This is a genomic window from Micromonospora sp. NPDC005171 (genome assembly GCF_040608575.1).
Lineage (GTDB): Bacteria > Actinomycetota > Actinomycetes > Mycobacteriales > Micromonosporaceae > Micromonospora.
The window spans coordinates 1-212,729 of record NZ_JBEXIM010000006.1 but is presented as its reverse complement, the minus strand read 5'-3'; the positions used below and the strand labels follow the sequence as shown (position 1 = coordinate 212,729).

Here is a 212,729-nt window from a genome sequence, read left to right as displayed (position 1 = left end):
GCGTCGTTCGACGACACCAACGGCGACGCCACCCGACACTCACTACGCGTCGGCGTCGTCAACGCACACGCCGGCAAGCGCACCAACCGCAACCGTGACCCGTAGTTACCGCCGAACGCCTCCGCGAACCCCGCGTAATCCACACCGACCCGCACCGCACCCGCGCTGACGTCCGGAGACACCGACAGCAACACACCATCGACCCCGGCCGCCTCGGCAGCCTTACGGTCAGCCACCCTCACCTTCAGGCTGCGCGGGCCCGCCTTCGCCGCCACCGACTCGGCCCACACGGGCGTACCAGCAGCACGCACCCGCGACGGCGACGCCGCACGAGCACCCGCTGCGGCAACCGGCAGCTCGATCTCAGCCGAAGCAGCCTTCGGCCACACCGTGCGCGTCGGCCGGAACGTCGACTTCGCGTCATCCGGCGGCGTCACAAACTTCGTCGGCAGCGGCTTCACACCCTTGACCGACCGCCCCGGCGATGTCGCTGGCGCCTTCGCCAACTCCGGCCCCTTGGGCTTGGCCAGCGCGGGCGCACCCGACAGCAGACTGGCGGCGAGTGACGCGGCCGCAACCACCGCGACCATACGTCTGGGACGTGTGAGCAGGCGTAATCCCCCGTGGACGGCCATGCGTACCTCAGCTCTGCGAGATGGGTTGGAGGCCACGCAGAGTGATAGGACGCGCACCCCCGTGGCGCGAACAATGTTTCATGCTTGATCACCGAAGAGGTCACGGAGTCATAACGATGATCGGCTCCCGATGCCATCAAACCCTTCTCACTGAGTGCTAAAGGGACAGCAGTAAGTGACCAGAGACGTTTCCCGGAGGCCGGAGTGACTGCTTCACTGTGGCCGCTCGATCGGACGCGGTCACGTGTCCACGTCACTAACGGGGAGAACTTCATATGATCAAGAGACGACTGCGCGTACGCGCCGTCGCGTCGGGTGCGGTGGCCGCTGTCGCCATCGCTGCGGCCGCCGTGCCGCTCGCCCTTCCGGCCGCCGCCGCGGCTCCCGCGAAGCCGAAACCCGCCGTTGAGCCGGCCGGCCCGCTCGGGGTGGACGCGGCCATGGCCCAGGCCAAGCGGACCGGTAAGCCGGTCGAGGCGAGCGCCGCCGGCACCTCGACGGAGACCCTTACCGCTCGCCCGGACGGTCAATTGCTGCTCAGCCAGAGCGCCATCCCGAACCGTAAGCGTGTCGGCAAGACCTGGAAGCCGCTGGACCCCACCCTGATCCGACGGGCCGACGGCACCATCACCGCGACCACCACCACGCATGACATCACGTTGTCCAGTGGTGGCACCGGACCGATGGCACACCTGGTCAGTGGGGACCGTTCGCTCACCCTGACCGCCCCCGTCGCCCTACCCAAGCCCACGCTCGCCGGTCCGACGGCGACGTATGCTGAGGTACTGCCCGGTGTGGACCTGACGGCGACCGTCAACGCCCAGGGTGGCTTCTCGCACGTCTTCGTGGTCAAGGACGCGAAGGCCGCGGCGAACCCGAAGCTGGCGACGCTTGAGCTGGCGACCGCTGCCAAGGGCTTCACGCTCGGCGCCGACGCGGCCGGAAACATCAGCGGGCAGGACCGGGCTGGCGACGCGGTCATCACCGCGCCCGCCCCGCTGATGTGGGACTCCTCGGCGGGAGGCGCCAGCGGACCGACAGCGCGCAGCGGCGCCGCGTCGACCAGCGCAGCTCCCGGCCGCGCGGCGCGTACCGCCGCCATCGGAGTCGCCATCGCCCCCGGCAAGCTCGGCCTCAAGCCAGACCGCAAGCTGCTCAGCGATGCCGCGACCGTCTACCCGGTCTACATCGACCCCAGCTTCAGTTGGAGCGCCACCGGTCCGCGGATGTCCGGCTGGGCCAGCATCTCCTACCAGCACCAGTCCACCAACTACTGGAACAACACCCCCGACCCGATCGGTCGGATGCAGGTGGGTAACTCCGGTGAGCAGCGCTCGAACACCCTGATCAACTTCCCGGTGCCCTACAGCGCTCTGAAGGGCGCCGAGATCAGCTCGGCCACCTTCAAGATCACCAACACCCTCTCGTGGTCCTGTACCGCGAAGCGGGTCAACGTCTACGCCCCGGACACCGTGCTCACCAAGTCCAACGCCACCTGGAACTTCTGGGAGACGCAGAGCAACACCCGGCTCGCGGCATCAGCGAGTTTCGCCCACGGCTACAGCGGCTGCGCGGCTGCCGGTGTCGCCTTCGACATCACCAGCCAGATCACTACCGACCTCGCGAACAACCGGACCGCCACCCGCACCCTACGGCTGGTCGGCGAGAACGAGGGCAGCGACGCCCAGAGCTGGAAGGAATTCCTCCAGACCAGCCCCACGCTGGAGATCCTGTACAACCACAAGCCGAACAAGCCGGCCGGCATGACCACCTCGCCGCGGACCGCCTGTGCCGGTGGATCGACCATCGGCGACAACCCGGTCTACCTCTACGCCCCGGTGTCCGACCCCAACGGCGGCACTCTCGGCGTGAGCTTCAAGCTCTGGAAGAGCGCCGACGCCTCGCAGACCGCGCTGGCGTCGTCCAACCCGAACCTGCTGACGTACTCCTCCGGCAGCACCGGGGTGTTGATCGTGCCGTCCGCCACGCTGCGCGCCGCCGCCGGAGGCGCGATCACCAACTTCTCCTGGAAGGTCCAGGCCACCGACTTCCGGACCGCCAGCGACTGGTCGGCGACCTGCACCTTCACCTTCGACCCCACCCGGACCGGCGCGCCGGAGATCAGTCAGCCGCAGGGTCAGTCGAAGATCGGCGAGGAGGCCAGCTTCGCCATCACGCCGCCGAGCACCGGCACCCAGCCGACCAGCTACAGCTACCAGCTCAACGGCCTGCCCCCGGTCACCATCTCCGCCACGGCCGGCGCCGCCACCGTCGTCGCGACGCCGACCCGGTTCACCAACACGCTCGCCGTGACCAGCCTCTCGGCGGGTGGGAACTTCGGCGAGACCGCCACCGTCACCTTCAACGCGGACCCCGCCGACACTGCTGCCGACGCGGACCTCACCGGTGACGGGGTCGCCGACCTGCTGACCATCGGCGCCCGCAACGGGCTGCCCTCAGGCCTCTGGCTCGGCACGGGCATGAACAGCGGCGCGGTGCGCACCACTGTGAACGACATCGGAGCGCGGGGCAACGGAGTCACCGGCAACGAGGACCCGTCCGACTTCAACGGCGGCCAGGCCATCTCCGGTCACTTCTTCGGGTCCGGCCTGCAGGACGTTCTCGTCTACTACACGGCGGGCGCCAACGCCGGCAACGGAACCATCCTGCGCGGCAGTGGCGACGGCTCGGTCATCCAGCCGTACAACAACCAGGTCAGCGTCTCCGGTGAGCTGCTGCTCGACGGCAACGGCAACGCGCCGCTGCAGTTGGCCAACGCCGGCGACGGTCGCGGCACCGGGTCCCTCCTGCCGGACCTGATCGGCACCAGCGGCGACGCCACGAACGGCTACTACCTCAACTATTACCCGATGGCCTTCGCGCCCGGCCTCTACTACTACAGCGCCAGCACCCAGACCCCGACGCCGACGGGCGGCATGGACTGGAACAACTGGACCATCACCACCACGCAGGTCAACGGCAGCACCTCGATGTTCCTGTGGAACAGCAGCACCGGGGCCCTGCACCTCTGGACGAACCTGGCCTACAACCAGGACACCAGCCAGCTCACCTACACGCCGTACACGCTCTCGACCAACTGGAACCGTGGCGCCGCGCTCAGCCTGCGGGCCGCCGACGTCAACTCCGACGACACCCCCGACCTGTGGACCGTCGGCGCCAACGGCTTGACCACTGCGTACCTGGTGACCGGCCTTGGCGGCACGCCCACCATCGCCACCCAGCAGGCGCAGGGTCTGGTCACCGCCAAGCACACCTGGCCGCTCAACGACGGCACTGCCGGAGCGACAGCGGCCACCGCCGCCGACACCTCCGGCGGCAGCACCCTCACCGGCACCGGCAACGCGTACTGGCACGAAGGCGACCTGTTCAGCCCCGACCTGCGGCTCAACAGCGACGCCACCGGCACGGGCGTGGACGCCAACGGCACCGGCAGCCTGGTCAGCGCCGCCAGCCCGGTGCTGATCGACACCACCAAGTCGTTCAGCGTCGCCGCCTGGGTGAAGCCCACCACCGCCGGCAAGATCATCATGTCCGAGGAGGGGTCACGCTCGGCCCGGTTCATCCTCTGGCAGGAGCAGAGCGACAACACCTGGCGCTTCGGGATGGCCCGCGCCGACGGCGACGCCTGGTCGTACGACCAAGCCGTCAGCGCACCCAACGCGCAGCTCGGGGTGTGGACGCACCTGGTGGCCACCTACAACCACACCACCAGCACGATGGCTCTCTACGTCAACAACAACCTCGCCGGCACGGCACAGCACGCCGCCGCCGTGTCCTGGCCCAGCACCGGTCGGTTCGTCATCGGCCACTACCGCTACAAGGGCGCACCGAGTTCGTACTACTCGGGCCAGATCAGCAACGTGCAGCACTGGGACCGGGCCCTGAACCCGGCCGAGGCCACCGCGCCGGGCAACTACGCCCAGACGCTCCTCGCGCCCAACGTCCGCGACGTCACCGGTGACGGCCGGGGCGACATGCTGATCCGCCAGAGCAACGGCGACGTGCTGCTGCGCCGCGGAACGAACCTGGACGGCACGCTGACGTTCGACGCCGGTGTGGTGGTCTGCGGACGGTGCGGGGGCTACGACTCGTTCAACATGGCCGATGTCAACAACGACGGCAAGTTGGACCTGTTCATGCGCCAGATCAGCACCGGCGACATGTACGTCTACCCGAACACGGTCGCCAGCGGAGATCCAATCTGGTCTGCCCGCCAGCTGGTCTGTGGCAAGTGCGTCAACTTCGGCACGTCCGACCTGGCCGATGTGAACCGCGACGGCAAGACCGACCTGTTCATCCGGGAGAACAGCACCGGGGACATGTACGCGTACCTGGGCAACGGCACTCCTGGCGGCGCCATCACCTGGAGTAATCGGATCCTGCTCTGCGCCTCCTGCGGTGGATACGACAACGTGCACATCGAGGACGCCAACAACGACGGCAAGCCGGACCTGGTCATGCGCAACGCCGGCACCGGCGACATGTGGGTCTACCCCAACACGGCCGCCAACGGAACCCCGGTGTGGGGCCCCCGTGTCCTGGTCTGCGGCATCTGCAAGGACTTCGACATGAGCAGCCTCGGCGATGTCACCAACGACGGGAAGATGGATCTGATGGTCCGTCGCAGGAGCAACGGCACCCTGAGCCTCTACCCGGGCAACGGCGCCCCCGGCACCGTCGCCTGGGCCGGACCCTCACTGCTGTAACCCGAAGTGCCGAAACCCCCGGGCACCGCGAACTGCGGCGCCCGGGGGTTTCGCCTGTACGGGCTCAGCCACTGGGAGTGGAGCGAGGAGCGCGGTCAAACCAGGCCGGCGTCGCGGAGCAACTGCCACAGGCCGGCGCCGTCCGGGGCGGAGAGCCACTTCTGCCCCACCGGCCCCGACGACGGGCGGCCGGCCGGGGCGGGCAGGGTGCCGGCCAGCACCGACTGGGTCGGGGAGAGTCGGCGGATCGCCACCCCGGCGACGTTCTCCGGGTGGGCGGCGGCGAACTCCCGGTAGATCTCCTGGTCGTGCTGGCCGTCGTCGCCGACCAGCAACCAGCGCACGTCGGGGAACTCCTTGGCCAGCCGGGCCAGGGTGACCCGCTTGTGTTCCATGCCGCTGCGGAACCAGCGGTCGGCGGTCGGGCCCCAGTCGGTGAGCAGCAGCGGCCCGGCCGGGTAGAGGTGCCGGGACAGGAATCGGGTCAGCGTGGGCGCCACGTTCCACGCACCGGTGGAGAGGTAGAAGACCGGCGCGCCGGGGTGCGCGGTGACCAGCCGCTCGTAGAGCACCGCCATGCCGGGCACGGCGTTGCGCGCGTGCTCGTCGAGGACGAACGTGTTCCAGGCGGCCAGCAGCGGCCGGGGCAGCGCGGTCACCATCACCGTGTCGTCGATGTCGGAGATGATGCCGAACTTGACGTCCGGGTCGAGGATGCGCACCGGGGCGTCGACCGGCTCGGCGTCCGGGACGCTGAGCCGGACCGTGCCCCACCCGGGCGGCAGGTCCGCCTCGACCAGCGTGTCGACGAAGCCGCTGCGGTCGGCCCGCGTCTCGTGGCACACCCCGCCGGCCTCGATGGTCACCGTGACGTGCTTGGCGGGCAGCGTGGTGAAGCTGCGCCAGCCGCGGACCTTGTCCAGCCGACCCCGCTGGCGGGTGTCCGGACGACCCAACAGCACCCGGCACATCACCCGCACCCAACCCGGCGCGCCATAGCCGGTGTACGCGACGATGTTGACCCGCCAGCCGGTGCGCCGCAGCCGGCGCTCGACGAGCTGGTGCACGGCGTCCTCGATCCGCGCAGCCCGGTGCAGGTTCGGAACGGCCAGTTGGCCGGCGGGAGTGGGTGGCACGCGCCAACCCTGCCACACGTCGACAGCCACGGCCACGCGAGCCAACCTCGGCTGCGCCGATCCGGCCCGCCCACCGCGGAGCCGATCCCGCCCTGCCCGGCTACGCGGATCCGCCTCGGCGGCCCGGCCGAACGTGAAACACTCCGGTCGGGACGACGACGGGGGCGTTGGTCGTGTCGCATCCAGAGCAGCACCGCGGGCGATGGCGTCCGCGACTCGACCGGCCGGCGCTCGTCGCGCTGCTGTTCGGGGTCGCCGGTGTCGTCTACCGGCTGATTCTGACGCTCTTCACAGTGCCGGTATCGAACAGCGACGAGGCGACATTCGGCCTCGCCGCCCTGCACATCGGGCAGGGCCGCGAACACCCGGTCTTCCTCTACGGCCAGCACTACATGGGGATGTTGGAGTCGTACCTGGCCGCTCCCCTGGTGGCGGTGTTCGGGCCGAGCTGGCCGGTGCTGCGGCTGCCGATGCTCGCGCTCTACGCGGTCTTCCTCTACCTGATCCACCGGTTGACCCGGCGGCTCGGCACCCCGTGGTTCGCCGCCTTCGTGGTGGGCCTGCTCGCGCTCGGGCCGGAGCGGGTGGTCCGCGACCAGCTCACCGTCGTCGGTGGGCGACCCGAGGTGAAGCCGGCGGTGCTGCTGATGCTGCTGATCACCCTGGGGTTGGCCGCCGGCACGGTCCATCTCCGACGGCTCGCGTTCGGCCTGTTCGGCCTGCTCGTCGGGTTGTCCGTCTGGTCGGACTGGCTGATCCTGCCGTACCTCGCGGTGGCCGGGCTGGCCCTGCTCTGGGCGATCCGGCGGGAACTGTTCGGCTGGGCCGGGCTGCTGCTGGTGGTGGGGGTGGTCATCGGCGTGGCCCCGATGATCGTCGACAACCTGCGGGCCGGCCCCGGTGAGGACTCGCTGTCGGTGTTCCGGGAGGTCAGCAGCAAGGCCGGGCCGCAGCCGCCGTGGTCCGACCGGATCCGGGGCGGCCTGCTGGAGGGGGTGCCGCTGGCGCACGGACTCTGCCCGGTGGACGGCTGCGGACGCTGGCAACAGTGGTTCGGCGTGCTGTACCCGGTGCTGCTGCTGGCCGGGGCGGCGCTCGCGGTGCTCGCCTACCGACACGCCGGGGCGTCGCGCGGGGAGCGGGTCGGGCCGGTCGTGCAGCTCGCGCTGGTCGCCGGCGCGGCGTTGACACTGCTGTCGTACGTGCGCAGCCCGCTCGCCGCGACCAGCCCGCTGGACAACGCCCGCTACCTGTCGGTGCTGCAACTGTCGCTGCCGGCGGTGCTCTGGCCGCTCTGGGTGGCGGCGCTGACCGCATGGCGGGGCACCAGCAGCGTGCTGGGGCGGTTCACCGGCGCGCTCTCCACCGCCGTGCTGGCGGCGCTGACCGTGACCATGCTGGTGATCACCGTGCTCTTCGCCGCCACCGGCACCGCGGCGTCGCGGACCGAGGAGCGCCAGGCCCGGGAATTGGCCGCCGCGCTGCGCGCCGACGGACCCCACGAGGTGTACGGGGACTACTGGACCTGCAACCGGTTGATCTTCAATACGGACGAGTCGGTGGTCTGCGGGGTGCTCGACGGGGACCTGTCCCCCGGGCAGAACCGCTACCGGCCGTACTGGCGGCAGGTGGGGCGGGCCGAGCGGCCGGGCTACGTGGTGGAGGTCGGCTCGCCGATGGACCAGCGGTTACGCCGGTTGCTCGCCGAGCGGGCCGACGTCACGCCGGTGCGGGAGGTCGGCGGTTATCGCGTGTACCACCCCGACACCCCGGTGCGGCCCTGGCGGTAGGGGCTGGTCGTACGCTGGCCGGGCCGGCGCGTGGGGTGCCGCCGTTTCGCCCGTCGAGGAGACCCATGCTCATCCTGCTGCCGCCCTCGGAAGGCAAGGCCGACGCCGGCACCGGACGCCGCTGGGCCGCGGACCGGCTCTCCCTGCCCGAGCTGAGCCCGGCCCGCGAGCGGGTGCTGGACGCCCTGGTGGCACTGAGCGCCGGGCCGGACGAGGAGGCCGCGCGGGCGGCCCTCGGTCTCAGCGAGGGTCAGCGGGGCGAGCTGCGGCGCAACGCCCGGCTGCGGGAGGCGGCCACCGCGCCGGCCGAGCGGCTCTACACCGGGGTGCTCTACGAGGCGCTGGACCTGGCCTCGTTGCCGGCCACCGCGCAACGGGCCGCCCGCCGGTCGATCCTGATCAGCTCCGGGCTGTGGGGCGCGGTCCGGTTGGCCGACCGGATCCCGCCGTACCGCTGCCCGATCGGCGCCCGCCTGCCCGACGTCGGGGCGCTGTCGACGTACTGGCGCAGGGAGCTGACCCCGGCGGTGGACGGCGCCGCCGGTCGCGGCCCGGTGCTCGACCTGCGCTCCGGCGCGTACGCGGCCACCTGGACGCCGCGCGGGGAGCTGGCCGAGCGGACGGTCACCGTGCGGGTTCTGCACGAGCGGGAGGTCGACGGCGTGCCGGTCCGTTCGGTGGTCAGCCACTTCAACAAGGCGACCAAGGGGCGGCTGGTCCGGGAGCTGCTCGTCGCCGGGGCCCGTCCGCGCACCGCCGCCGAGCTGGTGGGCACCCTACGGGAGTTGAAGCACACAGTGCTGGAGCAGGCCACCGCCGCGGGTCGGGTGCGGCAGGTGGATCTGGTGGTCACCGACCTGTAGCGGCGCGGCAGCCGCAAGATTTGCTCAAGGCTGGGGCGGAGCTGTTCCGTAACGGCGTGACAGGGGCCACGGTAGGGCAACCCAGACTCCGACAAGGGAGCCTCCGTTGACCCGCGAACCCGCCCTGCTCGACAGGCCCCACTCCCCGACGCCCCCGGCTCCGCTCGACTGGCTGACACTGGGCGACGCGTTCGAGGCTGCCTGCCTGCAACGTTGCACGCCGCCGCCGACCGCAGCCCGACCGACCGCCGCCCGACCGAGCGCGGTCCGTGCCGAGCACGCCCCCGGGGTGGAGTTCAACCGGGAGGACGCCGCGCAGCGGATGCGGCAACTGCTCGCCCGGCTGGACATCCCGGTCACCCACGAGGTGGCCGTCGGCGGCCTGCGCCGCCGCTACGAGCTGCACCGGCTGTGGGTGCCCCGGGAGCACCAAGGCGCGTACGCCCGGATGTTGGACGCGGGCTGGCGGCAGGGGCGGCGTGAGCTGCTCGGCGGGCCGCTGCCCGGCGCCTCGCCGGCCCGCCGGCGGTTGGTGACCCGGCTGGCGGAGGCGGCTTGGCGCTCGGCGCTGCTGGCCGCCGGGCGGCACGTCCGCCGGCACATCCTCGGTGTCCGGCTCACCGACCGGGAGTTGGCCGCGGTGCTGATCCGGGGCGCGGCGGTGCTCGACGTGCCGGCCCGGCTCCGCCCCGGCACCGGCTGCTTCCTGGTCAGCGTGGCCGACGGCCCGGACCGGCAGCGGATCCTGCGCAGCGCGGCGTTGGAGCCGGCGCGTGGTCCGGTGGCCGTACCGGCGACGGCGGCAGCGCGCGGGGGGATTGCGGCGTCTGCGCGGGGTGCGGTCGTGGCACCGGCACGTCGCACGGCCTGCTGATCGGGTTCCGACCCTCCGGACGTCGCCGGCCGGGGCTTGCGCGCACCCGCCCGACAGCGCACAGTGCACCGCGTGAGTCGTACCTCGTCCGGCCGCGCCGGCCTGGCCGCCCTGTCGACGGTGCTGCTGATCGCGAACCTGGCCGTCGCTGGTTGCCGGGACGCCCCGACCGAGCCGACGTCGATCCGGATCGCCACCGGCAGCCCCACAGCGGTCTACTACGCGTTCGGGCAGTCCCTGGCGGCCATCCTCAACCGGGAACTCCCCGACGTACGGGCCAGCGTGGTGATCACCGCCGCCTCGGCGGAGAACGTCCAGCTCGTCGGCTCCGGTGGGGCCGAGCTGGGCTTCACCCAGGCCGACGTGCTGCCGACCAGCACGACGGGAAGCCCCACGGTCAACGCCGTCGCCCGGGTGTACGACGACCAACTGCACCTGGTCACCACGAGCGGCGGTCCGGTCCGCACGGTCGCCGACCTGAGTGGCCGGCGAGTCTCCGTCGGCGCCCCCGGCTCGGGCACCGAGATCACCGCGACCCGACTGCTGGAGGTGGCCCGCCTCGGTGGCGACGAGGTGCGGCGCGAACGGCTCGGTCTGGACGACTCGGTGACGGCGCTGCGCTCCGGACGGATCGACGCGTTCTTCTTCTCCGGCGGGTTGCCCGTCCGGGGCATCGAGGAGCTGGCCAGGGCCAGCGCCATCCGGATCGTGGACCTCAGCGAGTTGACCGAGCCGCTGCGCTCGCGCTACGGCCAGGTCTACGTCTCCCGGGACATTCCCCGCTCGGTGTACGGGGTGGACGCGGTGACCACGGTGGCCGACCCGAACTATCTGATCGTCCGGGCCAACCTGCCGCAGCCGTTGGTCCGTGAGGTGACCCGGCTGCTGATGGAACGCCGGGCCGAGCTGGCCGCCGCCCATCCGGCGGCGGGACGGATGAGCCCCCGCTCGGCGATCGTCACCGCGCCGCTGTCGCTGCACCCGGGCGCGGCCGCCTGGTACCGCGCCACCAAACCGTGACGACCGGCCTCACCGCGCCGGACTGGTGCGCAGCTCGGCGGCCGGCTCCTCGTCCGCCGACTCCACCGCAAGGGCCGGCGTCGGGAACCACAGGGCGGCGACCAGCCCCCGCGACTCCCCCGGGCGCATGGTGAGCCGCCCGTCCGACGCGTCGACCAGCACGGCGGCGATGGTCAGGCCGAGCCCCGCGCCGTCCACGTTCTGCGCGTCCGGTGCCCGCCAGAACCGCTCCGTCGCCTGACCGAGCTGACTCTCGGTCATGCCGGGGCCGGAGTCGCGGACCTCCAGCGCCACCCCGCCGTCGCGGCGGGACACCGTCACCGTCACCGCCCCGCCCGCCCCGCTGAACTTCACCGCGTTGTCGATGAGCGCGTCCAGCGCCTGGTCGACGGCGGTCGGCACGGTCTGGGCGTACGCCGGGGCGTCGGTCGTGGCCAGCCGCAACGCGACCGACCGGTGCCGGGCCAGCGGCGCCCACGCGGCCACCCGGGAGGCGGCCACCGCGGCGGCGTCCACGGTGACGCGCTCGTTCTCCTCCCGTTCCGCCCGGGCGAGGGTGAGCAGCGCGTCGAGCACCAGCGCGAGCCGGTCGGTCTCCTCCAGGGCCAGCCGGTGCTCGGAACGACCGTCCGGGTCGGTGAGGCTGGGCCCCAACTCCTCCACCCGCAGTCGCAGCGCGGTGAGCGGGTTGCGCAGTTGGTGGCTGGCGTGCGCGACGAAGGCGCGCTGCCGGTCCATCACGTCGGAGACCACGTCGGCCATGTGGTTGAAGCTGGCCGCGAGGCGGCGCAGCTCCGGCGGCCCCTGCCGGTGCTGCACCCGGGCGCCCCGGTCGCCCTCGGCGATCTCGTGGGTGACCGCGTCCAGTTCGGTGACCGGGCGCAGCACCCAACCGGCCAGCCCGAACGCGGTGAGCACGCAGGCCAGCACGGCGAGCAGACCGGCCAGGGTGAGCAGCAGCCACCACGCGACGACGGCTCGGCGGATCGGGCCGGCCGGGGTCACGATCACCACCGCGCCGAGCACCTCACCTCCGTCGTTGATCGGCACCGCCACCACCACCGGGTCGGTCGTCCAGGGCCAGACCGACACCGGGGCGCTTGTCTGCTGCCCGGACAGCGCGACGTCCAGCACCGTCGCGGTCCCCGGGCTGGGCTGCCACCTCGGCGACGAGACAGTGATGTTCCGGTCCCGGTCGACGATCGCGGCGCCGATCGCGTACAGGTCGTCGTAGCTGGTCAGCTCCGACTCGATCGGGCCGGGCCCGCCGTCGCGCAACGCCGGCCCGGCCAGCGAGGCGAACCGGGTGGCGTCGGCGAGCCGGTCGGCGCGGACCCGCTCGGTCTCGCGGCTGGCCATGGTGGCGGCCAGTGGCGTCTCCAACGCGATGAGGACGAGGACCATCAGCAGCAGATAGCTGATCACCAGGCGACGGCGCACGTCAGCTCCTCACGCGTCGCGCAGCCGGTAGCCGACGCCGCGCACGGTCTCCACCAGGCGGGCGTCGCCGAGCTTGCCGCGCAGCGACCCGACGTGCACCTCGACGGTGTGCCGGTCGGCCCAGGTGGTGCCCCAGGCGTCGAGCAGGATCCGGTCGCGGGGCACCGCCACCCCGGGCTGGCGGGCCAGCGAGAGGAGCACGTCGAACTCCTTGCGGGTCAACGTGACGGCACGGCCGTCGACGGTGACCGTCCGGGCGGCGACGTCGATGCGGACCGGCCCGGCCTCGATGAGGTGCCGCTCGGGTGCGGCGTTCGCGGCGCGGCGCAGCACCGCCTCGATCCGGGCCTGCAACTCCACCATCGAGAACGGCTTGACCACGTAGTCGTCCGCGCCGAGACGCAGACCCAGCACCCGGTCACGTTCCTCACCCCGGGCGGTCACCGCGATGATGCCGAGCTGACTGCTACGCCGACGCAGCTCCCGGCACAGGTCGGTGCCGTCCCCGTCGGGCAGGGTCAGGTCGAGCAGCACCAGGTCGCAGGGGGCGGCAGAGAGCGCGGCGGCGACGGTGGCGGCGTGCTCGACCTCGTACCCCCGGCGGGTGAGGGCGGAGGACAGCGCAGCGGCCACCCGGCGGTCGTCCTCCACCAGCAGGATCCGCACCCGTGCCCCCGTCCTTCGCAGCGCTGTTCTGCGAATGGTGGCAGAAGCGCGCGCCGACCGGGAGGCCGCCCGCCCGCGCCGGGCGGACCACCGGCCGCTACAGGCCGAAGACGTCGTCGGCGGTGGCGTCCCGGACGCCGTCGGTGAACCCGCGGAAACCCGGGTCCTCGTGGCTGGCCGGCACGCTGGTGACGTTGACCCCGCTGGCCTGGGTGACCGCGTCGACCAGGGGCGGATAGTCGATCTCGGCGTCCTCGAAGGCGTCGTCGTCCGCCTCGGCCAAGTTGATCACGTGCTGTACGTCGTCGGACGGAGTGTCCGGGTCCTCGGCCCACTCGCCGCCGGCCCGGTAGCACTCGTCGTACAGCGCGCGCTGGCTGTCGGTCCAGTCATCGTCGTAGCTCTGCATCGCCCATCCCTCCGCGGCCCTTGACCTGAGCATGCCCGGCGGGAGGCGACGGGCGAGGCGGTACCGGCGAAAACCGGGCGGGCGCGCCGACTCCGGCCCCGTACGCTGCTGTGGTGATCTACAAACTGCTGTCGAGCGCGGAATGGGACGACGCGCTCGCCGCCGGTGTCTTCGCCGGCTCCGCCGTGGACCGGCAGGACGGTTTCATCCACCTCTCCGGCGGCGACCAGGTGGTGGAGACGGCCCGGCGGTACTTCACCGGGGCGACCGGGTTGACGCTGCTCAGCGTCGAGGAGGAGCGACTGGGCGACGCGCTGCGGTGGGAACCGTCGCGCGGCGGGCAGCTCTTCCCGCACCTGTACGGCCCGCTGCCGGTCGCGGCGGTGACGGTGGCGCGGGCGTTGCCGGCGGACCTTCCGGCCCCCGACGCGGTCGCCGCCCTGCTGGGCTGACCAGGTCGGGGCGGAACCGGTCGCGCCCGACCCGACAGTGTCGGGCCGGGCGCGGTGCCGTGCGGACGAGGCTCAGTGGCAGAGCCGGTCGATCTCCTCCTGGAACCGGTCCATCGGGTTCGCCTCGGCGGGGCCGAGCAGGTAGGTCTTCAGCTCCCGGCGGGCCTCGGTCATCGGGTCGTCGCCGGCCCGGGTGACCGACACGATCTTCTCCAGCTCGCCGCAGTCCTTGGAGAGCAGGTACGCGGCCCGCGCCGTCGGGTACTCGCGGCGGAAGTCGTCCTCCGACAGGCCGGCCGGGTTGGCCACCACGTACGGCCGCTGGCTCTGCACGAAGTCGGACACCACACTGGACACGTCGCTGATCAGCAGGTCGGTCTGGTTGAAGCAGTCGAACAGCGCCGGCGTGCGGCCGGTGACCACCAGGTGCGCGGTGCCGTCCAACCCGGACGCGTCCGGGTTGCCGCCGGCGGCGCGGATCGCCGTGACGATCCGTTCGTGCACGGCCTTCGCCGCCTTGGACCGCGACCCGGTGAGCGGGTGCGGCTTGTAGATCAGACGGACCCGGGGGTTCGTGCCGAGCAGCCCCTTGACGATCCGCTCACCCATCAGCACCAGCGAGGTGTGGTACGGGTCGTCGTCGAGCCAGCCCTCCCAGGTGGGCGCGTAGAGCACTGTGAACGGCCGGTCCACCGACTCGGCGCCGAAGGTGTGCACGCCGGCGAGCTGCGGCCGGCCGATCTCGACGATGTCCGAGTCGAGCACCCCCACGCCAGCCCGCGCGTAGCGCTCCCGGCCGGCCAGGCCGGCGACCCACACCTCGTCGTACACCTTGCTGTAGGGGTTGACGCTGGCCTGCTTGTCGCTGTCGCCGTGCCCGACGAAGACGTGCTTCGTACCCGGCTCGCGGAGCATGTGGATGTTCGCGCCGACGTTGGCGGAGTAGAGCGCCGCGCGGATGCCGCCGAGGTCGAGGTTCATGAAGTCGACCCCGGCCGGTACGCAGATCACCGGCAGCCGGGTGTCGGCCAGCTCCAGGAAGGCTTCCCGGCTGCGCATCAGCACCACCGCGCGCTGCTGCAGCGCCTCGGTCGGGGCGAGCCACATGTTGGCCTGGTAGACGTCCTTGGCCGGGCCGGCGAAGTAGAGCGCCACCTCCGGCCGGTAGTTGTCCAGCCAGCGCTGCACCGCCGGCAGCAGCGGGCCCTGCCCGGCGCCTCGACCGCGGAGCCAGGTCAGCGCGATGATGGCGCCCACCAGACCGGTCGCCACGACCGCCACCACGCCGGCCAGGAAGAACGGCGTCGGATCGTGCTGCACGGCGGCGGCCACGCCGGCCGGCACCAGCAGCAGGTTGAGCAGGGGCATCCGGTCGCCGGCGACCGCCGCCGCCCAGGCGGGCGGTTGGGGGGCGCTGGACAGTGGACCCAGCTCGATGTTGCGCACCATGGCGGAGAGCGGGTTACGCCGCTCGATCATGGTGGAGAGCGCACCGGCGAAGACCGAAACGACCCACACCGCGGCCGGCAGGACCAGCAGCAGGGTCAGCTCGCCGTCGCTGAGCCGCACCTCGGCGACGACCAGCAACACGGCGGCGAGGTCCCGGGTCAGCTGCCGGTACGACCAGTGCAGGCCCACCTTCTCCAACAGCAGCTGCGACGGCGGTGACCAGCGGGCGACGGCGAACTCGCCGAGGATGGCGGCCAACCCGGCGACGGCGAACAGACCGATCCAACCGAATACGCCACCGACGAGCATGACCAGGTAGGCCAGAACCAGTAGCGCACTCTGGGCGGCCACTCCGAGGCGTCCTGTCAACGTGCCGAACAAACGAGTTCGCTCCCTACGAGATTTCGTTGCGGGCGGTGCCCGTGATGGACCGACGTCACTCCCCGTCGCACAGCGGCTCAGTCGCGGCCGGGTGCGTGTGACTGCGACCTTAACGCGAGGGGACAGCTCGGTGTCGCTCGGGTATCCGGCACCATTTCGGGCAAAGTTCCGCCCCGGGGCGCGCCCGACCCACCCCGGGTCGGGCGCTTTGGGTGGGTGAAGCGCTCAGCCGGCCCGCCGGAAGCAGGTCACCGCGCCGGGCGCCTTGCGCTTGGCGAACTCCTGGTAGCCCAGTTGCGGGGCGGTGTCGCGGGCGTACTGGTTGCCGTTGTAGACGCAGATGGTGCCCACGTCGAGGCGGTCCAGTGCCGGCTTCAACTCGGCTGGTCTCGGGCTGGCGGTGCCGTCCGCGAAGCCGGCGAGCAGCAGTCGGTCCTTGGCGAACTGGGAGCTGAGGTCGTACTCGACGAGGTAGAAGTCGCGGGGCAGGACAACCCGGACCTCGCTGGTGACGATCGGCGTGGTGCGCATGATCGTCTTCGGGGCGAGCAGCAGGCCCTGCGGGCGGTCCAGGTCCCTGATCCAGAACGCGATCGCCTGGCGCTGCTGCGGGAGCTTCCAGGTGGGGCGGTTGTGCACCTCGACCCAGCTCTGCGGCGACCACATCGGGGTGGCGAACAGGGCGAACGAGGCGACCAGCAGCACCGCGATCCCCCCGGACGCCGCCCGGCGCAGCGCCCGGGTCGGCGCCGGCACGCGGACGGTGCAGAGCAGACCGACAAGCGTCGGCAGGGCGAGCAGCCACGGCACGCGCCAGAGCACCACCGAGATGCCGCTCAACGCGCTCAGCACCTCCAGCACACCGGGCACGAACAAGACACTCAACGCCAGGGCGGCACCGGCGGCGAGCAGCGCGGGCGTACGCCGACGGGCGAGCAACGCCCCGCACCACAGCGCCAGACCGCTGATCACCCCGACCACGCCGAACAGCAGGGTCCGCCGGTAGGTGGACGCCGCGTCGAAGAAGGCGTCGTCCGCGCCGGTCGCGGTCATCCCGCCGAGCGCCAGGCGGGAGACCACAAGCGAACCGATCGGGTACGCGAGGGCGGCGACCGCCGCGACGACGGCCGCCTTCCACCGGCCGACCAGCAGCATGGCGAAACCGGCGGCGCCGACCAGCATCGGCAGGATGATCGCCGCGGTGTTGGTGAGCCCGATCGCGGTGATCGAGAGCGCCACGATGAGCAGCAGGCTGCGCCGCGAGCGGTTGTCGAACCACTCGGTCAGGTAGAGCCACATCAGCGGGATGACCGCCGAGACGAACATGCCCTTGCCCTCGTGCAGCCGGGGAAGGTGGAACGTGCCCAGTGCGGCGTCCCCGCCCGCGACGAGGTAGAGGTACGCGATCGCCACGGTGAAGGCGAGCACCGGACGGCGCGGGGCCCACCGGTGCGTCAGCCGCCACAGCGCCAGCGCCGCGAGCACCGCCATGATCGGCAGCAGCACGTACCAGAGGGCCGAGCTGGCGTGGATGCCGACGACGTTGGCGAACGCGCCGTCGAAGACCTCGATCGACGGGATGGGCGGCTGCGAGCCCATCGGCGGCAGCACGTTCTCGGAGAACAGGAAGTCGTTGAGCGGGATCAGGTCACGTTCGGCGATCCACACCGACTTGCCGACGTAGTAGACGTCGTCCGGGGTGTTGCGGGCCATGAAGAACGACGAGATGCCGACCAGGACCGATACGACAAGCGCGTACGCCGACTGCGCCGGGGTGGGCGCCGGAGCGACAGGGGTGGGCCTCGGGCCGCTCAGCCAGGCCTGGCGCACCAGCAGCAGCCCGCCGACCGCCGCGAGCAGGCCGGCCACGGCCGGGATCCACCAGGTGAGGTTGACGCTGGTGCCGGCCACACCGGCGGAGACGGCGGCCACCGCGGCGGCGACCAGAACCCCGATCAGCAGGCGACGGTCGGCGGCGGGCGGTGCGCTGACCGGCTCGTCCTGAGCCGCCGGGGCGCTGTCAGCCGGGGCGCTGTCAGCCGGGGCGCGGCGGCGGGCGCGCAGCACCGCCACGACCGCGAGCACCACACAGGCCAGCAGCCAGATCCGGAAGGTGACCGACGGACGCAGGTCACCCAGGAACGCCAGGTGATAGAGCACTGTGAAGAGCGCGAACGCGATCACCGCGCCGTCGGTGAGCACCGCCGGGGCGACGGCCACCAACGCGCGTACCCGGGACAGCCCGCCGCGAGGGTCGGCGGGCCGGGATGCCTGCCCAGGCCGCGGAGTCGGATCCGGTTCGGCGGGCGCTACGGCGATGCTGTCGACGTTGGCCACGGGCGTCCTTACTCGTCAGGCGGATGAGGGGCATCGGCACGGTGACGGCCGGGTGTCAAGGGGGCAGCGTAGCGGAATCGGGCAGCGAGACCGCTGCTGCCGGCGACCGAGTGTCGGAGGTCCGGTCAACCCGACATCGGCGCCGCCCGGGGGCGGGGTAGCACGCTGTCGGCCCCGAGCCCGGCCGCCACGGAGTCGACCAGGTTGTCGAGGTAACCGTCGGTGAGCGGGAGCCGGGCGATGGCGAGCCGCCAGTAGAGCGGCCCCACGATGAGGTCGATGGCGGCGTCCAGCTCGGTGTCGGCGGGCAGCTCGCCGCGCTGCACGGCACGGGTGACCAGACGACCGCCAATCTCCTGCTGACGGGCGTGCAGCACCTGACGCAGTGTGGCGTCGATGCTGGGGTTGCGGGCGGCCTCGGCCAGCAGGTCCGGGATGATCTGCGACGCCAGCGGGTGCCGGAGCGCGTGGGCCACCGCCTGGAACAGCAACGCGAGATCACCGCGCAGCGTGCCGGTGTCCAGGGCGGGGAGCTTGCCGTGTGCCGCAGCGGCGACGATCTCCAGCACCAGGTCGAGCTTCGAGCTCCAGCGTCGGTAGATCGCCGTCTTGCTGACGCCGGCCCGCCGCGCCACCGCCTCGATGGAGAGCCGGCCATAGCCGACCGCGGCGAGCTCCTGCATCAGCGCCCGGCGGATCGCCGTGGTGATCTCGTCGCGCAACACCGCCGCGCCGGCCGGCGCCCGCCTCTTTTCGGTGGTCATCGAGGGCTCTTATCGCAGGTCACGCGGGACAGCGTAGCGCAACGACGGTACGGTTGCGTCCCGACGTGTTTCGGACTACTGTCCTCGCAGCGACGAGGCGGCGCCCCGCGCACATTTCCCACTAGGATTCGATCGTCGCGAGCAACCCCCGTCTGCACGAAAGATCGGAGCGCCATTTCCATGGCCACCACCGCGCTGGTCGACCCCGACACGGGCCTGACCCAGGCGCAGCTGGCCGCTCGGCACGGGCTACGGGTCGCCGGTGAGCGACCCAGCCTCGTCGAGTACAGCCGCCGACTATGGGCCTACCGGCACTTCATCGCCGCGTACGCCAACGCCAAGCTCGTCGCCTCATACAGCAACGCCAAGCTGGGTCAGCTCTGGCAGGTGCTCACCCCGCTCACCAACGCGGCGGTCTATTACCTGATCTTCGGCGTGGTTCTGAGTCAGAACGAGATTCCGAACTACATCGCCTACCTGACCACCGGGTTGTTCATCTTCAACTTCACCCAGAGCGCGGTGCTGGCCGGCACCCAGTCAATCAGCAGCAACCTGGGGCTGATCCGGGCGCTGCACTTCCCCCGGGCCAGCCTGCCGCTGTCGACGACGATGACGCAGTTCCAGCAACTGCTGGCGTCGATGGTGGTCCTGATCGGCATCGTGCTGGCCACCGGCGAACCACTCACCTGGGAGTGGCTGCTGCTGGTGCCGGCCCTGTTCCTGCAGGCGGTGTTCAACGCCGGCGTGGTGCTGATGGTGGCCCGGCTGGGCTCCAAGTCGAGCGACCTGAAGCAGGTCATGCCGTTCATCATGCGCACCTGGATGTACGGCTCCGGCGTCCTCTACAGCGTCAGCCTCTTCGAGCGGCTGCCCAGCTGGGCGACGACCCTTGTGCAGTACAACCCGCTGCTGGTCTACATCGAGCTGGCCCGCTACACGCTGCTCGAGGAGGCACCGCTGCTCAACGAGTCGCTGGCCCAGCTCTGGCTGGTCGGCGCCGGGTGGGCGCTCGTGGCCGGCATCGGCGGTTTCATCTACTTCTGGCGCGGCGAACAGGAGTACGGCCGTGGTTGAGCACTTCGGCGCCCCCATCGAGGCGAGCGCGACGATGACCCGCACGCAGGAGCGCATCCCGACGGTGGTCGTGGACGACGCGCACATCATCTACCGGGTGCACCAGGGCGCCTCCGGTGGCACCACGCCGGTGGCCGCGCTGCGCCGGCTGGTCAAGCGCACCCACGCGCCGAACGTCCGGGAGGTACACGCGGTCAAGGGCGTCTCCTTCACCGCGTACCGGGGCGAGGCGATCGGGCTGATCGGCAGCAACGGCTCCGGAAAGTCCACCATCCTGCGGGCCATCGCCGGCCTGCTGCCGGTCAACCGGGGGGCCATCCACACCCAGGGGCAACCGTCGCTGCTGGGCGTCAACGCCGCCCTGCTCAACGACCTCTCCGGGGAGCGCAACGTCGTCCTCGGCTGCCTGGCCATGGGCATGCACCCCGATGACGTGGCCAAGCAGGCCGCGGGGATCATCGACTTCTCCGGGATCAACGAGCGGGGTGACTTCGCCAGCCTGCCGATGCGGACGTACTCGTCCGGCATGGCGGCCCGGCTGCGGTTCTCCATCGCCGCCGCCAAGAAGCACGACGTGCTGCTCATCGACGAGGCGCTCGCCACCGGCGACAAGGGCTTCCGCAAGCGCAGCGAGCAGCGGGTGCGGGAGCTACGGGAGGGCGCGGGAACGGTGTTCCTGGTCAGCCACCAGCTCTCCTCCGTACGGGACACCTGCGAACGGACGATCTGGCTGGAATCGGGCGTCATCCGGATGGATGGCCCCACCGACGAGGTCATCCGGGCGTACGAGGCGTACGCGAACAGCAAGTAGAGTTCCGGCGAACGTCCGGCATCGACACGGCACCCGAGGACCGCGTCGCCCGCGTTGGGGCGACGCGGTCCGCGCGTTAAGGTTCATTCCGTCGCCGCTCGGGCGGAACCTTCCGTTAACGCATCCCTGAGAGTGAGGATCCGGCAATGACGCAGGACCAGACCACTGGCCCGGACGCCGAAGCGGAGACCCCGACGCCGTGGCGGCCCTCGCGGACAGTGGCGGTCGTCCTGGCCGGAGGCACCGGGACCCGGCTCGGCCTCGGCATCCCGAAGCAGCTGCTCAAGATCGCCGGTAAGCCGATCATCGAGCACACCCTGGCGGTCTTCGAGGCGGCACCGGAGATCGACGAGATCATCGTGCTGATGGCCACCGGCCACGTCGACGACGCCCAGCAGATCGTCGAGAAGGCCGGCCTGCGCAAGGTCACCAAGGTGATCGAGGGCGGCGACACCCGCAACGCCACCACCCGGATCGCGCTGGACGCGGTCGGCCCGGAAGACTGCAACATCCTCTTCCACGATGCGGTGCGCCCGCTGCTCAGCGGCCGGATCGTGCGCGAGTGCGTCAACGCGCTCTGGAGCTACGCCGCCGTGGACGTGGCCATCCCCTCCGCGGACACCATCATCCAGGTCGACGACAACGACTGCATCACCGACATCCCGGTGCGCTCCCGGCTACGTCGGGGCCAGACCCCGCAGGCGTTCCGCTCCCCCACGATCCGGGCGGCGTACCGGATCGCCGAGGACGACCCGGACTTCGCCGCCACCGACGACTGCGGCGTGGTGCTGCGCTACCTTCCCGGCACCCCGATCAAGGTGATCGACGGTTCGGACGAGAACATCAAGGTCACCCACCCGGTCGACGTGCACCTGGCCGACAAGCTCTTCCAGCTCGCCGCGGCGCAGGCGCCCCGACTGACCGACCACCGCAGCTACAGCGAGGAGCTGACCGGCCGCACCATCGTGGTGTTCGGCGGCAGCTACGGCATCGGGCACGAGTTGACCGAGCTGGCCCGGCGCTACGGCGCCCAGGTGTTCCCGTTCAGCCGGTCCAGCACCGGCACCCACGTGGAGCGGGCCGAGGACGTCGAGGCCGCGCTGACGACCGCCTTCGAGGCCACCGGCCGGATCGACCACGTGGTGGTCACCGCCGGCATCCTGGAGAAGGGCGCCCTCGCCGAGATGGACGAGGAGACCATGGACCGGCTGCTCCAGGTCAACTTCGTCGGCCCGGTGACCATCGCCCGCCAGGCCCTGCCGTACCTCCAGCAGACCAAGGGCCAGCTGCTGCTCTACACCTCCAGCTCCTACACCCGGGGCCGGGCCCGCTACGCGCTCTACTCGGCCACCAAGGCCGCGCTGGTCAACCTCACGCAGGCGCTCGCCGACGAGTGGGCCGACGTGGGCGTGCGCGTCAACTGCATCAACCCGGAGCGCACCGCCACCCCGATGCGGACGAAGGCCTTCGGCGAGGAGCCGGAGCACACCCTGCTCGCCGCGGAGGCCGTCGCCCAGTCGTCGCTGGACGTGCTGATCTCCGACCTGACCGGTCAGGTGATCGACGTACGCCGGGCGCCCGGTGACGGGCCCACGCCGAGCGTGCCGGCCCAGGCCGGGTCGGGTCGGGTCGAGACGCCGGCCGGCGCGACGTCCGCCAACTGACGCCGACGGCTGCGGAACCACGAACGGAGCGACATGCGCGGCGACCTGGTCCGAAAGCTGGCCGCCCGGTGCCTGACCGCCGGGTTGGCAGTTCTGGCCTTTGTCGTGCTGGCACTCACCGGCGCCACCGGCTGGGGGCTGGCGTTGGCCGTCGCCGCGCTGGCCGCCTCGGCCGCTGAGCAGCGGATCCGGCCCGGCGCCGACCTGGTGGCGGAGACCGCGTTGATCGCCGCCGCGATCCTGGTCGGTTACTCCCGGCGGCTGGACGACGGGCTCGACCTCGCGCTGGTCGCCACCGGGCTGGTCCTGCTGGGGCTGGTGCTGCTGGTGGGGCCGCTGCGCACCGCCGGCAGTCTGGAGATCCGGGCGGCCAACCTGCCGGTACGCGCTTGGACGCCGCTGATCGCCGACCGGCTCGGCACGGCCCTGCTCGGGCTGCTCGCCGCCCTGGCGCTCGCCGCCGCGCTCGCCCTGCCGGCCGGTGTGGCGCTGGCCGCCAGTCTGCTGGTCGGGGCGGGCGCCGGTGCTGTCGCGCTGGACCTGGCCCGTCGGCGGTTCCGGCCGCGGGCCGGTGGTGGGTCGGTGGCCGCCGCGCTGCGCCGGCATCAGCCGGAGTTCCTGCTCTACTTCTCCGCGCCTCCCGGCTCGGAATACCAGGTCACCATGTGGCTGCCGTACCTGGAACGGATCGGCCGACCGTTCCTGGTCATGCTGCGCGAGCCGGAATTCCTGGCCCCGATCGCGGCGGCCACCGACGCGCCGGTGGTCTACTGCCCCACCCTGGGGGCGATGGACGAGGCGTTGGTGCCGAGCCTGCGGGCGGCGTTCTACGTCAACCACGGGGCGAAGAACAGCCACTGCGTTCGCTTCACCCAGCTCACCCACATTCAGCTGCACCACGGCGACAGCGACAAGGCGCCGAGCGCCAACCCGGTGTCGGGGATCTTCGACCGGATCTTCGTGGCCGGGCAGGCGGCGATCGACAGGTACGCCCGCGCCGGAGTGCAGATCCCGGCGGAGAAGTTCGTGGTGGTGGGTCGCCCTCAGGTCGAGTCGATCGAGGTACGCCCGGAGCCCGCGCGCGGGTTGGCGCACCCGACGGTGCTCTACACGCCGACCTGGACCGGGCACCACGCCGACGCCGACTACTGCTCGCTGCCGGTGGCCGAAGCGCTGCTGCGCGGACTGCTGGAGCGCGGCGCGACGGTGATCCTGCGGGCCCACCCGTACACCGCGCAGAACCCGGCGTCGGCCCGCCAGTTGGGTCGCCTGACCGAGCTGCTCGTCGCCGACCGGGCCCGCACCGGCCGCCAGCACGTGGTCGGCGCCGCGGCCCGGGAGCTGAGCCTGACCGAGTGCGTCAACTCCGCCGACGCGCTGGTCTCCGACGTCTCCGGCGTGATCTCGGATTTCCTCTACTCGGGGAAGCCGTACGCGGTCACCGACATGGGCGACGAGGGCGACCGGTTCGTGGAGCGGTTCCCGCTGGCCGGGTCGGGTTACGTGCTGCGTCGGGACATGTCCAACGTGGACGAGGTGCTGACCGCGCTGCTGGACACCGATCCGCTGGCCGAGGCCCGCTGGGCCACCCGCCGCCGTTACCTGGGTGACTTCCCGGCCGAGTCGTACGCCGAGGCGTTCCTGACCGCCGCCCGCCGGGAGCTGGCACCGGCTGAGGACCGCGTGTCCGAGGGGTCCGCGCAGCTCTCCCCGCTTGCCTGATCCGGGCCCGGAACGCCCGCGACGGGCCTCAGCGGTACGGGTCGAGCAGCGCCAACACCGCCGCCGGGTCCTCCACGTGCGCGTTGTGCCCGAGGCCGGGCAGCGTGGCGACCGGCACGCCGTACTCCTTGAGTTGTTCGTCGGTGACCAGCGGGTCGTTCTCCCCGCGGGCCAGCACCACCGGCACGTCGGTCGCCGCCAACAGCGCCGCCAGGTCGGGCTCGCCGACGGCGAAGGCGGTCGGGTCCATGGCGAGGCGCCACCGGCCGTCGACCTGGCGCAGCCCGGCGTCCACCACCGGATGGTCCGGCGGGACCAGGCCGGCCAGCCCGGCGACGCGCAGGTAACGGCGAGCCGCCTCGGTGCGGCTGGCGAACCAGCTCACCGGGCGGGCGGCGACCTCGGCGGCGCGGGCCAGCTCCGCAGGTGACCAGTGCGCCTTGATGCCCAGCCCGACCACCGCGTCCACAGGCGTTCCGGCGTCACGGGCGGCCAGCGCCAGGCCGACCACGCCACCCAGCGAGTGCCCGAGCACCACCAGTCGGTCGTCGGGGGCGAGGGCCTGCGCGATCTGCCGGGCGAGGCCCGCGAAGGAGTACGACGGCAGCGGCGGTGCCCAGCCGTGGCCGGCGAGGTCCGGGGCCAGCCATCGCCCGGGCCAGTGCTCTTCAAGGTACGGCGCCCAGGGCAACCACACGTCCCCGGTCGCCCCCATGCCGTGCAACAGGAGCAGGACCGGCCCACGGCCGGCGTGACCACCCGATTTCTCCACCACGGCCGCAGTCTCCCACGGTTCACGGCCCGGTACGAGAGCCGTCGATGGCGGCGTACCCGGGGCGCGCGGACAAAGGCCGCGGGCGCCGGCTCCTTGTGGGAGACGGCGCCCGCGGCGGTCAGCGTGCCCGGGTCAGGCGGAGTAGCCCCGGCTGGTGATCCAGTTGGCCAGGTCGATGGTGGTGATCCAGTACGACGGGTCGGCCGGGTTCGCCGAGTCGGCGATCCGCACGGTGCGACCGTTGTCCTTGTAGCCCACGACAGCGATGTAGTGCCCGCCGCCGTAGGAGTGCCAGCCACCGGCGGTGTCGGTGGCGTCCCCGACGACGTTGGCCACGACGCCCCGGCCGTCGGTGATCGCCTTCACCACGTCGGCCTGGAGCCGGTCCATCTGTGCCGGGCTGGGCGCGCCGGGGAACATCCGGGTCCGGTACGGGGAACCCTTCACCTCGGCGTTGAGCACCCGGGTGGTGTCCTCGGCCGAGTTGGTGCCCATCTCGGTGGTGCCCAGCTCGGTGCCGAGCTCCTCCTGAGTGCGGTCGATGCCGGCGGCGCTGAGCGCGTTCCGGGTGGCCGCCGGGCCGCAGTTGTAGTAGGTGTTCTGCGCCTCGTAGTCGTAGTCGAGCACCTTGGTCGCGGGCGGCTTCGGCCGCTCCGGCTTCCGGGTCAGGTCCGGGTTGGCCTTGGCGGCGGGTGCGGCGGCGCTGGTGGCCGGGGCGGCGGTGGTCGGCGCGGCGCTGGCCGAGGGGGACGCGTCCCGAACCTCGCCGCGGGAGGCGGCGACATCGCTGCGCAGCTCCGCGACGGTGGTCGCGGTGCGCTGGCCGGCCGGGGCGTCGTCTGCCGTGGTGAGCAGGGCGCCGGTGGTGGTGGCGATGGCGAGGGCCGCGGCGGAGGCGGCGACGATCTGGTACGGGCGCTCGGTGGCGAGGCGGCGGAGCTGACGCTGCAGGGTGTGCTTCACGGGGTCCTCCACGGATCGGGGGGAGAGCGGCACACCGGGGCCGGGCCGGTATCCGGGCAGGCGCCAGCGCGCGGACCGTGGTCTGCGGATGGTGAACCGCTCAGGGGAACGCCCGGCGCGGCCGGGCGGGGAAGGCGATGACCCGGGGGGTCAGCTCACCGTCACTGGACGAGTGAGCGGGTGCACCGCCACGCCGTGGAGGCGAGGGAACAACCGAGGGGTGGAAAGGTGCTGCACGAGGATGGGACTCCTTCCGACACCGCCTACCGGGTTAGCTGACGGATTCGGGCGGGAAGATCGCCCTACCGCGGGCCGTGGCTCGCGGATTCACCCCGGACTTACTGATGGGTCCCCGGTTCGTTGATCACGATTAAGCGGGTCGATGCGGCGTCGCGTCTTGCGATCGGTTACCGCACCGGACGGGACGACACTACTGGTCGCTCCACACCCCTGCCAAGCCAGCTTCACCTGCGTAAACCTCAATTGGCGCGCCAATTTCTGCGCGTATTGCCGATGATGTGACTCGATGGGACAACCGGTTACGGCGACGCCTATGGTCGACAACCGGACAGGCCGCGAAGAACGCGACCATAATCGCGGGAACAATGCCGCCGATCGCGTCGGCCGTCCGATTCCGCTATTGGGTGACCGGCCTCACATCACGGATCGGGCTCAACTCACCCGGGCCGGGCGCCACCGTGCCACCACGGCGGGTCGCATCGCCCCGGCCGCTGTCCGGCGCGCGGGCACCGGGGTCGGACGCAGCCGGGCTGCCGCCGCGTACGCCTCCTCGGCGAGGGTACGAGCCGACTCGGCGGCCAACTCGGCGTCGCGCCAGGCGGCCCGCTCCCGGCCGGCGGCCACCTGGTAGTCGGCCAGCCGCGCATCCCGGACCACCCGGCTGATCAGCACCTCCTGCTCGACCGGGTGTCGCCGGGGATCCCAGCCACGCCGGTGCCCGAACACGTCGCCGAACTGGGCCATGGTCAGGTCGCCCCGCCAGTACGCCGCCATCGCCGCCCGGTGCAGATAGCGTTCCCGGGCGGCGTACTCGGCGGGGGTGTGCGGGGTCTGCGGGGTGGGCAGCGCCCCGGCGCCCGCGAAGCGACGCGCGGCGGTGTCCGCCTCGTCGTACCCGATCCAGGCCCGCTCCAGCTGCTCCTGAGCGGTCAGCCAGGCGGCGCGCCGGCGCTTGGCGGTCGTCGCCGCGTTGGCTGCGGCGACGGCCACCTCCTCGGCGTAGCGGCGCATGTCGGCGGCCTCGGCGGCGGCCACCTCCCGGGCGGTGGGCGCGGCCGGGAGCGGATCGTCGGTGGGTCGGTCCCGTTCGGGGCGGGCGGCAAGCACTGTGAGGAGGCCCAGGGTCAGCAGGAACAGCGTCGACCAGATGGCGGCGGCCTGCGGCACCTCGGTCACGAACTGGTAGAAGACGACGGTCTCCATGGTCGGCACCTCGGGGAGAGAGCAGTGCGATGGGAGCCGCGCCGGCCAGCGGGCCACGGGGGGCCACGGGGCGGCGGGGTGGGAAGCGGTGGGTCGACTGGGCGCGGCGTCGGGGCGGTCGCCCCGGGTGGCTCAGCGTCGGGGTGGGGCCCGGGGAGCCTGACCGCTCGCACAGTCGACCAGGGGCAGCCGGTCAGACTCGGCCGCGCGGACCGGCAGCCCGCCGGCGGCGATGGTGCCCTGATCGCCGGGGAGCGTCACCGTCGCGTCGACCGACCAGGTCGCAACCTCGGCGGCCTCCGGCGGTAGCGCCGGACGCGCCGCGCTGTGCGCCCCCACCTGCCGGCAGGAGGCCGACAGCGGGCCGGCAGCGACGGAGGTCGGCACCACGCTCGACGTCGGCAGCGGGCTGGGCGTTGATCCGGCGGCCGTGGCCGGGCCTGCGCCGAGCGCCAGGGCCGCGACGACGGCGAGGCTGGTCAGCACCCGCGTCGCCCAGCGCGCCACCCACCACAACGGACAGGTGAACGCGACCGGAAGCACGGCACCAGGCTACCGTCGCGCCAACCATGGCGCACCGACCACGGGCGTGTCGGATCACGCCGCGCCGAGCCCGCTGACCAGGGTGGACGCTGTCAGCGCAGGTCGACGTACGGTGATCGACCGGCGGTCTGACCGACCTCGTCGGCAGCCCCACCGACGTCGCCGCGCGCGCTGCTCACGGGGTCTCGGGCATCGTCGTCGCCGGCGGCGCGTTGCCGCGGGACGGGCGCCGGACGGGCCGCACGGCGCGGCGCGAGCCGGCGCATCATCGGCGTCTCGACGAAGCGGTGCAGCAGCCCGGCGAGGATCAGGTTCGCCGCCAGGAAGCCGAGCACCACCGCCGGGCCACGCCAGCCCGCGAAGCCGATCCCCCAGGTTCCGCTCCAGCGCAGCACGCTCGTCATCACCAGCACGTGCACCAGGTAGAAGGCGAACGAGACCTCACCGAGCCAGACCAGCGGCCGGGACCGCCACGGCGAGCGCCGACCCCGCACGTCCGCGTCCGCGGCGGCCGTGATCACCAACAGGTACGCGACCGCGAGCAGGGTGGTCCACAGCTCGGCGCGGATCCACTGCGCGGCCGCCACCCAGGTGACCAGGAAGATCCCGCTGGCCACGGTCAGACCGGGACCGCGCCACAGCCCCCGGCGCATCAACTCGGCCGCCACCGCGCCCAACCAGAACTCCAGCGACCGTACCGGCGGGAAGATCTGGGTGAACCACCACCGACTCACCTCCGGCACCAGCTCCTGCGCCGGCCAGAGCGCGAGGATCAGCAGCGGCACCACCACGATCAGCGCCCAGAGCAGCTTCGGTCGGGCCCGGCGCAGCAACGGCAGCGCCAGCGGCAGACACAGGTAGAAGAAGAACTCGCAGGAGAGCGACCAGCTGACCGTGTTGATGCTGTAGAACCAGCCCGGCCGGGGGTCCCACGCCTGCAACAGCAGCAGGTTCTCCAGCGCTGCCGCCGGCAGCACCGGGTCGGCGAACCACCAGGCGACCACAAGCGTCGCCGCCCACAGCACCAGGTGGTTGGGGTAGATCTTGGCGATCCGCCGCCGCCAGAAGGTACGCCGGGAGTCGCCCGCACGGGCCGACCAGACCAGCACGAAACCGCTGAGGATGAAGAAGAACTGCACCCCGGAGAGGCCAAGGGTGAACAGCGCGTTCACCACTGCCTTGTAGTCCGGCTCGGCGATGATCCGCATGGTGCCCGCGTGGAAGCCGAAGACCAGCAGGGCGGCGATCCAGCGCAGCCCGGTCAGCGAGGGCAGCCGGGGCGGGGCGGGTGCGGGCCGGGCGGCCGACACCGCGGCGGCGCTCGTCATGCCGGGATCCCGACGCTCGGCAGGGTCACCAGCACGGTCGTCTCCTCCTCGGCGCGGCGTCGGACGGCACGACGGCGACGCCCACGACGGCCCGGCAGGGCCGCACCGAGGCACCCTACCGGGTCACTACCGGGTGAACCGGACGCGTCCCACCCGCCCCACCAGCCCGCGTGCCCCCGGGCCGGGGAACCGCCCGCCGGCCGGCGTTAACCTTCCGCTGGGCGGGAGTTCAGAGATTCCACCATCGGCGGCAACGTCAGGTTCCGGGGCCGGCCACCCGGGTCGTCGAAGGTGGCGGACGTGGTCAATGAGCCGACGCACGCACCGCTGCTGAGCATCGTCGTGCCCGTGTACGGCGTCGAGGCGTACCTGTACCAGTGCCTCGAGTCGATCCGGGCCGACATCCCGGCGGGCGAGTCGGACGCGGTCGAGCTGATCGCCGTCGACGACGCCTCTCCGGACGGCTGCGGCGACATGCTCCGCTCCTACGCTGTCGGCCGCGACGGCGTCCGCGTCGTGCACCTGAGCAGCAACGTCGGTCTGGGGCTGGCCCGCAACGCCGGGCTCGACGCGGCCACCGGCCGGTACGTGTGGTTCGTCGACAGCGACGACTGGTTGCCGCCGGGCACGATCGCGGCGGTGCTGGACCGGCTGCGCCAGCACCAGCCCGACGTGCTGATGCTCGACCACCTGCGGGTGCACGAGGACGGCCGGCGGGAGGTCGACGCGAGCAGCCCGCTGCTGCGCGGGATCACCGACGTCACCCGGCTGGCCGACCAGCCGCAGCTGCTGCGGGTGCAGCACACCGCCTGGAACAAGGTGGTCCGCCGGGCCTTCATGGACGAGCTGGAACTGCGGTTCTTCCCCGGCTGGTACGAGGACATCCCGTTCAGCCACCCGCTGCTGATCGGGGCCGAGAAGGTCTCCGTGCTGGACCGGGTCTGCTACCTGTACCGCCAGGGCCGGCAGGGCGCGATCACCTCGACCCGCAGCGGCCGGCACTTCGACGCCTTCGCCCAGTACGAGCGGCTGATGGACTGGGTCGCCCGCAAGCACCCGGACGAGCGGTTGCAGGCCGAGCTGTTCGAGCTGATGATCAGCCACTACCTGGTGGTGGTGGGCAACGACGGCCGGTTGCATCCACACCTGCGGCGCGACTTCTTCCACCGGGCCGCCGCGCACTACCGTCGCTACCTGCCCACCGGCGGCTACCCGCTGCCCCCTGGCGTGACCGGGCTCAAGCACCGCCTCGTCGGGCGGGGTGACTGGTTGGCGTACTCGGCGCTGCGCCAGGCCCACCGGGTCGCGGGCCGCCTGCGTCGGCCCGGCCCGGTGGGCGGCGCCGACGGCGGTTCGCTCACCGCCGACGAGGACCCGGGCCGAGCGGCGGACGCCGCGCCGGCGCACGACGGTGGGCTCACGCCGGAGCGACGCGACGCGCTGGCCGGTGGCCGGCTGCCGTGATCGACCCCACCACCGAGCACGCCGGGAGCCGGGGCGGCTCCCGGCGCCCCGGTTTTCCAGGTCGTCCGCCCGCCGGGTGGACGACGACAGCACCACCGCACCCCGGTGCGGGCGTACCTGAGCAGAGGTCGGAATGACGGCGACAATCAAGATCGGACCGCACGCGGTCGGTGCCGGGGAGCGACCGTTCGTGGTAGCCGAGATGTCGGGCAACCACAACGGCGATCTGAACCGGGCGCTGGCCATCGTCGACGCGGTGGCCGAGAGCGGAGCGCACGCGCTCAAGCTCCAGACGTACCGGCCGGACACCATCACCATCGACGTCGACACCCCGGCGTTTCGGATCTCCAGCGGGCACGAGCTGTGGGGCGGGGAGAACCTGTACCGCCTCTACGAGCGCGCGCACACCCCGTACGAGTGGCACGCCCCGATCTTCGCGCGGGCCCGCGAGCGTGGTCTGACCGTCTTCTCGTCGCCGTTCGACGCGACAGCCGTGGAGCTGCTGGAGTCGCTGGACGCGCCCGCGTACAAGATCGCTTCGTCGGAGCTTGTCGACCTGCCGCTGATCCGGCTGGTGGCCAGCACCGGCAAGCCGATGGTGATCTCCACCGGAATGGCGACGGTTGCCGAGATCGACGCCGCCGTGCGCACCGCCCGGGCTGGTGGCGCGGCGGGCATCGTCCTGCTGGCCTGCACCGCGTCCTACCCGGCGCCGCCGGCCGACAGCAACCTGCGGCGGTTGCCGGTGCTGGCCGGTGCGTTCGACGTGCCGGTGGGGCTCTCCGACCACACGCCCGGCATCGGGGTCGCGGTCGCCTCGGTGGCGCTCGGCGCCTGCTTCATCGAGAAGCACGTGACGCTGGACCGGGCCGACGGTGGCGTGGACTCGGACTTCTCCCTGAACCCGGCAGAGCTCACGGCCCTGGTCGCCGAGTCCGGCCGGGCATACGCGGCGCTGGGCGGCACCGCGATCGGCCCGACCCCCGCCGAGCGGGAGGGGTTGCGGTTCCGCCGGTCGCTCTTCGTGGTCGAGGACGTCCGGGCCGGCGACCCGGTGACCGCGCACAACGTCCGCTCGATCCGTCCCGCCGGCGGGCTGCCCCCGGTGGAGATCGACCGGGTCCTCGGCCGCACCTTCGCCACCGACGTCCCCCGCGGCACCCCGCTGAGCTGGGACCTGATCTAGCCCGCACCCCCGGCCCGCCCCGGCGATCTTGCAGTCACCGTCCCGACTGAAGGTGCGAAAGCCCCGATTCGGCGTCCGGAAGTGCGAGATCGCGGGGCGGGAGGATCGCCGGGGCGAACCCGACGGTGACCACCAGGTCGGCCACCCGGAGGGTCCGCCAGAGCGCCGATCCGTCGGCCGGCGTCCCCAGGCCGTGGCGCCGCCACCAGGCCGCCACCGGCACGTCAGCCAGCTTGCAGCAGCACTCCGCCCGGGTCCACCGGGCCCAGAAGTCACCCGCGCCGAACCGACGGGCCAGCGCCGGGGGCACCGGGGCGTCGGCGCGCTCCGCGTCGATGGCCACCCGCCAACCGGGCGCCGGTGGGCCGCACCAGCCGACGCACCGTCCGTCGTCCAGGTGGCTGCGGGTCACCGCGTCGGCCAGGTCGGCGGGGGCGCCGATGCGCAGGTGCCGCTCGGCGGTGGCGAGCAGCCCCGGCACCGGGCGCGGCACAGCGGCGCCGCCCGCCCCCGGCGACAGGGCCGGCCCGGTGAGGCCGATCGGCCGCGCTGGTTCCACCGGGAGCGGAACCGGCCGCAGGTCAGATGGCGGCGGCACCGTCCACCACGATGACCTGGCCGTTGATGTTGGTGTGCTCCCGCAGCAGCATCCGCACCACCGGAGTGACCTCCACCGGCTCGGTCAGGTGACCGGTCGGGGTGCGGCGCACGATCTGGTCGAGCTGGGTCGGACCGAGCACGGCGGACATCTCCGAGGCGAAGAAGCCGGGCGCGACCGAGTTGACAAGCATCCGGCCGCCCAGTTCGCGGGCGAGCGAGCGGGTGGCGGCGTCCATGCCGCCCTTGGTGGCCGAGTACGCGACGAGCCCGGGGAAACCGCGCTGCCCGCAGATCGAGGTGATGTTGACGATCCGCCCGCGCAACCCCTTGGCGAGCATCCGCCGGATCACCAGCCGGGTCAGCTGCAGCGGGGCCGTCAGGTTGGTCTCGATAATCCGGGCGATGTCCTCGGTGGCGGTGTGCGCGTGCAGGGAGTCCTGGCCCATGGCGGCGTTGTTGACGATGCCGTCGATCGGGCCGAGGCGCTGCTCCACCTCGCGGATGAAGCTCTGCGCGGCGCGCAGGTCGGTGACGTCCACCGAGCCGACGTGCACCCGGTCGGGGTGCTCGGCGGCGAGCTTCTCCAACTCCGGCGTGATGGTGCGGGCGAACGCGGCCACCCGTACGCCCGCGTCGAGCAGGTCGGCGACGATGGCCAGGCCCAGGCCGCGGGAACCGCCGGAGACGAGGACCACGGAGCTGGGCGGGACGAGCTGGGTGTCGGCGGGCTCAGACATCGCTCTTCAGGGTCTCCTTGACGGGAATGTCGGTCAGCACGCGAATACGGCGCGGCACCGCGTGTTCGGGAAGCCGGTCGGCGCACCAGCGGACCAGCGCGGCCTCGTCCGGGACACAGGTGTCGGCGGAGGCCGGGTCGGCGGGGGCGAGGACCACCTCGGCGACCACCATCCGCCCGAGCACCGGGGCGCGGCGTCCGGTCACCCGGGCCCAGGCCACCGCCGGATGCCCGGCCAGCACGCCGCGGACCACGCCGGCGGAGACCTTGCTGCCACCGACGTTGATCTCGTCGGAGTCCAGTCGGCCGGTGATCAGCACCCGCCCGTCGAGCACCTGCACCCGGTCGCCGGTGCGGATCGGGCCGGCGAGACCGGCCCCGTGGTACGGGGAGGTGACCACCAACTCGTCGTCGCGGACGGAGAGCGTCGGCCGGCCCGGGGTCTGCCGGTCCAGCCAGTCGACCGGGAACCCGGCCCGCCCGTCGTGCACCACAATGGAGGCCCCCACCTCGGAGGACGCGTAGATCCAGGAGATCCGGGCCGCCGGGAAGACCTCCCGCAGCTGGTCCAGGATTGCCTGGTCCACCGGCTCTCCGCCGAGGGTGACCTGGTGCAGCGGCACCCGGGCCAGCGCGTCGGCGTCGCGGTAGAGGGTGCGGCGCCAGAAGGTCGGGGTGCCGGAGGCCGCGTCGACGCCGTGCGCGGCCGCCACCGAGGGCCAGTCGTCCAACTCGTCGGGCTCGACCACCACCAGGTGCTGGCCGGGCTGGGTCAGCGACAGCGTGACCACCTGCCACCAGGCGTACGTGCCGGGAGCGTAGGGGCAGAGCCACGTCCGGTCGGGCTGGTCGGCCCGCACGGTGGTCAGCGTGTCGAGGGTGTGCCCGACCCGCTTCGGACGCCCGGTGGAGCCCGAGGTCAGCAGCCAGAGGCGGCCGGGCTCGGCGGCCCGCGGTCGGGCCGGTGCGCTCGGGTGCACGCCGTCGTCGTCGAGGACGCTGACGGTGAAACCGGCGTCCAGCAGCTCGGTGCGCATCGCCGCGTCGACCCGACTGGCGGTGCTGAGCAGCAGCTCGGTGCCGTGCACGGCGTGCTGCCGCGCCGCGGTGAGCGCGTGCACGGCGGTCCGGGCGAGCACCGCAGCCGGTTCGGCCAGGGTCGGCGTCGGCAGCGAGCGCCAGGTCAGCGCGGCGCCTCCGACGACGAGCCGGTTGTCGACACCGGCCGGCTCCGGGTGCCCGGGGGCGGGGGGGCGCGACATCGCGACGGTCACTGGTGTTGAAGCTCGACGAGGAAGTCGAGAACGTCCCCGACGGTGGCGATGCGACGCAGCCCGGGGGCGTCGAAGTTGAGCTCCTCCCCCGTCTCGTCCTCCACCCGCAGGGCCAGCTCGGAGAAGTCGAGCGACCGGAAGCCGATCTCCCGCAACTGCGCCGCGTCGTCCGCGGGCAGCTCCTTGTCCTGGTTCTTCAGCACCTGAGCCATGAGGTCGCGGATCTGCGCGCGACTCAATTCGTTCATGCGCCGCAGTCTACAACCCAACGAATGCATATCTGATTTCCCGGTAGGCCCGGGTAAGGTGCCGGGACCCGACATGAACGGCGAGGAAAGCGAGACGCACGTGTTACGCGAAGCGACGGCGGACGACGTTCATCTGATGTTGTCCTGGCGTAATCAGGAAACCAATCGACAGGTCAGCAAGACCAGTCACGAGATCACCCCCGAGGAGCACGCCCGGTGGTGGTCGGCAGTGCGCGACGACACGTCCCGGCGGGTGCTGGTCTACGTCCGCGACGACCTGCCCTGCGGGGTGGTCACGTTCTTCGACCTGCGACTGGACGATCCCCGCACCGGCGCGTGGGGCTTCTATCTGGACGCCGACGGGCTGGCCGGGCGGGGCGAGACGCTGCCCGCCTGGCTGGGGGTCATGCGGGAGGCCGTGGAGTACGCCTTCGACGGGCTGCACCTGGACCGACTCGACGGCGAGGTGCTCGGTCACAATACCGTCGTACGCCAGATGAACCGGCGTTTCCGATTCGTCGAGGGGACTCCCCGCCAGGAGTTGTCCGACGGCCGGGAAATCACCGTCATCCCGATTTCCCTGGCTCGGGCAGACCGCCGCCAGCGCTGATTGTCGGACAATTTTCCGCACTGGACCGGAACCATTAACCGACAGTGCTCCCGGTGGACATCCGCCGTTCACGAATAGCGGTGTCCACCGGGGCGTGTCAGGTCAGGCCCGCCGCCAGGCCGCCCAGTGCTGCTCCGGGTTGCCGCCGAGTCGGACGAAGCCGTACGCCGTGCCGTCCCAGTCGTCGGCCTGCCCGGGCGCCCAGCGGGCGAAGACGACCTGCGCCGCTGCCGGCGGCTGCTTGTCGCCGAACCACCGGACGTCGGTCCAGGTCACCTGGTGGCTGAGGTTGAACCGGAGGACGTAGTGCACGCCGGTCGAGGCCCACACCCGCTCGCCGGGGCGTACGCCGACGTCGGCCACCCGTGGTGTCGGTGCGGTGCTCTCGGCGGTGGGTCGCACGATCCGTTGGTCGATCACCTGCATGGTGACGAGGTTGGCCACCACGAGGGCACCGAGGATCGGCAGCCGCAGGCGGGGCACCCGGACCGCGGCGACGAGCAGCACACAACCGGCGATGCCGACCAGCGACCCGACCACCGGTCGCAGCTCCCGCCAGCCCCCGGTCAACGCCACCAGGTCCGGCGCGCTGAAACCGCCGTAGCGCAACCGGTGGCCCTGGCTGGCCACGTACGAGAGTCGGGCGGCGACGAGCGCGCCGCCGCCGACCAGCAGCGCCACCGCGACGGCCGCCCGGCGCAGCACCACCCGCCAGCCGGCGGTGAACAGCACCCCCAGCCCGACCAGCAGCCAGAACGGCGCCAGCATCTGCACGTAGCGGCCGTAGATCGCGTCCAGCGGCTTGCCGGTGATGCCGGACAGGATCACCGACGCGCCGCCGGCCACCCCGACGGTCACCACCAGCGCCACGCCCATCGTCCAGCGGGCCGCGTCGCCGTGGCGTGGACGCCACAGCTCGCGCACCGCACCGGCCCAGGCCACCCCGGCCATCCCGAACGTGATCACCACGAGGTACCAGAGTTGGGTGGTGACCGCCGCGCTTGTGCGGATCACACCTTGGGCGGAGGCGAGCGCCTCGAACGTACTGCCGCCCGGGGTGCTGCCCAGCAGGTAGACCTTGCCGCCGAGGTGGCGGATGACGGCCTCGTTGACGAGCGCCATGGCGAGCACCGGCAGCAGCGCCGCGAGCACCACGGGCGGGCTGATCCGGCGGCGGGCGAACAGCAGCAGCACCAGCCCGGCGTGCACCGCCACGATCACCAGGCCGCGCGAGTGCAGCAGGTGGAAACCGCCGACCAGCAGGCCGACGGTGGCGGCGGCGAGCGGGCCGGGCCGGGAGACCCAGCGGTGCACGGCGAGCAGCCAGGCGACCACGAGCGGCGCCATCACCGCGTCGATCATGGCGACGCCCGCGTAGAAGGCAGTGGCCGGCAGGGTCGCCGCCGCGACCGCGCCGAGCAGCGCGTACGAGCGGCGCAGCTGGAACAGCCGGCGCCCGAACAGGTACGCCAGCGGCAGCAGCGCCGAGTTCACCATCGCGTTGATCAGCTGGACGATCCGGTAGCTGTCGGTGAAGTCCCGGTCCCCGAGGAACGCCGGCGAGATCAACATCGGGTAGCCGACCCGGCGCAGCAGGTCGTTCTCGCTGCTGAAGCCCCCCGGGCCGCCGGCCAGCGCGCGGGCGGTGTTCAGGTAGCTGTCCTCGTCGGTGTGCGCGATCGGCAGCACGATGTGCCGGGACCACCACATCCGCCAGGCCACGCTGAGCACCCAACCGACGACCAGCAGCAGCGGCACCAACCAACGCCGGGCGGCCGGGCCGCTCGGCGTCCCGGCCACCGTCACCGGCCGCTCGATCACGTCACTACCGGGTGCCATCAACGCCTCCAGAATTGCCTGCCGGACCGAGCCCGTGCCGATCCGACGGCACGTCGGGCCGCGCCGGTGACGCCCGGGGTGGCCTGCTCGCACCGAGTTGGTGTGGATGTCGGGTGAACGCGGGGACTCGGCTGCGCGCAGGGCCGCCGGTCGTTCGCGCGGTCACTGTAACGGCCCGATCCGGCCAGGTCAGCCCACATTCCGGGCGGTCGGAAGTGTTCGCCTGCGCGGTGTCCGGCATTCACGGGAGCAGTGGTTGCGGTTCACCCGCGAGCGCCGGGGAGTTAACCCGCCATGGCTAGCGTGTCACCCCGGTCGGCCGGCCCAGGGCCGCTCGTTCATCCACGAACACGGGAGCACCACATTGAGTGAGTTGAATGGATCGTCCATTCTGATCACCGGGGGAACTGGTTCCTTCGGCAGGACGTTCCTCCGGCACATCCTCAACGAGGCCGACCCCGCCCGCGTGGTGGTGTTCTCCCGCGACGAGCTCAAGCAGTACGAGCTGCGCCAGCAACTCGGCGACGACCCGCGGCTGCGCTGGTTCATCGGCGACATCCGGGACCGGCACCGTCTCACCCGGGCCATGCACGGCGTGGACCACGTGGTGCACGCCGCCGCGCTGAAGCAGGTGGACACCGCGGAGTACAACCCGTCGGAGTACATCGCCACGAACATCACCGGCTCGCAGCACGTCGTCGACGCGGCGATCGAGGCCGGCGTCAAGAAGGTCATCGCGCTCTCCACCGACAAGGCGTCCAGCCCGATCAACCTGTACGGCGCGACGAAACTGGTCGGCGACAAGCTGTTCGTCTCGGCCAACCACTACGCCGCCCAGCACCCCACCCGGTTCGCCGTGGTGCGCTACGGCAACGTGGTGGGCAGCCGCGGCTCGGTCGTCCCGTTGTTCCGCCGGCTGGCCGCCGAGGGCAAGAGCCTGCCGATCACCGACAAGCGGATGACCCGCTTCTGGATCACGCTCGACCAGGCCGTGCAGTTCGTCATGGACTCGTTCGACCAGATGCAGGGCGGCGAACTGTTCGTGCCGCGGATCCCGAGCATGCGCATCCTCGACCTGGTCGAGGCCGTGGCCCCGGACGCCACCACCCACGAGATCGGGATCCGGCCGGGCGAGAAGCTGCACGAGGAGATGATCGCGCCCGACGACAGCCGGCGGACGCTGCGCGCCGACGGCCGGTTCATCGTCCAGCCGACCATCGCGACCTGGGGCTACCAGGCGCCGGTCGACTGCGACCCGGTGCCGGACGGTTTCGCCTACCAGTCGGACACCAACGACGAGTGGCTCACCGTCGAGCAGTTGCGCGACATGCTCGGCATCAACTGATGACGGGGATGCTCCCGTACGGCCGGCAGTCGATCAACGAGGACGACATCACCGCCGTCGCCGACGTGCTGCGCGGCGACTGGCTCACCACCGGTCCGCAGGTCGACGCCTTCGAGGCCGACCTCGCCCGGTGGACCGGCGGGGTCGGGGTCGCCGCCGTCTCCAACGGCACCGCTGCGCTGCACGTGGCGTACGCGGCCGCCGGGGTGCGGCCGGGTGACGAGGTGGTCGTCCCGCCGATGACGTTCGTGGCGACCGCCAGCAGCGCGGTCGCCCTCGGCGCGACGATCGTGTTCGCCGACGTCGACGACGAGACGTTCTGCCTCGACCCGGCGGCGGCCGCCGCCGCGGTCACCTCGCGGACGACCGTCGTCGCCGCTGTCGACTACGCCGGCCACCCGGCCGACTACGACGCGCTGCGCAAGTCGGTCGAGGGCAGCGACGCGCTGCTGCTCGCCGACGCGGCGCACTCGATCGGCGGGACGTACCACGGTCGGCCGGTGGGCTCGCTCGCCGACCTGACCACGTTCTCGTTCTTCCCCACGAAGAACCTGACCACCGCTGAGGGCGGCGCCGTCGCGGCGCTGGACCCGGAGATCCTGAAGCGGGCCCGCCGGTTCCGTGGCGTCGGGGTGGTCCGCGAACGCGACGACCTGCGCTTCCCGGACGAGGGTGGCTGGCACCAGGAGGTGCACGAGTTCGGGCTGAACTACCGGCTGCCGGACGTGCTCTGCGCCCTGGGCCGCAGCCAACTGCGTCGGCTCGGTGAGTTCACCGCCCGCCGCAGCGCCCTGGTGGCCCGCTACGACGAGGCGCTGGTCGACCTGGACGGCGTGCTGCTGCCGAACCGCAAGTCGTGGGCCGACCCGGCCTGGCACCTCTACCCGATCCGGGTGCTCGACGGGCGTCGCCGCGAGGTGTACGACCGGATGCGGGCCGCCGGCATCGGAGTCCAGGTCAACTACCTCCCGGTGCACTGGCACCCGGCCTTCGCCGACCTGGGCTACCGGCGCGGATCCTGCCCGGTGGCCGAGTCGTTCTACTCCCAGCAGCTGTCGCTGCCGCTCTACCCGGGGCTCAGCGACGCCGACCAGGACCGCGTCATCGACGCGCTGACCGCCGCGCTGCGGGTCGGCTCGGTGCGTTCCGCCGCCTGATGGGAACCTGATGCACCACGCCAACCACTTCTACGGCCACGCGCACGTGCTGGCCCGCTACGCCGGACTCGGCGACCGGCACCCACCCCGAATCAACGGGTACGTGCAGCACGGCTGGAACATCGGTGACGGCCTGGCCCCCGGCCACCCGTATGCCGAACGCACCCCCAGCCTGCTCTGGTCGGAGCAGACCCGCCGCCGGGCCTGGTCGGTGGGGCGACGCAACGTGGTCGTCATCGGCGCGCCGTTCAGCTACCTGCTTGCCATGCGGCCCGAGGAACCACCGGCCGAGGAGCGGGAGGGCACCATCTGGTACCCGTTCCACGGCTGGGAGGGACAACACGTCAAGGGCGACCACCGCAAACTGATCGCCCTCATCCGGGACACCGAACCCGGCCCGGTCACTGTCTGCCTCTACTGGCACGAGTACCGGATGCGCAACGTGCGTCGGCTCTACGAGCGCGCCGGGTTCCGGGTGATCTGCCACGGCTACCGGGGACACTGGTGGAAGGACACCGACCCGGAGTTCCTCGACCGGCAGCTCACCGAGCTGCGCCGTCACCGCCGGGTAGCATCCAACCGGCTGACCAGCGCGATCTTCTACGGCATCGCGGCGGGGTGCGAGCCGGCGGTCTACGGCGACCCGATGATCCTGTCCAACGAGGACCCGACCTTCGGCGGCACCGCCCGGATCCGGCGGCAGTGGCCGCAACTGCACGGCCCCACCGTCGACCTGCCCACCGCTGTCGAGATCGCCCGCGCCGAGCTGGGCACCGACCACCGCTGCACGCCGGCCGAGCTCCGCGAGCTGCTCGGTTGGGCGAACCTCCAGGAAGAAGAGGAAGACCGTGACGACTGAGACGGCACCCGCCGGCCGGATCACCCTGCCGGGCGGCGAGATGCTGGCCTGGTCGGACCTGCCGCAGGAACGGCTGGCAAACGGTGGGCCGCTCGCCGCGCTGGCCGCCCGCCTGGTGCCGCCCGGCGCCCGGGTCCTGCTGGCCGGTCCGCACGACCCGGCGCTGCTCGACCAGCTCACCCACGCCGAGGTGACCTGCCTGCTGCGCAGCCACCCGGACGCGGTGGCGCTGGCACACCGGGCCTCCCGTGTGGTGGTGGGTGGTCCGGCCGGGCTGCCCGACGACGAGACGTACGACGTGGTGATCGCGGCTGCCGGGCTGGACCCGGTGGAGTCGGTGGAGGGCACCCGGCTCGGCTGGGACGGCGTGCTGGCCCGACTCGTCGCCGTGCTGCGACCGGGTGGCGCGTTGCTGCTGCGCCTGGACAACCCGCTGGGCCTGCACCGGCTGGTCGACACCACCCCCTGGTACGCCCGCCGGGACGACTCCGCCTGGGTGATCGGCGGTGTACTCGACCGCGCCCACCCGGCCAACCGGGACCAGCTGCGCGAGCGGCTCAGCGCGGCGGGGCTGCGACCGGCCGCGTGCTGGGCCGCGTACCCCGAGGTCAACACCCCGACGGCGCTGCTGGACGCCGACCACCTCGACCGCGACGCGGGCTCCGGGCTGTTCGACGCGGTCCTGCACGGTGCCTGCGCCGGGGGTTTCACGAGCGCCACGGTGCTTCAGGACCCGGCCCGGCTGGCGGTGGACGCGCTGCACGCCGGGCGCGCCGCCGACCTCGCACCCGGGTGGCTGACGCTCGCCCACCGAACCGCCGACGCCGTCGACCCGACCAGGACGGCCACCTACCCGGACCTGCCGGTGGCCCTCCTGCAGACCGGACGCCCCGGGATCGGCGTGCTGGAGGTGCTGCACGGCCCGTCCGGCTGGCGCTGGGGGCTCATCCCGGCCACCGACACGACGACGCCGACCGGCGCGCCGTTCGCCAGCCGCGAGGCCGCGTACCGGGACGCGGACGCGCTGTCCGGGCCGGTGCCGTCCGGCCGACTGCTGCGTACCCTGCTGCTCGACGCGGCCCTGCGCCGCGACCTGGCCACCCTGCGCGCGCTGCTGCACGGGTACGCTGGCTGGCTCGCCGACCAGGCCGACACCGACGGCCGGATCGCCGGCGCGGCGGCGCTGGCCGGCACCGACAACGTGGTGGTCGACGGCGAGCGGTACGCGGTGCTCGACCCCAGCTGGCGGGCCACCGCCGCGCTCCCCGCCGACGTGGTGCTCGCCCGCGGGCTGTGGCGCTTCGCGGCGGGCCTGCTCACCGGCGGGTACGCCCACCCGTGGTCGTCCACTCTCGACGTCGCCGGCCTCACCGTGGTGCTCGGGGGACTCGCCGGCCACGACCTGGACCGGGCGACAGTCAGCGAAGCGGTCGAGGCGGAGGCGGCAATCGCCGCCGCCCTGCATGGCCTGGACGCCGGCGGCAGGCTCGACCTCGCCGCCGAACTGCACGCCGTCGCGCCGACCGACCCGCCGGTCGGCGGGCACAGCTACCAGCAGCTACGCGAGGCGTGGCTGCGCCAGCGCGAGGAACTCACCCGGCTTGCCGCGCTGACCGCGTGGACCGAGGAGTTGCTCACCTCGCGGGAACGAGCGCTACGCCGGGCCGAGACCACGATCAGCCTGCTCAGCGGGTCAATCAGCTACCGGGTGGGTAGGCTCGCCATCACCCCGGCCCGACTGGCCAAGCGGGGCGCCCGCGCCGCCAAACGCCGGGCCACCGCGGTGCTCGCCCCCAAGCAGGAGGAGCAGCAGTGACCGGCGTACCGCCGCCCGGGACCGCAGCGGGGCCACGGATCGTCGGCATCGTGCAGGCGCGCATGGGTTCGTCCCGGCTGCCCGGCAAGGTGCTCCGCCCGCTCGCCGGACGTTCCGTGCTGGGCCGGGTCGTACGCGCCGCCCGGGACAGCGGCGTCCTGGCCGACCTGGTGGTCTCCACCAGCACCGACGCGGTCGACGACGCGGTGGCCGTCGAGTGTGCGCGGCTGCAGGTGCCATGCCACCGCGGGCCGGTCGACGACGTGCTGGACCGATTCGTGGGGGCCCTCGCGGCGCACCCGGGGGACGCCGTCATGCGGTTCACCGCCGACTGCCCACTGCTCGACCCGGAGATCATCGCCCTGGTCGCCTCGGTGTACCGGGCGGTGCCCGGGCTGGACTACGCCAGCACGTCGATCGCCCGAACCCTGCCCCGAGGGCTGGACGTCGAGATCATCCGAGCGGAGACGCTGCGCACCCTGGGCCGGCTCGCCACCGACCACCACCGGGTGCACGTCACCTCGTACGCGTACACCCACCCGGAGCTGTTCCGGGTGCTCGGGGTGACGCTCACCCCGGACCGCTCCGCGCTGCGGCTGACCCTCGACACCGAGCAGGACTGGGCCCTGGTCAGCGCGATCATCGACCACTTCGGTGACGTCAGCGTGCCGCTAGCCAAGCTCGCCGACTGGCTCGACGGTCAACCCCGGCTGCGCGCGCTCAACGCCGACGTACGACAGAAGCACCTGGAGGAGTCCTGAGCACCCTGAGGGTCGGGTTGCGCTGCGACGCCGGCCCACGGCGCGGCGTCGGCCACCTCGTCCGCTGCCTGGCGCTCGCCGAGGAGTTCCTCGCCCGGGGCGCCGACGTCACAGTCTTCGGCACCGTCGAACGGCTCGACTGGGCGACCGCCGAGCTGGCAGCGCGGGGCATCCCGCTGCTCCCCGGCCCGGACTCGGCGGCCGACCTGGTCGCGGCGGCCCGCCGACACGAGCTGGACGTGCTGGTCCTCGACTCCTACGAACTGGACCCGGCCGGGGCCGGCGCCCTACGCGCCGCCGGCGTCTACACCCTCGCCATCATCGACGGCGACACGCGGGGCCAGGTCGCGGACCTCTACCTCGACCAGAACTTCGGCGCGGAGCTGCCGGGCGCCGAGGTGGGGCTGCCGGGCCGGTTGCTCGCCGGGAGCGGGTACGCCCTGCTGCGCGACACCGTGATCAGCGCCCGGCCGCCGGTCGCCCCGCCCGCCACGGAGGTCAGCCGCCCCCGGGTGCTGGCCTTCTTCGGCGGCACCGACGCTGTCGGCGCGGCCCCGGTCCTGACCCGGGTGCTGGTGGCCACCGGCCACCCGATGGACCTCACGGTCATCGTCGGGCGACCCGAGATCGAGGCGGAGGTCGACGATGTCACCCCCGGCCGGGGGCAGATCATCCGCCCGGTCCCGCCCACCACCTCACTACCGGCACTGATCACCGAAGCCGACCTGGTGGTCAGCGCCGCCGGCACGTCCACCTGGGAACTCTGCTGCCTCGGCGCACCCAGCGCACTGGTCTGCGTGGTCGACAACCAGCGTGAGTCGTACACCCGGGTGGTGCGGCACGGCCTGGCCGCCGGCCTCGGCGAGCTGCCGGAGCTGACCGCCGGTGGCGTCGCCGGACGAGCCGCCCGAGCGGCTGCGGCGCGGACCCTGCACGGGCTGCTCAGCTCGCCGCAGCGGCGCGCGACCCTCGCCGCGCGCGCCTGGTCCACCGTCGACGGGCGGGGCCGGGCGCGGGTGGTGGACGCGGTGTTCGACGCCGTACGCGCCGCCGCCGTCACCTGCTGACCGCGGCAGGCCACTGTCACATTCACAGCTAGCACGGGTGTACGAAAGTGCTGCTAGGGTGGCTGCATGACGCAGGCCGCCTACCAGCCGTCGATGCTCGACCTGGCCGACGCCGGGCCGACCCTGGGGCCGCTGCCCGGCCAGATCCGCCGGCACCAGCTCAGCCGGGGCGCCTGGGTCGACCACCTCGCCGGCTGGGTGCGCGGCTCCGACACCGTCCTCGACACGCTGCTCACCGAGGTGCCCTGGCGTGCGGAGCGGCGCACCATGTATGACGCCGAGGTCGACGTGCCCCGCCTGCTCTGCTGGTACGACGGCGCGAGGCAACTCCCCCACCCCGTGCTCACCGCCGCGCGGGCCGCGCTCACCAGTTACTACGCGCCCGAGTTGGGCGAGCCCTTCGTCACCGCCGGCATGTGCCTCTACCGCTCCGGGCGCGACAGCGTGGCCTGGCACGGCGACACCATCGGCCGCTCGGCGCACACCGACACGATCGTCGCGATCGTGTCCTTCGGAGCACCCCGACCGCTTCTGCTACGCCCACGCGGCGGCGGCGAGAGCCTGCGCTTCCCGGTGGGCCACGGTGACCTGATCGTCATGGGCGGCTCCTGCCAACGCACCTGGGAACACGCCATCCCCAAAACCACCCGCCCGGTAGGCCCCCGAGTGAGCGTCCAGTTCCGCCCCCACAACGTCGCCTGACTTATTACTAGGACGGAACCAGACGTTCGAGGCGGCGGCGGACCTCCTCGGCTGCGGGGTCGCCAACGTCCTCGTAAATCCGCGCGGCCAGGCGCCAAGCGGCAGCGGCCGCGTCCCGGTCGCCCATCCCCTCCCGGGTGTCCCCGAGTCGGATGAGGGTCTCCGCCTCGTGATACCGGTCCGCGGAGTCGCGAAAGAGTTGGATCGCCTGCTCGTAGCAGTCGGCCGCGCGGTCGCGGTCACCGAGGCGGTCGTAGGCGAACCCGAGGCTGTCGAGCGTCGCGGCCTGACCGTTGCGGTCGTCGGTCCGTCGTTGCTGATCGAGGGCCTCGGTGCAGCTGGCGATGGCCTGGACATAATCGCCGGTGGTGGCGAGCAGCCAACCGATCGCGTTGAGCGTCCGGGCCTCGCCCGCGTGATTGCCGACCAGCCGGTAGAGCCGCAGCGCCTCGCGACCATGTGCGAGCGCCTCGTCGAGCCGGCCGTCCAGGTAGCAGAGTTCGCAGTAGTTGTGCAGCGTCTGGGCCTGGCCGATCGGGTCGCCGAGACGTTCGTGCAGCTCAAGCGCGCGCTTGAGCCGGTACTCGGCAGTGGTCTGGTCGCCGAGTCGGGTCAGCGCGCGGGAGACCAGCCGGTTGGCGACGGCCTGACCGGGGAGGTCGTCGATCTTCTCTGCGGCCCCCAGCGCTACCTCTTGGATGGCGAGCTGGTCCTGCCAGAGGCCGCGCGGCGCCAGGAAGGTGTTCAGCGCCCACGCGATCTGCCAGGCGTACGTTTCGAAGCCGTTCTCGGCGGCCTGTCGAACCACCCGCACCAGGACCCGATGCTCCGCCGTGAACCAGGCGAGCGCGCCGTCGTGATCGGTCACCGGCCGCCTGGCGGGTACGGGCAGCGGCGGCACCGGCTCGATCCGGGGCCACTGCGGCTGGAGCAGCAGGGCGGCCGGATAGGCGGCGTGCAGGTAGTGGTCGTACAGGCGCTGTCGGGCTGCGACGTGTTCGTCGCCGCGCTCCGACGACTGGGCGAGCTCGGCCGCATAGGCGCGCAGCAGATCGTGGAAGGCGAACCGGCCGGGCGCGTACTCCGCCAGCAGATTGAGCCTGGTCAATTCGCGTAGGATCGGCGTGACGGCCGCGGCCGACACACCGGCGAGCGCCGAGGCCGCGGCGGCGGTCAGGTCCGGGCCTGGATGCAGCCCCAGCAGGGTGAACAGCCGGGCCGCGTCCGCCCCCAGGGCCAGGAACGACCACGAGAAGACGCGCCGGACGTCGCCGTCGGCCAACGCGTCCAGCCTCGCCTCGGCCGAGTGCAGTTCGGCGGCGATCGCGCTGAGCGGAAACGTGGGATGGGTCGCGACGCGGGCCGCCACTATCGACAGTGCCAGCGGGAGCCGGCCTGCGGCCTCGATGATGTCGGCCACCGCCACCGACTCGGAGGCGAGCCGGCTGGCCCCGAGACGTCTGGCGAGCAGGCTCATCGACTCCTCCGCCGTGAGCACGTCCAGTGTCAACGGCGTGGCACACTCGGCGGCGATCAGGCCGCCGAGCCGGTCACGGCTGGTGACCACGACCATGCAGCGGCCTGCACCCGGCAGCAGGGCGCGCACCTGGGCGGAGTCGCGAGCGTTGTCGAGCACCAGGAGCATCCGGCGGGACGCCAGCAGGCCGCGGTAGAGACCGGTCCGGGCCTCCATGTCGGAGGGTATCCGGGCGTGGGGCACGCCGAGCGCTTCGAGGAAGCCGGACAGGGCGTCGGGCGGGGACACCGTGCCGGCTTCGTCGTAGCCGCGAAGGTTCACATAGAGCTGGCCGTCCGGAAAGTGGTCGGCAACCCGGTGCGCCCAGTGCAGCGCCAGGGCCGTCTTGCCGACTCCGGCCATGCCGGACACCACAGAGATGGCCACGTTCGTCGGCCCCTCAGCCCCGCCGTGCAGAAGCCCATCGAGGCCCGCCAACTCGACGCTGCGTCCGACGAACTCCGGCACCGCCCGCGGCAGTTGCTCGGGGCGCTGAATGAGCGGCTCCCCTGCCGTGTCCGGCGCCGGCCGGTCCGGCCCCGTTGGCGGTGGCGCCGCCAGCCCCGGGCGGTGATGCAGGATGTCGTCGTACAGCGTGACGAGCTCGGGTGCGGGATCGAGGCCGGTCTCCTCCGCCAGCGTCTGTCGGGCCTGCCGGAAGGCTTCCAGCGCGCCGGCCACGTCTCCGATGCGGTACAGGCCCACCATCAGTTGGCCCCACGCCCGCTGCCGCAGCGGGTGCCGGTCGAGCAGACCACGCAACCGGTGCACGACGTCGGCCGACCCGCCGAGGGCCAGCACCGCCTCGGCGTAGTCCTCCTCGACGAGCAGCCGGCGCTCCTCCAACTGCGCTCTACGCCGAGCCAGCGTCGAGCGCAGCGGCAGGTCGGACAGCGGTGCACCACGCCACAGGCGCACCGCGGCGGAGAGTTCGGCCTCGGCCCGGTCCGGGTCGGAAGCGGCGAGCGCCTCACGGCCCCGCGCCGCCGCCGCGTCGAACAGGTCCAGGTCCCGTTCGTCTGGGCCCACCCGCAGCAGATAGCCGCCGGCCGCTGCGGTTATCCCGTCCCAGGTCGCCCCACCGCCCAGCGACCGCCGCAACCCGCGCACGTAGGTGCGCAGGTTCGCGGCGGCCGACGCCGGCTCTTCGTCGCCCCACAGCACCGCTGCCAACTCGTTGGTGCCGACGACCTCATTCGGGCGCAGCAGCAGGGTCGCCAGCAGAAGACGCTGCTTCACCGAGCCCAGTGGAATCGACCGGCCGTCGTGGTACACCCGGAACGGGCCAAGGAGTTCGAAACGCAACCAGGCACCTCGCATGTGGGCGCTGCCATGTGCCGCCACGCGTACAGCACCCGGATAGCGCGGGCGAGTAAATGAGCTGTGCGTGAGTTGTGCGGCGGTTGTACCGGCCCCACCGTACCTTCTCCATGGGGGGCCCGGGAGCGGTGAGGACGGCTCTACCGTCCTCACCGCCCCATCCAAAAGCACCAATCGCCAGACCTGATTGCACGACGATGGCGCGAAGCCAGACGGGACCGTCTGTCCACACCTGACATGCGGCGAACTCGCCTCGTCGTGCCAGGTCTGACACTGCCGGCTGGCGCAACGCCCCAGCACCGTTGCCCCCCTCAAGAATCCCGACCAGAGGAGATACATGTCGTCGCACCGCTCCACCCGCCGCGTCCTCAAGAGAGTCGCGGTGCCCGCCATCGGCGCGGCACTGGCCATCGGCGTCAACGTCACCATCGCCACGCCGGCCGCGGCCAGCGGCTCCTACACGGGCCGGGCGTTCGTCCATGGCACCGGCGCGGTGTCTGACGACTTCGACGACGAAGGCGTCACCAACGTCACCACGCACCGCAGCTCGAACGTTGCCTGTCTCTGGCAGACCATTCTCTGGGCGAATGGCTACCTTCCCTCGTCCGGGGTCGACGGCGTCTTCGGCGACCAGACCGATGCCGCGACGAGGAACTTCCAGCGCGACAAGGGCCTCTCAGCGGATGGCTCCGCAGGCCGGAACAGCTGGACGAAGGCCGGCGACAAGCTGGTGCAGCACGACAACCAGAACGGGTGGCTGTACGTGGTGTACCACGGGGCGACGGGTTCCCGGAGCCCGTACGGCTCGCACCAATTCGTCCTACAGCGTTCGCCCGACGGGAACTACCGGTTCTACCCGCCTCAGGGCAGCGGCCCCTACTGGGCCGCCTACAACTCCCGCACCTGCTGACCTCGCCCAACCCGGCGGTCTGACCAACCGAGCGTCATCTCGAATGGCCCGACCCCCACGCGGTGACCAGCGACTCGCAAGGTAGGTCCGGACGCGACGGGACCGGTTGTCCGGGCCAACCTTGCGATTCTCCGGCCTGATCGCCATTGATCCAGCGGCGACCGGGCGCCGTACTAGAGGAGGCCGGCGAGTTTGTAGAGGACCAGGGAGCCGGCTACCGCGACGTTCAGGCTGTGGCCGTGGCCGACCATGGGAATCTCCACCGCCGCGTCCAGCTGGTCGAGCGCCTCGGGCGGGATGCCGGTCGCCTCGTGGCCCAACAGCACCACGGTGCGCCCCCGAGCGGCGGGCAGATCACCGAGCCGGACGGCCTCGTCGGCCAGTTCCACCCCGAGGACCCGGCTGCCGGCGGCCCGTTCGGCGGCCAGCCAACGCAGCGGACTGCCGACCCGGTGAACGCAGCCCGGCCGACGCAGCGTGTTGCCCCGGGCCAGGGCCTCGTCCACCCAACGGAACGGTGGCACGGCGAGGCAGGCGCCGACCGCGTCGCACGTACGTAACAGGGTGCCCAGGTTCGCGCCGTGCATCGGCCAGAGTGGGGCGGCGATCAGGTGACCCCAGCAGCGGTGTGGCCGGGGACGGCGGGCGGCGCGTAGCTCACGCCTCGGCCGGACCCGGATGGCGGCGCTCACGCCGCGGCGGCGACTCCGCCGGACAGAGAAGAAATCATGTTGAGGGGTGCTTCGCGGTGCACCCGGACCCTCACCGACAACAGAGGGCCCCACCATACCGCGCCGGCGTGCACCCCCACTGCCCATGATTGTGCTCGATCCAGGATCGAGTGGTATCACCGCGTCGGGGGAAACCACTACTTCCAGGATCGAGCACGATCATGCGGCGGGCAGGACGTGCGTACCCCCGGGGCACGCGGTTGGGTCAGTCGCGTTCGATCAGGTGGCCCACCACCGTTGGGCCGAGCATCACCGCGAAGCCACTGCCGTCGCGGCGCGGGTCCGCCGCCGGCAGCTCCACCGGGTCGCCGGTGGCGGTCGCGCCGACCGGTCGCGGGCCCACCCAGGCAACGGCCACGTCCGTCTCACCCTTGAGGAAGCGGTGCGCGCGCACGCCGCCGGTCGCCCGGCCCTTCGCCGGGTACGCCTTGAACGGCGTCACCTTGACCGTCGCGCCGGTCGAGGTGACCACCATCGGCTCGCCGTGCCCCGGGTCGTCGGTGCGCACCGCGCCGAAGAACGCGACCCGCGCCCCGGCCGGCAGGTTGATGCCGGCCATACCGCCACCCTTGAGGCCCTGCGGCCGGACCAACGCGGCGGGGAAGCGCAACAGCGACGCCTCCGAGGTGACGAAGGTGAGCGTCTCGGTGCCGTCGGTCAACCAGGTCGCCCCGACCACCTCGTCACCGTCGCGCAGACCGATCACCTCGAATTCGTCGGAGCGCACCGGCCAATCCGGCGCGCAGATCTTCACCGCGCCCAGCCGGGTGCCCAGCGCCAGCCCCGGTGAGCCCTCCGCCTGCCCGCCGAGCGGGGCCAGGCCGACGACGGTCTCCCCCGCCGCCAACGGCACCAGCTCGGCCGCTGACATGCCGCCGCGCAGTGACACAGTGCCCGCCTGCTCGGGCAGCACCGGCAGCGGCAGGACGTCGACCTTGAACGCCCGGCCGGCGCTGGTCAACAGCAGCACCCGACCACGGGCGGTGGAGTGCGCGATGGCGCGTACCGTGTCGTGCTTGACCCGGCCGTTGCGTCGGCGCCCCTCGGAGCTCTCCTCCGACTCGGCCGCGGTCCGGGCGACCAGCCCGGTCGCGGAGAGGATCACCTGGCACGGGTCGTCGGCGACCTCCAGCGGGCCGGCCGGCGCGGACGCGGCCAGCACCTCCTTCAGGTCACCGTCGACAAGCGTCGTACGACGTTCGGTGCCGAACTGCTTGACCACGGCCGCCAGCTCGTCGGAAACCACCTTCCGGAGCACCCGCTCGTCGTCGAGGATCTTGCTCAGCTCGGCGATCTCGGCGCGCAGCCGTTCCTGCTCGGCCTCCAGCTCGATCCGGTCGAACTTGGTCAGGCGGCGCAACGGAGTGTCCAGGATGTAGGTGGCCTGGATGTCGGAAAGGCCGAACCGGCTCATCAGCCCGTCCTTCGCGGCCTGCGCGTCGTCGCTGCCCCGGATCAGCCGGACCACCTCGTCGATGTCCAGCAGCGCGATCAGCAGACCGTCAACCAGGTGCAGCCGCTCCTGACGCTTGCGCCGACGGTACGAGGTGCGCCGGGTGACCACCTCGTACCGGTGGGCGAGGAAGACCTCCAGCAGTGCCTTGAGGCCCAGGGTGCGCGGCTGCCCGTCGACCAGGACCAGGTTGTTGACGCCGAACGACTGCTCCAGCGGGGTCAGCCGGTAAAGGTCGGCGAGCAACGCCTGCGGGTTGACCCCGACCTTGCACTCGACGACGAGCCGGGTGCCGCTCTCCCGGTCGGTGAGGTCCTTGACGTCGGCGATGCCGGTCAGCCGCTTGGTCTTGGTGACCTCGTTGGTGATCGCGGCGATGACCTTCTCGGCGCCGACGCCGTAGGGCAACTCGACGACTGTGATCGCCTGACGGCCCCGGCTGCCCTCGATCGGGCCTATCTCCACCTTGCCGCGCATCCGCACCACGCCACGCCCGGTCTCGTACGCCCGGCGCACCTCGTCCAGGCCGAGCAGCACCCCACCGGTGGGCAGGTCGGGGCCGGGGACGAACTCCATGAGTTTGTCCAGGGTGACGTCCGAGTGGTTGATCAGCCAGCGGGCTGCGGAGACGACCTCCGCCAGGTTGTGCGGGATCATGTTGGTGGCCATCCCGACAGCGATCCCGGACGCGCCGTTGACCAGCAGGTTGGGGAAGGCCGCCGGCAGCACGGTCGGCTGGGTCAGCGAGCCGTCGTAGTTGGGCTCGACGTCGACGGTGTCCTCACCCAGCTCACCGACGAGCAGCATGGCCTCGCGGGACATCCGCGCCTCGGTGTAACGCGAGGCGGCCGGCCCGTCGTCCGGAGAGCCAAAGTTTCCATGCCCGTCGATGAGCGGCACGTTGAGGGAGAAGTCCTGCGCGAGGCGGACCATCGCGTCGTAGATCGCCGTGTCGCCGTGTGGATGGTACTTACCCATGCAGTTGTGAACGACATAGCCCTCGGCGACGAACGCGTGCTCGTCACTGCCGACCTGGATGTCGTACGTGACGTCGGGCGAAACCGGCTCAACCGAAGTGACCCGCAGGAACGCACTGCCGATCAACGCGTCCAGTCGAGCAGCGAGCGGCGAGCCAACGCGGTGGAGTTTGTTGATCCAACCGTCTCGTACCGCCCGCGCCAACTGGAACGACCGGTCCGCGAGCGGGACGCCATTGCGGTCCTTGCCATACCGCACCTTCGGGCCACCGCTCGCCGAGAGCGGGTCACGGAACGCCTGTCCGTCCTGGTCCCGGAACCACCCGCCGCCCTGATGTGCTGCCGTGAACTCCGCGATGACCGGACCGTACGGCAACCGGTCGTTGCCCTGCTTGCCGCTGTACTCGTAGCCGATCTCGGCGACCCGCTGCAAGCCGTCGTGCTTGTATCCGATCCGCACCCAGGGCAGCAACAACCGGGCAAGGTCTGCGGCGTCCCGCCCGCTGACCGAGAGACCGAAGAGCGGGTTACCCGCGGAGGCGCGACCGCTGACCCAGTGGTGCCCGTGCAGCCCCAGGTCGGCAAGCATGGCGTAGACCTGCCGCACCAGCACCTCGCTCGTGCTGACGAAGACAATCTCCCTGAAGCGCTTACGGACGTAGCCGTCTCCGTCGAAGAAGCCGGCGAGGAACGGCGTCCACGCCGACCGGTTCGCGATGATGTCGCTCGGCACGTACTTGTCCCGGCTGAGCGGACGTGTGGCCTCAAGCAGCCCCTCGTGCCGGCTGAAGGTCAGAATGTGCTGGTCGCGATGGAGGGGATTGCGTGCCTCGCGCTTACCTCGGGAGACGTTCAATCCACTGGCGATGGCCCAGCCGTGAGCGACATCCAGCGGCTCGACGTCACACAGGTGGATCCGGACCCGGCCGTCCGCTTCGCGAGACCGATGGACCGGGAAGCCCTCAGCCACCAGCAGCCCACGCACATAGTCGTAGACGTCACCTACAGGCGTCGACACCGCACTGCGGCGGCTCCCGTACGCCAGCGCCAACTGCCCCGCGAGATCCTGAGCCTCCACCCATCGAACTGAGAGGTCATCGGCGACCACGCGGAAGCGCTGGCCCGGGGTTACGAGCATCGTGTGCCCGTTGCTCCAGGTCACGCGCACGAGTTCGGAGGTCGGATTCCGATAAGCAGCAGTCACCGGTACGGGGACTCCGTCGCCGTCCAGCACGAGGTCCCCGACTTCGATCTCCTCAATGGCCCGCAAACCGTCGGGCGTCGAGACGAGTGTGCCGGCAACGAAGCAGTCGCCGACAATTCGGGCAGACTTCACGTGCCCGCGGTCCGGGCGGTAGCCCTGCTCGTACATTGACCAGAGGATGCGCCGGTGCACCGGCTTGAGGCCGTCGCGGGCGTCGGGCAGTGCGCGGGAGTGGATGACCGAGAACGCGTACTCCAGATAGGAGTCGGAGACCTCGGTGACCAGCGGGTTGTCGAACACCCGCGCGCCGGCCTGGTCGAACGAGGAGAGGTCGACCTTGTTTTCCTTACGGCGTGCCATGACTCAGCTCTCCACTCGGACGATGCACTTGCTCATGCGTCGATCGCATCCCGGTCGACGCGGTCGGCGGAGTCGATGAGCCAGTTGCGGCGCGGCTCGACCTTCTCGCCCATCAGCAGTTCGAGGATGCGTTCGGCGGCGTCGACGTCGTCGAGGGTGATCCGGCGGACGGCACGGGTGGCCGGGTTCATCGTGGTGTCCCACAACTCGTCGGCGTCCATCTCACCGAGACCCTTGAACCGTGGGATGGGGGTGACGATCTGCTTGCCGGCCTTCTCCAGCTTGCGGACCGTCGTCTCCATCTCGGCCTGGGTGTAGGTGTAGACGGTCTGCGGGTTGCGCCCCTTGGTGGTGATCTTGTGTAGGGGCGGCATCGCGGCGTAGAGCCGACCGGCCTCGATCAGCGGCCGCATGTACCTGGCGAACAGGGTGATCAGCAGCGTACGGATGTGGGCGCCGTCCACGTCGGCGTCGGCCATGATCAGCACGCGGCCGTAACGCAGCGCGGAGAGGTCGAAGGTGCGCCCCGAGCCGGCGCCGAGGACCTGCACGATGGCCGCGCACTCGGCATTGTCCAGAACCTGCTGGAGGTTGGCCTTCTGCACATTGAGGATCTTGCCCCGGATCGGCAGCAACGCCTGGTATTCCGAGGAACGGGCCATCCGGCTCGTTCCGAGGGCGCTGTCGCCCTCGACGATGAACAGCTCGCTGCGGTCGATGCCGGTGGCCCGGCAGTCGACAAGCTTCGGCGGCATGGACGCGCCCTCCAGGGCGGTCTTGCGCCGGGCGGCGTCCTTCTGTTGCTTCTGGGTGAGTCGCACCCGGGCGGCGTCGACGATCTTCTGCAGGACGGTGCGCGCCTCGGCCTTGGTGCGCCGGTCCTCCAGCCAGGCCTTGATGTGCGCGTCGACCAGGGACTGGAGAACCTTTGTGATGCCGGTGGTGGAGAGCTCGTCCTTGGTCTGCGAGGTGAACTGCGGCTCGGGGATCCGCACGTGCACCACAGCGGTCATCCCCTCCAGGACGTCGTCCAGGGTGGGTGGCTCCTCCTTGGCCTTGAGCAGGCCGCGGGTGTTGCGGATCGCGTCGGCGAGCGCCCGGACCAGGGCCCGCTCGAAGCCCTTGCGGTGGGTGCCGCCGTGCGCGTTGCGGATGGTGTTGGTGAAGCATTCGACGGTGCGCTCGTAACCGGTGCCCCACCGGAACGCCACCTCGACCTCGGCGCGCCGCTGCACGTTGGACTGCATGACGCCGTTGGCGTCGGCGGCGTTCTCCCGGTAGGTGCCCTCGCCGTTGACCAGCAGGGTGCCGGAGACCGGCCGGTCGCCGGCCGGGGCGAGGAACTCCACCATGTCGCTGAGCCCGTTGGGGTAGTGGAACCGCTCCTCGGCGGGCGCCTCGCCGGTCAGGTCGCGCAGCAGGTAGGTCACGCCGGGGACCAGGAACGCGGTGTTGCGCAGCTTCATCCGGACGGCGTCGACGTCGAGCGCCGCCCCGGTCTCGAAGTAGCGGGCGTCGTGCCACCAGCGGATCGAGGTGCCGGTGCGGTGGCCGCCCTTCATGGCGCCGGCCACCTGGAGCCCGGGACCGGCGGTGAAGGGGGCGTCCGGCCCGTCGCCGTCGAAGATGCCCGGGACGCCGTGCCGGAACGACATCGCGTGGATCTTGCCGGCCCGGCGGACGGTCACGTCGAAGCGGCGGGACAGCGCGTTGACCGCCGACGCGCCGACGCCGTGCAGGCCACCGGAGGTCTTGTAGCCGGAGCCGCCGAACTTGCCGCCGGCGTGCAGCCGGGTCAGCACCAGCTCGACGCCGGAGATGCCGGACTTGGCGTGCACGTCGGTGGGGATGCCCCGGCCGTCGTCGTCGACCTGCACCGAGCCGTCGGCGTGCAGGATCACCTCGACGTGGCTGGCGTGGCCGGCGACACCCTCGTCGGTGGAGTTGTCGAGGATCTCGTTGACGAGGTGACCCACGCCACGGCTGTCGGTGGAACCGATGTACATGCCGGGACGCTTGCGGACAGCGTCCAGCCCCTCAAGGTGGGTGAGGTCATCGGCCCCGTACAGGGTGTCAGGCTCTGCGGTCAACTGGTCGTACTCCCCGGTCTCGGCGGTGTGCTGCCGGTCACCGGCGACATCAGCCGGCGTGGCGCGCCGCAGCGAGCCTAGCCCGAGGCTAGGACAACCACCGGAGGACCTACGCGACCCGCCGCGCGCGGCCCTCCGGACGTGAGCCAACGAACAGCCGGCGGGTGATCATGGGACCACGCAGAGACACCCCCGCCGGTACGCTGACGCGTGATCGCGGCCGGTGGAGCGCGGGCGGCACGCCGGTCCGGGTCGAGGAGATCAGGAGGCGGTCGAGATGGACGCGACGATTCGCGACGCCCTGCGGCGCTCCCTCGGCACGCGGGCCCGACGGTGGCTGCTGGTGGGCACTCTGGTGGCCGGGCTGCTGACCGCCGTGGCGCTGGTCGCGGCGGCGGATCCCGCCGACCGTGCCTTCGCCGAGCTCTCCGGCACCGTGCAGAGCCTGATGTCGGTCGGGACGCCGCTCTTCGGCATCCTGCTGGTCCGCGACCTGCGCCAGGCGCCGGTCCGCCTCCCGGTCCTGCCCACAGTGCTCGCGGTGGGGCTGCCGGCGGTCGTCATCGGCGTGGTCGGTGTGCTGATCTGCGCCGCGACGCTGATGCTCACCCCGGCCGACGTCGCCGACGAGCCGTGGCGGTTCGCCGGGACGGTCGCGGTGGGCAGCGTGCTGGTGCAGATCGTCGCCGGCCTGGTGGGCACCGGGCTGGGGCTGTTGCTGCGCTCGACGGTGGTCGCGTTCCTGGCCACGATCATCCTGCCGCTGGGGCTGTTCGCGCTGCTGAGCGGCGTGGAGTCCGCGCAGCCGTGGCTCACCCCGTTCGGGGGCGTGCGCAACCTGCTCTCAGGTGAGATGAGCGCGCTGCGGTGGGTGCAATGGCTGTGCGTACTCCTGATCTGGGGTGTCGGCCTGAACGCCGTGGGCGCGGCCCTGCTGCACCGCCGCGACCGCCCGGCCGGTCACTGACTCCCCGCGCCCGACGGGCGCGGGTGGACGGCTTGGACAACCCGGAGCGCGGGTCCACTCTCGACGCGGTAGCGCGGCATGCCTACGGGCGCATGTCCTTCGTCGAACGAATCTGTTACGGGCCATTGACGCCCGTCGTACCAGGGTGATCTGATCGCGGCCTCAGAGAATCTTTCATCTTTCGATGGATGGGGGCCCCATGCCCAGGTTCCGGCGTACCGCGCTCGCCGCGGGACTAACGATCGCCATAGCCGCGTTGTCGACCGCCGTCGCGCTGCCCGCACCCGCGTCCGCCGCGCTGCCCACCGCCGCGGTGGCACTCGGCGACAGCTTCATCAGTGGCGAGGGCGCCGGGGCGTACACCCCGGTGGTCGACGTCAACGGCGTCAGCCAGGGCTTCCCCGGTTGGACGGCGGCGAACAACAACGCGTTCTTCTGCCACCGTTCGGCGAACGCCTCGCTCAACCAGGCCAACCTGCCGGGCATCCAGAACCGGTTCAACCTCGCCTGCTCCGGCGGCCAGCCACACGACATCGCCAACGCCTCCCAGGCGCGGACCAACGGCCGTACGGTGGCCTCACAGCTGAGCCAGCTGCGCGCCGTCGCGCAAACCCAGGACATCGACCTGGTGCTTGTCGGCCTCGGCTCCAACAACAGCTCGTTCACCTTCGGCAGCGTCGCGGAGAAGTGCGCCAACAGGTTCATCGCCGACGCGTGGACCGGCTGGTGGGAGTTCTGGGCGTACCTGAACGGGCCGGTGGAGCAGAAGCCGTGCAGCGACGCCGACCTGGCCACCGCGGCGCAGCTCAGCGCCGCGACCGCGGAGACCACAGCGGCCGTACGCCAGATCCTGACCACCCTCGACCAGGTGGACGCGGACGGGCAGCACCGAGTGGTGTTCCAGGACTACACGAACCCGCTGCCGCTGGACCTGAACCCGCAGTTCCACGAGGAGGACAGCCGGGACGACACCCGGGACAAGTTCCGTGACCTGGGTGCCGAGCGGTACGCGGCCGGGTGCCCGATCCACCGGGCCAGCCTGGCCCCGGGGCACCGCTTCTCCCAGGGTCTGGGCAGCATCGTGAAGTCCACCAGGGACACCCTGGCCGCCGAGTTCCCCGCCGACGACCTGGTGTACCTGAACGTGCAGCAGGCCTTCAACGGCGCCCGGCTCTGCGAGCAGACCAGCAGCCCGAGCGGCGCCCTCGCCACTCCGATCCGGCTTCAGGACGGCGCGACCGGCACCTTCGTCACCAGCCTCGCCGGCAAGGACAAGATCGCCATCCAGCGGATCGCCAACACCTGCGTGAGCTACTTCCAGACCTGCCAGGAGTCGTGGCACCCGAACGCCACCGGGCACCAGGTGCTCGGCCAGTGCCTGAGCGGCGCGGCCTCGACCAGTGCCCGTTCGGTGGTCTGCGTGCGGGCCAGCAACGGGGCCATCTCGGTCTCCTGACCGCAGCGTGCTTCGGAGGGCTCCGCCGGCCGGTGGGGCCCTCCGTCGCATCCGTCGAGCGCGCAGCGTGGCCGCCCACCGCGGTCGCCGACCTGGCCGCCTGCTGCTACCCATCGGTAACCTCAGGCCGTAGGCTGGGCCGGTGAACGGGGAACCGGAGTACGCGCAGGAGTTCGTCGAGGTCGACGGTGGCCGACTGGGTGTGCAGGTCTATCCGGAGCCGGCCGGGGTGCTGGGCGCGCCGACGGTCGTGATCTGGCCCGCGATGGGGGTCCGGGCCCGGTACTACCGGCCCTTTGCCGCCGCTTTGCGCGCCGCCGGTCTGGCCGTGGTCGTGGCCGACCTGCGCGGCACCGGGGCGAGCACACCCGCGCCGAGTCGGGCGGATCGGCACGGTTACGCCGAACTGGCCGACGACGTGGGCGCCGTCCTGGCCGCCCTCAAACCCCGACTGGACGGACGCCCCCGACTGCTTCTCGGGCACTCGCTGGGCGGACAGGCCGCGCTGCTGCACCTCGCCCTGCACGGCAGCGGCGAAGTGGACGGGTTGGCGCTGGTCGCGGTCGGCATCCCGTACTGGCGGACCTACCCGGGCCGGCGCGGCCTCGGCGTGCTGCCCTACACCCAGGGCATCGCCGCCACTGCGGCGCTGCTCGGGGTCTGGCCGGGCTGGGGCTTCGGCGGGCGGCAGGCGCGCGGCGTGATCCGCGACTGGGCGTACACGGCGCGGACCGGCCGATTCCCCCGGCTCGACGGCACGGACACCGAGGTTGCCGTCCGCGCGGTGCGGACCCCGGTGCTGGCCGTCAGTGTGGACGACGACCAGTTCACCCCGCACGAGACCATGGACCAACTCTGCGCGAAGCTCACCGGCGCGCCGGTGACCCGGGAGCGGTACACAGTGGCGCAGGCCGGGGCGGCGCTGGACCACTTCACCTGGGTCCGCGCGAGTGCCCCGCTGGCGCGGCGGATCGCCGGTTTCGCCAACGACCTGCCGCCCCGCTGAGCCGTACCGATCGGTCCGTGGGCGACTGTCGGCTCACTCGTCCTGGTCCAGCGGCACCAGTTCGCCGTCCCGCTCCACCTGGATCTCGGCATGCTCCTTACGGGGCGCGACCTCGGCGGTGTTCCGGTGTGGGTCATTGTCGGGGTGCATGAGCACCGCGTCTGTTTTGGGGGTCTTCTCCCGGCTCTCGTCCGGCTGCGACATCGCGTTCCCCTCTCGTCGGCGTCGCTCGGGATCTACCCGCCACCGGGCGAACGACTCCTGCTCGGGCCAGGCCGACCCGCCGACGCCACGGATGTCCGGCTGCTGCCCACCAGGGTGCGGTTCTGCCTGCCTGGGGCGGGGTTAACCGCCCGACCGGCGGGTAAGCCGCACCGCCCGACACGGCGGAAGGGGATCACATGTCCGAACGGCACACCGCACTGCGCTCGATGCACGATCTGGGCCTGGCGGCCTGGTTTGGCGGCTCCCTCATGGGTGCCTTCGGCGTCAACGGCGCGGCGGCGAAAATCAGCGACTCGACTCAGCGACTCCCGGTCGCCTCGGCCGGATGGTCCAAGTGGACTCCGGTCAACGCGGCCGCGATCGGCGCCCACCTGGCCGGCGCCGTCGGCGAGCTGGTCACCGAGAGCCCACGGGTGGCGGCCCAGTCCGGCGTCGCCCGGGCCAGCGCCATCAAGACCGCGTTGACCATCGGCGCGCTGGCGGTCACCGGCTACAGCCGGTTGGTCGGCATGCGGCTGGAGAAGGCCGGCGGCCCGTCGGTGAGCGGCGCCACCGAGCCGAACCACCAGACCCCGGCCAGTGTGGCCTCGTCGCAGCGGCAGATGAAGCTGCTCCAGTGGGCCATTCCGGCGCTGACCGGAACCCTTGTCGTGGTCACCGCGTACATGGGTGAGCAGCAGAAGCCCGGCCAGGTGTTCCGCGGGATGCTCGGTCGCACCGGTGGGATGAAGGCCGCCTCGAAGAGCATGATCAAGATGGCGGGAATGAGCAACGGCAAGCGGCCGATGGCGATGGCCGGACGCTGAACGTCGGGCCGGCCGGCGTCCCGCCGCCACCTCGACGGCGGGGCGCTGGCCGGCCCTGCGCGCGCACCGGCGTGACGACGGATCCCGCGCGCGCAGCGGCGTGCCGGCGACCTGTCGTGCGCCGCGCCCGGGCGGGCAGTCCCGGCCCGAGGACGGCACATCGTCCGCCGGTGGCGGCGGACCGACGAGCGGGGTGGCCATGACGGCGCACAAGGGACGCAGCGGTGACAACGACCGGCTGGAGCCGGAGGCGACCAAGCCGTGGGGCACCGGCGACGGCTTCGACGCCGACGCGCCCTGGGGCACTGACGACGACTCACCGATGGACGAGGGCAGCGAGGAGACCGCGGTGCCCGAGGGGCGGCGCGGAGAGCGGCGCGCGGGTGCCCCGGCGGGCCGGTCGGACCCGGCGGGACGACACGGCTTCGGGTCGGTCGAGCCGACCCGGACGACGATGGCCGGACCGGGTGCCCCACCCGATCCCGCCCCCAGCGGCCGGAGCTTCCCCGACGACGCCGACGTCGGCGAGTCGACCCAGGACGCCCTACGCAGCCGGGGACGGCGGTCCTGAGCTGACCGGCAACCGGCCGGGTGGCCGGTGCCGCGATCAGCCGGTCGCCGGGACGGCCCGCTCGACGACCATCGTCTCGGCGAGCAGTTGCGCCAGCCGGGTGGCGTCGCGCTGGGCCTGCCCGGCGCAGCAGTTGTTGAACAGCACGTGCAGTTCGTCGGGGAGATCGGCAAACTCGGCCAGCAGTCCGGCCCAGTGCCGGAGCTCGTCCTCGGCGTACGCGTACCGGAACTTCTCCTGCTTGTCGCCCCCGCCCCAGGCGTCGCTGTGGCCGTGGAACCGGACGATCGCCGGCTCCGCGGTCATGGTCAGGATCGGCGGCACCGACGACGGGTGCCCCTGCGGCATGTCGACGCAGACCACTGACAGGTCGTGGGCGCGGAGCAGGTCGAGAGTGTCGGTCGCGCCGGCATCGTCCAACCAGGAGCCGTGTCGCAACTCCACTCCGACCCGCCACGGCCGCAAGCGTTGCGCCAGCTCGACGATCCGGCGTTCGGCCGCCGGGCTGCGCACCAGCCACGGGGGGAACTGCAACATCACCACACCGAGCTTGCCGGCCGCCGCGATCGGGTCGAGGGCCGCGCGGAAACGGGCCCACAGCTCGTCGTACGCCGGTTCCGGCAGGTCGCGGCGGCGGATCCGGCTCGGGCCGGTGGCCGGACGCAGATCCCGGGGCAGCACGGCGACCGGTGTCGGGTGACCGGTGAACAGGCTGAACGCCTTGACGTCGAAGGTGAAGTCGTCAGGTGTGGCGTCCACCCAGCCCTGGGTCGTCTCCGGCACCGGGATGGCGTAATAGGACGTGTCCACCTCGACCAACGGAAACTGGCTGGCGTAGAAGCCCAGTCGACGGGCCGGTGTGCTGGCCGAGCGTGGGTACCACCCGGAGCGCAGCAGGGACTGGTCCGCCCAGGACGACGTACCCACCTTAATCACACCCATGTCATTCAGTGGACCGCCACCGGCCCGGATCGGCAACCGCTGGGCGCGCTTTCCGGCAGCCTGGCGTGGTGCCCGGAAAGTGTCGGTGCCTCGCCCTACGGTGGCGGCATGACCAACACTGAGCGGCTCACCGGTGAGCGCACCGACCTCCTGCAGGCGCTTCGCCGGCACCGCGGTTTCCTCCTGCAGACCGTCGACGGGCTCACCGACGAGCAGGCCGCCAGCCGCCCCACGGCCAGTGGCCTCTGCCTCGGCGGCCTGATCAAGCACGTGGCCGGCGTCGAGCACCGGTGGATGCTCTTCGCCGTGGGCGGCGCGGAGGCGATGAGCCGCGAGGAGGTCGACTGGGTCGGTCAGTTCCAGATGACACCGGGCGAGACCCTTGCCGGGCTGGTCGCGCGCTTCCGGGAGGTGGCCGACCAGACCGACGAAATGGTCGCCACCCTCGACCTGGACGCGGCGCACCCGCTGCCGCAGGCCCCCTGGTTCGAGCCGGGGGCGAGCTGGACGGTCCGCCGGGTGCTGCTGCACCTCATCGCCGAGACGTCCCAGCACGCCGGGCACGCCGACATCCTGCGGGAGTCCATCGACGGCGCCAAGACCATGGGCTGACGCCGGCGCCCGCCGTCGCCGGTCACCGGCGGGGCGGCTCAGCGCAGGCGGCGCCGGCGCTCGGTGGTCCGGTCTCGCGCGTAGGCGTCGGAGCGACCCCAACGGCCCGGGATGTCCAGCAGTTCCAGCCGACCGAACCCCTCCGGCACCGCCGGGTTCACCAGCAGATTGTCGCCGGTGGGTCGCAGGCCCAGCATGGTGCCGAGCAGCATCAGCAGGGCTCCCGACGACCATGCCTGCGGGCGGCAACTCGTGGCCAGTTGGACGGGGAAGGTCGTCAGGCTGCGGTCGTAGCCGGCGATCACCTCGGCCACCTCACCACCGAGCGTCCGCGCCATGTCGAAGACGCCGGCCGCGATCAGGGCCGCCTGCGCGTCGAGGCGGTAGCGACGCAACCCGGCGACGATCAGCGAGTTGTCCGACGGCCACACCGCGCCCAGATGGGCGCCCACCGGGTTGTACGTGCGCTGCCCCGTGGCAAACGTGCGCACTCCCCAACCGCTGAACAGTCGCGGCCCGACCAGGTGCTCGCCGATCGCTTCCGCGCGGTCGTCCGCGACGATCCCACTCCAGAGCAGATGCCCGATGTTGGAGGTCAGCGCGTCGACCGGTTCGCCGTACGGGTCGAGCGCCAACGCGTAGTACTCCAGGTGCGGCAACCAGAAGTCCCGGTTGAAGCGCTCCTTCAGCGCTGCCGCCTCCCGTTCCAACCGTTCGGCGTACGCGGGGTCGCCCCAGAACTCCCGGGCCAGCCGGGCGCCACGCCGCTTCGCGTCGTACGCGTAGCCCTGCAACTCGCAGGTGGCCCGGGGCAGGGCGGGTTGTCGACCGTGGGCGTCGACGATGGCGTCCGGGGAGTCCTTCCAGCACTGGTTGATCGTGCCGTCGCGCTCGTTGCGGCGCTGGTAGCGCAGGTAGCCGTCCCCGGTCAGGTCGCCGTAATCGTCGATCCAGTCCAGCGCCATCCGGGCCGGTTGGCGCAGCTCGCGGACCAGGTCCGCGTCACCGGACCAGCGCTCGTACTCGTCGAGCAGGACGACGAAGAGCGGGGTGGTGTCGGCCGCCCCGTAGTACAACCCGCTCAACCGGTCCCGGAACGCCCCCGCCTCGCCGTAACGGAGGTGGGCCAGGATCTTGCCGGGCTCCTCGTCCAGCGCGTCGTCGAGCTGGCCGCCCTGCATGAGCGCCAGCATCCGCAGCGTCGCCGGGGCCAGTTCGGGGGTGAACGCGATCGTCTGGAGGCAGGTGATGAGGGCGTCCCGCCCGCACAGCCCCATCGCCCACGGCAGCCCACCGATCGGCACCCGACCGCGGTACGACAACGGCTGGTACCGCAGGGCGGCCAGGTCGGCGAGGCTGCCCTGGTAGAGCTCCTCCAGGCCGCGACGTTCGGCCACCAGCTGCGGCGCCCGGTCCAGCCACTGCGCCAGGTCCTCGCGCATTCCCGTCCGCACGGTCTGCTGGTGCGGCTCCAGGTCGGCCCGGAGGTCCCGACCCTCCTCGCCGCCCATCGTCATGCTGACGTGCAGGTCGGTCTCCCACTTCCCATCGGGAGCGATGCGGACCCGGAACGTCATCCCCTTCTCGTCCACCTCGGCGGGGACGGTGCTGCTCACTGTGGTCTCACGGATGAACCGGTCCCGCTGATAGCGCAGCACGAGGCGGTGGCGCGCCGAGTCGGCGGTGACCTCGACAGCCCGCTGCCGGAGCCGCCCGACCTCGACGATGTCGGTGAAGTCGTTGGCCATCTCCACCCGGACGGTGTATTCGGCGGGCTGCGACGAGTGGTTGAGCACTGTGATGTTCTCGTGGAAACAGTCGTGCACCGAGCGGTGCCTGATGATCGACACGTCGGCGTCGACGTAGTGGCTCGCCGCGCCGGGGACCAGGAAGAACCGGGTCTCGAAGTAGGTGAGGTCGTCGCGGGAGAGCGCGTTGATCCGTTCACCGTCGATCCTGAGCACCCAGTGGGACAGGAACCGGGTGTCGTACGCGAAGAGTCCGGCCGGGACCTGCGGTTCGGCCTCGATGTCGCCCTGGGCGTCGCTGATGGCGAACACGTTGCCCGCGATGACGTGCACCAGTTCCTGCTTCACGACCGCTCATCCCGAGCGGTCGTCGCACCCCGACCGACAAGCGCGGCCCGGCCCAGGTCATGCGGATGGCGGGCGCCGTCCGGCCCGGCGAAGATCCGCCGCAGCAGCATCAGCAGTTGCATGTTGCCCTGCACTGTCAACTCGTTGCGCAGCAGGCCCGCGCCCGGGTGCAGCTCGCCGCGGGCGATCCGGTCGAAGACCCCCCGGTCGGCCCGCACCACCAGTTCGGCGTCGTCGGCCGAGCGGGTCACCCGGACGTGTTGGTCGGCGACGGTCAGGTACCAGTGGTCGGTGCTGCCGTCGTCGCAGAAATCGAGCCGCAGCGTCCCCGCGGTGGTCTCCGGCAGGTCGGGCCGCCGACCGGTGTCCAACTGTCGCAGGTACTGCTCCGCCGTCGCGCCCATCGAGTCCCCTCCCCCGTCCTCCCGCAGGATCACCCGCGCCGGGGTGAGCCCGGCTCACCCGAGAGGGGTGAGGTGCCGGATCCTGCGCTGGCGACGGTCCGTTTGCCGGGCGACGAGGTGGGCAGGCCGGTGGCGGCGGTCAGCCTGCCCCGATCAGGCCGCGCACGTAGGCGGCCTGGCCCACGTGTTGCAGGTCGTCCTCGACGACGCTCACCAACCGGACGCCGAGGGTGACCGGCGGGTCCCACGCCTCGTCGACCACGCGGTCCAGGTCCGCAGGGCCCAGGCCGGCCAGGAAGCTTCCGGAACGCGCAGCGACCGCCTCGTAGTAGTCGATCAGCGCCTGCGCGCTCTCCGGCCGCACCGCCGCGACCTGAGCGGGTGAGTGCCCGTAGCCGGTGTCGTCCGGGTCGGCGGCGAGCCCGAACCGGCCCGCCCAGTCGCCGCTCACCCAGATCTGGTCGGCGTCGAGCAGGCCGGCGACGTGGTGGTCCTGCACCCGGGTGAGGTGCCAGACCAGCCAGCCGACCGTGTTGGCGCCCGGACCGGGCTGGTGGCGCAGTTGCTCAGGGCTGAGGCCGTCGACGGCCGCGCGGACGAGATCGGGCAGCCGGTCGTACGCCTCGGTCAGCAGGTCACTCACATCCACGGGTACGCCTTCCTTGTCGGTTTCCGACCAGGTACCGCCGGATCCGGGTGCGCAAACCTCGGCCGCTACGGTGATCAAATGGTCGCCGCGGTGGAGTTGTACCTGGACCCGGACGCGACCCGCAGGATCCGGGTGCTCTGGGACGCGCTGGAGGCCGAGGGCGTGCAGAGCATGCGCTCGCTGCTGGAACAGCGCCACCGTCCACACGTCTCGCTCCTGGTGGCGCCCCGGTTCGACCCGGAGCAGGTCGCCGAGGCGCTACAGGGGACGGTGGTGGCCGCCCCGCTGCGGCTCGACTTCCAGCACGCCGGCCAGTTCGTCGGTCGGGTGCTCTGGCTCGGCCCGGCGCCCACCCCGGAGTTGCTGGCGCACCATCGGCTGGTGCACGACCGGCTCGCCGCCGCCGGCATCCCCCTCGCCGAGCACTACCAGCCGGGGCGGTGGGTGCCGCACTGCACGCTCTCCATGCGGGTGCCGAACACGCTCATGGCCGCCGCCGTACGCCGCTGTCTGGAGGTGTTGCCGCTGGCCGCGACGGTGGTCGGCGCGGCGCTCACCGACCACGCGCGCGGCATCGCCCACCCGCTGCCTTGACCGGCCCTCGACCGGCGACGCGTAATGTCCGGTTTGGCGGGCGTCAGTCGGAAACCCGAAAACAAGCGGTGCGGATGTGGCCGGGCGTGGGATGGTTCGAGTGGCCGTCGTACCGGTGGTGGGCTGCTCGCAGGCGGTCGCCCGGCCGGTGGCGCGGGGTCACCCCGCACCGCCACGGCGGCTTCGACGAGGAGAGGCAGGGCCCATGCAGGCTCAGCGCAGGCCACCGCGCACGGAGCGGAGCCAGACCCGGGACGACCGGACCGGCGGCGGGATGACCGGGGCGGCCACGCCACTGACGATCTGGGCGGCCGCCGTACTGCTCGGCCGGATCGGTGCCGGCGACGACGACGTCGAGGACGAGCGACACATCCTGCGCGGCATCGAGTGACTGTCGGCCGGGCGGCTCAGAGCCAGCCCCGCCGCTTGAAGATCACGTAGAGGGTGCCGCAGACCAGCAGCATCAACAGCAGCGCGAAGAGGTAGCCGAAGCGCCAGTTCAGCTCCGGCATGTGGACGAAGTTCATGCCGTACACGGTGCCGATGAGCGTGGGAGCGAAGAGGATCGCCGCCCAGGAGGACACCTTCTTCAGCTCCTCGTTCTGGCTGTAGCTGGCCGCTGTGAGGCTGCGCATCTCCTCGTTCTGCTGCTGCGAGACGAGCGTGGCGTTGACGGTGAGGATGTTCTGCAACAGGTGCCGGAAGCCGTCCACCCGCTCCACCACCTGGGTCAGGTGGTCGGTCACGTCGCGCAGGTAACGACGCAGCTCCTCGTCGGCGCTCGCGGTGCCGGTGCCGTCGGCCAGCGCGTCGAGCACGCTGAGCAGGGGCCGGGCGGCCCGCTGGAACTGGATGACCTCGCGGCTGAGGCCGTAGATGCGGCGGCTGGCGTTCGGGTCGCCACCGAACACCTGGGTCTCGATCTCGTCGATGTCGTTCTCCAGTCCGGCCACCACCGGCGCGTACCCGTCGACGACCTGGTCGAGGATCGCGTACAGGACCGCCTCCGGCCCCCGGGCGAGCATCTGCACCTCGGTCTCCAGCCGCCGCCGCACCGCGGCCAGGTCGGGTGCCTCACCGTGTCGAACGGTGACCACGAAGCCCGGCCCGATGAACAGGTGCAGCTCGGAGAACTCGACATCCTCCCGCAGGTCGTTGTAGCGGGCGGCGCGCAGCACCACGAACAGGGTGTGCCCGTACCGCTCCAGCTTGGGCCGCTGGTGGGCGTTGATGGCGTCCTCGACCGCCAGGTCGTGCAGCCGAAACTCGCGGGCCAGTGAGGTGACCTGCTCGATGTCGGGCCGGTACAACCCGATCCAGGCCATCGCGTCGTCCTGCTCCTGCAGGCAGCGGTACGTCTCGGCGAGGCCGGACGGCGAGGCGAACCGGTGCCCCCGGAGGTAGACAGCGCTGTCCACCAGGCCGCCGTGGGACTCGGCGGGCGACTCCGTGGGCGGCGGCACACCGACCCTCGTCTCGTACTCGTCGAGTTGGCGGCCGAAGCCACCACCCGGGCGGAAGCGACGGCCGCCGACCATGCCCTGTCCCCTCCCCCGGTGCCGTCCGGTCCAGCCCGGGGCGCTGCTTCCCCCCTGTCCCGGGCCCTGAAACCCGCGGTGGCGTCGGCTGGGTTCCGCGCACCGGCGGACGGGGACGGCCCGTCGGGCGGATACTCACGGTGACCGTGGGCGGGATGACGGGGGACGCGCCGGTGAAGGTCGACAGACGCACCGGCCGGTTGCGGGGGTGGTTGCTCGACGCCGGCTCGGACCAGGCCGTGCAGCACCCGGGGCCGCACGGGCGCCCACCGGAGCACCGGCACCACCCGTGGTGGAAGGTGATGTGCCTGACCGGTGTCGACTACTTCTCCACACTGGGTTACCAGCCGGGCATCGCGGCGCTGGCCGCCGGGGCTCTCTCACCGGTGGCGACCCTGGTGCTGGTGCTGGTGACCCTGCTGGGCGCACTGCCGGTCTACCGGCGGGTGGCGGTGGAGAGCCCGCACGGTGAGGGCTCCATCGCGATGCTGGTACGCCTGCTGGGCTACTGGCCGGGCAAGTTGCTGGTGCTGGTGCTGCTCGGTTTCGCGGCCACCGACTTCATCATCACCATCACCCTCTCGGCCGCCGACGCGACGGCGCACATCGACGAGAACCCGTTCTGGCCGAGCGGGCTCCAGGGGCACGAGGTGCTTGTCACGCTGCTGCTCGTGTCGCTGCTGGGCGCGGTGTTCCTCAAGGGATTCACCCAGGCCATCGGGATCGCCGTCGTCCTGGTCGCGATCTACCTGACGCTGAACGCGGTGGTGGTGGCCGACGCGCTGTGGCGGGTGGTGACGCATCCGAGCGCGGTCGGCGACTGGACCACCATGCTGACCACCGGGCACGGCGATCCGTGGTTGGTGGTCGGGCTGTCGCTGCTGGTCTTTCCGAAGCTGGCGTTGGGTCTGTCCGGCTTCGAGACCGGGGTGGCGGTCATGCCGAGCGTACGGGGTGACCCGCAGGACTCGGAGGCCCGACCGCTGGGCCGGATCCGTGGCGCGCGCCGGCTGCTCACCACCGCTGCGCTGATCATGAGCGCCTTCCTGATCACCAGCAGCGTGACGACCACCGTGCTCATTCCGCCGGAGGCCTTCCAGCCGGGTGGGCCGGCGAACGGGCGGGCGTTGGCCTACCTGGCGCACGCCCACCTCGGCGAGGTGTTCGGCACCATCTACGACCTGTCCACCATCGGGATCCTCTGGTTCGCCGGGGCGTCGGCGATGGCTGGTCTGCTCAACCTCGTGCCGCGCTACCTGCCCCGCTACGGCATGGCGCCGACCTGGGCGCGAGCCGTCCGGCCGCTGGTGCTGGTCTTCACCGCGGTGGCGTTCCTGATCACGATCGTCTTCGAGGCCAGCGTGGACGCGCAGGGCGGCGCGTACGCCACCGGGGTGTTGGTGTTGATCACCTCGGCCGCGACGGCGGTGACGCTCGCGGCGCTGCGGCAGCGTCAGCGCGGTCGCACCATCGCGTTCGGAGTCATCGCGGTGATCTTCGTCTACACCACGCTGGCGAACGTGGTGGAGCGCCCGAGTGGCGTCAAGATCGCGGCCTGTTTCATCGGCGGGATCATCCTGGTGTCGGTGCTGTCCCGGCTGATGCGGGCCTACGAGCTGCGCGTCGACCACGTCGAGCTGGACCCCGCCGCAGCCCGGATGATCGACGAACGCGCCGGACGGCGGATCCGCCTGATCGCGCACGAGCCCGACCGACGCGACGAGGCGGAGTACCGCGCCAAGCTGGCCCAGACCATGGCGGACAACGACTTCCCCGACGACAGTGACGTCATCTTCGTCGAGGTCAAGGTCACCGACCCGTCCGACTTCGAGACCGAGCTGCTGGTCTGCGGCGGTGTGGCCGACGGCCGCTTCCCGGTGCTCAGCCTGGCCAGCTCGTCGGTGCCCACAGCGCTCGCCGCCCTGCTGCTGGAGATCCGCGACCGCAGCCGTCGGCGCCCGCACATCTACTTCGAGTGGTCCGAGGGCGGCCCGGTTCGCAACTTCCTGCGCTACCTGGCGTTCGGACAGGGCGCGATCGCCTCGGTGACCCGGGAGATCCTGCGCCGGCAGGAGCCCGACCCGCACCGTCGACCGCACGTGCACGCCGGCTGACCTGGGAACCGGCAAGCCGTCGCGCACGGTGAGCGTGGTCATAACGACTGGACGGGTGACCCGTTGGTGCTGCTAGCCTCGGCGCAGGTCATGAGTGCCAGCGCGAAGCCCCGGCTCGCTGGCCGGCAACCCTCCTCCGCGGTGGGGTGCCCCGGGTGAAGACCAGGCATCGGCACGACGTCGGTGCAAGCGTGGCCTGGCACCCAGGTCAGCACAGACCCGGGAGAACCATGCGCATCCTCAGCACCGCCCCACCGACCGACGTCGCGGACTTCCGCACCGGTCGACCCTCGCCCGCGCTGACCCGGCGACGGCACGTGGACATGATGCGAATGTGCAGCGCCGCCTGTCGTCGCGGCATCGCGCTCTAGCACAACCCTTCCCGAACTCCTTCCCACCGGTACGCCCATCGGGCGCGCCGTCGGTGGCGCACGCCCGTGCGCGCCGAGACACCACCCTTCGGAGACACCCGTGCGATTTCTTCCTGCCCTGACCCGCGCCGCCGCCCTGGGCGCGGCCACGATCCTCGCCGCCGCCGCCCTCACCGCCTGCGGCGACGACAGCTCGTCCGACGCCACCACCAACCCGTACGGCCTGGCCCAGCCGGGCGTGCTGCGCGCCGGCACGCTGACCGACGCGCCGCCGAACGTGTACCTCAAGGACGGCACGTTCACCGGCTTCGACAACGACCTGCTGGCCGCCGTGGCCGGCAAGCTCGGCCTCACTGTCGAGTTCGTCGGCACCGACTTCTCGGCGCTGCTCAGCCAGGTAAACAACCACAAGTTCGACGTCGGCAGCTCCTCGATCACCATCACCGAGGCCCGGAAGAAGACAGTCGACTTCGGCAACGGCTACGACTTCGGCTACTTCGGCCTGGACGTTCCGGCCGGCTCGCCGATCACCAGCTTCGACCAGCTCGCCGGCAAGCGCGTCGTGGTGGTGCAGGGCACCGTCCAGGACGACTACGCCACCGGCAAGCAGCTCAACCCGGTGCGGGTGCCGGACTACAACGGCGCGATCAACCAGCTCAAGGCGGGCACCGCCGACGCGTGGATCGCCCCGGCGGAGATCGGTGAGAAGTCGGCCACCGACAGCAACGGCAAGATCACCGTGGCGGCCAAGCAGCTCAGCCCGGCACCGACCGCGTACGCCGTGGCAAAGGGCAGCGACAAGCTGCGCGAGGCGCTGAACAAGGGCCTCGACGAGGTCATCGCCGATGGCACCTGGAGCCGGTTGCAGGCGCAGTACTACCCGGGTCGGCCGATCCCGGCGGACTTCACGCCGGGCAGCGGCACGGTGCGGGCCCCGTCCGCGTCGGCCACGCCGGCAGGGCCGGCTACGCCGACGGGGCCGTCGGCGTCCACGTCGGCCGCGTCCTGAGCCGGTGACGAGCGAGCAGGGCGGTAGGAGGAGCGACCGATGGATCCGTTGAGCACCCTGTGGGAGACCTTCTTCGACTGGGACGCGATGCGCGAGGCGCTGCCCGAGATGCTGACCGTCGGGTTGCCCAACACGCTGATCCTGGCGGTCTCCGCCGCCCTGCTCGGCTCGGTGCTGGGTCTGCTGCTGGCCGTCGCCGGGATCTCGCGCAGCCGCTGGTTGCGCTGGCCGGCGCGGGTCTACACCGACGTGTTCCGGGGGCTGCCGGCCGCGGCGACGATCCTGCTGATCGGCGTCGGACTGGCTCCGCTGGGCATGCAGGTCTGGGGGCCGGATCCGTACCCGTTGGGCATCCTGGCGCTGTCGCTCATCGCCGCCGCGTACATCGGGGAGATCTTCCGCTCGGGCATCCAGTCGGTGGAGGCCGCCCAGTTGGAGGGCGCTCGGGCGCTCGGCTTCTCCTGGGCCGACGCGATGCGGCTGGTGATCGTCCCGCAGGGCATCCGGCGGGTGCTGCCGGCCTGGGTGAACCAGCTCATCGCGCTCATCAAGGACTCCAGCCTGGTCTACTTCCTCGGCCTGGTGGCCAGCCAGCGGGAGCTGTTCCGGATCGGGCAGGACTACGCGGCCACCACCGGCAACGAGTCGGCGCTGCTGCTGGCGGGGCTCTGCTACCTGGCGTTGACCGTCCCGCTGACGCACGTCGTCAACGGGATCGACCGGCGGCTGCGCAACGGTCGGCCGGCCACCGTGTCGACCGAAGAGGACGACGACACCGCGTCGTACGCCGCCCCGGAAGGAGATCGGCGATGACCAGCACCACGACGACCTCGGTCAGCCTCGACGTACGCGACGTGCACCTCGCCTTCGGACCGAACCGGGTGTTGCGCGGCGTCGACCTCTCGGTGCCGCGCGGGGCGACGGCCTGCGTCATCGGCCCGTCCGGGTCGGGCAAGTCCACGTTGCTGCGCACCATCAACCGGCTGATCGAACCGGACCGGGGCGACGTGCTGCTGGACGGGCGCAGCGTGCGGGACGACGACCCGGACGCGCTGCGGCAGCGGGTGGGCATGGTGTTCCAGCAGTTCAACCTCTTCCCGCACATGAGCGTGCTGCGCAACGTCACGCTGGCGCTGCGCCGGCTGCGCAAGCTCGGCGCGGACGAGGCGGAGACCGTGGCCCGGGCGCAGTTGGAGCTGGTGGGGCTGGCCGGCAAGGCGAATTCCCGACCGGCGCAGCTTTCCGGTGGTCAGCAGCAGCGGGTGGCGATCGCCCGTGCGCTGGCGCTGCGGCCCGAGGTGATGCTCTTCGACGAGGCGACCTCGGCGCTCGACCCGGAGTTGGTCAAGGGCGTCCTGGGGGTGATGGCCGACCTGTCCGCCGCCGGGATGACCATGGTGGTGGTGACCCACGAGATGGGCTTCGCCCGGCAGGTCGCCGACATCGTGGCCTTCATGGACCGAGGTGTGGTGCTGGAGGCCGGCCCGCCGGAGTCCATCTTCGAGCGGGCCGAGCATCCGCGGCTGCGCCGGTTCCTCGACCAGGTGCTCTGAGCCGCACCGTTCGGCCGCAGTCACTCGTTGGGCCCGCGCCCCAGCAGCCGGATCTCCTCGTTGTCCAGCGCGGCCTGGAGTTCCTGCAGCACCAGGTCGTCGATCTCCCGGCTGTCGCGCAACCGGGTGACCTCCCGCCTCTTGTGGGCGAGGACACCGAGGCGCAGTCGGCGTTCCAGCCGGCGCTCCTCGGCGGTGTTCCCACAGCTCTCGTCGAGGTCCTCCAGATGCCGCCGGTACTCGGCCTCCAGCCGACGCACCGAGTCATCCTGGGCACCGACCTCCGCGGCGACCTGCGGGAGGGCCGCCAGGCCCACCTCGGCGGCCCGCCGCCGGGCGTGCTGGGCCTCGTCCACGCGTTCCGGGTCGCCGCGCAGCCCGGCCCAGCGCACGACCAACGGCAGAGTGGTGCCCTGCAGGAGCATGATCAGCACGATCACCAGTGCGGTGACGAAGATGATCAGATCGCGTTCGACAACCGGTCGACCGCCGACCGTCACCGTCGGGACGGCCAGGGCGGCGGCCAGCGACACCGCGCCCCGGAAACCGGACCAGCCCGCGACGGTCCCCACCCGCCAGGTCGACGGCCCCTGGCTCGGATCCATGATGCGGCGCCGCCGCAGCCTCGCGGCCTGCGCGGTCAGATAGACGAAGATCAGCCGGGTGCCGATCACGACCACTGTCACCACCACCACGATCAGCAGAGCCCGCCCCGCCGAAGTGCTGGTGATGCCCCGGACCGCGCGGGGAATCTGCGTGCCGAGCAGAACGAACAATCCGCCGTTGATCAGGAAGGTGGACAGGTCCCAGAACGCGAACGCCAGCACCCGGGACCGGGCGCGGATCACCCGTGGGCCGGCGTAGGCCAGCACCAGGCCGGCGACCACCACCGCCAACACACCACTGGCGTGCACCGAGTCGGCGAGCAGGAAGGCGCCGAACGGCGTCAGCACACTGAGCGCGCCCTCGCGCAGCGGATCGTCCAGCCGCTTGCGGACCAGCACCACGGCGGTCCCCACCAGCAGACCGGCGATCACACCGCCGGCGCTGGCGCCGACGAACTCCTCGCTGACGCCGAGCACGCCCGGCTCGGCGCTCTGACTGAGCAGACCCACGGCCACCGCGAAGACCACAAGCGCGGTGCCGTCGTTGATCAAGCTCTCCGCGTGCAGGGTGGTGAGCAGCTTCCGGGGCAGCCGCTTGGCCAGGCCGGTGACTGCGGCAGCGTCGGTCGGCGCGAGGACAGCGCCGAGCACCCAGGCGGCGGCGGGGTTCACCCCGAACGCCTGCGCGGCGAACGACACCGTGACCATGGTGAGCACCACCAGCACCACGGCGAGCAGCCCGATCACCGGCAGGTTGGCCCGGATCTCCCGCAGGCTGATGGTGAGACTCTCCCGGTACAGGATCGCCGGCAGGAAGATCAGCAGGACCAGATCCGGTTCCAGGGTGACCTCGGACAGCGGCGGCGTGAACCCGAGCAGCACGCCCAACGCGATGAGCAGGACCGGCGGGGCCACCCGGTACCGACCGCCAAGGGTGGTGCCGACGAGGACGGTGACGCCGAGCACCACGATCAGGACGAGCGCCTCCACGCGTACCCCCTCCGACCATGGCCGACGGTGGACGCGCCGGTGGTTCCATCTGACCGCACCGGCCAGTGGGTTCCAGCGGAAACCGGCAAGTCACCGTGGCCGTGGGCGAGGGGTCAGGCGGTGGCGCGGGCGGTCACCGCACGGGCCGTACGACGGTGTTCGGCCGCCTCCTCGTGCCGGCCCAGCGCGGCGGCCAGGTCGGCGAGGTGCCCGGCCACCGGACCGACGGTGAGCACCCCGCTGCCGGCGGCCAGCTCGTCGGCGGCCGGCAGCAGCTCGGCGTGGACCCGGGTCATCGTGGCCCGGTCGTCGAGGGCGCGCGCCGCCCGACCGACGAGGCAGAGCCGTACCTCACGCAACAGATCGTGCGGCCCCTCGGGAAGCGCCCGCAGCGCGGCCGTGGCAGCCTCCCGGTCGTCGGCGGCGAGCAGCAGCAACGGTCGGACCCACGGTTCGTACGGACCCCAGTCCAGCTCCGCCCAGTCGTCCGCGCCGAGCCCGGTGATCAGCCGGTCGGCAGCGCCGGGTTCGGTGGTCGACAGGTCGGCGTCGACGGTGTCGGCCAGCCGCAGGCCGAGCAGGGCCAGTGGGAGCAGCCCCTGGGTCAGCCCCGGCATGCCGTCGGCGCTCACGAGGTCGGCAGCCGAACGGTACGCCCGTGCCGCCGCGTCCGAGTCGCCGTCGAGTGCCAGACGCAGCGCGGCGTACCACCGGGTGAAGACGTCGACCAACGGCAGCTCGTACCGCTCGGCGAGGCGGTCGGCGGCGCGCGCGTGCGCGTCGGCGCCGGGCCGGTCGGCCAGCGCGCAGCTGGCCTGGACCAGGACGAGATGGCCGAGCACCTCGAAGGTCACCAGGTGGTGCCGGGCTGCCAGGTCGACCAGTTCGGCGCCGATGCGGGCCCGCGCGTCGGCCAGACCGACGCGGTGGAAGGCGTGCATGAAGCGGGCGTTGAGCGCGAAGGCCAGCAGCCCGGGATCGTCGATGCCGCGGGCGATCGTCTCGGCCTCGTCGGCGGCGCGGCGGCCACGATCGGTGCTGGTGCCACGCAGCTCCAACGCGAGGGTGCTCAGCAGCCGGCTGCGCTGGGCCGTACGAGTCGGGCCGAGCGCGGTCAGGGCGTGTTCGGCGGCTCGGACGATGTGCCCGGAGAGCACGTCGTCGTCGTTGCGCGTCCAACTGGCCGGAACGTCGAAACCGGCCAGCGCATCCTGGATCAGCAGGGGATCGCCGGTGGACTCGGCGGCGGTGATCGCCTCGGCGCGCCGTCGCCGCGCCTCGGCCAGCCGGCCGGTCACGGCCAGCGCCCGCCCGAGGCCGAGCAGCGCGGTCACCCGCCCGTGCGGCTCGACCCCGCCAGCGCGGTCGTACGCGTCGATCGCCTGACCCCACAGCCGGGCCGCCTCGTGCGGGTTGCCGCCCCGTTCGGCCCGCTCGGCCGCCACCCGGGCGTACGTCGAGGCCTCGGCGGCGGCGACCGGCCCACCGGCGTGCAGCAGGTGGTATGCGAGGGCAGCCGGCTCGACGGGTTCCCGCCGTCGCAGCACCTCGGCGACGGCCGCGTGCCAGGCGGAGCGGCGCGGCGCGGACAGGTCGGCGTAGAGCGTGTCGCGGACCAGGATGTGGGTGAAGCGCAGCCGCCCGTCGGACTCCCGCTCGGTGAGGAACCCGGCCGTCAGGGCGCGGTCCACAGCGTCCAGCGCTGCCGTCGGGTCACCGGTCAACGCGCCCAGCACGTCCGGGGCGAGGTCCCGGCCGAGCACTGCCGCCTGCCGCAGCACGGTACGGGTGGGGGCGGGCAGCTGCGCCAACCGGTGCCGGATCACGTCGCGTACCCCGGGCGGCACGGCGGCCAGCCCCGCCTCCCCCACAGCCGCGTAGAGCTGGGCCAGTTCGCGGACGAAGAACGGGTTGCCGCCGCTGCGCTGATGGATCGACCGGGCGGTGGCCGGGTCCAGGTCCGTCCCGACGACGGCGCCGGCCAGCTCACCGGTCGCCGAGGCGGGCAGGCCGGCAAGGTACTCCCGGACCGGTTCCAGCCCGGCGGCGCGGCCCAGGGTGGCGGTCAGCTCCGGGCTGATCTCCGTGGCCCGGTAGGTGCCGAGGATCAGCACCGGGCCGCTGGCCGGCTGCGGGCCGGTGAGCAGTGCGGTCAACAGGTCGAGGGTGTCACCGTCGGCGCGGTGCAGGTCGTCGAGGACCAGCAGGACCGGCGCCCGGTCGGCGACCGCCGAGAGCAGCGACGCCACCGCACGGTGCCGGCGGAACCGAACCGTGGCGGGGTCGGCCGAGCCGTCGACCGGGTCGGCGGCGACCGGGGCGGGGGGCCCGGCGAGCGCGTCGGTGATCTGGGTCCACGGCCAGGCTGGCGGGGCGCCCTCGTACTCCGGGCTGCGTCCCCACGCGGTGGCCCAGCCGTCGGCGGCGAGTCGCCGGGTCAGAGCCTCGGCCAGTGCCGTCTTGCCGGCGCCCGGGTCGCCGCTGAGCAGGGCGAGCATGGGCTGGCGGCGTCGGGACGCGACGTCGGCGGCGCGCCACAGCCGCTCCAGCTCCGCGTCGCGGCCGACGAACGGGCGCTGCCCCGCCTCGACGTGCCGACCGGGTTCCCCCAGGCCGGGAGTCGTGGCGGCCGGCTCGAGGGGCGGGGTGAGGTGCGCAGCCTGGGCCAGGATGTCTGCTTCCAGTTGTCGCAGCTCGGGCCCCGGGTCCACGCCCAGCTCGGTCACCAGGACGTGGCGGGCCTCCCGCAGCGCGGCCAGCGCGTCACCCTGCCGGCCGGCGCGGTACCGGGCCACCGCGAGCAGTCGCCAGGCGTCCTCCCGCAGCGGGTAGCTGGCCAGGTGTGCCGGTAGCTCCGCGGCGGCCTCGTCCGGTCGACCCAGCGCCAGGAGCGCCTCGGCCCGCCGCTCGACAGCGAGCATCCGCAGCTCGTCCAGCCGGTTGATCTCCGCGACCGCCCACGACTCGTTGGCGCAGTCGGCGTACGCGGGCCCGCGCCAGAGCCCGAGTGCCGCGTCCAGCGCGGCCAGGGCCGGCGCGGGACGTCCCGCCGCCAGCAGCCGGGCCGCCTCCCCGACGGCCACCTCGAACTGTCCCGCGTCCACCGCCTCCGGGGCGGCCTTCAACACGTACCCGGGCGGCTCGGTGACCAGGAGCCGGGGCGGCTGCCGGGGTGGTCGATCGGGCTCCAGAGCCCGGCGCAGGTCGGCGACGAAGGTTCGGATCGCTCCCACCGCGCCGTCCGGTGCGACCTCCCACAGGTCGTCGACGAGACGATCCACCGGCACCACCCGACCGTGGGCGATCAACAGCCGGCCCAGCACCAGGCGCTGCCGGTGTCCCCGCAGCGGGACCGGGCCACGCTCGGTCGCGGCGGTCACCGGCCCGAGTACGCCGAAGGTCACCGCGACGGGCGCCGTCAGCTGCCTGGTCATGGCACCACAGTAGGCGGGTGACCCGGCCGGCACTGATCCGATACTGACCCGCTGCTGATCACCGCCGGGCAGTCTCAATGAGGTACGACGGCGGCGGGCCACCGCCCCTCGCCGGCACTCCTCCCCAGGAAGGTTCCCCGTGGACCCCAGGATCAACGGATTCGACTACCGCCGCGTCACCGTCGCCGACGGGGTGACGCTCAACGCCGCCGTGAGCGGTTCCGGGCCGGCGGTCGTGCTGTTGCACGGCTTTCCGCAGACCCACCTCATGTGGCGGCACGTCGCGGCCGACCTGGCCGCCGACCACACGGTCATCTGCCCCGACCTGCGCGGCTACGGCGACAGCGACAAACCCCTCGACACCGACGGCGCCAGGTACGCCAAGCGCACCATGGCCGCCGACGTGGTGGCGCTGGCCGGCGCGCTCGGTCACGACCGGTTCGCGTTGGCCGGGCACGACCGGGGCGCCCTGGTCGCGTTCCGCGCCGGCCTCGATCATCCGACGGCGATCAGTCAGCTGGCCCTGCTCGACGTGCTACCCACCCTGGACATGTGGGACGTGCTGCACGGCACCAGCGCCGCTGTGGCGTTCCACCTATACCTGATGGCGCAGCCGCCCGGCCTTCCCGAAGAGCTGATCGGCGGCAGCCCGGACGCCTTCTTCGGTCACTTCCTGGACATCTGGACCCGTGACCCGGAGGCCCTGCCGGCGGAGGTGCGGGCCGCGTACCTGCGCGCGTCCCGCGACGCCGTCCCCTCGATCGTCGCCGACTACCGGGCGTCGGCCGGGATCGACGTGGCCCACGACACCGCTGACCGGGCGGCCGGCAACCAGCTGCGGATGCCGGTGACGGTGCTCCAGCAGGACTGGGGCGCGGCGCTGGGCTACGACGCGGCGGCGGTGTGGCGGGCCTGGGCGCCGGATCTGGACCACCAGACGGTCAGCTGCGGACACTTCATGGCGGAGGAGGCTCCGGCCGAGGTGCTCCGGGCGCTGCGCAAGCTGCTCGCTCGTTGATCCACCGGCGACCCGGCCCACCACTGCCACCCTGGGCAAATATCCGACACCAATTGTCCCGGGTGGCCGTGCGGCCGGGTCGCCGCGCTTCAGCCGCGCCAGAGCCCCAGAACCGGCCGTTAACAGGCTTTGACCTGCGGTAATGCGACGTTACACCAGGTGGACGCCAACCGGTAATCGGTGATACACAGGCAGATACCGGCAGCCAACGACGTCGAGTCGCTCCATTTTCTCGTCCAACGACCGCCCACAGGCAACGCACCACCGGGCTTCGCCGCACGGGCCGCAGCTCGACAGGCGCGACCCACCGAACGGCATGGTCCACCTGGCGTTGCCCGACGCCGGTCCTCGACCAAGGAGTTGCCGTGCGAAACCTACGTATCCGATGCCGCCAGCAGCCGTACGAGATCGCCGTCCTGGCCGCAGCGCCCCTCTGCGGCATTCTGCTGATGACCCTCAATGTCCGGCCGGTGTCCGTTCAGAGTTCGATGCCGGAGCCCATCCAGGTCGCCTGGGAGCTGGGTCTGGTCGCGGTGGGCGTGGGTGGGCTACTGGGCATCCTCTGGCCCGGCCGACTCTCCACCGGCCTCGGCCTCGAACTCGCGTCGGTGCTGGTGCTCGGCACGATCACCGGCATGTACGTGGTAGCCCTGTTGGTCATGTCGGGTCGAAATTCCATCGTCGCCACGTCGTTCGTGATGGCGGTGACGGTCGGATCGCTCTGGCGGGCCGCGCAGATCGCCATCGACCTGCGTCGCCTGGCCCGAGCGTGCGAATTTGTGACCTACGAGCAGCTGCAGGCAGGTGTCACGTGAATACCGCACCCCCGCCAGCCGCACCGCACTGGGTGCAGGTGGCGCTCAGCGTGCTCGGCATCCTCGGCGGAGGCACCGGCCTGGCCGCGATCGCCGCCGTGGTGGCGCAGCGGGGCAAGTTCAAGGCCGACGCCGCCGACACGCTCACCGAGGCCGCCCTCACGCTCGTACAGCCGTTGCAGACGCGGATCAGCCAGTTGGAGGGCGAGGCGTTCAGCGCACGGTCCGAGCTGGGGGTGCTCCGCGAGCAGGTCAACCAGTTGCAGTTCGTGGTCCGGGTGCTCACCCGGACGCTGGACCGCTGGCGGGCCGCGATCCGTGCCCCCGACGCCACACTGCGGAAGGTCCGCGCGACGGTCGCGGAGTCCGACCGGATTCCCGAGATGGATCGTTGACCGACGTTGGTCCCGCCCCGCCCGCCCCCAGCCGGCAGGGTCAGCCAGCACCACGGAGGCGTTCGGTGAGTTCGCGCACCGCCGCCCGGAACTCGGGGTCGGTCTCGCCCGGATGGTGCCCCCGCAGCGGCGGCGCGGACCGCTCCCCCGGTGCCGGCAGCAGGCCCGGTGGGTCCCGCAACCGCCTGTCGACCTGGCCTGCCGGATCGGCCGGGTCCGGCGCCGGATCGCCGGGATGGTGTGCGGCGAAGACCCAGCCGCCGACCGGGTCGGTGTCGCGCCACAGGTTGAGCCACCGCCACTCGACCCGCTCCCCCACCGCCCGCAGCACGTCCTGGTTGAGGTAGGCCGGAAAGAGCCGGGCGTACAGGCGGTCCAGCGGTGACCCGTAGGTGAGCAGCGCGACCCGTTGACGTACGTGCGGGGGCAGCCGCAGCACCGCGAGCGCGAGCAGCGCGGACCCGTGGCTGTGTCCACAGAGCAACACCCCGGCGTGCCGCTCGGTCAGCTGGCTGATCCGGTCGGCCAGCTCCGGCACCGCCCGGTCGGCGTAACTCGGCGGTGCGAACGGGTGCGCGGCCCGGGGCCAGAAGGTGCCCAGGTCCCACAGGATGCCGACGTGCCGGCGAAACCACGCGGTCCGATAGGCGAACACGCCACCGGTCAACAGCGTCAGCAGCAACGCGGCCAGGAGGTAGCTGCCACCGCTGAGCCCCATCTGAACGGCTGCGGCCGGCAGCCCGAGCAGCTGCCGCGCCACCTCCTCCGGTTCGCGCCCGGTACGCCCCACCAGGCTCGTCATCAGTCCGACCACAGCGAGCGCCGCGTACGTGGCGGCCAGCAGACCCAACCATTCGGTGAACCGCGCCCGGGCGATGGTCTTCGTCACCAGCCGCAGCCGACCGACCGCCTCCGGTGGCACGACCGGGAAGTCACGGGCGGCGATCGCCGCCGCCGCACGCCGTCGGCGCCGCAGCGACACGACGCTCATCGCGCCGCACAGCAGCGCCGCCGCGACCACGTGCAGGAAGAACGCCAGCAGCGTCCAGCGGTAGGGCAACGGTGGTCCACCGTCACCGCGGTAGCCGCCGAGCAGCTCCCCCGTCTGGTAGACGAGGCCGGAGGAGAGCGCGCCGGTCAGGCCCACCGCCAGGGCGGCGAGGACCGCCGCGCCCAGGCCACCCGGCAGCGCGGACCGGCCGCCCACCCGACCGTGCTGCCACAGCACCACTCCGCTGAGCAGCACCAGCAAGATCATCTGGCCGAACAGCGCCGCGCCCGCGATCCCGCCGTAGCCGGGAAGCCCGGACGCCGACGACCAGTCACGCCGGTCGCCCGCCACGGTGACCAGGGTCGCCACGCTCAAAACGGCCGCCACCACGCCCACCGCGCGGGCGGTCCAGGTGGCCGTCCGTGCGGTCGCCGCGCGGTCGATCATCCCCGGGACGGCGAGCAGACCGACGCAGACCAGCAGCACCGCCGCGCTGAGCGCCAGCAGCAGCGTCGTGGAGAACGTCGCGCCGGTGCCGCAACGGGCCGCGAGCAGCACGACATTGAGTACGGCGAGCGCGGCCGCGACGTGGATCGCGCGCAGCCGGTGCACCAGCGGCTCCACCGCCCACAGTGGGTTGCCGGCCGGACCGGACCGACGGGCACCGAGGAGACGCAGGACCGCTATGGCGGCGATCGGCAGGAGCGCCAGCACGGCCAGCCGCTGCCCGACGGGCCAGCCGTCGAGCCCGGCCATCGTGTCGAAGGGCGGGCGGCAGCGGGCCGCACCGAGACACCGCCAGGCGAGCAGGTCGAGGGCGACTCCCGAGATGGACACCACGTACAGCACTGTGAGGTTGAGCGCGAGGAGCCGACACAGCGCGCTGACCCCGGCGGCGCGGCGGCCGGTGGGGCGCATCCACACGGCCACGTTGCTGAGCATGAACGGCAGCAGGAAGACCATCGCGAGGGTCCGACCGACGGTGCCCGAGGGCAGATCACCCCAGCGGTACGCCTCCAGCGTCACCCCGTCCGGGTCGACGCCGTCCGATCGGGCGGGGCGGTGGAAACCCCCGCTGCTGTCGCCGGCGACCTGCCGGACCTGCGGCTGGTCGAGGATGACAGTGGGGTCCGCCCCGGACACACCGTGCACCCGCAACTCCACCACGTCGTGTCGTCGCGGTTGGTCGCCGTGCTGCGCTCGTCCCTGCGGCATCGGGTCAGCTATCCGGCTAGCCGCTGGTCGGCCCGGTCGCTCTCCCTGGCCTGGCGGATGAACTGCCACAGCTTCGGCATCGCGTCGAAGAGGACGATCAGCAGCAGCACCATGGCGACGACGGCGCTGTTGACGATCTGCGGTTGCCCCACGGTGACCAGCCCACCCACGATGAGGGCCGGCACACCGACCAGTCGTGCCCAGGGTCGGCTGCCGTCGACCATCGCCGCGAGCAGGATCCGGGCCGTCAGGAACAGCGCGGGCCCGATGACGCCCACCGTCAGCTGCCTCATGTCGTGTTCGCCCGGATCGTCGATCGCCATCTCCATGGCCACCGAGGTGGCCAACACCCCGGCGATCATGACGAGATTCAAATAGCCCGCCAGCAGCGTCAACTTGCTGCCGGGCGGGCCCTCCGCCTCGATCCTGGCGCCCAGCCGCGCGCCGGTGGGCACCAGATACAGCCGGGCGAGGGCCGCCGCGGTCACGAACGCCAGGGCGAAGGCCAGAGTGCTGTCCCGGTCCAGACCGGACCCGCTGTAGGTGATGCCGGAGATCAGAATCAGCTCGCCCAGGGCGATGATGAAGATCTGTTGGTACCGCTCGGACAGGTGCGAGCCGTTCACCCGGAGTTCCGGCCAGGTGCTCCGCCCGAGCCCGGGGAGCGGCCAGCGCAGCCATGCGAGTCCGTAATCCATGATGAGGGCCAGCACCCAGAGCACCTCCCGGGCCGGGGCCACGGCCGCCCCGACCACCCACAGCACACCGGAGATCGCGAACCAGACCGCCACCCGCAGACTGCGCAGTTGCAGCGGATGCCCGCGCAGCGCGGGGATCAGCATCGCCGCCCGGCCCAGGTGGATGGTCACATAGGCGACGGCGAACACCAGGGCGTGCCCGTCGAACGTGGTGGGTACGGCCGCGGCCATCAGCAGGCCACCGAACATCACCCAGAGCAGCAGTGCGACGACCAGCGGGGCCCGCGGGTCGAACCAGTCGGCCGACCAGGCGGTCACGAACCACACCCACCAGAGCGCCGCCAGCATCAACGTCACCTGTATACCGCCGTTGAGGCTGAGATCGTCGAGCAGCGCCCGGGACAGTTGGGTCAGCGCGAAGATGAACGCCAGGTCGAAGAAGAGCTCCAGGAACGAGGCCTTGCGGGGGTACTCCCGCCGTAGCAGCAACCGTTCCGCAAGCCCGCTCGCCATCGCCATCCTTCCCGGGCCCGCAGCGGCCACCGCCGACCCAGTCGTACCACCTGGACGACCGGGTACGGGCGGGTTCCGGCGAGCCCGACCACCCGGGCGAGCCCGGCCACCCAGGTCAGCGGCCGGTGCTGACGGCCCGCTCGGAGATCAGGTCGGACGCCACGGTCCAGAGCCGCTCGGCATTGCCCGGGTCGACCGCGTACGCGGCCACGCCGCTGTAGTCGGCCGGCCGCTCGGTGACTGTCGGAGCCTCGGCGCAGTCCTCGAAGTAGCGACCACCGACGCCGTTCAGCAACGGGGACGCCGCGAGCAACACCGAGGTCGCCGCGCCCTGCTGCGGTGTCTTCTGCCGTTCCTTGGGCGTCCGCAGGCCGCCGGTGTGCTTCTGCAGGCCGGTGGCGATGGCGCCCGGGTTGAGCGCGTTGGCGTAGATGCCCTCGCCGGCCCAGCGGCGGGTGGTTTCCACGGCGAGCAGCGCCTCGGCGCTCTTGGACTGCCCGTAGGCCAGCAGCGGGTCGTACGGCCGGAACGCGAAGTGCAGGTCGTCGAAGATCACCGGAGAGAAGAGGTTGCCGCTGGAGCTGACCGACACCACCCGGGCGCCGCCGGCCGCGGCGAGGGCGTCGTGCAGGCCGACGGTCAACGCGAAGTGCCCCATGAAGTTGGTGGCGAACTGCATCTCCCAGCCCTCGGCGGTGCGCTCCAGCTCGGGCAGCGCCATGATCCCCGCGTTGTTGACCAGGATGTGCAGCGGCTGGTCCCAGCCGCCGACGAACTGGCGTACCGAGGTCTGGTCGGCCAGGTCCAGCGCGCGGACGGTGACCCGCTCCGCGCCGATGCCGGCCGCGATGTCGGCGGCGGCCTGCTCACCCGCCGAGACCCGGCGGACCCCGAGCACGACCTCGGCGCCGGCGGCGGCGAGCGAACGGGCCGTCTCGACGCCGATACCGGCGGCACCGCCGGTGATGATCGCCCGCTTGCCGGTCAGGTCGACCCCGGCGATGACCTCGTCGGCGGTCGAGGCGAACCCGAAGGGGGTGGTGATGCGCTCTGTCATTGCTGTCCCGTCTCTCGATCACGCTTACCCCGACACTGTCACCCCGGTGGCAGGGGTTAGCCGGTTCCCTGCTTTTCCTGGTAGTGGCAGGACCAGGCTGGGTGGTCGGCGGCGACTCCTACGATGGGCGGGTGAGCACGGCCGGCCCGCTCGGCGAATACCTGCGTGCCCGGCGCGAGCTGATCGGGCCGGGTGACGTCGGGTTGCCCGCGCACGGCCGTCGGCGGGTGCCCGGCCTGCGGCGCGAGGAGGCAGCCCAGCTCGCCGGCATCAGCGCCGACTACTACCTGCGGTTGGAGCAGGGGCGCGACCGGCACCCGTCGACGCAGGTGGTCGAGGCGCTGGCCCGCGCGCTGATGCTGGACGCGGACGCCGCGGCACACCTGCACAGCCTCGCCCGGCCGGTGCCGGCCCGCCGCGCGGCGCGACCATCGGAGCGGGTGCCGGTGGGCATCCGGCAGTTGGTCGGCTCGTGGGCCGAGACGCCCGCCTTCGTGCACGGGCGACACCTGGACGTGCTCTTCGCCAACCCCGTCGCGACGGCGCTGGCACCGATCTTCACCGCCGGGGTGAACCTGCTGCGCGCGGTCTTCCTGGACCCGAGCGTGCCGGCGCTCTACCCGGCCCTGACGGCGGTCGCCGCCAACGCGGTGGCTGGGCTGCGCGCACAGATCGGACCAGAGCTGGACGATCCCCGCCTCATCGAACTGGTGGAGGAGCTGACGGCCGGCAGCGAGCGGTTTCGGCGGTTGTGGGCCCGGCACGACGTCACCGCCCGCGCGGGCGGTGGGGTGCGGGTGTTCCAGCACCCACAGCTGGGCGAGTTGGCGCTGCGCTACGAGAAGCTCGCGATCAGCGGCACCACCCAGTCGCTGGTCGTCTACCACGCCGAGCCGGGCAGCCCGTCGGCGCGCGCGCTCGCCCGGCTGGCCCGACGGGCAGCGCCACGCTAGCTTCGCCGGATCCCCCGACCGGGGCCGGCTACCGGTTGGCCGCCCGCTCGGCGACCACCACCGCGATCCCGTCGAGGACGCGTTGCAGACCGAACTCGAAGGCGTACTCCGGGCCGTACGCGGCGCCGTGCTGCTGGCCGGCCGCCGTGCCGACCCGCGAGGCGGTCGGGTAGGCCCCCGCCGTCATGAACGTCTCCAGCCAGGGCGCGTGCGACTGCCACCACTGGCCGTCGGTCATGCCGGTCTCGCGCTCCAGGTCGACCACCTCGGAGGCGGCCCGCGCGGCACTCTTCACGTGGCCCAGCACGAGGGTGAGCACCGCGTCCACCTCGACATCGGTGAGCCCGATGTCGACGATCGCGCCGAGCTCGTAGTCGTACTTGGCCATCAGGTGCGGGCCGAGCACCGGTCGGGTCGTCTCGGCCCGCAGCATCCAGGGATGCCGCTGGTAGAGCGCCAGATTGTCGCGGGCGATCCGCTCCAGCCGGGTGCGCCAGTCACCCTCGACGGCGGGGCGCGGCATCTCGCCGTACGCGGTGTCGATCATGACGGCGACGAGTTCGGCCTTGCCCGGCACGTAGGTGTAGACCGACATCGTGCCGACCCCCAGCGCCTCACCGACCCGGCGCATGGTCAACGCGTCGAGCCCCTCGGCGTCGGCGATGTCGATCGCGGCCCGGACGATCCGGTCGACGCTGAGCGCCGGACCGGCGCTGCGGCTGGTCGGCTCCCGGGTGCGCCAGAGAAGGGCCAGGCTGCGGGCCGGGTCCGCGGTCGCCTTACGCTCACTCGCCATGGTGCGGCCATCCTAACAACGCGGCCGTACGCGGTACGCCCGCGTCGGGCTGGTCCCGGGTGCGCCGCCCGGCCGCGCCGGAGCGCGTGTGGGTCAGAGCGCCTCGCGGTCGTCCGACAGCGTCGGTCCGGCGGCGGCGGGCACCAGGTGCCGGACCTCCGGCTCCCCGTCGGTCAACTCCCGGGCCCGTTGCTCGGCCGCGCGGTCCTCACCTGTCAACCGGCCGCCGTGCTGGCGCAGGTGCTCGTCCCAGGACGGCACCAGATACACCTCCACGAACCGGTCCACCGTCTCGGCCGGGCGGAACAGTCCCCAGCGCATCGCGCCGGTCCGCTGCCGCGCGCCACGCACCAGGTCCATCGCCGCCAGGAACCGTTGGGCCAGCTCCGGCCGGACCGTGTACTGCACCGTCACCAGCACCGGCCCCACCCCCGGGTCCGGCTCGCGCGCCAGGCGCAGTTGCGGCCAGTACGCAGCGGGTTCCCGGTTCACCGATCGCAGGTCCGGCAACGGCCAGATCCGACTCGTCAGGGTGCCGACAAGCATCAGCACCGCCGCCGCCAGGTACGCGAGGACCAGCCCGGCCATGTCGGCCACCAACCCCCAGAGCAGCGCGCCGACCGCCTGCCCACCGGCGAAGCACACCTGGTAGACGGCCAGCCCCCGGGCCCGCACCCAGGTGGGCAGGAAGAGCTGCATCTCGGCGTTGACGTTGGCCAGCACCGTCACCCAGGCCATCCCGGCGGGCAGCAGGGCGAGCAGCACCAACGGCACCGCCCGCACGGTGCCGACCACCGTCAGCGCCACGGTGAACAGCGCCCCGGCGACCAGCAGCAACTGGTTGGCCGACAGTCGGGTGCGGATCACGGCCAGCAGCACGCCACCGGCGATGGCGCCCACACCGAGGGCCGCCAGCAGCACCCCGTACCCGCCGGAGCCCAGCCCCAGACGCCGGTTCGCCACCAACGGCAGCAACGCCCACAGCGCGCTGGCCGGGACCACGAACACCAGCGCCCGGCGCAACAGCCGGCGGACGGTCGGCGAGTGGCGTACGTAGCGGCTGCCGGCGCGCAACGCCGCGGTGAACCGCTCGGGCACCTCGACCGCGCGGGCGTTGCCGGGCCGCCAGCGCCACAGCGCGTACGCGAAGATCCCGAAGGCGACCGCGTTGATGCCGAAGACCGGGGCGACACCGGTACGGGCGATCAGCACGCCGGCCACCGCGGGCCCGACCGCCCTCGCCACGTTCACGCTTATCGAGCCGAGTGCGGACGCCGACCGTAGTTGGTCCTGCGGCACCAGCTCCGGGATCACCGCAGCCCAGGCCGGCAGCGTCAGCGCCTGCCCGACCCCGAACGCGAAGGTGAGGGTGAGCAGCAGCGCCGGCGGCATCCGGCCGGTCAGGGTGAGCAGCGTCAACGCCACCGCCACCGCCACCAGGAACAGCTGCACGGCGATCAGCAGGTGCCGGCGGTCGAAGCTGTCGGCCAGCACCCCGGCGGGCAACGCCAGCAGCAGCACCGGCAGCAGGCTGGCGGTCTGCACCAACGCGACAAGGGTGGAGGCGTTGGATTGGTTGATCAGCAGCCACTGCGCGCCGACGGTCTGCATCCAGGTGCCGATGTTGGCGGCGAGCAGGGCCAGCCACAGGTTGCGGTAGACCGCCGTCCGCAGCGGCGCCCACGCCGAGGCCGGACGGTCGGCAGGTCCGGCTGCGGCCGTCACCACCGCCCGTCCGCGCGCAGCACGCGCTCACCAGAGACGTAGAGGTCGTCGGGTTCGAGCAGCAGCAGCCGGACGACCTCGGTGGCGACCTGTTCGGGCATGGCGTACACCTCGTCCAGGAACTCCGCGCCCACCCGTTCCTGCAGCCGCGTCGGCATCGGCCCGGGATGCAGCTGCATCACCTTGACCCGGTTGCTGTGCTGGGCCTCGGCCAGCGAGTCGACCAGGCTGTTGCCGTAGCTCTTGGTGGCCCGGTAGACGGGAATGCCGGGCCGGGGTGCCGCCAGCGCCAGCGCGCCGATGTACACGACGTTCCCGTGGCCCTGCCGGTGCAGGTGCTGCACCGCCTCCCGCAGCAGGTACGTGATGCCCAGGACGTTGATCTCCACGGCCCGGCGGATGTGCTCCACCGACAGGTCCCCCAGCTCGCCGCCCGCCCACATCGAGGCGCAGGCAGCCACCCCGTCGATCGTGCCGTAGCGCTCGACCACCTCGGCGAACCCGTCACGGACCTGCTCGTAGGAGGAGACGTCGCAGACCGCGCCGTCGCAACCCAGCTCGTCGGTCACCGCGGCCACCTCGGCCGGCACGTTGCCGAACACCACGACCTGATGCTCGTCCACGAGCAGCCGGGCCACCGCGAGGCCGAGACCGCTGGTCCCGCCGACCACCACGAAGGTTCTGGCACCCATGTCTCTCCAGCCGCCGCCAGCACAGGTCACGCGGGCCGCGCGACGGCCCGTTCTTCCCGTTTCCGGACCCCGCACACTCGTTGGTTGGTAGTGCTGGGCATACCCCGAAGAGTGGATCTGGGCGGCTGGGGCACCCGGCCGCACCCGATTAGCGTCTGCTGCATGACCACGGAACACCCTTCGCACCTGGCCGAGGCGCTGCGCCGCCGCCGCTGGCTGCTCTCCGCGTGGCCCTGGCGGGCGCTCGCCTACCTGATGACCACCGTGCCGATCGCCGGCGTCCTCGGTGTCGGGCTGCTCGTCATCGGCGCGCCCCTGCTGGCCGCCGTCAACGGGCTCCGCCAGCACGGCCGACCGCCGAGCATCGCGCTGATGCTGTTCCTGGCAACCGGCAGCCTCACCCTGTTGGCGTTGGCCCCGCTGATGAGCTTCCCGGTGGCCGTCGTCGAGCGGTGGCGGGTCGGGCTCGTCGACGGTCGTCCGCTGGCCTGGTCGCCGTGGCCGGGTCTGGTCGCCCGCTACCGCAGCGCCGCGACCTGGCGGGAGGTGGCGTACCTGTTCTGGCTGGGTGGGTTCACGCCTGTCGCGTACTGGGTGTTCCTGGTGCTGGTGCTGCTCGACCTCGGGATGATCTCCAGCCCGTGGCTGGCCGGCGACACCAACCAGCCGGTGGTGATCTGGCAGCCGATCCACAGCACCGGCGAAGCCGTGCCGTACGCGATCGTGGGAGTCCTGCTGATCCCCGTGCTCTGGTACGGCATCGGTCTGCTCGCCGCCGTCCAGGCGGCCGTGGCCCGGTGGTTGCTGGCCCACCCGGTGGACGCGGCGGCGCTGCGCGAGGTCACCCGCTCCCGCACCCGACTGGTCGGCGCGTACGAGGCCGAACGCCGCCGCATCGAGCGCGACCTGCACGACGGCGCGCAGCCCCGACTGACCAGCCTCACCCTCCAGTTGGGGCTGGCCCAGCTGGACGTACCCGAGGACTCCCCCGCCTCCCGACCGCTGGCGGTGGCGCACGACCAGGCCCGGGGCCTGATGGCGATGTTGCGGCAGCTGGTGCACGGCATCCGCCCGCAGAGCCTCACCGACCTGGGCCTGGCCGGGGCCGTACGCGAGCTGGCCGACGCCGCCACCATCCCGGTCGCCGTGCACGCCGACCTGCACGACGAGGTGCCGGAGATCGTGGAGACCACCGCCTACTTCGTGGTCTCCGAGGCGCTGGGCAACGTGGCCCGGCACGCTGGGGCGACCCGCGCCGACGTACGCCTCACCCGGGCCGGCGGTGACCTCGTGGTCGAGGTGACCGACGACGGCCACGGCGGCGCCGACCCGGCCCGGGGCACCGGCCTGACCGGGCTCGCCGACCGGGTCGCCGCCGTGGACGGCCGGCTGTTGCTGTCCAGCCCGCCCGGCGGCCCTACAGTGGTCCGGGTGGAGCTGCCATGTCGTCGGTGACCCGGGTGGTGCTCGCCGAGGACGAGGTGCTGCTGCGGGAGGGTCTTGTCGCGCTGCTGACCCGCTTCGACTTCACCGTGTGCGCGGCCGTCGGCTCCGCGCCGGACCTGCTGGCGGCGGCCCGCGACCACCAACCGGACCTGGTGCTCACCGACATCCGGATGCCGCCAGGTCGCCGCGACGACGGGTTGCGCGCGGCCGTCGCGCTGCGCGGCGAGCGACCTCAGCTCCCGGTCGTGGTGCTCAGCCAGTACGTGCAGACCGGGTACGCGGCGGCGCTGCTGGACAGCGGCGACGGCCAACGGGTGGGTTACCTGCTCAAGGACCGGGTCGCCGAGGTCACCGAGTTCGTCGACACGCTGCGCCGGGTCGCCGACGGCGGCACCGCCATCGACCCGGACGTGGTCCGGCAACTTCTGCACCGCCCCCGCGACCCGCTCGCCGCGCTCTCCGCCCGGGAACGCGAGGTGTTGGCGTTGCTCGCCGAGGGGCGGTCCAACACGTCGATCGCCGGCCGGCTGCACGTGAGCGAGGCGGCGGTCGGCAAGCACGTCGGCAACATCCTGCTGAAGCTCGACCTGCCGCCCAGCGACGACACCAACCGGCGGGTGCTGGCGGTGCTCACCTACCTGCGCGCCGACCCGGTGAGCTGACGGGCCGAGACCAGGCCCGACCGCCCCGGGCGTAGATTCTTCTCAGCGGTACCGGCGCCAGGTCACGGCGCGGACCAGGGAGACGGGGGCACGGCATGGCGAAGGCGCTGCGGGTTGGTCTGCTGGGGTACGGACTGGCGGGCCGGGTGTTCCACGCGCCGCTGATCGCCGCGACCCCCGGGCTGCGGCTCGACGCCATCGTGACCCGCGATCCGCAGCGTCGCGAGCAGGCCCGACAGCACTTCCCGGACGCCCGCCTGGTCGACGACGCGGACGAGCTGTGGCGTACCCCGGACGCCCTGGACCTGGTCGTGGTGGCGACGCCGAACCGGCAGCACGTGCCGATGGCGCGCGCGGCGCTCGCCGCCGGCCTGCCGGTCGTCGTGGACAAGCCCCTCTCCCCGACCGCCGCGGAGGGCCGCGTGCTGATCGACGAGGCGACCGAGCGGGGGGTGCCGCTGACGGTGTTCCAGAACCGGCGCTGGGACGGCGACTTCCTGACCGTCCGCCGCCTGGTCGAGCAGGGCGAGTTGGGGCAGGTGCTGCGCTTCGAGTCCCGGTTCGAGCGGTTCCGTCCGACGATCAAGCCGGGCTGGCGGGAGCTCGCCGGCCCGGAGGAGGCCGGCGGCGCCCTCTTCGACCTCGGCGCGCACCTCGTCGACCAGGCGGTGCAGCTGTTCGGCCGGGTCGACCGCGTCTACGCGGAGGTGGACCGTCGCCGCCCGGGCGCTGCCGTCGACGACGACGCCTTCGTGGCGTTGACCCACGCCAACGGGGTGCACTCGCACCTGTGGATGGGCGCGGTGACCGCTCAACTCGGGCCGCGCCTGCGGGTGCTGGGCGACCGGGCCGGCTACACCAGCTACGGGCTGGACGTGCAGGAGGCGGCGCTGCACGACGGCGGCCGACCGGACCAGCCGGGCTGGGGCGAGGTCCCGCCGGAGCGTTACGGCCTGCTCGGCGTCGACGGTGACCTGCGGCCGGTGCCGACAGTGCCCGGCGCGTACCAGAGCTTCTACGCCCAGGTGGCGGCCGCGCTGCGCGACGGCGCCCCGATGCCGGTGGACCCCCGGGACTCGGTGCGCACCGTCGAGTTGATCGAGCTGGCGCACCGGTCGGCGGCCGAGGGCGTGGTGCTGCCGGTGCCGACCGCCTGAACGGGGCCTGACACCCGACCGGTCGGCACGTCCCGCCAGCCGGTCCGTCGCGGCGTACCGAAAACCAGTGGAGCGGCACCGCCGTGCGCCGTTACCGTGCTGCGCAACGTGGTCGTCTAGGCAAGGACGTGCCGTTGTACACCCTGTGAGACCTCCCGAGAGCTGATCTGTCGCGCGTCGCGCAGCTGCGCCGCGCTCCTTTTTGCTGCGGACTTCTCACTGAAACCGGTGTACCTCTGTGCTCAGAAATTGGGCCGTCGTGCCCACCTGCCTGCCCATCGTTCGCCGCCGTTGCCACGCGTGCGCGTCCCAACGCCTTCGGGCGAGCGGCAAGTTCCGGGTCAACGCCAATCACAAGCTCATCGATGTCTGGCTTCTCGCGCTCTGCACCGCGTGCGGGGAGACGGCGAAGCTCACCGTCCTGGAACGGATGACCGTGCGCACCATCCCACCCGAGTTGCTGGACCGGCTCCATGCCAACGATCCCGGCCTGACCGCCGAACTGCTCCAGGATCCGGCCGTCCAGCACCAAAACCGATTCGCCCTGGACTGGACCGACGCCTGGCGTCTCGACACCGGCGGATCGGATCACCTGGACCTCGACGTGATCGACGTCGCGGTCCGCAACGCGGCGCGGATCCCGGTCCGGCCGACCCGACTGATCGCTGACGGTTTCGGTCTCGCCCGAGCCGAGGTCGACCGACTGATCATGCAGGGGAAGGTCGTTTCGGGGGTGCGGCTGGGCGGCAAGCTCTCCGGCGACTTCACCTTCACCCTCAAACGCTGACCCGCCCTCGGGGCCTGTCCGGCATCGCGCCGGGCAGGCCCTTGGCAGTTCCTTTGCAGCTCCTTGGGCGACCAGCACGTTGATCGACTCGGTTTCCGTGAAGACGCGGTGTCAGACCGCCTCCAACACCGCAATTTCACGGAAGTCGAGTGGATCATGTCTACTGGCCGGTTCAGGCTGCATTAGTCCGCATTCCGCTCGGAGCGGGCTTCGTCCGGCGCGCGGGCGTCGTCGTCGGTCAGCGCGTCGTCCGACGAGGTGGCGAGGTCGGCGAGCCGGCGCTCGGCCTCCCGGACCTCCTCGTCGAGCCTGGGGTTCTCCTCGTCGGGACCCTGCGACATGGGCGACCTCCATCGGGCGCGACCGGCAGACCTCCGGGTACCCGACCTGAGGGCAGAGACACGGAGCTCTGCCGCTAACCCTTGATCACGTGACGAGAAGTAGCTGAATCCGCTCGCCGAGGACTGTTTCTCATCACATGATCAGTCGAGATGAGCAGTGCCAAGGTCGCGACAACTGCCCGCAACTGGATTCGGCATTGGCGCTTCTGGCAGACGTTGCCTCCGTCATGCTTCAGAAGCGGCGACCGGTGAGCTGCACGTGGTCGACGGGTGAACCGCTGAGCGATTGCGTCGGACCGACGTACCGAGCGCCGGGCCGGTCGGCGGGCGCGCCGGGCCGGAGCCCGGGAGCGTTGCCGACCCGGCCCGGTGCCGGATCAGCGCTGCTTCAGCTCGCGCCAGGATGGGTGGGTGCCGCGCCAGGCGTCGGCGAGGATGGCCGCCGAGGCCCGGCTTGGGCACTGCTGCACCCGCTCACGACCCGACGCCCCACCGATCTGGGCGCGGACCTCCCAACCCTGCCCGTCAGTACGGATGTACACGTCCCGGCGCCCGCGCGGGGTCGTGTCTCCGTTCCACCAGTGTTCCTCCACCTTCATTCGCCGACCGTATAGCAATTCCCGCGCCGAGGGTACGGCGCAGGTATGCCCGGACCGGGGCAAGGGCGACATTTCAGGCGCATTTCGGCCCAACCGTTGACGGTTCGAAACCATAACGGGCTGTTCTCCCGCTCCTGACTTGCGAATCAGGACTCCCGCCCCACTCTGCCCCTCCCCCGCAACTCCCACCCCCAGCCGTTGTTGATCAAGTGGTTCTCGTCATCGACACGGGTCGGGCGGGGCGGTCAGGTCTGGGTGGTCAGCAGGTAGTCGTCGGCTTCGGGGCTCCAGCGCAGGTCGAGTACGCCGGCGGTGGCGGCGGCCTTGCAGAACTGCAGGAAGCTGCGATAGCCGAGCTTCTTCTCGCTGAAATCCGGGCGGGCCCGGCGTACCTGGTTCTTCAACCCGGACAACGCCACCGGATTGCCGCCGCTGCCCAGGTCGGACACGACGCCCCGGAGCAGGCCGAACGCCACCTCCCGGTCGCCGTGCTCGGGCAGCGAGACCTCCGGGTCACCCTTCGCCGGGCCCTCGGCCAGCTCGATCACGTTGCGCTCGGCGAGGTGGCGCAGCAGTTCGCCGAAGGTGCGGAAGCCGTAGTCGGATTCGCTGAAGGTCGGATCCTTCCGCAGCAGGGTGCGCTTGAGCCGGGAGGCGGTGACCTCGCCGTTGGCGCTGCCCTGCAATCCGGCGACCGACTGCGCGACGAGCACCGCGAGAGCGTCCACGTCCCGATCCGGCTCCGCATCCTGCGGTCGACGGTCCACCTCCTGCTCCGGCTCCGGTGGGCGCTGCTCGGCGCCGGCTTGCCGGGTGGCGGGACGAGCGCGCCGACCCCGGGCCGGCGGGATGTCCACACCCTCCAGCCGGTCGTAGTAGAGGAACTCGTCGCACGCCGGGGGTAGCAGCCCCGAGGTGGACCCCTCGACCCCGACCCCGATGACCCGCTTGTTCAGCTCGCGCAGCTTGTGCACCAGCGGGGTGAAGTCGCTGTCACCACTGCAGATGACGAAGGTGGAGATGTAGTCGCGTTCGAACGCCAACTCGATCGCGTCGACGGCCATCTTGATGTCCGCGGCGTTCTTACGGGACGCGCCCATTCGCTGCGGGATCTCGATCAGCTCGACGTGGGACCGGGTGAGCATCCTGCGGTCCTCGTCGAAGTAGGACCAGTCGGCGTACGCCCGGCGGACCACCACCCGACCTCGTTCCGCCAGCGCGTCGGCGATGGGCCGGAAGTCGAAGGCCGCGCCGCCGCGATGGTCGCGCGCGCCCAACGCGAGGTTCTCGTAGTCGAGGAAGAGGGCAATCCGGTCTTCTTGATCCACGCGGATCAGCCTACGCCCGGCGTGAGCTGGTCGGTGCGGGCGACGCGCGACACCTCAACTCGACGACCGTCCATTTCTTGCGGCCCGATAGTCGTCTATTTTCATTGTTCGATAGGTGTCTTGCAGTGCCATGTCTGGTGCTGCATCATGACGATCAATGTCGGGCGTCGGGGGAGCGCCGGGCGGACCTCCGACCTCCACCACCACCCACCCAGGAGGGTCACCGATGTTTCGCAGCCTCATGCCGGCGCGGGGACGCCCCGGCCGGCCCGGCGGCGCCACCGTCGCGCTCGCGGCCGGTCTCGCCGTGCTGGTCGCCGGACCCACAGTGGCCGCCGCCAGTCCACCCGCGTCCGCTGGCGCGCAGCCGGTTGTCACCCGGGCCGCCCTCGATCCGGCGCTGGTCGCCGGACGTGGCGCGGACGTCGACTTCCTCGAGCAGGAAGCCGAGAACGCCCACACCAACGGCGAGATCATCGGACCCGACCGGTCCGCCTACACGCTGCCCGCGGAGGCCTCCGGCCGCCGGGCGGTCCGGCTCACCCCCGGGGAGTACGTGGAGTTCGTCCTGCCCAGCGCGGCGAACGGGATCACCGTGCGGTACAGCATCCCGGACGCGCCGCAGGGTGGTGGGATCACCGCGCCGCTGCGGGTCGCGGTCAACGGCAAGCACCTGCGCACCATGACGCTCACCTCGCAGTACTCGTGGCTCTACAACCAGTACCCGTTCACTAACGACCCGCAGGCCGGGCTGCTGCACCCGGACTGGTGGATCACCGAGTGCCAGTGCGTGCCGTCAGCCACCACGCCGTACCCGAGCATCAGCACGCCGTTCCGGCCCACCCACTTCTACGACGAGCAGCGGCTGCTGCTCGGGCGCACCTACCGGGCCGGCGACAAGGTCCGGCTCACCGCGCCACCCGGTAGCGCCGCCACTTGGACCGTCATCGACCTGCTCGACTCCGAACTGGTCGCGCCGCCGCACGTCCGGCTGCTCGCGGCGAACGTGCTCGCCTTCGGCGCCGATCCCACCGGCCGGCGGGACTCCGCCGACGCGCTGGACCGGGCCATCGCCTTCGCTCGCCGCGCCCACCTCACCGTGTACATCCCGCCGGGCACCTACCAGGTCAACCGGCACGTCATCGTCGACGACGTGACCATCGAGGGCGCCGGCAACTGGTACACCATCATCAAGGGCCGCGAGGTCGCCCTGCCGACCCTCGCGCCGGACGGCTCCGTGCACACCGGAGTCGGGTTCTACGGTCGGGACGCCGCCGACGGCGGCAGCCGCAACGTGCACCTCTCCGGCTTCGCCATCGAGGGCGACGTGCGGGAGCGCATCGACACCGACCAGGTCAACGCGATCGGCGGGGCGATGAGCGACTCCACGATCGACGGGCTCTACCTGCACCACACCAAGGCGGGCCTGTGGTTCGACGGCCCGATGCGCAACGTTCGGGTCACCAACAACATCATCGTCGACCAGATCGCCGACGCGCTCAACTTCCACACCGGCGTGACCGACTCCCTCGTGTCGCACAACTTCGTCCGCAACACCGGCGACGACGGCCTGGCCATGTGGTCGGAGAAGACGGCAAACGCGCGGAACACGTTCGACCACAACACCGTGCAGTCACCGACCCTGGCCAACGGCATCGCGATCTACGGCGGCACCGACACCACCGTCTCGCACAACCTGGTCGCCGACCCGGTACGCGAGGGCAGCGGTCTGCACGCCGGGTCCCGCTTCGGCGCGGAGCCGTTCACCGGGCACCTGCGGTTCACCAACAACACCACCGCCCGCGCCGGAACCTACGAGCTGAACTGGAACATCGGGCTGGGCGCGATCTGGGTCTTCGCGCTGGACCGCAGCATCGAGGCGAGCATCGAGGTGACCGGAGACGCCTACCTGGACAACACGTACAACGCGATCATGCTGGTCAGCGACTGGCCGGTGAAGGATCTCTACTCGATCTCCGACGTGCGGTTCCGGGACGTCCGGGTGGACGGCACCGGCACCTCGGTGGTCAGCGCCCGGGCGGCCGGGTCCGCCTCGTTCGCCAATGTGGACGCCCGCAACGTGGGCGCGGTCGGCGTCAACAACTGCGGATCGTTCCACTTCACCCCGGCCGGTTCCGAGTTCAGCCTGACCGACCTCGGTGGTAACGACGGCGGGTGGCTCGCGCCGTGGCTGCTGCCCAACACCATCACCTGCGACGACCGGCCACCCGTGTCGCCGCCCCCGCCTCCGGCGCAGTGGTGAGAGCGGTGGGCGGCCCGAGAGAGTCGGGCCGCCCACCGCACGACCTCGGTCAGCGCGTCCTGGCGTACGCCAGCGGCACTGTCGTCGACTGACCGTGCCACCGGCCGCTCAGCGTGCCCCCGGCCGCCCCGGCGGCCCCGGCCCCCGGTCGGCGTACGACGACCAGTTCGACGGTGTCGGTGTCGATGAGCGTGCGGTCCTCGTCGACCACCCGGCGCACCGCGCCGACGGGCGGTACCTGGGCGTCGGCGGCCCCGTCTCCGACGACCGTCATCGTCGGCTCACGCACCTCCCGCCGGCCGTCGACCTCGAAGTACTGCTCCGCCTGGCCGCTGCCGGTGAGGATGGCGTGGGCGAGCGCGGCGGCGTACACCGGGTCGACACAGCCGTCGTACACCCAGCGCCGGCCGAGCACCGAGTGCTCGGTGGTGCCGACCAGCCAGCCGTCCGCCCCGTCGAGCGGCGCGGCGCGGTAGGTGAGCGGAACATGGTGGACCGGCCCGTCGGCGGCGCCGACGAGCATCGTCTCGATGCCGACCTCGCCGGCGGGGTCGTCGAAGCGGTAGGCGCCCCGGCTCACCAACTCGACGCCGGCCGGTCCGGCGAACCAGGATCGGTCGGGCAGCCAGGTCGCCAGCAGGTCCAGCTTCGTGGGGTGCAGGGTCGCCTTGTGCAGCAGTGCCATGACGGCAGCCTAGTCAGAGACCCGCGCAGGGTTGCCCGCCGATCGTGCAGCTCTCCGGTTCCCGGGCCTTCGGCCGGCTGTCGCGGACGTCGAAGCTGATCGTCCGGGATCCCCCGGCCGCCACGGCGGCGCCGGTGAAGGTGATGGTCCGTCCGTCCTGTCGCCAGTTCGCGCCGTCGACGTCGTCGACGGTGGTGCCTTCGGCGAGGGTGACCACCACGGCCCAGTCCGCCACCGGCGCGCCGCCGGGGTTGCCGACCACGATCTCGCCGGTGTAGCCGAACAGTCGGCTGGAGTCGGTCTCGTAGCGGGCCACCACGGGCGCCGGTGGCGGCGGTGGCGCAGCCGACGCGGGCGTCCGCGACGGCTTCGCCGACGGGGTCCGGCTCGGGCGGGTGGTCGCCGAAGCGGTGCTCCGCGAGGGGCGCGCCGAGGAGGCTGCCGGGGGCGCGGCGGCGGTCCGGTCGGCCGTCACCGTCGGCGACGCGGTGACTGTCGGCGCGGGCGCGGCGGCCGGCTTCGAGTCAGGCGGCAACGTCACCCATGCCGTCGTCCCCGCCACCAGCACGGCCCCGGCGATCACGGCGACAAGCGTGCGACGCCGACGGGGTTTGCGGCCGGCCCTGCCGCGTACGCCGATCAGCGGCAGTTCCGCTGTCATCCCACCGTCGGCGCGGCGCAGGTCGACCTGCTGGAAGGCGCGCCAGTCGAGGATGGCCGGCAGCCGCACGGTCAGCGCCTGCCGGAGCTGTTGCTCGCGGGGCTCGTGCTGCTCGGCGGACCACGCGCCGTGCGTGCTGACCTCCCGTAGCTCCAGCCGGCAGCCCTGTTTTGTGGCGGTGACGGTGCAGGTCAGCTCGCTGAGCCGGCCGGCCTCGTCGCAGGCCAGCACGAGGAGGTCCGGCTCCTGCCGCTCGGTCACCTCGACCTCGACGTTGGCCTCGAAGCCGGGCAGGTCGGCGGTGTGCAGCAGCATCCGGTCCGCTACGCCCTCGACCGTCTCGGCCTCGGCGAACCACCGGCCGAGCAACTCCCGATCGGTCAGTGCGAGCCAGACCCGCTCGGGCGGGTGGGACAGGTCGACCTGGGCACCGATCTCGATCACGGCGAGACTCTAACGGGTTGCCCGCCCGACCCGTCCCGCCCGGCCTGTCCCGCCCGCCCGAACCGGTTGCCGGTGTTCTGGTCAGCCCCAGCGGCGGGAGCGCTCGACCACTGTGGCCAGCGCGGCCCGGGCGTCGGCACTCACCTCGGCCACCACCTGCGCCGCCGGCAGGTCCTGGGCCAGCGGGTGCGCCTGCCCGGCCCACAGGTTGGCCACCGAGGCGTCCCCGTCGCGGCGGGCGGCGGCGAGCAGTGGACGCGTCAGGTGCAGCACCTGGGGGTAGCCGCGCGGCGCCACCGCGTCGTGCGCACGTAGGAAGTCGTTGGCCACGCCACGGGCCCGCTTACCGGTGTACGACCGGGTCAACCCGGTCGGCGTGGCACTGGCCACGGCCGCCCGGTGCATCGGCGAGCTGCCCGCCTCCGGGCAGCGCAGGAAGGCGGTGCCGAGTTGCGCGGCGGCGGCACCGGCAGCCAGCACGGCGGCCACCGAGGGGCCGTCGACGAGGCCGCCCGCGGCCACCAGCGGCAGGTCACAGCGGGCGGCGGTCAGCCGGAGCAGCGGCAGCACCCCGTAGTCGTCGTCGTCCGGCAGGCCGCCGCGATGCCCACCGGCCTCGGTGCCCTGCACCACGACCGCGTCCACACCCAGGTCGGCGGCGGCGGTCGCGGCGTCCGGGCCGGTCACGGTGGCCCACACCTCGGTGCCCCGCTCGCGCAGGGCGGTCACCGCGGCCCGGTCGGGCAGCCCGAACACGAAGGACACGACCGGGACCGGGTCCGCGAGCAGCGCGGCCAGCTTTTCCGGGTACGCGTCGTCGCCGCCCACCGGCTCGCCCAGGCTCACCCCGCGCTGCGCGGCCTGCGGGGCGAGCCGCTCGGCGTACGCCTGGACGGCGGCCTCGTCGACGCCACCGGGATCGGGCAGGAAGACGTTGACGCCGAACGGCCGATCGGTACGCGCGCGGACCTCGGCGACGTCGGCGACCAGCCGGCCGGCGTCGATCATGCCGGCGGCGAGGAAGCCCAGCCCACCCGCCTTGGAGACGGCGGCCACCAGGGCGGGCGTGGACGGTCCGCCAGCCATCGGGGCGGCGATGATCGGGTGGCGCAACGTGGACAGGACGGACATCCCCCCATCCTGCCGCAGGCCCGGCTCACCGGCCCACGGTGTGCCGCCATCGCAGCACGCCGGCCAGCCCGAGCAGGAATAGCAGTGTTCCCGCGCCGAGCGCCAGCGGCCAGATTCGTCCACCCACCCCGCCGTCGACCTCCCCGGCGGCCGGACGGACCGCCGTGGGCGCCACCGGGGCGACGGACTCCGCGGAGGGCGCGGCGGTCGCCGTGGTGGCGGTGGCCGGGTAGCGCAGAATCGTGGAACGGCTGCCGGCCGGTTGACCGGCGGACTCGGAGACGGTGAGCAACGACCTGCCGTCCCGACTGTAGGTGATCGACTCGCCCTGAGGCTCGTCCGGCAACGGGGTGATCCGCGGCCTGCCGGTGGTCAACGCCCGGACCACGTCACCGTCGGGCACGTCGTACTCGAACGCGTCGGCGTAGCTGCGCAACACGACCCGTCGTCCGTCGGGGGCGCTCGCCGCGCCGGTGATCACCCCGCGCCCCAGGAACGAGAACGGGTTGCTGGTCGTGGTCGACGGCACTGTCACCTGGCCGAGCGCGGTCAGCGGCGTCGTCGCGTCCGGCCGCAACGCGGTGGCCGGCGCGTACAGGAAGACGGTGCCGCCGCCGCCCTTGGTGATGATCAGCGGCCGACCGGACCCGTCGAGCAGCAGCGCCTCCGCGTCGTGCGGACGGTCCGGGTAGCTCATCCGGTGCAGCACCGGCTGCTTCGCCCCGGGCGCCAGCCGCCACACGCCCACCGTCGGCCGGGAGCGGTCGTTGTCGCCGATGTCGGCGACCCAGACCGTGCCGTCCCGGCCGATGGCGAGGTCCTCGGTGTCGCGGGGCCGGGACGGGAAGGAGACGGTTCGCGCCACCGCGCAGCGCTGGTCGAGGAAGAAGATCCGCCGACGGGCCTCGTCGTCGGCCCCATCGTTGATCACCACGTACCCGTCGTCGGTGGCGACCATGCCGGAGAGCTCACGGAGCCGGTCGTCGCGCACCTGGCAGACCGGCGTCCCCGCCGCCGCGCCCGCCGTGGCGGCACCCGGCGTCAGCACCACGGCCGGCGGCAGCACACCCGCGAGCAACGCGGTCAGCGCCACCCCCGCACGAGCACGCCGCCCCCAGGTCAACCGTCCGCGTACCCGCATCGCCCACCCTCCTCGTCGCGGCCGTTACCGGCCACCCGCCTATCCTGGCCGATCCCGGCCACCGGCGGTCGTCATCGGGGGGACCCGCCCGACCCCCGGTCGATGTACTGTCGCTCCGCCTGTTTCTGGAACCGGAGGGTGGCCGTGTCCCTGAGCGAGACCGCGCCGGCCAATCCGTCCGGACGGCGGCTGCTGCGCCGCCTCGGCCGCCCCGCCGGTCGCGCCGCCATCGCCTGGGTGCCGCTCGCCGCGGTCGTCTGCGGCCTCTTCACCGGCGCGCTGGCCAGTCGGGCCGCCTGGGAGACGTCCCGACCGCAACCTGACCGGGCCGAGGCCGCCGCCGTCCTGACCGAGGTCTTTCCCGGCCACGACCTCGGCGAGATCGACACTCCGCCAGCGCTCTTCGTCGTCTACGGTCACGCGCTGCGCCTGGGGACCGTCAAGACCCTGCTGTTCGGGGACGGCGGCGAATATCAGGAGAGCGCCACCGGCGCCACCGCCTTCGGCGCGCCGCCGGTGCCCGCCGAGCAGATCGTCACGGCGGCCCGGGAGCGCCTGACCGGTGCCGGCTGGCGGGTGTACGGCCCACAGGTGTCCGACCGCGTCAGCTGCGCCGACAAGTTCTGCGCCACCCCGCAGGCGGTCACCGACACCGCCCTGACCGCCCGCCGTGGCGACACCATCCTGAACGCCTCGATCTCCTCGCAGACAGCCGTCGACGCCAGCTACCTCTCGGCCGAGCTGCACCGCGCGCCGCCGCCCCTGGTGGTCCCCGCCGGAGTGCTCGGCACGGTGCTGGGCGCGGTGGCTAGTTGGCTGTTCTTCGGCTGGGTCAGCCGACGTACCGAGGGACGCCGTGGCCGCGGCGCGGTGAACGGCCTGATCGGTGTGGCAATGGTGCTGTGGTGGCTGCCGGTGCTGCTGAGCGTGCCGTTGCTGCTGCGGCACCACCTTGGCGAGCCGCACCCGGCTTGGCACCCGTACTGGGAGTGGCTGGGCCAGCCGACCGCCTCGCTCTTCTTTCTGGTCGGCGCGGTGTGCGTACTGCTGGCGCTGGGGCTGGCCGGCGCAACCCGCCGGGTCGCCACACCTGAGACGACGGCCGACTGAACGCCGCCGGACGGGCCCTGGCCCGTCCGTTGCCGGGCTCTTCGTCCACCGAGGACCGCCGAGGGTTACCTGTCGGTTCGGAGACCGGTACGGTCCGAGATGTCCACGGTCACGGCAGACCCGGACGACGGCGCCCCGCGCGCCCCGGCACCGCCAGGCCGACCGGCACAGGGAAGGGGCTCAAGGGTGCGGATCAGAGCGGGTTTGTGCGTCGCGGCGCTCGTCGCGGCGGGGCCGACGGTCGGCACACCGGCCGCCGCCACATCGGCCGCCGCCCCGGTGGCCAGCGCGACAGTGGTGCCGATCCAGGTCACCGGTGACCCGGCGACGCGGTTCAACCTGGTGCTGCTGGGCGACGGCTACACCGAGGCCGACCTGCCCACCTTCCGGGCGCACGTGGACCGGCACCTGAACACCCTGTGGACGATCGAGCCGTTCAAGTCCTACCGCAGCTACTTCAACGTCTACGCCGTGGAGGTCGTCTCCGCCGAATCCGGGGTGGACTGCGACCCCGGCCTGTCCGCGCCGCGACGCGACACCGCGTTGAGCATGGGCTTCTGGGGTGGTTGCAACCCGGCAAGCGTGCAACGCCTGCTCACTGTCGACGGCGCCGCCGCGAACGCGTACGCCGACCTGGCCGTCGGCACCAACCCCGGCAACCGGCAGCTGATCGCGCTGGCCAACAGCGGCACCTACGGTGGGGCCGGCGGCAGCAACGCCACCGCCTCCGGCGGCAACGCGCTCTCCGCGCTGATCAGCCCGCACGAGCTGGGGCACTCGCTCGGTGGTTTGCAGGACGAGTACGACTACTACGGGCGTGGAGTGCCGGGCGACACGTACAGCGGGCCGGAACCGGACTCGGTGCACCACACCGTGTTGACCGAGCGGCAGATGCGCGACACCCGGGCCAAGTGGTGGCGCTGGCTGGGTGAGCCGAGCGAGGCGGGCGGGACGATCGGCCGTTACGAGGGCGGCCTGTACCTCCAACGCGGGGTGTGGCGACCGAGCCGGCACTCGATGATGAAGTCGCTGGGCTTCTACTTCGACCAGGTCGGCCGGGAGCGGATGACCGAACGCATCGCCGCCCGGGTCGGCATCGTGCAGGGCGGCACGGCCACCGACGCGGCGGTTGGCGCGGACCGACTGCTCTGGGTGGACACCCTGCACCCGGTGAGCCACGCGCTGACCGTGACGTGGTCGGTGGACGGCAGGGCGGTGCCGCGTACCGGCAACGCCCGCCACCTGGACCTGCGGAAACTTCGGCTCTCCCCTGGCCGGCACACGGTCACCGCAACGGTGACCGATCCGACGGAGTTCGTCCGCGACCCGGCGGTCCGCAGTTCACCCGCGCTCACCCAGACCCGCACCTGGACCGTGGACACCTCGGTGCGTACCCCTGCGGTGGAGTCGCCGCTGGCGATCACCGCGTCCACAGCGACCGACCGGCCGGTCGCCGCGCACGACGTGGTGTACGTGCGGACCAACCAGCCCACCGATCGGGCGCCGCGGGTGCGCTGGACGCTCGACGGCCGGGCGGTGGCCGACACCGGCACCGACCGGGACGTGGACCTGGGCGCCCTGGGCCTGTCGCGGGGCACTCACCGGCTGACCGCCCTGGTCAGCGACAAGGGCACCGGGAAGGCGGTGACCCGCACCTGGACTGTCGACGCGACGCGACCCGAGGTGGCGTACGCGCTCTCCGAGCCGCTGCTCAGCGTCACCCGGCCCGGCCGACCCACCGAGTACGTGTACAATGGCCCGTTCACCATGGGGCTGACGGGCACCGACGGTGGCACCGGCCAGGTCACCTCGGAGTTCCGGCTCGACGGCGACGGGTGGCACAACTACTACGGCTGGCCCACCGACGCCCGATCGCCGTTCCTGTTCACCGCCACCGGCACCGACGTGGACGGCCTGGTCTACGGCAACCTCGGCTCGGGCGGCCTGTCGGTGTCCCCGTTCGCTGAACGGTCTCCCGGCTACGGCCGGCACCGCATCGAGTACCGGGGCATCGACGCCGTCGGCAACATCGGGCCGGCTCGCGCGTTCGTGGCCACCCTGATCCCGCCACCACCGGCCTGCACGACTGTGGTCACCGGCCGACACGCCGGCCCGCTGACCGTCGCCGCCGGTGTCACCTGCCTGCGCGCGGCGACCGTGACCGGCCAGGTCACCGTCGCACCCGGCGCCGCCCTGGTCGCCCAGGGCTCCTCGATCACCGGAAACCTGGCGGCGTCCCGCGCCACCGCCGTCGAGTTGCTGAACACCGAGGTACGCGGCTCGGTGGCGCTGACCGGCACCACCGACCACGTCACTGTGGTGGGGGCGCGGGTGGTCGGGCGGCTGGCGCTGACCGGCACCCCGTCGGCGCCCGTCCTGGCCGGCGGCCAGGTGGGCGCGCTGGCCTGCTCGGGCGGCCCGGCTCCGGTCGACCTGGGAGCACCCACCACGGTGCGAAACCCGGCCGCGGGCCACTGCCGTCGCGGCATGTCCCAGGCGGGATGACGTCAGGCCCTCCCAAGATCCGCGCAACGTCCGGGAAAGCGCTGCTTCGGCCGCCGCCGAGGCAGCGCTTTCCCGAAACTGCCCAGTTCCTGGCCGGCGTGCCGGCCTGAGTGCAGCGCTGGCGGGTAGGCAGCGGCCCGGCGGCATGTCGACACCCGCCGGGTGGGAGGCTCCGATGAGCACGTACCGGGACGAACAGGGCGGCACCTTCCCTCCGCCGGAGGCGGATGCCCTTGAGCAACGACAGGACGCGTTCGATGCCGGGCCGCCGGACCGGGTGTCGGGTGACGTGGACCCGGAGGCGGCCGAGGCCGACCTGGCCGAGCAGGGCGCCTTCCCGGCGGGCACCCTCGAGGAGGTGACGTCGTTGCCGGCCGACGCCAACCCGGCGGACGCCCTCGAACAGCGCCAGGAGATCCCGGCCCGCGACGAGGGGCGTCGCACCTGACCACCACCGCCCCGCCGGCTCAGCCCGCGACGCCAACCAGCCGGCTCAGCCCGCGACGCCAACCAGCCGGCTCAGCCCGCGACGCCAACCAGCCGGCTCAGCCCGCGATGCCGACCGGCCGGCTCAGCCGGCGACGCCAACCAGCCGGCTCAGCCGGCGATGACCTGCCAGAGGAGGAACGCGTTGAGCGCGGCCACCAGCACCGCCACCAGGGATGCGGCGGCGGTGGTGAGCGGGTGATTGACCAGGTTGCCCATCAGGTCGCGTCGGCGGGTGAAGGCGACCACCGGGATCAGCGCGAACGGGATGCCGAAGCTGAGGATGACCTGGGACAGCACGAGCGCCCGGGTCGGGTCGAGGCCGATGCCGAGCACGGCCAGCGCGGGCAGCAGGGTGACCAACCGACGCAGCAGCAGCGGGACCCGCCGCCGCAGGAAGCCCTGCATGATCACCTCTCCGGCGTAGGTGCCGACGCTCGTGGAGGCGAGCCCCGAGACCAGCAACGCGACGGCGAAACCGAACGCGGCGGCGGTCCCGATGGTCTGGCCGAGCCCGGCGTGCACCCCCTCCAGGCTGTCCGCGCCACCCGCGCCGCCGCCCCGGAAGCTGGCCGCGGCGATCAGCAGGATGGCGAGGTTGACCGCGCCGGCCGCGCTCAGGGCGAGCAGGACGTCGGTGCGCTGGCCGCGGAACAGGATCCGGCGCTCGGTGTCGTCGGCGGCGGGAATGCGGTCGCGGGTGAGCGCGGAGTGCACGTAGATGACGTGCGGCATGACGGTCGCGCCGAGGATGCCGGCGGCCAGCAGCACGCTGTCCGTGCCCTGGAGGCGTGGCACCAGACCGGCCATCGCCGAGGCGGGGTCCGAGCCGGAGGCGAGCAGGTTGGCGGCGAAGGCCAGCACGATCACCCCGAGCAGGACGGCGATGGCGACCTCGAAGGCGCGGTACCCACGCGAGCGCAGCGCGAGCACGGCGAACGCGGCAGTGCCGATGATGATTCCGCCGGGTAGCAGCGGAATGCCGAAAAGGAGGTACAAAGCCACCGCGCCACCGATCACCTCGGCCAGGTCGGTGGCCATGGCCACCAACTCGGCCTGCACCCACATCACCCGGTTCACCGGCCGCGGTAGGCGTTCCCGGCACAGCTCGGGCAGGCTTCGGCCGGTGGCCAGGCCCAGCTTCGCGGTGAGCGTCTGCACCAGCATGGCCATCAGGTTGGCCACCACCACTACCCAGAGCAGCAGATAGCCGAAGCGGGCACCGGCGGCGGAGTTGGTGGCGAAGTTGCCGGGGTCGACGTAGGCGACGGCGGCGACGAACGCCGGGCCGAGGAGGATCAACCGCCCACGTACGCGGCCCCGTGCGCGAGCGGCCTGTAGTGGAGTCGCCCTCGACGTCGTCAGCTCGTTGGTGACCATCGAACACCTCCCCGTTCACGCGGATCGCTGCCGGTCCCCTTCCCCTCGGGCTGACCCGTGGGTGCCAACCGCTGGCCTGCCGGTGCCAGCAGAGTCGGCCCGGCCCGCCGCGCCGGGCGGTACGCACCGTGCCGGACGAGACCCGGCGTGCCGGACGAGACGCGCCGCGTCCGGACAGAACCTGCCGCGCCGGACTTGACAGCCGATGGGTCACCGAAGAAGCTGTCTATTAGTCCTACTGTCGTAGGACAACAGGAAGGATCATCGGGAGTGATCGAGTTCGTACTGGACAGCCGGTCGAAGGTGAACACCTACATGCAGCTCGTGCAGCAGGTGAAACAGGCGCTGCGGGTTGGCCTGCTGACGCCGGGCGACCAGTTGCCAAAGGTTCGGGACGTCGCGCAATCCCTGGCGATCAACCCGAACACGGTGCTGAAGGCGTACCGGGAGTTGGAGATTGAGGGTCTGGTCGGCGGCCGACCCGGGGTGGGCACCTTCGTCCAGCGCACCCTGGCCGGCGCGTCCCTGCCCAATCAGGCCGAGCTGCGCGACGACCTGGTCGCCTGGCTGCACCGGGCGCAAGCTGCCGGCCTCACGGCCGAGGACGTCATCGCCCTGGTGGAGACGACGCTGCGCGCCACCCTCGCCGACGACGCCCCACAGAAGGAGCACGCGTGAGCGAGCGGGGCGAACGAACCATCAGGCACCGCAAGCACTCGCGCGACCGCGAAGCAGTGGCGTGAACGGAACGAGAGGACAAGGGATGGACATGGTCTTGGAAGCAGACCGGCTCGGCAAGCGGTACGGCAGCACCTGGGCGTTGCGGGACTGCTCGCTGCATCTGCCGGCCGGCCGGATCGCCGCGTTGGTCGGGCCGAACGGCGCGGGTAAGAGCACGCTGTTGCACCTGGCAGTGGGGCTGCTCAAGCCCGACGCCGGCACGGTCCGGGTGTTCGGCCGATCGCCGTACGGCGACACGGAGGGCCTGGCCGACATCGGGTTCGTCGCCCAGGACACCCCGCTGTACCGGGACTTCACCGCGGCCGAGCTGGTCATCGCCGGCGGCAAGCTGAACAAGCGGTGGGACGCGGCGTTGGCCCGCCAGCGGCTGGCCCAGCTCGGCATTCCACCGGACAAGCCGGTCGGCAAGCTCTCCGGTGGGCAGCGGGCCCAGGTTGCGCTTGCCCTGGCACTGGCCAAGCGGCCGAAGCTGCTGCTGCTCGACGAACCGGTCGCCAGCCTCGACCCGCTGGCTCGGCGGGAGTTCCTCCAGTCGCTGATGGGCAGCGTCGCCGAATCAGGCACCACCGTCCTGCTCTCCTCGCACCTGCTGGCCGACCTGGAACGGGTCTGTGACTACCTGATCGTGCTCAACGCCTCTCAGGTGCAGCTCACCGGCGCGGTCGACGACCTGGTCGCCGAGCACCGGCAGCTCGTCGGGCCGCGGCACGACGGCGGCGCTATCGGGGGCGTCGCCGCAGTGATCCGGGCCAGCCATACCGACCGGCAGTCCACGTTGCTCGTCCACACCGACGGGCCGGTCACCGATCCGGCCTGGACGGTCCGCGACGTCAGCCTGGAGGACGTCGTGCTGGCCTACCTCGCCGACGGCACCACGCAGACGAAGCACAGCGAGTGGGGGGTGGCGGCATGATCTGGTTGACCTGGCGGCAACACCGCAAGCAGGCGTTCTACACCCTGCTGGGGTTCGTGGCACTCGCCGCGCTGCTGGTGCCGATCGGCCTGTCGATGCGGAGCACATACGCCGACCTGGGGCTGGCCGACTGTGTGAGCCAGCTCGCCCGCGCCGACGTGGCACAGACGACCCGCGATGCCTGCGACGCGGGCTTCCACCGCTTCAGCAACCAGTACGCCAGCCTCAATCTAGTGGCGGTTCTGCTGATCACCCTGCCGGTGCTGGTCGGCCTGTTCTGGGGCGCCCCGCTGGTAGCCCGCGAGGTGGAGCAGGGCACGCATCGGTTCGTCTGGACCCAGGGTGTCGGCCGGAACCGGTGGGCCCTGGTGAAGTTCGGGCTGGTCGGCGCGTCCGTGCTGGTCCTCGCGGTCGGCTACGGGCTGGGCATGTCCTGGTGGGTCGATCCGCTGACCCAGGCTGCTCAGGAGGGCCGCCTCGGCATGATCGTCTTCGATCTGCAAGGCATCGCCCCGATCGGTTACACCCTCTTCGCCGTGGCGCTCGGCATCTTCGCCGGCACTGTGTGGAAGCGGATGCTGCCCGCCATGGGCATCACCCTCGCCGGGTTCATCGGCGTACGAGCGGCGGTGGAGATCCTGGCCCGGCCGCACTACCAGGCCGCCCGCACCAAGACCTTCCCGATCGAGGGGGACGGACCGCCGGTGATCAGCCGGGGGGACTGGATCCTCACCCAGGGCGTCCGGAACCCGGACGGGACGATGGTCGCGGAGGACACCCGGATCCAGTGCCCGCCGGGCGGAAAGGGGCCGGACGGTCGGGTCTGCGGGTCCGAGTTGGGCCTCGAGCCTGGCGCGTACAACTGGCAGCTTTACCAGCCGGCGGACCGGTTCTGGCTGTTCCAGAGCATCGAGACGGGCATCTTCGTCGCCCTCGCCGTGCTCCTGCTCTACCTCGCGGTGCGCCGGGTTCGCCGGATCGCCTAGCGGGGCGACGGGTGCTCGTCGGGGAGCGGGGGCCTCGACGAGCACCCGTCAGCGCAGACCCTCGACGGTCAGCGACAGCCAGGACGCCAGGTCGTGCAGCTCCTCGTGCACGGCCCGGGTCACCTCCGGGGTGAAGGGCACGTCCTCGTGGAGGGCGTGCACGGTGAGCGTGCCGCGCCGACGCTCGGCCGTGGCGTCCACCTTTCCGACCAGCCGATCGCCGTGCAGGATCGGCAACGCGAAGTAGCCCCACCGTCGACTCGCCCTGGGCTTGTACATCTCCAGCACGTACTCGTACTCGAAGAGGTCCGCGAGGCGGACCCGGTCGTGCACCAGCCGGTCGAACGGCGACAGCAGCGCCGTACGCCCGGTGAAGGGCTGCCCGAGCGCGGCCGGGTCCACCCGCCACTCCCCCGCGACACCGTCGATCAGCGCCGGCTCGCCGGCGTCGCCGACCTCGGCCGGCTCGCCCGGCACCACCACTGCCTTCGCCCGAGCGATGCCCAGCGCCCGCAGCCGTCGCTCGTTGCGAAGCCGGCGCGCCTGCTCCAGCTCGACGACGGGTACGCCGCCCGGGTAGACCCGCTGCGCCACGTCCCAGAGCCGCTGTCGGCCCTGGCGCCCGGCGATCGCGACCTCGCCGCGCAGCACCAGGAACTCCAGCATCTGGGTGACGTTGCGGTTGTTGGTCCAGCCCGACGACGGCCAGGGCACGACGCTCGTGTCCGGGATGTCGCGGGAGAGCAGCGGTCCGGATCGGCCGAGCAGGTCGAGCACGTCGCGTCGAAACGGGTCGTTGGCGCGCAGCCACTCGCGGTGGCGCTCATGACCGGGCGAGGCCGCCATCTCGGCGAGGAAGAGCCCCAGGTCGTCCATCGGTCGCACCATCGCGTGGTGCTCGAAGAGCGTCCGGTCCCGTTCGAGGGCCTGCCGCAGCTGGGCGGGCTGGTACGACGAGCCGAGCCGGCTCCAGCAGACGAGGTCGGCGCTGGGCGCGACGGCGGCGGTCGGGTCGATCTGCACCAGGGTCAACTGGCGGACCACGGTGAGCAGGTCGGCCGGGCGCGGAGCGGCCAACAGTTGGGCCCGGATGGCGATCCGCCGCGCCTGGGCCCGATCGAGTCGGTGCACGTCCACGGCGACGAGCCTAACGGCGGCCACCGACAACGATCGGGCCCACAGAGTCGGATCCCTCGCCCGCCCGGGCTCAGCCGGCCAGCCGCCGGTACCGGGCGACCGAGAGCGGCAGGAAGACCGCGACGAGGGCGAGCGGCCAGAGCACCGCCAGCCACGGGTAGTGCTGCGCCGCCCACGAGTCGCCACCCCAACCGGGGTTGCCGAACAGCTCGCGGGTGGCGCCGACGGTCGCCGACAGCGGGTTCCACGCGGCCACCGCGCCGAGCCAGACGGGCATGGTGGACGGTGCCACGAACGCGTTGGAGAGGAAGCCGAGCGGAAACTCCAGGGTCTGTACGGCCACCACGGCCGTCTGCCCACGGGTGACCAGCCCGAGGAAGATGCTGACCCAGATCAGTGCGAAGCGCAGCAGCAGGATCAATCCCACCGCCGCCAGCGTGGCACCGACCCCGCCGTGCGCCCGCCACCCGATTGCCAGACCGGTCAGCAGCAGGACCCCGAGGGTGACCAGCGCGAACAGCATGTCGGCCACCGCACGGGCCGCCAGCGGCGCCAGCGGCGAGACGGGCATCGATCGGAGCCGGTCGGTCACCCCGCGCTCCAGGTCCTCGGCGACGGCCATCGTGGTGAGGCTGATGCCGAAGACCATTGTCATCACGAACATGCCGGGCATCAGGAACTCCCGATAGTTGCCACCGCCGGGCACCTGCAACGCGCCACCGAACAGGTAGGCGAACATCAGCACGATCAGGATGTTGAAGCCGAGCGAGGCGATCAGCGGGCCAGGATCGCGTCGCCACCGGGCCAGGCCGCGCCAGATCAGCGTGCCGCTGTCGGCCAGGAGAGCGGGCCGGCCGGGCGTCAGATCCACCGCCGGGGTCGGCATGCTCGCCGCGCTCATGCTGCCACCTCGGCAGTCGGTGCCCGGTCCCCGGTGAGGTGCAGGAACACGTCGTCCAGGGTCGGTCGGCGCAGGGCGACGTCCGCCACCGGGACGTTCACGGCGTCGAGCGCCCGCAACACGTCGACGAGCACACCGGCTCGGCGACCGACCCGGACGCTCACCATCCGCCGATCCAGGTCGACAGTCGGTTCGTCGTCGGCCGCCCGGCGTACCTGGGCGACGGCGGCAGCAAGGTCGGTCGGTGCCGCGACGACCACCTCGATCCGGTCGCCGCCGAGCCGGGTCTTCAGGTCGTCCGGCGTCCCTTCGGCGATCACCCGGCCGGCCTCGACCACCGAGATCCGGTCGGCGAGTTGGTCGGCTTCGTCCAGGTGCTGGGTGGTGAGCAGCACTGTGGTGCCGGTGCGCACCAACTCCCGGACCGACTCCCACACCTCGTTGCGCCCGCGCGGGTCGAGCCCGGTGGTGGGCTCGTCGAGGAAGAGGACCGACGGGGCCAGGATCATGCCGGCCGCCAGGTCGAGGCGTCGGCGCATCCCCCCGGAGTACGTCCTGACCGGCTGCTCGGCGGCGTCGGCGAGACCGAAGCGTTCCAGTAGCTCGACCGCCCGCTGCCGGGCCCGGCGGCGACCCAGGTGGAACAGCCGGCCGAAGAGCACCAGATTCTGCCGGCCGCTCAACGCCTCGTCGAGCGCGGGATGCTGGCCCACCAGCCCGATGCGGTAGCGCACCCGGTCACGCTGGCGGGTCACGTCGAACCCGGCGACCTCGGCGCGGCCCTCGTCCAGCCGGAGCAGGGTGGACAGGATCCGTACCGAGGTGGTCTTCCCGGCCCCGTTCGGGCCGAGCAGGCCGCACACAGTTCCCTGCGGGACCCGCAGGTCGAAGCCGTCCAGCGCGTACCGGTCCCGATACCGCTTGCGCAGCCCTTCGGCCACTATCGCGTCGCCTCCGGTGGTCACAGCGCTCCCCTCCTCGAAACTGTCAAGGCAACAGCTACCGTACAACATACGGTAAGCAGTACGGGAAGCCTGATGCAGCCGGCAATGGCACTGTGGAGGAATTGCCACTTCCTGACGGTCGCCCGTCGGGACGCGGGGACTGACCGCCCGGATCGGTAGCCGGAGCAACGCAGCAGGCGGGCCCGGGGCGGGTCGCGACTACTCGGGCTCGGCGGTCCCGACCTGGCCCGCGACGCCGACGTTCAGCGGGTCGGCCAGGAGTTTGTCGAACGCCAGCTCGGCGGCGCCGATCAGGACGGCGTCGCGGCCGAGTGCCGCCGCGCGCAACCGCAGGTGCTCGCGGGAAGCGGGCAGTGGCATGGTGTCCAGCCGGTCCCGGACCACGTCCGCCCCGGCGGTGAAGATGTCGCGTAGCGAGCCACCGAACACCACGGCGTCCGGGTTGACCACGTTGACCAGGTTCGCCACGCCGAAACCGAGCCAGTCCGCCACCTGCTCGACCGCCGCACGGGCGGTCGGGTCGCCCTCCGCCGCCGCGCGCAGCACCTCGGCCACCGCCGCGCGGTCGCTCGGGTCACGGCCGGCGTGCCGTAGCAGCGCGGCCTCGGAGATCTCGGTCTCCCAGCAGCCGCGTGACCCGCAGCCGCAGGGCAGGCCATTGGGGTTGACGACCATGTGGCCGACCTTGCCGCTGTGCCCCCGGTGGCCGATCACCAGTCGGCCACCGACGATGATGCCGGCGCTGATGCCCAGGTCGCCGTGCAGGTAGATGACGTCGTCGATGCCGACCGCGACGCCCCGGACGTGCTCGGCCAGGCCGGCGATGTCGGCCAGGTCGCCGGCCACGAATCCGGGGCCGGAGCTGAACTCCGCCTCCAGCGCGGCGCCGAGCGTCTCGTCGATGCTGGCGATCCGGATCCTGCCGTCCGGGTCGCGGGTGGTGTCGGTGACCGCGGCAGCGCCGCCGACCAGCAGCGCGTCGCCGACCACCGAGCGTTCCATGTCACGGATCAGGTCGGCGAGGGGTCCGACGGCGTCGATCGCGGACATGCCGCGGGGTCGCGGGATTTCCCGCAGATCGAGGATCTGCCCGCCGAGGCCGACCCGGGCGGCACGCAGCCGGTCCGCGTCGATGCTCAACGCGTGTGCGTAGACCCGGTCGGAGCGGGGGCTGACCACCAGTGAGGGGCGGCCGGCGCGGCGGGCGGTGGTCGGCACCTCCTCGGTGACGAGGCCACTGGCGACGAGGTCGGCGGCGAGGGCGCCGATGGTGCTTCGGTTGAGGCCGAGCCGGCTGGTCAGCTCGGCGCGGGACGTCGGTCCGTGCAGGTGGACGTAGCGCAGCACAGCGCCGAGGTTCTGCCGCCGGATCTCCTCCTGGCTGGCGCCGGGGAGCGACGGCAGCGGGGATTCGGTGTTGCGGCCGACGCCGGCTGGCCTGGACCGTACTGGTGTCGCCACGGTCAGACCTCCTTCCGGGTCGATGCCGGTTGGTGCGGGGGTGCAGGGACGACGATGGGTCCCGGTAGAGGAGACCCGGGACCCATCGGCGTTACTACCTACCGTGCGGTGATTACTTGGTGAGCGGCGCGAGCTTCGGGTCGTTGGCGTACGCCTCAGCCGCGTTCGCCTTGGTGACGGCGACCGGCGGGAGCAGGTACGTGTCGACGACCTTGCTGCCGTTGTTGTAGGACTTGGTGTCGTTCACCTGCGGCTTGTCGCCGGCCTGGAGAGCCTTGACCATGTTGATGGTCTCCTTCACCAGGTTGCGGGTGTCCTTGTTGATCGTCATGTACTGCTCACCCTTGACGATCGACTTGACCGACTCGACCTCGGAGTCCTGACCGGTGACGACCGGGGTCGGCTTGCCAGCACCCTTGACCGAGGTCAGGATGGCGCGGGCCAGCGTGTCGTTCGGGGAGAGGACGCCGTCCAGCTCCTTGTTGCCGTAGGTCGAGGTCAGCAGCTGGTCCATGCGGGCCTGCGCACCCTCGGCCTTCCAGCCCTGGATGGCGGTCTGCTTGACGTCCTTCTGACCCGAGGCGACGACGACGTTGCCCTTGTCGATCTCCGGCTTGAGCACGTCCATCGCGCCGTTGAAGAAGACACCGGCGTTGTTGTCGTCCGGCGAGCCGGAGAACAGCTCGATGTTGTACGGGCCGTTCGGCTTCTTGGCCTTCATGCCGTCCAGCAGGGCCTGGCCCTGGAGCTGGCCGACCTTGAAGTTGTCGAACGCCACGTAGTAGTCGAGGTCCGGCGTGTTGGTGATCAGCCGGTCGTAGGCGATGACCTTGGCGCCGGCGGCGTGCGCCGCGGCGACCTGGGTCGCCAGCTGCGCGGCGTCGGTCGCGCCGATGACGATGACCTTGGCGCCCTTGGTGGTCATGGCGGTGATCTGGGCCTGCTGGTCGGCGACCGTGGTCGACGCGCCGGCGTACTGCACGTCAGCCTGGAAACCGGCCTCCTTGAGGCCGTTGGTGAACAGGTCACCGGCGAGGACCCAGTTCTCCGAGGTCTTGGCCGGCAGTGCGACACCGATCAGCGAGTTGGCCGCGAAGCCCTTGGCGGCCTCGCCGCCGGAGTCGCTGTCGCCGTCGCGGCCGGAGCCGCAGCCGGCGAGGGCCAGCATGGCGGCGGCGCTGATGGCCACCACCGAAGTGCCGAAGAATTTACGCATGGTGAGGACTTGCCTTTCTTGATGTGAGACGGGTGGTGAGGTCGGTGACCGTCAGCCGGACACCGCTGCCTTGGCGGGCTCGCGCTCCGCGTCCGGCGGTGAGGAGGGCGAGGCGGAGTCGTCGCGGCGGAACGGCCGCATCAGGCTCCCGATGATGGAGAACCGCCCCTGGCTCTTGTTGTAGACGTCGATCGCGACGGCCAGCAGCAGGACCAGGCCCTTGATGATCTGGACCTTGTCGGTGCCCACGCCCTGGAGCTGGAGGCCGTTGTTGAGCACGGCCATGACGAGACCACCGACGATCGAGCCGCTGATGGTGCCGATGCCGCCGGCGACGGCCGCGCCGCCGATGAAGACCGCGGCGATGGCGTCCAGCTCCCAGCCGTTGCCGTCCTGCGGGCCGGAAGCCTGCGAACGGGCCACGAAGATCATGCCGGCCAGCGCGGCCAGGACGGACATGTTCATCATGACGAAGAAGTTGACCCGCTTGAGCTTCACGCCGGACAGCTCGGCCGCCCGGGAGTTGCCGCCCACCGCGTAGATGTGCCGGCCGCCGGCCGTGTTGCGGGTGTAAAAGGAGTACGCGATGACCAGCGCCACCAGGATGATGCCCGAGATCGGGAAGCTGGTGCCGACGCGACCGCTGGCGAAGCGCAGCGCCGCGAAGGCGATGACCCCGACCATGACGGCCATCCGCAGGATCGAGATCCACATCGGCGCCGGGTTGGCGTCCATGGCCCGACGGGTGTTGCGGGCCCGGACCTCGCGCCACACCACTGCCACTGCGGCGGCCAGACCGAGCAGCAGCGTCGCGTTGTTGTAGCCGGTGTTCGGTCCGAACTCGGGCAGGAAGCCCGAGCCGATCTCGCGGAAGCCCTCCGGCACCGGAATGCTCTGCGCGTTGCCGATGAACTGGTTGCCACCGCGGAACAGCAGCATGCCGGCCAGGGTGACGATGAATGCCGGCACCCCGACGTACGCCACCCAGAAGCCCTGCCAGGCGCCGATCACTGCGCCGATGGCGAGGCCGAACACGATGGCAGCGGGCCAGGGCAGATCCCACTCGGTCATCGACTTGGCGACCAGGATGCCGGTGAAGGCCGCTACCGAGCCGACCGAGAGGTCGATGTGCCCGGCGACGATCACCATCAGCATGCCGATGGCCAGGATCAGGATGTACGAGTTCTGCTGGAACAGCGCGATCAGGTTGTCCGACCGCAGCGTCAGCCCGTTGGTCCAGATCTGGAAGATCAAGACGATCGCCACCAGGGTGAAGATCATCCCGAACTGGCGGGCGTTGGAGGTCGTGCCTCCAAACAGGTTCTTCTGAAGGTCCTTGATACGGCTCATCGGGTGGCCAACTTCTTCGTCGAGGTCATCTGCTTCATGAGGGTCTCCGGGTCCGCGTCCGCCCGAGCGATCTCGCCCGTGATGGCACCTTCGAACACGGTGTAGATGCGGTCGCAGAGCCCGATCAGCTCAGGCAGCTCCGAGGAGATGACGACGACGCCCTTCCCCTGGTCGGCGAGCCGCTGGATGATGCCGTAGATCTCGTACTTGGCGCCCACGTCGATGCCGCGGGTCGGCTCGTCGAGGATCAGCAGGTCCGGGTCGCTGAACATCCACTTCGCCAGGACGACCTTCTGCTGGTTGCCGCCGGAGAGCTTGGAGACGCCCTCGTCGACCGTCGGGGCCTTGGTCCGCAACTCCTTGCGGTACGCCTCGGCCGCCTGGTATTCCTCGACCTCGTCCAGCACGCCGTGGTGCGAGATCTTGGACAGCTTGGCGGCCACCGTCGACGTCTTGATGTCGTCGAGCAGGTTGAGGCCGAGCGCCTTACGGTCCTCGCTGACGTACGCGAGCCCGTTGTCGATGGCGTCCGCCACCGACTTCAGCACGATCTCCTTGCCGTCCTTGATGATGGTGCCCGACTCGTACACCCCGTAGGAGCGGCCGAAGACACTCATCGCCAGTTCCGTGCGGCCCGCGCCCATCAGCCCGGCGAAGCCGACGATCTCGCCGCGGCGCACCACGAAGCTCTCGTTCTTGCAGACCTGTCGGTCGGCGGAGATCGGGTGCCGGACGTTCCAGTTGCGGACCTCGAAGAAGACGTCGCCGATCTTCGGGGTGTGGTCCGGGAACCGGCTGCTCAGCTCACGGCCGACCATGCCCCGCACGATCCGGTCCTCGTCGACCCCGTCCGCCTTGACGTCGAGGGTCTCCACGGTCCGACCGTCGCGCAGGATGGTGATCTGATCGGCGATCGCCTCGATCTCGTTGAGCTTGTGCGAGATCATGATCGAGGTGATGCCGCGGGAGCGGAACCCGCGCAGCAGGTCCAGCAGGTGCCGGGAGTCGGCCTCGTTGAGAGCCGCGGTGGGCTCGTCGAGGATGAGCAGCTTCACGTCCTTGGCGAACGCCTTGGCGATCTCCACGAGCTGCTGCTTGCCGACCCCGATGTCCTTGATCAGGGTGTCCGGGTCCTCTTGCAGACCGACCCGGGCCATCAGGTCCAGCGCCATCCGGTTCGCGGCCTTCCAGTCGATCGCGCCCCGCTTGCGCGGTTCGTTGCCGAGGAAGATGTTCTCGGCGATCGACATCCCTGGAATGAGCGCGAGCTCCTGGTGGATGATCACGATGCCGGCGTTCTCACTGGCCCGGATGTCGGAGAACTTGCTCTCCGACCCCTGGTAGATGATCTTGCCGTCGTAGGTGCCGTGGGGGTACACCCCGCTGAGCACCTTCATCAGCGTGGACTTGCCCGCGCCGTTCTCGCCGCAGATGGCATGGATCTCGCCGGCGCGAACCACCAGGTTGACGTCGGAGAGGGCCTTGACTCCGGGAAACTCCTTGGTGATGGAGCGCATCTCAAGGAGGATGGGCACGTCGCTCATCGCTCGTACCACCTCGCCAACGTCATCGGTTGCCTCCGGAAGGTTGAACCTTCACTTGGTTTTGTTGTTGACGGCAACGTATTGCGGCCGAAGGGCCATCCGCAAGGCGAGAGGCTGTTGAAAAAGTAACAATCCGGCAATATAGACGTAGCAGAGTATTCGCCCGTCACAGCTACCTCAGCAGCCCCTCCGGGCACCTTGGCCTGTCGGTGGCAACGTTGTCAAATGGAAGGCAACCCCACTATCGACTCCGGTCACCCTTGACACGCCCGCCACCAGGCACGATCCACCGCCGGCCGGAGCGGGGGCGGCCGGCGGCGCGCGCCTTTTCATTGAGTGATCTTGATGGCGCCGCGACGCCCCCGCCGCGCCCACGGCGGCACGACGGTCTCCGGTCGACGGTGTGACCCACGCCTCTGCCCACCGGCCGGATCGACGGTGATCGGCTCGCCGGGCTCACGACCAGGAAGCGGACGTGTGACTTAACGTCCCTTAAGGGCGAATCGGGGCGGTCCGCCGGTACCGCGCCCGCGGTGCTGGCCCGGTCAGGACGGGCGCAGCACCGCCTTGATCACCCCGTCTTCCCGGCGGTCGAAGCGGCGGTACAGCTCGGGGGCGTCGGCGAGGGTGCCGTGGTGGGTGACGATCATGCTGGGTCGCGCTCGGCCCGTGACGACCAGGTCCCGCAGCAGGACTGTGTAACGGCGGTCGTGGGTGCGACCGAACCGGACCGCCACCCCCTTGCTGAACAGCGCTCCCCACGGCGCGACCAGGTTCTCCTGGCCGTCCGCGCCGGGGCCGGGGTGTGGGTCCCGGTCCGGGTAGACACCGGCGACCGCGATCGCGCCGACGGCGTTGACCAGCCGGGCCGCGTCGGTGATGACCTGGTTCGGACGCTCCCGGTCGGGGTGCTCCCGGTCGCGGGCCTGGAACCCGACCGCGTCGATGACCTTGTCGACCCCGCCCAGCTTCTCCTCGCCGAGCGGCAACCCGGCCCGGGCCCGGTCGGCGCGGATCTGCTCGACCGGGTCGCCCGGCGGAAGTCGATCGGCACGGCGCCGATCTCACCGGCCTTGTCGAGTCGGGCGTCGACCCCGTCGACGGAGTACACGACCCGGGCGCCGCGCAGCAGTGCCGAGTAGGCGCCGAGCAGGCCGACAGTGCCGGCGCCGAACACCGCCACGGTGTCACCGGGCTCGACCTCGGCAAGGGCGGCGGCGGCGTGCCACCCGGTGACGAACGCGTCGGCGAGCAGCACGAAGTCGTCCTCGTACCCGTCCCCCGGCTCGCCGGGCAGGGGTACGCAGTTGGCGTCGGCCCACGGCACGCGCAACAGGTCGGCCTGCGCGCCCCGGTACGGACCCATCCCGGCGTAGCCGTACGCCGCGCCCGGCCCCTCGGCCCGGGCTCGCAGACAGGCCGCCGAGAGCCCGCGAGCGCACATCACACACGTCCCGCAGAACAGGTGCGTGGGGATCACCACCCGGGTGCCCGGCCGGACGGTCTGCACCGCGGCGCCCACCTCCTGCACCACACCCAACGGTTCGTGACCGAGCACCAGGCCGGGCTCGGCGCTGGTCCGTCCGTCGTACATGTGCAGGTCGGTCCCGCACAGGGCGGTGGAGGTGATCCGCACGAGCGCGTCGGTCTCCGCCTCCAGTGTCGCGTCGGGCACCTCCCGCACGTCGACGGTCCGGACGTCCGCGTAGACGACGGCTCTCATCCCGGGTCTCCTGTTCGGCGCTGGACGACCGGTCTTCCCCCGACCTGCCCGTTCATGCCTGCCCGGGCAGGCGGCGGCCAGGCGTTCGACGGTGCTATCTTAGGACCCCTAAGTTATTTCCTAGCGAGACAAAGGTTCGGTATGCCACGACAGGGTCTGACCAGCGCGCGCGTCACGGCCGCCGCAGCCGACCTGGCGGATTCGGTCGGCCTGTCCCGGTTGACCGTCGCCGCCGTCGCCCGGCATTTCGGGGTCTCGGACGCCGCCCTGTACGTGCACGTCCGCAGCCGCGACGCGTTGATCGAGCAGGTCGCGGTCCGGGCGGCAGACACGTTCGCCGACGCGCTCGCGATCGCGGTGGCCGGGCGGGCCGGCCGTCAGGCCCTGGTCGGGTTCGCCGACGCCTGGCGCACGTTCGCCGTCACACACCCGGGGCAGTACGCGGCGACCCAGCTTCAGCTGCCGCCCGAGGTCGGCACGAGGTCGCCGGGGCACCTCCGCCTGATCGAGCTGAGCTACGCGATGCTGCGCGGGTACGGGCTCGACGAGCCGGCCCTGACCGACGCGATCCGATTCGTCCGCAGCACCTTCCACGGCTTCGCAAGCCTCGAAACGGTCGACGGTTTCGGGCATCCCCGCCCTGTCGACGCGTCGTGGCAGTCGATCGTCGACGCGGTGCACACCACGTTGAGCAACTGGCCAACCGAGAAACAGGAGCAACAGTGAGCAGCCACGATCAGTCGGTCGAGTCGGCCGACGGGACCCGCCTGGTGGTGCGACGCCTGGGCGTCGGCGACCCCGTCGTCCTGGTGCACGGCTCGGGAGGCGGGCTGCACTCCTGGGCCGCCGTAGCGGAGCACCTCGCCCACGACCACGAGGTATGGCTGCCGGCGCGGCGCGGATACGGTCCCAGCGACGCCCCGGCCGACACCAAGTCCTTCCGGGAGGAGACCGACGATTTGATCGCCATCATCGAGGCGGCCCGGCAGTCCTCGGGCCGACCGGTTCATCTCGCCGGCGCGTCCTACGGCGCGACACTGGCGTTGCACACCGTACGGGCCGATCCGCGCGACGTCCGCTCGCTGGCCATCTTCGAGCCGCCGCTCTTCGCGGCCGGGGCGGAGATCGTGCCGGCGCTCGACCGGTACCGTGCCGCCTTCGAGCGCGGCGACGCCGCCGCGATGGCAGCGGCTTTGAACGACGTGACGCGGGTCCCGGCCGAGATCGTCGCCGCGATCTCCGCGGGCGCGGGCGATCGGGTGCCCGACCCGGTCGAGGCGCGCCGCTCAGCGGTCGGCTGGCTGCACGATCTTGAGGCCCTCGCGCAGGACAGCACGGACATCACCCGGTGGTCCTCGATCGCCGTGCCGACTCTCCTGCTGGCCGGCGCGGACACCTGGGAGCCGATGCCCACCACGATGAACGCCCTCGCGGCGACGATCCCGGCGGCGCGTCATGTCGTGTGGCCGGGTCAGTCGCACTTCGTGACCATGACGGCGCCCACCCTGGTCGCCGACGCCCTGCGGCAGTTCTTCGCCGAGGCCCCGCCGGTCTGAGCCGAACCGCCCGAACGCCGGCGGCGGCCGGTGGCGCACCGGCCGCCGCCACGGAATTGTCCCGCTGCCGGTGCGGTGAACCCGGCCGACGGTCTGACGGCGCGTCTACTCGGGCACCTGCCGCTGGCGGAACTGCTCGACCGGGAGGCCGCCGCGACCCCAGTTCTCGGTCTCGACCTCGTCGATCACCACGAACGTGGACGTCAACGGCTTGTTCAGGACGTCGCGCAGCAGCTCGCTCACGCCCTTGATGAGGGCGGCCTTCTCCTCGGCGGTCGCCGCGGACCTCCCCGCGGTGCTGCCCTCGCGAGTGATCTGGATGGTCACGATCGGCATCGGCTACTCCCTTCTCGATGTGGGGTGGGGTCAGTGACCGGCGTTCTGGCCGCCGTCGACGTGCAGGATCTCGCCGGTGACGAACGGGGCGGACTCGAGGTAGAGGACGGCGTCGACCACGTCGCTGGTCTCGCCCATCCGGCCGACCGGGTGCAGGCCAGCGAGCGTCTGGTGCGTCTCGACCGGGTGCATCGGGGTCTTGATGATGCCGGGCGCGACGGCGTTGACCCGTACGCCGCGAGTCGCGTACTCGATGGCCAGGGACTTGGTGGCGGAGCTGAGGCCGCCCTTGGTCAGGGACGCGAGCGCCGACGGCACGTGCGAACTGGGCTGGTCGACGAAGCTGGTCGTGATGTTGACGATGTGTCCCGAGCCGCCGGTCAGCAGGTGCGGCAGGACGCGTCGGGTGAGGTGGAAGAAGCCGGCGAGGTTGACCCCGGTGACCAGGTCGAACTCCTCATCGGTGTAGTCGGTGAACGGCTTGGCGACGAAGACCCCGGCGTTGTTCACCAGAGTGTCGATCCGCCCGAAGCGGTCCAGCGCGGCACGCACCACCCGATCCGCGGTGTCGGCCTCGGCGATGTCACCCCGGACCGTGACGATCTCCGGGTCGTCGGACGCGCCGATCGAGCGTGAGGTCGCGACGACGGCGTACCCGAGCTTGCGGTAGGCGTCCACCAGGTCGGCGCCGATGCCCTGAGAGGCGCCGGTGATCACAACGACCTTCTGGCCCTGACTGCTGTTCATGAGGAAACCACCTTCACTAGACGACTGGTCTACTAAAAGCTAGCCGACCGGTCGTGTATCGTCGAGGCATGGGCCGGACCAGTGACGCGAAGAACAAGATCCTCGACGCGGCAGCCACGCTGATCGAGCAGCGCGGCTACACGGCGCTCGGCGTGGCCGAGATCTGCGCGGCGGCGGGCGTGCCGAAGGGCAGCTTCTACTACTTTTTCGAGTCCAAGCAGGCGCTCGCCCGTGCCGTCATCGACGAGCACTGGGTCACCCAGCGCCGCCAGTGGGAGCAGTTGCTCGGCAGCGAGCGCGACCCGCTCCAGCGACTCCGGGACCTGTTCGAGGCCACCGAGGAGATCCAGCGCGTCGGCCAACAGAAAGCCGGCGTGGTCGCGGGCTGCCTGTTCGGCAACCTCGCCCTCGAACTCAGCAACCAGGCCGAGGAGATCCGCGGTCGGCTCCAGGAGATCTTCGAGGAGCAGATCGGCCTCATCGAGCAGGTCGTCGTCGAGGCGAAGGAGCGCGGCCTGGCCGGCCCGGCGGTCGACAGCCGGGAGGCCGCCCGATCGATCGTCGCGCAGATCGAGGGGCGGGTCCTGCTCGCGAAGCTGCTCAACGATCCGACCCAGTTGGAGACGCTCTGGCGCAACTGCCTCGATCTCCTCCAGGTGCCGGCGCAGGCGCGGACGACCACCACCGGCTGAACGGACGACGGTCGCTGACCGTCCACCGGGCGCACTGCGCGGCCGCTCAGTAACATCGGCGAGGCACGATATTCAGGCGGACCACTCCCGACCGGATCGAGCACTCGCCATGACAACCGAGCAGACCACGTCTCCCCCGCGTGCCGGTGTTGGCATCGCCGCTCAGGGGCTGGGCCAGCGCGTCCGGACCGGTCGCCAGATCCTGACCGACATCTCCCTGACCATCGCGCCGGGCGAGCTGGTCGCGATCATCGGTGCCAGCGGCGCCGGCAAGACCACCCTGCTGGAGCTCCTCGCCAGGGTGCAGCAGCCGACGGCGGGCACCGTGAGGTACGACGGCACCGCCGCGGCCGGCACCATCGGCCTCGTTCCGCAGGACGACATCATCCACCGCGAACTGCCGCTGGCCCGCACCCTGCGGCACGCCGCCCGACTGCGCCTGCCCTCCGCCACCCGGCCGGCCGAGATCAGTGACCGGGTCACGGAGGTGCTCGCCGAGCTGCGACTCACCGACCGGTCCGCCACACCGGTCGGCCTGCTCAGTGGCGGTGAACGCAAGCGCGCCAGCATCGCCGTCGAACTACTCACCCGACCCGGCGTGTTCTTCCTCGACGAGCCCACCTCCGGGCTGGACCCGGCGATCGCCGTGGAGCTGCTCCGGGTGCTCCGCGCGCTCGCCGACACCGGCGCCACCGTCGTGCTGACCACCCACCAGGTCACCGACGTGGACCATTGCGACCGGGTCGTCGTGCTGACCCGTCAGGGCCGCCTGGCGTTCACCGGCACCCCGGCCGCCGCCCGGGAGTTCTTCGGCCTTCGGTCCCTCGTCGAGGTGCACCTCCGGCTGGACGACGCGACAGAACCCGGCGAGTGGCCCGACCGCTTCGCCGAGCAGCGCGAGGCCGAACAGCCGCGCCGTACCAACGACGACTGTGACATCGCCGCGACGTCGCCGCGGCGCGTCGGCCGGATGCGCCAGTGGGCAATCCTCACCGCGCGCAACGCGGAAATCGTCGCCCGGAACCGGCTCACCCTGGCGATCCTGCTCGGCTCACCGCTGATGGTGCTCGGCATGTTCGCGCTGCTGTTCCGTCCCGGGGCGTTCGAGCCGACCAGACCCAGCCCGACGGTGACCGTGATGATCCTGTTCTGGATCGCGTTCGGCGGCTTCTTCTTCGGGCTGACCTACGGGCTCCTGCAGATCTGCACCGAACTGCCGATCCTGAGCCGGGAGCGGCTGGCCGGTGTCCGGCTGGCCCCGTACCTGTTGGCGAAGGTCGCGGTGTTGCTGCCGCTGCTGGCCCTGGTGGACCTGGCCCTGCTCGGGGTGCTGCGCGGGATGGACCGGCTGCCACCGGTCGGCGGCGCCGACTTCGCCGCCCTCTACACGACCCTGCTGCTCTCCTCGGCGGCGGCGCTCGCCCTCGGTCTGCTCTGCTCGGCTGCCGTGTCCGACGCGGCCCAGGCGACGCTCATGCTGCCGATGCTCTGCTTCCCACAGGTGCTGTTCGTGGGCGCGATCCTGCCGGTCCCGGCGATGGCGGTCGGCGGCCAGTGGCTCAGCCACGCGATGTCGAACCGGTGGGCGTTCGAGGGGCTCGGGCACACCGCCGGGGTGGAGCGGCTCTGGCGCGACGGTGGCTCCCCGCTCGGCCCGCCGCTGCTGTCCACGTACGGCGACAGCTTCTCCCGGCCGGTCTGGGTCGACTGGCTGGTGCTCGGCGGTTTCGTGCTGCTCTTCCTGGGCGCGGCCTGGGTGGTCCTGGCCCGACGGGACGTCCGCCGTGCGTCCTGACCCGACACCGCACGCCTCCCCCACTGCGCTGTCGGGATACACCGCCACCGGCCGGATCGACGAGCTGCGCGCCACCGAGTACCGACACCTGGACACCGACGGGAAGGTGTACCTCGACTACGCCGGGGCCGGGGTGGCGGCCCAGGCCCAGGTTCGTGCGCACCACGATCGGCTGCTCGCCGGCCTGTACAGCAACCCCCACTCGGAGAACCCCACGAGTGTGGCGGCGGGCTCACTGGTGGAGTCGGCGCGACGGGCGGTGCTCGACTTCTTCCGCGCCGACCCGGCAGAGTACGCGGTGGTCTTCACCCCGAACGCCAGCGGCGCGTGCCGGCTGGTCGGCGAGGCGTACGACTTCGGCCGGTCCGCGCCGCTGGTACTGACCTGGGACAACCACAACTCGGTGAACGGCATCCGCGAGTACGCCCGGTCGTCCCGCGCCTCCGTCCGCTACGTGCCGCTGAGCGGGCCGGAACTGCGGGTCGCCGAGTCGGACCTGGTCGCGGCGCTCGACGCCGGTCGGGGCGGCCTGCCCCGTCGGTGGGGTCGGTCCGGTCGTCGTGGGCTGTTCGCCTATCCGGCGCAGAGCAACTTCTCCGGTGTGCAGCACCCGCTGGGCTGGGTGGAGCTGGCCCACCAGCGGGGCTACGACGTGCTGCTCGACGCTGCCGCCTTCGCGCCGACGAACCGGCTGGACCTCAGCGTCGTCCGGCCGGATTTCGTGTGTCTGAGCTGGTACAAGCTCTTCGGCTACCCCACCGGGGTCGGCGCGCTGCTAGCCCGCCGTACGGCGCTGGCCCGGTTGCGCCGTCCGTGGTTCGCCGGCGGCACGATCCGCGCGGTCAGCGTGCAGGGCGACTGGCACCGGCCGATGGACGACGAGTCGGCGTTCGAGGACGGCACGCTCAACTTCCTGAGCATCCCGGACGTGGAGTTCGGGTTGCGCTGGCTCGACTCGATCGGCGTGGACCTCGTACACGCGCGGGTCGGCCTGCTCACCGAGTGGCTGCTGGAGCGACTGGCCACCCTGCGGCACGACACCGGCGGGCCGCTGGTCCAGGTGTACGGGCCGGCGACGGGTGCGGGGCGCGGTGGCACCGTGACGTTCAACCTCCGCCACCCGGACGGCACGCTTGTCGACGAACGGCTCGTGGCACGGGAGGCGGCAGCGGCCGGCTTCTCCCTGCGTACCGGCTGTTTCTGCAACCCGGGCGCGGGCGAGGGCGCGTTCGGCATCAGCCGGAAGTCCACCCGGCAACGGCTGTTGGCCGGGGTCGACACGATCGACGCGTATCTCGCCGCGTTGCGGCTGCCCACGGGCGGCGCGGTCCGGGTCTCGTTCGGACTGGCTTCCACGGCGACCGACGCGGAACGCTTCGTCGCCTTCGCCCAGTCGACCTATCTCAACCGGGACCGCGGCGCCGAGTCACCGCTGCCGCCTCGGCTGCGCTGCTGACCTGCCCGACCGCGCCGGCTAGCTGACCTGGGCCACCGGTGCCGGGCGGTGCTTGATCTCCTCCATGAACGGGAACCGGGCGGTCAGCTCGGCGAAGGTCAGGCCAGCCCGCCAGGCGGCGGCGACCTGGGCGACCTGCACCAGGTCCATGACGTCACCGCGCGCGAGAACCTCTCCCGAGACGCGAAGGTCGATCATGAAGTATCGGGCCTGTGAGCCCAGCCCCACGCAGACAACGCCCTCGCCGGAGTGCAGCTCGGCGCAGGTGAATCGGGCCCGCCCCTGCTCCGGCGCGGTCACCCGGCCGACCTCGAGCCCGTGCCGGGCTGCGGTTTCGATGAGCGCGGGGGCCAGGCCACCCCGCTCGACCAGATCCGGGTAGAGGCGCACACCCAGCGCCGTCGACGCCTCGCTCATGACTGACTCCCACTTCCTTGTGACAGAGACCAGCAGCGCGCAGGTTACGGGAACGTTTCCGGCACGCCTCGTCATCCTGTCCCGCGTGGACGCCCCACGGCAATAGGAAGGGTCGATTCGACCGCTATCGAGTAACCCTCGGCCGCGCCGAACTCCTTCGATGGGTCAGAGCCGTCCATCTCGGAGACATCGATCGACGCCACGCTGACGACCGGGGTCGACGCCCTGCCGCTCACTGGTCAGCATCGGGCGGTAACGGACGGTCGTGATATTGGAAACACTCTTGACAGAAAGACACGATATCGACATGCTTCGCTTTAGAGAGCGCTCTCTGTCCTGGCAAACCGCCTCCACCCCCACGCTGAGGAGCCTCCCGTGTTCACAGCCCGGCCCAGCCTCCGCTTCCGCCCCCTCGTACTCCTGGCGGCCGCCCTCGTCGCCACCACGACGGCGCTCGTCGTCCCGGCGCACCCCGACCGGGCCGAAGCCGCCATCGGCCCCATCAGCTGGCAGGACGAGTTCAACTCCCCCGCCGGCACGCCCGTCGACCAGAACAAATGGCGGTTCGACACCGGCGGTGGCGGCTGGGGCAACAACGAACGGCAGTACTACACGAACAGCACCAGCAACGCCGTCCACGACGGCCAGGGCAACCTGGTCATCACCGCCCGCCGGGACAACCCCGCCAACTACCAGTGCCACTACGGGCGCTGCGAGTACACGTCGGCGCGGTTGCTGACGGCGGCCACCTTCACCCAGACGTACGGGCGATTCGAGGCCCGGATCAAGATCCCGCGTGGTCAGGGCATCTGGCCGGCCTTCTGGATGCTCGGCACCGGTGGCGGGTGGCCCGACGCCGGCGAGATCGACGTCATGGAGAACATCGGCCGGGAGCCCAACACCGTCTACGGCACCGTGCACGGGCCCGGCTACTCCGGCGGCGGCGGCATCACGGGCAGCCGCACCCTCGGTGCGCCGCTCGCCGACACCTTCCACACCTACCGGGTGGACTGGGAGCCGAACGTCATCACCTGGTATGTCGACGGGGTGCAGTACCACCGGGTCGATCCGGCTCGGCTCGGCGGCAACCGGTGGGTGTTCGACCACCCCTTCTTCATGATTCTCAACGTGGCGGTCGGCGGTAACTGGCCCGGCTACCCGGACGGCTCGACCCAGTTCCCGCAGCAGATGCTCGTCGACTACGTCCGGGTGTCCAGCTACACCTCGGGTGGCGGGGGCGACCCGGCTCCCGGCACCAGCCGGATCAGGGGTGCGCAGAGCGGTCGCTGCATCGACATCCCCGGCGCCGATCCGGTCGAGGGCGCCAAACTCCAGATCTGGGACTGCAACACCACGGCGGCCCAGAGCTGGACCTTCGCCTCCGACGGGACCATCCGGGCGATGGGCAAGTGCATGGACCCGGCCTGGGCCGGCACCGCCAACGGCACCGAGGTCAACCTGGTCAGTTGCAACGGCAACACCGCGCAACGCTTCACCCTCAACGCCGCCGGTGACCTGGTCAACCTCAACGCCAACAAGTGCGTGGACGTACGGGAGGCCAACCCCAACAACGGCGGCAAGCTGCACCTGTGGGACTGCCTCGGCGCCGCCAACCAGAAGTGGTCTCGCATCTGAGCTGACCGCATGGGCACGAAGGAGTGGGCCGTCCGAGCAGAACTCGGGCGGCCCACGCCGTGCGGGCCCGCTCACCTCCTCGAGCGGGATTGGCTCGATGAGCCGGGAGGCCAGGCTTACGCCCACTATGTTCGGATTAGTCCAGAATCCGGCAGTTCCGGGAGTGAGCTCATGTCGCACCACCTCGACACCCCCCTGGCCGCCCAGGGCGGCCAGTTGTTCATCGACGACCTGTTCGTCTTCAACGGTGACCGCGCCACGGTGTTCGTCATGGACGTCAACAGCTCGGTGACCAAGGCCGACATCAAGCGCGGCTTCCACGCCGAGGCACGCTACGAAATCAAGATCCACATCAATGGCGCCGAGGTAGAGGACCTGACCTACCGGTTCGCCTTCGGCGAGCCGGACGGTGACGCGCGGCAGGCCCTCCAGTTGTACGAGCTCACCGGAGCCGACGCCCGCGACGACGCCGCGATGGGCACCCCCATCGCCGAAGGGCGCACCGGTGAGGTGACGACCGGCGGCAACGTGCGGATCTGGGCCGGCCGGATCACCGACCCCTTCTACATCGACCTCGACGAGCTCGCCACCATCAACGGCGCGGTCAAGAACGGTTCGCGGGTGGACCGCTCGGCGTGGCGGGTCGACCAGGCCAAGAACAGCTTCGCCGGCACCACAGTCGAGTCGATAGTCCTTGAGGTCTCCCATGACGAGCCACTGCTGCGCGACGGCACCGAGATCGGCGCGTGGTGTCGCACCATGCTGGCCACCGATGCCGGCGGTTGGCGCCAGATCAACCGCGCCGGCCATCCGATGATGTGGCCGATCTTCTGGCCCCACGACACCGACTTCTCCGACCCCGCCAACTTCCGGCACCCGAGCACCGACCTCACCGAAGGCGGCGAGGAGATCGCGAACGCGGTCGCCAGGGTGGTCAAGGCGAACGGCACCGCACCGGACCCCCAGGCGTACGGCTGGAGCGTCGCCCGGCAACTCTACCCGGACCTGCTGTCGTACAAGGTCGGCACGGCCGCGAACTTCGGGTTCGCGGTCCGCAACGGTCGCGCCCTGGCCGACAACGCACCCGAGGTGATGTTCTCCCTGGTCCTCAACACCGGCACCACCTCCGGCCTCACCTCGGAGGTCACGAAGGCCGCCCGTTCCGCCACGTTCCCGTACGTGGTCGCGGCCTGAATCTGCTCGCGGGGCTCGGCGAAGCCGGCGGATGCCCGAGCGGGTAAAGCGGACCGACCCCCTCGGTCATGCCGAGGAGGTCGGTCCGCTGAGCCTGGAAGCCGTCAGCCCTCGATGTCCCGGGGGTCACGGCTGCGGGGGTAGGTGTTCTTCTCCCCGATCGTGCCGTCCTGCTTCTTGATCACGTGTTCGACGCCGCGGTCCGCCGCCATCTCGCGGCCCTGGGCCTGCGCGTCGGCCTTCACGTCATGCGTGCTGCTGGCCCGCTGGTGGCCCTCCGGCTTGTTCTTCCACTGCCCGTCCTCGTGGTACGTGTCGACGTCACCCTTGACCATGGCTGGCTCCTCCCTGCGTCTGCACTGTCTCCCGAATCAGTGCCCCCGAGCATCGCCGGGCAAACTGCACTCCTCAGGAGACGGCCGGGCAGTTGTTGCTCACCCGCCGGAGGATCTGTTCGCGTTCGTCAGTGGTGATGCCGGACGGGACGCCGTCGAAGTGGGTCTCGACCTTCTCCCAGCCGCGGCGCTGCTCGTAGTGCAGGTGCGGCGCGCCGGAGTTGCCGGTACTGCCGAGCCGCCCGATCTGGTCACCCTGGGCGACCTTCTGACCGACAGTGACCAGTGGCGGTTCGAGCATGTGCAGATACTGCGTCTCCCACTTGCCGCCATGGTCGATCTTCACCCAGTAACCGCCGCCGCGCCCGCGTGGGCCGTCCGGGTCCTCCGGGGTCCGGCCGCCCAGCGAGCCGTTGATGCCCGCCACGGTAACCGTACCGGCGTACGACGCGAGCACCGGCCGCCCCCACGTCTCGCCCTCGGTCGGGAAGAAGTCGACGTCGTAGTCGTCGTGACCGGGGTAGGTGCTGAGCTGCCACGTCTCGCCGCAGGTCACCGGCATCTGGAAGAGCGGGCGGGGCCCGGCCGGTCGCAGCATCGGCACCGCGACCACAGCGATGCCCAGGACGGCCGCCAGCGCGACGAACGCGAGGAGGACGCGGATGGTTCGGCTTCGAGGGCGGCGGTGGGAACGTGCTCTGGGCGGGCGGCCGGTCGTCACCGGCCCGAGCATGGCAGATCCCGGCAAGGCAGCGGTCCGGAGGTGGCCCCCCAGCGGTGACATTGCAGTCGCATCGCCAAGAGGGTACGGTCAGATGCAATGCAGTCGTATTGCAAAGAGAGTGGGCCGTCATGCACGTGATCGCGTTGTCCGAGGTGACCGCCGCCATGACCGCAGTTGTCGGCGGCAAGGCGGCCGGGCTGGGCGAGCTGATCCGGCACGGCGAGCAGGTCCCCGACGGATTCTGCGTGACCACCGAGGCGCACCGGCTCGGCGTCGTTCCCACGGCCGAGGTCGACGCCGCGTACCAGCGGCTCGGCGCGGGCCCGGTGGCGGTGCGCTCCAGCGCCACAGCCGAGGACCTGCCGGACGCGAGCTTCGCCGGGCAGCAGGACACCGTCCTCAACGTCACCGGCACCGCCGAGCTGGTCGCCGCCATCGAGAAATGCTGGGACTCGCTGCACAGCGAGCGCGCGACCGCCTACCGCGACGCCCACCAGATCGATCATCGTGCGGTGCGGATGGCCGTCGTCGTGCAGCGCATGGTCACACCCACGGTGGCAGGAGTGCTGTTCACCGCGAACCCGCTGACCGGCCGCCGCGACGAGATGGCGGTCGACGCCGCCCCGGGCCTCGGCACGGCGGTGGTGGACGGCGCCACCGCCGTCGACCACTACGTCCTCGACGACGTCACGCGCACCGCGGCCGGCTGCCTGACGGCGGCCCAGTTGGCCCGCCTCCGCGCCACCGGCGAGCGGTTGCAGGCCCACTTCGGCTGTCCGCAGGATGTCGAGTGGGCGATCGACGCGGACGACGTGCTGTGGCTGCTCCAGTCCCGGCCGATCACCAGCCTGTTTCCCGCCCCACCGCCGAGCGAAAAGCCCCTCCCCCGCGTCTACCTGGAGTTCGGGCACGTCCAAGGCATGCGGCAACCTGTCACCCCGATGGGCATGTCGACGCTGCGGACGCAGATCGCCGCGATGCTCGCCGCGCTCGGGGTACGGGTCGAGATCGTCGACATCGGCGGCCGCCTCTACGGCGATCTGACCGACCTCGCGCGCGATCGATCGTCGCGCAAGCGACTGGTGAAGCTCCTGGCTGTCGACTTCGGGCCGCGCGCCCAAGCGGTGATGCAGCACGTGCTCGCGGATCCCCGGTTCGCCCCCACCAGCGGCGGCGCCCGGCGCGGTGGGGCGCCGGGGGCCGCGTCGCTGCGGACGGCCGGCCGCGCGGTGGTGGGCATCCTGCGGGCGCTGGCCCGTCCCGAGGCCGCGCGGGCCCGGATGTTCGCGGCGATCGAGCAGCTGAGAGTACGCTCAGCCGCCCCCGCCGACCTGCGTACCACAGCGGACCGGCTGCGCTTCGTGCAGGCACAGGACGCCGACGCCGATGACAGCGCCGACGCGATCATGTGGCCGATCGTCGCCGGGATGCTCGCCACCGCGCTGCCGACCGCCCTGCTCAAGGGCGTCGCCGGCCCGGACGAGATCCACGCCGTGCTGGGCGGCATGCCGCACAACGTCACCATCGAGATGGACCTGGCCCTGTGGCGGCTCGCCCAGGGCGCGGGCGACCACCGCCAGCTTCTCCTCGACACCCCGCCGGCCGAGTTGGCCGCGCGTTACCTGCGCGGGACGCTGCCCGACATCGGCATGGCGGCCTTCCTGGACGGCTACGGTCACCGGGGCGTCGCCGAAGTCGACCTCGGGGTGCCCCGCTGGGCGGAGGACCCCACGCCGGTCTTCGCCGCGGTCGCCAACTACCTGCGGGTCACCGATCCGCAGCAGGGCCCCGACCAGCGCTTCGAGCGGGCCGCCGCGGCGGCGGAGACGGCGCTGCGGGAGCTGGTCACGCGAGCTCGCCGCCGGCGGCCGGTGCGCGGCAGGGTGGCCGGTTTTCTGTTGCGCCGGGCGCGGTCGTTGGCCGGCCTGCGCGAGGCCGGCAAGTTCGCCGGACTGTACTCGCTGCGGGAGACGCGCCGCCAACTGCTGCTCATCGGCGCCGACCTGCACGACTCCGGCCTGCTGGACCAGCCCGACGACATCATGTTCCTGACCCTCGACGAGGTGCACACCGCCGTACACCAGGGTGTTGATCTGCGCGGCACCGTCACCGCCCGACGGGCGGTGCACCGCCGGGAGCTGCGGCGCCGGACGGTGCCGGTGGCGCTGCTCTCCGACGGCACGGATGTCGAGACCGTCCTGCCGGCGACGCCCGCGCTCGACGGGACGCTCACCGGTGTGGGCGCGTCGGCGGGCCGGGTGACCGGCCCCGCCCGGGTCGTCCACGACCCGGGCAGCGCCCACGTCGAGCCCGGCGACATTCTGGTGGCCGCGACCACCGACCCCGGCTGGACCCCGCTGTTCCTCACCGCGGCGGCGCTGGTCACCGAAACCGGCGCGATCATGGCGCACGGCCCGACGGTGGCCCGCGAGTACGGCATTCCCGCCGTCATCTGCGTGCCGGACGCCACCCGGACCATCACCACCGGGCAGCTCGTCACAGTGGACGGCGGCGCCGGAACCGTCACGCCGCACCGACCGTCGGCCCCCGAACGAGAAGGACGATCATGACCGACACGACAACACCGGCCAGGGCGCGGGTGGGCACGCTGCTGCGTCGGGCGGCCGAGGCCGAGGCCGCGACGTGGCGCAGCCTGTACGTGTGGGCGCGGCGTCGCCCACTTCCGCTGGGGCCCGGCGACGAGCCGTTCGGCTACCTCGGCGTGGTCAAGCCGATCCTGGGCATCTTCATCGGCCTGTCGGTCGTGGAGATCCCGATCTTCGACGTGGTGGTCACCCACGTGGTGCCGTGGCGGCCCGCCCGCTGGATCGTTCTGGGCCTCGGCATCTGGGGTCTGCTCTGGATGATCGGCCTGTTCGCCAGCATGACCATCCACCCCCACGTCGTCACCGACCGTGGCCTGCGGGTGCGGCTCAGCTGGGGCATCGACATCTGGATCCCGTGGACTGACGTCGAGGCCCTGCGCAAGCGCTACCGCTCGCTGCCGTCGAGCAGATCGGTGCAGGTCGAGCAGGAGGGCGACCGGCGGGTGGTGTCCATCTCGGTCGGCAGCCAGACCAGCATCGACGTCCTGCTGCGTCGGCCGCTGACCTTCGACCTGCCGAAGACCGGGTCCACGCCGATGCACGAGCTGCGACTGTACGCCGACGACCCGGACGGCCTGCTGCGCAGCGCCCGGGGTGCCCCGGCGAGCACCACCGCCAGCCGGTGACCGCCGCGCTGGCGGGGTGTCCGGACCACCCACTGTGAAACGATCGAGGCCATGCCCAAGAAGGTCGATCACCAGGAGCGACGCACCCTCATCGCGGACGCGCTGATGCGGGTCGCCGCCGATCAGGGCCTGGAGGCCGTCAGCCTCCGACACGTGGCTGCCGAGGCCGGCGTGTCCGCCGGAATGGTCCAGCACTACTTCCGGACCAAGGACGAGATGATGACGTTCGCATTGAGTGTGGTGCGGGAGCGCAGCCAACTCCGGGTCACCGAGGCGGTGGCGCGGCTGGGCGAGAACCCGTCGCCCCGGCTGCTGCTGCGCGCGATGCTCGCCGCGCTGTTGCCACTCGACGAAGGCACCCGCGACAACGGGCGGGTTGCGCTCGCGTTCCTCGCCTACACGGCGGTGCGACCGTCCGCCGCACCCAGCCTGCACGAGGACACCGCGCAGTTCACCGGGTTCATCGCCAGCGTCCTGCCCGGCCGCCACGGCGCCGCCGCGGCGGCCGGACTGCTGGCTCTGATGGAGGGGCTCGGTGTCTACCTGCTGGGCGGGCAGTACACCGCCGAGCAGGCGCTGGGCGCGCTGGACGCCCAGCTGGACCTGCTCTTCGGCTCGTCGGCGGTCGCCTGAGCGATCGTGGTCGTACCGCGCCCTCAGCAACGCGGCACGTTCGGGATGTACCCGTCGTAGCCGGTCAGCAGGTAGGCGTCGGAGACGTAGCGGTTGGTGCCGATCCGGTTCCAGACGGCCGTCGTGCCGTACGGACCGGTGACCGTGCTGCCGACGGCCTGACAGTAGACGGCGACGGTGGCGCCGTCGGCGACCGAGCCGACGACCGGGTAGCTGGCACCGGGGCCGGAACGCACGTTCAGGCTGGACGCCTCGGTGACCACCGTGCCGGAGCCGATGCCGGTGATCCCGTTCACCAACTGCAGGTAGTAGGTCCAGTTCCAGTTCGGTCCCGGGTCGGTGTGGGTGGCCCCGGGCACCTCGTGGTGCCCGATGATGTGCGCCCGGTCCTTCGGGATGCCGTACTTGGTGGCGAGGTTGCGGGTGAGCGCGGCGGACGCCCGGTACATCGCGTCGGTGAGCCAGGCGGCGTTGTCGACGTACCCCTCGTGCTCGATGCCGATCGACTGGGTGTTGTAGGTCCAGTTGCCGGCGTGCCAGGCGATGTCCTTCTCCCGCACCGACTGGGTGACCGCCCCGTCCGAGGACCGGAGGGTGTAGTGCGCGCTGGCCTGGGCCGCCGGGTTCTGGAACCAGCTGACGGTGCCGGAGTACGAGCCCTGCGCGGTGTGGATGACGATGCGGGTCACCGGGTGGCTGCCCGGCCGGCTGGCCACCGTGTAGTTGCTCGTGCTCGCCGGTGCCCACGCGGCCGGCCCGTAGTCGGTGCTGAGGGTGCCGGTCCCACCGAGCACGGCGGCCCGCTCCAGGGCACCCCGCCGGGGCGCGACCGGCCGCCCGGCCACCACCTCGCCGCGGCCGGTGAACCCGGCACGCAGCAGGTCGTAGACGGTGTCCGCATAGAGTCGGGCGACCGACGGCTCGCTGGCGCCGCCGTACCGGGCGAGCGGCCCGTACCAACCGTTCACGTCGTCGCGCGTCGCGACGGTGAGGCCCGCCTGATCGGCGTACGAACGCAGCACGGCGGCCGCCCCGAGCACGTTCGCCGCGGGTTCGGTCCGCAGCGTGGCCGCGCTGAGCCGGGTGAGCGCGGCAGCCTCGTCCAGGGTGCGTACGCCGGGGTTGCTCGCCAGGTGCATCAGCCCGTGGCCGCCCGCCGCGCTCGGAATGCGGGTGTGCATGTCCAGCCGTGACTCGGCGTACCCCAGCGCCACCAGCAGGTCGCGTGGAACGTCGTACCGGGCTGCGGCGGTGTCGAACGCGACGGCCAGCGGGGCGGCCGGCGCCGGCGTCCCAGCGGGGTCGGCGATGACAGGTGACCCGACCGCGACGACTCCGGTCAGTGTGGTGGTCAGGGCGAGCAGGATCCGGCCTCGGTGGAAGCTACGAACGGACATGAGCAACTCCCTTGCGGTGACTGAGGTTGGCGGCCGGTGAGCCGCCAACCTCGGCGGTCGACGTCGTCAGCACCAGCCGTTGATCGGGCCGTTCACCCCGGTGGACAGGTAGGCGTCGGACACCCAACTGCCGTCGCTCAACCGGTTCCAGAGCGCTGTGGTGCCGTACCGCCCGGTGTGGGAGGTGCCGTTGGCGGAGCAGGAGATGGTGACGGTGGCGCCGTCCGCCACCGAGCCGAGCGAGCCGTAGCCGGTCCCCGGCCCGGCACGTCGGGTGAGCACCCCACCGCCGTTCGCGTCGACCACCCCCTGGTTGAAGCCGAGCGCGCCGTAGTTGTAGAGACCCGCACCGGCACCGGCCCAGGCCGACCCGTGCCGCGCCCCGCCCTGGTAGGCGGCGGCGCCGTTGGCCAGCACCCACTTGCCGATGTCGTGGCCGGCGATCGGCACGTACGCGCTGTTCTGCCGGAGCCCGAAGTGGACGTGCCGACCGTAGGCGGCGCCGCCACAGGTCACGTCGGTGCCGGTGTTGCCCAGCACGGCACCCTGGCCGACGCTTGCGCCGTTGACGGAGATGCTGTTCCACAGGTGGTAGTAGTCGGTCGAGTAGCCCCGGTCGTGGATGACCCGGATCCACCCCTGGCACATCGTGTACGCCGCTCCGGCCCGCGCCGCGCGGACCACCTGGTCACCGCCGGCCAGGTCGACCGAGCTGTACGGCGACTCGGTTCCGCCCCAGCCGTGCGGGCCACTGGTGAGCGTCCACGTCTGGCCCACCCCGAACGGCAGTGCCATCCCGGTCCGGTAGTCGCCGCCGGCGTACATCGGGGCCGGGGTGGTGGTGAGTACGCGCTTTTCCGGAGCCGTCGTGAGGGGCGACGCGGCGGCCAGTTCGCCGAAGGCGGCTTCGCCGTCGAAGGCGATCCGCCACCCGGCGGGCTCGGACCGGGCGATGAAGATCGACCCGGTCGGGTGGGCGTCCTCCTGCCGGGGGGCGAGCGCGACGGCGGTGCCGAACGCCCACTTGCCGCTGGTACGGCTGACGGTGACCCGGGTCTCCGGTCGCGCGGCGGTGGACACCTGCGCGACGCCGAGCAGCTTGGCGGTCACCGCGTCGGTGAGCGCGGGGGTGACGGCTGCGGAGGCGGCGCTGGGCGCCGCCCCGATCAGGCTCGTGACCACCAGTAGGGCTGCGGCTGCGCCGCCGACCAGTCGCCGACCTTGTCTCATCGTGGCCTCGCTTTCCATGGGGGTCCAGGCCGGAGCGATAGAGCGCACGCGGCCGCTGAGGGGTGGGTGCTGGCGGGATTGAGCAGGGGCTATCGGCCAATAACAGAGATGGATGTGAATATTGGAGCTGATTGTTGTGTAGTAAACCATCAAAGTCAACGCACCGATCGAAGGTTTCCTACATCGTCCGATTTCGCGCATCGACCACCGGGCAGGGTCATGGACCGACGAGGATGAACCGATGAGCCGTGCCCTTCGGTCCCGGCCGGTGCTGGTCGAGGAGGCACACCGGGCCACGACCTTCGAGATCTTCTTCGACCTGGTCCTGGTCTTCGCGCTGACGCGGCTCATCGGGTTCATGGCGGAGTCGCTGGGGCCACTCACCCTCTACCAGGGGCTGCTGCTCCTGCTCTGGTTCTGGTACGCGTGGAGCTGCTACGCCTGGCTGGGCAACCAGGTCCGCGCGGACAACGGCCCCGTGCTGGCCGGGATGCTCGCGGCAATGGCAGCCATCTTCGTGGCCGCCCTGGTGCTCCCCGAGGCATGGCAACGCCACGACGGAGCGCTGCGCCCACCGCTCACCCTGGCCGCCGCCTACATCGTGGTCCGCGGGCTGCACCTCGGTCTGATGACCTACGCCTCGTCCGGCAACCCGCAGTACCGCCGGCAGACCCTGCGCTTCGCCGCGTCCACCACGATCGCCTGGGCTCCGCTTCTGGCGGGCGCCATCCTCGGCGGGACCGCGCAGACCGTGCTGTGGACCGTCGCGTTCCTCGTCGACTACGGCGGCGGCCGGATCGCCACCTCCGCCAGCTTCGGCGAGGTCCGCAGCGGGGCCCACTTCGCCGAACGCCACGGTCTGGTGCTGATCATCGTGCTCGGTGAGTCCCTGCTGTCGGCCGGGGCCGGCGTCGGTCCGGTCATGATCGCCTGGCCGGCGCTGTTGGCTGCGGTGTTCGGCTTCGCCGCGACCGTGTGCCTGTGGTGGCTCTACTTCGTGGGCGTCGCCCCGGAAGCCACGAAGGTGCTGACCTCGGCCTCGCCGCGCTCCCGACGCCGTCAACAGTTGGCGTCGGACGCGTACACGCTCGCGCACCTGCCGCTGGTCGCCGGGGTCGTCTACTTCGCCCTGGGTATCCACCTGATCCTCGCGAGCCTGACGGATCAGGCTCGGCACCCTGGCGGGGAGCCGATGGGGTGGTCGGCGACGACCGTGCTCTACGGCGGGGCCGCGCTCTACCTCATCGGCCGTCTGCTGTTCCTCCGGCTGACCGTACGCGGCTCGTCGGGTCAGCTCGTCGCGATCGGCGTCGTCCTCCTGTTGCTGCCGGTGGCCCGGATACTGCCCGCGCTGGCCGCCCTCGGGCTACTGGCGCTCTTCCTCGCCGCCGTGGTGCTCTACGAGCGGCTGACCCGCGCCAATTGAGCCCGTAGCACCCGGACGAAACGGCGTGATCGACACGGTTTTGCGGAAGTCGCGGTGTCCCACTACCGGGGACACCGCGACTTCACCGAACCCGAGTGGATCACGCTGCTCGTCCACCACGCCGGGCGCAGGCCCGGGTCAGTGGGTGGTGACCTCCGCCCGCGCCTTGAGTCGGCGCAGCTCGTCGGCGGACATCAGCCAGGTGGAGTTCGTCGTCCCCAGGCCGAGGAGCACCTGGTCGAAGGAGTTGCCGTCGTTGTCGTCGGTGTAGCAGACGCTCACCTCACCCCAGGGCGACGCGGCGACCGCGAAGTGCTCCTGGCGACCGGTAGTGGTCTGGCTCAGCGCCTGCGCCGCCAGCCGGCCGGTGGACGTGCCGTCCGGGTTGAGGCCCCGCGCCCAGACGTCCGGGTTGGCGCCGGACACCGTCCAGCCCACCACGATGTTGTCCTGGTCGTCGATGCCGACGCCCGGAGCGATGGCACCGGTGCCGGTGGAGACCGGGACCTCGTCGTGCCGGGCCGTGCCCGTCGCGGTGAAAGACCGAGCCCAGACGCCCCGGGTGCCGGTGTGGTCGGATTCCCACCCGACGGTGAAGTCACCGGCGAAGTTCGCCGCCACCGAGGCGCGCTGCTGCTGCCCGCCGCTCTGCGCGTTGGCCGTCCGCCGCGACAGCGCCACGGCACCGTTGGAGCGGGCCAGGCGGGTCAGCCCGATGTTGTACGACCCGTTCGCGTCGGCGTCCTCGTCCCAGACCACCAACGCCTCGCCGGAGGCGGACACCGCCACGTCGGGACGGTGGTGCGTGCCCGTCGTCTGCGAGGCCGTCACCTCGTACGCCTTGGTGGTGGCCGCGGTGAAGCCGGCGGCCTTGACGGTGGCGGGAGCCGTTCCCTGCACGTCCTCCCAGACCACTGTGAAGCCGACGGCGGCGGCGTTGGTGGGCGCGCCGTCCGGGTCGACCGAGACCTTCGGCCAGATCTGCTGCCCGGCGTCGCTGGCGTTGGCCTGCCCGGAGCCGAGCACCGCGCCGGCGGGCGACACCACCCGGTACTGGATGTTGTAGACGCCGTTGCCGTCGCCGTCGGCGGCCCAGACCACCACGGCGTTGCCCCGGTCGTCGAGCCCCACGTCGGGGCTGAGGTGCCGCCAGGCGGCCCCGCTGGTCCCCCCGGTGGAGAGCTTCAGCTCGTACGCGGGCGTGCCGTCGCGGAACAACCGCAGGTAGATCTCGCTGTGGGTGTCGTCCTCCGGGGCGGTCCTGTCCCGGTCGTCCTCCCAGACCACCGCGACGTGACCGTTGCGGTTCATGGCGATGGAGGGCAGGTCCTGGTCGCCGGTGGCGACGCTGTTGGCGGTGGTCCAGGTGACCGCCTCGGCGGTCATCGCGGTCGGCCCGGGAACCACGTTCGGGACCAGCAGGGATGCGGTGAGCAGTGCGGTGATCGCGCTCATGGTGGCTCTCTCCCTTACCCGGCCTGCAGGCCGGGCTGGCCGTCGAGGATGACGAACGAACGCACTGTGGAGGCCGCCGCGCCGTGCTCGGTCACCGTGTTCACCGCGCGGAAGTCCGCCCGGACCTGGCTGCGGCTGATGGTGGTACGGACGTAGCCGCGCCGGTCCGAGTAGAACTTCAGGTGCGGATTGGCCGCCGCGTTCGGGACCGTGGTGCTGCCGCTGCCGTTGCCGGTCGAGCTGATCGAGGTGCAGACCAGTTCGGTGCCGATGGTGGCCGAGGAGGGGTTGGCGTAGTCGGCCTTGAGGTCGTTGGCCCACGACCTGTGCACGTCGCCGGTGAGCACCAGCGGGTTACGTACCCCACGCTGCTGCCAGCCGGTCTGGATCCGGCTGCGGGAGGCCCGGTAGCCGTCCCACGCGTCCATGCTCGCCGCCCCGTTCGCGTCGAGCTGCTGGGCGAAGAAGACCTGCTGGCCGAGGATGTCCCAGGTGCCGTAGCGCTGGGCCAGCCCGTCGAGCAGCCACGCCTCCTGGGTGGCGCCGGTCAGCGACCGGGAGGCAAGGTCCGCGTCGGCGCAGACCTTCCAGCCGTCCCCGCAGGCCTGGTCGTCGCGGAACTGGCGGGTGTCGAGCATGTGGAAGGTGGCGAGCTGCCCCCAGCGGACACGTCGGTACAACGGGATGCTGTTGCCGTTGGCGGCGGACGCCGGTCGCAGCGGCATGTTCTCGTAGTAGGCCCGGTACGCGGCGGTCCGCCGGGCGGTCCACTGGGCGGCGGTGAGCGTCGGGCTGCTGTCGTTGCGGACCATGTTGGCGTAGTTGTTCTCCACCTCGTGGTCGTCCGGCACCACCAGCCAGGGAGCCGCCGCGTGTGCCGCCTGCAGGTCCGGGTCGGACTTGTACAGCGCGTACCGGCGGCGGTAGTCGGCCAGCGACACGATCTCGGCGCCGACGTGCTGCCGCACCGGGGAGCTGCCGACGCCGCCCTCGTAGATGTAGTCGCCGAGGTGCAGGATCAGGCCCGGGTTGTCCTCGGCCATCCGCCGGTACGCGGTGTAGTAGCCGGCCTCGTAGTGGGCGCAGGAGGCGAAGGCCATCACCAGGTCACGGCCGAAGGCGCTGGGCGCCGGGGTGGTCCTGGTCCGCCCGACCGGTGAGATCTGGCCCTGGGCCCGGAACCGGTAGTAGTAGTCGGAGTCGGCGGCCAGCCCGCCCGCGATGGCGTGCACGGAGTGCGCGTCGGCGTACCGGGCGACCACCGAGCCGGAGGCGACCAGCGAGGTGAAGCGGTCGGTGGTGGACACCTGCCACTCCACTGTCACGTCGGCGTCGGCCATGCCGCCCTGCCCGTCGGCGTTGAGCGGGGACGGTGCCAGGCGGGTCCAGAGGACCACGCTGTCCGGCGCCGGATCACCGGACGCCACACCGAGTTTGAAGGGGTACGGCACCGCGGCGCGGGCACCCTGGCGGGGTGTCACCGCGACTCCGGCGGTAACCAGTCCACTGAGGACGAAAATGCGACGACTCAGCCTTGTCATGGTCAACAGCCTCGGGAACGTCGATGAACGGCGATGGGTGCGGGGCGGAATCCGACATGACGGAATGCTGTCCGCGCCAAGGCGTTCAGGTGTCCGGACCGTCGGGCCCGGGGCCGGCCCGTCAGGTCAGCGGGGACGGCGACTCGGCGCCGGGGATCACCAGCGTCGCCGCGCCCGACCCGTCCGCCGGGACGCTCCAGACGTCGGGCTGGCCGTCGTCGCCACGCAGCGTGTAGGCGAGTTTCCCGCTGTCCAGCCACGCGGCCTGGTCATCGATGCTGCGGGTCTCGGCGGTCGCGGTGACCCGCATGGTGGCCAGGTCGAGGACCGACAGCCGCCAGCCCTTCGCCGGGTCGGCGTCGATCGCCTCCTTGAACGCGAGCCGGCTGCCGTCCGGTGACAGCGACGGGCACTCGACGTTCTCCTTCAGGGTCTCGACGCTACGGGCCGCGAGGTCACCCCGGACGAGGTACCTCCTACCCCCGGTCGCCATGGTCGCGTAGAAGCGGTTGTCGTCGGCGGTGAAGGTGACGCCCCAGTAGTTGACGTCCGCGTTGCGGTAGCCCCGGCCGTCCCGGGTGATCGCGAACTCTTCGAGCGAGGCCACCGTGGCGCCGGTGCGGGTGTCGAGGATCCCGGTGCGGGTGGAGAACCCACTTGAGGTGTACGAGTCACCACCGACGAACGTGGTCCAGGAGACCATCCGGCCGGAGGCCGAGACCCGGGCCCGGTTCGGCAGCCCCGGCACACTCACCGCCCGGGTTTGGCGCAGCGTCGCGTCGAGCACGACCACCTGGTACGACCACGCGGTCTCCGGCTTCAGACAGACCCCGGTGCCGGCGGCGGCGTACACCCGGAGGCATTCCAGGCCGGAGACCGTACGCGACCCGGCGGGATCGGCCGCCGCGACTGTGGACACGTACCTGTCGGTGATCGCCAGCAGGCGCGGGCCGGGTGTCAGGGTGACCGCCTGCTCGCCGCTGGCGGGCGACGGCGCCGAGGCGGGTTCCGCCGCCACGGCCACATAGCCGGCCGCCACGCTGCCCAGCAGCACGGCCGAGGCGACCACCACGCCGAGTTTCGCTCGGTTCGACATCGCGGTCATCGGGGCACCTTCCGGGTGATCAGACGGGACGGGGAAGCCAGCAGGAGCAGCGTGCCGACCAGGACCCCGGCGACCGCGACGGCCGCCGCGCGGATCGCGTTCTCCGGTCCCCACGCCTGCCAGGCGAGACCGAAGAGCACCGAGGAGACGAGGTACGCCAAGGCCTGCCCGGTCTGCACGAGCGCGATCCCTGTGGTCCGCAGCCGCGCTGGCAGCACCGGTCCGGCGAGGGCGATGAGCACGCCGTCGGTGGCAGCGTAGAACGCGCCGTACAACGCCAGCGTCAGCGCGATCAGGGGCCAACCGTCGACCGGGCCGGCCAGCAGCAGGTACGTCGCGCCGAGGGCGGTGTAGCCGCCGATCACCACGGGGAGGCGGCCGATCCGGTCGGCGAGTACGCCGAGCGGGGCGGCGAGCAGCAGGTAGGCGAGGCTGGTCCCCACCGCGAGCAGCGGAAACCAGCGCAGACCGAGGTCCTCCCGGCGTTGCAGCAACAGGTAGACGAAGCCGTCGCCGACGGTGGCCAACCCGAGCATCGCGGCGGCCAGCACCAGCCGGCGGGCGGGTCCGCCGCGCAGCAGTGCGAACGCCTCGCGCACGGAGACCTTCGGGTCCTCCGGCCGGTCCGCCGCCTCGCCGTCCGCCGCCTTGCCGTCCGTTGCCTGGCCGGGCGGCTGCTCCCGGACGAACAGCACGAGCACCACCACGGCCAGGGCCGCGATGCAGAAGCTGGTGACGAAGACCGCGTCGTACGACTGCCCGACGACCAGCAGGACCGCGAACGCGGCGAGCGGCCCGAGGAACGCCCCGACGCTGTCCATCGCCCGGTGCACCCCGAACGCCCGACCCAACGCCTCGGGTGGCGTGGAGAGCGTGATCAGCGCGTCGCGCGGCGCGCTCCGCACCCCCTTGCCGATTCGGTCGACGGCGATGACGGCGCCGATCGCCGGTACCGACCGGCCGGCGAGCAGCAGGCCGAGCTTCGCGACCGCCGAGAGCGTGTAGCCGATGCCGGCGATCAGCTTGCGCCGCCGGAACCGGTCGGCGGCGAAGCCACCGACGACCCGCAGCAACGCTGTGGCACCGGTGTGGACGCCGTCCAGGACGCCGAACGCCACCGGGCTGAGGTGCAGGCCCAGCACCAGATAGAGGGGCAGCACGGCGGCAACCATCTCGGCCGAGACGTCGGTGATCAGGCTGACCGTGCCGAGTGCGACGACGTTGCCGCTGACCAACGCGAGCCGTCGGCGTGGTGGTGCGGGATCGGGTTCCTCGGCGGCCGGCCGGGAGACGGTCGACAGGTACACGAGCATCTCCTCGGATCGACGGTCGACGGGCAGCCATCGTCCGTACTCAGTGGAGAGCGCACAACTGACCGCCGGTGGCTTCCGGGCGAGGGGCGGGTGAACGGGCTCTCAACACCGAGGTGTTCGCCTGCCGGGACGCACTGTTCATCCGCCGGTCGCTCGCCGGCTGATCGACCTTCCTACATTCCTTGCGCTCTTCCCACGAGGTAAGGAGTCCTGGATGGACATTCGATTCCCCCGCCCGTCGGTGACGTTGGGGGTGGTCACGGTGATCGTCGCCGCGACCGCCGCCGTCGTCGTGACCGGCGCTGGCGCGGCGTCGGCGGCGAGCGTCACCTTCACGCCGGTCGCTGACACCTACGTTCAGAGCGACACGGCCACCACCAACTACGGCACGTCAACCCAGGTCGTTGTCGACAACTCGCCGGTGCGGCGCTCGTTCCTGCGCTTCACAGTGAGCGGTGTCAGCGGCACGGTGACCGGCGCCAAGCTGCGACTGCGCACCATCAGTGGCAACAGTGGCAGCGACGCCGGTGGAACGTTCCGCCGGATGTCCAACACGACCTGGTCGGAGACCGGCACCACCTGGAACAACCAGCCGACCATCGACGGGGCCACGCTCGGCACCATCGGCGCGGTCAGCGGCAACACCTGGTACGAGGTCGACGTCACGGCCGCGGTAACCGGCAACGGCACGTACAGCTTCGGCGCCACCTCGGCCAGCGGCGACGGCGCCTACTACGACACCCGCGAGAGTGGCGCGGACGCTCCGCAGCTGGTGGTCACCACCGGGACCACCACGCCACCGCCGTCGGGCGACCCGGTCTTCGTCGGTGCCGGCGACATCGCCGACTCGGGCTCCGGCGACAGCGCCACCGCGACGCTGCTCGACTCCATCCCGGGAACGGTCTTCACCACCGGCGACAACGTCTACGACAGCGGCACCGCGTCACAGTTCAGCAGCTACTACGAGCCCACCTGGGGTCGGCACAAGTCCCGCACCCGCCCGTCGCCGGGCAACCACGACTACAACACGTCGGGCGCGACCGGCTACTACAACTACTTCGGTACGTCCGCCGGCCCGAGCGGTCGCGGGTACTACTCGTACGACCTCGGCAACTGGCACATCGTGTCGCTGAACTCGAACATCAGCATGTCGGCCGGCTCCACGCAGGAGCAGTGGCTGCGCGCGGACCTGGCCGCCAGCAGCAAGCCGTGCACCATCGCGTACTGGCACCACCCGCTGTTCACGTCCAGCTCCAACCACGCGCCGTCGACGTCGACGCGCCCGCTGTACCAGGCGCTCTACGACTACAACGCCGACGTCGTGGTGTGGGGACACAACCACGTGTACGAGCGGTTCGCCCCGATGAACCCGTCCGGCGGCGCCGACACCAGCCGGGGCATGCGCAGCTTCGTCGCCGGGATGGGCGGCGCGAGTCACTACGGCTTCGGCACCATCCAGCCCAACAGCGAGGCGCGCAACAGCTCGGCGTGGGGCGTCCTGAAGTTCACCCTGCACTCCAACAGCTACGACTGGCAGTTCGTACCGGTAGCCGGGCAGACCTACACCGACAGCGGCACCAGCACCTGCCACTGACCCACCCCATCGATCGTGCACCTGCTGTCCCGACTTCCGCCGCGTAAGCCGCACAGCGTCGACCCAAAGTGCAAGATTGCGGAGTTGGTCAGACACGCAAAGTGGCCCCTGACCGCTCTGCGGTCAGGGGCCACTTTGCGTGCTTGTCCAGGCCTCAGCGGGCGGTGCCGGCGCGACGCTTGTTGTAGACGTCGAAGGCGACCGCGACGAGCAGGACGAGACCCTTCACCACCGACTGGGTCGACTGGTCGATGCCCATCAGCTGCATGCCGTTGCTCATCACCGCCATGATCAGACCACCGACCATCGCGCCCACCACGGTGCCCACGCCACCGGTGACCGCCGCGCCGCCGATGAAGGCCGCGGCGATCGCGTCCAGCTCGAACATGTTGCCGGCGGCGGGCTGGGCGCCGTTGGACCGCGACGAGTAGATGACGCCGGCCACCGCCGCCAGGAAGCCCATGTTGACGAACATCCAGAAGTTGACGGTGCGGACCTTCACCCCGGACAGCGCCGCCGCCGACAGGTTGCCGCCGATCGCGTAGACCTGGCGACCGAAGACGGTACGCCGGGTGAGCAGGCCGTAGACCAGCACCAGGACGGCCAGGATGATCAGCACGATCGGCAGCCCTCGGGCGTGCGCCAGCTGCCAGGCGAAGTACATGAGGACCGCGCCGACAAGCACGACCCGGGCGACGAACAGCGGGAACGACTCGACCGGCTGCTGGTAGCGGATACGCGCCACGCGGGTGCGGAAGCCACTGACCGCGTAGCCGGCCACGGCGATGGCGCCGATCAGCAACGTGAAGGCGTCGAAGCCCTGGCCGCCGAGCAGACCGTTGAGGAAGCCCGCCGCGACCTGCTGGTACTCGGACGGGAACGGCGACAGCGAGATGTTGTCGAGCACCCGCAGGGTGAGACCCCGGAACAGCAGCATGCCGGCCAGGGTCACGATGAAGGCCGGAATGCCGGCGTACGCCACCCAGAACCCGTGCCACGCGCCGACCGCGACGCCGACGACCAGCGCGGCGACGACACCGATCCACCACGGATGGCCCTGCTGGATCACCAGGACGGCGGAGACCGCTCCGGTGAGCGCGACGACCGATCCGACCGACAGGTCGATGTGCCCGCCGATGATCAGGATGACCATCCCGATCGCGAGGACCAGGATGTAGGAGTACTGGAGGACGATGTTGGTGATGTTGCCCGGGCTCAGCAACACCCCGTCGGTCAGGACCGCGAAGAGCGCGACGATGACGACCAGGGCGACGTAGATCCCGCTCTGCCGCAGGTTGTTCAACACCAGCGCGCGCAGGTCGTTCGTCCCGCTGTGCAGGGCGGCGGCCGGCGCGGCGTCCGGTGGCGTCGGGCGCTCGGTCGAAGGGGTCTTGATGCTGGTCATCCGACGAGCTCCTTGTCCTTGGTCATCAGCTCCATGAGGCTCTCCTGAGTCGCCTCGGCCACCGGCATCTCGCCGGTGATCCGGCCAGCGGCGAGGGTGTAGATGCGGTCGCACATTCCGAGCAGCTCCGGCAGTTCGGAGGAGATGACGATCACCGCCTTACCGGCGGCCACCAACCGGTTGATGATCGTGTAGATCTCGTACTTGGCGCCGACGTCGATCCCGCGGGTGGGCTCGTCGAGGATCAGCACGTCCGGGTCGGTGAAGAGCCACTTCGACAACACGACCTTCTGCTGGTTGCCGCCGGAGAGTTTGCCGACCACCGCCATGACGCTCGGCGTCCGGATGTTCATCTCCTTGCGACTGGTCTCGGCAACCTTGATCTCCTCGTTGCCGTTCACCCAGCCCAGCCGGGACAGCCGGTCCAACGCGGCGGCGGACACGTTACGCCGCACGTCGTCGATGAGGTTGAGGCCGTAGCGCTTGCGGTCCTCGGTGACGTAGGCGATGCCGTTGTCGATCGCCTCGGCGACGGTGCGCGCCTGCACCTCCCGCCCGTGGACGAAGAGTCGACCCCGGATGTCGCGCCCGTAGGACCGACCGAACACGCTCATCGCCAGCTCGGTCCGCCCGGCCCCCATGAGGCCCGCGATGCCGACGACCTCGCCGGCGCGTACGGACAGGTTGACGCCCTCGACGACCATCCGGTCCTGGACCGGGTGCCGCGCCGTCCAGTCCTCGATGCGGAGGACCTCGTCACCAGGGGACGACTCGCGGTCGGGGTAGAAGCTGTCCAGGTCGCGCCCGACCATGCCGCGGATGATCCGCTGCTGGTTCACGTCGTCGGACGTCATGTCGAGGGTCTCCACCGCGCGCCCGTCACGGATGACGGTGGTCGAGTCGGCGATGGCGGTGATCTCGTTGAGCTTGTGCGAGATCATGATGCAGGTGATGCCCTGCTCCTTGAGGGCCCGCAACAGGTCGAGCAGGTGCGCCGAGTCGACGTCGTTGAGCGCGGCGGTCGGCTCGTCCAGGATGAGCAGGCGCACCTTCTTCGACAGCGCCTTGGCGATCTCCACCAGCTGCTGCTTGCCGACGCCGAGCTGGATAACCGGGGTGACCGGGTTCTCGTGCAGCCCGACGGACGCCAGCAGCTTCGCCGCTTCGGCGTTGGCGAAGTTCCAGTCGATGAGCCCGCTGCGGCCGCGCCGCTCGTTGCCGAGGAAGATGTTCTCCGCGATCGACAGGTACGGCACCAGGGCGAGCTCCTGGTGGATGATGACGATGCCGTTGGCCTCGCTGTCGCGGATGCCACGGAACTGCATCGGCTTGCCGTCGAAGAGGATCTCGCCGTCGTACGAGCCGGACGGGTAGACGCCGGACAGCACCTTCATCAGGGTGGACTTGCCGGCGCCGTTCTCACCACAGATGGCGTGGATCTCCCCGCGGCGCACTGCGAGGGTGACGTCCTCCAGCGCGGTCACGCCGGGGAAGGTCTTGGTGATGCGACGCATCTCGAGGATGGTGTCGTCCATTGTCACTGTCCTCCGTCAGGTCTGGACGCGGTACACGCCCAGGCGTCGGGCCCGGCGGGTGACCGCCGGGCCCGACGAGTGGCTTACTTCTTGGCCTGACCGGCGGCGACCTCTTCCGCCGTCCAGTAGCCGGAGTCGATCAGCGTCGCCTTGATGTCGTCCTTGTAGACGGTCGCGATCGGCAGCAGGTACGCCGGGACGACCTTGACACCGTTGTTGTACGTCTTGGTGTCGTTGGCCTGCGGCTGCTTCTTCTGCAGGAACGCCTCGGCCGCGTTCACGGCCTGCTCGGCCAGCAGCCGGGTGTCCTTGAAGACCGTGGAGCTCTGCACGCCGTCGTTGATCAGCTTGATCGAGGCGATCTCGGCGTCCTGGCCGGTCACCACCGGGAGCTTCTTCGCGCCCTTGCCGTAGCCGGCGTTCTGCAGGGCGGTGATGATGCCGCGGGAGATGCCGTCGTACGGCGAGAGCACCCCGTCGACCTTCGAACCGTCGTTGTAGCTGGAGGTGAGGAGGTTCTCCATCCGCTTCTGCGCGGTCTCCTGCTGCCACCGCAGGATGGCTACCTGCTCGGGGGTGGTCTGCTTGGACTTGACGACCAGCGTGCCGTCATCGATGAACGGCTTCAGCGTGTCCATCGCGCCGCCGAAGAAGTACTGGGTGTTGTTGTCATCCAGCGACCCGGCGAAGAGCTCGACGTTCAGCGGCCCCTTGGCGGTGCCCTTCGAGCCGTCCTTGTTCAGCAGGCCGAGACCGACGAGCAGCGCGGTGCCCTGGGCGACGCCAACCTTGTAGTTGTCGAAGCTGACGTAGAAGTCGACGTCCTTGCTGCCGCGGATCAGCCGGTCGTAGGAGATGACCGGGATCTTCGCGGCAGCGGCGGCCTGCAGCTGGCTGCTGAGCGCCGTGCCGTCGATCGCGGCGAGGATCAGGACATCCGCGCCCTGGGTGATCATCTGGTCGACCTGCTGCGACTGCGTGGGGATGTCGTCGCCGGCGTACTGGAGGTCGACCTTGTAGCCCTTGGCCTCCAGCTTCGACTTCACCGCGTTGCCGTCGGCGATCCACCGCTCCGAGGTCTGGGTCGGCATGGACACACCGATGGTCAGATCGCTGGGCTTCTCGTCGCCGCTCTTCTCGCCGCTGCCCGCACCCCCGCCGCTGCACGCCGCCAAACTCAGCGCCAGTGCGGCGCCGCCGAGAGCAACCAGGAATTTCCTGCCCACGGGCTTCTCCTCTCTGGACTCCCCCGCCGACTGCCGGGGCCAAGTGTCATCTTTCGGGTAGTGTTAGCGCTCACATAGATTGCGTCAACACCAGATCCGAAATACCGGTGTCACGGTCTCGTAACGGAGCATCCAGGCGAGCGTAGCCATGCGGCCGTTCCGCCGGAAGGGCAGGACGCGGCAACTCAGCGTGGTCGTCCGCAGCACTCTACAGACCGATGCCCGCGGACGACGTCTGTCGTCCGCGGGCATCGGCACCACCGCCGGATCAGGTGGGTCGCCGCGACCTCGGCGGTCGGTGGACCCGATCGGCTACCGCTGCGACCACCGCTGGTTCGCCGCCCCGGTGCAGGTCCAGAGGATCACCGTGGTGCCGTTGGCCGTACCGTTGTTGTTGACGTCCAGGCAGAGCCCCGACTGCGTGCTGCTGATCGTGCCGTTGGCGTTGACCGCCCACTGCTGGTTGGTCCCGCCGTTGCAGTCCCAGATCTGCACCTTGGCGCCGGCCGTGGCGTTCAGCGGCGCGTCCAGGCACTTGCCGAGGGCCTGCAGGGTCTGACCGCTGCTGGTCCATCGCTGGTTGGCGGCGCCGTTGCAGTCCCAGATGACCGGCTGCGTGCCGTTTGTCGTGTTGCTGTTCGGCACGTCGAGGCAGCGGCCGGAGGCGGCGCTGGCGTACGCGCTCGTCGTGGTCGGCGGCGGCGTCGTCGGAGGAGTCGTTCCGCCACCGCTGACCCGGTACACCACAGTGCCGTGCGCCGGGACGCTGGCGCTGATGGTCCCGCTGCTGGAGCTGGTGCCACCGGTCCAGGCGTCCACGAGCGTGAACGACGAGCCGGACTTGCCGATGGCCGCGGCCGTGGTCGAGATCGTCGTCGTCGAGCCGCCCTGGTTGAACAGGGCAACGGCGACGTCACCGTTGGCGAGCCGCTTGGCCAGCACCCGGCGCGTGCCGTCGAACGACACCTGCGTCCCCTGCAGCCCGAGCGAGTCCTGGTTGATCGCGATCAGGTTGGCGTTCTTGAGGATGGTCTGCGTCGCGGCGTTCATGTTCCGCACGTCGTTGCCGGCGATCAGCGGAGACGCCATGATCGCCCACATCGCGAAGTGGCTGCGCATCTCCGTGTCGTTCATTCCGCCCCGGCCGACCTCCATCATGTCCGGGTCGTTGAACCCGCCCGGCCTCGCGTAGGACGCCAGTGGAACGGTCACGTTGATGATGTTCTGAATGCCCATCGGGTAGCCGTTGCTCTGGCCGGTGTCCCACGCGTTGGTGATGTCCTCGGTGGTTCGCCACATGTTCGCCACGTCGCCCCAGTTGCGCTGCGGGCCGGTCTTGGCGTGGATGCTGTTGGGGTTGATGCTGTAGACGATCGGTCGGCCGGTGGCCGCCAGCGCGTCACGCATCTTGGCGAAGGTGGTCACCTGGTCGTTGATGCTGCCCTCCGGCGAGCACCAGTCGTACTTGAGGAAGTCGACACCCCAGGCGGCGAACTGGCGCGCGTCCTGCACCTCGTGACCACGGCTGCCGGTCGCGCCGGGGTAGGAGCCGAAGTACTGCGCGCAGGTCTTGTCGACCGGCACCTGGTACAGGCCGAACTTCAGGTTCCGGGCGTGCAGGTAGTCGCCGAGCGCCTTCATTCCGCTGGGGAACCGGCCGGGGTCGCCCTGGATGTTGCCGGAGCTGTCCCGGTTGGGGTTGAACCAGCAGTCGTCGACCACTACGTAGTTGTAGCCCAGGTCCCGCATACCGCTGCTGACGATCGCATCCGCCGTCTGGCGGATCAGCGCCTCGTTGATGTTGCAGCCGAACGAGTTCCATGAATTCCAACCCATGGGGGGAGTGCGCGCCGCGCCGTTGTCCAGGGCCTGCGCGGTCGTGGCGCGAAGGCCGACCAGGGCGCCGGCGAGCAGTATTCCGGCCGCCAGTACGCTCCCCCAGCGACGACCTCGGGTAATGCGGTTCATCGAGCCTCCTTGTCGGTGACGCCCGTCCGTAACTAAGACCTCGGGTCGGTGCGCCGATAGTGGACGCCAATTTTTGTTAGCGTTAACAGAGACGCCCATCATGTTACGGCCACATTTCACGAGGTTCAATACCTGCACGGCGCTGCATCGCCCGACATCGATTGGTCACACTCTGCAACCCATCGAGTCGCGTCTTATCAGCGAGGCGCTAGGAATTGGCGCACGTCGGCGCACGCCCGCACGGGCGCTCGCCACTCGGCGCCGAGCGACTGCGGGACCGCCTCCGCGCGCCCGCGCGGGGGCGACCGCTGGTTGTCCCGCGTCCTGCCGTCAGTGACGAGGCGGAGCGACGCTCTCGCGGGCGACCAGAGCCGGGGCGACGGTCTGCCGCAGCGCCCCACCGGTGCCCGACTCGATCTGGGACAGCAGCATCTGCAGGCTCGCCCGCGCCACCGCGTCGAAGTCCGGTCGGACTGTGGTCAGCGGCGGAATGAAGTACGCCGCCTCCGGCACGTCGTCGAAGCCGACCACGCTGATCTCGTGCGGCACCCGTCGACCGAACTCGTGCAGCGCCCGCAGCACGCCCAGCGCGAGATGGTCGTTGGCGGTGAAGACGGCGGTCACCTCCGGCATCCGCGCCAACATCTGCCCGCACCGGTAACCCGACGCCGCGGACCAGTCCCCCGGCATCGGCGGCGGCGGATCCAACCCGGCGGCCAGCAACGCCTGCCGCCAGCCGTCGATCCGACCGACGCTGTCGAACCAGTCGGTCGGCCCGGAGACGTGCCAGACGGTGCGGTGCCCGGCGTCGAGCAGATGTTGCGTCGCCGCCCGCGCACCCGCCACCTGGTCGACAGTCACCAGCGGCACCGGCCGGCTCGGATCACCGTCGACCGTGACCAGCGGGACATCCTTGGGCAGGCGCTCCAGCGCCTCACCGGCCGACTCGACCGGGGCGATGACCACGATGCCGGCCACCCGGTGCGACAGGTGCCGCTCGACGGCCGCCGAGATGGAACGGTGGTCCAGGTTTCGCACGCTGCCGACGCTGACCGCGAAACCCTCTTCGGCTGCGGTCTGCTCCAAGGCGGCCAGCAGCGACGCCGGACCGTAGAGCGTCGTGTTCTGCGCGACCACACCGATGACCTGTGATCGACCGGTCACCAGGGCGCGTGCCGCGCCGTTGGGGCGGTAGCCGAGTTCGGCGATCGCCGCGCGTACCCGAAGCCGGGTCTGCTCACGGACGTTGGGATGCCCGTTGAGCACCCGCGACACCGTCTGATGGGAGACACCGGCGAGACGAGCAACGTCCGTCATCGCGGGACCGTGGACGGCCATTTCACTCCCCCCGCTACATCTCCGGCCCGCGGCCCGTCGACGTCGACTGGAGCGGCCCGGCCCGATCCCCCTCGCTCAGTCACCACGCCGGTGCTGAATCCCAGGTGACCAGCGCTGGATCGCCGACAGTCTACGCCAGCAACGGCCCCGAACACGGCACGGCGGGTGCGGGGACTGCGCGACGCGCCGAAGCCGTACAACGCGTTGCCCGTCCGCAGTCCCAGCCAACAGGTACGGGGCACTGTCTTGATGTGGTGCGCCGGCCTGCCCACGCTCCTGGACAGAGCGTCAAGCAGGCCGGCGAGGACCTGACGCGGTGGCGCGGGCTGCACATGCCGCCAGGCCTGCGTTGCCAGCGCCACCGGTCAGAGCGATCGTCGTGTGACTGGCGTCACGGGGTGGTCAGGTCGAATCGCCGGACGGTGACCGCGCCACCGAGCGCCTGCGTCGCGTGGTTGAAGATGGCGAATCGGTAGCCCATGAAGAACTGCCAGTTGTTCGCCAGCGTCAGGGCGTTGCCGAACGAGGTGAAGTTGACCCCGTCGGTGCTGTACGAGAAGCGGGCCTGCCGGCCGGAGCCGGGTCTGATGTCGGCGTTGGCGCGCAACCAGATCCGGCCACCGGAGATGGCGGTGCTCGCCACCTCGCTGCCGGTGCTGGTGGTGTTCCAGCTGTCGTCCATCGCCAGGCCGTTCTGCATGACCAGCCGGGTGGACCCGTTGTCCCGTCGGACTCCGATCCAGGCCGACGAGTTGCGCAGCACCGCCAGGCCGGTGCGATCACCGTCGCGCATGGTGGAGTAGTCCAACTCGATGGTCGCGGTCGAGGTGGGGCCCTGGATGCGGTGGGTCAACGTGTTGCGGGCCTTGTACAGGTCGCCGGTGACGGTGGCGGTCTGCAGGTTGAGCCCGTTGTTGACCGACCACTTGCTGTTGTCCGGGTTGTGGTTCCACTCCCACTGCGGGCCGAGCGTGGTGCCGGCGAACGTGTCGGTGCCGGTGAGCGGCTTGACCGCCCGGGGCGGCGCGGGCAGGTTCGGCTTCGGGTACGAGCTGCCCCAGGTGCCGTTGACAGTCTGCAGCACCGGCCAGCCGTCAGCGGTCCAGGTGATCGGGGCCATGGCCGGCATCCGCCCACCGGGGTACGCGTCGACGAAGGACATGTAGTACCAGTCGCCGTTCTGGGTCTGCACCAGCCCACCCTGGTGCGGCACACCGCCACCGGAGATCGGACCGGGCAGGTTGAGCAGCACCTGACGCTGCTCGTACGGTCCGAACGGGCCGTTTGTCGACTTCAGCACGTACTGGCCGTTGGCCGGGCGGGTGAGCCAGATGTAGTAGGCGCCGTTGCGCTTGTAGAAGCGGGCGCCCTCCAGCGTCCCGATGCTCGACGGCGTCTGGTACACCTGCTGAGCGCGCACCTGCGACTTCCCGTCCGCGGACAGCTGCGCCACGCTGATGGTGCCGTTGCCGTACGCCACGTACATGGTGTCGTTGTCGTCGATCAGCATCCCCGCGTCGTAGTAGCAGTTGGGGATGGTGGTGTGCTTGCTCCAGGCGCCGTCGACGGCGGACGCGGTGTAGATGTGGGTCTGCGCGAAGTCGATGCACCCGGCCCAGTAGTACGTCCGGTTGCTCGGCCGGTAGTTCAGGGTCGACGCCCAGATCCCGTCGACGTAGGCGTTACCGCCGCTCATGTCGTACTTCGATCCGAAGTCGAGGCGGGGCACTGAGTGACCGGCGAACTCCCAGTTCACCAGGTCGTACGAGCGCAGGACCGGCGCGCCCGGCGAGTAGTGCATGGTGGACGCCGACATGTAGTAGGCGTTGTCCACCCGGATGATGTCGACGTCGGCGAAATCCTGCCAGACCACCGGGTTCGAGTACGTACCGTTCGACGGGGGCGGCGTGGTGGGGTTTCCCCCGCCGTCGACGCGGACGAACTGCCACTGCTGGTTGGTGCCGTTCCAGTCGTCGTACTGCACGATGTTGCCGCCGTCGGCGGTCGAGGCGCCCTGCACCTCCATCACCTTGTTGCTGTTCCGGTTGATCAGCCGGACGTAGCCGCCGTCGGAGTCGGCCAACCGGAACTGCTGGTTGGTGCCGTTGTTGTCGCTCCACTGCACGATGCTGGCGCCGTTGGCGGTCGATAAGCCCGAGACGTCGAGCACCTTGCCGGAGAGTCGCGACTTGACCCGGTAGTAGCCACCACCGGAGTCGACGAACTGCCACTGCTGCTGGTTGCCGTTGTTACGGGTCCACTGCGTGATCCGCGCGCCGTCGTTCGTCGCCAGGTTGTACACGTCCAGCGCCTTGCCGCTGTTGCGGTTCACCAACACGTACCAGGCGCTCGTGTCGACAGTCGCCGCTGACGCGGGCGCCGAGGCGACGGCCGCGGCCGCGCCACCGACCACCAGTGTCATCGCGGCGACAGCAAGTCTCGACAGCCACCCGCGCCGACGTGGCGCACCCCGGGGAACCCGACCGATGGAAAGCATGATCCTCCTCTGCTGACGCGAACTGAGCGATCTGGGTCGGCGTCCGCGGCACCGGGCGGGGCGCCGAGCTGACCGACGTCCGGCCATGTGATCGCTAACACCGCCAGCCCGACAGTCGCGGAGACGAGCTGCCGCAACCGGGAGAGGTGGAACGCGCGCGTGGCCGGACAGTCAAAGACATCGACCATCTTGGCTATAGACTGTGAGCGATAACATGCTGTTAGTCAAGCCGTAACACGGCCGCCTCGCACCGCCACCAGGACCACGCGAACGGGTGGTCCACCCAGCCCGCAGGCAAGGATGGACCACCCGTCGTGAGCGCGGTCGGGCCGCGCGAATCAGAAGCCGCGAGCCAGCCGGTGGTAGGCCTGGTTCCAGCGCAGCTCGTCGGCGAAGCGGCGGGGCTCCGTGGCGGCGTCGATGACGACCAGCTCGGTGCGGCTCATCTCCGCCAGGTCGTGCAGCTCCTCCACGCCCACCGCCTGCGACAGCACGGTGTGGTGCGGGGCGCCCGCGGTGATCCACGCCTCAGCCGAGACCGGCAGGTCGGGACGCGGACGCCAGACGGCACGGGCGACCGGCAACCGGCGCAGCGGTTGCGGCGGGGCCACCACGTCGATCTCGTTGGCCACCAGCCGGAAGCGCTCCCCCATGTCGGCCAGCCCGAGCACCACGGCCGGACCGGGTGCGGCGTCGAACACCAGCCGGACCGGGTCCTCCCGGCCACCGATGCTCAGCGGGTGGATCTCCACGTTGGGCACGTCGGACGCGATGGTCGGGCAGACCTCCAGCATGTGGGCGCCGAGCACCAACTCGTTCCCCGGCGTGAGGTCGTAGGTGTAGTCCTCCATGAACGACGTGCCGCCGCTCACGCCCACCGACATCGCCTTGAGGGTGCGGACCAGGACCGACGTCTTCCAGTCGCCCTCACCGCCGAAGCCGTAGCCGTCCGCCATCAACCGCTGCACGGCGATGCCCGGCAGCTGACGCAGCCCCCCGAGGTCCTCGAAGTTCGTCGTGAAGGCCCGGAACCCGCCCGCGTCCAGGAAGGCGCGCATGCCCAGCTCCAGGCGCGCCGCGTACCGCAGCGAGTCGTGCTGCTCGCCGCCGGGCAGCAGCTCGCCGACGATGCGGTAGGTGTCCTCGTACTCCTTGACCAGGTCGTCCACCTGCGCGTCGGTGACCTCGCCGACCACCTCGACCAGGTCGTTGACGCCGTAGGTGTTGACCGAGACCCCGAACCGCAGCTCGGCCTCGACCTTGTCGCCCTCGGTCACCGCGACGTCGCGCATGTTGTCACCGAAGCGGGCCAGGCGCAGCGACCGCATCGCCGACCAGCCCAGCGCGGCGCGGGCCCACGCCCCGACCCGATTGGTCACCCGCGGGTCGCTGACGTGCCCGGCCACCGTCTTGCGGGCCACGCCGAGACGCGTCTGGATGTACCCGAACTCGCGGTCGCCGTGCGCGGCCTGGTTCAGGTTCATGAAGTCCATGTCGATGTCGTTCCACGGCAGCAGAACGTTGGCCTGGGTGTGCAGGTGCAGCAGCGGTGTCTGCAACGCGTCCAGACCGGAGATCCACATCTTGGCCGGTGAGAACGTGTGCATCCAGGCGATGACCCCGACGGCACCCTGAGCGGCGGCGTCCCGACAGACCTGCAGGATCTCACCGCTGTTGGTCAGGACGGGCTTCCAGACCACGCGGGCGGGAATCTGCGGCGAGTCGTCGAGCGCGGCCGCGATCTGGCGGGACTGCTCGGCCACCTGGCGGAGCGTCTCCTCGCCGTACATGCCTTGGCTGCCGGTGAGGAACCAGATCTCGGGTTCGGTGTGTGGTGCCATGGAGTTGCCTTCCGCGAGAGGGGCGGTCACTTGTAACGGATTCCGATGAGGCGCTGCAGGAGGATGAACGCGAAGAGCAGGCCGCCAATCACGATCTTGGTCCACCAGGAGTTGAGGCTCCCATCGAAGGTGATGAGGGTCTGGATCACGCCGAGGACCAGCACGCCGAGCACCGTGCCGAAGACGTAACCCGCGCCGCCGGTGAGCACCGTGCCACCGATGACGACGGCGGCGATGACGTCCAGCTCCATCCCCACGGCGATCAGCGGCGCGCCGGAGAGGGTGTAGAAGGACAGCAGGATCCCACCGATGGCCGAGCACAGGCCACTGATCGTGTAGACGGCGATCCGGGTCCGCCCGACCGGCAGGCCCATCAGCAGCGCCGACTGCGGGTTGCCGCCGATGGCGTACACGTTGCGTCCCAGCCGGGTGTAGGCCAGCGTGTACGCGGCGATGGCGACCACCACGAAGGCGATCAGCACGCTGATCGACACGAAGTTGCCCCGGGGGTCCCCGATCCGCTCCTGCGACATCGAGGTCCAGAACCCGTCGGTGATCGGGATCGACGCGCCGGAGATGAAGGTGCACATGCCCCGGGCGAAGAACATCCCGGCGAGCGTGACGATGAACGGCTGGATCTCGAAGAAGTGGATGACACAGCCCATCAACAGGCCGAGCGTCGGGCCGATCAGCAGGGCGATGACCAGCACCAGCGCCGCCGGCATGCCGTCCTGCAGCAGGGCGGCCGACACCATCGCCGTCATGGCGACCACCGACCCGACCGACAGGTCGATGCCACCGGTGAGGATCACGAAGGTCATGCCCACCGCGACGACGAGCAGGAAGCTGTTGTCGATGAAGACGTTGAAGATGACCTGGACGTTGGAGAACGCCGTGTACTGCGAGACGCCGATGCCGTACATCACCAGCAGCAGGGCGAGCGTGGCCAGGACCGGTATCTGCTTCCTCGGCAGCCGAAACCGGGTACGACCGGCGGTGAGCGTTCCAGTGGTCATGCCGGCACCTGCTCCTTCGGCTTGTCGGCGATGGTGGCGGGCGGCGGGGCGTTACGCCCACGTCGGCTGAACCGGGCCCGGAAGGCCGGTGCCTGGATGAGGCAGACGGCGATGACGACCACCGCTTTGAACAGCAGCGAGGTCTGCGGTGAGATGTCCATGGCGTACACCGTGGTGGTCAGGGTCTGGATGATCAGCGCGCCGATGATCGTGCCACTGAGGAAGAACCGGCCGCCCGCGAGGGACGTACCGCCGATGACGACCGCGAGGATCGCGTCCAGCTCGACCCAGAGGCCGGCGGCGTTGCCGTCGGCGCTGGAGACGTTTGCCGTCATCATGAAGCCAGCGACCGCGGCGCAGGCGGCGCTGATCACGTACGCGAGGAAGATGACCCGGCCGGACCGGATGCCGGCGAGCCGGCTGGCCACGGCGTTGCCACCCACCGACTCGATGATCATGCCGAGTGCGGTGCGACGGGTGAACGCCGCGACCAGCAGGGCCGCGGCGAGGGCGATGAAGATGGCCAGCGGCAGGGTCAACGCGTGGCCCAGGCCGATCGCCCGGTACGGCTCCGAGTTGATGGTGATGATCTGGCCCTCGGTGATCAGCTGGGCGAGACCCCGGCCGGCGACCATCAGGATCAGGGTGGCGATGATCGGTTGGATCCCGATCACGGCCACCAGCACCCCGTTCCAGGCGCCGAGCACGAGCGAGACGCCCATCGCCATCGCGAGGGCCGTCACCACCACGCCGAAGCTGTTCTGGTCGGGCTGCTTGCTGATGTACATGCAGGCGATCGCGCCGCTGATCGCGCAGAGCGAGCCGACCGACAGGTCGATGCCGCCGGTCGAGATGACCAGGGTCATGCCCAGCGCAACGAGGATCAGCGGCGCGCTCAGTCGCAGGATGTCGATCGGCGTGCCGTACAGGTGCCCGTCCTTGAGCTCGATGGACAGGAACCCGGGCCGGTAGATCGTGTTCGCGGCGAGCATGACGAACAGCACGGCGGCGGGCCAGAACAGCCGGTGACCGGTCATCGTCCGGAAGCGGCTCATGGTGTCGTTCATCGGTCTGCCTCCTCCCGGTGGGATCCGCTGGCGATGGTCTGCATGATGCGGTCGGCGTCCAGGCTCTCGTCGTTGGCGAGCTGCGCGACCATCTGCCGGTCCCGCATCACTGCCACCTTGTGACTGAGGCGCAGCACCTCCTCCAGCTCGGCGGAGATGAACAGCACCGCCATCCCCCCGTCGGACAGCTGTGTCACCAGCTTCTGGATCTCGGTCTTCGCGCCGATGTCGATGCCCCGGGTCGGCTCGTCCAGGATCAGCAGTCGGGGCTCGGTGATCAACCACCGGGCCAGCAGCACCTTCTGCTGGTTGCCGCCGGAGAGGTTGCGGACCGGTACCTCCGGGTCGGCGGGCCGGATGTTGAGCGCCTTGACGTACTTGTCGACCAGCTCGTCCTGGCGGCGACGCGGAATGGGCCGCAGCCAGCCGCGGGCCGCCTGCATGGCCAGGATCATGTTCTCGCGGACCGACAGGTCGGCGACGATGCCCTCGGCGCGGCGGTTCTCCGAACAGAAGCCCACGCCGTGGTCGATGGCCTGCGCGGGGGTGCGCAGGCTGCTCGCCGCGCCGTCGACCGCGACCTGACCGCCGTCGGTCCGGTCGGCCCCGAACAACAACCGCGCGACCTCGGTACGCCCCGAGCCCAGCAGACCGGCCAGGCCCACCACCTCGCCGGCGTGGATGGTGAGGCTGAACGGCTCGACGGCGCCCGCCCGACCGAAGTTCGACACCGCCACCAGTGGGGTGCCCTCCTCCAGCGCGGCCAGGTCCCGCCGGGAGTGCTCCTCGATGCCCTCCAGGACGTCGAGCTCCTTGCCGATCATTTTCTCCACAAGGGAGAGCTGCGGTAGTTCGGTGGTGAGGTACTCACCGACGAGCCCGCCGTTGCGCAGCACGGTGATCCGGTCGGCGATCTCGTAGACCTGGTCGAGGAAGTGCGTCACGAACAGGATCGCGATGCCCTCGTCGCGCAGCTGCCGCATGATGCGGAACAGCTGCGCCACCTCGCCGGCATCGAGGCTGGACGTGGGCTCGTCCAGGATCAGCACCCGGGCCTTGATGTCGATCGCGCGGGCGATGGCGACCATCTGCTGGATCGCCAGCGAGTATGAGCCGAGTGGCGCGCTGACGTCGAGGTCGAGGTCGAGGCGGGCCAGCAGGGCTCGGGCGCGGCGACGAACCTCGCCCCAGCGGACGGCGCCGAGGAGCCGAGGCTCGCGGCCGATGAAGATGTTCTCCGCCACCGAGAGGTTGGTGCAGAGATTGACTTCCTGGAAAACGGTGCTCACACCGGCGGCGGTCGCCTGCATCGGCCCGGTGAACGACACGGGCTCGTCATCGAGGGTGATCGCGCCCTCGTCGGTGTGGTAGACGCCGGTGAGCACCTTGATGAGGGTCGACTTGCCGGCGCCGTTCTCGCCCATCAGGGCGTGCACCTCGCCGGGGAAGAGCCGGAAGTTGACGTCGTGGAGTGCGCGCACCCCGGGGAAGGACTTGCTGATCCCGGTCATCGTCAGGACCGGACGGCTATCCGTCATCCCATCAGACCTCTTCTGGGTTGTCGACACGGAAGGGCCGCTACGCTCCCGCTACGCCCGCCCGGTCGCCCCGGGGGGCGCTCAGGCGGGCGTGGTACGGGGGGCGTCGCGGGCCAAGCCCGGTCCGTTTCGGGTAGGGAAGCGACGCGGCGGGGCCGCCACGCGAGCGCGGCGACCCCGTCGTCGATCAGTACTTACGGTTGGGCAGAGCTTCCTTGGCCTGCTCGGTCGTGAAGGTGGTCTCCTGCGTCTCGATCCGAGCAGGCACCTCCTCGCCCGCGTGGACCTTCTTGGCCAGGTCCATCAGCTGCGGGCCGAGCAACGGGCTGCACTCCGCGATGAAGTTGAACTTCCCGTCGGCGAGAGCCTGCATGCCGTCCTTGACCGCGTCGACAGTGATGATGGTGATGTCCTTGCCGGGCACCTTGCCGGCAGCGGTGATCGCCTCAAGCGCACCCAGGCCCATGTCGTCGTTGTGCGCGAACAGCACGTCGATCTGCTTGTTGGCCTTGAGGAACTGCTCCATGACCTGCTTGCCGCCGGCCCGGGTGAAGTCACCCGGCTGGGACGCGATGATCTTCAGGTTCGGGTTGGCGGCGATCGCCTCGCCGAAGCCCTTCTTGCGATCGTTCGCCGGCGCCGCGCCGGTGTTGCCCTGCAGCTCGACGATGTTCACCGGACCGGAGGCGGTCTTCTTCTGCTCGACCAGCCACTCACCGGCGAGCCGGCCCTCCTTGACGAAGTCCGAGCCGAGGAAGGTCTTGTACAGCGACTTGTCGGCCGAGTCCACCGAGCGGTCGGTCAGGATGACCGGGATGCCGGCGTCCTTGGCCTCCTTGAGGACGGTGTCCCAACCGGACTCCACCACCGGCGAGAAGGCGATCACGTCGACCTTCTGCTGGATGTAGTTGCGGATCGCCTTGATCTGGTTTTCCTGCTTCTGCTGAGCGTCGTCGAACTTCAGCTCGATCCCCGCGGCGGCCGCGGATTCCTTGATCGAGGTGGTGTTCGCGGTACGCCACCCGCTCTCCGCACCGACCTGGGAGAAGCCCATCGTGATCTTGCCGTCGTCCTTGGACCCGCCGCCGGTGTCGCTATTGCCGCAGGCCGCCACGCCGCCGACCAGCAGCACGCTGGCGAGGACCGCGGCAGCGCGCCACGGAGCGGACTGCGTTCGCATCTTTCCCATCGAATCTCCTTGGCTGGATGTGGTGGGTAACCGCGCCAACCGCCGAGGTGCGAAAGAGCGGCGTACGCGGGTGGTGCGTGCTGGTGCGTCGTGGTGCAGACCGACGGGTCCCGGGTTATCGGTGCAGGGTCAGGAGCCCGCCGGTGCGACTGGTTGTTGGCCGTAGACGTTCTGGTAGCGGTCGTAGAGCGAGTCGATGTCGGCCTGCGCCATCGGGACCGGCTGCCCGAGGGTGTGGGCCAGATGCGCGGTACGCGCCACGTCCTCGCACATGACCGCCGCCTTGACCGCCGCGCGGGCGTCGCGGCCGATGGTGAACACGCCGTGGTTGCGCATCAGCACCGCGGGCGAGCGGTGCCCGGAGAGCGTGGCGACGATGCCCTTGCCGATGTCGTCACCGCCGATCAGCGCGAACGGTCCGATCGGGATCTCCCCACCGAACTCGTCGGCCTGCGCGGTGAGGTGGCAGGGGATCGACTCCCCACACGCGGCCCAGGCGGTCGCGTACGAGCTGTGCGTGTGCACGACCCCGCCGACCTCGGGCATGGCCCGGTAGACGTAGGCGTGGGCGGCGGTGTCGCTGGACGGGGCGAAGTCGCCCTCCACGAGCACGCCGTCGAGGTCGCACACCACCATCGTGGCCGCGGTGAGGTCGTCGTAGCTCACCCCACTCGGCTTGATCACCATCAGGTCCTGGCCGGGGACCCGGGCGGAGACGTTGCCGGACGTCCAGGCGACCAGGTTGTAGCGGGTCAGCTCGGCGTGCAGGCGGGCGACGGTCTCGCGCAGCTCGCCGATCTGTCGGGTCACCTCGGCGTTCACGCCACCACCTCCAACGGGGCCTCGTGCGTGGTCGCGGCGGTCTCGACCGCCGCGTTGCGGATCGCCCGCAGGCGGAGCATGACGTCGTTGCCGCCACGACCGAAGTGATCGTGCAGCGCCCGGTACTCGGCGTAGAGGGCGTCGTACGCGCGGGCCCGCTCGGGGTCCGGACGGTAGACGGCCTCGTGCACCCGACCCATCGCCTGCGACGCCTCGTGGATCGAGGGGAACTCACCGGCGGCGACGGCGGCGTGGATCGCCGAGCCGAGCGCCGGACCCTGCGCCGAGGCGATGATGTTCAGCGGTCGCCTGGTCACGTCGGCGTAGATCTGCATCAGCAGCGCGTTGTTGGTCAGACCACCGGCGATCACCAGGTCGTTCACCGGAACTCCGGCGTCGACGAACGCCTCGATGATCATCCGGGTGCCGTACGCGGTGGACTCCAGCAGGGCCCGGTAGATGTCCTGTGGCCGGGTGGCCAGGGTCATGCCGACGATCAGCCCGCTGAGGTCGTGGTTGACCAGCAGGGAACGGTTGCCGTTCCACCAGTCCAGGGCGATCAGGCCGTGCCCGCCGACCGGCTGACTAGCGGCCAGCTCGGTGAGGCGTTCGTGCGAGTCGATGCCGGCCGACGCGGCGTGCTCGACGAACCAGCCGAAGATGTCGCCGACGCCGCTCTGGCCGGCCTCGTAACCCCACGCGCCGGGGCTGATGCCGCCGTCCACGACACCGCACATGCCGGCCACCTCGGCGACCTCCGCGCCGTTGACGACGTGGCAGGTCGAGGTGCCCATGATGGCGACCAGTCGACCGGGCTCCACCGCCTGCGCGGACGCCGCTGTGACGTGCGCGTCGACGTTGCCGACGGCCACCGCGATCCCCTCCGGCAGGCCGGTCCAGGCGGCGGCCTGGGCGGTGAGCGCGCCGGCCCTGGCACCGAGGGGCAGCAACGGGCCGTCCAGCTTGGCCACGAAGTCGCCGAAGTTGGGGTTGAGCGCGGTCAGGAAGCCCTCGGATGGATAGTGACCGTCCTGCAGGATGCCCTTGTATCCGGCCGTGCAGACGTTGCGGGTCTCGGTGCCGCAGAGCTGCCAGACGATCCAGTCGGCCGCCTCGATGAAGCGCTCGGCCCGGTCGTAGACCTCCGGGTCCTCCTCCAGGATCTGCAGGCCCTTGGCGTACTGCCACTCGGCGGAGATCTTGCCGCCGTACCGGCCGATCCACGGTTCGGCCCGCTCGTGGGCCAGCGCGTTGATCCGGTCGGCATGCGGCTGCGCGGCGTGGTGCTTCCACAGCTTGACCCAGGCGTGCGGTCGGTCGCGCAGCTCGGGCGTCTCGCACAGCGGGGTGCCGTCGGCGAGCGTCGGCAGCACGGTGCAGGCGGTGAAGTCGATGCCGATGCCGACCACCGCCGCCGGGTCCACCCCCGCGGCGGACACCGCCGCCGGGACGGCGTACCGCAGCACGTCGCGGTAGTCCTGCGGGTTCTGCAGGGCCCAGTCCGGGGGCAGCGATCGACCTCCCGGCAGCGCCGTGCTGATCACGCCATCGCCATACTCGTGCACCGCGGTCCCCAACTCGGCACCATCGCCGACACGGACCACCAGAGCTCGCCCGGACAGGGTGCCGTAATCGACACCGACGACATAGCGGTCGTCAGCTCCGTCCACACGGTTCATGTTCACCTCCACCGTTAACGGGGATAGTGTTAACGCTCACATCCAGGCTCGTCAAGACATCTACCCGCAACAGCTCCGTAACGGAACGCGGAAGGCGGACCGACTCGGGAGGGTAGATAGCGGACTGGTGCAAACCGTGAGGTTCCGGCCTCAACTGCGGCAGCCGTCTGACGAATCAGGCTGGCGTCCGGAACGAGTGCCGTCCGGAGACCCGTCGACAGGCGGCGCGACAGGTCCAGTGCGTCGCACACCCCGGCGGCGCCGTCCGATAGCGACCACTTCTCCCCCGGCGATAATGGCAGCGATAACATCTCCGGGGCGCCGCGGTCGCGTGCTCGGATCCGCGCGACAGCCATCGATGACCATGCGGGCTCATGGCGGAGCGCTCCGGAGGGCGGCCCGCCCAGCGCGCGGCCGGACGGCGCGCCGGTGTTATCGATAACATTCAACGTCTTGGTGTGCACGGGTCGCGCGGTCGGCCCGCGTCGAACGCCGCGTCGAACGCCGCCGAAGGCAAGGTCCACTCGTGTTCCTTGAAGTCGCGGGGTCCGCAGCGGCGTGATCGGCTGATTTCACGAAATCCGAGTTGATCACGCACTAAACGTCGGCGGTCCGCCGCCCGATCACGCCCGCGTCGCCGGCCCGCCGCTCGATCGCGCGCTGGCGCCGCCGGCCCCAAAGTCCTACGACGCCACGAGCCGGCGGCCCGACCCCTGTGGGCCGAGCCGCCGGCTCTCCGTTGCGATGGCGAGACCGAGCGCCGGTCGGGTCAGGCCGTCCGGTTGCGGTTGTACAGGGCCTTCGCCCAGAGGAAGCAGCCCACGCTGACGACGGTGCACCAGATGACCGCGATGACCCCGTTGGCGCCGATCCCGGTGCCCAGCAGCAGGCCACGAAGGGTCTCCATGACCGGCGTGAAGGGCTGGTAGTCAGCGAACCACCGCACGGCTGTCGGCATGGAGTCGGTGGGGACGAACCCACTGCCGAGGAACGGCAGGAGGATCAGCGGCATGGGCAGGTTACTGGCCGTCTCGACGCTGTCACTGACCAGCCCGAGCGCGACGGACAGCCAGGTGAGCGCAAAGGTGATCATGGCGAGGACGCCGGCCGCCGCGAGCCATTCGACCAGGTTGGCCGTGGGCCGGAACCCGACCAGCAGCGCCACGACGGTGACGGCCACGAGGCTGAGCATGGTCTGCACCAGGCTGCCCAGTACGTGGCCCGTCAGGACCGACGGTCGGAAGATCGACATCGTGCGGAACCGGGCGATGATCCCCTCGGTCATGTCCATCGCGACCGAGATGGCGGTGCCCTGCGCGGCGCTGACCACCGTGATGAGCAGGATGCCGGGGGTGACGTAGTTGGTGTACTGGGAGCGGTCGCCGGACGGGCCGAGGCCGGCGCCCAGCGTGCCGCCGAAGACGTAGACGAAGAGCAGCAGGATGATGATCGGGATGCCGATGAGCAGGAACGTCATCGACGGGTACCGCCGCATGTGCAGCAGGTTGCGCCGCAGCATGGTGCTCGAGTCGCGGACGGCGAGGGAGAGGGTGCTCATCGCGCGGGAGCCCTTTCGTGGTCGGGTCGGCCGGCCCGGGTGTCGGGCTGACCGGTGAGGGTGAGGAAGACGTCGTCGAGGTCGGGGGTGTGCACGGAGAGCCCCGCCACGCTGATCGAGGCGTGGTCGAGCTGATCGAGCAGGGATCGCAGCGACCCGACCCCGCCGTCACTCGGCACCTGGAGGGTGAGCGCCCCGTCGTCCCGGGTGCCGGTCTCGAACGTCCGGGCCGCCGAGTCGAGCCCCTCCTGGTCGGCGAACTGCAACACCACGTGGCCGCCCGGAATGAGCCGCTTGAGCTCGCGCGGGGTGCCCTCGGCGATCAGTCGGCCGTGGTCGAGGAACGCCACCCGGTCGGCGAGTTGGTCGGCCTCCTCCAGGTACTGCGTGGTGAGCAGGATGGTGACGCCCTCGGCAGCGAGTGCGCGGATGATGTGCCACATCGCCCGGCGGCTACGCGGGTCGAGGCCGGTGGTCGGCTCGTCGAGGAAGATGACGCGGGGCTCTCCGACCAGTGTCATCGCGAGGTCGAGCCGCCGGCGCATGCCGCCGGAATACGTCGACACCGGCTTGCCCGCCGCCTCGGTCAGGTCGAACTGGTCGAGCAGGTCGGCGATCCGCCGCCGACCGGCGGCCCTGTCGAGGTGGCTCAGGTCGGCCATCAGGGTCAGGTTCTCCCGACCGGTGAGCAGGTTGTCGACGGCGGAGAACTGGCCGGTGACACCGATCAACGCGCGTACCGCGTCGGGCTCCCGGGTCAGGTCGTGACCGAAGACGCGGGCGCCACCGCCGTCGGCGTTGATCAGGGTGGAGAGGATCTGCACGGTGGTGGTCTTGCCGGCGCCGTTGGGCCCGAGCAACGCGAAGATCGTGCCCTCGGTGATCATCAGGTCGATGCCGTCCAGCACGACCTTGTCGCCGTAGGACTTGCGCAGGTCGGTGGCGACGATCGCGGGGTTCATGGAGCTGGTCATGGTCTCCTCATTTGTGGTCGGAGCAGCGGTTGGTCAGGCGCGGCGGATCGTGACGTCGCCGTAGGAGGTGTTCGCCCGGACCTCGACCGTCTCGTCGGTCTGCGCCGGGCTGTCGGTCGACTCCAGCGCGTTGTGCACGCGGCCGTGCTTGGAACTGACGTCGAGCCAGGCGGCGGTCCCGCGACGGATGCCGACCTCGATCGCGCCGTAGGAGGTCTGCACGTCGATCGCGCCGCGGGTGACCTCACCCAGGCGCAGGTTGCCGTAGGCGGTGCGCGCCGTCACCGAGGCCAGCGAGGCGTCCACCGTGATGTCGCCGTAGGCCGTGTTGATCCGGACGTCGCCGCCGCTGCGGCCGATCCAGCAGTCGCCGGACGAATTCTTGATCTCGGCGGTGCCGTCGACCGCGCCGATGCGCACCTTGCCGGACGAGGCCTTCACCCGCGCGGGGCCCAGGACGTGCTCGACCGCGACCTCGCCGTGGCTGCTGTCGATCTCCAACGGCCCGGTCTCGTCGAGTCGGATGCCGCTCCCGGTCTTGATCCGACACTCGCCGAGCCGGCCCTCGCAGCGGAACGCCGCCCAGGACGCCTCGGCGTGCACCCGTGACCCGGTCGGCACCTCGATCAGAACGTCGACCGACGGCCCGGGGCCGAACCCGTAGCGGCGCCAACTCTTCGGCACCCGGATCACCAACCGTCCGGCGGCGAACTCGACTGTGGTCTGTTCCGCGGCGCTCAGGTCGGCCTTGCTCGACGGGTCGCGTGGCCGCACCGTCACCACCGTGTCGGTGCGGTCGCTCGCGGCGATCCAGGCATCGCCGATCGGCATCTCGATCTGGACGGAAATCGGTTCTGGCGTCTCGAAAACAGGCATGGTGGTCTCCCGAAAGGTGGTCGGCGAAGGTCGCCGCTGGTCAGCGGCGTGGTGGAAGGGGTGCGGGAAGTTAGCGGGCCCAGCCGGTGAAGTGCTGACCGGAGCGCGGCTCCGGCCGGCGGGGTGCACGACGCTCCGTGTCGCCCGCCCCGATGGCACCGGCGACGGCGCGCACCAGCCAGGCGTTGACCGAGAGGCCGGCGCGGCCAGCGGCCTCCTCGACGCTGGCCTTCAGGTGGTCGGGAAGCCGCAGGTTGATCCGTGAGGTGCCGCCCTCGTCACCGTCGGGGGCGGACACCGGCACCGACAGCGGTGGCGGGCCGCTGGGCTCGCTCGCCACCTCGATCGGCGGGCTCGCCGGCGCCACCACGAAGTCGGGCTCGCGTCCGCGCAACCGAACGTGCACCGACCCCGGCGCGAGGTCACGGGTAATCTCGTCGGCCGCGTCGGACAGCGCTTCGAGCAGCGTGAGACGGGTGGCCGCCTCCAACTGTGCGAAGAGTCGTTCGGCCAGCGCCCGGGCCTCCGGATCCACGCCCTCCGCGGCCACGGCGAACTCGTTACGCAGGTTCTCGACGTATGACCTCAGCTCCATGGCACCATCATGGCACCACTTTGGCTCAACATGCAACAGGCATGGCTCAGGTAGGTGCCATCGGCTGGCTCCGCCGGCGGTCACCGGCCCCTCAGAGGTCGCCGAAAACCCTCCGGATTAGGTGATTCGCGTCCTCCTGACTCAGCCCGGAGGCCACCAGAAGGTCGCTGACGGTCGTCCGGACCTGTGCCACCACGACCGCACCGGAGAAGCCGACGCCGTCCCGATAGGCATGCCCGGCCATCCGAACCGCCCGCAGCGCCTGCTCCCGGGCCCGGTTCGTCTCGGCACCGGCGGCGAACTGCCGCTGGAGCAGGCGGACCGCCCCGGCGAGATCGGCCACCGCCGTCGGCAACGCCTCCGGCACCGGCTCGCCGTCCTCGATGAGCGTCACCGACCGTCGGATCAGGGTGCCGCTGTTGCGCATCGCCCGGTCGATCGGCTCCGCGGCCTGCGCGTAGCGGCCCACCGGCCCGCGCCGTTGGTGCCAGTACACAGGTGACAGCGTGCTCGCCTCCCGGGCGCCCTGGGTCGCCTCGACGAACGCCTTCAACCGGCCCGCGCTCTGCCGCAGCTCACCCCGGGCGACACGGGCCCGAGCGCCGTCCCGCTCGGTCAACGCCTCGGCGGTGGCCTCGAGTTGGGTCGCGAGAAGGTCCAACGCCGGCCGCGCGGCCCGGTTGAGCACCCGCAGCGGGTTCAGCGGCAGCAGCACGGCGGTGACCAGCAGCGCCACCCCTCCCCCGACCAGCGCGTCCACGAACCGGGGGATCTCCAGATCCCGGACGGCCGGGCTGAGCGTGGCGATCAGCACCGCCGTCGCTCCGGCCTGGATCACCACCGCCGCGCTGCCCGCGAGGAAGAGCGCGACGACGATCGCCAGCACCACGATCAGGGCGAGTTGCCACCACCCGGTGCCGATCACCAGGAGCAGCAGGTCGCCGATCAGCACCCCGACGGTGACACCGATGATCAGCTCGACGGTGCGACGCAACCGCTGGCCGACGGACGCGGCGAGCGTCGAGACGGCGGAGATCGGCGCGAAGACCGGCTGCGACACCTGCAGGAGCGAGTGCGCCACAAACCAGGACAGCCCCGCGGCCAGGCCGGCCTGCAGGGCGAGGCCACCGATGGTCCGTACCCGACGGATCCGGTCGCGCAACGCGGCCACCAACCGGTCCCACCACCGGGCGACGGTCGACGGGCCCGCGTCCGCTCCGCGCCGACCGGCAGCGACCATGGCGGCACCTACCCCGCCACGACCGGATCAATCCTCGCCAGCATGGCCCGGCCGTCCTCAGCGCGAGGCGAGCGCCTCCTCGGCGTACGCCCGGAGCCGGTTGACCGCGACCGGGTCCAGCGCGTGGGCGACGACCCCGCCAGCGTCCCGGCCCGCCGCGATTGAGGTCGTCCGGTTCGGGTAGACCCGGCTCTGCCGTCGGCAGCCCCGGCGCGTGACATCGGGGCCGGGTCGTCGACAAGGACTGCGAGACGCCTCGGGGGAACGTCGGATGGATCAGCGCGGTTGAGCGGGCCGGACGACTCCGGTGACGTCGTGGAGCTACGGGTGCACGGAGTCTCCGGCGCGAGCGCCGCGCAGGTGCTGGGCCTGCAACAGACCGGGCAGGTCGCCGGTGACCGCAGTGGCGGGTTCTACCGGCCGCGCCCCCGGTGCTCCGACGGCACAGGCGTGCACGGGGTGACGCTTGAGGCGTACCGCTGGGGTGACCTGCCCTCCGGAACGGTGGCCCGCACCCTGGCGGTGGTGTTCCTGCTCCCCTTCATGCTGGTCAACGTCGCGATCTGGATGCGCCCGGCGAACCCCGGGTCGGAGGCGGCAGTCAAGTCCCTGTGCCGGGTGCTGGCGCTCACGCTCACAGTGCTCTACGTGCTCGCCGTCGCCGGCGTCGCCCTGGATCTCGTCGGTTGGCAGTGCCTGGCCTCGCCGGACTGCCACGCGGGACGCAGCTGGTTGTCCTGGCTGGGTGGGCGGCCGGTCGGCCTGCGGTTGGCGGTGCTCGCGCTGGTCCCGGTCGCCGCGATCGGCCTGATCTGGCGGGTCAGCTGCCGTCCGGGGCGTACCTTCGAGGCGTTTCGCGCACCCGATGCGGGCAGCTCCGCGCCTCGGCTCGGCACCGTCGGCCAGTGGGACGCCGAGCCGCTGGTGGGGCGGTTGCGCGCCATCCACGTCGCCGCGGCGTTCGCGACGCTGGACCTCGTCCTGCTCCTGGCCCAGGGCGCGAACGACGCGTCGGCGGTCACGATTGCGCTGACGGCGATCACGGGGGTCACCCTGACGGGCTGCGTGGGGCTGCTCTGCACACCGCCGCTGATGGACCGGGCCCCCGGCGACCAACGGCTCGACCGGGTCACCCGCACCCTCCGGACCGCTGCCATCGTCCTGACCGTGGTCGTCGTGGCACACGTGCCGACCAGTTCGCAGCCGTGGCCGCAGCAGCACGGGCTCCCCGGCTACGACCGGACCCTGACCGGTCTGTTCGCGGCTCAGACGACACTGTTGGCCGCCCTGGGCGTGGTGCTGCTGTGGCACCGGCGCCGGGAACGCGGCGCGACCCCGCTGTTCGGGCTGGGCGCTCTCGTTGTCGTCGCCACCGGGATCAGCATGGCGGTGGCGTACTCCGCCGAGCTGGTCTACCGGGTGGCGGACTTCCTGGATCGCGACGTGCCGACCGAGGAGGGCATCGCCACCGGACCGCCCCCGGCCTACACCTGGGCGATCCACGGCTTCTTCCGCGCAGTGTTGGGCACCGCGATCGTCGCCGGCCTCGTCATCCTGCTCTCCCGCCGGAGTCGACGCCGGGCCGCGGCGGCGATAGTCGCCCGCGACTTCCCGGACCCGCCGGCCGGGGCTGGGCCCCGACTGGGGCAGGTCCGAGACGCGATAGCCCGGGCTCGCTTCACCGAGAAGCTGATGCCGTTGGCAGTGGTCTACAGCTGCCTCGCCGGACTCGGCACGGCCACCACCACGATCGGCCTGCTCGCGCACCTCCCGGGCGACCTCATCGAGCCGAACATCGGGTTGCCGGCGGCAGCGGTCACGTTCACCATCGCGTTCGGTAGCTGGGTGATCGCGGCGATCATCCTCGGCCTGATCATCGGCGGCATCTTCGCGTACCGGACCGAGCCGTACCGGCGACACGTCGGCGTCCTCTGGGACCTCGGCACCTTCTGGCCCCGGGCCGCCCACCCGTTCGCGCCGCCCTGCTACTCCGAGCGGGCGGTGCCGGAACTGGCCCGCCGGATCACCTACCTCGTCGAGCGAGGCGACGCGGTGCTGCTCACCGGGCACAGCCACGGTTCGGTCCTGCTCGCCGCCACGGTGCTCCAACTGCCGCCGCAGGTCGGCGATCGGGTTGCCCTGCTCACCCACGGATCACCGCTGCGCCGCCTCTACGCACGACTCTTCCCCGCCTACATCGACGACGCGGCACTGCACGAGATCGGCCGGCGGGTGGGTTGGCGCTGGGTGAACCTGTGGCGCGACACCGACCCCATCGGTGGCTGGGTCTTCTCCCCGCGTCCCGCGCCGGCCACCAGCGGTGACCCGGCCGCCGCTGTGGATCGTCGACAGCGTGATCCCCGCGACGTGGTGACACCCCCCGGGGACAGCGTCGCCCCACCCATCCACGGGCACTGGCCGGGCGAGTCCGACGAACCGTTCACCGAGGCGGTACGGGAGTTGGTGCAGCGCCTCGGCGGGCGGGCCGGCCCGCCGGGGACGCCGAGGTAGCGGGCCGGCTCAGTGTCCCCCGCCCGCCCGGGTACGCCAGTCGTCCAGGGCGGTGCCGGCGAGGCGGGCGCCGTCGGCCGGGACGAGCGAGCGTTCGCCCAGCTTGGCACCGAAGTACCGGGCGTCGGGGTCGGCCACCACCGAACGACGGTCCTGTTTGTCGGCGAGGAGGGATCGGCCCAGTTCGTCGAGGCGGAACTGCTCCGGGCCGGCGACCTCGACCACGGAGTTCGTCGGCGCGCCGAGCGCGACCTCGGCCACCGCGGCCGCGACGTCGTCAGCGGCCATCGGCTGAATGAGCACCGGCGCGAGGTGCACGGTGTCGCCGTCCGTGGCGGTGTCGATGATGCCCTGGAGGAACTCGAAGAACTGGGTGGCGTGCACCACGGAGTACGGGAGGCCGGACGCGACGATGAGCTTCTCCTGGGCGACCTTCGCGCGCATGTACCCGCTGTCCGGGATCCGGTCACACCCCACGATGGAGAGCGCCACGTAGTGGTTCACCCCGGCGTCCGACGCGGCGGCGAGGAGCGTCCGGGTGGACGTCTCGAAGAACTCCAGCACGGCGGCGTCCTCGAACGACGGCGAGTTCGACACGTCGACGACGACCTCGGCGCCGGCGAGCGCGTCGGCCACCCCCTCGCCGGTCAGGGTGTTCACGCCGGTCTTCGGCGATGCCGGGACCACCTCGTGGCCCTGGGCGCCGAGGCGGTCCACCAACTTGGAACCGATGAGGCCGCTGCCCCCGATGACGACGATCTTCATGGTCGACTTACTCCTGTCTGCACATGGGTTGAATCGTGCTGCCAATCAGTAAGACGGAAAGCGTGCGCGGATGCAGGACAATCGGCGCAGAGCAGCGCAACGGAGATCAGGAGGTCGACGTGGCCACGGTGTCCCACCCGGTGTTCGCCCGGGTGTACGAGCGACTCAGCGTCGCCATGGACCGGGCCGGCACGGCGGCGTTCCGGCGGGACCTGGTCGCCGGCCTCTCCGGCCGGGTGATCGAGATCGGTGCGGGCAACGGACGGATGTTCTCCCACTATCCGCCGACCGTGACCGAGGTTCTCGCGATCGAACCGGAGCGGCGTCTGCGGGCCGCTGCCGAGCGCGCCGCGTCGACCGCGCCCGTTCCGGTCACTGTCGTCGATGGTCTGGCCCAGGCCCTACCTGCCGGGGACGGCGAGTTCGACGCGGCGGTGGTCGCGTTGGTGCTGTGCACAGTGCCCGATCAGGCGAGCGCGTTGGCCGAGATCAGCCGGGTGCTGCGTCCCGGAGGCGAGGTCCGGTTCTTCGAGCACGTGGCCGCCGAGGAGGCCGCCGGTCTGCGCCGCGCCCAACGCATCCTCGACGCCACCCTGTGGCCGAGGCTGTTCGCCGGCTGCCACACCAGCCGTGACACCGTCGCCGCCATCGCAGCGGCCGGCTTCGAGGTGGCGGAGCTGCGCCGGTTCCGTTTCCCGGCCACCAGCAACAGCCCGTCGTCGCCCTGCGTCCTCGGCCGCGCGATCAGGCCGACCTGACACCGCCGCCGTTCGCACCGCTCACCGGCGGGGCAGCCCGCTCAGCCAGACGTCCAGCGCCGCCGGGGAGCGCAGCAACACGACGGGCGGCGGGGACGGGTCCACGTACCAGGCCCGCATCCGCCGTCGAGCCCGGCCGAACGCGGTGACGTGCCACAGCAGGATCGAGTCCCGGGACAGCACACTGCTCAGCGACTCGCGGTTGCCGTTGCAGATAACCTCGCCCGTGACCACCGGGCGGACGGTACGGCGGAGCAACCGTCCGAATGAGCGCCATCGTGGATAGTCCAGGCCGACGACCAGGTCGGCGCGGGCCAGCGGGACGTCCCGCCAGCCGTGGTACGCCCCGTCGATGATCCAGCGGTCCCGTCGGCAGATCTCCTCGATCCGGCTGCGCTGCTGGGCGACCGGCACCTCGACCCAGCCCGGCTGCCAGAGCAGGTCGTCCACCGGATACCAGGGCAGGCCGAGATGTTCGGCCAACCGCGCGGCGAGGGTGGACTTGCCGGAGCCGTACACCCCGTAGACCAGGATGCGACGCGGTGCGCTCATCGCGGCAGCGTACGTCGTGCAGGAAAATGAGTTGTCGTGCCCGGCGCGCCTCGGCCAGAGTGACGCCCATGACGTACTGACGGACACCACCCCCTGCTCCGCGCCACCGGTGATGCCTCCCGGGGGCCGTGACGCCGTCCGTTCCCACGTCCGCAGCGAGAAGTGAGCCTCCTTGTCCCAGCACCACCTCCCTCGGGAGCCCCTGCCCCCGTCCGCCCCGGCCACCGTCACGGTGTTCGCCTCTCCCGCGAGCTGGATCGAGTCCGATGCGCTCGCGCAGTGCCAACAGGTCGCCGCCCTGGACGGCATGCGGCACGTCGCCGCGATGCCGGACCTGCATCCCGGCAAGGGCGCGCCCATCGGCGCGGCCATGGCGTCGACAGTGCTGTACCCGTTCCTGGTGGGCTCCGACATCGGCTGCGGCATCGCCGTGTTTCCGATCAAGCTCAGGCGGGCCGTACCGGAACGGCTTGCCGCCCGGTTCCCCGACCTCGACCAGGCGCTCGACCCGGTACGGGACGCCGACGACCCGGCCTGGGCCGCCGTCGACTGTGACGTTCCGGCCGGCCACCTCGACGGTCTCGGGACGGTGGGCCGGGGCAACCACTTCGTGGAGCTGGCCCGCGTCGACACCGTCCTCGACGTACGGCACGCCGGCCGGCTCGGGCTCGACGCGGGCGATCTGGTGCTCATCGTCCACAGCGGTTCCCGTGGCCTCGGCGAGCGGATCCTGCGGGCGCACACCGAGGTCCACGGAGCCGGGGCGGCTCCCGATCCCGCCGCCTACCTGAGGAGGCACGACGAGGCGGTGCGCTGGGGTTCACTCAATCGCCGGGTGCTGGCCGCCCGGGTGGCACACGCGTTGGGGGCCGAGCCCACCGCGCCGATCGTCGACCAGTGCCACAACCTGGTCGAGGTCCGGGACGGGGTCTATCTGCACCGCAAGGGCGCGGCGCCGGGTGACGGGCGCGACGTGCTGATCGCCGGCACCCGGGGAACGGCCTCCTACCTGGTGGCCGCGCACGCCGGGCCGGATGCCAACCACTCGGTGGCCCACGGCGCTGGCCGCAAGATGTCGCGCGCCGACGCCCTTCGGCGGGGCCGGGCCAAGCACACCGTCGAGGAGCTACGCCGTACCCCGGTGGGGTCGCTGGTGGTCTGTGGTGACCGGCAGCTGCTCTTCGAGGAGGCGCCCACGGCGTACAAGCGCATCGAGCAGGTGATCGCCGACCTGGTGGCGCACCAGCTGGCCACGCCGGTGGTCAGCACGACGCCCCTGGTCACCTACAAGACGCCCGATCTCGGGTCCGCCGCACGACCGGACCGGCGGGGCCACCGCGGCCGGCGAGGCCGGTCGTGAACACGTTCCTGCTGTTGTCGGCCGGGCGCGGGCCGCAGGAGTGCGCCTGGGCGGTGAGTCAACTGCTACGCCGCCTGCGAGGCGAGGGCACCCGCCGAGGTCTGACGATCCAGCAGGTCGAGGCGGTGCCCGGCGACCGCACCGGCACCTACCGGTCGGTGCTGATCCGGATCTCCGGCGCCGACGCCGAGGCGTTCGCGGCCACGTGGACCGGGACGCTGTGCTGGCAGGCCCCCAGCCCGTACCGGTCGGGCGTCGGCCGGAAGAACTGGTACGTCACCGCCCAGCCGCCCGAACGCGACGCCCGGCCGACAACGTTCCGCGAGGCGGACGTCGAGATCGTCGGCTGCCGTACCGGCGGGCCGGGGGGTCAGCACCGGAACAAGGCCAGCACGGCGGTACGCGCAACGCACCGTCCGTCGGGCCTGGTGGTCGTGGTGGACGAGGAGCGACAGTTCAGTCTCAACCGCCGGATCGCCCTTGATCTGCTGCGCCACCGCATCGAGCAGGACGACGAGGCGGCCCGGCGTGCCGTCACCACCGCCCGGTGGCGCATCCACGACGGGCTGGTTCGCGGCGATCCGGTGCGGGTGGAACGTCCGGGCTCCTAGGGACTCAGACCTCCAGCACCGCGTCCGCGAAGGCCTGCGGCGCCTCCTGCGGCAGGTTGTGCCCCACACCGCCCCCGACGGTCCGGTGCTCGTACGGGCCGGCGAACTGCTTGCCGTAGACGGTGGGCTCCAGGTGCGGCGCACCGTTGGCGTCCCCCTCCAGGGAGATGCTGGGCACCGTGATCTTCGGCTTCGCGGCCAGGCGCTGCTCGACCTCGTCGTACTGCGGCTCGCCGTCCGCGAGGGCCAGCCGCCAGCGGTAGTTGTGGATGACGATGTCGACGTGGTCGGGGTTGTCGAACGCCGCCGCGCTGCGGTCGAACGTCGCGTCGTCGAACGTCCACTTGGGCGACGCGGTGTGCCAGATCAGCTTGGCGAAGTCGCGCCGGTTCCTGTCGTACCCTTCCCGGCCGCGCTCGGTGGCGAAGTAGTACTGGTACCACCACGCGAACTCCGCCTTCGGCGGCAACGGCACCGTGCCCGACTTCTGCCCGTCGATCAGGTAACCGCTCACCGAGATCAGCCCCCGGCAGCGTTCCGGCCACAGCGCGGCGACGACATCGGCGGTCCGCGCGCCCCAGTCGAACCCGGCGAGCTTCGCGGTGTCGATCTTCAGGGCGTCCATCAGGGCGATGAGATCGAGCCCCATGGCCGCCGGTTCGCCGTTGCGGATGGCGTCGTCGGAACGGAACCGGGTCGTGCCGTAGCCCCGCAGGTACGGGACGACGACCCGATGACCGGCGGCGGTGAGCAGCGGTACGACGTCGACGAAGCTGTGGATGTCGTAGGGCCACCCGTGCAGGAGGATCACCGCGTCCCCGTCGGGCGGTCCGGCGTCCACGTATCCGACGTTCAGGACTCCGGCCTCGACCTGTCGCAGGTCAGTGAACCCGGCAGCGGCCTTTGCCATCGACGTCTCCCTGCGTCCGGGCGTGCTCGGATGTGCTGATCACGCCCGAATCTAGCGACCTGCCAGGAGCCTGAGCACCGTTCACACAAGGACCGCTCGACGGACCCCGAACTGGGTAAAATGCCAGCTCCGACGAGCCCAATCAGGAGCGGTCGACAGCCATCCTCGCGCCTCCGGACGAGTGGGAGCTGGTCTCGTGGTCACTGCCGACTACACCGACGGGGTGCGGGGCGAGGTCCTGGCGCACGGCCACGGCGGATACACGGTCTCGGGGTACGACCCCACCGCCGATGGGGCGCAGACCGTCATCGTGTCGTATTCGGTGGTCCGGGTGACGAAGACCACCTCGTTCCGGGTGGAGGTCGCGGGGTGGTAGCCGGATGACCGTAGGGTGATGGCATGGCTGAGCGACCTCTGACCCTGATGGCGGTGCACGCCCACCCCGACGACGAGGCGACGAGCACCGGCGGCGTGCTTGCCCGCTATGCCGCCGAGGGGGTCACCACAGTGCTCGTGACCTGCACCGACGGGCGATGTGGGGACGGCCCGGGTGGGGTCAAGCCGGGCGAGGAGGGGCACGACCCGGCCGCCGTCGTGGCGATGCGCCAGGCCGAGTTGGAGGCCAGCTGCGCGACGCTTAACGTCACCCACCTGGAGACCCTCGGCTACGCCGACTCCGGAATGATGGGCTGGCCGACCAACGACCTGCCCGGCGCGTTCTGGACGACGCCGGTGGCGGACGCCGCGGCCCGGCTCGCGGAGCTGATCCGGCAGTACCAGCCGGACGTGATCGTCACGTACGACGAGAACGGTTTCTACGGCCACCCGGACCACATCCAGGCACATCGGATCACCATGGCCGCCGTCGAGCAGACGGACGTCCCGGCGAAGGTCTATTGGACCACTGTGCCGGAAACGGCGTTCGCGGAGTTCGGCCGGATCATGAAGGAGCTCGGCGTCGAGTGGGCCGAGCCGGACGCGGCGGAGCCGCAGCTCGGCCTGCCCGACGACGAGATCACCACCTGGGTCGACACCAGCAAGTACGGCGCGCAGAAGTTCGGCGCGCTGGCCACCCACGCCAGCCAGACCGAGAACATCTTCTTCCTGCAACTGGGCCAGGAGCGGTTCACCGAGCTGATGGGCGTGGAGACCTTCCTACGGGTCCGGGACCGGACCGGCGCGCCGACGCCCGAGGACGATCTCTTCGCTGGCCTGCGCTGACCGTTCTGGGCCCCAGCAGACCGTCCCGGCGTTGATGACTGCGTCCGGGGCGTCGCTGTGGGCGACAGTAGCGGGTTACGTCGGCCCTGATCGGTGTGTCAGGGGCGCCCCGTGTGTCGGGCAGAGGAAGCCCGGCGACGTGTAGCTGCGGTAGCCTTCCCGAGCGCGATGGACCATGTCGTTCGAACGATGGCAGTCCAATGAGGAGGGCCATGGACGCAAGCGACCTGCTGGATTCACTCGTGCGCGCCGGCTCACCGCAGAGCGAGCCGGACGACCGGCCACGGCAGTGGTGGTGAGTCCATGGCAGACGGTTTGCAGGTCGACACCGACGAGATCCGGGCACACGCGCGGAAGATCGAGGCCTTGCGGGAGCAGTTCGACGCCATCAAGGCAGCCAGCGCGCACATCCGTCAGGACGACAGGGCGTACGGCCTGCTGTGCGGGTGGATTTCCGGAATTCTGGAAGGCAGGCACACCCGCCAGGATGAGCTGATCGCCTATGTCGAGGAAAACCTCTGGCTGGTTGTCGACGGCTTGTACCGAACCGGCGAGGCCTACGACGCCGTCGAGGGTGACACCACCACCATGATGGGCACGCTGAGCAATCAGCTGGGGCCAGGGTGAGCGAGGAGCGATGACCGACGGGTCACTGATCGCCGACGTCGAGTCGTCCCGGAGGGCCTGGACAGGCTCGTCGATGGGCGAGAGCATCCAGGGGGTTGTCGACGCGATCCAGAGCAGAGGCTGGGTCGATGACCTGCTGGCCGGCGCTGGTTTCGGCGTCGAGGTCGCCGTCACCGTGCTGGATCCTTTCAGCGCGCTGCTGTCCAATGGGCTCGGCTGGGCGATGGAATACTTCGAGCCGCTGCGGCAGATGCTCGACGAGTTGACCGGCATGCCCGACGTGGTCACCTCTCACGCGGCCACCTGGAGCAACATGGCCGACGCGCTGCACCGGATGGCGGAGAGCCTGCGGACGGCGCTCGGATCTGACATGCCGAGTTGGCAGGGGCAGGCCGCTGACGCGTACCACCGCCTGATGGCCAACAACTTCGACGCGTTGGGCGCGCTCAGCACCGTTTCGGTCGCGATGGCGGAGGCCACGCGGGCGGCCGGAGACCTAGTGGCGTTCACCCGTGAGATCGTGCGCGATCTCATCGCCGATTTGGTGGCACGCGTGATCGTGTGGGCGGTCGAGGCGATCTTCGTCGTCACGATCCCGGTGGTTGCGGCACAGATCGTGGCGGCTGTGGTCAAGTGGGCCGGGCGCATCGTGACGTTCATCGGCGCATTGATCATGAGTCTCACCAACCTCACCCGACTGTTGAACGGTTAGGGCGAGGCGATGGCCAAGCCACCCCCGAAACCACGCGGCGACGCGGACAGCCCTGGGTCGCCTCGGCGGGTCACCGCCGGCGGCGCTCAGAGCGTCAGCCACGGCCAGGACCTCGCCGGGCAGGCCGCCAACTTGGGTCGCCCGCCGTCACAGCGTGCGCTACCGCCGGGCAACACCAATCGGACGCTGAACCAGATTCGACGTACCAAAGACAAGAGAAAGCGGTGGCAGCGCGCCGAGGAATACGTCCGTGAAATGTACGGCGGCAATCCCGAAACGCATTACCCGGTTCCGACCAACTCCGATCCCGATTTCCCGGTCACTGCGGTTGGCGGCCGGAAAGTGGACGTGCCGGTCGAGTCGAACGGGCGCACGGTCGCGGTCGAGGTAAAGATGTACCAGCAGTACCGAACGGTTGAGGTCGCCCCAGACCAGAAGGTGACACATCGTGTCGAGGTTCCGCTCAGTTCGCATATCAGGGAGCAGATCAACAAGGATGTGGCATTGCGCAGATCGGATCCCAACTACGATCCGCGCTGGGCATTCCTCAATGCCGGGCCGTCGCAGGAGCTGCGGGACTATCTAGGCAAGGCTGGTATCATTTTCCTCGAATACCACTAAGTGAATGACGGGAGCACAATGAGCAACAACGGCATGGCTCAGGCCCACGACGAGCTGCCGACATGGGCGAGTGACTCTCACCAGAATTTCGAAGAGTTCGCCCAGGAGACGAACGCTCCCGTTCAGGTGCTCACCGGCGACCCGATCGCGCTGGTGCCGTACGTGCAGGTATATCTGTCGGAGCTCCCGCTCAGCGAGTTCACACAGGACGACTGGGTCACCTTGCACACCGACCTCGCGTCGTTCCTCGCGGAGCTCATGATCAGGAATCACGCGGCGAGTTGGGTGGTCCGGGAGGCACCGAACTCGCCCAGAGGCTTCCGTTACGTGCTCGCGGTCGACCGGCCCGTGGCCGGACCCGGTGTGGTCGACCCCTTCGAGGTCGTGGCCAGTGAGTTCCGTTCGCCGCCCATCGAGGTCGCGCGCATGATCGCCACCGCGGAGTTGACCGCAGGCGTCACCCGTCGGTACGACCAGTAGCCCGGTGGCTGGTGAGGTTGGCGGCTGCCGTCAGGTGGTAGCAGCCGGCTGACGGGGGCCGGAGATAGCGGCCTGCTGCTCTGCGGTCAGCAGCAGGCGCCCTGCGGTGCCCTGTGGTGACAGCCCCACGTCCAACCTGTCGCGGGCCGCGCCGCGCTCCCGTCCCGCGCCGCCGGCATCCGAAAGTTTCGACGGCGAGCCGATTGAGGCTCCGCAGCTCATACGACCAATTTCCGGAAGTATTGACTGTTGACGTCCCGACATCGACCGCCTTAACGTTTCGAGCAAGTTTCCGGTTGCGGGTCGGAACTACCGCTCACGATCAGCCCCACCTCGGGCGCGCGGCACCGACCCCCTGCTCCACCTGTCAGCACCGCACCCTGCGCTTCAAGATCGATATTCGTCTATGAAAACCGAAGGGATCGCAGATGAAGCTGAGACAGTGGTCGACCGTCGGCCTGGTCGCCGTCGCAACCGTCGCGACGCTGAACACGGTGCCGGCCACCGCGAGCCGGCCGTACGACCCCACGACGCAGAGCCTCGCCACCCTCGGCCTGCGCCACGGCCTGCACGTCGGCACCGCGGTGAACATGGATGCCCTCAACGACGCCAGCGACCCGCAGTACCGCAAGCTGGCCTCCACCGAGTTCGCCTCGGTCACCGCCGAGAACGTGATGAAGTGGGAGAGCCTGGAGCCGACCCGCGGCAGCTACAACTGGGCGCCGGCCGACCAGTTCGTCGAGTTCGCCAAGCGCAACCGGCAGAGCGTGCGCGGCCACGTGCTGGTCTGGCACAACCAGCTGCCCGCCTGGTTGACCAGCGGCGTCGCCGACGGCTCCATCAGCAAGCAGGAGTTACGCGAGCTGCTGCGCAAGCACATCACCACAGTCGTCAACCGCTACAAGGGCAAGATCTGGCAGTGGGACGTGGTCAACGAGGCGGTCAGCGACCCGTGGGACACCCCGTCGACACTGCACTACAAGGGCTTCTGGGCGCAGAACCTCGGGCCCGGCTACATCGCCGACGCGTTCCGCTGGGCGCGGGCCGCCGACCCCAAGGCCCTGCTGTTCTACAACGACTACAACATCGAGGCGTTCGGCTCGGGCAACCCGGCGGACGACAAGACCCAGTTCGTGTACGACATGACCAGGAGCCTGCGCGCCCAGGGTGTGCCGATCGACGGCGTCGGCTCCCAGGGCCACCTGGGCACCCAGTACGGCAACTTCGACACCCTGCAGGTGACCGCCGCGCTGAAGAAGTTCGCCGGGCTCGGCCTCGCGACCGCGTTCACCGAGGTCGACGTTCGTAGCCAGCTGACGGAGGGCGTCCAGGCGGGCAACTCGGAGGAGATCAACCCCCGGCTACAGGCGTCCGCCGCCAACTTCAGCGTGCTGATGAAGGCATGCCTCGCCGTGCGGAGCTGCCTGTCGTACACGGTGTGGGGTTTCAGTGACAACCATTCGTGGGTGCCGGGCTGGTTCGACGACCCGCCGGAGGGCCTGGCCACCATCTACGACGAGAACTACCAGCCCAAGCGGGCGTACCAGGAGTTGAAGTCGGATCTGATCTTCGCTGGGCCGCCCTACGTCCTGCCCCGCATCGCACCCAAACCGCGCCGCTGACACGCACCTCGGCGTAGGGCCGTGTGGAGCTTCCCGAAGCTCCACACGGCCCGTGTGCCACCACGGACGTCGACGTTCCACTCACGTTCGGCGGTTTCGTTCCACCATCCGGACGCCATCGGAGGACTGGTGCCGGTTCTGCCGGTTTATTGATGGTGTTGGTGTCACTATGGCAGGCGTGGGAACTGCGAAAACTGCCATGCCTGCGATCTCGCCGCTCACCGGCGATCCCATCAAGCGGGCCGATGCCGAGCGGCTAGCGGGGGTGCTGAAGGCCTTCGCCGATCCGGCGCGACTCCGGCTGCTCAGCCTGATCCAGTCCGCGCCGGAAGGTGAGGCGTCCGTGAGTGACCTCACCTCGGCGCTCAACCTCTCCCAGCCGACGGTGAGTCATCACCTTCGGATCCTCACCGAGGCCGGGCTGCTCGAACGCGACAAGCGCGGAGTCTGGGCGTATTACCGCCTGGTGCCCGCCGCGATCGCGCAGATCGCCGACCTGTTGACGCCGCCCCGGAAGCGGGCGACGAAGAGGGCCCGCTGACCGGGCCGGGAGGCGGGCTCGTCACATCCGCTCCAGCGTGCGGATGCCGAGCAGGTGCAGCCCCTGCCGCAGGGTCCGGGCGGTCAGCTCGGCCAGCAGCAGCCGGCTCTCCCGCAGCTCGTCCGGAGCACGCAACACCGGGCAGCGCTCGTAGAACGCGTTGAACGCGGTCGCGAGCCGGTGCAGGTAACCGGCGAGCTGATGAAACTCGAGACTCCGCTCCATCTCGCCGATCACAGCGGCGAAGCCGAGCAGCTCGACCGCGAGCGCCCGCTCCGCCGGCTGCGCGAACACGATGGGCGCGTCCGGCCGTACGGTCGTCCCGGCCCGCCGCAGCATCGACCGGATCCGGGCGTACGCGTACTGGAGGTAGGGCGCGGTGTTGCCGTCCAGCGCCAGCATCCGCTCCCAGTCCAGGACGTAGTCCTTGGTCCGATCGACGGACAGGTCGGCGTACTTGATCGCGCCGATGCCCACCGCGCGACCGATCTCCTCTGCGGTCCCGGCGTCCAGTTCCGGGTTCCTGCTCCGGGCCAGGTCGGTGGCGCGGGCGACCGCCTCCTCCAGCAGCCCGACCAGCTTCACCGACCCACCGGCCCGGCTGCGCAGCATCCGCCCGTCGGCGCCGAGGATGGAGCCGAAGCCCAGATGCTCGGCCCGGGCCGGCGGGTTGAGCCAACCGGCCTCCTGGGCGACGGCGAACACCATCGCGAAGTGCTGCCGCTGCGGTAGGCCCACGACGTACAGCAGCCGGGTAGCGCCCAGCTCGCCGACGCGCTGCCGCAGCGCGGCCAGGTCGGTGGCCGGGTAGCCGTACCCACCGTCGCTCTTGCGCACGATCAGCGGCAACGGCTCGCCGTCCCGGCCGGTGAACCCGGGCGGAAACACGCAGTCGGCCCCACCGCTGGGCAGCAGCAGCCCCAGCCGGCCCAGGTCGTCGACGACGCCCGCGAGCAGCTCGTTGTAGGCGCTCTCGCCCCGGAAGTCGTCCCCGGACAACGTCACGTCGAGCAGGTCGTACACGGTCAGGAAGTACCGCTCCGACTGCGTGACCAGCAGCCGCCACAACCGCCTGGTCCGCTCGTCGCCGCCCTGCAACGCGACCACCCGCAGCCGGGACCGTTCCCGGAACGCCTCGTCGGCGTCGAACTTGACCCGGGCCGCCCGGTAAAAGGTGTCCAGGTCCCCCATCGACAGGTTCTGCGCGGCTTCGGCCTCACCGAGGTCGATCAGGTGCTCGATCAGCATCCCGAACGGTGTCCCCCAGTCGCCCAGGTGGTTGACCCGCACCACCCGGTGCCCGAGCCACTCCAACAGCCGCACGGCCGCGTCGCCGATGACCGTGGAACGGAGATGTCCGACGTGCATCTCCTTCGCCACGTTGGGGGCCGAATAGTCGACCACCACCGTCTGCGGCGTCGCCGTCCGCGGCACCCCGAGCCGGTCGTCCCCCGCCAACCCGGCGACCAGGTCGGCCACTGCCCGGTCGGCAACCGTCAGGTTGAGGAAACCGGGCCCGGAGACCTCCGCCGACACCCCGACGTCGTCGAGCACCGCGTGCGCCAGCACCGCGGCGGCGATGTCCCGCGGTGGGCGGCCGAGCCGCCGGGCCAGCGCCAGAGCCGCGTCGGACTGGAAGTCCGCGCGCGGAGACCGCCGCACGAGCGGGTCGACCGGGCCGCCGGCCACCGCCGCGAACGCCGGTGCCAGCCGGTCGGACAACAACTTTTCAAGATCCATGAGTACGCCGATCTCGCTCGGACCCGCGCTGTCACGCGAGCCGTTGACGGGGAGATACGGGCGGACCGAGGACGACCAGCGAACGACCGGCGGCTCGATCCGCCGGTCGCAGGAAACAGGTCAGCGCGGGCGGGCGACGGATCGCCGGCGTCGCCCCGCACCGACCTGGACGTCACACGACAGTCCGGTGGTGCACTGAGCGATCACGCTGGTCATGCGGGCAGCATAGCGGCCCGGCCGACACGACGACACCTCGATTCCAGTGGTCCGGTCGATGCCCGAGGCGTGGTCGTTTCGTTGGACACCGCGCAGGGAACTGCCCTGGGACAGACGAGGGGTGATGATGAGCCGACACACACCACCGCCAGTGGCCCGTACGCGACGCGCGCTCGTGCTGGTCCCACTGCTCGGCGCCATCGCACTCGCCGCCGCCTGCACCACCACCGAGGATCCGCCCGGCTCGGCCCCGGCGACCACCGCACCGACGGTCCCGTCGGCGTCAGCGCCCCCGACGGACCCACCATCTCCGAGCGCGAGCACCCGGGTGACCATCCCGACCTCGGCCTTCGTCGAGTTGCCCGCCGAGCTGCGGAAGTCTCCCCGACGGACGACGCCGGTCGAGGAGGCCCTGCCGAAGCTGTGCGGCAACGAGTTCGGCACCGGCGGCCGGCAGGTCACCGCGAGCGCCGCGATGACGGTCACCTACCAGAAGGCCGGTGAGCCGTCCAGCAACGTGCCGCAGGGGATGATCCACCAGACCATCTTCACCTTCGACGGCGCCGGGGCCTCCGCCTACCTGGACCGGCTCCGCACCGCGGTGCAGGCGTGCCCCTCGTACGACCAGGCCGGAATCCGCGTCACCGTCAAGAGCGAGGTGCTGACCGGGGTCGGCGGCGAGGCGTTGCTGCTGACCCGGACCTGGCCCGAGACGAGCCTGAACGGCGAACGCACCGGCGGCACCGCGTCCAGCCAGATCGCCGTGGCCCGGGTCGACAACACGGCGACGGTCTTCGACGACCAGGGGTGGGAGGGCACCAGCGGCAACCCGGCCATCCTGGACCGGGTCGTGCGCGACGGCGTACGCGCCATCGACGCCTGGCAGCGGTAAGCCGGAGTCGCCGCCACCAACGGCTTCCACCGATCGGTCTGGTTCTCCGTCGGATCATGGACACCTGGACCCGGGCCACGCTCGTGCCCGGAGACTAGGGGATCTCGGTCCACAGTGGGGCCTCCGCGATTTGCGTGCGGCGGCCTGCCGGGCCATAAGCGTTGGTCGGTGGAGGAGGTCGTCATGTCGAACGGTCAGGAGACGAAGGCACCGTGGCTCCCGCCGCGGTGGTTCATCCGGCTGGCCTGGTCGGTGCACCGGGGTATGTACCGGGTCACCGGCAGCCGGGTCGGGCTGTGGCGGCCGCGCGAGAACCGCTGGGGCACGCTGCGGTTGACCACGATCGGTCGCCGCACCGGTCAGCAGCGCAGCGTCATCATCGCGTACTTCGAGGACGGCCCGAACCTGGTCGGGGTGGCGATGAACGGGTGGGGCGAGGGCGCGCCCGCCTGGTGGCTCAACCTGCAGGCCCGCCCGGACGCGTCAGTGGATCTGCCCGACGGGCGGCGACTGGTCCGCGCCCGCGCGGCCACCGACGACGAGCGGTCTCGGCTGTGGCCACGCTGGCGCGAGGCGGACAAGAACTTCGACGCCCACGCGGCGCGGCGATCGTCGGAAACCACTGTGGTGGTGCTGGAACCCAGATCGGAGGGTGACTCTCCAACGCCGTGATGCGCTGCCCGGCCACGAGTCAACTGCGGCGGTACGACGTCGCGAGCCCGTACATCCCGGGTGGTAGGCCCATCGGCAACTCCGGCATGACGACTTACTAGTGGTCAGCTTCCTACGCTGCCGCATGTACCCGTCATGCGACCGAGGGGATCCACGATGTCCGTCCGTCACCTGCTTGCCACCGCCGTAGCCGCCGCTCCGCTCGGGGGGATCGCGCTAGCCGCGCCGGCAGCCGCGCACGTCTCATCTCAGCCGGCCGCCGCCACTGCTCTCTCCATGAGCTCCGGGCGTCTCGGTGCCATTCTGGCCGTCCTGCTGGGGCTGGTCGGCGCCGTCGTCGGAGGGCTGGCTCTGGCCCGCCCCGCCGGTCGCATCGGCACCGGTTCGGGGAGCATCGGAGGGGTCCTGGCACTGACGGCGGGGCTGATCGGCATGGCGCTCGGCGGGCTGGTGGTGGTCACCTCCGACGGTGGCATCGGCACGGGCAACGGGCGAGGTGGCGCCTTCGTGGCCCTTGCGGTTGGACTGGTCGGGGTGGTCCTCGGCGGGCTGGCACTGGCCCGCGCCCGCCGCACCGCTCGGCTGACCGCCTGACCGGTCGTGGTCAGGAGCGGGTGAGCCAACCCGGCACGGTCAGACCGGACTCGTAGGCGAGGATCACCAACTGGGCTCGGTCCCGGGCCCCTGCCTTGGTCATGATCCGGCTGACATGAGTCTTGGCAGTCGCCGGGCTCAGCACCAACCGCGCCGCAATCTCGTCGTTGGAGAGGCCGGCAGCGACCAACGTCAGCACTTCACGCTCCCGCTCGGTGAGCACGCTCAGTCGCGGCCCAGGGTCAGGATGCCTGGCCCGGGCCGCGAACTCGGCGATCAACCGTCGGGTGACCGACGGCGCGATCAGCGCGTCGCCCCGGGCCACCACCCGCACTCCGTGGATCAACTCCGCTGGCTCGGTGTCCTTGACCAGGAAGCCGCTGGCACCGGCGCGCAGCGCGCCGTAGACGTAATCGTCCAGGTCGAACGTGGTCAGAATGATGACGCGAGCATCGGAGTTCGCGACGATCTCACCCGTGGCGGCCAGGCCGTCGAGCCCGGGCATCCGGATGTCCATGAGCACGACGTCGGGTCGCAGATGCCGGGCCAGCCGCACCGCCTCGAATCCGTCGGCAGCCTCTCCGACCACCTCGAGGCCGTCCTCGCCGTCGAGAATGGACCGGAAGCCGGCGCGGACCAGGGTCTGGTCGTCGACGAGTAGCAGCCGGATCACATCCGCTCCCCCGCCTGCGCCGGGCCGGGCCGCATCGGCAGACGGGCGCAGACCCGAAAGCCCCCGTCCGGCTGCGCGCCCGTGGTCAACGAACCGCCGAGCGCCCGCGCCCGCTCCCGCATGCCGAGGATCCCGCTGCCCGGCGAACCCGGCTGGCCGGTGCCGTCGTCCTCGACCTCCACGAGCACGTCGTCATGATCGGGGCGCACCCGGACCACAGCGGCGGTGGCACTCGCGTGCCGCGCCACGTTGGTGAGCGCCTCCTGGACGATCCGATACACCGCCAGATCGACCTCCGGCGGTAGCGAGCGCGTCTCGGCCAACTCGGTGCGGATCTCCAACTCCGGCCGAGCGGCCGCCCTGATCAGATCGTCGAGGCGGTTCAGGCCGGGGGCGGGCGCCACCGCCGGGGCCTGCCGCAGCGCGCCCAGCGTCGCGCGCAACTCACTCAACGTCTCCTTGCTGGTCTGTTTGATCGCCGTGAGGGCCTGCTCGGACCGGACCGGGTCGGGTCGGTGCAACGCGGCGCTGGCCTGCACGTTGATCAACGACAGGTGGTGACCGAGCACGTCGTGCAACTCCCGGGCGATGCGCAGCCGCTCCTCGGTGGCCCGTCGCCGGGCCTCCTCCTCCACCCGCTGCTCGGCGACGACCGCTCGGGCCTGTGCCTCGGCGAGGTAGGCGCGGCGGTTGCGGGTCACACCGACGATGACCGCGACCAGCCAACCGGCGTGCAGCAACGTTGCCCCGTTCATGGTGTTCGGGGACCGGTCGTAACTGTCCGCCACGGCGAAGGCGAGCACCGAGGCGAGACCGAGCCCGACGGCGACCGCGAGATACCCCTCGTCGACGACCGTGTAGAGCGCCACGACGAACACCAACATGATCGGGCCGGGCCGGTGCAGCAACGCCCCGTACGCGCCGATGGCAGCCAACGCCACGACGCCCACCGGCACCGGGTGACGCCGGCGGAGGTACAGCGCAGCGGAGGAGAGCAGCACCACCAGCAGCGCCGCCCACTCGGCTGCGGTGTCGACGCCGCGCGACTGCACCACCAGGCCGGTGACGGCGACCAGACCCACGGCGGGCACCAGGGCCACGTCCGCCGTTCGGCCCCGCCACCCTGACATGCGCCGAAGCCTAGCCTCCCGGGGTGGAGCGGGAGAAGGTCCGACTGGACGGTTCAGGCGTGCTGACGACCGTCGGCAAGGTTCGCGTCGTAGCCGGCAGCCTGGAGGGCGAACAGTTCGGCGTACCGACCGCCGGTGGCGACGAGGTCGGCGTGTGTGCCGGCCTCGACCAGCCGGCCGTGGTGCAGGACGAAGATCCGGTCGGCGTGCCGGACGTTGGCGAGCCGGTGCGTGATGAGAATCGTGGTGGCGCGACCTCTGCGGTCCCGAATGGTCTGGAACAGGGCGTCCTCGGCCCGAGGGTCGAGCGCGGAGGACGGCTCGTCCATGATGAGCAGTTCGGCGTCGCGCAGGAACCCGCGGGCCGCGGTGATGCGCTGCCACTGCCCACCGGAGAGGTCCTGGCCGCGCGCGAAGGTCCGGTCGAGCAGCGTCTCGTACCCGTGCGGAAGCTCGTTGATCATGTCGTGGGCGACCGCGCGGCCGGCGGCGGCCTCGATGCGATCCTGCCGGGCCTCGCTGTCGACGTCGCCGATGGCGATGTTCGTGGCCGCGGTGAACGGCCACTTGTGGTATTCCTGCGTCACCACAGCGATCCGGGACCGCAGCCCGTCGACGTCGAAGTCCGACAACGGGCGGCCGTTCCACTCGATGCGGCCCTCGGTGGGGGCGCGGAGACTGGCGATCATCGCGGCGAGGGTCGTCTTGCCCGAGCCGTTCTCCCCGACGAACGCGACCGTCTGCCCGGCGGTGATCGTCAGTGTGACGCCATCGACGGCGGGGACGTCGCGGTCGGGGTAGCGCAGGCTCACCGCGTTGACGGTCAACTCGCGCAGCCGATCGGGGTCGGCAGCGGATCCGGTGCTGTCGGGCAGGTAGGCGTCGGCGCGGGTCATGAAGCCGGTGTAGTCGCCAAAGTGCTGCCCCTCGGTGTAGACGTGGTCGACCTGGAAGGTGGCGATGGCCAGGGACCGTTGCGCGGACTGCACCGCGATGACGCAGGTCGCCGCCGCGGCGAGCGGGATCTGACCGTCCAGGAGCAGCAGCCCGAGCAGGGCGTAGACGGTGCCGGTGGCGAGGCCACCGATGATCGCTCCGACAGTGGTGGTCGTGGTGACGCGCCGGGCGAGGGCGAGTTGGATGTCGGTCTCCACCAGCATCACCCGGTCGTACTGGTCGAGCAGGAACCGGCGCAGCCCGTAGGAGCGCAACTCCGGGGCCGAGGCACGTTCGGCCATCAACTTGTGCAGCAGCCACAGTCGACGTCGGCGCACCGATCCGGTGGTGTACGTCTGGTAGCGCAGATGCCCGGCCCGCAACGACGCCCACGCGTTGGGCACCGTGGCGACCAGCAGCGCCAGCAGCAGCAGCGGATGGATGACGATGACGGCAACCGCCACGGCGAGCAGCCCGGCCAGCCCGGCGAGCAGGTTCATCGACGCCTGCACCAGCCCGATCGTCGACTCGGTGCCTCGGGACGCGCGTTCCATGTCATCGGCGAACGCGTCGGCGTCGAACGCCTCCAACCGGACCGCTGTGGACACCTCGAACAGGCCCCGCTCCACCTCGCGGCTCACCCGGGGCGTCAACCCGTTCTGCGCGTACCCGGTGGCGATGCCCATCCCCGCGCGGAGCGCGACCGTCGCCGCCAGCACGGCCAGCGCGGGCAGTGCCGCCCGTACCTTGTCGGCGGTCGGCCCGCCGGCGAACAACTCCACCAACACCCGCTGCGTGGCCAACAGGCCGAAGGCGGCCATCACCCCCGCGCCGACAGTCGCCGCGGCCACCACACCGGTACGGAGCCGGTCCGCGCGCCAGCTGATTCCGAGCGCCGTCCAGACGAGCCTGGGCAGCTCGGCGAAGACGGCGAAGACGCCGGCCTCCGCGCGCGCCCGCACCCCCGTCTCCCACCACATCTCCCGCAGTTCCGGAAGCACCGACTCCGTACGCCCAGGGCCGGGTTGGCCCGGTCGAACGCGGCGGGCCTCTGCTGCGGCGGTCTCGATCATGGTCGTACCTCCCGGGGCGGCAGCCGTCGCCGTCTCAGCCAGGGCAGGCGGATTGGCGTGTTCCTGGAGGATTGGACCACCCGGGCATAGCCCTTAGCAATTGACCGATCACTATCCGTCAGGGATGAGCTGGTGCCCGGATGCGGCGTCACTCCATCGCGTCAGACGTCCGCGCCATGGGCAGCTCGCCAGATGACCGGGAAGCCGGTGATCAGTCCCTGTTCAGAACGTCGAGCTGCGCTCGCAGCGCTGCGGCGATCTCGCCGGCCGCGACGATCTGGTCCGGGGTGAGGGCGTCGACGAAGAGTTCACGGATGGCGCGCAGGTGCGGAAAGGTGGCGCCCTTGAACGCCTCGGCTCCGGCCGTCGTGAGCAGCACCTCCGCCCCACGGGGAACGGTCGCGCACTCCTGGCGGCGGATCAGGCCGCGCCGCTCCATCCGCCCGAGGTGGTGGGAGAGCCGGCTCCGCTCCCACCCGATGTGCGCGGCGAGTTCGGACGACCGCATCGCCTGACCCTCCGCCTCGGTGAGGGCGAGGAGCACTGCGTAGTCCCCCGTCGAGAGCGAGGAGTCGCTCTGCAGGCGGGACTCGAGCCGGGAGCCGAGCGCTGCCGTCGTCTCGATGAAGTCGCGCCAGATCCGCAGCTCGTCGCCGGTGGGGAGTTGGCGTCCGCCGCGCCGGCCGGGTGTGGCCTCCGTCATCTCACTCTCCCGGGAATTGACGTGTCAATCGCCAAGTTAGCATCATTGACACGTCAACCGGTAGGTCCACTTCCGTGGGCCCCCGGCGGATTGCACCGAGGAGGAGACGATGGCAGCTGCAGACTTCGAGCTGGGGCTCAACTCGTTCGGGGAGGTGGCCACCGACGGCGACCGGGTCCTGAGCGACGCCGAGACCGTACGGCTACTGGTGGACGAGGCACGGCTCGCCGAGTCGGCCGGCATCGACGTGTTCAGCGTCGGTGAGCACTACCGCGAGGGTCACAACGACTCGGCGACACCCGTGCTGCTGGCTGCAGTCGCGACGGCGACCGAGCGAATCCGCCTCGGCACCTCGGTCACCGTGCTCAGCACCAACGACCCGGTACGGCTCTACCACGAGTTCTCCACCCTCGACGCCGTCTCCGACGGCCGCGCCCAGATCGTCCTCGGGCGCGCGTCGGCGACCGAGTCGTTTCCACTGTTCGGTTACGACCTGGCCGACTACGAGCGGTTGTTCGAGGAGAAGCTGGACCTCTTCCTGCGGCTCCAGCAGGACGAACCGGTCACCTGGTCCGGCACGGTACGAAGCCCGCTGACCGCGCAGCGCCTGCACCCACGGATGCGGCCCGGCGGCATCCCGACCTGGATCGGTGTCGGGGGAAGCCCGAACTCGGTGATCCGCGCCGCCCGGCACGGACGTCCGCTCATGCTCGCGATCATCGGTGGGCGTCCCCAGCGCTTCGCCGGCCACGTCGACCTCTACACCAGGGCGCTCGAACAATTCGGGCATACCCTGCAGCCAATCGGGCAGCACTCACTCGGCCTTGTCGCAGACACCGACGAGGAGGCGGTGGAGACGTGGTGGCGATACTGGCAGCCGGTCGTGGCGGCCCTGGCCGCCGAACGCGGCTTCTACAAACCGGACCGCGCGCGCTACGAGGCCGAAATCGACCACGGGGCGCTCTTCGTCGGTTCACCCGAGACGGTGGCGCAGAAGATCGCCACTGTCGCTCGCGACCTGCGGCTGAGCCGCTTCGACCTGAAGTACGACATCATGCACCTGCCCCGCGAGGCACGCGCGCGCACCATCCAACTGCTGGGCAGTGAGGTCGCGCCGCGGGTCCGGGAGCTGCTGGCTAAGGAGCCCAACCATGTCTGATCTGCTGTTCGGCCTGGACACGTTCGGCGACGTACCGGAGGACGACGCCGGCAAGCTCGTCTCCCACGCGGCGGCGATCCGGCAGGTCGTCGACGAAGCCGTGCTCGCCGACCAACTCGGGGTCGACGTCATCGCCCTGGGCGAGCACCACCGGCCGGAGTACTCGGTCTCCACACCGGAAACGGTGCTGGCCGGAATCGCCACCCGCACCTCGCGGATCCGGTTGGCCTCCGGCGTTACCGTGCTGAGCTCGGACGACCCGGTGCGGGTCTTCCAGCGCTTCGCCACCGTGGACGCGCTGTCGAACGGCCGAGCCGAGGTCATCCTCGGTCGCGGCTCGTTTACCGAGTCGTTCCCGCTCTTCGGCTACGACCTTCGCGACTACGACACGCTGTTCGAGGAGAAGATCGAACTGTTCGTGAAGTTGCTGGACGAGAAGCCGGTCACCTGGAGCGGCACCCTGCGCGCCCCACTGGAGAACGCCGACGTGTTCCCGAAGACCGAGTCGGGTCACCTGGACACCTGGGTCGGTGTGGGTGGCTCGCCACAGTCGGTCGTCCGCACCGCCCAGTACGGGCTCCCACTCATGCTCGCCATCATCGGCGGCGCCCCCGAGCGCTTCGCGCCCTACATCGACCTCTACCGCCGGGCCGCCGACCAGCTCGGTACGACCGCGCACCCGGTCGGCATGCACTCGCCGGGCTTCATCGCCGACACCGACGAGCAGGCCAAGGAGATCTATTGGCCGCACTACCGGATCATGCGAGATCGGATCGGCAAACTGCGGGGCTGGCCACCGATCCGCCGTCAGGAGTTCGACTCCGAGGTGGAGAACGGATCCCTCTACATCGGTTCACCGGAGACGGTGGCCCGCCGGATGGCCCGCGCGATCCGCAGCCTCGGCGTCGGCCGGTTCGACCTCATCTACTCGGCCGGAGCGCAACCGGCCAGCGCCCGCATGCGCGCCGTGGAACTCTACGGCTCGAAGGTGATCCCCATGGTCCGCGAACTGCTGGCCTGATCAGCACTTCCCAGCGAAAGGACGACATGAACGACAACGACCGGAGCCGGCCGGCGACCCTCGGCATCCTCGGGGCCGGCAAGGTGGGCACTGTGCTCGCCCGGCTCGCCGTCGCCGCCGGCTACCGGGTGCGGGTGGCCGGCTCCGGCGACCCCGAGAAGATCGCCCTCACCGTCGAGGTCCTCGCCCCGGGGGCCGAGGCCACCACGGCGGTCGACGCGGCGACCGACGCCGACATCGTCATCCTCGCCCTGCCCCTCGGCAAGTACCGCAGCGTTCCCGCCGAGGCGTTGCGCGGCAAGCTCGTGGTCGATGCCATGAACTACTGGTGGGAGATCGACGGCATCCGCGACGACCTCACCAACCCGCGTACCTCGTCGAGCGAGACCGTCCAGGCGTTCCTGTCCGGCTCCCGCGTCGTGAAGGCGTTCAACCACATGGGCTATCACGACCTGGAGGACGAGGCCCGGCCGGCGGGGGCGACCGGCCGCAAGGCCATCGCGATCGCCGGCGACGACAGCGCCGACCTCGCCGAGGTCGCGGCCCTGGTGGACGCGCTCGGCTTCGATCCGGTCGTCGCCGGGCCACTGGCCGAGGGGGTACGACTCGAACCGGGCAGCGAGTTGTTCGGCGCGAACGTGAGCGCCGACGAGGTACGCACCATGCTCGACCGCTTCCCGGAGTCGGAGCGGGGGCGCATCATCACCGCCGCCCGAGCCTCGACCTCACCCGGTGCCGCCTAACGCGTCTCCGCGCCGAACGCCGCCCGTGGTTCGAGGTGCTGGCCCACCGCGTACTTCTCGTCGAAGTCGCTCCGGCCGAGCGCCTCGACCGCGGCGGCGCGCATCCGGGCGAGGTCCGCCGCGTCGTCCGGATCCGGCACCTGGCCGAGCGCCGCGAACGCGGCATCCGCGACGCCGATCATCCGCGCCGCGCGCGAGTTATCTCCCTCGGCGGACGCGAGCGCGGCGCCCGCAACGCAGACGTACGGCACGAAGTCGTCCCACCCGTTGTGGAACACCCGCTCGCGGTTCTCCGCGAACAGCGTTCGCGCCACGTCGAGGTTGCCCAGCCCCAGCTCGCAGAACGCCAGGTTGTGATATTCGGAGTTGACCGTCTTGGGTTGGCCGAGCGTCTCGTTGAGCGCGATGCTCTCCCGATACAGGTCCCGGGCGCGGAGCAGGTCGCCGGACATCCGCGCGACGCCAGCCAGCACGTGCCTCGGCCGTTCCTCGAGGCTGCGGTCGCCGGAGCGCAGCGCCACCTCCAGGGCCTCCCGCGCCCGGGCTTCCCCGCCCGGCAGATCACCGCCGCGAATGGCGACCCGGGCGAGGCTGTACCGGGCCTCCACCTCACCTGCCGGGTCGCCGGCCGCCTGCGCCCGCTCGATCTCGGCCTCGCTCATCCGCACGACGGCGTCGGTCTCGCCCCGCCGAAAGGCCGAGCGCACGCTCTCACTGAAGCTCATGGCCCTCTCCCCCATCACGAACAGTTCGGTCGCGCCGTCACACCGCCGCGAACATGGTCCAGGTCTCCACGAGCACGAAGCCCATCGACTCGTAGAGCGGCCGGCCCATCGGGCTGCTGTGCAGGTAGGCGGCGTCCGCGCCGGCCGCGATGCCATCGCGCAGCACCGTTTCGGTGAGCGTCCGGCCGAGGCCGCGGCCCCGGGCGGATGGTACGACGCCGATGTTGAACACGCCGATCACGCCGTTCGCTCGCATGCCGAGGGCGGTGCCAAGTGGCTGACCGGACTCCTCGGCCAGATAGCCGGTGATGCCGTCGGTGTCGAGCACCGCACCGCCCATCAGCGAGCCGAAGGCGCCTGCTGGCGCCTCGAAGCTCTCGGTGAAAACGTCGGTGTACCTCTCGTTCTCGGCGGCGCCGACCCGGCGTACCAGGGCCCGCTGGGTCGAGCCAAGCCGGAACACGATGTCGTCCGTGCCGCAGCCCAGCAAGGGTAGGGCGTGGCGTTCGCGCAGCCCGTGCCGCGCCGCGAGGTCGACGAGCGCGGCGCTGGCCTCGCCTCGGACCATGATCGACCAGTGCGGGGCCTGCCTGGCGACCTCGGTTGCCAACTTGTCGAGCGAGTCGAGATCCGGGTCGGTGGCCAGGTCGAAGACCCCGTTCAGCGACGCGACCTCGGCGTGGGTGACCACCGCACGAGCGGTGCCCCGTTCGGCGTACCAGCCCTTCGGAGTCACCCGGCCCAGCGCCTCGATGGCGTCGAGGTACGCCGTTGCCAACCGGTCGGCGGTGGTGCTCATGCCTCTATCCCCCATGGAACTGTCGTCCTGCCAAGACCGTCAACCTAGCCAGCGACCAGGCACGTGGGCAAACGTGACGATTCGGGTATTTGTCGGCGCTCCGCACCGGTCAGGAATCGAGAAGCCCCCGGACCGGCGTCCGGCCTAGCCTTTTCCCAGGCAGCCGGCAGGACGCCAGCCCGACGACGAGAGGAAGACCGAACATGTCCGCGAAGACCACCGCCACCGAATCCGACGGCTTCACCGCCGAGGAACGCGCCGCGATGAAGGAGCGCGCCGCCGAGCTGCGCGCCGAGGGCAAGAAGGGTGCCAAGAAGGCCGACGGGCTGCAGGCGGTCCTCGACCGGATCGCGCAGATGGAGCCGGAAGACCGGGCGCTGGCCGAGCGCGTACACGTGACGGTGACCGCCGCCGCCCCGGCCCTGTCGCCCAAGACCTGGTACGGGATGCCCGCCTACGCGAACGCGGACGGCAAGATCTTGGTCTTCTTCCAGGACTCCGGGAAGTTCAACTACCGGTACTCGACGCTGGGCTTCCAGGACGCGGCCAACCTCGACGACGGAGACCTGTGGCCGGTGGCGTACGCGCTGCAGAAGTGGAGCCCCGCGGTGGAGAAGAGGATCACCGAGCTGGTGAGGACAGCGGTCTCCTGAGCAACGCCCGTCCCCTCGTTGGCTGGCCCACGGTGCGATGATCGAGGGCCGGAGAGCCGCAGGAGACAGGAGGTGCGGACGATGCGGTGTGGGCCGCCAGCGGTACGACGAGTCCCCCGATGACCAGCCGGGCCGGTGAGGTGTTCGACACCGGGCGGACGGTGTCCGACATCGAGTCGCTGCTCACCTCGGCCCTGCCCACGGGCGGCCTACCGGCCAGCGAAGGGGACCCGGCCACCGGTGAGTGGACCGGCACCCGAGGCGAGGGCTTCCGGATCGCCCCGCTCTGGGAGAGCGAAGCCCTGACGGGTGTGTACGGTGCCGAATGGAACGAGGCCGAGGAGGCCGCCGAGGCGAACCTGGCCCTCGTCGTACGGGAGTTGGACCAGCGGTGGGGCGCGCACCGCACGGTCTCCATGCGGGTGCCGTTGTTTCGGAATCAGGCCGGTGAGCCCATGCCGGCGCTGTTCCATTCGCTCTGCGAGATGGACTGCTACGGCGACCTGACCGTCTGGGGGCCGACGGTTGTCGACGGCCGGTGGGTCGCGGTGTCGGTCAACCAGTGCGACGGCGACGCTCCCATGATCATGACAGCGGTTGTCAGCCAACTGCCGATCATCGAACTGTCGGTTTGACCTGCCCTGTGGCCCACGGCCCGGGTGCGGGCTGTCATCGACGTTGCCCACGGCCTCTATGGTTCGGGCATGTCGATCACAGACCAGGCGCTGGCCATCGAGGCGGCGGAAGCTGGAGCAACAGTCGTCCGCTCCCGGTACGGCTCAGCACTGGCGCGCGTCATGAAGACCGCCGGCGACTTCGCCACCGCCGCCGATATCGAGGCGGAGAAGGCCATCCTCGACGTCCTGCACGCGGCGCGTCCGGACGACGCGGTGTTGGGCGAGGAGAGCGGGCGCACGGGTACTGGCGACAACTGGCGCACGTGGCTGGTCGATCCGCTGTGCGGCACGTTGAACTTCGCCGCGCGGACGATGCTGGCGTCGGTCAACGTCGCTCTGCGCGTCGGGGCGGACGTCACAGTGGCGGCCTCGGTGGACCCGTTCGCCTCCGAGGTGTTCTGGACCGACGGCACCGCCGCGTACGTCCGGAGCGCGGGGACTGACGTGCGACTCGTCCCGTCGGCCGAGTCGACGCTTGTCGAGCTGAATCTCGACCCGCCCTTCCCCAACCGGGACGTCTTCCTGGCCGCCCGCATGCTCGCTGACGAGGGCTTCCTCGAACAGTTCCGACCCCGGGTGGTCTCCACCAGCCTGGCCGTGGCCTGGGTCGCCGCCGGTCGCCGCGCCGCCTACGTGACGGACCGCCGCGACCTGCGGAACAGCGTCCACTTCGCGGCCGGAATCGCGCTCTGCCGGGCGGCCGGCTGCGTGGTCACCGGGCTCGACGGTCAGCCGTTGCACGCCGGTGGTGACGGTCTCGTCGTGGCCGCGGACGAGCGGACGCACGCCGCCCTGCTGACGCTCATCCGGAAACAAGGCTCGTGATCTACTCGACTTGACATGAAGTGCGGTTGAGGTTCTAGCGTCCCTAGATGATCACGTCCGGGCTACCGCGCCCGGACGTACGTCAGCTCAGCACTACCGTCGAAGGGATCCTGATGTACCTGTCCCGCCTTCTCCGCCCGCGTACCGTCGCGAGCGCACACTGCGACCTCCCCTGCGGCGTCTACGACCCGGCGCAGGCCCGCATCGAGGCCGAGTCGATCAAGGCGATCTCCGAGAAGTACCAGGCCAGCGACGACCCGGAGTTTCGCACCCGCGCACTGCTCATCAAGGAGCAGCGCGCCGAGCTGGTCAAGCACCACCTCTGGGTGCTGTGGACCGACTACTTCAAGGCGCCGCACTTCGAGAAGTACCCCCAGCTGCACGGGCTCTTCAACGAGGCGACGAAGCTGGCGGGTGCCGGCGGCGCGAAGGGCGCCGCGGACCCGGCGGTCGCCGAGCAGCTCCTCGGGAAGATCGAGGAGATCTCGAAGATCTTCTGGGAGACCAAGCAAGGCTGATAAGCCGGTGACCGGGTGGCACCTGCCACCCGGTTCGGCGTACCGCGTTCGGGAGGATCCGCATGGCGTCGCGCACCGACCTCATCGAAGAGTTGATGAGCCGTTTCCCACACGTGCCGCGGGAGGCGGTCCTCAAGGAGGATCTGCTGCGGGGCGGGCTCGCCTTCGACGACGCGGCACTGACCGACAACGAGCACGGCGACGTCAAGCCGAAGTCGTACTTCATCTTCTCCTTCGATCACCGCACCCTGCCGGAGTTGGGGACGGCGGCTCTGCGTCGGCCACCGGAGGAGATCGTGCTCACCGGAGGGCCGTACGAACTGCGTCGTACCGTCGTGTCGGTCCGCACCAACCCCAGCTCGCCGTACCGCGTCGGCACCGACAGCGACGGTCGACTGCGGCTGTTCCTGGACGGACGGCCGATCGCCGATGTCGGGCTGCCCCCCATGCCGGCGTACTACCGCCACACGCTCGCGAACGGCAAGTCGGTGATGGAGGTGGCCCCGACGATCCAGTGGGGCTATCTGATCTACCTGACCGCGTTTCGGGTCTGCCAGTACTTCGGCGCCAAGGAGGAGTGCCAGTACTGCGACATCAACCACAACTGGCGGCAGCACAAGCAGGCCGGCCGGCCCTACACCGGGGTCAAGCCGGTCGACGAGGTCCTCGAGGCCCTGGAGATCATCAACCGGCACGACGTCGATCGCGCGTCGCAGGCGTACACACTGACCGGTGGCAGCATCACCTCGCAGGTCAACGGGCTGGCCGAGGCCGACTTCTACGGCCAGTACGCGCAGGCGATCGAGGAGCGGTTTCCGGGACGGTGGATCGGCAAGGTCGTGGCCCAGGCCCTGCCCCGAGCCGACGTGCAGCGGTTCCGCGACTACGGGATCCGCATCTACCACCCCAACTACGAGGTGTGGGACAAGCGGTTGTTCGAGTTGTACTGCCCGGGCAAGGAGCGGTACGTCGGTCGGGAGGAGTGGCACCGACGCATCCTCGACTCCGCCGAGGTGTTCGGCCCGCGCAACGTGATCCCGAACTTCGTGGCGGGCGTGGAGATGGCCGCCCCGTACGGCTTCACGAGCGTCGACGAGGCGATCGACTCCACCACCGAGGGGCTTGACTACTTCATGTCCCGGGGGATCACGCCACGGTTCACCACCTGGTGCCCGGAGCCCACCACACCCCTCGGCCGGACGAACCCGCAGGGCGCGCCGCTCGAATACCACGTCCGCCTGCTGGAGGCCTACCGGGCGACCATGGACGCCCACGGCCTGTCCAGCCCGCCCGGGTACGGCCCCGCCGGGCCTGGGCGAGCGGTCTTCTCGGTCAGCTCCTTCATGGACACCCTGCCGTCCACGGATTCGTGAGGGACGCGCTCGGCTGAGCCGCCGGTGCCGATCTGCCGAGGAGCGGTATACCTCAGAGGCATATTCATACCTCTGAGGTATACCGCTCACAACCGCATCCGCCCCGTCGAAGGTGACCGACGGCGATCGGCCCAGCCCCACCCCGCCGGCCCGACAGGTCGGTGACTCCGCTGCGCCCGCAGCACCAGCCAGGGTGAGGACCTACTCGTCTAGCTGGCGTACGTCTCGAACTCACCGACCCGTGGCGTACCGCTGGAGCTGTTGATCTTAAAGTTGATCTTGCTCGTCGCGGTCGACGAGAAGGTGATCGAACCGGCCCCGCTGCCGGCGGCCAGGACCGCCCCGTTGTCGTTGTTGATCAGCTGCCAGGACCCGATGGAGCCCTGGGTGCCGGACGGTTCCCGGATCACCACCCGGGACACCTGGGTCGCGGAGCCCCACTTGATCGAGATCGTGCCGGTGAACCCGGCCGGCGACCAGTAGGTGCTCAGGTTGCCGTCGCGCACGTTTCCGTAGCTGGTATCGCTGGCCTTGCTGGAGCCGTCGGCGCCGGCGCCGAGGCTGAGGTTGGTCCCGCCGGTGGGCGGTGGCGTGGTGGGCGGCGGTGTCGTGGGCGGAGGCGTGGTCGGCGGCGGCGTGGTGGGCGGTGGGGTCTGCGGCGAGCAACTGCCGTTCGACACCCTCAGGCCCGTGTTGGCGCCGACCGTTTGACGGACGATGTCCGGCACGCAGCTCGCCCCGTCGAGGCTGTACGGGTACGGGATGCTGATTGTGGTGTTGGAGGTCGGGTTGGGGCCAGCGGGGTAGTTCTCGCTGCCGGCGCTGGACCAGGTCACGTTGTCGAAGACGTTGCCGGCGACCTGCCAGTAGCCGCGCTCGTTGGTGTAGAAGGTGCCCAGGACGTCCTTCGAGTCGCGGAAGTAGTTGTTCTCCACCTTGGCCCTGGCTCCCGCCCGGGAGTTGATTCCGGACTCGTGCAGGCTCACGTAGTGGTTGTTGTAGATGTGCGCGACGCCGCCGCGCAGCAGGGGCGTGCGGGAGTCGATGTTCTCGTAGAGGTTGTGGTGGTACGTGATGAAGCCGTTCGACAGGTCGCTCTCGCTGGACCCGACGAGGCCGCCGCGACCGGAGTTGCGCAGGATGCTGTAGGACAGCGTCACGTACTGGGTGTTGTCCTTCATGTCGAAGAGGCCGTCGTACCCCTCGGACTCCCCGCCCGAGGCCTCCAGGGTGACGTGATCGACCCAGACGTTGCGGACCGTGCTCTCCATGCCGATGGCGTCCCCGCCGTTGGAGGTGGGCGAGCCCGACTTCTTGACGTTCCGCACCGTCACGTTCTGGATGATGATGTTGCTGGAGTCACGGATGTGGATTCCCAGCTGGTCGAACACGGCGCCGCTGCCGACCCCGATGATCGTGACGTTGCTGATCTGCTTGAGCTCGATCACGCCCGCGGCGGTGTTGCAGCTCGACCCGGACACCTTGGCGGTGTTGCCGTGGTTGATGGTCCCGATGACCTCGATGGTGATCGGGGTGCTGCTGCTGGTCCGACCGCACAGCGCCGCGTGGATCGCCGTGCCCGTGGTGGCCCGTACCGTCTGCCCGCCCGCGCCGCCGGTGGTCCCGCCGTTCTGGGTGGCGTAGCCGGTGGCGCTGCCGACCGCCGCCGAAGCCTGCGGGGTCGGCAGGGCCACCCCGACCGCGATCACCACGGCCGCCGCGGCCAGCACTGCCTGACGTCGCAACACGACTGGTCGTCTCATGTCGCCTCACCTTCGCATTCGTCTCGTTCCAGGTTTCGACTCGACGGACATCGCGACCGCACCTGCCGACGGACGTCATTCGGGAATTGGCGACAGTCAATCGCGAAGAATTCATCGAAGTCTCTCGTGCCCTGGTAGAAGCAGGGATGTGCCGTGCGAACGAAGCGCTCCTGGAGGCACCGCTCGCCCGACCGTTAAACGAAACATCGATGTAACGCAATCGTAGGAAAGCGGTTTCCCTGAAGGCAATAGCTGGCGCTTGCAGGTTTGTTGCAGTGCCTGCGGCAAGCGTCGACCGCGCGGGTCGGGGCGGCCCGAGCCCTCGACGGCGCCGGTTTACGGCTCGTTGCGCGCTCGGTATTGACACCGCCGGGCCTGCCATCGATGCTCTGCTAAATCAGTTTAGCGACCTGCTCGCTCCGACCCGTCCCCCTGCCGGTCCGGGCGAATCGCTGGCTGAGGGCACCACCCCCGAGAAAGGACCCGCATGAGACTGCGCAAAGGACTGATCCCGCTCGCCGCCACCCTCGTCCTGGCCGGCGCCTCCGGCACGGCGTACGGCAGCGCGAGCGACAGCCGGGGCGGCACGGACGGAATCCGCAGCATCACCCCGATCACCACCGTCTAGTGACCGAGAAACCGGTCAACCACCTGCGGAGCAGGCCGCTGACCTGGTGCGCTACACCGAGTACCCGGACGCCGCGTTCTCGGTGCCGGACTACCACGCGGCGTTCGGACCGACCTACGAGGACGCCAGCATCCTGCGCTGGCTGCTCGACCAGTCCAAGCCCTGAGGCTGGGGCCGGGCGACGCCTCGCCGCGAGCCGGCGGCGCGAATCCCTCGCGCCGACGGCTTACCGGTGGGCGTCGCCCGCGTCGGGCTCGGCAGCAGCTGACGCGCCGCCGACGAGCACGGACTCCTGACCCTCCTGCCGGCCCTCCTGCCTCGCGCGGGCAAGCAGCCCGGCCAGCCGACGCCGCCGGTGCCGGGCCGCCGCGCGCAGGCCCAGGAGCAGGCCGGCGAGCAGAGCCAGCAGCGCAAGCTGCGCCCACGGTACGACCCAGGTGGTGACGGTGGCGGAGGCCGGTCGGAGGTCGGCCCCGGCCTGACCGTCGCCGAGCAGCATCGGCGACGTGCTGACTGTCGTGCGGATGCGCCCCACGGCCCAGACGCCGTCGGCCCGGGTCTCCACAGCCCGAGCCCCGCCGGGCAGCAACTCCTCGACGGCGCTGGTGGCGTCGTGGCTGGTCCGGCCGAGCAAATCGGACATCGCCACCCGACTCGTTCCGCTGACCCAGACGTTGCCGTCGTTCTCGACTGTGTAGCGGACCCGCACCGTGCCCCCGGCGAACGGGTTCCACGACGGGGAGTACGTCGCGCCGAGGCCCCGGACGGCCAGGGCCGCCCGCGCGGAGCCGTTGACCCGCAGCATGACCCGGAACCCGACGCGGCTCTCGACGTTGACCGTGCCTCCGGTGCTGGTGACCGTCGCGGCGATGCCGGCCGGGTGGTCGCCCGGTGTGGCGCCCTGGGGCACCGTGATCGTGAACGGCACCACCCGCGTCTCGTTCGGGCCGACGGTGACCTTGTCCTGGACGTCGATCCAGGTGCCGCCGTCGACCGAGGGCCGGTCGGAGGACAGCATGTTGAAGCGGCCCTTGTCGGTGAGGTAGCCGTCGGCGGCCTTCAGCGAGAAGACGACGGCGGTGCGGCTGAGGTTTCGTACCGCCAGGTGCTCGGTCACGGCCTGCCCCGGGTCGAGGCTCGCGTTGATCCACCGGCGTTGGTCCGGCCCACTCGCGGTCGCCGGCTGGACCGTCCAGGTCAGGGCCTTCGGGTCCGGTTCGGCCGCCCTCGCGGTCGGCGCGGCAGCAACCGCGGTCGGCGCGGCAGCAACCGCGGTCGGCGCGGCCGCAACCGCGAAGAACGCGACGGCGACGACGAGGGCCCGGCGCAGTGGGGTGACGGTCATGAGGCGGCCCTTCGGCACGGGGCTGGGCGGGGGCCTGATTCGGCCCCCGCCCAGGCCACTACTCGAACAGTGAGAGCGTGAGCGTGGAGCTGTACTCGCCGGCGGCGACCTCCGCGGGCGTCCGCAGATACAGGTCGGCGTTGACCGAGTACGAGTCGCCGGCGACGGCCTCGGAGTCGAAGGCCGAGACCAGCAACTCCTGGTCGACGAGGCCGACATTGTTGCCGGGCTGGGTCGGCTCGTCCAGGCTGGTCACCACCTCCTCGCCCTCGGTGACCAGGCCGGTGTCGCCGCCGTCGAGCAGGCGCGGCTTCCAGCCGAAGTGGTCGGCGGTGATCGGCGCCTGGCCGGCGGTGCCCGCGAAGTCGGTCGCGCTGCCGAGCACTGCCCAGCTGACGCCGTCGGGCACCTCGTCGGCGACGCGGGTGTCGGTGACCGTCACCGTCGGCAGCGTACCGACGAACTGACGAACCAGGAGGGTCGAGCCGTCCTCGGACAGCGCGACGGCATCGCCGGCGATCGACAGGGCGAGCACGCCCGGTTCCCTGATCTCGTCGATGTCGACGGTGACCCGCACGCTGGCGTCGTCACCGGGCTCGGCCAGTGCGGGCGACGGCAGCGCCGCCGCCCCGGTCAGCACCGCGCCGACGGCGCAGGCCGCGAGCATCTGCCGCCGTTTGTATGTGTTCATGTGATCTCCGTTCTCCGCCATCACTGGTTATCCGCCGCAGCTGCCGGCGGGGTGTTGCACGGTGCGGACCGTCGTCACGTCCTGTCCGCCGATCGCCCCGGTCACCCTTACCGTCGCCGTACCCGCCGGCACCGACCCGGCACGGGTGTTGAATGACTGGTAGGCGTTCGCGCCGGGCGCGACGGCCGCGAACGACCGCTCGCCGTACGGCGTCTGCAGTGTGATGCCCACCGGCGCGTCATGGTCGTTGCGCGCCTGAACCGCCACGTACGCCGTGCCGCCGACGCATCGCGTCGACGCGGTGAGCGTGACGGGCAGCTCGGGGCTGGCTGCCGCAAAGGCCCAGGTGTCGATCTCGAAGAGGTCGGCGCCGGCCGGGCCGGTGTAGGTGAAGTAGACGTCGTGCACGCCGCTGACGCCGTCAAGCTCGGCGGTCACCTCGGCCCACTCTCCGACAGGGGTGTCCACAGCGACCGTGCCGACGACGGGACCGTTGACGTCGTCCAGCCGGACCTGGACCTGCCCGCCGGCGGCGACCGCTCGCACCCGCGCCGTCACGCTCTGCGCGCCGCTGTCCCCGAAGTTCACCGAGGACAGCGCCGTCCAGTCGCCGTTGTCGATGTCGCGGACCACGAGGTTGGGCGCCGCGCCGCCGAACTGGGCGGAGCTGCCGTCGACCTTGGTGGTCGCGACGCCCTTGCTCCAGCCGAAGGTCTCGGCCTCGAAGATCCGGTACGGGTCGAAGTTCCGGACCTGGTCCACGCCGGCGTAGGTGCCGACGACCTGCTGGATCGTGCCGTCCGCGTTGAAGGTCAGCTCCTGGATGTGCGGGCTGCGGTACCCCTGGGTGGTGTTGCCGTTGATGCGCTTGTTGAGCGTCGGGGCGTGGTAGGTGAAGTAGTACTTGCCCCCGAACTCGAACACCGACTGGTGGTTGTTACCACCGGTGCCGGCCCCGAAGAACTGGGACTGGTTCGGGAAGAGCACCCCGGCGTAGGTCTCCTTCGGCCACGACATCGGGCCGTCGGAGATCATGTAGCCGATCTGGCCACCCCCCGGGTAACCGGGAAGCGGCTGCTGGTTCCCACCGAAGTCGTTCCCGCCGAAGTGCGAGGAGTACGAGAAGTAGTATTTGCCCTGGCGCTTGAAGACGTGACCCGCCTCGAAGGCGACCGGGGCGTCGACCACCGCGGCCGTTCCCTCGGTCGAGACCATGTCGTCGCCGAGCTCGATCGACCGGATGTTCTTCGGGTTGTTGAAGCGCTCGGCCGGCGGCATGCTCGTCGACGCGGGACCACCACCAAAGTAGAGGTACGGCTGGCCGTCGTCGTCGACGAACGGGGCCGGGTCGAACTTCCAGGCGACAGTCTCGGCACCGGGGGTACGGCCATCGATGAGCGTGCTGGTGCGCTCGCTGGTCCACGGACCGAGCGGCGAAGCGCCCGTGATCACGTTGCTGGAGCCACCGCCGTTGGCGTAGTAGAGGAAGAACTTCTCCACCCCGTTCACCACCTTCTTGGTGATGCCCGGAGCCCACGAGTTGGCGGTGAACGGGGCCACCCCGTTCGGGCCGGCGACCTGGATCTCACCGTGGTCGGTCCAGTTCACGAGGTCCTCCGAGGAGATCACCGTGATCTGGTTGATGTCGCCGTAGTTGATCCCCGGCGAGACGCCAGTGGTCGGGTTCGGGGCGTAGCCCTGGGTGTCGTTGGTCATGTACATGTACACCCGGCCGTCGTGCACGAGGCCGAAGCCGTCGGCGCCGAACTTGTGCCCGATCAACGGGTTGTGCTCCCCGGGCAGCTTGCCCACGACCTCGATCGTCTTCGACGCCGGCGGGGGCGGCGCGGCGCCGACCACCGACACGTCGTCGAGTTTGAAGTCCATCAGGTGCAGAGCCGGGTCGGTGGACGGCGTGCTCGTCCAGGGGGTCTCGAAGAACAGGCGTGTCGTCGACACGCTCTGCGTCGCCGGGATCGTGAACGTTCCGCTGAACTGCGCCCACTGACCCTTCGTGGCGGTCACGCTGACGAGGTTGGTGTAGGTGCCACCGCCGTAGTGCATGGTGGCGAAGAACTGCTTGGTGGCCGGGCTGCTCTCGTTCTCGTACTTGATCCGGGCGGTGAGGGTGTAGGCCTGACCGGCCTGCACCTTGCCGCTGAGGTCCTGCATCGGGCCGGATCCGGTGGTCGTCCGGCTGGTGACGAGCGCGGCGTTCGCGCCGGAGTAGGCGTCCGACGTGGCCGACAATTGGGCGCCGTCGGCGGCGTTTCCGTTGTTGACGAACCAGTTGGCCAGGCCGTCCTCGAACCCGCCGTTGACGACGAGGTTCGTGTCGGCGGCCTGGACCGGCGCCGCCGGGGCGACGAACCCCGTGGCCAGCATCAGGCCGACTGTCGCGAGCGCTGCGACCCGTCCTCGGGTCGCCCGTCGCATTCGTTGTTCCACGAGACATCCTCCTTCATCTCTGACGTGCGGTCATCGGTGTACGGGGGATCAGTGGGTGTGCTTCCGTGGATGGTCCGGACATCAGGGGTGCGACTGCCGCCACCGGCTGACCGGTGCCGGCGACGCGGGACAGTGCCCCTGTTCCGCGCCGCCCGGCCGGTCGCCGGTGGTGCTGGTCGGTGAGCCGCGGCTCGTGGTGGGGTTATCCGCCGCAGGCGTCGGCGGGGTGCTGCGCGGAGTGGCGGCTGGTCACGGCCTGACCGGCCACCGTGCCGGTGACCCGGATCGTCGCCGAGCCGGCCGCCACCGACGCCGCACGGGTGTTGAACGACTGGTAGACGTTCGCTCCCGGCGCGACGGACGCGAACGACCGGTTCCCGTACGGGGTCTCGACGGTGATGTCCACCGGCTCGTCCAAGTCGTTGCGTGCCTGCACCGCCAGGTACGCCGTGGCGTTCAGGCAGCGCGCCTGAGCGGTGGCAGTCACGGGCAGCGCCGCCAGCACTCCGAGTCGGGCCAGTTGGTAGCTGAGCGCCCGCTCCGGTGCGTCGATCTGGTTCTGGGTGCCGAACTGGCCGGCTCGTGCCGCCTTCGCCGCGGCCAGCGCCGACTGCGTCGTGGCCCAGGCGTCGGCCGGGTAGTGGCGCGGGTCGAGCGTCTGCGCGTGGGCGATGGCCGCGTCGAGGGCGGTGGTGTCCAGCGGCCGGGCCTGCGCGGTCAGCACGTCGCTGAGCAGGTAGTTGTCGAAGTCGACGTGGCCACCGGTCTCCTGGGTCGCGTAGTTGAACAGGCCCACCCGGTGCCCCATGAAGTGCGCGAGGCTGCCGTCGAGCGCCTGCGGGCCCACCCGGTTGCCCAGCCGGGTCCACTGGACCCCGTCCAGGCTGTAGTAGAACGTCGTCCACAGTTGGCCGACCGGCGAGGAGAAGTCGAGGTCCGCCTTCACGTGCACCTCGGTCGCGGCGCCCAGCGACACCGTCGTGCCCGACACGAAGTTCTCCAGCGTCGACTGGTCCAGGTCGACCGCGAACGGCTGCGACCGGTTCACCACGCCGAGGGTGTTCACGTCACCGACGCGCTTGACCGCCACGTACGAGAATCCGCGGTTGTAGGCGGCCAGGCCGGCGACGTCGCCGTTCTTCATCCCGGAGATGTCCATCCGGGTCTGGACCGACTGCCGGGGCCCGAACGTCCGTTGCGAGAGCGTGTTGCGTGCCTCCTCGAACCACGCCAACTCGGCGCGGTTGGACAGCTTCGTGTAGACGTACTGGCCGGTGACCACAGTGCCGGCCGTCAACCGCAGCCAGCCGTCGCGGTCGGTGAGTGACCAGTACCTGTTGTCCGGGGCGTGGTTCCACTCCCACGCCAGGTCCAGCCGTGAGCCGTTGGGGGCGATCTCCGCCGGGTCGAGCGGCGCGGGGACCGTCCACTGCTCGTCCTGGTACGCCTTGTGCGGCGCGTCGTTGGTGAAGTCGTCGGAGGCGACGATGCTCTTCTGCCGCTCGAATAGCTCCTCGGCCGGGCTGAGCTGGATCGGCTTGTCGAACAGGCCGTTGACCGGCACGACCCCGCCTGCGCCGAAGGTCGGCCACCCGTCCTGCCAGGTGGCGGGGATGAGCGCCGGGATCCGGCCGATCGGGAACGTGTCCCGGAAGAACATGCCGTGCCAGTCGGTCCCGCCGCCGGCGCGGCTGATCGGCACCAGACTGCCCTGCGCGAAGCCGTTGGAGTTGAGCACCCCGCGCGCCTCGTAGGTGTTGACCCCGCCGGCCGAGGTGTAGCGCCCGAGCAGGTACCTCGACCGGAACATCACCACCTGGCGTCCCTGCCCGGACGGCCAGGTGATGATGACGGCGTAGTACCAACCGTCGATGTGGTAGACCTGCGCGCCCTCGAACAGACCGCCGATGAACGGCTGCCCGGCGTAGTTGTTGGCGGTGAAGATGTTCGGGTAGTCCTGCGCGATGGCCGTCAGGTCGGCGTTGAGGCGTACGGCGCTGGTGCCGCCGGAGCCGTAGAAGATGTACGGCGTGCCGTCGACGTCGAAAAAGAGCGACGGGTCGTGCAGGCCACGGCCGAGGGCGGTGCGCTGCCACGGGCCGTTCTCGATGTCGTCGGTGCGGTAGAGGTACGCCCCGCTGAGGTTGTTGGTGTTGAAGACGGCGTAGAAGGTGCCGTCGTGGTAGCGCAGCGACGACGCCCACTGGCCCTGGCCGTACGAGTTCTGGCCGTTGCGCAGTGAGAAGGAGTCGCCGATGCTCGCCCGGTCGAAGACGTAGTTGACGATCTCCCAGTTGACGAGGTCGTAGGACTTCATGATCGGTGCGCCCGGGCTCAGGTGCATCGTCGTGCTGATCATGTAGTAGAGGTCGCGGCCCTCGTCATTCTCGGCGGCCGGTACCCGCTCGACGCTGATGTCCGGCACGTCGGCGTTGAGTAGCGGCACCGAGTAGGTGCCGGCGCCGGTGTCGGTCGAGGTGTACGACGATCGGGGCGACCATCCGTCGGCGTCGTGCGCGGAGGCCGGGGCGGCCACCAGGCTCGCGCCGACGAGAACGGCCGCCGATGCGAACGCGCACAGTGGATGGAGACGGCCCGGAGGCACAGTGGACGCCAGCCGGGTCAGCGTGTCCGCAACGCGGTGAGCGAGGACCTTCAGGCTGTTCACAGCGAATGTGCGGGGGGATTTCAGGACACGCGAGCGGATCAACACGACCAAGGCGAGCTCCAAACGCGAGAGCGGCGTGAAGGTCATCGTGTTATCGCTAACAACGCCTGTCAAGGCTATCGATGAAACGCGCCCGAAGTATCCCCGTAACACCGCCGACCCTCCACAATGGAATTTGTTTCTTCGGCGGCCCACCCCCGGTGATCATGAAGTTGTTGCCACCGGCCACGGCGTGTCAGGGCAATAACTTCATGATCAACCGGGGCGCGGGGGGCGGGCGGGGGTCAGGTTTCCAGGCAGGAGCGGAGGGCGGCGGTGAGCTGGTTGGAGCGCTCGTCGCCCATCCCGCGCATCTGATTGACCACGTAGCCGAACCCCACCTGATGCTCCCCGTCGGCGAAGGCCAGGTTTCCGCCCGCGCCGTCGTGGCCGAAGCTGCGCTCACCCAGCAGGGGCCGGGCCGGTGGCGAGTGCAGCAGGAAGCCGGTGCCCCACCGGTGCCCGGTGTCCGGCGGGCCGTGCCGCTGCTGACCACGCGAACGCACCACCACCGCGTCGTCCACCGACGCGGCCGTGAGCAACGGCCCGCCCTGGAGGTTCGACACACAGGCCGCGTAGAGGCGCGCGAGGCCCTCGGCGGTGCTCACCGCGCCCGCGCCGGGAACACCGGCGGCCCGGATGGCGTCGTCGTTGAAGCTCACCAGGCCGTCGGCGTCGGCGGGGAACGCGAAAGCGCCCCCCATGGTGATGCCCCGTTCGGCGACCGGGTCCACGAACGGGTCGGGGTCCGGCAGCGGCGCCAGATCCCAGGCGACGGTGTCGCTCTCGGCGGCCGGCAGCCCCAGCCAGGTGTGCAGGCCGAGCGGGCCCGCGACGGTGTCGGCGAAGAACGCGCCGGGCAGTTGGCCGGTGCTGCGGTGGATCACCTCACCGACCAGCCAGCCGTAGGTCATCGAGTGGTAACCGTGGGCGGTGCCCGGCTCCCAAAGCGGGGCCTGCGCCTCGATCGCCTTGATGACCGGGTCCCACGCCAGAACCTCGTCGAGGGTCAGGGACCGATCCAGCGCGGGCAGACCGGCCTGGTGCGTGAGCAACCACCGCACCGGGATGTCCGCCTTGCCGTGCTGTCCGAACTCCGGCCAGTAGCGCGTCACCGGAGCGTCGAGGTCCAGCCGGCCCTGTTGGGACAGCAGGTAGGCGCAGATCGCCAGGATTCCCTTGGTGCAGGAGAAGACGACGGCCGGCGTCTGCGCGTCCCAGGGCCGCCCGGTACGGGTGTCGGCCACCCCGCCGTACAGGTCGACCACCTTGCGGCCCCGCACGTAGACGGTGACAGCGGCGCCGACCTCTCCCCGGGAGGTGAAGTTGTCGCGGAAGACGTCGGCGACGCGCCCGTAGCGATCGTCGACGTCGCCGTGGATCTGCGGCTGTGCAACCACTGCCTACCCCTTCACTGACCCTTGGATCAGGGCCTTGATGAACTGTCGTTGGAAGATCAGGAACACGATGAGGGTCGGGGTGAGGATCAGCAGCGATCCCGCGCACAGCAGCACCAGGTCGGTGCCCCACTGGCCCTGGAACGCGCCGAGGGCCCCGGCCATCGTGCGTTTGGTGGCGTCGTCGACGAGGACGATGGCGAGCAGGAACTGGTTCCAGGTCCAGAGGAACATCAGGATCGTCAGCGAGGCGATCGCCGGCCGGGCGAGCGGCACCTGGACCCGCCAGAACAACTGCCACGTGCTGCTGCCGTCCACCCGGGCCGCCTCGGACAGCTCGACCGGCACGTTTGTGAAGTGCGCCCGCATCCAGAACACCGCGAACGGCATGTACAGGCCGATCAGCGGCAGGATGATGGCCCAGCGCGTGTTGAGCAGTCCGAGATCCTGCATCTGGTAGTAGAGCGGCGTGACCACTGCCTCGAACGGCAGGGTCAGCCCCAGCAGGAAGAGGCCGAAGACGAGTCGCCCACCGGGGACCCGCAGCTGACCGAGCCCGAAGCCGGCCATGGTCGCGATGAGCACCGACACCGGCACGACACCTGCCACGATGAGCAGGCTGGAGCGGAGCAGGGCGCCCATGTTCGCGGCGGTGAAGGCGTCCGCGAAGTTCCCCCACTGCGGGTCGGACGGCCACTCCAGCCCGCTGGGCACGGTTCCCCGGGGCTGTAACGCCGCCGACAGCATGCTCACGAACGGCAGCAGGGTGACGACGATCAGGGCGATCAGAAAGACGCGGCCGGTCAGCTGTTCGCGTCGACTCAGGTTCACGGCTTCTCCCCTCGGCTCAGGCGTTGGATCGGCAGCACACACGCCAGCACCAGCACCATGAGGACGACAGCCAGCGCCGAGGCGAGCCCCACCTGCCGCTGCGAGAAGGCCAGCCGGTAGATCTCCAGGCCCGGCACCGTTGTCTGCAGGCCGGGGCCGCCGCTGGTGGAGATGTAGACGATGTCGAAGCTCGCCAGCGCCGCGATGATCGTCACGGTGAGGCAGACGCCGATCTCCTGGCGCAGGCTGGGCAGGGTCACGGCGAGGAACTCGCGGACCGGCCCGGCGCCGTCCAGGCGGGCGGCCTCGTACAGCGCCGGATCGATCTTGCTCATGCCGGTGACCAGCAGGATCGTGCAGAGGCCGAGCAGAACCCAGGCGCCGATGACGCCGACGGCAGGCAGCGCCGTGTCGAAGTCACCGAGCCAGGCGCGGGCCACGCCACCCAGTCCGACCGCGCGCAGCGCCTGGTTGACCAGGCCGTTCGACGAGAGCAGCCAGCTCCACGCGATGCCCGCCGCCACCAGGGGAATGACCTGTGGCAGGAACAGGATGGTCCGGACGACGGTGCCGAACGCGCCTGTGGTGATCCGGCGAACCATGCTCGCCACCAGCAGCCCGAGCGCGACCGGGATGAAGCTGAAGAAGACGATCAGGACGATCGCGTTGCCGATGATTTTCAGCAGATCGCTGTCGGTGAAGACGGTGAGGTAGTTGTCCAGGCCCACCCAGCGGGCCACGCCGATGCCGTTCCAGTCGTAGAGCGAGTACTGGAACGTCAGGACGAGCGGGCGCAGGACGAACACCGCGTACATCACCAGGGCGGGCAGGACGTACAACCAGCCGGTCCCGGCCGCGCGGGCCCACCGGAATCGGTGGGCGTCGGGAGCGGAGGCGAGCTGGCGCGAGATCCGGCTGCGGAACACCGACTGCCCGTCGCAGCCACCGGGCAAGCCGACCCCGGG

At 71.0% G+C, this 212,729-nt stretch carries 183 protein-coding genes, 3 pseudogenes and 2 riboswitches; of the genes and pseudogenes, 85 read left to right on the top strand and 101 right to left on the bottom strand.

Annotation, left to right across the window (positions count from 1 at the left end; genetic code table 11):
- A partial coding sequence (locus ABZU74_RS12435; RefSeq protein WP_355421905.1) for a hypothetical protein occupies positions 1 to 590 on the bottom strand: 590 nt, incomplete at its 3' end.
- A 320-nt stretch (positions 591 to 910) separates the two neighbouring features.
- Here ABZU74_RS12435 and ABZU74_RS12430 point away from each other — a divergent pair.
- Entirely contained in the window at positions 911 to 5,362 is a 4,452-nt protein-coding gene (locus ABZU74_RS12430) for a LamG-like jellyroll fold domain-containing protein (protein ID WP_355421902.1), read from the top strand.
- Positions 5,363 to 5,457: 95 nt separating this feature from the next.
- Here the strand turns inward: ABZU74_RS12430 and ABZU74_RS12425 are convergent, their stop codons facing one another.
- The gene (locus ABZU74_RS12425; RefSeq protein WP_355421923.1) at positions 5,458 to 6,498 is read right to left on the bottom strand and encodes a phosphatase domain-containing protein; all 1,041 of its coding nucleotides are present in this window, start codon (positions 6,496 to 6,498) and stop codon (positions 5,458 to 5,460) included.
- A gap of 173 nt (positions 6,499 to 6,671) precedes the next feature.
- On the opposite strand from ABZU74_RS12425, the gene ABZU74_RS12420 reads away from it, so the two are divergent.
- The 4 genes and pseudogenes from ABZU74_RS12420 (at position 6,672) to ABZU74_RS12405 (ending at position 11,045) form a co-directional block, all read left to right on the top strand.
- Positions 6,672 to 8,288 (top strand): hypothetical protein, encoded by a 1,617-nt coding sequence (locus tag ABZU74_RS12420; protein WP_355421899.1) that lies wholly within the window; start codon positions 6,672 to 6,674, stop codon positions 8,286 to 8,288.
- Between the two features lie 65 nt (positions 8,289 to 8,353).
- Positions 8,354 to 9,151: a peroxide stress protein YaaA gene (gene yaaA, locus ABZU74_RS12415; protein WP_355421896.1), complete on the top strand. Its 798-nt coding sequence runs from the start codon at positions 8,354 to 8,356 to the stop codon at positions 9,149 to 9,151.
- Positions 9,152 to 9,257: 106 nt separating this feature from the next.
- Positions 9,258 to 9,905, top strand: a pseudogene (locus ABZU74_RS12410) (hypothetical protein); the annotation flags it as partial.
- A gap of 183 nt (positions 9,906 to 10,088) precedes the next feature.
- On the top strand, positions 10,089 to 11,045 hold the full coding sequence (locus tag ABZU74_RS12405) for a TAXI family TRAP transporter solute-binding subunit (protein WP_355421893.1): 957 nt from the start codon (positions 10,089 to 10,091) through the stop codon (positions 11,043 to 11,045).
- Between the two features lie 9 nt (positions 11,046 to 11,054).
- Here the strand turns inward: ABZU74_RS12405 and ABZU74_RS12400 are convergent, their stop codons facing one another.
- The 3 genes from ABZU74_RS12400 to ABZU74_RS12390 all read right to left on the bottom strand — a co-directional run bounded on the left by ABZU74_RS12400 (position 11,055) and on the right by ABZU74_RS12390 (position 13,560).
- On the bottom strand, positions 11,055 to 12,485 hold the full coding sequence (locus ABZU74_RS12400) for a HAMP domain-containing sensor histidine kinase (RefSeq protein WP_355421890.1): 1,431 nt from the start codon (positions 12,483 to 12,485) through the stop codon (positions 11,055 to 11,057).
- A gap of 9 nt (positions 12,486 to 12,494) precedes the next feature.
- The gene (locus ABZU74_RS12395; RefSeq protein WP_091401433.1) at positions 12,495 to 13,151 is read right to left on the bottom strand and encodes a response regulator transcription factor; all 657 of its coding nucleotides are present in this window, start codon (positions 13,149 to 13,151) and stop codon (positions 12,495 to 12,497) included.
- 97 nt (positions 13,152 to 13,248) lie between these two features.
- A complete protein-coding gene (locus tag ABZU74_RS12390; protein WP_355421887.1) occupies positions 13,249 to 13,560 on the bottom strand; it encodes a hypothetical protein in 312 nt (103 codons plus the stop codon).
- A gap of 113 nt (positions 13,561 to 13,673) precedes the next feature.
- Here ABZU74_RS12390 and ABZU74_RS12385 point away from each other — a divergent pair, with 113 nt between their 5' ends.
- On the top strand, positions 13,674 to 14,012 hold the full coding sequence (locus ABZU74_RS12385; RefSeq protein ID WP_355421884.1) for a DUF952 domain-containing protein: 339 nt from the start codon (positions 13,674 to 13,676) through the stop codon (positions 14,010 to 14,012).
- A 72-nt stretch (positions 14,013 to 14,084) separates the two neighbouring features.
- Here ABZU74_RS12385 and ABZU74_RS12380 read toward each other — a convergent pair whose 3' ends face one another.
- From ABZU74_RS12380 to ABZU74_RS12370, 3 genes are all read right to left on the bottom strand, one after another.
- Complete coding sequence (locus ABZU74_RS12380) at positions 14,085 to 15,842, bottom strand: CDP-glycerol glycerophosphotransferase family protein (protein ID WP_355421881.1); 1,758 nt, start codon at positions 15,840 to 15,842, stop codon at positions 14,085 to 14,087.
- 225 nt (positions 15,843 to 16,067) lie between these two features.
- Positions 16,068 to 18,179, bottom strand: coding sequence for a DUF6077 domain-containing protein (locus ABZU74_RS12375; RefSeq protein ID WP_355421878.1), 2,112 nt, complete (start codon positions 18,177 to 18,179; stop codon positions 16,068 to 16,070).
- A gap of 125 nt (positions 18,180 to 18,304) precedes the next feature.
- Positions 18,305 to 18,943, bottom strand: a complete 639-nt coding sequence (locus ABZU74_RS12370; RefSeq protein WP_355421875.1) for a TetR/AcrR family transcriptional regulator — start codon at positions 18,941 to 18,943, stop codon at positions 18,305 to 18,307.
- A 180-nt stretch (positions 18,944 to 19,123) separates the two neighbouring features.
- On the opposite strand from ABZU74_RS12370, the gene ABZU74_RS12365 reads away from it, so the two are divergent.
- The 4 genes from ABZU74_RS12365 to ABZU74_RS12350 all read left to right on the top strand — a co-directional run bounded on the left by ABZU74_RS12365 (position 19,124) and on the right by ABZU74_RS12350 (position 24,214).
- The gene (locus tag ABZU74_RS12365; protein WP_355421872.1) at positions 19,124 to 20,017 is read left to right on the top strand and encodes an ABC transporter permease; all 894 of its coding nucleotides are present in this window, start codon (positions 19,124 to 19,126) and stop codon (positions 20,015 to 20,017) included.
- A 34-nt stretch (positions 20,018 to 20,051) separates the two neighbouring features.
- Entirely contained in the window at positions 20,052 to 20,828 is a 777-nt protein-coding gene (locus tag ABZU74_RS12360) for an ABC transporter ATP-binding protein (protein WP_124778207.1), read from the top strand.
- Between the two features lie 146 nt (positions 20,829 to 20,974).
- A complete protein-coding gene (locus tag ABZU74_RS12355) occupies positions 20,975 to 22,492 on the top strand; it encodes a bifunctional cytidylyltransferase/SDR family oxidoreductase (protein WP_355421869.1) in 1,518 nt (505 codons plus the stop codon).
- A gap of 33 nt (positions 22,493 to 22,525) precedes the next feature.
- The gene (locus ABZU74_RS12350) at positions 22,526 to 24,214 is read left to right on the top strand and encodes a CDP-glycerol glycerophosphotransferase family protein (RefSeq protein ID WP_355421866.1); all 1,689 of its coding nucleotides are present in this window, start codon (positions 22,526 to 22,528) and stop codon (positions 24,212 to 24,214) included.
- 28 nt (positions 24,215 to 24,242) lie between these two features.
- Here the strand turns inward: ABZU74_RS12350 and ABZU74_RS12345 are convergent, their stop codons facing one another.
- The 5 genes from ABZU74_RS12345 to ABZU74_RS12325 all read right to left on the bottom strand — a co-directional run bounded on the left by ABZU74_RS12345 (position 24,243) and on the right by ABZU74_RS12325 (position 29,266).
- A complete protein-coding gene (locus ABZU74_RS12345) occupies positions 24,243 to 24,989 on the bottom strand; it encodes an alpha/beta fold hydrolase (protein WP_355421863.1) in 747 nt (248 codons plus the stop codon).
- Between the two features lie 132 nt (positions 24,990 to 25,121).
- The gene (locus ABZU74_RS12340) at positions 25,122 to 25,964 is read right to left on the bottom strand and encodes a C39 family peptidase (protein WP_355421860.1); all 843 of its coding nucleotides are present in this window, start codon (positions 25,962 to 25,964) and stop codon (positions 25,122 to 25,124) included.
- A gap of 233 nt (positions 25,965 to 26,197) precedes the next feature.
- A riboswitch (cyclic di-AMP (ydaO/yuaA leader) is annotated at positions 26,198 to 26,339 on the bottom strand.
- Positions 26,340 to 26,624: 285 nt separating this feature from the next.
- Positions 26,625 to 27,395, bottom strand: a complete 771-nt coding sequence (locus ABZU74_RS12335) for a hypothetical protein (protein WP_355421858.1) — start codon at positions 27,393 to 27,395, stop codon at positions 26,625 to 26,627.
- Between the two features lie 132 nt (positions 27,396 to 27,527).
- The gene (locus ABZU74_RS12330) at positions 27,528 to 27,938 is read right to left on the bottom strand and encodes a hypothetical protein (RefSeq protein ID WP_355421855.1); all 411 of its coding nucleotides are present in this window, start codon (positions 27,936 to 27,938) and stop codon (positions 27,528 to 27,530) included.
- Between the two features lie 92 nt (positions 27,939 to 28,030).
- Positions 28,031 to 29,266 carry an acyltransferase gene (locus tag ABZU74_RS12325; protein WP_355421852.1) on the bottom strand — a complete coding sequence of 412 codons (1,236 nt, stop codon included), beginning with the start codon at positions 29,264 to 29,266 and terminating at the stop codon, positions 28,031 to 28,033.
- A 300-nt stretch (positions 29,267 to 29,566) separates the two neighbouring features.
- On the opposite strand from ABZU74_RS12325, the gene ABZU74_RS12320 reads away from it, so the two are divergent.
- Positions 29,567 to 30,730, top strand: a complete 1,164-nt coding sequence (locus ABZU74_RS12320; protein WP_355421850.1) for a glycosyltransferase — start codon at positions 29,567 to 29,569, stop codon at positions 30,728 to 30,730.
- A gap of 133 nt (positions 30,731 to 30,863) precedes the next feature.
- Positions 30,864 to 31,916 (top strand): pseudaminic acid synthase, encoded by a 1,053-nt coding sequence (gene pseI / locus ABZU74_RS12315; RefSeq protein ID WP_355421847.1) that lies wholly within the window; start codon positions 30,864 to 30,866, stop codon positions 31,914 to 31,916.
- A gap of 34 nt (positions 31,917 to 31,950) precedes the next feature.
- Here the strand turns inward: pseI and ABZU74_RS12310 are convergent, their stop codons facing one another.
- The 4 genes from ABZU74_RS12310 to ABZU74_RS12295 are packed head-to-tail and all read right to left on the bottom strand — an operon-like array spanning position 31,951 to position 34,774.
- Positions 31,951 to 32,475, bottom strand: a complete 525-nt coding sequence (locus tag ABZU74_RS12310) for a hypothetical protein (protein ID WP_355421844.1) — start codon at positions 32,473 to 32,475, stop codon at positions 31,951 to 31,953.
- A 22-nt stretch (positions 32,476 to 32,497) separates the two neighbouring features.
- The gene (locus tag ABZU74_RS12305) at positions 32,498 to 33,253 is read right to left on the bottom strand and encodes an SDR family NAD(P)-dependent oxidoreductase (protein WP_355421841.1); all 756 of its coding nucleotides are present in this window, start codon (positions 33,251 to 33,253) and stop codon (positions 32,498 to 32,500) included.
- Positions 33,246 to 34,514: an AMP-binding protein gene (locus ABZU74_RS12300; protein ID WP_355421838.1), complete on the bottom strand. Its 1,269-nt coding sequence runs from the start codon at positions 34,512 to 34,514 to the stop codon at positions 33,246 to 33,248. The genes ABZU74_RS12305 and ABZU74_RS12300 overlap by 8 nt, the downstream gene beginning before the upstream one ends.
- 8 nt (positions 34,515 to 34,522) lie before the next feature.
- Positions 34,523 to 34,774, bottom strand: a complete 252-nt coding sequence (locus ABZU74_RS12295) for an acyl carrier protein (RefSeq protein WP_091401397.1) — start codon at positions 34,772 to 34,774, stop codon at positions 34,523 to 34,525.
- A gap of 73 nt (positions 34,775 to 34,847) precedes the next feature.
- On the opposite strand from ABZU74_RS12295, the gene ABZU74_RS12290 reads away from it, so the two are divergent.
- Entirely contained in the window at positions 34,848 to 35,384 is a 537-nt protein-coding gene (locus ABZU74_RS12290) for a GNAT family N-acetyltransferase (protein WP_355421835.1), read from the top strand.
- Between the two features lie 102 nt (positions 35,385 to 35,486).
- On the opposite strand, the gene ABZU74_RS12285 is transcribed toward ABZU74_RS12290, so the two are convergent.
- Positions 35,487 to 37,223, bottom strand: a complete 1,737-nt coding sequence (locus tag ABZU74_RS12285; RefSeq protein WP_355421832.1) for a hypothetical protein — start codon at positions 37,221 to 37,223, stop codon at positions 35,487 to 35,489.
- A gap of 364 nt (positions 37,224 to 37,587) precedes the next feature.
- On the opposite strand from ABZU74_RS12285, the gene pseB reads away from it, so the two are divergent.
- From pseB to ABZU74_RS12250, 7 genes are all read left to right on the top strand, one after another.
- Positions 37,588 to 38,568 carry a UDP-N-acetylglucosamine 4,6-dehydratase (inverting) gene (gene pseB, locus ABZU74_RS12280; RefSeq protein WP_124821513.1) on the top strand — a complete coding sequence of 327 codons (981 nt, stop codon included), beginning with the start codon at positions 37,588 to 37,590 and terminating at the stop codon, positions 38,566 to 38,568.
- Positions 38,568 to 39,725 carry an aminotransferase class I/II-fold pyridoxal phosphate-dependent enzyme gene (locus tag ABZU74_RS12275; RefSeq protein ID WP_355421829.1) on the top strand — a complete coding sequence of 386 codons (1,158 nt, stop codon included), beginning with the start codon at positions 38,568 to 38,570 and terminating at the stop codon, positions 39,723 to 39,725. Before pseB ends, ABZU74_RS12275 begins: the two co-directional genes overlap by 1 nt.
- Before the next feature lie 10 nt (positions 39,726 to 39,735).
- The gene (locus ABZU74_RS12270) at positions 39,736 to 40,584 is read left to right on the top strand and encodes a hypothetical protein (protein ID WP_355421826.1); all 849 of its coding nucleotides are present in this window, start codon (positions 39,736 to 39,738) and stop codon (positions 40,582 to 40,584) included.
- Entirely contained in the window at positions 40,574 to 42,400 is a 1,827-nt protein-coding gene (locus ABZU74_RS12265; RefSeq protein WP_355421823.1) for a class I SAM-dependent methyltransferase, read from the top strand. Before ABZU74_RS12270 ends, ABZU74_RS12265 begins: the two co-directional genes overlap by 11 nt.
- Positions 42,397 to 43,161, top strand: a complete 765-nt coding sequence (locus ABZU74_RS12260) for a glycosyltransferase family protein (RefSeq protein WP_355421820.1) — start codon at positions 42,397 to 42,399, stop codon at positions 43,159 to 43,161. The genes ABZU74_RS12265 and ABZU74_RS12260 overlap by 4 nt, the downstream gene beginning before the upstream one ends.
- A complete protein-coding gene (locus tag ABZU74_RS12255) occupies positions 43,158 to 44,228 on the top strand; it encodes a spore coat protein (RefSeq protein ID WP_355421920.1) in 1,071 nt (356 codons plus the stop codon). Before ABZU74_RS12260 ends, ABZU74_RS12255 begins: the two co-directional genes overlap by 4 nt.
- 66 nt (positions 44,229 to 44,294) lie before the next feature.
- Positions 44,295 to 44,930: an alpha-ketoglutarate-dependent dioxygenase AlkB gene (locus ABZU74_RS12250; protein ID WP_355421817.1), complete on the top strand. Its 636-nt coding sequence runs from the start codon at positions 44,295 to 44,297 to the stop codon at positions 44,928 to 44,930.
- A gap of 7 nt (positions 44,931 to 44,937) precedes the next feature.
- On the opposite strand, the gene ABZU74_RS12245 is transcribed toward ABZU74_RS12250, so the two are convergent.
- Positions 44,938 to 47,685, bottom strand: a complete 2,748-nt coding sequence (locus tag ABZU74_RS12245; RefSeq protein WP_355421814.1) for a BTAD domain-containing putative transcriptional regulator — start codon at positions 47,683 to 47,685, stop codon at positions 44,938 to 44,940.
- A 418-nt stretch (positions 47,686 to 48,103) separates the two neighbouring features.
- Between ABZU74_RS12245 and ABZU74_RS12240 the strand changes: the two genes are divergently transcribed.
- The gene (locus ABZU74_RS12240) at positions 48,104 to 48,676 is read left to right on the top strand and encodes a peptidoglycan-binding domain-containing protein (protein ID WP_355421811.1); all 573 of its coding nucleotides are present in this window, start codon (positions 48,104 to 48,106) and stop codon (positions 48,674 to 48,676) included.
- A 173-nt stretch (positions 48,677 to 48,849) separates the two neighbouring features.
- On the opposite strand, the gene ABZU74_RS12235 is transcribed toward ABZU74_RS12240, so the two are convergent.
- From ABZU74_RS12235 to ABZU74_RS12215, 5 genes and pseudogenes are all read right to left on the bottom strand, one after another.
- Positions 48,850 to 49,368, bottom strand: coding sequence for a TrmH family RNA methyltransferase (locus ABZU74_RS12235; protein WP_355421808.1), 519 nt, complete (start codon positions 49,366 to 49,368; stop codon positions 48,850 to 48,852).
- 244 nt (positions 49,369 to 49,612) lie between these two features.
- Positions 49,613 to 52,096, bottom strand: coding sequence for a DNA topoisomerase (ATP-hydrolyzing) (locus tag ABZU74_RS12230; RefSeq protein ID WP_355421917.1), 2,484 nt, complete (start codon positions 52,094 to 52,096; stop codon positions 49,613 to 49,615).
- A 249-nt stretch (positions 52,097 to 52,345) separates the two neighbouring features.
- Positions 52,346 to 53,173: pseudogene (locus tag ABZU74_RS12225) on the bottom strand (LAGLIDADG family homing endonuclease); the annotation flags it as partial.
- A pseudogene (locus tag ABZU74_RS12220) lies at positions 53,147 to 53,401 on the bottom strand (DNA gyrase subunit A); the annotation flags it as partial. The pseudogenes ABZU74_RS12220 and ABZU74_RS12225, both read right to left, overlap by 27 nt.
- A gap of 32 nt (positions 53,402 to 53,433) precedes the next feature.
- A complete protein-coding gene (locus ABZU74_RS12215) occupies positions 53,434 to 55,491 on the bottom strand; it encodes a DNA topoisomerase IV subunit B (protein ID WP_355421805.1) in 2,058 nt (685 codons plus the stop codon).
- Between the two features lie 277 nt (positions 55,492 to 55,768).
- On the opposite strand from ABZU74_RS12215, the gene ABZU74_RS12210 reads away from it, so the two are divergent.
- The 3 genes from ABZU74_RS12210 to ABZU74_RS12200 all read left to right on the top strand — a co-directional run bounded on the left by ABZU74_RS12210 (position 55,769) and on the right by ABZU74_RS12200 (position 58,920).
- The gene (locus ABZU74_RS12210) at positions 55,769 to 56,458 is read left to right on the top strand and encodes a hypothetical protein (protein WP_355421802.1); all 690 of its coding nucleotides are present in this window, start codon (positions 55,769 to 55,771) and stop codon (positions 56,456 to 56,458) included.
- 199 nt (positions 56,459 to 56,657) lie between these two features.
- Positions 56,658 to 57,914 carry a hypothetical protein gene (locus tag ABZU74_RS12205; protein ID WP_355421799.1) on the top strand — a complete coding sequence of 419 codons (1,257 nt, stop codon included), beginning with the start codon at positions 56,658 to 56,660 and terminating at the stop codon, positions 57,912 to 57,914.
- A gap of 142 nt (positions 57,915 to 58,056) precedes the next feature.
- A complete protein-coding gene (locus tag ABZU74_RS12200) occupies positions 58,057 to 58,920 on the top strand; it encodes an alpha/beta fold hydrolase (RefSeq protein ID WP_355421796.1) in 864 nt (287 codons plus the stop codon).
- 33 nt (positions 58,921 to 58,953) lie between these two features.
- Here ABZU74_RS12200 and ABZU74_RS12195 read toward each other — a convergent pair whose 3' ends face one another.
- Positions 58,954 to 59,124, bottom strand: a complete 171-nt coding sequence (locus ABZU74_RS12195; RefSeq protein ID WP_158629581.1) for a hypothetical protein — start codon at positions 59,122 to 59,124, stop codon at positions 58,954 to 58,956.
- Positions 59,125 to 59,321: 197 nt separating this feature from the next.
- Between ABZU74_RS12195 and ABZU74_RS12190 the strand changes: the two genes are divergently transcribed.
- Together ABZU74_RS12190 and ABZU74_RS12185 are read left to right on the top strand one after the other, a co-directional pair.
- Positions 59,322 to 59,951 carry a hypothetical protein gene (locus ABZU74_RS12190; protein WP_355421792.1) on the top strand — a complete coding sequence of 210 codons (630 nt, stop codon included), beginning with the start codon at positions 59,322 to 59,324 and terminating at the stop codon, positions 59,949 to 59,951.
- A gap of 199 nt (positions 59,952 to 60,150) precedes the next feature.
- Positions 60,151 to 60,522 carry a hypothetical protein gene (locus tag ABZU74_RS12185; protein WP_355421789.1) on the top strand — a complete coding sequence of 124 codons (372 nt, stop codon included), beginning with the start codon at positions 60,151 to 60,153 and terminating at the stop codon, positions 60,520 to 60,522.
- 36 nt (positions 60,523 to 60,558) lie between these two features.
- Here the strand turns inward: ABZU74_RS12185 and ABZU74_RS12180 are convergent, their stop codons facing one another.
- Positions 60,559 to 61,464 (bottom strand): DUF72 domain-containing protein, encoded by a 906-nt coding sequence (locus ABZU74_RS12180; protein ID WP_355421786.1) that lies wholly within the window; start codon positions 61,462 to 61,464, stop codon positions 60,559 to 60,561.
- 108 nt (positions 61,465 to 61,572) lie between these two features.
- On the opposite strand from ABZU74_RS12180, the gene ABZU74_RS12175 reads away from it, so the two are divergent.
- Positions 61,573 to 62,076, top strand: a complete 504-nt coding sequence (locus tag ABZU74_RS12175; protein ID WP_355421784.1) for a DinB family protein — start codon at positions 61,573 to 61,575, stop codon at positions 62,074 to 62,076.
- 38 nt (positions 62,077 to 62,114) lie between these two features.
- Here ABZU74_RS12175 and ABZU74_RS12170 read toward each other — a convergent pair whose 3' ends face one another.
- The 3 genes from ABZU74_RS12170 to ABZU74_RS12160 all read right to left on the bottom strand — a co-directional run bounded on the left by ABZU74_RS12170 (position 62,115) and on the right by ABZU74_RS12160 (position 65,225).
- Entirely contained in the window at positions 62,115 to 64,172 is a 2,058-nt protein-coding gene (locus ABZU74_RS12170) for a glycogen debranching N-terminal domain-containing protein (protein WP_355421781.1), read from the bottom strand.
- Positions 64,169 to 64,576: an SCP2 sterol-binding domain-containing protein gene (locus ABZU74_RS12165; protein ID WP_355421779.1), complete on the bottom strand. Its 408-nt coding sequence runs from the start codon at positions 64,574 to 64,576 to the stop codon at positions 64,169 to 64,171. Before ABZU74_RS12165 ends, ABZU74_RS12170 begins: the two co-directional genes overlap by 4 nt.
- Positions 64,577 to 64,715: 139 nt before the next feature.
- On the bottom strand, positions 64,716 to 65,225 hold the full coding sequence (locus ABZU74_RS12160) for a DUF664 domain-containing protein (protein ID WP_355421776.1): 510 nt from the start codon (positions 65,223 to 65,225) through the stop codon (positions 64,716 to 64,718).
- 78 nt (positions 65,226 to 65,303) lie between these two features.
- On the opposite strand from ABZU74_RS12160, the gene ABZU74_RS12155 reads away from it, so the two are divergent.
- Positions 65,304 to 65,819 (top strand): 2'-5' RNA ligase family protein, encoded by a 516-nt coding sequence (locus ABZU74_RS12155; protein ID WP_355421773.1) that lies wholly within the window; start codon positions 65,304 to 65,306, stop codon positions 65,817 to 65,819.
- A 205-nt stretch (positions 65,820 to 66,024) separates the two neighbouring features.
- A complete protein-coding gene (locus tag ABZU74_RS12150; RefSeq protein ID WP_091401337.1) occupies positions 66,025 to 66,210 on the top strand; it encodes a hypothetical protein in 186 nt (61 codons plus the stop codon).
- A 16-nt stretch (positions 66,211 to 66,226) separates the two neighbouring features.
- On the opposite strand, the gene corA is transcribed toward ABZU74_RS12150, so the two are convergent.
- Positions 66,227 to 67,357, bottom strand: a complete 1,131-nt coding sequence (gene corA / locus ABZU74_RS12145) for a magnesium/cobalt transporter CorA (protein WP_355421770.1) — start codon at positions 67,355 to 67,357, stop codon at positions 66,227 to 66,229.
- A 155-nt stretch (positions 67,358 to 67,512) separates the two neighbouring features.
- On the opposite strand from corA, the gene ABZU74_RS12140 reads away from it, so the two are divergent.
- The 5 genes from ABZU74_RS12140 to ABZU74_RS12120 all read left to right on the top strand — a co-directional run bounded on the left by ABZU74_RS12140 (position 67,513) and on the right by ABZU74_RS12120 (position 72,404).
- Positions 67,513 to 69,471 (top strand): amino acid transporter, encoded by a 1,959-nt coding sequence (locus ABZU74_RS12140; protein ID WP_355421769.1) that lies wholly within the window; start codon positions 67,513 to 67,515, stop codon positions 69,469 to 69,471.
- Between the two features lie 86 nt (positions 69,472 to 69,557).
- Positions 69,558 to 69,669: riboswitch (SAM riboswitch) on the top strand.
- Positions 69,670 to 69,701: 32 nt separating this feature from the next.
- The gene (locus ABZU74_RS12135; RefSeq protein ID WP_355421767.1) at positions 69,702 to 69,842 is read left to right on the top strand and encodes a hypothetical protein; all 141 of its coding nucleotides are present in this window, start codon (positions 69,702 to 69,704) and stop codon (positions 69,840 to 69,842) included.
- Positions 69,843 to 69,942: 100 nt separating this feature from the next.
- Positions 69,943 to 70,851, top strand: a complete 909-nt coding sequence (locus ABZU74_RS12130; RefSeq protein ID WP_355421764.1) for an ABC transporter substrate-binding protein — start codon at positions 69,943 to 69,945, stop codon at positions 70,849 to 70,851.
- Between the two features lie 39 nt (positions 70,852 to 70,890).
- On the top strand, positions 70,891 to 71,664 hold the full coding sequence (locus ABZU74_RS12125) for an amino acid ABC transporter permease (protein ID WP_355421761.1): 774 nt from the start codon (positions 70,891 to 70,893) through the stop codon (positions 71,662 to 71,664).
- Entirely contained in the window at positions 71,661 to 72,404 is a 744-nt protein-coding gene (locus ABZU74_RS12120) for an amino acid ABC transporter ATP-binding protein (protein WP_355421758.1), read from the top strand. Before ABZU74_RS12125 ends, ABZU74_RS12120 begins: the two co-directional genes overlap by 4 nt.
- Positions 72,405 to 72,424: 20 nt before the next feature.
- Here the strand turns inward: ABZU74_RS12120 and ABZU74_RS12115 are convergent, their stop codons facing one another.
- Positions 72,425 to 73,999, bottom strand: coding sequence for a Na+/H+ antiporter (locus ABZU74_RS12115; RefSeq protein WP_355421755.1), 1,575 nt, complete (start codon positions 73,997 to 73,999; stop codon positions 72,425 to 72,427).
- Between the two features lie 113 nt (positions 74,000 to 74,112).
- Positions 74,113 to 77,433, bottom strand: coding sequence for a BTAD domain-containing putative transcriptional regulator (locus ABZU74_RS12110; protein WP_355421753.1), 3,321 nt, complete (start codon positions 77,431 to 77,433; stop codon positions 74,113 to 74,115).
- A gap of 139 nt (positions 77,434 to 77,572) precedes the next feature.
- Between ABZU74_RS12110 and ABZU74_RS12105 the strand changes: the two genes are divergently transcribed.
- The 3 genes from ABZU74_RS12105 to ABZU74_RS12095 all read left to right on the top strand — a co-directional run bounded on the left by ABZU74_RS12105 (position 77,573) and on the right by ABZU74_RS12095 (position 79,661).
- Positions 77,573 to 78,451, top strand: a complete 879-nt coding sequence (locus ABZU74_RS12105) for an alpha/beta hydrolase (protein ID WP_355421750.1) — start codon at positions 77,573 to 77,575, stop codon at positions 78,449 to 78,451.
- Between the two features lie 365 nt (positions 78,452 to 78,816).
- On the top strand, positions 78,817 to 79,266 hold the full coding sequence (locus ABZU74_RS12100) for a hypothetical protein (protein WP_355421747.1): 450 nt from the start codon (positions 78,817 to 78,819) through the stop codon (positions 79,264 to 79,266).
- On the top strand, positions 79,263 to 79,661 hold the full coding sequence (locus ABZU74_RS12095; protein WP_355421744.1) for a hypothetical protein: 399 nt from the start codon (positions 79,263 to 79,265) through the stop codon (positions 79,659 to 79,661). Before ABZU74_RS12100 ends, ABZU74_RS12095 begins: the two co-directional genes overlap by 4 nt.
- A gap of 40 nt (positions 79,662 to 79,701) precedes the next feature.
- On the opposite strand, the gene ABZU74_RS12090 is transcribed toward ABZU74_RS12095, so the two are convergent.
- From ABZU74_RS12090 to ABZU74_RS12080, 3 genes are all read right to left on the bottom strand, one after another.
- The gene (locus tag ABZU74_RS12090) at positions 79,702 to 81,867 is read right to left on the bottom strand and encodes a hypothetical protein (protein ID WP_355421741.1); all 2,166 of its coding nucleotides are present in this window, start codon (positions 81,865 to 81,867) and stop codon (positions 79,702 to 79,704) included.
- 8 nt (positions 81,868 to 81,875) lie between these two features.
- Entirely contained in the window at positions 81,876 to 83,078 is a 1,203-nt protein-coding gene (locus tag ABZU74_RS12085; RefSeq protein ID WP_355421738.1) for a low temperature requirement protein A, read from the bottom strand.
- Between the two features lie 115 nt (positions 83,079 to 83,193).
- Positions 83,194 to 84,135 carry an SDR family NAD(P)-dependent oxidoreductase gene (locus ABZU74_RS12080; protein WP_355421735.1) on the bottom strand — a complete coding sequence of 314 codons (942 nt, stop codon included), beginning with the start codon at positions 84,133 to 84,135 and terminating at the stop codon, positions 83,194 to 83,196.
- A 131-nt stretch (positions 84,136 to 84,266) separates the two neighbouring features.
- On the opposite strand from ABZU74_RS12080, the gene ABZU74_RS12075 reads away from it, so the two are divergent.
- Complete coding sequence (locus ABZU74_RS12075; RefSeq protein ID WP_355421732.1) at positions 84,267 to 85,088, top strand: helix-turn-helix transcriptional regulator; 822 nt, start codon at positions 84,267 to 84,269, stop codon at positions 85,086 to 85,088.
- Positions 85,089 to 85,116: 28 nt separating this feature from the next.
- Here the strand turns inward: ABZU74_RS12075 and ABZU74_RS12070 are convergent, their stop codons facing one another.
- From ABZU74_RS12070 to ABZU74_RS12060, 3 genes are all read right to left on the bottom strand, one after another.
- The gene (locus ABZU74_RS12070; RefSeq protein WP_355421729.1) at positions 85,117 to 85,884 is read right to left on the bottom strand and encodes a TetR/AcrR family transcriptional regulator; all 768 of its coding nucleotides are present in this window, start codon (positions 85,882 to 85,884) and stop codon (positions 85,117 to 85,119) included.
- 93 nt (positions 85,885 to 85,977) lie between these two features.
- On the bottom strand, positions 85,978 to 87,612 hold the full coding sequence (locus ABZU74_RS12065; protein WP_355421726.1) for an MFS transporter: 1,635 nt from the start codon (positions 87,610 to 87,612) through the stop codon (positions 85,978 to 85,980).
- Positions 87,606 to 88,301, bottom strand: coding sequence for an SDR family oxidoreductase (locus tag ABZU74_RS12060; RefSeq protein ID WP_355421723.1), 696 nt, complete (start codon positions 88,299 to 88,301; stop codon positions 87,606 to 87,608). Before ABZU74_RS12060 ends, ABZU74_RS12065 begins: the two co-directional genes overlap by 7 nt.
- Positions 88,302 to 88,463: 162 nt before the next feature.
- Here ABZU74_RS12060 and ABZU74_RS12055 point away from each other — a divergent pair, with 162 nt between their 5' ends.
- From ABZU74_RS12055 to ABZU74_RS12040, 4 genes are all read left to right on the top strand, one after another.
- Complete coding sequence (locus tag ABZU74_RS12055) at positions 88,464 to 89,756, top strand: histidine kinase (protein ID WP_355421721.1); 1,293 nt, start codon at positions 88,464 to 88,466, stop codon at positions 89,754 to 89,756.
- Positions 89,744 to 90,409, top strand: a complete 666-nt coding sequence (locus ABZU74_RS12050) for a response regulator transcription factor (protein WP_355421718.1) — start codon at positions 89,744 to 89,746, stop codon at positions 90,407 to 90,409. Before ABZU74_RS12055 ends, ABZU74_RS12050 begins: the two co-directional genes overlap by 13 nt.
- A gap of 95 nt (positions 90,410 to 90,504) precedes the next feature.
- Complete coding sequence (locus ABZU74_RS12045; RefSeq protein ID WP_355421715.1) at positions 90,505 to 91,566, top strand: Gfo/Idh/MocA family oxidoreductase; 1,062 nt, start codon at positions 90,505 to 90,507, stop codon at positions 91,564 to 91,566.
- A 238-nt stretch (positions 91,567 to 91,804) separates the two neighbouring features.
- Positions 91,805 to 92,353, top strand: a complete 549-nt coding sequence (locus tag ABZU74_RS12040) for a DUF1062 domain-containing protein (protein ID WP_355421712.1) — start codon at positions 91,805 to 91,807, stop codon at positions 92,351 to 92,353.
- Positions 92,354 to 92,535: 182 nt separating this feature from the next.
- On the opposite strand, the gene ABZU74_RS12035 is transcribed toward ABZU74_RS12040, so the two are convergent.
- The 3 genes from ABZU74_RS12035 to ABZU74_RS12025 form a co-directional block, all read right to left on the bottom strand.
- The gene (locus ABZU74_RS12035; RefSeq protein WP_355421709.1) at positions 92,536 to 92,694 is read right to left on the bottom strand and encodes a hypothetical protein; all 159 of its coding nucleotides are present in this window, start codon (positions 92,692 to 92,694) and stop codon (positions 92,536 to 92,538) included.
- 377 nt (positions 92,695 to 93,071) lie between these two features.
- Positions 93,072 to 93,293 (bottom strand): hypothetical protein, encoded by a 222-nt coding sequence (locus ABZU74_RS12030; protein ID WP_030335934.1) that lies wholly within the window; start codon positions 93,291 to 93,293, stop codon positions 93,072 to 93,074.
- Positions 93,294 to 93,538: 245 nt separating this feature from the next.
- Positions 93,539 to 94,621 (bottom strand): PIN domain-containing protein, encoded by a 1,083-nt coding sequence (locus ABZU74_RS12025; RefSeq protein WP_355421707.1) that lies wholly within the window; start codon positions 94,619 to 94,621, stop codon positions 93,539 to 93,541.
- 226 nt (positions 94,622 to 94,847) lie between these two features.
- On the opposite strand from ABZU74_RS12025, the gene ABZU74_RS12020 reads away from it, so the two are divergent.
- Positions 94,848 to 96,884 carry a glycosyl hydrolase family 28-related protein gene (locus ABZU74_RS12020; protein WP_355421704.1) on the top strand — a complete coding sequence of 679 codons (2,037 nt, stop codon included), beginning with the start codon at positions 94,848 to 94,850 and terminating at the stop codon, positions 96,882 to 96,884.
- Between the two features lie 49 nt (positions 96,885 to 96,933).
- On the opposite strand, the gene ABZU74_RS12015 is transcribed toward ABZU74_RS12020, so the two are convergent.
- The 4 genes from ABZU74_RS12015 to ABZU74_RS12000 form a co-directional block, all read right to left on the bottom strand.
- A complete protein-coding gene (locus ABZU74_RS12015) occupies positions 96,934 to 97,569 on the bottom strand; it encodes a hypothetical protein (protein ID WP_355421701.1) in 636 nt (211 codons plus the stop codon).
- Positions 97,570 to 97,582: 13 nt separating this feature from the next.
- On the bottom strand, positions 97,583 to 98,674 hold the full coding sequence (locus ABZU74_RS12010; RefSeq protein WP_355421698.1) for an SRPBCC domain-containing protein: 1,092 nt from the start codon (positions 98,672 to 98,674) through the stop codon (positions 97,583 to 97,585).
- A gap of 81 nt (positions 98,675 to 98,755) precedes the next feature.
- A complete protein-coding gene (locus ABZU74_RS12005) occupies positions 98,756 to 99,805 on the bottom strand; it encodes a nitronate monooxygenase (RefSeq protein WP_355421695.1) in 1,050 nt (349 codons plus the stop codon).
- 25 nt (positions 99,806 to 99,830) lie between these two features.
- Positions 99,831 to 100,946: a hypothetical protein gene (locus ABZU74_RS12000; protein WP_355421692.1), complete on the bottom strand. Its 1,116-nt coding sequence runs from the start codon at positions 100,944 to 100,946 to the stop codon at positions 99,831 to 99,833.
- A gap of 144 nt (positions 100,947 to 101,090) precedes the next feature.
- Here ABZU74_RS12000 and ABZU74_RS11995 point away from each other — a divergent pair, with 144 nt between their 5' ends.
- The 3 genes from ABZU74_RS11995 to ABZU74_RS11985 all read left to right on the top strand — a co-directional run bounded on the left by ABZU74_RS11995 (position 101,091) and on the right by ABZU74_RS11985 (position 105,009).
- Positions 101,091 to 102,056 carry a hypothetical protein gene (locus ABZU74_RS11995; protein WP_355421689.1) on the top strand — a complete coding sequence of 322 codons (966 nt, stop codon included), beginning with the start codon at positions 101,091 to 101,093 and terminating at the stop codon, positions 102,054 to 102,056.
- A gap of 186 nt (positions 102,057 to 102,242) precedes the next feature.
- A complete protein-coding gene (locus ABZU74_RS11990) occupies positions 102,243 to 104,561 on the top strand; it encodes a M64 family metallopeptidase (protein ID WP_355421686.1) in 2,319 nt (772 codons plus the stop codon).
- 175 nt (positions 104,562 to 104,736) lie between these two features.
- A complete protein-coding gene (locus ABZU74_RS11985; RefSeq protein ID WP_355421683.1) occupies positions 104,737 to 105,009 on the top strand; it encodes a hypothetical protein in 273 nt (90 codons plus the stop codon).
- A 149-nt stretch (positions 105,010 to 105,158) separates the two neighbouring features.
- On the opposite strand, the gene ABZU74_RS11980 is transcribed toward ABZU74_RS11985, so the two are convergent.
- Positions 105,159 to 106,427: an Nramp family divalent metal transporter gene (locus ABZU74_RS11980; protein ID WP_355421680.1), complete on the bottom strand. Its 1,269-nt coding sequence runs from the start codon at positions 106,425 to 106,427 to the stop codon at positions 105,159 to 105,161.
- 270 nt (positions 106,428 to 106,697) lie between these two features.
- Here ABZU74_RS11980 and ABZU74_RS11975 point away from each other — a divergent pair, with 270 nt between their 5' ends.
- The 3 genes from ABZU74_RS11975 (at position 106,698) to ABZU74_RS11965 (ending at position 109,067) form a co-directional block, all read left to right on the top strand.
- Entirely contained in the window at positions 106,698 to 107,105 is a 408-nt protein-coding gene (locus tag ABZU74_RS11975; RefSeq protein ID WP_355421677.1) for a GntR family transcriptional regulator, read from the top strand.
- Between the two features lie 85 nt (positions 107,106 to 107,190).
- Positions 107,191 to 108,081, top strand: coding sequence for an ABC transporter ATP-binding protein (locus ABZU74_RS11970; protein WP_355421674.1), 891 nt, complete (start codon positions 107,191 to 107,193; stop codon positions 108,079 to 108,081).
- The gene (locus tag ABZU74_RS11965; RefSeq protein ID WP_355421672.1) at positions 108,078 to 109,067 is read left to right on the top strand and encodes a transporter; all 990 of its coding nucleotides are present in this window, start codon (positions 108,078 to 108,080) and stop codon (positions 109,065 to 109,067) included. The genes ABZU74_RS11970 and ABZU74_RS11965 overlap by 4 nt, the downstream gene beginning before the upstream one ends.
- Positions 109,068 to 109,115: 48 nt before the next feature.
- Here the strand turns inward: ABZU74_RS11965 and ABZU74_RS11960 are convergent, their stop codons facing one another.
- From ABZU74_RS11960 to ABZU74_RS11925, 8 genes are all read right to left on the bottom strand, one after another.
- Complete coding sequence (locus ABZU74_RS11960; protein ID WP_355421669.1) at positions 109,116 to 110,204, bottom strand: crosslink repair DNA glycosylase YcaQ family protein; 1,089 nt, start codon at positions 110,202 to 110,204, stop codon at positions 109,116 to 109,118.
- Between the two features lie 70 nt (positions 110,205 to 110,274).
- Positions 110,275 to 111,105 (bottom strand): ABC transporter permease, encoded by an 831-nt coding sequence (locus ABZU74_RS11955; protein ID WP_355421667.1) that lies wholly within the window; start codon positions 111,103 to 111,105, stop codon positions 110,275 to 110,277.
- The gene (locus ABZU74_RS11950) at positions 111,102 to 112,070 is read right to left on the bottom strand and encodes an ATP-binding cassette domain-containing protein (RefSeq protein ID WP_355421664.1); all 969 of its coding nucleotides are present in this window, start codon (positions 112,068 to 112,070) and stop codon (positions 111,102 to 111,104) included. The genes ABZU74_RS11955 and ABZU74_RS11950 overlap by 4 nt, the downstream gene beginning before the upstream one ends.
- 198 nt (positions 112,071 to 112,268) lie before the next feature.
- The gene (locus tag ABZU74_RS11945; protein WP_355421914.1) at positions 112,269 to 113,474 is read right to left on the bottom strand and encodes an ROK family transcriptional regulator; all 1,206 of its coding nucleotides are present in this window, start codon (positions 113,472 to 113,474) and stop codon (positions 112,269 to 112,271) included.
- Between the two features lie 169 nt (positions 113,475 to 113,643).
- On the bottom strand, positions 113,644 to 114,747 hold the full coding sequence (locus ABZU74_RS11940) for a sugar-binding protein (protein WP_355421661.1): 1,104 nt from the start codon (positions 114,745 to 114,747) through the stop codon (positions 113,644 to 113,646).
- A 51-nt stretch (positions 114,748 to 114,798) separates the two neighbouring features.
- Positions 114,799 to 116,097 (bottom strand): multiple monosaccharide ABC transporter permease, encoded by a 1,299-nt coding sequence (gene mmsB / locus ABZU74_RS11935; protein WP_355421658.1) that lies wholly within the window; start codon positions 116,095 to 116,097, stop codon positions 114,799 to 114,801.
- Positions 116,094 to 117,641 carry a multiple monosaccharide ABC transporter ATP-binding protein gene (gene mmsA / locus ABZU74_RS11930; protein WP_355421655.1) on the bottom strand — a complete coding sequence of 516 codons (1,548 nt, stop codon included), beginning with the start codon at positions 117,639 to 117,641 and terminating at the stop codon, positions 116,094 to 116,096. Before mmsA (ABZU74_RS11930) ends, mmsB (ABZU74_RS11935) begins: the two co-directional genes overlap by 4 nt.
- 646 nt (positions 117,642 to 118,287) lie before the next feature.
- Positions 118,288 to 119,364 carry an alcohol dehydrogenase catalytic domain-containing protein gene (locus ABZU74_RS11925; RefSeq protein ID WP_355421652.1) on the bottom strand — a complete coding sequence of 359 codons (1,077 nt, stop codon included), beginning with the start codon at positions 119,362 to 119,364 and terminating at the stop codon, positions 118,288 to 118,290.
- Positions 119,365 to 119,505: 141 nt separating this feature from the next.
- On the opposite strand from ABZU74_RS11925, the gene ABZU74_RS11920 reads away from it, so the two are divergent.
- Together ABZU74_RS11920 and ABZU74_RS11915 are read left to right on the top strand one after the other, a co-directional pair.
- Positions 119,506 to 120,090 carry a TetR/AcrR family transcriptional regulator gene (locus tag ABZU74_RS11920; RefSeq protein ID WP_355421649.1) on the top strand — a complete coding sequence of 195 codons (585 nt, stop codon included), beginning with the start codon at positions 119,506 to 119,508 and terminating at the stop codon, positions 120,088 to 120,090.
- Positions 120,087 to 120,920 (top strand): alpha/beta fold hydrolase, encoded by an 834-nt coding sequence (locus ABZU74_RS11915; RefSeq protein ID WP_355421646.1) that lies wholly within the window; start codon positions 120,087 to 120,089, stop codon positions 120,918 to 120,920. The genes ABZU74_RS11920 and ABZU74_RS11915 overlap by 4 nt, the downstream gene beginning before the upstream one ends.
- Positions 120,921 to 121,025: 105 nt before the next feature.
- On the opposite strand, the gene ABZU74_RS11910 is transcribed toward ABZU74_RS11915, so the two are convergent.
- Positions 121,026 to 121,256 (bottom strand): 4-oxalocrotonate tautomerase family protein, encoded by a 231-nt coding sequence (locus ABZU74_RS11910; protein WP_355421643.1) that lies wholly within the window; start codon positions 121,254 to 121,256, stop codon positions 121,026 to 121,028.
- A 30-nt stretch (positions 121,257 to 121,286) separates the two neighbouring features.
- Complete coding sequence (locus ABZU74_RS11905) at positions 121,287 to 122,003, bottom strand: SDR family oxidoreductase (protein ID WP_355421640.1); 717 nt, start codon at positions 122,001 to 122,003, stop codon at positions 121,287 to 121,289.
- A 68-nt stretch (positions 122,004 to 122,071) separates the two neighbouring features.
- On the opposite strand from ABZU74_RS11905, the gene ABZU74_RS11900 reads away from it, so the two are divergent.
- The 3 genes from ABZU74_RS11900 (at position 122,072) to ABZU74_RS11890 (ending at position 125,946) form a co-directional block, all read left to right on the top strand.
- Positions 122,072 to 122,695: a TetR/AcrR family transcriptional regulator gene (locus ABZU74_RS11900; protein ID WP_355421637.1), complete on the top strand. Its 624-nt coding sequence runs from the start codon at positions 122,072 to 122,074 to the stop codon at positions 122,693 to 122,695.
- A 109-nt stretch (positions 122,696 to 122,804) separates the two neighbouring features.
- Positions 122,805 to 124,490, top strand: coding sequence for an ATP-binding cassette domain-containing protein (locus ABZU74_RS11895; protein WP_355421634.1), 1,686 nt, complete (start codon positions 122,805 to 122,807; stop codon positions 124,488 to 124,490).
- Positions 124,480 to 125,946, top strand: coding sequence for an aminotransferase class V-fold PLP-dependent enzyme (locus ABZU74_RS11890; protein WP_355421631.1), 1,467 nt, complete (start codon positions 124,480 to 124,482; stop codon positions 125,944 to 125,946). Before ABZU74_RS11895 ends, ABZU74_RS11890 begins: the two co-directional genes overlap by 11 nt.
- Before the next feature lie 18 nt (positions 125,947 to 125,964).
- On the opposite strand, the gene ABZU74_RS11885 is transcribed toward ABZU74_RS11890, so the two are convergent.
- Entirely contained in the window at positions 125,965 to 126,363 is a 399-nt protein-coding gene (locus ABZU74_RS11885; protein ID WP_355421629.1) for a hypothetical protein, read from the bottom strand.
- A gap of 375 nt (positions 126,364 to 126,738) precedes the next feature.
- Between ABZU74_RS11885 and ABZU74_RS11880 the strand changes: the two genes are divergently transcribed.
- Both ABZU74_RS11880 and ABZU74_RS11875 read left to right on the top strand, forming a co-directional pair.
- On the top strand, positions 126,739 to 127,998 hold the full coding sequence (locus ABZU74_RS11880; protein ID WP_355421627.1) for a family 16 glycosylhydrolase: 1,260 nt from the start codon (positions 126,739 to 126,741) through the stop codon (positions 127,996 to 127,998).
- A gap of 171 nt (positions 127,999 to 128,169) precedes the next feature.
- Positions 128,170 to 129,192 carry a DUF4331 family protein gene (locus ABZU74_RS11875; RefSeq protein ID WP_355421624.1) on the top strand — a complete coding sequence of 341 codons (1,023 nt, stop codon included), beginning with the start codon at positions 128,170 to 128,172 and terminating at the stop codon, positions 129,190 to 129,192.
- 104 nt (positions 129,193 to 129,296) lie between these two features.
- Here ABZU74_RS11875 and ABZU74_RS11870 read toward each other — a convergent pair whose 3' ends face one another.
- Together ABZU74_RS11870 and ABZU74_RS11865 are read right to left on the bottom strand one after the other, a co-directional pair.
- A complete protein-coding gene (locus ABZU74_RS11870; protein ID WP_355421621.1) occupies positions 129,297 to 129,527 on the bottom strand; it encodes a DUF2188 domain-containing protein in 231 nt (76 codons plus the stop codon).
- 73 nt (positions 129,528 to 129,600) lie between these two features.
- Positions 129,601 to 130,260 (bottom strand): M23 family metallopeptidase, encoded by a 660-nt coding sequence (locus ABZU74_RS11865; RefSeq protein ID WP_355421618.1) that lies wholly within the window; start codon positions 130,258 to 130,260, stop codon positions 129,601 to 129,603.
- Between the two features lie 119 nt (positions 130,261 to 130,379).
- Here ABZU74_RS11865 and ABZU74_RS11860 point away from each other — a divergent pair, with 119 nt between their 5' ends.
- The 3 genes from ABZU74_RS11860 to ABZU74_RS11850 are packed head-to-tail and all read left to right on the top strand — an operon-like array spanning position 130,380 to position 134,116.
- Positions 130,380 to 132,821 carry a PEP/pyruvate-binding domain-containing protein gene (locus ABZU74_RS11860; RefSeq protein WP_355421615.1) on the top strand — a complete coding sequence of 814 codons (2,442 nt, stop codon included), beginning with the start codon at positions 130,380 to 130,382 and terminating at the stop codon, positions 132,819 to 132,821.
- Positions 132,818 to 133,483 carry a hypothetical protein gene (locus ABZU74_RS11855; RefSeq protein ID WP_355421612.1) on the top strand — a complete coding sequence of 222 codons (666 nt, stop codon included), beginning with the start codon at positions 132,818 to 132,820 and terminating at the stop codon, positions 133,481 to 133,483. Before ABZU74_RS11860 ends, ABZU74_RS11855 begins: the two co-directional genes overlap by 4 nt.
- A gap of 51 nt (positions 133,484 to 133,534) precedes the next feature.
- Positions 133,535 to 134,116 carry a TetR family transcriptional regulator C-terminal domain-containing protein gene (locus ABZU74_RS11850; protein ID WP_355421609.1) on the top strand — a complete coding sequence of 194 codons (582 nt, stop codon included), beginning with the start codon at positions 133,535 to 133,537 and terminating at the stop codon, positions 134,114 to 134,116.
- Positions 134,117 to 134,139: 23 nt separating this feature from the next.
- Here the strand turns inward: ABZU74_RS11850 and ABZU74_RS11845 are convergent, their stop codons facing one another.
- The gene (locus tag ABZU74_RS11845; protein WP_355421606.1) at positions 134,140 to 135,513 is read right to left on the bottom strand and encodes an N-acetylmuramoyl-L-alanine amidase; all 1,374 of its coding nucleotides are present in this window, start codon (positions 135,511 to 135,513) and stop codon (positions 134,140 to 134,142) included.
- Positions 135,514 to 135,579: 66 nt separating this feature from the next.
- Entirely contained in the window at positions 135,580 to 136,743 is a 1,164-nt protein-coding gene (locus ABZU74_RS11840) for a peptidoglycan DD-metalloendopeptidase family protein (protein WP_355421603.1), read from the bottom strand.
- Between the two features lie 241 nt (positions 136,744 to 136,984).
- Between ABZU74_RS11840 and ABZU74_RS11835 the strand changes: the two genes are divergently transcribed.
- The gene (locus ABZU74_RS11835) at positions 136,985 to 138,169 is read left to right on the top strand and encodes a low temperature requirement protein A (RefSeq protein WP_355421600.1); all 1,185 of its coding nucleotides are present in this window, start codon (positions 136,985 to 136,987) and stop codon (positions 138,167 to 138,169) included.
- A gap of 138 nt (positions 138,170 to 138,307) precedes the next feature.
- Here the strand turns inward: ABZU74_RS11835 and ABZU74_RS11830 are convergent, their stop codons facing one another.
- From ABZU74_RS11830 to ABZU74_RS11815, 4 genes are all read right to left on the bottom strand, one after another.
- Positions 138,308 to 139,624: a hypothetical protein gene (locus ABZU74_RS11830; RefSeq protein ID WP_355421597.1), complete on the bottom strand. Its 1,317-nt coding sequence runs from the start codon at positions 139,622 to 139,624 to the stop codon at positions 138,308 to 138,310.
- Positions 139,625 to 139,638: 14 nt separating this feature from the next.
- The gene (locus ABZU74_RS11825) at positions 139,639 to 141,165 is read right to left on the bottom strand and encodes an alkaline phosphatase D family protein (protein ID WP_355421594.1); all 1,527 of its coding nucleotides are present in this window, start codon (positions 141,163 to 141,165) and stop codon (positions 139,639 to 139,641) included.
- Between the two features lie 121 nt (positions 141,166 to 141,286).
- Complete coding sequence (locus ABZU74_RS11820; protein WP_355421591.1) at positions 141,287 to 142,270, bottom strand: hypothetical protein; 984 nt, start codon at positions 142,268 to 142,270, stop codon at positions 141,287 to 141,289.
- On the bottom strand, positions 142,267 to 143,577 hold the full coding sequence (locus ABZU74_RS11815) for an MFS transporter (protein WP_355421588.1): 1,311 nt from the start codon (positions 143,575 to 143,577) through the stop codon (positions 142,267 to 142,269). The genes ABZU74_RS11820 and ABZU74_RS11815 overlap by 4 nt, the downstream gene beginning before the upstream one ends.
- Before the next feature lie 220 nt (positions 143,578 to 143,797).
- On the opposite strand from ABZU74_RS11815, the gene ABZU74_RS11810 reads away from it, so the two are divergent.
- Positions 143,798 to 145,177: a DNRLRE domain-containing protein gene (locus ABZU74_RS11810; RefSeq protein ID WP_355421585.1), complete on the top strand. Its 1,380-nt coding sequence runs from the start codon at positions 143,798 to 143,800 to the stop codon at positions 145,175 to 145,177.
- A gap of 154 nt (positions 145,178 to 145,331) precedes the next feature.
- On the opposite strand, the gene mmsB (ABZU74_RS11805) is transcribed toward ABZU74_RS11810, so the two are convergent.
- The 18 genes from mmsB (ABZU74_RS11805) to ABZU74_RS11720 all read right to left on the bottom strand — a co-directional run bounded on the left by mmsB (ABZU74_RS11805) (position 145,332) and on the right by ABZU74_RS11720 (position 169,541).
- Positions 145,332 to 146,582 carry a multiple monosaccharide ABC transporter permease gene (gene mmsB / locus ABZU74_RS11805; protein WP_355421582.1) on the bottom strand — a complete coding sequence of 417 codons (1,251 nt, stop codon included), beginning with the start codon at positions 146,580 to 146,582 and terminating at the stop codon, positions 145,332 to 145,334.
- Positions 146,579 to 148,117, bottom strand: a complete 1,539-nt coding sequence (gene mmsA, locus ABZU74_RS11800; protein WP_355421579.1) for a multiple monosaccharide ABC transporter ATP-binding protein — start codon at positions 148,115 to 148,117, stop codon at positions 146,579 to 146,581. The genes mmsB (ABZU74_RS11805) and mmsA (ABZU74_RS11800) overlap by 4 nt, the downstream gene beginning before the upstream one ends.
- Before the next feature lie 83 nt (positions 148,118 to 148,200).
- The gene (gene chvE / locus ABZU74_RS11795; protein ID WP_355421576.1) at positions 148,201 to 149,343 is read right to left on the bottom strand and encodes a multiple monosaccharide ABC transporter substrate-binding protein; all 1,143 of its coding nucleotides are present in this window, start codon (positions 149,341 to 149,343) and stop codon (positions 148,201 to 148,203) included.
- Between the two features lie 312 nt (positions 149,344 to 149,655).
- Positions 149,656 to 151,311, bottom strand: coding sequence for a ricin-type beta-trefoil lectin domain protein (locus ABZU74_RS11790; protein WP_355421573.1), 1,656 nt, complete (start codon positions 151,309 to 151,311; stop codon positions 149,656 to 149,658).
- A 330-nt stretch (positions 151,312 to 151,641) separates the two neighbouring features.
- The gene (locus ABZU74_RS11785; RefSeq protein WP_355421570.1) at positions 151,642 to 152,628 is read right to left on the bottom strand and encodes a LacI family DNA-binding transcriptional regulator; all 987 of its coding nucleotides are present in this window, start codon (positions 152,626 to 152,628) and stop codon (positions 151,642 to 151,644) included.
- Between the two features lie 412 nt (positions 152,629 to 153,040).
- Positions 153,041 to 155,146 carry a family 43 glycosylhydrolase gene (locus tag ABZU74_RS11780; RefSeq protein WP_355421567.1) on the bottom strand — a complete coding sequence of 702 codons (2,106 nt, stop codon included), beginning with the start codon at positions 155,144 to 155,146 and terminating at the stop codon, positions 153,041 to 153,043.
- Between the two features lie 338 nt (positions 155,147 to 155,484).
- Positions 155,485 to 156,987, bottom strand: coding sequence for an L-arabinose isomerase (gene araA, locus ABZU74_RS11775; RefSeq protein WP_355421564.1), 1,503 nt, complete (start codon positions 156,985 to 156,987; stop codon positions 155,485 to 155,487).
- 26 nt (positions 156,988 to 157,013) lie between these two features.
- Positions 157,014 to 158,003, bottom strand: coding sequence for a galactofuranose ABC transporter, permease protein YjfF (yjfF, locus tag ABZU74_RS11770; RefSeq protein WP_355421561.1), 990 nt, complete (start codon positions 158,001 to 158,003; stop codon positions 157,014 to 157,016).
- Positions 158,000 to 159,070: an ABC transporter permease gene (locus ABZU74_RS11765; RefSeq protein WP_355421558.1), complete on the bottom strand. Its 1,071-nt coding sequence runs from the start codon at positions 159,068 to 159,070 to the stop codon at positions 158,000 to 158,002. The genes yjfF and ABZU74_RS11765 overlap by 4 nt, the downstream gene beginning before the upstream one ends.
- Positions 159,067 to 160,608 carry a sugar ABC transporter ATP-binding protein gene (locus tag ABZU74_RS11760; RefSeq protein ID WP_355421555.1) on the bottom strand — a complete coding sequence of 514 codons (1,542 nt, stop codon included), beginning with the start codon at positions 160,606 to 160,608 and terminating at the stop codon, positions 159,067 to 159,069. Before ABZU74_RS11760 ends, ABZU74_RS11765 begins: the two co-directional genes overlap by 4 nt.
- 187 nt (positions 160,609 to 160,795) lie before the next feature.
- Positions 160,796 to 161,797 carry an ABC transporter substrate-binding protein gene (locus ABZU74_RS11755; RefSeq protein WP_355421553.1) on the bottom strand — a complete coding sequence of 334 codons (1,002 nt, stop codon included), beginning with the start codon at positions 161,795 to 161,797 and terminating at the stop codon, positions 160,796 to 160,798.
- A gap of 129 nt (positions 161,798 to 161,926) precedes the next feature.
- Complete coding sequence (locus ABZU74_RS11750; protein WP_196921969.1) at positions 161,927 to 162,619, bottom strand: L-ribulose-5-phosphate 4-epimerase; 693 nt, start codon at positions 162,617 to 162,619, stop codon at positions 161,927 to 161,929.
- On the bottom strand, positions 162,616 to 164,298 hold the full coding sequence (araB, locus tag ABZU74_RS11745) for a ribulokinase (RefSeq protein ID WP_355421550.1): 1,683 nt from the start codon (positions 164,296 to 164,298) through the stop codon (positions 162,616 to 162,618). Before araB ends, ABZU74_RS11750 begins: the two co-directional genes overlap by 4 nt.
- Before the next feature lie 769 nt (positions 164,299 to 165,067).
- Complete coding sequence (locus ABZU74_RS11740; protein WP_355421547.1) at positions 165,068 to 165,856, bottom strand: ABC transporter permease; 789 nt, start codon at positions 165,854 to 165,856, stop codon at positions 165,068 to 165,070.
- On the bottom strand, positions 165,853 to 166,830 hold the full coding sequence (locus tag ABZU74_RS11735) for an ATP-binding cassette domain-containing protein (RefSeq protein WP_355421544.1): 978 nt from the start codon (positions 166,828 to 166,830) through the stop codon (positions 165,853 to 165,855). The genes ABZU74_RS11740 and ABZU74_RS11735 overlap by 4 nt, the downstream gene beginning before the upstream one ends.
- Before the next feature lie 33 nt (positions 166,831 to 166,863).
- Positions 166,864 to 167,706: a DUF4097 family beta strand repeat-containing protein gene (locus ABZU74_RS11730; protein ID WP_355421541.1), complete on the bottom strand. Its 843-nt coding sequence runs from the start codon at positions 167,704 to 167,706 to the stop codon at positions 166,864 to 166,866.
- 70 nt (positions 167,707 to 167,776) lie between these two features.
- Positions 167,777 to 168,301, bottom strand: a complete 525-nt coding sequence (locus ABZU74_RS11725) for a hypothetical protein (protein ID WP_355421537.1) — start codon at positions 168,299 to 168,301, stop codon at positions 167,777 to 167,779.
- 91 nt (positions 168,302 to 168,392) lie between these two features.
- Positions 168,393 to 169,541, bottom strand: coding sequence for an FUSC family protein (locus ABZU74_RS11720; protein WP_355421534.1), 1,149 nt, complete (start codon positions 169,539 to 169,541; stop codon positions 168,393 to 168,395).
- Positions 169,542 to 169,826: 285 nt separating this feature from the next.
- Between ABZU74_RS11720 and ABZU74_RS11715 the strand changes: the two genes are divergently transcribed.
- Positions 169,827 to 172,052 carry a hypothetical protein gene (locus ABZU74_RS11715; RefSeq protein ID WP_355421531.1) on the top strand — a complete coding sequence of 742 codons (2,226 nt, stop codon included), beginning with the start codon at positions 169,827 to 169,829 and terminating at the stop codon, positions 172,050 to 172,052.
- Positions 172,053 to 172,061: 9 nt separating this feature from the next.
- Here the strand turns inward: ABZU74_RS11715 and ABZU74_RS11710 are convergent, their stop codons facing one another.
- Complete coding sequence (locus ABZU74_RS11710; protein ID WP_355421528.1) at positions 172,062 to 172,817, bottom strand: SDR family oxidoreductase; 756 nt, start codon at positions 172,815 to 172,817, stop codon at positions 172,062 to 172,064.
- Positions 172,818 to 172,936: 119 nt separating this feature from the next.
- On the opposite strand from ABZU74_RS11710, the gene ABZU74_RS11705 reads away from it, so the two are divergent.
- Positions 172,937 to 173,575: a methyltransferase domain-containing protein gene (locus ABZU74_RS11705; protein WP_355421525.1), complete on the top strand. Its 639-nt coding sequence runs from the start codon at positions 172,937 to 172,939 to the stop codon at positions 173,573 to 173,575.
- Positions 173,576 to 173,596: 21 nt separating this feature from the next.
- Here the strand turns inward: ABZU74_RS11705 and ABZU74_RS11700 are convergent, their stop codons facing one another.
- Positions 173,597 to 174,127: an adenylate kinase gene (locus tag ABZU74_RS11700; protein ID WP_355421522.1), complete on the bottom strand. Its 531-nt coding sequence runs from the start codon at positions 174,125 to 174,127 to the stop codon at positions 173,597 to 173,599.
- A 172-nt stretch (positions 174,128 to 174,299) separates the two neighbouring features.
- On the opposite strand from ABZU74_RS11700, the gene ABZU74_RS11695 reads away from it, so the two are divergent.
- Complete coding sequence (locus tag ABZU74_RS11695) at positions 174,300 to 175,487, top strand: RNA ligase RtcB family protein (protein WP_355421519.1); 1,188 nt, start codon at positions 174,300 to 174,302, stop codon at positions 175,485 to 175,487.
- Positions 175,484 to 176,098 carry a peptide chain release factor H gene (gene prfH / locus ABZU74_RS11690; RefSeq protein WP_355421516.1) on the top strand — a complete coding sequence of 205 codons (615 nt, stop codon included), beginning with the start codon at positions 175,484 to 175,486 and terminating at the stop codon, positions 176,096 to 176,098. Before ABZU74_RS11695 ends, prfH begins: the two co-directional genes overlap by 4 nt.
- Before the next feature lie 4 nt (positions 176,099 to 176,102).
- On the opposite strand, the gene ABZU74_RS11685 is transcribed toward prfH, so the two are convergent.
- Positions 176,103 to 177,008 carry an alpha/beta hydrolase gene (locus ABZU74_RS11685; protein ID WP_355421513.1) on the bottom strand — a complete coding sequence of 302 codons (906 nt, stop codon included), beginning with the start codon at positions 177,006 to 177,008 and terminating at the stop codon, positions 176,103 to 176,105.
- Between the two features lie 196 nt (positions 177,009 to 177,204).
- Here ABZU74_RS11685 and ABZU74_RS11680 point away from each other — a divergent pair, with 196 nt between their 5' ends.
- From ABZU74_RS11680 to ABZU74_RS11645, 8 genes are all read left to right on the top strand, one after another.
- Positions 177,205 to 177,384 carry a hypothetical protein gene (locus ABZU74_RS11680; protein ID WP_355421510.1) on the top strand — a complete coding sequence of 60 codons (180 nt, stop codon included), beginning with the start codon at positions 177,205 to 177,207 and terminating at the stop codon, positions 177,382 to 177,384.
- Between the two features lie 23 nt (positions 177,385 to 177,407).
- Positions 177,408 to 178,229 carry a PIG-L family deacetylase gene (locus ABZU74_RS11675; RefSeq protein ID WP_355421507.1) on the top strand — a complete coding sequence of 274 codons (822 nt, stop codon included), beginning with the start codon at positions 177,408 to 177,410 and terminating at the stop codon, positions 178,227 to 178,229.
- A 303-nt stretch (positions 178,230 to 178,532) separates the two neighbouring features.
- Positions 178,533 to 178,856 carry a hypothetical protein gene (locus ABZU74_RS11670; protein WP_355421504.1) on the top strand — a complete coding sequence of 108 codons (324 nt, stop codon included), beginning with the start codon at positions 178,533 to 178,535 and terminating at the stop codon, positions 178,854 to 178,856.
- Positions 178,857 to 178,866: 10 nt separating this feature from the next.
- Entirely contained in the window at positions 178,867 to 179,568 is a 702-nt protein-coding gene (locus ABZU74_RS11665; RefSeq protein WP_355421501.1) for a hypothetical protein, read from the top strand.
- A 9-nt stretch (positions 179,569 to 179,577) separates the two neighbouring features.
- Positions 179,578 to 180,189 (top strand): hypothetical protein, encoded by a 612-nt coding sequence (locus tag ABZU74_RS11660; RefSeq protein ID WP_355421498.1) that lies wholly within the window; start codon positions 179,578 to 179,580, stop codon positions 180,187 to 180,189.
- Between the two features lie 18 nt (positions 180,190 to 180,207).
- Complete coding sequence (locus ABZU74_RS11655) at positions 180,208 to 180,669, top strand: hypothetical protein (protein ID WP_355421495.1); 462 nt, start codon at positions 180,208 to 180,210, stop codon at positions 180,667 to 180,669.
- Between the two features lie 428 nt (positions 180,670 to 181,097).
- Entirely contained in the window at positions 181,098 to 182,291 is a 1,194-nt protein-coding gene (locus ABZU74_RS11650) for an endo-1,4-beta-xylanase (protein ID WP_355421492.1), read from the top strand.
- A gap of 199 nt (positions 182,292 to 182,490) precedes the next feature.
- A complete protein-coding gene (locus ABZU74_RS11645; protein ID WP_030333934.1) occupies positions 182,491 to 182,832 on the top strand; it encodes a metalloregulator ArsR/SmtB family transcription factor in 342 nt (113 codons plus the stop codon).
- Between the two features lie 21 nt (positions 182,833 to 182,853).
- On the opposite strand, the gene argS is transcribed toward ABZU74_RS11645, so the two are convergent.
- The gene (gene argS / locus ABZU74_RS11640) at positions 182,854 to 184,572 is read right to left on the bottom strand and encodes an arginine--tRNA ligase (RefSeq protein ID WP_355421489.1); all 1,719 of its coding nucleotides are present in this window, start codon (positions 184,570 to 184,572) and stop codon (positions 182,854 to 182,856) included.
- A 343-nt stretch (positions 184,573 to 184,915) separates the two neighbouring features.
- Here argS and ABZU74_RS11635 point away from each other — a divergent pair, with 343 nt between their 5' ends.
- From ABZU74_RS11635 to ABZU74_RS11625, 3 genes are all read left to right on the top strand, one after another.
- Complete coding sequence (locus ABZU74_RS11635) at positions 184,916 to 185,680, top strand: hypothetical protein (protein ID WP_355421486.1); 765 nt, start codon at positions 184,916 to 184,918, stop codon at positions 185,678 to 185,680.
- 183 nt (positions 185,681 to 185,863) lie between these two features.
- Positions 185,864 to 186,352 carry a nitroreductase/quinone reductase family protein gene (locus tag ABZU74_RS11630; protein WP_355421482.1) on the top strand — a complete coding sequence of 163 codons (489 nt, stop codon included), beginning with the start codon at positions 185,864 to 185,866 and terminating at the stop codon, positions 186,350 to 186,352.
- Between the two features lie 276 nt (positions 186,353 to 186,628).
- The gene (locus ABZU74_RS11625; RefSeq protein WP_355421479.1) at positions 186,629 to 186,946 is read left to right on the top strand and encodes a DUF6223 family protein; all 318 of its coding nucleotides are present in this window, start codon (positions 186,629 to 186,631) and stop codon (positions 186,944 to 186,946) included.
- A 10-nt stretch (positions 186,947 to 186,956) separates the two neighbouring features.
- Here ABZU74_RS11625 and ABZU74_RS11620 read toward each other — a convergent pair whose 3' ends face one another.
- From ABZU74_RS11620 to ABZU74_RS11605, 4 genes are all read right to left on the bottom strand, one after another.
- The gene (locus ABZU74_RS11620; RefSeq protein ID WP_355421476.1) at positions 186,957 to 187,619 is read right to left on the bottom strand and encodes a response regulator transcription factor; all 663 of its coding nucleotides are present in this window, start codon (positions 187,617 to 187,619) and stop codon (positions 186,957 to 186,959) included.
- A complete protein-coding gene (locus ABZU74_RS11615; RefSeq protein ID WP_355421473.1) occupies positions 187,616 to 188,749 on the bottom strand; it encodes a sensor histidine kinase in 1,134 nt (377 codons plus the stop codon). The genes ABZU74_RS11620 and ABZU74_RS11615 overlap by 4 nt, the downstream gene beginning before the upstream one ends.
- 53 nt (positions 188,750 to 188,802) lie before the next feature.
- Positions 188,803 to 190,758, bottom strand: coding sequence for an ATP-binding cassette domain-containing protein (locus ABZU74_RS11610; RefSeq protein WP_355421470.1), 1,956 nt, complete (start codon positions 190,756 to 190,758; stop codon positions 188,803 to 188,805).
- 211 nt (positions 190,759 to 190,969) lie between these two features.
- A complete protein-coding gene (locus tag ABZU74_RS11605) occupies positions 190,970 to 191,461 on the bottom strand; it encodes a MarR family transcriptional regulator (RefSeq protein WP_355421467.1) in 492 nt (163 codons plus the stop codon).
- A 109-nt stretch (positions 191,462 to 191,570) separates the two neighbouring features.
- Between ABZU74_RS11605 and ABZU74_RS11600 the strand changes: the two genes are divergently transcribed.
- Genes ABZU74_RS11600 through ABZU74_RS11590 form a run of 3 tightly spaced genes read left to right on the top strand, consistent with a single transcriptional unit; the run spans position 191,571 to position 194,384 of the window.
- A complete protein-coding gene (locus tag ABZU74_RS11600; protein ID WP_196921941.1) occupies positions 191,571 to 192,620 on the top strand; it encodes an LLM class flavin-dependent oxidoreductase in 1,050 nt (349 codons plus the stop codon).
- Positions 192,613 to 193,641: an LLM class flavin-dependent oxidoreductase gene (locus tag ABZU74_RS11595; protein ID WP_355421463.1), complete on the top strand. Its 1,029-nt coding sequence runs from the start codon at positions 192,613 to 192,615 to the stop codon at positions 193,639 to 193,641. The genes ABZU74_RS11600 and ABZU74_RS11595 overlap by 8 nt, the downstream gene beginning before the upstream one ends.
- A gap of 26 nt (positions 193,642 to 193,667) precedes the next feature.
- Positions 193,668 to 194,384 (top strand): NADPH-dependent F420 reductase, encoded by a 717-nt coding sequence (locus ABZU74_RS11590; protein WP_355421460.1) that lies wholly within the window; start codon positions 193,668 to 193,670, stop codon positions 194,382 to 194,384.
- Here the strand turns inward: ABZU74_RS11590 and ABZU74_RS11585 are convergent.
- Together ABZU74_RS11585 and ABZU74_RS11580 are read right to left on the bottom strand one after the other, a co-directional pair.
- Positions 194,381 to 195,109, bottom strand: coding sequence for a tetratricopeptide repeat protein (locus tag ABZU74_RS11585; protein ID WP_355421457.1), 729 nt, complete (start codon positions 195,107 to 195,109; stop codon positions 194,381 to 194,383). The two genes, ABZU74_RS11590 and ABZU74_RS11585, sit on opposite strands and share 4 nt — an antisense overlap.
- 37 nt (positions 195,110 to 195,146) lie before the next feature.
- A complete protein-coding gene (locus tag ABZU74_RS11580; RefSeq protein ID WP_355421455.1) occupies positions 195,147 to 195,908 on the bottom strand; it encodes a GNAT family N-acetyltransferase in 762 nt (253 codons plus the stop codon).
- A 203-nt stretch (positions 195,909 to 196,111) separates the two neighbouring features.
- Here ABZU74_RS11580 and ABZU74_RS11575 point away from each other — a divergent pair, with 203 nt between their 5' ends.
- The 5 genes from ABZU74_RS11575 (at position 196,112) to ABZU74_RS11555 (ending at position 199,954) form a co-directional block, all read left to right on the top strand.
- Positions 196,112 to 196,561: a hypothetical protein gene (locus ABZU74_RS11575; RefSeq protein WP_355421452.1), complete on the top strand. Its 450-nt coding sequence runs from the start codon at positions 196,112 to 196,114 to the stop codon at positions 196,559 to 196,561.
- 119 nt (positions 196,562 to 196,680) lie between these two features.
- Positions 196,681 to 197,196 carry a hypothetical protein gene (locus ABZU74_RS11570; protein WP_355421449.1) on the top strand — a complete coding sequence of 172 codons (516 nt, stop codon included), beginning with the start codon at positions 196,681 to 196,683 and terminating at the stop codon, positions 197,194 to 197,196.
- 69 nt (positions 197,197 to 197,265) lie between these two features.
- Complete coding sequence (locus ABZU74_RS11565; protein ID WP_355421446.1) at positions 197,266 to 198,063, top strand: inositol monophosphatase family protein; 798 nt, start codon at positions 197,266 to 197,268, stop codon at positions 198,061 to 198,063.
- Between the two features lie 113 nt (positions 198,064 to 198,176).
- Positions 198,177 to 198,581 carry a superoxide dismutase, Ni gene (gene sodN / locus ABZU74_RS11560; protein WP_355421910.1) on the top strand — a complete coding sequence of 135 codons (405 nt, stop codon included), beginning with the start codon at positions 198,177 to 198,179 and terminating at the stop codon, positions 198,579 to 198,581.
- Between the two features lie 62 nt (positions 198,582 to 198,643).
- Positions 198,644 to 199,954 (top strand): radical SAM protein, encoded by a 1,311-nt coding sequence (locus ABZU74_RS11555; RefSeq protein ID WP_355421443.1) that lies wholly within the window; start codon positions 198,644 to 198,646, stop codon positions 199,952 to 199,954.
- A 209-nt stretch (positions 199,955 to 200,163) separates the two neighbouring features.
- Here ABZU74_RS11555 and ABZU74_RS11550 read toward each other — a convergent pair whose 3' ends face one another.
- Positions 200,164 to 201,717: a polysaccharide lyase family 1 protein gene (locus ABZU74_RS11550; RefSeq protein ID WP_355421440.1), complete on the bottom strand. Its 1,554-nt coding sequence runs from the start codon at positions 201,715 to 201,717 to the stop codon at positions 200,164 to 200,166.
- Between the two features lie 487 nt (positions 201,718 to 202,204).
- Here ABZU74_RS11550 and ABZU74_RS11545 point away from each other — a divergent pair, with 487 nt between their 5' ends.
- Complete coding sequence (locus tag ABZU74_RS11545) at positions 202,205 to 202,345, top strand: hypothetical protein (protein ID WP_355421437.1); 141 nt, start codon at positions 202,205 to 202,207, stop codon at positions 202,343 to 202,345.
- 226 nt (positions 202,346 to 202,571) lie between these two features.
- Here ABZU74_RS11545 and ABZU74_RS11540 read toward each other — a convergent pair whose 3' ends face one another.
- The 7 genes from ABZU74_RS11540 to ABZU74_RS11510 all read right to left on the bottom strand — a co-directional run bounded on the left by ABZU74_RS11540 (position 202,572) and on the right by ABZU74_RS11510 (position 212,690).
- On the bottom strand, positions 202,572 to 203,690 hold the full coding sequence (locus tag ABZU74_RS11540) for a hypothetical protein (protein WP_355421434.1): 1,119 nt from the start codon (positions 203,688 to 203,690) through the stop codon (positions 202,572 to 202,574).
- Between the two features lie 58 nt (positions 203,691 to 203,748).
- Positions 203,749 to 204,381, bottom strand: coding sequence for a hypothetical protein (locus tag ABZU74_RS11535; protein ID WP_355421431.1), 633 nt, complete (start codon positions 204,379 to 204,381; stop codon positions 203,749 to 203,751).
- Positions 204,382 to 204,408: 27 nt separating this feature from the next.
- Positions 204,409 to 206,829 (bottom strand): family 43 glycosylhydrolase, encoded by a 2,421-nt coding sequence (locus tag ABZU74_RS11530; RefSeq protein WP_355421428.1) that lies wholly within the window; start codon positions 206,827 to 206,829, stop codon positions 204,409 to 204,411.
- A 202-nt stretch (positions 206,830 to 207,031) separates the two neighbouring features.
- Positions 207,032 to 209,497 (bottom strand): glycoside hydrolase 43 family protein, encoded by a 2,466-nt coding sequence (locus ABZU74_RS11525; protein ID WP_355421425.1) that lies wholly within the window; start codon positions 209,495 to 209,497, stop codon positions 207,032 to 207,034.
- A 284-nt stretch (positions 209,498 to 209,781) separates the two neighbouring features.
- Positions 209,782 to 210,936 (bottom strand): serine hydrolase domain-containing protein, encoded by a 1,155-nt coding sequence (locus ABZU74_RS11520; protein ID WP_355421422.1) that lies wholly within the window; start codon positions 210,934 to 210,936, stop codon positions 209,782 to 209,784.
- Between the two features lie 3 nt (positions 210,937 to 210,939).
- Positions 210,940 to 211,764, bottom strand: coding sequence for a carbohydrate ABC transporter permease (locus tag ABZU74_RS11515; RefSeq protein ID WP_124860646.1), 825 nt, complete (start codon positions 211,762 to 211,764; stop codon positions 210,940 to 210,942).
- Entirely contained in the window at positions 211,761 to 212,690 is a 930-nt protein-coding gene (locus ABZU74_RS11510) for a sugar ABC transporter permease (protein ID WP_355421907.1), read from the bottom strand. Before ABZU74_RS11510 ends, ABZU74_RS11515 begins: the two co-directional genes overlap by 4 nt.
- Between the last annotated feature and the right edge of the window lie 39 nt (positions 212,691 to 212,729).

Excerpts from the sequence above, each read along its gene's own strand:
- ABZU74_RS12430 (WP_355421902.1), top strand. The coding sequence starts at position 911 with ATGATCAAGAGACGACTGCGCGTACGCGCCGTCGCGTCGGGTGCGGTG.
- yaaA (WP_355421896.1), top strand. The coding sequence starts at position 8,354 with ATGCTCATCCTGCTGCCGCCCTCGGAAGGCAAGGCCGACGCCGGCACC.
- ABZU74_RS12390 (WP_355421887.1), bottom strand. The coding sequence starts at position 13,560 with ATGCAGAGCTACGACGATGACTGGACCGACAGCCAGCGCGCGCTGTAC.
- ABZU74_RS12370 (WP_355421875.1), bottom strand. The coding sequence starts at position 18,943 with ATGACCACCGAAAAGAGGCGGGCGCCGGCCGGCGCGGCGGTGTTGCGC.
- ABZU74_RS12365 (WP_355421872.1), top strand. The coding sequence starts at position 19,124 with ATGGCCACCACCGCGCTGGTCGACCCCGACACGGGCCTGACCCAGGCG.
- ABZU74_RS12360 (WP_124778207.1), top strand. The coding sequence starts at position 20,052 with ATGACCCGCACGCAGGAGCGCATCCCGACGGTGGTCGTGGACGACGCG.
- ABZU74_RS12355 (WP_355421869.1), top strand. The coding sequence starts at position 20,975 with ATGACGCAGGACCAGACCACTGGCCCGGACGCCGAAGCGGAGACCCCG.
- ABZU74_RS12350 (WP_355421866.1), top strand. The coding sequence starts at position 22,526 with ATGCGCGGCGACCTGGTCCGAAAGCTGGCCGCCCGGTGCCTGACCGCC.
- ABZU74_RS12335 (WP_355421858.1), bottom strand. The coding sequence starts at position 27,395 with ATGGAGACCGTCGTCTTCTACCAGTTCGTGACCGAGGTGCCGCAGGCC.
- ABZU74_RS12325 (WP_355421852.1), bottom strand. The coding sequence starts at position 29,266 with ATGACGAGCGCCGCCGCGGTGTCGGCCGCCCGGCCCGCACCCGCCCCG.
- pseI (WP_355421847.1), top strand. The coding sequence starts at position 30,864 with ATGACGGCGACAATCAAGATCGGACCGCACGCGGTCGGTGCCGGGGAG.
- ABZU74_RS12305 (WP_355421841.1), bottom strand. The coding sequence starts at position 33,253 with ATGTCTGAGCCCGCCGACACCCAGCTCGTCCCGCCCAGCTCCGTGGTC.
- ABZU74_RS12300 (WP_355421838.1), bottom strand. The coding sequence starts at position 34,514 with ATGTCGCGCCCCCCCGCCCCCGGGCACCCGGAGCCGGCCGGTGTCGAC.
- ABZU74_RS12295 (WP_091401397.1), bottom strand. The coding sequence starts at position 34,774 with ATGAACGAATTGAGTCGCGCGCAGATCCGCGACCTCATGGCTCAGGTG.
- ABZU74_RS12290 (WP_355421835.1), top strand. The coding sequence starts at position 34,848 with ATGAACGGCGAGGAAAGCGAGACGCACGTGTTACGCGAAGCGACGGCG.
- ABZU74_RS12285 (WP_355421832.1), bottom strand. The coding sequence starts at position 37,223 with ATGGCACCCGGTAGTGACGTGATCGAGCGGCCGGTGACGGTGGCCGGG.
- ABZU74_RS12275 (WP_355421829.1), top strand. The coding sequence starts at position 38,568 with ATGACGGGGATGCTCCCGTACGGCCGGCAGTCGATCAACGAGGACGAC.
- ABZU74_RS12270 (WP_355421826.1), top strand. The coding sequence starts at position 39,736 with ATGCACCACGCCAACCACTTCTACGGCCACGCGCACGTGCTGGCCCGC.
- ABZU74_RS12250 (WP_355421817.1), top strand. The coding sequence starts at position 44,295 with ATGACGCAGGCCGCCTACCAGCCGTCGATGCTCGACCTGGCCGACGCC.
- ABZU74_RS12240 (WP_355421811.1), top strand. The coding sequence starts at position 48,104 with ATGTCGTCGCACCGCTCCACCCGCCGCGTCCTCAAGAGAGTCGCGGTG.
- ABZU74_RS12210 (WP_355421802.1), top strand. The coding sequence starts at position 55,769 with ATGGACGCGACGATTCGCGACGCCCTGCGGCGCTCCCTCGGCACGCGG.
- ABZU74_RS12205 (WP_355421799.1), top strand. The coding sequence starts at position 56,658 with ATGCCCAGGTTCCGGCGTACCGCGCTCGCCGCGGGACTAACGATCGCC.
- ABZU74_RS12195 (WP_158629581.1), bottom strand. The coding sequence starts at position 59,124 with ATGTCGCAGCCGGACGAGAGCCGGGAGAAGACCCCCAAAACAGACGCG.
- ABZU74_RS12190 (WP_355421792.1), top strand. The coding sequence starts at position 59,322 with ATGTCCGAACGGCACACCGCACTGCGCTCGATGCACGATCTGGGCCTG.
- ABZU74_RS12185 (WP_355421789.1), top strand. The coding sequence starts at position 60,151 with ATGACGGCGCACAAGGGACGCAGCGGTGACAACGACCGGCTGGAGCCG.
- ABZU74_RS12180 (WP_355421786.1), bottom strand. The coding sequence starts at position 61,464 with ATGGGTGTGATTAAGGTGGGTACGTCGTCCTGGGCGGACCAGTCCCTG.
- ABZU74_RS12175 (WP_355421784.1), top strand. The coding sequence starts at position 61,573 with ATGACCAACACTGAGCGGCTCACCGGTGAGCGCACCGACCTCCTGCAG.
- ABZU74_RS12165 (WP_355421779.1), bottom strand. The coding sequence starts at position 64,576 with ATGGGCGCGACGGCGGAGCAGTACCTGCGACAGTTGGACACCGGTCGG.
- ABZU74_RS12155 (WP_355421773.1), top strand. The coding sequence starts at position 65,304 with ATGGTCGCCGCGGTGGAGTTGTACCTGGACCCGGACGCGACCCGCAGG.
- ABZU74_RS12150 (WP_091401337.1), top strand. The coding sequence starts at position 66,025 with ATGCAGGCTCAGCGCAGGCCACCGCGCACGGAGCGGAGCCAGACCCGG.
- corA (WP_355421770.1), bottom strand. The coding sequence starts at position 67,357 with ATGGTCGGCGGCCGTCGCTTCCGCCCGGGTGGTGGCTTCGGCCGCCAA.
- ABZU74_RS12140 (WP_355421769.1), top strand. The coding sequence starts at position 67,513 with ATGACGGGGGACGCGCCGGTGAAGGTCGACAGACGCACCGGCCGGTTG.
- ABZU74_RS12135 (WP_355421767.1), top strand. The coding sequence starts at position 69,702 with ATGCGCATCCTCAGCACCGCCCCACCGACCGACGTCGCGGACTTCCGC.
- ABZU74_RS12125 (WP_355421761.1), top strand. The coding sequence starts at position 70,891 with ATGGATCCGTTGAGCACCCTGTGGGAGACCTTCTTCGACTGGGACGCG.
- ABZU74_RS12120 (WP_355421758.1), top strand. The coding sequence starts at position 71,661 with ATGACCAGCACCACGACGACCTCGGTCAGCCTCGACGTACGCGACGTG.
- ABZU74_RS12110 (WP_355421753.1), bottom strand. The coding sequence starts at position 77,433 with ATGACCAGGCAGCTGACGGCGCCCGTCGCGGTGACCTTCGGCGTACTC.
- ABZU74_RS12090 (WP_355421741.1), bottom strand. The coding sequence starts at position 81,867 with ATGCCGCAGGGACGAGCGCAGCACGGCGACCAACCGCGACGACACGAC.
- ABZU74_RS12085 (WP_355421738.1), bottom strand. The coding sequence starts at position 83,078 with ATGGCGAGCGGGCTTGCGGAACGGTTGCTGCTACGGCGGGAGTACCCC.
- ABZU74_RS12080 (WP_355421735.1), bottom strand. The coding sequence starts at position 84,135 with ATGACAGAGCGCATCACCACCCCCTTCGGGTTCGCCTCGACCGCCGAC.
- ABZU74_RS12070 (WP_355421729.1), bottom strand. The coding sequence starts at position 85,884 with ATGGCGAGTGAGCGTAAGGCGACCGCGGACCCGGCCCGCAGCCTGGCC.
- ABZU74_RS12060 (WP_355421723.1), bottom strand. The coding sequence starts at position 88,301 with ATGGGTGCCAGAACCTTCGTGGTGGTCGGCGGGACCAGCGGTCTCGGC.
- ABZU74_RS12055 (WP_355421721.1), top strand. The coding sequence starts at position 88,464 with ATGACCACGGAACACCCTTCGCACCTGGCCGAGGCGCTGCGCCGCCGC.
- ABZU74_RS12050 (WP_355421718.1), top strand. The coding sequence starts at position 89,744 with ATGTCGTCGGTGACCCGGGTGGTGCTCGCCGAGGACGAGGTGCTGCTG.
- ABZU74_RS12045 (WP_355421715.1), top strand. The coding sequence starts at position 90,505 with ATGGCGAAGGCGCTGCGGGTTGGTCTGCTGGGGTACGGACTGGCGGGC.
- ABZU74_RS12035 (WP_355421709.1), bottom strand. The coding sequence starts at position 92,694 with ATGTCGCAGGGTCCCGACGAGGAGAACCCCAGGCTCGACGAGGAGGTC.
- ABZU74_RS12030 (WP_030335934.1), bottom strand. The coding sequence starts at position 93,293 with ATGAAGGTGGAGGAACACTGGTGGAACGGAGACACGACCCCGCGCGGG.
- ABZU74_RS12020 (WP_355421704.1), top strand. The coding sequence starts at position 94,848 with ATGTTTCGCAGCCTCATGCCGGCGCGGGGACGCCCCGGCCGGCCCGGC.
- ABZU74_RS12015 (WP_355421701.1), bottom strand. The coding sequence starts at position 97,569 with ATGGCACTGCTGCACAAGGCGACCCTGCACCCCACGAAGCTGGACCTG.
- ABZU74_RS12005 (WP_355421695.1), bottom strand. The coding sequence starts at position 99,805 with ATGTCCGTCCTGTCCACGTTGCGCCACCCGATCATCGCCGCCCCGATG.
- ABZU74_RS12000 (WP_355421692.1), bottom strand. The coding sequence starts at position 100,946 with ATGCGGGTACGCGGACGGTTGACCTGGGGGCGGCGTGCTCGTGCGGGG.
- ABZU74_RS11985 (WP_355421683.1), top strand. The coding sequence starts at position 104,737 with ATGAGCACGTACCGGGACGAACAGGGCGGCACCTTCCCTCCGCCGGAG.
- ABZU74_RS11980 (WP_355421680.1), bottom strand. The coding sequence starts at position 106,427 with ATGGTCACCAACGAGCTGACGACGTCGAGGGCGACTCCACTACAGGCC.
- ABZU74_RS11970 (WP_355421674.1), top strand. The coding sequence starts at position 107,191 with ATGGACATGGTCTTGGAAGCAGACCGGCTCGGCAAGCGGTACGGCAGC.
- ABZU74_RS11965 (WP_355421672.1), top strand. The coding sequence starts at position 108,078 with ATGATCTGGTTGACCTGGCGGCAACACCGCAAGCAGGCGTTCTACACC.
- ABZU74_RS11955 (WP_355421667.1), bottom strand. The coding sequence starts at position 111,105 with ATGAGCGCGGCGAGCATGCCGACCCCGGCGGTGGATCTGACGCCCGGC.
- ABZU74_RS11940 (WP_355421661.1), bottom strand. The coding sequence starts at position 114,747 with ATGCGTAAATTCTTCGGCACTTCGGTGGTGGCCATCAGCGCCGCCGCC.
- mmsB (WP_355421658.1), bottom strand. The coding sequence starts at position 116,097 with ATGAGCCGTATCAAGGACCTTCAGAAGAACCTGTTTGGAGGCACGACC.
- mmsA (WP_355421655.1), bottom strand. The coding sequence starts at position 117,641 with ATGAGCGACGTGCCCATCCTCCTTGAGATGCGCTCCATCACCAAGGAG.
- ABZU74_RS11925 (WP_355421652.1), bottom strand. The coding sequence starts at position 119,364 with ATGAGAGCCGTCGTCTACGCGGACGTCCGGACCGTCGACGTGCGGGAG.
- ABZU74_RS11920 (WP_355421649.1), top strand. The coding sequence starts at position 119,506 with ATGCCACGACAGGGTCTGACCAGCGCGCGCGTCACGGCCGCCGCAGCC.
- ABZU74_RS11910 (WP_355421643.1), bottom strand. The coding sequence starts at position 121,256 with ATGCCGATCGTGACCATCCAGATCACTCGCGAGGGCAGCACCGCGGGG.
- ABZU74_RS11905 (WP_355421640.1), bottom strand. The coding sequence starts at position 122,003 with ATGAACAGCAGTCAGGGCCAGAAGGTCGTTGTGATCACCGGCGCCTCT.
- ABZU74_RS11900 (WP_355421637.1), top strand. The coding sequence starts at position 122,072 with ATGGGCCGGACCAGTGACGCGAAGAACAAGATCCTCGACGCGGCAGCC.
- ABZU74_RS11895 (WP_355421634.1), top strand. The coding sequence starts at position 122,805 with ATGACAACCGAGCAGACCACGTCTCCCCCGCGTGCCGGTGTTGGCATC.
- ABZU74_RS11885 (WP_355421629.1), bottom strand. The coding sequence starts at position 126,363 with ATGAGCGAGGCGTCGACGGCGCTGGGTGTGCGCCTCTACCCGGATCTG.
- ABZU74_RS11875 (WP_355421624.1), top strand. The coding sequence starts at position 128,170 with ATGTCGCACCACCTCGACACCCCCCTGGCCGCCCAGGGCGGCCAGTTG.
- ABZU74_RS11870 (WP_355421621.1), bottom strand. The coding sequence starts at position 129,527 with ATGGTCAAGGGTGACGTCGACACGTACCACGAGGACGGGCAGTGGAAG.
- ABZU74_RS11865 (WP_355421618.1), bottom strand. The coding sequence starts at position 130,260 with ATGCTCGGGCCGGTGACGACCGGCCGCCCGCCCAGAGCACGTTCCCAC.
- ABZU74_RS11860 (WP_355421615.1), top strand. The coding sequence starts at position 130,380 with ATGCACGTGATCGCGTTGTCCGAGGTGACCGCCGCCATGACCGCAGTT.
- ABZU74_RS11855 (WP_355421612.1), top strand. The coding sequence starts at position 132,818 with ATGACCGACACGACAACACCGGCCAGGGCGCGGGTGGGCACGCTGCTG.
- ABZU74_RS11850 (WP_355421609.1), top strand. The coding sequence starts at position 133,535 with ATGCCCAAGAAGGTCGATCACCAGGAGCGACGCACCCTCATCGCGGAC.
- ABZU74_RS11845 (WP_355421606.1), bottom strand. The coding sequence starts at position 135,513 with ATGTCCGTTCGTAGCTTCCACCGAGGCCGGATCCTGCTCGCCCTGACC.
- ABZU74_RS11840 (WP_355421603.1), bottom strand. The coding sequence starts at position 136,743 with ATGAGACAAGGTCGGCGACTGGTCGGCGGCGCAGCCGCAGCCCTACTG.
- ABZU74_RS11835 (WP_355421600.1), top strand. The coding sequence starts at position 136,985 with ATGAGCCGTGCCCTTCGGTCCCGGCCGGTGCTGGTCGAGGAGGCACAC.
- ABZU74_RS11830 (WP_355421597.1), bottom strand. The coding sequence starts at position 139,624 with ATGAGCGCGATCACCGCACTGCTCACCGCATCCCTGCTGGTCCCGAAC.
- ABZU74_RS11825 (WP_355421594.1), bottom strand. The coding sequence starts at position 141,165 with ATGACAAGGCTGAGTCGTCGCATTTTCGTCCTCAGTGGACTGGTTACC.
- ABZU74_RS11820 (WP_355421591.1), bottom strand. The coding sequence starts at position 142,270 with ATGACCGCGATGTCGAACCGAGCGAAACTCGGCGTGGTGGTCGCCTCG.
- ABZU74_RS11810 (WP_355421585.1), top strand. The coding sequence starts at position 143,798 with ATGGACATTCGATTCCCCCGCCCGTCGGTGACGTTGGGGGTGGTCACG.
- mmsB (WP_355421582.1), bottom strand. The coding sequence starts at position 146,582 with ATGACCAGCATCAAGACCCCTTCGACCGAGCGCCCGACGCCACCGGAC.
- mmsA (WP_355421579.1), bottom strand. The coding sequence starts at position 148,117 with ATGGACGACACCATCCTCGAGATGCGTCGCATCACCAAGACCTTCCCC.
- ABZU74_RS11790 (WP_355421573.1), bottom strand. The coding sequence starts at position 151,311 with ATGAACCGCATTACCCGAGGTCGTCGCTGGGGGAGCGTACTGGCGGCC.
- ABZU74_RS11785 (WP_355421570.1), bottom strand. The coding sequence starts at position 152,628 with ATGACGGACGTTGCTCGTCTCGCCGGTGTCTCCCATCAGACGGTGTCG.
- ABZU74_RS11780 (WP_355421567.1), bottom strand. The coding sequence starts at position 155,146 with ATGCTTTCCATCGGTCGGGTTCCCCGGGGTGCGCCACGTCGGCGCGGG.
- araA (WP_355421564.1), bottom strand. The coding sequence starts at position 156,987 with ATGGCACCACACACCGAACCCGAGATCTGGTTCCTCACCGGCAGCCAA.
- yjfF (WP_355421561.1), bottom strand. The coding sequence starts at position 158,003 with ATGACCACTGGAACGCTCACCGCCGGTCGTACCCGGTTTCGGCTGCCG.
- ABZU74_RS11765 (WP_355421558.1), bottom strand. The coding sequence starts at position 159,070 with ATGAACGACACCATGAGCCGCTTCCGGACGATGACCGGTCACCGGCTG.
- ABZU74_RS11760 (WP_355421555.1), bottom strand. The coding sequence starts at position 160,608 with ATGACGGATAGCCGTCCGGTCCTGACGATGACCGGGATCAGCAAGTCC.
- ABZU74_RS11755 (WP_355421553.1), bottom strand. The coding sequence starts at position 161,797 with ATGGGAAAGATGCGAACGCAGTCCGCTCCGTGGCGCGCTGCCGCGGTC.
- araB (WP_355421550.1), bottom strand. The coding sequence starts at position 164,298 with ATGAACCGTGTGGACGGAGCTGACGACCGCTATGTCGTCGGTGTCGAT.
- ABZU74_RS11740 (WP_355421547.1), bottom strand. The coding sequence starts at position 165,856 with ATGAGCACCCTCTCCCTCGCCGTCCGCGACTCGAGCACCATGCTGCGG.
- ABZU74_RS11735 (WP_355421544.1), bottom strand. The coding sequence starts at position 166,830 with ATGACCAGCTCCATGAACCCCGCGATCGTCGCCACCGACCTGCGCAAG.
- ABZU74_RS11730 (WP_355421541.1), bottom strand. The coding sequence starts at position 167,706 with ATGCCTGTTTTCGAGACGCCAGAACCGATTTCCGTCCAGATCGAGATG.
- ABZU74_RS11725 (WP_355421537.1), bottom strand. The coding sequence starts at position 168,301 with ATGGAGCTGAGGTCATACGTCGAGAACCTGCGTAACGAGTTCGCCGTG.
- ABZU74_RS11720 (WP_355421534.1), bottom strand. The coding sequence starts at position 169,541 with ATGGTCGCTGCCGGTCGGCGCGGAGCGGACGCGGGCCCGTCGACCGTC.
- ABZU74_RS11710 (WP_355421528.1), bottom strand. The coding sequence starts at position 172,817 with ATGAAGATCGTCGTCATCGGGGGCAGCGGCCTCATCGGTTCCAAGTTG.
- ABZU74_RS11700 (WP_355421522.1), bottom strand. The coding sequence starts at position 174,127 with ATGAGCGCACCGCGTCGCATCCTGGTCTACGGGGTGTACGGCTCCGGC.
- ABZU74_RS11685 (WP_355421513.1), bottom strand. The coding sequence starts at position 177,008 with ATGGCAAAGGCCGCTGCCGGGTTCACTGACCTGCGACAGGTCGAGGCC.
- ABZU74_RS11675 (WP_355421507.1), top strand. The coding sequence starts at position 177,408 with ATGGCTGAGCGACCTCTGACCCTGATGGCGGTGCACGCCCACCCCGAC.
- ABZU74_RS11670 (WP_355421504.1), top strand. The coding sequence starts at position 178,533 with ATGGCAGACGGTTTGCAGGTCGACACCGACGAGATCCGGGCACACGCG.
- ABZU74_RS11665 (WP_355421501.1), top strand. The coding sequence starts at position 178,867 with ATGACCGACGGGTCACTGATCGCCGACGTCGAGTCGTCCCGGAGGGCC.
- ABZU74_RS11660 (WP_355421498.1), top strand. The coding sequence starts at position 179,578 with ATGGCCAAGCCACCCCCGAAACCACGCGGCGACGCGGACAGCCCTGGG.
- ABZU74_RS11655 (WP_355421495.1), top strand. The coding sequence starts at position 180,208 with ATGAGCAACAACGGCATGGCTCAGGCCCACGACGAGCTGCCGACATGG.
- ABZU74_RS11650 (WP_355421492.1), top strand. The coding sequence starts at position 181,098 with ATGAAGCTGAGACAGTGGTCGACCGTCGGCCTGGTCGCCGTCGCAACC.
- ABZU74_RS11645 (WP_030333934.1), top strand. The coding sequence starts at position 182,491 with ATGCCTGCGATCTCGCCGCTCACCGGCGATCCCATCAAGCGGGCCGAT.
- argS (WP_355421489.1), bottom strand. The coding sequence starts at position 184,572 with ATGGATCTTGAAAAGTTGTTGTCCGACCGGCTGGCACCGGCGTTCGCG.
- ABZU74_RS11635 (WP_355421486.1), top strand. The coding sequence starts at position 184,916 with ATGAGCCGACACACACCACCGCCAGTGGCCCGTACGCGACGCGCGCTC.
- ABZU74_RS11630 (WP_355421482.1), top strand. The coding sequence starts at position 185,864 with ATGTCGAACGGTCAGGAGACGAAGGCACCGTGGCTCCCGCCGCGGTGG.
- ABZU74_RS11625 (WP_355421479.1), top strand. The coding sequence starts at position 186,629 with ATGAGCTCCGGGCGTCTCGGTGCCATTCTGGCCGTCCTGCTGGGGCTG.
- ABZU74_RS11615 (WP_355421473.1), bottom strand. The coding sequence starts at position 188,749 with ATGTCAGGGTGGCGGGGCCGAACGGCGGACGTGGCCCTGGTGCCCGCC.
- ABZU74_RS11610 (WP_355421470.1), bottom strand. The coding sequence starts at position 190,758 with ATGATCGAGACCGCCGCAGCAGAGGCCCGCCGCGTTCGACCGGGCCAA.
- ABZU74_RS11605 (WP_355421467.1), bottom strand. The coding sequence starts at position 191,461 with ATGACGGAGGCCACACCCGGCCGGCGCGGCGGACGCCAACTCCCCACC.
- ABZU74_RS11600 (WP_196921941.1), top strand. The coding sequence starts at position 191,571 with ATGGCAGCTGCAGACTTCGAGCTGGGGCTCAACTCGTTCGGGGAGGTG.
- ABZU74_RS11595 (WP_355421463.1), top strand. The coding sequence starts at position 192,613 with ATGTCTGATCTGCTGTTCGGCCTGGACACGTTCGGCGACGTACCGGAG.
- ABZU74_RS11590 (WP_355421460.1), top strand. The coding sequence starts at position 193,668 with ATGAACGACAACGACCGGAGCCGGCCGGCGACCCTCGGCATCCTCGGG.
- ABZU74_RS11585 (WP_355421457.1), bottom strand. The coding sequence starts at position 195,109 with ATGAGCTTCAGTGAGAGCGTGCGCTCGGCCTTTCGGCGGGGCGAGACC.
- ABZU74_RS11580 (WP_355421455.1), bottom strand. The coding sequence starts at position 195,908 with ATGAGCACCACCGCCGACCGGTTGGCAACGGCGTACCTCGACGCCATC.
- ABZU74_RS11575 (WP_355421452.1), top strand. The coding sequence starts at position 196,112 with ATGTCCGCGAAGACCACCGCCACCGAATCCGACGGCTTCACCGCCGAG.
- ABZU74_RS11570 (WP_355421449.1), top strand. The coding sequence starts at position 196,681 with ATGACCAGCCGGGCCGGTGAGGTGTTCGACACCGGGCGGACGGTGTCC.
- ABZU74_RS11565 (WP_355421446.1), top strand. The coding sequence starts at position 197,266 with ATGTCGATCACAGACCAGGCGCTGGCCATCGAGGCGGCGGAAGCTGGA.
- sodN (WP_355421910.1), top strand. The coding sequence starts at position 198,177 with ATGTACCTGTCCCGCCTTCTCCGCCCGCGTACCGTCGCGAGCGCACAC.
- ABZU74_RS11555 (WP_355421443.1), top strand. The coding sequence starts at position 198,644 with ATGGCGTCGCGCACCGACCTCATCGAAGAGTTGATGAGCCGTTTCCCA.
- ABZU74_RS11550 (WP_355421440.1), bottom strand. The coding sequence starts at position 201,717 with ATGAGACGACCAGTCGTGTTGCGACGTCAGGCAGTGCTGGCCGCGGCG.
- ABZU74_RS11545 (WP_355421437.1), top strand. The coding sequence starts at position 202,205 with ATGAGACTGCGCAAAGGACTGATCCCGCTCGCCGCCACCCTCGTCCTG.
- ABZU74_RS11540 (WP_355421434.1), bottom strand. The coding sequence starts at position 203,690 with ATGACCGTCACCCCACTGCGCCGGGCCCTCGTCGTCGCCGTCGCGTTC.
- ABZU74_RS11535 (WP_355421431.1), bottom strand. The coding sequence starts at position 204,381 with ATGAACACATACAAACGGCGGCAGATGCTCGCGGCCTGCGCCGTCGGC.